Origin of the sequence: Lysinibacillus sp. FSL L8-0312, assembly GCF_038003285.1 — a bacterium.
Lineage (GTDB): Bacteria > Bacillota > Bacilli > Bacillales_A > Planococcaceae > Lysinibacillus > Lysinibacillus fusiformis_D.
Map to the genome: position 1 here is coordinate 2,246,205 of NZ_JBBOOV010000001.1, position 230,686 is coordinate 2,476,890.

The following is a 230,686-nucleotide window of genomic DNA, read 5'->3' on the forward strand; positions in this document are numbered from 1 at the left end:
GCTTCAGCCACATTTGTTTTCGAGCCATCAATTTGCACAATCAGTGTACCGTATGCACCGTTTTTCGTTTGCGAAATATTACCATGAACAATGCTTACTTCTACATCAAATTGTTTCACAAGATGTGAGATAACCGGCTGCTCGGTCTTTTCACCAACAAAAATCAGTTTGACAAGTTGTCCAGTTGGATAATTTGTTTTGATTTGTGCCACCGTATCCTGTGTTTCCTTTGTATCCGTAATCTGAGATACGAATTTTTTAGTAATAGCCGCTTGTGGTGCTTGGAAAACTTGCAATACCTCACCACGTTCCACTATTTCGCCTGCCTCCATGACCGCTACACGATGACAAATTTTGCGGATGACATGCATTTCATGGGTAATCAAAACGATTGTTAAGCCTAAACGTTCATTGATATCAACGAGTAAATCAAGAATGGCATCCGTCGTTTCAGGATCGAGTGCGGAAGTCGCCTCATCACATAGTAAAACCTCTGGATTATTCGCTAGTGCACGGGCAATCCCTACACGCTGCTTTTGTCCACCAGAAAGCTGGGATGGATATGCCCTGTCACGTCCCTCTAGACCAACAAGTGCAATTAATTCCTTTACTCGTGCTTCACGTTGAGCCTTTGAAACACCTGCTATTTCTAGAGGAAATGCAATATTTTCGGCAACTGTTCTAGACCAAAGTAAATTGAAATGTTGGAAAATCATACTTACCTTTTGTCTAGCTGCTCTAAGCTTTTGCCCTTTAATCGATGAAAATTCTTGACTGTTCACCGTTACTGTTCCTGTTGTCGGTTTCTCTAAACCGTTTAATAAACGAATCATGGTACTCTTACCAGCGCCACTATAGCCGATAATGCCAAAAATTTCACCTTTATTGATGGTAAGGTTGACGTCTTTGACTGCCGTTAATTCGCCATTTGCTGTTTTGTACTTCTTCGTAATATTTTGAAGCTGGATCATAGCGAATACTCCTTTTCTCATATAGAAAACCCCTTCACTCACAGACAAGTAGAAGGGGTCACGTATAATAACGTTAAACCGTTCTCTCATCTTTCAAAGAAAAATCTTTGAGTGATTTGGCACCTTTTCACTTTGTGATGGTTGCCGGGCTTCATAGGGCACTTCCCTCCGCCACTCTTTATAAGAGTTCGATATATTTAATGTTTTAGTAATATATTTGATACTTTACCACGCTAGTAAAGTTCAGTCAATTGATTTTTTTAACAATTCGTATAAAAATGGTACGGATTGAAAAGCATAAATCTTATCTGTCACTTTTCCGCCATCACTAACAAGTAAACACGGAACACTTTCAATTTGATGCTCAACAGCAACATGCTCTAAAAAATTTATATTCGCTTTACCTATTGGTAGCTGTGGCAGTAATTGTTCAATAATGGCCATCATTTTAGATGCCACTGCACACGTTCCACACATCGGTGTATATAAATAAAATGCAGCTTTCTGTCCCGACTGTTTAGCCGTTTCCCACTGCTCTTTTGACCATTCTTCCATTTCCTCACTCAACCTTACAAAATATATTCATTATGGATTGAAAAATGTGCACGCAGTAATATCATCGCTAACACTTTTCTTGGTGTCGTCTCTACTTCCTTATAGGTTGGCATTGTACGTAAATGCTCTGCCTCTGGATAATGTCTGTCCATTAATGCACGCAGCTTATCGCCTGAAGTATCTGCATCAAAAAAAGTAAATAGCTCACAGCTCTCATAGGGATCGAGCAGCTCTTCTAATTGATGCACACCAATTGTACCATTCGTACATAGTATTGTAACATTCTCATTTAAAATTGGCTCAATTTGTAGCTTATCTGAGCGTCCTTCTACTATTAAGCATTTTCCCTCGAACATTACGCCACCTCCATTTAGACATCCCCATTATAAGTCATTATATAACAAAAAACGCCGGTAGTTTCCGACGTTTTTCGATTATAGCTTGTCTTATTCAGCGATCATTTCTTCGTATTGCTCTGCTGTCATTAGTTTTTCAACTTCTGATGCATCAGCAGGCTCCACAACGATCATCCATGCTTTTTCATATGGTGATTCATTAACGAATTCTGGGCTATCTTCTAAATCTGCATTTACTTCAACTACAGTACCTGAGATTGGTGCATACAATTCAGAAACAGTTTTAACTGATTCTACGCTACCGAATGGATCATCTGTTTTGATTTCGTCGCCAACTTGTGGAAGCTCAACGAAAACGATATCTCCTAATTCAGATTGTGCGAAGTGAGTAATACCAATACGTACTTTTCCATCTTCTGTTTTTACCCATTCATGTTCTTCAGAATAACGTAAGTCTTTAGGTGTGCTCATGCAAAAAACCCCTCCATAAATATGTAATATATTCACTTTCAGTGTGCCATACTTCTCCTATAAAAACAAGATTCAATTACGTGCGAGCTTAATTGCAGTCCACAATTTTTTCAAGTTACTTGAAATACATCTCTGTTAAAAATTTGTGACATCTGCCGGTGACTTTATCTCGGTTAGAAGAGTCGTTCGATCCTGTTTAAATACGGCTATTTCCAAGTTTGCTCAAAATCTGATTCTTTAAACCCTAGCGTTACTTTTTGGCCATCCGTTACGATTGGACGTTTGATTAACATCCCATCAGAAGCAAGTAGCTCCAGCTGCTCATCTTCAGTCATTTCCGCTAGCTTGTCCTTTAAACCAAGCTCACGATATTTCATACCCGATGTATTAAAAAATTTCTTCAAAGGCAGTCCACTGGCTTGCCAAATGGCTTTTATTTCATCCTTTGTTGGCGATTGCTCTACAATGTGTACCTCTTCATAGGAAACCTCATGATCATTTAACCACTTTTGTGCTTTTTTACATGTCGTACATTTCGGATAATGGATAAATTGAATCGTCATTAAAATGCTCCTCTACTGTCTTTTTCTGTAGTATACCATCATAATTGTTTCGAATGGTGGAACTTCTCTCATTTTCGTAAGCCTATCCATCCGTTTTGCTGTTCTATTCATCACTTTCTCCATTTTATCCGTCAATCTAGCTGTTCTATCCGTCAGTTTCACGCTTCTATCCATCTCTCATAAAAAAACCTAGCTATCCTCTTACAGATAGCTAAGTGAAAGTGTATGCTATTAAACAATATATTTTTCAGCTTCGATTAGTTTAACAGAAGCTTCACGTTTCTTCGCAATTAAGTTATAAGGATTATTGCGTGTTAATTTACGAAGTGCAGATAATGTCATACGTGCTGCATCGCCATCTGCTGAAGCAAGAATTGTGTCTTTTGCTTCCTTTTCGATTTCTGTGAATGCTTCTTGGCAGAAGATTTGCGTGTATAGCAATTTCTGCTGTGCTTTTTCAGCGCCATCACGAGCAATTGCCTTTTCTGTACGTAAGACAGCTGACTCCATTGCAAATAATTGGTTAGCGATATTGGCAATATTCACTAATACCTCTTGCTCCTGATCAAGCTTCGCACCAAAGCGTTGTGCTGCTAAGCCTGCAGCTAATACAGCAATCTTCTTAGCATTTTTCACTAAATATTTTTCTTGTGCTAGTGGCTCTGTACCGATGTCTTCTGGCATTAACATTAGCAGCTCTTGCTGTAAATTTTGAGCAACTTGTAATAAAGGAAGTTCGCCTTTTAGCGCCTTTTTCATAAATGTGCCAGGGACAATCATGCGGTTAATTTCATTTGTACCTTCAAAAATTCGATTAATACGAGAATCACGGTAAATACGCTCTACCTCATATTCAGCCATAAAGCCATAACCGCCATGTAATTGTACGGCTTCATCTGCAATATAATCTAATGTTTCCGACCCAAATACTTTCGCAATAGAGCATTCAATTGCATACTCAGCAATAGCACCTGCAATTACTTTTCCTTGCTTTTGCTCTTCAAGGCTTAACTGGCTTAAACGATCCTCAAATAGACCAACAGTACGATAGTTTAATGATTCGGACGCGTACAATTGAGAAGCCATTGTTGACAATTTCTCTTTTGTTAGATTGAAATCAGAAAGCTTTGTTTTAAATTGCTGACGTTGGTTTGTATACTGGATAGCTAACTCCAATGCACGTTTAGAGCCACCAATTGTGCCCACACCAAGCTTATAACGACCAATATTTAAAATGTTGAAGGCAATGACATGCCCACGACCAATTTCACCTAATAGATTTTCTACAGGTACTTCCGCATCTTCTAATACTAATGTACGAGTTGACGATGATTTAATCCCCATTTTCTTCTCTTCCGGGCCTACTGAAACGCCATTGTAGGCACGTTCTACGATAAAGGCAGAGAATTTATCACCATCAATTTTTGCATAAACAACAAATACGTCAGCAAAGCCTGCATTTGTAATCCATTGCTTCTCACCATTTAAAATATAATGTGTGCCTGCCTCATTTAATTTCGCAGTCGTTTTTGCCCCTAGAGCATCTGAACCTGAGCCTGGCTCTGTTAATGCATATGCTGCGATTAATTCACCTGAAGCAAGCTTAGGTAAATATTTTTTCTTTTGATCTTCATTACCAAATAGAACGATTGGTAGTGAACCAATCCCAACATGTGCACCATGTGTGATGGAAAAACCACCTGCAACAGACATTTTCTCAGCAATTAAAGCTGAAGAAACTTTGTCTAGTCCAAGCCCTTCATATTCTTCTGGCACATCTGCTCCAAGCAAACCTAATTCGCCTGCACTTTTTAGGAGACGCACTGAATGCTCAAATTCATGGTGCTCTAAATTTTCAACTACTGGTAAAACTTCATTTGCTACATATTCCTCTGTTGTTTTAGCAATCATCTTATGCTCGTCAGTGAAATCTTCTGGTGTAAATACACGATTTAATTCCACATCTTCAATTAGAAATCCGCCGCCTTTAATGAAATCAGTTGTTTTTTCAGTCATGATAAATTCCTCCCAATATATCTATTTTGATTGTTTAATCCCCAAATGAACATGTATAGAAAAGCTTGATGTGAACATGTTCGGAGGCAACCGTAAACCGTACACCTCAAGCTGATCTAGAAAATTTTATAAAATTTCAAATACACCAGCAGCACCCATGCCGCCGCCAATACACATTGTCACCACGCCATATTTCTTCCCTTGACGCTTCAATTCATGAATAAGCTTTAACGTTAAAATAGCTCCTGTAGCACCTAGAGGGTGACCTAATGCAATTGCTCCACCATTGACATTGACTTTTTCTTGGTCGATGCCTAAATGACGTACTACCTGTAATGATTGAGAAGCAAATGCTTCATTGATTTCCCATAAATCAATGTCATCTATGGATAAACCTGCAATTTCTAACGCTTTAGGTACTGCCACAATCGGACCAATTCCCATTACTTCAGGAGGCACACCACCAACTGCAAAGCCTAGGAATTTTGCCATTGGTGTCAGTCCTTGCTGTTCGGCCTCCTCACGATCCATCACTAGTACAGTTGCTGCACCATCAGAAGTTTGAGAGGCATTACCAGCCGTTACACTGCCCTTTACATGGAAAGCTGGACGCAATTTTGCTAAGCCTTCAACTGATGTACCTGGTCGTACACCTTCATCCATACTAAATGTAAATTTTTTTACTTGTGGTTTATTGTGATCGTCTACGTAATGCTGTTCCACTTCGATTGGTACAATTTCATCATTGAATTTGCCTTCTTTAATCGCCTTTTCAGCAAGAACATGCGAGCGAACTGCAAAAGCATCTTGATCTTCACGACTAACATTGTACTGGCGAGCCACTTCCTCAGCCGTATGTCCCATACCCATATAATATTGCGGAGCCGTTTCAGCTAATGTCGGATTTAAGCGTGGTGTATTCCCCACCATCGGCACCATACTCATAGACTCGACACCGCCAGCTAGAATCACCTTTGAATGACCTAGCATAATTCGCTCTGCTGCATACGCAATTGCCTGTAAACCTGATGAACAAAATCTATTAATCGTTAGCGCAGGAGTTGTATCTGGTAATCCTGCTAGTGCCCCAATACTACGTGCTACATTCATCCCTTGCTCTGCTTCAGGCATCGCACAGCCTAAAATTAAATCATCAATCGGTCCTTCATAGCCCGCTCTTTTCAATGTTTCTTTGACTACAACAGCACCAAAATCATCTGGTCTTACTGTTGCTAAAGAACCTTTTTTTGCTTTTCCAATTGGAGTTCGTGCTCCTGCTACAATAACGGCTTCACGCATCGTATTAATCCCCCTTTGTTTCATATGCAAGATTGATCTATTTTGTCAATTAGTTACGAAGTGGTTTACCTTTTAACAGCATGTGTTGCATTCTTTGCTGAGAAAGTGGATCAGCAACAAGGCTAAGGAAAGCCTCACGCTCTAAGTTCAATAGATACTGTTCGTCAACTAATGTACCGTACGGAACCTTACCACCCGCAATGACATAAGCTAATTTTTTAGCAATTTTTAAATCATGTTCGCTAATAAAGCCTGACTCAAACATGCCTTGCGCACCGATGAGTAATGTTCCGTAGCCTGATGCACCGACCACTGGCACTTTTGTTGGTACAGGTGGTTGATAGCCCGCTTCGTAAAGCGCTAATGCAGCTTGCTTCGCATCATATAATTGATGGTCTGGGTTAACAGAAATACCATCTGCAAAGTTTAAGAAGTTATTTTCACGTGCTTCCTCACCAGAAGTTGAAACCTTCGCCATTGCAATTGTTTCAAATACTTTATTAGCAATATGTTGATAGTCTACATCTACGCCGTTCGGTAAGCCCTTTAGGAATTTTTGATAAAGCGCTTTATTACCACCGCCGCCTGGAATTAAACCAACGCCAACTTCCACTAAGCCCATATACGTTTCCATCGTTGCTTGAATATGTGCAGCTGGTAAGCAAACCTCTGCTCCTCCACCCAATGTCATGGCAAAAGGTGCTGCCACAACAGGCTTACGTGAATATTTGATTTTTTGCATAGCATCTTGGAATGCCTTAATCACGAAATCTAGCTCAAAAATATTATCATCCTGTGCTTCTACTAAAATCATCCCTAGATTTGCACCTACACAGAAGTTTTTCCCTTGATTGCCGATTACTAAGCCCTTATAGTTAGCCTCTACTTCATCAACCGCAAAGTTAATCATTTGGATAATATCTAAACCGATTGCGTTCGATTGTGAATGGAACTCAAGCAGTGCAACTCCATCACCTAAATCTATTAAACTAGCACCTGTGTTTGATTTAATAACGCCATGCTTTTTCTTATAGCGCTTTAAGTTAATCTCTTTTTCATTGACTGGAACTTTCACATATTGCGAACCATCATAGTAAGCTAAATCGCCATCTAATTCAGAATAAAATGTCTCAAAGCCATTCGCTAACATCTCTTTGACAAATGCAGGGACTTCTCGACCTTCAGCCTCCATTTTTGCTACAGATTCTTGTACACCAATAGCATCCCAAATTTCAAATGGTCCTTGTTGCCAGCCGAAGCCCCATTTCATAGCATTATCAATGGCTACAACATCATCTGCAATTTCACCGTGTAGCTGTGCTGAGTAAATTAATGTTGGAGCAAAGATCCCCCACAATAACTCACCTGTACGATCCTTTGCATAGGTTAATGCCTTCACTTTATTAGCTAACCCACGTGTTTGTTTCGCCATTTCAATAGAAGCTGTTTTTAACTTTTTCGCTGGACTATACGATAATGTTGTTGGATCAATCTCAAGTATCTCTTTTCCTTGTTTTAAGAAGAAACCTTGACCCGATTTTGCACCTAACCAGCCGTTTTCAACCATTTTTTGTAAAAACTCGGGTACTGCAAATACTTGCTGTTCCTCACCTGTTGTTTGGTCGTAAACATTTTTTGCTACATGAATAAATGTATCTAAACCAACAACGTCTAGTGTACGGAAAGTTGCAGATTTTGGACGACCAATAAGTGGACCTGTTACAGAGTCTACTTCACCAACTGAATAACCACCTTTTAACATTTCCTGTAATGTGATCAGTAAACCATATGTTCCAATGCGGTTTGCAATAAAGTTTGGTGTGTCCTTCGCCAGTACAACACCTTTACCAAGCACATCTTCCCCAAATGTTTTCATGAAACTAACTACTTCAGGAGCAGTTGTATTAGCAGGAATCACCTCTAGTAATTTTAAATAGCGAGGTGGGTTGAAAAAGTGTGTGCCAAGGAAATGCTTTTTAAAATCATCTGAACGTCCCTCTGCCATAGCATCAATACTAATACCAGATGTGTTTGAACTAATGATTGTTCCCGGTGTACGAACAGCATCAATTTTTTCATAGAGACTTTGTTTAATTGGTAAATTTTCCACAACAACTTCGATAATCCAATCTACATCTTTTAGTTTCCCTAGATCATCTTCAAAGTTGCCAACCGTTAGTAGTGATAAATTTTTCTTAGAAGTAAGTGGTGCTGGCTTTTGCTTTAATAACTTTTGCAAAGCTCCGTTTACAATACGATTTCTTACAGCTGGATGCGCTAAAGAAAGACCCTTTGCTTCTTCCTCTTGCGTCAGTTCCTTCGGTGCGATATCCAATAGTAATGTTGGTATACCGATGTTTGCTAAATGTGCTGCAATTCCAGAGCCCATCACCCCAGAACCTAGAACAGCTGCTTTTTTAATGTTGTAAGTCACAAGCAATTCCCCCTTATTCTCCCATTGAATGAATAGCCATTCATTTTTTGGCCAAAAAAATATCAAGTGTACCTTAGTGGATTTTTGTCTTGTTGTTGGATGAGATTCACTCCATTCAACCAAGCACTACTAAGGTTTATCTCCGTTCTCATTACAACTCTTAATGAATGAAGATAAAACTACTTTTCTGTTTTTAGTGTAGATTATTTTGTCTAATTTAGCAATCTTTTTTCAAGAATTATTTTTGCAATATACATCTTTTTTTGTTCTTTACGAGCTAAAAGCAGACAATATGTAGCGCTCAAAACAGCCAAACAGAAAACTTTCAGGTTGAGAGAAAAATGTGTAGAATGAAAAGCAAGGAGAGTGAATACTGATGAAAACAATTACTACTGCAGAACAATTTAATGAACTAATCGCTGGTGACCAAAAGGTGCTAGTGAAATTTTACGCTGGCTGGTGCCCAGATTGCACACGCATGAATATGTTCATCGATCCAATCATTGAAGAGTACAACCAATATGATTGGTATGAGCTAAATCGTGATGAGCTTCCAGAAATCGCTGACAAATATGATGTTATGGGAATCCCAAGCTTATTGATTTTCCAAAACGGTGAAAAACTTGCACACTTACACAGTGCCAATGCCAAAACACCTCAGCAAGTAACAGAATTTTTAGCTGCACAATAATAATGAATAAAGAGCTGCATTTCTTCTTGAAATGCAGCTCTTTTTGGAAGGGAAACATGATGCACCAACAATTGGCCTTATATGGAACATCACAATATGATGCATCCATTGCACCAAGCTATCGAAATTCTGCCTGTGGGCCCACTACGATTTACGTCATTTTAAACTATTTGAACAGTTCAGCTCCTTCTATTAATAAGCTTTATCGACAGCTTGGTGGCACAAAAATTGGTTTGTTCAAATGGCGACTGATTCACAACCTCCGCGAACTGCAACCCACCTGGGATATTCGAACTTGTTCACTAAAAGAAGCTTTACAAGAAATTGACGCAGGTCGCCCTGTTGCTATGCGTTTTGACCGCTATTTTAGCCTACAGTGGCAGAATAAAAAATCAACATTTGCCTACCATTGGGTACCGCTTATTGGCTATACCATAAAAAATGATACGTTATCGTTAATATTTCATGATAATGGTGGGCCACAACGTGACAGTCAAATTCGGCAGGCTCTCTACAAAGACAATGACAAAGTATTATCGTTCGTTAAAATAACACCTCAGTAGGGCAAATAATGAAACGTCCTTATTTGCTCTCTCCACTCATTTCTCATAAAAAAACAGAGCATATTGCTATACTCTGTGATGATCCATTAAATAAGGGAATATAATGAGCGTGCATGCTTTGCAATTAGCGTGTAGCCACTCTCTTCTATCTCTTTAAAAATTTGCGGTTCATAGTTTGGTAACATAAGGCTTGTAAAATCGGCATCAATTGGAACATTCGTTTGAATTGTTGCAAGCTCATGGGATAATTTCAGCATGTCCAAATTCTCTTGAATTTTTGTCCGTTGCCCTGGCTTTAATTCACCGAGCGACGCTAAAATTTTGTCAATCGAGCCATATGTTTGGATTAACGTTAGTGCTTGCTTAGGACCAATCCCCTTCACACCTGGATAGCCATCACTTGTATCACCCATAAAGGCTTTAACCTGTGCAAACTGTGTTGGTTCAATACTATATTCTTCTTTAAAGCGAGCATGTGTATAAATATCGTATTCTGTGTAGCCTTTTTTCATAAAAGCAATTTCTGTAGATGGTCTTAAAAGCTGAAGCAAGTCTTTATCACCACTAATGACAGTAATATCTGCCTGTTCCTGCCATTTGGTAATCATCGAGCCAATTAAATCATCAGCCTCCATGCCCTTCACTCCGAAATTTTGCCAGCCAATTTGCTGTGATAAATTTTTCGCCATATCAAATTGAGGGAGCATTTCCTCTGGTGGTGCTGGGCGATTCGCTTTATAGCCATCATATAAATCATTGCGGAATGTATGTGCCCCCATATCCCAGCAAACAGCCATATGCGTTGGCTTCATGATCGATTGTGCCGTTAACACATGTCGCACAAATCCTTGGGCTCCATTAGTCGGTGTTCCATCTGCCAGACGAATAAAATGCCCCATTGCAGCGGAAGCGAAAAATGACCGGAATAACAGGGCCATCCCGTCAATAATCAATAGTTTTGGTTTTGTTGTCATGCTATATTTCCTCTCTATTACAATACAAAGTTTGTATCTATTATTGTTTTCTACTTAAACATTATAGCAAACTTTCAATAATCAGCATTGTTAATACACGGAAATACGCTTACTTTACAACATAACCTTCCCTTTTTTCGAGATGCGATTGCGGTGATCCAGTTGAATCCCTGTTAACCATTGTAAAAAAGCTGTCACTCCAATCTTAACAGTTTCTGGACGCAGCACTCCTTCCTTCGGGTCGGCGTAAACAAAATCAATATGACGAACCCCTTCATTTTCACCAATTAGTTTAAGAATATCAAACAATTCATAGGCCGTTAAACCACCTGGTGTTGCTGCCGGAACATCGCGCGCAAACATAATATCAAGAGCATCTAAATCAACGGAAACATAAATGCGATCTACCTCATACATAAGCTGACGTAGCATTTCGCGGATTGTGAGCTGAATACCATCACGTCGCATTTGCTTTAACGTAATCATATGAATCCCTTGCTCTCTTGCATAATGAATCATTTCAGGAGAATTAAAAAAGCCATGCAGACCGACATTATACACATGTTTCCCCTCCACAACCCCTGCTGCCATTAACTGATGGATTGGCGAATCTTGCGCTAAACCAACCTCCTCTTGATTTCTTGCATCTAGATGCGTATCAATTTGAATAATGCCAATCCGATCTTGTGGAAAAGCATTCTTTATGCCTTTTAGTGAGCATGCTGTAATGGCATGATCGCCTCCAATCAAACAAGTAAAGCTTTTTTGAAAGGCGATACTTAAATTTTCCGCCGCCGCCTCGATGGCCGATTCTGAAAGCATTCTATCTTGTTCATGAATCGCCACATCTCCTATATCAACGACTGATAGCGCACGTAAATTTATCTGCTCATCTAAATTATACGATTGAAAGCTTGGCCAAGCTTTCCGAAATGCTGTTGGGTATTGCGCTTTTGTTGAGGCTCCACTGGCATACGATAAAAGAGCACCATATACGACAATATCCACATCATTCGGGTTCGGATTTAGCTGCTGCTTTATCCATTGATGCATCGCTGATCCATTTTCTTGCTTCCATTGGCATTCTGGTTGTATAAACATATTCATCTACCACCTTTATATCTTTTCTATTCAAGTTAAATTGACCTATACGAACTTACGCTCTCCCTAAAAAGTCTTAACATATATCCTCTATAGTAATAGTACCATTCGTACATTCAACTTCGTCACTGTTTTTCTTTTTTCCTCTTTTCTTTTAAATTTTCTCCTTATACAACAAAAGAGCAAACTAGAAATCAGTTTGCTCTGCCCATTTTATAGGAATAAATATTTGTTTTTCGTCCTGAGTTGGTGTCTTTCACGAGAGTTACCACTATTTTAGAACGCTTGCTCTTCTTTATAAGCGGCTTTCTCACCTCGAGAGCTATTGGACCACTTTCATGAGCAAGCCACCGTGGTAAAGAAGATGTGAACCCCCAACCCTGTTTCCAAAAATTCTCCACTTTTAATAAAAGCATTCGAATCCTCTACTTCTGCTGTTTAGAACGGCTTTCACAAAGTTCTGCTACTTCATACATGGAGTAACTTTGAAAATCGTATTGACTGCGCAAGGTCTGAAAATAACTTAATAGCTCTTCTAGCATAGCTAAATTTTTATCAAGATGTTTGCCAAAATTATGAGGATGCCACCATAAATGATAAAATGCTTGTGCCTGAGCAGCTTTGAGCATGCCTTCCTTTATGCGATTTACTTTTAAACCCTCGAATACACGTAACGGACTACAATAAGGTCTTAAAAAGGCACTTGATCGAATATTAATTAGTTGGTCCTCTTGCATATCCTCCAGTGTAGCCATATGATGACCAGTTAGATTCCAATAGCTATCTAGCCACTTTTTGGCACCCAAAAGTCTCCCCTTTTTCGTAAACTTTTGGGCATCATACAGAACATGATTTTCGGTACCTCTGTAGCAAACATAGCCCGCTTCTAAACATGCTGCTAAATAATCTTTGTTTACTTGATTACGGGGAAAGACTATGGATTTCATCGGAGCAACATACCCCTCACTAATCGTTTTTGTCGCATGTAAGTCTGCGCAAAAGGCTGCTTCTGTTTGACCATTCTCTAAGCAATAGAAATGAGAAAAGGTATGACTTCCTATTTCCTGATGTGGTGTACGTTTAATCTCCTCAATTAATGATTTCCCAAAATGCAAGAGATCCTCTTGTTCATTTTCGCCTACTTTTGCTAGCTGGCTATGCGCCGCAAAGCGCATGTTATCATATTTCACAGGGATACCTCGTAAATAATGAGCCATTTCTGCCTTTGATTCTGCAAACAATAATCCGACTGTAGCCCAAGTCGCATGTATGTCATATTGCTCAAATAACGCTAGTATCCTGGGCAAGGCTTTCCGTACACCATAAAGGTTCTTATTATATTGTCCATATCGAAATACATCATGGACACCCCAATTCAGCTCAAAATCTAATGAAATAACGAGACCCCCACCATTCATGTAACTACTTCCTCCATTTTTGCACACCTAGTAACAGTGCACGTATTTTGGATTGAGTAATATAGCCTGAGTAAACATGGACAAGCTTGCCTCCAAAGCTTAATTTAAAGGCTCGTACATTTCGATTGTCCGTTAACTCACCCATATCATATAAAACAAACCCTTGTGCTTTTAGATGCAGTAGGTTATGCCAGATTAAAAAACGATTAGCATAACGGATTGGGCGTTTTAAATGAGCAGGCATAGCTGATGCATGACAAGTTGCCACATAATAGGACATCGCTTTTTTCTCATGTACAATATCTAATCGATAGCACAATGTTTGTCCACAAATACTTTGGATCTCAGATAATAATAATGCCCCCTGTTCGTTGAGGAGCATAATAGTTTCCATTTGCGACTTGCCAATCGCTTCAAGCTTTTTTCTTTTTGCAAAATGATTATAAAATTGCTGAAAGGCTCGTAAGTTCTCCAGGGATGGCTCTTTATACAAAATGACTTGATAAGATTCCTTTTGGGCACGTCGTAAAATTTTGCGATTGCCTTCAGAAAGCGCTAAATACAATGATAGCTCATGTTCTTGCAAATGAATGTGAATCGTTTCACTTTTTACAAGCTTTCGACTAGGTACCAATGAATGTGTATACCCTACGACTTTCATTGATTTTCGAAAATTCGCTGGTTTTTCTAAAAAATAAAAATGCTGCATTGCGATATTCCATCGCTTACTTTTAATGGACAGAATGAACATCGCCTCCACTCTCTGTATATTTTTCTACACGCTGTCGCTCAAAACGAGCGATTTTATAATGTTTCATTCGAGAAATAGGTTTATAGCCTAGCTGTACTAAACGTTTACGTTTCCGCCATTGCCAAAAGCTTGCTGTTACCCACAATGTTTGTGCTGGTTTTATTTTTCGGAAATACGCTGTAATAATATCGATTTGTTTGAAAACATCATAGGCTAAAAAATAGGTTTCCTTCGGTAAGGCTTCTACAATTTTCATTGAATCTACACGCCAATTGGAGGCATGTAACGCAAAGGCTGGCTTATTCGTTTCCGCAAAGGAGTCTTTATAGATCTTATAGCCCTTATAATAAAGAGCAATGACTTCTTCCTGATCAAGCTGCATCGCTTCCTGAATGGACATTTCTTCAAATAAATTACCTACAGGCTGCTGTGGCGATACGTCCTCTAATGGGGATAATTCATACAGCTCCACTTGTTTCAAACGAATACATTTTTCTACGAATTGTTGTCCATATTCTAGCCAATCTTTTATCTTTCCATACTTTACTAAATAACGTAAATAGCCCAGTGTATTACGCTTCCAGTCCACAATTCGTTGATTGCCCTTTACGTGTTCTTTGAGCCGTTCCTTTAGCGTCAAAAAGCCTGCCAATAGATTTGTACGTTTCGTACCACTGCTAGCAAGCATATGCCTCGTAAAATCAATGCTAGAACGCCAATCAAATTTATAAGGCTCATAGCCAATGCTCATATCAAATAAGTTATAGTTTGCTGCAAACGTTCGCTGAATGGTTTCCTGATTGACTATACGACCTGCACCAAATAAATTGAAGGTTGGCTCATGTGCCAGAGCATAAGTTACATAACGACCACGACAGCCAAGACCATAGGTGAAAGCAATCCACTGGTTTTCAAAAACAAGTGCATCGACCTCCACCTGTAATGCCTCTCCTTTTAGCATTGTAAGACGCTCAAAAAAATCTCTTTTCTTGCCCTTTGTAAAATCACTTGTATCTAGCTTCTTTGCCCAGCGTCTATCAAACAACCGAAACATTTGCCAAAGCTCGTCCTGTGATGGCTCACGCCTTGTTAAGGAGCCTAAATTTCGGAGCTTTCGTTCGCGCCGATCAACACCATGCATTTTTCGCCGTTGCTGGAAATGATGCTGAAAATCTACTTCTGAAAAGGCGAGATAGGGTGTCACAACACGGAAAATACTTGTACGTAATTGTCGCTCTACAAAGTATTGCTCCACGACTTTTGTAGACATTTTACTTTCTAATAAGCCATGCAGTGAAAAAACAATATGCCGATGCTTCTTAATCAGTTCATCAAATACGAAGGTCGTTGCTTGTGGTAACCATTGATGTTTGGCAACAACCCCTGTATAGTTAGCAATATTTTCACCTGCAAAGGCATACACTCTTATCCCCCATCGAACAGATACCTTAAAGGGGAAAAACGCAATGATTGTCCCGTCATGTTCAATGGCGTAAAGCTCAACTCGTTCTTTACGCCCTACAATTTGCCACCAATTATAAAACCAAGCAAATTCTATAAACGGGTTATCATTGTCCTCTGCTTCTAAAATGGCATCCCAAATTTCCTTGTACCACATAAGCTCATCATCTGTTCTAATGCGAATTAATTGCAATTTAATCCCCTTTCTTCACAAGTTCTGAAACAGCCTGTTGATAAACTGTTACTGTTTTTTGATACATGGGGATAAACGTGAAATCCTGCAAGTAACGACGTTCACTTGCATTCCCCATTTGTTGCCTTAAAATAGTATCCATTAACAATGTACGAAGCCTCTTCTTCAATAATTCATATTCTTCTCGCCCTACTAAAAATCCATTATCCTTATCTGCAATAAGTTCATTCACACCACCTACATTTGTTGCAACAATTGGAAGACCTACACGCATTGCTTCAATGATAGAAATCGGCAAGCCTTCCCAATCTGACAACAATACAAATACATGGCTCTTCTCTAGATATGAATGAACGTCTAATTGATTGCCTAAAAAGGTTACACGATTCGTTAAACCATGCTGAACAACGAAATCCTCAAGAGCTGGACGTAAAGAGCCATCCCCAATTAATTGAAGATGCCAAGATAGATCAGTCAGCTCTGCTAATGCCTTTAGTAAAATATCCTGTCTTTTTGGCACTTCAAAACGAGCAACCATGATAATGATTGGCTGCTCCACGAATGTCTTTTCAGTTGCCTTGCTTCTCTCAATTCGATCAATTCCATTATGGATGGTCAGCAATTTATGAGCGGGCGCAACCTTTTCCAAGAGGGCTAGTTCCCGATCATATTCAGATACTGTAATTATTTTTGTTGTGAATGGCTGAACCGATTTTTCCACCCGATGATAGAGTAGCTTTTTCTTGCGGGGAACACCTTCTGTAAAACTCCAGCTATGTGCAGTAAAAACAGTTGGGATACGTAGTAAACTGCCAACGACACGACCTATTACACCTGCCTTAGATGAATGGGTGGCTACAACATCAGGTTGTATTCGTTTGAAGATTGCTCTTAATTGCCAAAATGTTTGAAAGTCTTTCGTTACATTAATAGCTCTTTGCAAGGTAGGGATGGTGATCACTGGAATTTGTTGTTCTTGTAAGCACCATAATGAGGGCTGATAGGAACCTGTCACGACAGTGACTTCATGCCCATCTTGTTTGAGCTGGATAGCAAGTGCCTCCACATGCTTTTGTGCTCCTCCCACTTTATCCATTCGTGTAATAAGCTGAACAATCTTCAGTCTAGCCACTCCTTATTTCTTTAATAGGCACCTGTTCTTGCTACTACGACATAAAGTGTCTTCAACACAATTTGAACATCCATCCAAAAGGAATAATTTTCAACGTATTCAACATCATAAGAAATTTTTTGCCCATGTGAAATATTCGACCTACCGTTAATTTGGGCAAGACCCGTTAAGCCGGGTTTTACCTTCAGACGCCTGGCCTGTAGCGGGTTATACGCATTTGTAATGGTGGGAACCTCTGGGCGTGGTCCGACAATGCTCATCTCACCCTTTAACACATTTAAAAGTTGTGGAATTTCATCAATACTGAGCTTTCGAAGGATAGCACCCACTTTTGTAATCCGTGTATCTTGCTCTGTTTTAAAATAATAATTATCAGGGATACCGTCAGCACAAATAGCAGGCATATTCACTGGAATTGCTTGAATACACATGGTTCGTAGCTTCCAAATCACAAAGCGGTGATGATCGAGGCCAGTTCTTATTTGTTTAAAGAAAATAGGGCGACCTGTCGTCATGAGTAAAATGAGGAATACTATTAGCATAAGAGGGATTGTCATGAAAAGTAAAAATAATGCTCCAACTATATCAAATATTCTTTTGCCGTACTGACCATAGAATGTGAGATTCTGAGCTGTCTGAACGTGCAATACATCATCCTTTGCATTTTTTTAGCACTTATCACTATATATTCATTTTGAACATTTCTAGAACTATTAAAAAAAAGTGCCTCCTTTTATAAAAAAAAGAGTTATATCAGCGACCTATGCTGAATAACTCTTTTTGCCTTATTATATGCTTGCTTCCAAAATTTGAACATCACATTCAATCATAACGTTACCTTTTAACGCTTTACTAATCATACACGTTTGTTCCGCCTTTTGTGCTAAACGTTCCACTCTTTTTGCAAGTTGTTCTGATAATGCTTGGACAACAATCGTTGGGTTATGCACAATTTTCTCATAAGTAAATACACCATTTTCTACACTGACAAATCCATGCGCTTGCATGGATAATTGCTGCACCTCAATTTCTGATCTTTCAAGGAGGGCTGCTAATGTAATTAAATAACACGTTGCCGCTGCCCCTAACAGCATTTCATCAGGATTTGTCCCAATGCCAGGTCCATTCATTTCCTGAGGAATAGAAATTTCTGTTTGCAAATTGCTTGCTTTGATGTTCCCTGTACCATTTCTTCCCTCTGCCCATGTTAAATCCATTGTAAATTGATGCTGAACCATTCTATATCCTCCTTCTGGAGATGAGTATTCCTTTTATTCAACTATTGCTGTGTTTTTTTCTGCCTCAACATGACGACCTTTTTTAGTTACAGTTTGATACTCAGCAAGGCGAGCCGTTGTACGCCAATAGTGATAAATAAGGCGATCAAGCCACAGTAAAGCCTCCACTTTCGATACGGCTGTCTCTAACTCTACCACATTTTCAACAGTATGCTCGAAGTACGCATTTCGTTTGTCACGTCGAACTGCCGCCATTTCGGAGGATGTAACCTCAAGCAGAGTTGCAATCTCAGGTAAACGCTCATCCTCATCGATAATCAATAGAACTTTTTCCAATACCTCTAACCATTTTTGAGTTAACGTCACCTGTAATTGGAAGGCATTAGGGTTCTGCTCACGTAATGCCTTAGATAGACGGTACAAATGATCTAAAGCATGTAAAAGTGCTATATGCTTAGAACGTTCCTTTTGCGAAGAAGATTGTATAGCATCCATAAATAAACGTGTTTTTTCAATCGCCTCATCAATTTGAGCTAATTGACTGTCTATTTCGGCTGTTCGTTTTTTCCCTTGTATAAGGATAACAATGACAGTCGTCAATTCCTTGGTAATGTCCTGTAACGTATTGAAGGATACTTCTACAGCTACCCCTGGTAATTTAGCTACACTATCATCTAAATTCCGTGTTAAATGATTTCCTTTTTCAGGAATCATTTTTTCAATAGCCTTTGCGAAAGGGCGTACAAAAGGCACAAAAAGAATGGCTCCGATGACACTAAATAATGTATGGAAAACAGCAATGCCTAATGTTTCATCGAAGCTACCATTGATGGATTTCGTGACAAATTCGGTTAGAGTGAACATAAACGTTGCACCAAATGTTACTAGAATAGCCGTTACTACGTTGAACAGTACATGTGTCACGGCTGTTCGTTTAGCAGCTGTTGATGCACCAATTGCAGCAAATAATGCTGTAGCAGTCGTACCAATATTTTGGCCAATAACTAAATAAGCTGCCTGTTCAAAATCAATAGCGCCTGCATATAAAGCTGTTAAAGTGGCGGCGATTGCGGCACTAGAAGCCTGCATAATAACCGTCATAATAAGACCTAATACAATTAAAATTAGTATTCCACTAATAGAATTTGCACTAAATGCATCGAATGGAATTTTATCCTGTACAGCTGCCATTCCTCCCTGCAGGACATCAATACCTAAGAATAATAATCCAAAACCAGTAACTAGCCCACCAACTGCTTTGTAGTCACGAGGAGCAAGCAATTGCACAAACACACCAAGAGCAATGAAAGGCAGTGACATTGTCTGCATATTAATTTTGAAGCCGATTAGTGAAATAATCCAACCAGTACTTGTACTCCCAATATTGGCGCCAATAATGACACCAATTGATTGGACAAACGTGAGGAGACCAGCACTGACAAAACCAATGGTAATCAAGGTAGTGGCGGTGGAGGATTGCACTAGCATCGTCATCAATGTTCCTGATAATACCGAGCTAATGGTCCCACCTGTAAAACGATTTAGCCATTTTTTCAAGGCATCTCCTGCCAATTCCTTCAAACCGTTAGTTAGCATCGTCATCCCAAGTAAAAATAAACCGATGCCCCCTAGCACATTGATCAACCTATCAACACTCCCTACTAAATAATCTCTATTGATGCTCGACTCCTCTTTGGAGACATTTTATTTCTTCATCGTACCATTATTGAATTTGAGAAAATAGGGATGTTTTCCTTTAACGAACAAAATAATCCATAATTTTACGAAAAACAAGATGATAATTTTTATGGTAGAATAGAATAAATAATTATTTAGGAGATTTTCAAATGATTTTAACAAAGCAAGAAGCAATACAAGCACTTAAAAAGAATAAGTTTATCGGTTTTACAATTACAACAGGCAATATTATTATGAAAAAGATCAATAAAACCGAATATAATATTTTTGTCTTTGAAGAAGGGCGAGATAAACCTTTACGTTATGTTGGTTCTATTATGAACGTTATGGCGACCATGAGCGATAAAGCTTCTAATAAAGATTTTGTCATTGTTGAACAACTTCCAGCAGCAAGCAGCAATGAGGAATCCCAAACATCTAATCAACAGGCAGCAACAGAAGAAAAAGGAGCACCAGCGGTAGAAAAAGAAGAAACTGTAGCTGAAGGAACAGAAGAAAGCCGTGCTATTGCTGGCTATGAAGGGCTATATGAAATGACAGTGAGTGGTCGCATTTTAACGGTCCGTGAAAATCGTCCTTTAGCTCGTTGTAATGACGAATACGGCTTCCATATTGCACGTCTAACGAAGGATGGCAAAGCATCCAGTCATAATGTCTTTGAGCTTTGGAAGCAAACATTCCCTGAACTTGAGCACACTCATTTCAAAGGTGCGTTAAAAGCAAAATATGGTACAGGCTGTAAACTAATCGATAAACCTGGTATCCATTTTTAATGAAACACCCTCAGCAAAAAAGCTGAGGGTGTTATTTTTTAGAATTAATATATTTTTCGCCATTTGAACAACTTCACAATGTGAATTTTGGCTACCTTATGGAACCCAGCATACTGAAGCTTGCGCCGCCTGTGTCCATCATACCATGAAGCGATTGTACAAACCGCTCTCCCTTCACGCTGCACATCAGCAACAATGTCAGCTAGTCGCTGGCTATCATATTCCCTGATAAAGGACATATTTTCTGGCAGCTCATAAGAATAGTCAAGCATTTCTTCAATTGCTATTTTATCGTGTCTCCTATATAAAACTTGATTGTTTTCCCCAAACAGCCGATAGCCCTTATAGAAACTTGCAACATAATGTGCTCGCTCATTCAGCGTCATGATATCCTTCATTGTTATCTCTTGAAAGTTTACTAATTCTTTTGCTTGATTTTGCTCTGCGATATAAACGTCTAATATATGAATGGCTAGAATTCGTTGGAGTCTGCTTGTTAAAGCCTTTAACCAATTTTTTGCACTGGCATTCTTCACAAAATAACGCAGTTCCCCTAGTCGATCTCTCTTCAATTTCACTAGCTGATGATTATTCGTTAATAGACTTTTCAGGCGATCACGAAATACCATCCATGTTCGAATAACACGCTCTTTGACCCCTTTTGTACTCATGACAAACTTCCTTGTGAAATCAATATGTGTATACCATTCAAACTTATATGGCTCATAGCCACTTCCTAAGTCATAATAACGATAGCCAGAGTCATGGGCTTTTAACATATTTTCTTTTTCTATGATGCGACCAGGACCAAATAGATTGAAATCAGGCTCATGTCCCATTGCCTGACAGAAGTTACGCTCTCTACAGCATAGATCAATGGTAAAAGCAATCCACTGCCCTTCAAATTGCAAATGATCTACTTCTACTCGTAATACCTTGCTGTTCGTTTTGGCTAATCGTTCATAAAATAAGCGAGTTTGCTTTGCTGTAAAACCACTTTTATCAATTTTCTTTTGCCATCTTCTTGTAAATAACGTAAACATATCCTGTATATGATTGTGCTTCACACTTTGAAAGACTACTTGACCAAGTGACCTTAATTTATGTTCACGACGCTTCAAGCCTTTGAATTTTTTCCGGTGCTTTTTCAAAAACTCATCCAATGAGATCGATTGAAAATCTATATAGGATGTTACTGTTCGAAATATAGAATAAGGCATCTGGTATTCTATGGCATACTTTTCAAGCGCTTGCGAGGTAATTTTACTTTCTAACAAGCCATGAAATACTAACAAATAACGCTTATATTTTTGGCTAAATTCCTTTATTAAATAAGCAATTGCCTGCTCTAGCCATCGCTTTTCTGCTATGACTTCCATATAGGTCGCAAATCCTTGTCCTATAAAGCTAAAATGATGGATTCCATACCTCACAGAATGAATGAACGGAAAAAAAGCAATGGCCATGCCTTCATTTTCGACTACATAAATCTCTACATTGTCATGAGCCCCTAGTGTTGTCCACCACGTTGAGATCCATTCGTATTCAATAAAAGGATTATTATTATGCTCTCGTTCAAGTATTCCTGACCAAGTACTTCTATAGGGCTCTAATGTTTCAATGTCCGTGATGAGTTTATAAGCTAGCAACGTACTAAATCGCTCCTTTTTCCGTTTTCATCGCCATACATTTAGTAGCCACTATATTCCTAGCAAGAAAGTGTTAGAACATTTCCCCAATGTAAAAACCCTTCCTCATCAGCGTGCTGGAAGGGTTCCATCCAATTTATACATTCACAAGTGATGCCTCTTCTTTTGCTACTCCTTTGGCCATATATGTTGTCGCCACATAGCTTAAAGTCATACCAGGTCCAATGGTCGCTCCTGGTCCGGGATACGTTTCTCCCATAATAGACGCTGAACAATTGCCAGAAGCATATAAACCTTCAATTGGTTCACCATCTTTCTTAATCACCCGAGCATATTCGTCCACAACTAAACCACCTTTTGTACCAATATCTCCTGGAAATAAACGCAATGCATAGAACGGGGCTTTCTTTATCTCTGCCAAATTTGGATTTGGTAATGTCGGGTCCCCATAGTAATTATCATAGGCGCTATCTCCTCGATAAAAATCATCATCATGACCGTTTCGTGCAAAGTCATTAAAACGATCTACCGTCGCTACTAGCCTCTCAGCTGGCACATCCATTTCTCTGGCAAGCTCTTCAATCGTCTCCGCACTTTTCACGATGCCATGATCATACCAACTTTTCGGGAAGGCTTGTCCTGGAAACAGCCCTGTAAAAATATAACGGCTTTTAGCAGAGGCATCAATCAATATCCAGGAAGGAACAGCCTGCTCTGTTGCTTCTTGATGCTTGTACACTTTCTCTACAAATTCATGGTAGGGTGCCGCTTCATTAACAAAACGTTGCCCTGTGCTATCCACTACCATCATATTCGGTACACCGCGATCTGCCACTAGGAAGAATGGTTGCCCTTGCGGATCAATAACAGAAGGCGCTCCCCACACTTTATCCATTAAATCTAACGTAGCGCCAATTTTCACGCCAGGTTCAATGATGTCACCTGTCTGCCCTTCTGGTGAAGAAGTCCACGCAGCATTCGTTGGGCTAGGTAAATACTTTTCGCGGAGTGCCTGATTATGTGAAAAGCCACCTGATGAAAGAACAACACCCTTCTTTGCCTCAATGCGCTGCTCTTGCCCATCACGTTCCACAACGATGCCAATCACTCGTCCCTTGTCCATAATGAAATCTTTAAAGACAGTCGATAGCCAAAGCTCGCCATTTGCCTCCGCAAGAGAGAGCCGTAAACGTGCCACTAAAGCCTCACCTAAAGCTACTGGGTCACTCTTTGTCACCTTTGATTTTACTAAACGCGCCCCTAATTTCAGTGCAGTCGTTTTTCCTTGCAACGTCCGTGTAATCATATTCACCTTATGAAACTCGTAACTATTCATCGTAAAGCCTTTTGTTGATAGTGTTGCCCGACGCATAGTATTCGCTAAAGAACCCATTTTCGTTAAATCGAAAATCAGTGGTTCAATGGAACGTCCCTGTGACAAGCCACCGGGTTTTTCAGGATAATAATCCGAGTAGCCTTTTGCATACTGGAAGCGCATATGCTTAGTTTTATTGTATAAAAAGCGTAACATTTCAGGTCCTCTCGTAATATAAGCTTCCTTTAACGCTTCTGGCACACGATCACCGATTGTTGAATCTAAATATTGGCGTGCAAGCTCATGTGTATCTGGAACACCTGCGCCTTTAATGACATGATTATTCGGAATCCATAAGGCACCGCCTGAAATAGCAGAAGCACCGCCGTAGCGAGCTGTTTTTTCAATCACTAATGATTTCAATCCTTGTAATTTTGCTGTTAAACCTGCTGTCAATCCTGCTGCACCTGATCCTACTACAACTACATCATAACTTGCATCCCATTTCATTCAACCATTCCTCCCTATATGAGCTTAATCGATGAATCTGGTCTTTCTATTAAAAAGTATAAAATTAAACTAATATTCAGTCAATTGAATGAATTCGCTATTTTCCTACATTATGAAATTATCCACCGCTTTCTAGATACATTCTTGCAAGCATATTCATGTCCAATTAGCATATATTTGGAAAAATGACATTCAAGTTTATGATAGGGCGGAGGAACTTTACAGGTGAGTGCAATGATACTTGGCGGATTTCTATTTTTCAGTGTGAGCATTGGGGGTGCGATTGCCTGGATTTTCTCTAAGCTATTTCAGCATACGACACAGGGATTATCATTATTATGTGGGGGCTTTCTAGTAGGCATACTTGTGCTAGATATCATCCCTTCTTCATTTCAAATCTATCAATCATTCGGTATTATACTAGGCATTTTTATCGGTTATTTCATCTTTCAACTACTAGACACCCTATTTCATGCTTCACATACACAAAATCCATCGGTTTCTCTCCTAACTCTTGCTATGATTATCCATACAATCCCTATTAGTCTCACTGTTGGAAACTTACTTGGAAATGCTGCCTTAAGTATTTCGCTCACAGCCTCTATTATTCTTCATCATGTTCCAGAAGGCTTTGCTCTTTCAACCGCACTTATTTCTCAGGGGGAAAAGCTATGGAGACTTTTCATTTATTTCTTTATCTTCTCTATTTTCTTTAGTATCTTTATTTGGTTTGGACAATACTGGTCTTTACCGGAGAAAGCACAAGGGGTCTTAATGGGGATATCGATAGGATTAATTGCCACGGCTAGTATTTCTGAATTTATTTTGCATCAGCTACAGAAAGTCTCATTTAAATCATTTTTTATCTACCTCTTTTTAGGCTATTTCCTCAGCTATATTTTCCATATACTTGTGGAGTAAAAAAAGGGTGTCTCTAATATTAGAGACATCCTTTTTCATTATTCTTCTTCACTTAGTAGCATTAAAGTAAGCGTTAAAATTTTAGAAACCTCTGCACGAGTCAGATTTCCTTTCGGGTTAAACTTCCCATTCGTGCCATTTAAAATTCCTAAATGTTGCAAGAGACCAATAGCTTCTACTGTTTCTTTACGCATTTGATTTTTATCTGTGAAAGTATTAGTTGTGCTCACTTGTGAGACATTAACTTCCATACTTTCTAAATACCTAGCAGTAATGTATGCCATTTCCTCGCGTGTAACAGGCTTTTTCGGCTCAAATTTTTCACCATTAAAAATATCAATTAAGCCATACTCTTCTAGAATTGCTACTTCCTTTGCACCCCAGAATCCATTCAGGTCCGTATAAGTAGCTGGTCCCTCATAATCTTCATTTACATTTAAGCCAGATGCTCGGAAAATAATGGCCGCTAATTCTCCTCTAGTTACTTGTCCATTCGGATTAAAAGTTGTGGCAGATGTACCCGTGATAATATCAGCTTGATATAGCAATTGGATATAGCTCTCAGCCCAATGACCAATGGCATCCTTAAAATAACCACCTGGCTTTAACTCAACATCTGCACGAGCAAATACTTGAACCATATCATTTAAATCCTCTGCGCTAACAGCTTCCCATTTCCCTGCTGTATAAACTTCACTCTTAAAACCATTGCCAGTTTGCGTAATTTTTATTTGAATCGCATTACCGAATAACTTTTTAAGCTCTTCGTAGTTTTCTTTAAATTCTTTTTCTCCCTCTGGATATAGGTTTGTACCATCCTTGTAGGATTGAAGAATCGACTCTAACGAAATTTTTACTGTAATACTATTTTTCGTTGTAACAATCGAGACTTCATCATTCTCAAAGCCTATTTTAGATAGCAATAGCATTTTATAAATATCTTGATAGGACATTGCCTGTAATTGACTAGTAGCTGCAACAGCCTGTTTTGGATGGATAATATTTGCCACATTTACAGTTTCCTGTGCCTGTGCCTGTCCACCAAATCCTCCTGTTAAACATGCAATACTTAGTGCACCAGCTAACATTACTTTTTTCATCGTTCTTCCTCCTTCAATTCATACATCAAGTGTACTAAAACAGGACTTAGTAAATCTATAAAAATATGTAAATAATTCAATAATTATAAGAAAGACCTATTTATTACATACTAAAATTTTACTACTTCCCTTTTTATTTTGGCATGTATTCAATTAAGCGATAAGGTAATTTTTTATTATTTCTAAAAAAATTTAATAATATTACCGCCTTATATTAATTACTAGCATGATTTTTATGTGCGTTTCTAGTCATAGATGCTATTGAAACCATCCGCCTCACATGTCCTAAATTTAACAACGACAAACATACAATAGAAAATCATGCTTACAGGAGGCTTCTTTATGGTTATCACCCCTGGTATTAAAGATTTACCGTATGTCATGCAAGTAAATGGTACGAAGTTTTTCACTTTGATTGCAGAAGAAATAACGTGGGAGCTTGTCGATGGAATCTTCATTCAGGCGTGGGGCTACAACGGTTCCACACCTGGGCCAACCATTCGTGTTTATCCGGGGGATCATATATGTATTCGTGTCATTAATCGACTACCTGAAAAAACTAGTGTACATTGGCACGGCTTACTTGTCCCGAACACAATGGATGGTGTTCCTCCCATTGAACCGTCACCTTTTATCGAGCCAGGGCATTATTTCGATTATCATTTTACAATTAAAAACCCTCCTGGAACATATATGTATCATTCGCATGTGAATGTCGCTGTGCAAGATAATGCTGGTCTTTTAGGCGGATTTATCGTTGAAGACCCATGCTTACAAAACATTTCTCAGCACAAGGATTATCTATGCCTATTACAAGAATGGGCTGTCGATCAATTATCCTGGGGGAAGCTTACAAAAGGTACGTATCCTTTAAACTTTATTAAGCCTGAATTTAATTTTTTCACGATCAATGGCAAATGCTATCCTTTCACAAAGCCATTAGCCGTACATTTAGGTGATACTGTAAAAATTCGTTTTGGCAACATCCAAATGCATCACCATCCCATCCATTTACATGGTCACCAATTCCACGTCGTTGGGGCAGATGGTTTTCCTATCTCTAGCCACACACAAATTGCTAAAAACACCATTCTTGTTGCCTCTGGTGAAACATGGGATATAAGCTTTACGGCTAATAACCCTGGTATCTGGCCCATCCATTGTCATATGCCCCATCATGTTACAAACAATGGCGCACCTGGTGTTGGGGGCATGTTTACTACAGTGAATTATCTTTAACATGGAGGACAGCTTAAAAGCTGTTCTTTTTAACGTTATATTTCTTTATTATTGGGTACATACTTGATAAGGAACATCACATAAAGCTTTATATCTCTATAATATTAGAGTCTATCATTTGATTTTTATTGAAGGTTAGAAGTAGTATGGAATTGTAACGAAGGATTATCTACCTATCCACACTATTATATTAATGTAACAATTTCAAAGGAGGAATTTCGATGAATTATCAAAACATTACGGTTGCAGGTAGCGGTGTATTAGGAAGTCAAATTGCTTACCAATCTGCTTTCAAAGGTTTTAATGTAACCGTTTACGACATTAATGACGAGGCTCTAAAAAATGCACAGGATCGCATTACAAATTTAAAACCCTTGTATCAACAAGACCTAGGTGCGACACAAGAAGAAGTAGATGCTGCTTATGCACGTCTTACTTTTAATAGTGACTTAGCTCAAGCTGTTGCGAATGCAGACCTTGTAATTGAAGCCATTCCTGAGGTTGTGAGCATCAAAACTGAGTTTTACACAAATCTAGGCAAAGTAGCACCAGCAAAAACAATCTTTGCAACAAACTCGTCTACTTTATTACCTAGTCAATTTGCTGAGGCAACTGGACGCCCTGAGAAATTTTTAGCTCTCCACTTTGCAAATACTATTTGGAAAAACAATACAGCTGAAATTATGAAACACCCTGGTACAGATATGACAGTATTTGATGAGGTTGTAGAATTTGCACGTGCAATCGGCATGGTACCTCTACCATTATATAAAGAACAACCTGGCTATATTTTAAACTCATTGCTTGTGCCATTTTTAGATGCAGCTGAATCTTTGCTTGTAAAGGAAGTAGCTGATCCAGAAACGATTGATAAAACATGGATGATTGGTACTGGTGCTCCACTTGGGCCATTTGCTATCCTAGACATCGTCGGCATTAACACAGCCTATAACATTGTGGAAGCGAAAGCAAGTGCTACTGACGATGAAAACATGAAAAAATTAGCTAACCTATTAAAAACAGAGTACATTGAAAAAGGTAAACTTGGTCGTGCAACTGGCGAAGGCTTCTACACATATCCAAACCCAAGCTTTGCTAAACCAGACTTCTTAAAAGGTTAATGCTTCAAAAGAGCAATTATCCCATTAAAAAGGAAAATTGCTCTTTTCTTTTGTTTCATGTAAAGAAATCCCAAAATCCAGGTGTGTCCTTAAATTCTTTTGTCGCCATTTTTTCAATAATTTTTAATTTGATCTCCTGTTCCAGATCCTCTCTTTCCTGATAACTTGTTTGATGAAGACACTGCTTAATTTTTGGCATGAAGTTCTCAATGATTATTAGCGTCTCCTCATTGTAGTTGTTTTCCATTGATTATCTCTCCCCTTTTTTAAGCATCTGCTGAAGTTTCTTTAATGCCTTTCGATGTAGATTGGATATATTTTGAGGTGATGTGTGTAATGTTTCTGCTATTACTTTAATCGTACAATCTTTGACATAAATCAGCTCTAAAATTTGAAGTTGCTTGCCCGTTAATGTTTTTAAAGCTTTAAAGAGCTGTTCGTTTTCAACCATGTCCAATAAGCCTCCCTCAATTCTTACGTCTCCTCTAGTACACTCAGTCTCAAATAGGTCATTATCTACGATTAATAAGAAGCGGTTTTGCAATCTTCTCCTTTTTTTATCAAAATCCAAGCTGAAGAAATAAATTAAACTGCTGACATATGTTATTTTTCGAATCCTTATATAGTGAGTTTGAAAAATTTCATCAACCATTTTCCTATTACAATCGGTTGGATATAAAATGGCATTTTGAACCAAATAAAGATTTTTAGCATCAGCTAAAAAACTTCTAATAATTGGATTTTTAATCTGCTCTATATTCCTGCGAAAAAACGCCTCTATTTTTTGATACTCATTACACATTATTATCACTCCTATCTATCCGTCTTCTTGCTAAATAAAGTGAATATCCTCTCTCTATTATAAACCAAAAACAGAACAAATGTTCTATTTAAGATTAATTTATATTGATTTTATGGTGCAGCAATTCACTTTAGTCATTGTAAGGCACAACAATATTGAAGGAGGAAGATGTCATGATTACACCTGAAACGATTCAAATATGGGTTAGCTTAATTGGAAACTCTGGTTTCCCTATTGCCATTACCATCTATCTCTTTGTGCGATTCGAAAAGAAAATAGAGGTTTTAGAAGCGGTCATCTTGAGATTATTAGATAAAATGGAGCAATAATCAGCCTAAAAAAATTTACGGCAGCACTCTTTAAAAGGAATGCTGCCGTGTGACTTAACTGTGCAAATTCATACAATATGTGTAAGAACAAATACTTTTTAGATGGGAGGGGATTTTATGAATCACAATAACATGCTGTCACCGAATATTGTCATGACCCTTTTTATCATGCTTGGCATTTCCTATAATTACTTTTACGATTCATTCGCCATTCAAATCGAATACTTAGGTAATCTAGGATTTTGGCTAACACTCCCCTTATCAATTATTATTATTGTGTTGAGTATATGGCTACTTAAAAAGAAAGTGCCCATTGTTAGCACTTTACTTATACTTGTTATGGCTGGTATTACTTTAGTCATTGCATTATTTTCATTGTTCCATTGGAGTTCACCATAAAAATTTATAGCCTTTGAAGGCTGACTTCAAAGGCATTTCTTTTTTTACTAGATGTACAGCACCATATAATCTTCATCAACATATTGCTGTCCTATTTTTAACGCACGCTTTTCTGTTCCAAACACCTGAAAGCCTAGCGATTTATATAGCCCTTTTGCTGAATCATTGGAAGACACAACCGTTAAATTGATCTGCTCAACGACCGCTAATACCTTTGCTTGATTAATGACGGCTAACATTAAATGTTTACCTAAGCCAAGCCCTCGCTTTTTTGGAGAAACATAAACGGCAAAAATGTTCGCTTTATGCTTTAGCTTCATTTTATTTTCCTGTACCAATGTCGCAACGCCCAGCAAATCATTCTGTTCAAATGCCCCGAATGTAAACGATTCCTGACCCTCGAGTCTACTTGCAAATAAGGCAAGCCCCATATCCTTTTCCTCTTCAAAGCTAGAACCAAATGCCTCCGGATTCATTTGGAGTCCCTCTAATCTCAATTGACGATATACCGCAGCATCTGCTGCTGTTAAAAGCCTAATTTCCATTCTTCCCCTCCTATAACACTTTTCATTTTTATCGACCCTAGCGAATAGCATTTGATGTATTTTTTCAAGAAAATGAAGGAGGTTAAAATAGATGTCTAGCAGTATCGCGAAACACACTCTTATACTGTCGGTGAACACTATTAGCAGTACAAGAAAAATACACTTTGTACTAAGTAATCAAGACATAGAGCAACCTTAACGAAACAATCGTTTTGCAAGCGTTCTTAAAAGATTTTGCTAGGCAAACCCAATGCATATTTTCAAGCTATACAGTTGCTGGTTATTTATAGAAGACATCATTTTCGTATAACACTAGGGATTTTTCAGAAGATTTGTTTTCTTATCAAGCATAACCTCTACTAAATAAGTGATATAGTATCAATTATTTACGGAAATGATTTTATTAAGCATAAAGGATAATTATATATGAAACACCTTACTTTTAGTGATTATAATCCGTTGTTGATAAAATAAACAAACCAAATTACATACATTAAAGAGAAAAAAAGATATATATTCAGAAAATTACGACATATTACATTGACACTGTGTCATTTTTAATTTAGTATATGCATAGATTCACCAGATTTTTTAGAAATGATAGAAAGAAGTTGATCTATGAAAGATGAAATTTACACAAAGGGGATGAAAGAATGGTTAAACATAACCACAGTATGGAAGACATTATGGAACGTGAGCAAGGTTTAAACAAGGGATTAAAGACAAATCAAATTACGATGATTGCCATTGGAGGTGCCATTGGGACAGGGTTATTTCTCGGCAGTAGCTTAGCCATCGGTCTAGCTGGTCCAAGTGTTATTGTGAGTTACGCTATAGGAGCTCTCATTGCACTATTACTAATGGGTTGTCTCGCAGAAATGACGGTTGCGCACCCTACAACTGGATCATTTGGTGCTTATGCTGAAAAATACGTAAATTCCTGGGCAGGATTTGCTATTCGGTATTCCTATTGGTTCTCATTAATCTGTTCAATTGGTACAGAGGTGACCGCTGTTGCCCTTTATATGCGGTATTGGTTCCCAAGTGTACCCAATGCTGTATGGATAATATTATTTGCTGCTATACTGCTTTATGTAAACGCTACCACAGTGAAATTATTTGGCGCTGTAGAATATTGGTTCTCCGTTATTAAAATCACTGCGATTGTCGGCTTTATTATTTTAGCTAGTATTGTTATTTTCGGGGCAGATAGCTCCTCCAATATTGGCATCCAAAACTACTTCAATGATGGCGGCTTTTTCCCACATGGTTTTTGGGGAATGTGGATGGGTATATTTATTTCATTATTTAGTTATCTAAGTATTGAAATGATTGCTGTAAGTGCTGGGGAAGCAGAGAACCCAAGGAAAGCTGTCCCAATTGCATTAAAATCAGCTGTGATTCGTTTAATTTTATTTTATATTGTAACACTTGTACTAATGCTGATGATTGTCCCTTGGGGAATGGCAGGTGCAGACAAGAGCCCATTCGTTAAAGTAATGGAAATATTAAATATTCCTGGTGGCGCATCCATGATGAACTTTGTTGTTCTAATCGCAGCGCTTTCGGCTATGAATAGCCAGCTTTATATTTCTACTCGTATGATGTTCTCACTTTCACGGGGTGGCTTTGCTCCGAAGCAATTGGGTAAGCTTAACAAAAGACAAGTTCCGACGAGGGCATTGCTCGCATCTGTTATCGGTATTATCATTGCTACAGCATTTTCGATTTTCAAGCCAGAATCAGCTTTATCGCTTATGATTTCAATTTCAAGCTTTGGCGCTATGTTTGCGTGGTTTATGATTTTCATTACGCATCTATTTTTCCGTAAAAAATACAAACCGATAGATGGAGAAAAACTACCTGTACGTATGATTGGTTATCCTTATTTAACCATTTTAGGAGCCGTTCTATTAGCTTCTGTCGTATTATCAACATGGTTCTCTCCTGATTTTAAAGCAACATTACTTGTCGGCTTCCCTTGGCTTATCTTCATTTCCATCTGCTATTATATTTGGAAACGAATAAACATAGCAAAAAATCGTGTCATCACAAATGATCTTGAGGAAGAGCAAGTAGAAACCATATAGCATAGTTGTTAAAGCGCTAAAACTAATAAGATACCTCCAAGACTGATAAAGGATAGGAAATTCTCTATCCGTCTTGGAGGTATTTTTTAGATGAATGAAATGGAAAAATAGCTCCTAGAAAACCAGATGTATACTTGATCTTAATACTATTAGAAAGCAAAGCCATTCAGTTCTAAAAGTCTATTGATCGTACACATAGCTAACAGCCAGATAAAGATGCTACTATATAAAAGGCCTGAGTTCCTATACTATACTGAACTCAGACCTTTTCAATTTCTTTTTACATTCATATAATCTCAGTTCTTCGAGTACAATTACACAATTTGACCTTTTAATATATCCTCTGCGCTTTCATATGGTAGCTGTAAAGCTTCAGCAACCTTACGCATTGTAATTATACCTTGATAAACATTCAAACCTTTTCGCAATGATTCGTTTTGTAATAGTGCTTCCTTATAGCCCTTTGCTGCAATTTGTATAGCATATGGTAATGTCACATTCGTTAAAGCCATTGACGATGTTTTCGGCACTGCACCTGGCATATTACCGACTGCATAATGCACAACACCGTGTTTTTCGTATGTTGGATTATCGTGTGTTGTTACACGGTCTGCTGTTTCCACAATTCCGCCTTGATCAATGGCCACATCTACGATAACAGAGGCTGGCTGCATGGCTTTCACCATCATCTCTGTCACAAGTCGGGGCGCCTTGGCACCAGGAATAAGTACTGCACCAATAACCAAATCTGCTGTTTTTAATTGTTCTGCAATGTTGAAGCTATTGGATAGCAACGTTTGAATACGATCCCCAAATATCTCTTCAAGCTGGCGAAGTCGAGCAGGATTGACATCTAAAATCGTTACATTTGCACCTAAGCCTACAGCAGTCTTTGCTGCATTATAGCCGACAACCCCACCACCTATAATGGTTACATTACCTTTTGCCACACCTGGCACACCGCTTAGTAAAATACCTTTACCACCATTTGTTTTTTCTAAATAATGTGCACCGATTTGCGCAGCCATTCGACCAGCCACTTCTGACATCGGAGCAAGAAGTGGCAGGCTTCCATCGGCTAATTGGACCGTTTCATAAGCAATGGCTACTACTTCTTTTTCTAAAAGTGCCTTCGTTAATGCTTCATCTGCTGCTAAATGTAAGTAGGTAAATAAGATTTGTCCTTTGTAAAAATAATCATATTCTGAAGCGATTGGCTCTTTTACCTTTAGGACCATTTCGGCAGTCCATACGTCCTTCGCCGTTGGAACGATGGTTGCACCAGCTTCCATATAGTGCTCATCTGTAAAATTCGAGCCAAGACCTGCGTTCGATTCAACAAGTACTATATTACCTGCAGCTATTAAAACACTTGCACTTGCAGGCGTTAAAGCAACACGGTTTTCCATTACTTTTATTTCTTTAGGTACACCAATAATCATTCCATTACTCCTTTATTATGCAACGATTTCCCGTTCATTTTTGAATTGCTCATACAATTTTTCATCCATAATTGTTTTTAGTATTTGAACGACTTCATACACCTCTTCAAAGGTGTTATAAAGTGCCACAGGTGCGATACGAATACCATTTGGTGCTCTAAAATCAGGAATAACTCCCTTCGCTTTTAATGCCTTACAAATACGAGCCGCTTCTGTATGTGTTAAAAAGATATGTCCACCTCGTTGCTCATTGATTACTGGGCAATTAACTTCGAAACCATATTCGCCCAAATATTGATAGTATAGTGCAATGAAATACTCTGTTAGCTGAATTGATTTCTTACGAATACGTTGAATGCCTGCTTCATTAAAGAGTTCCAACGCACCTAGCAGTGGCGCAAGGTTTAATAAATGTGGTGAGCCCATTTGATAAGCACCTGCATCTGGTGCCTGTATAAGGCTTGTTTCCATATCAAATTGCTTTTCTTTAGCCGAGCTAAACCAACCTGCCAAGCCTGGCTTTGTATTAAAATGCTTCTCATTGACGAATAATCCAGCGACAGCACCAGGACCTCCGTTTAAATGTTTATAATTACACCAGAAGGCAAAGTCCACATCCCAGTCATGTAGTGAGTGCTCTATAGAACCCACTGAATGACAAAGATCAAAGCCAATTAGAATACCACGCTGATGCGCTTCCTTTGTTAGCGCTTCCATATCAAGAATCTGGCCACTTCGATATAACACACCAGGAAGGATAATCAATGCCACATCATCTGTCATCGCAGATACAATATCATCATGCGCATAAAAGTGCCCGTCCTTACTACGAACATATTGAATATGCTCCTCAATATTTTCATAATGCAAACCTAATTGACTTTGTACTGCATATAAGTCAGTTGGGAAATTTAATTCATCAATAACAATTTTTGTTTTATTACCTGTTGGCTTATAAAATGTTGCAATCATTTGATGCATATTCACAGTAGTAGAACCTGTTGCAATGACCTCCTCTGGTTTCGCGCCTACAATCTTGGCCAGCTGAGCACCCACTTGCTCAGATAAATAAAACCAAGGATATTCCCCTTGCGTCCACCCATCAATGCCGTACTGTTTCCAAGAATCTAAAAGCGTCAACAGACTTGCCTCAGCTTTCTTTGATAAAAGCCCTAATGAATTCCCATCAAAATAAATGGTCTCTGGCTGAAGATAAAATTGTTCTCTAAATCCTTGTAAATCATCATTTTTGTCTAAAAAAGCTGCGTATTCTCTTGTAGGATTAAACTCCATATTAAACACCTCACCTTTCTAAAATAATGGTAGCATGGTCATCTTTTAACCACCTTATATTCATCTTATCAAAAAGTGACACAGTGTCAATATTTTTAAAAAAAGAATTTTTATGTTTTAAAATTGATTTTTAATACATAAAACAGAAAAAACCTCCAACAGGGGGAGGTTAATCAGTATAGAGGCCTTTCATATAAAAATGTACCATTAATTCTACATTTTGCTCGATTGAGACATTTGGGTCTTGCAAGCAACGCCAAAGGAAACTCTCATTAATGTGATACCACATATTTGCAACATCTTTGGCATTTAGATGGGCGTATGCAATATTATTATTTTGCACATATAAAATATCTTTCTCAATATGATCAATAAAGTGTTGCTGAACAAGAGACCATTTTTGACGAATTTCCTCTGAGCTCCCTATTGCCTCAAGAACCAGCTTCATGAGCTTCTCGTTTTCTATACCTTGCTTATTGAATGCCTTTACCTGGAATGTAATTTGCTCTCTTGCTTCTTCCTTTGATTTCGGAACAAAGCTTAACTTCGCAATATTGTACATTTTTTCAAGAAGCGAATCGATTATTTCTATTAAAAGTGCATCTTTATTGGAAAAATAAACATAAGCTGTGCCATGCCCAACACCAGCTTCCTTAATAATTTGCTTCATCGTTGATTTCTGAAAGCCCAGTTCGAAAAATACTTTTTTCCCAGCCTCAATTAATGTCCTACGCGTTTCATGAGCACGGTCTTGTTTAATTTGACTACGATTCTTCATATTACACCAACTTCCACTTTCTCATTATACAGTGATAAAAAATAACAAGGTATTACATGAGGTTGAACAGAACCAAAGCCAATTTTGATTGTACTTCAATCAAAACTGGCTTTCCTTTTCATTATAACATTTTTATTATGACGAAATAAGAAGAAACCTTTTATTACAGCACACTACGTTTTTTCTGCACCCTAACAACACTTAACTTCCCAAAACGAGTAAGCTCACAATCGCTTGTTCAAAATATTTTAATACAAAGTGAAAAGAGAAAGATACGCTGCTTGCACACGGTTAAGTAATAAACTTAGCTAATAGAAATTAAAAAGGCTTCCCATATCAAACTTATAACCTCAATTGTATTTTTTAATATTTAACTTTAAATTCTACGCACATTATTTAGTCACAAATAGTGCCCTAAAATAAAAGCGGCGTGTAAGCTCATATTAGCCCCCTCGCCACTCATAAATTTATCAATCCTTCAAGAAAATCAAATGACCCTTTTTCAAATATCCAATAGAGGAAATCAATAATAATCTAAAGTAGCATGCGTAAAAACTGTTCAAAATGTACGCCTGCCTCGCGTGGAACTTGCTCCTTCGATGTAGCTTCGATCGCGGCGGCTAAAAATGTCTCTGCCAGCTTCATAGACTCCACTAAATCTTGCCCACGCATCATGCCGCCCATCACAACGGATGCAAATAGATCACCTGTACCTGAATAGCTCTCACCGTTATAGTTGCGAATACTATGGAAAGACCGCTCCGCATCGACAAACATATTGCCAACATAACGCTTGCCCGCAGCTGCTGTTGGTGGATTCAATCCAGTAATAATGACGTTCGCTCCAGTCGCCTGTTGTAGCTGTTGTCCTGCCTCTTCAAGAGTCTGAATATACTCGATATCGTTTTGATAGCGCTGTAGCTTCTCATACGACAAACCTGTAAGCAAGCAGCATTCCGTAACATTTGGTGTAATAATGTCAGCACACTTCACTAACTCTTTCATTCGATCAAGTAACTCACCCGTAAACATTTTATAAACCTCGCCATGATCGCCCATCACTGGGTCAACAAGCAATGTCGTTTCATTGGCGTGAAACACGTCCAAAAAACGAAAGATATTATCGATTTGCTCCTTCCCTGTGACAAATCCTGTGTGAATGCCATCAAAGGTAGTTCCAAGCTTGCTCCACTCATCTACAAAATAGTCCATCTTTGACGTTAAATCCTCACAATAAAAACTCGAATACCCTGTTTGCGCCGTTAAAATAGCTGTTGGAAGCGGTACTGCTTGTACGCCCATTACAGACAGTACAGGTATCGCAGCCGTTAACGAGCACTTCCCAAAGGATGACATATCTTGAATTACAGCAACTTTTTTCATCATTCATTCCACCTAACTCATCCTGCTTATACTTACCTCATCGTATCACAATTAGAAAGATGCGAAAATAACCTCAATCTGACCTCTAATTTTTTTATAAAATTGACACTTTCACAACAGTCAGTCCTTTGCTAAAGTAAAAATCATCAAAATATTCATCATAGTGAGGAAGAGATAAATGCAAAATATACAAAGGCCATCATCCTTTACAAAATCACGCACGAAAACATTTGATTTAGTCATTACAGCTATTTTAGCAGCACTTGTTTTCGTAGCTACCATGTTCATCAATCTTAAGCTACCGATCGGGCAAGGTGGACTTATTCATTTAGGGACATCCATGCTTTTCATTTCAGCCATTTTATTCGGACCTAAAAAAGGGGCACTTGCTGGAGCCATCGGAATGGGTTTATTCGATATCGTAGGCGGCTGGTTAATCTGGGCACCGACTACTATTATTTCACGTGCATTACAAGGCTTCATCGTTGGTAAAATCGCCTGGTCAAAAGGACATACAGGTGATAATCTTGGGCTGAATATTTTAGGGGCCGTCGTATCCATGCCTGTGATGATTGCCGTTTACTATGTGGGGCAAGCCATTATGTTCAATAGCTGGATTGCACCGATGGCATCCATTCCAGGAGACGTCATTCAAAACTTTGTAGGCTTAATGATCGCCATTCCAGTATGTGTTGTACTGAAAAAAACACCTTATTTTAAAAAGAATTTTTAATCTAAAGACGCCATCTTGCTGTTTTATACACTGCAATGATGGCGTTTTTTTATTGAGTAGTATGAAAAACAACGAATTTCTAGATAAAGCGAAACTAGCCTTGATCTTTTTCATACTATAGGGTGGAGGTGTAAAAATGCCAAGAGTAAAATACCGCGATGCAGACGTTGCTTTAATGGCAAGGATGATGAGAGCTGAGGCTGAGGGTGAAGGACAACAGGGTATGCTATACGTTGGCAACGTCATTGTCAATCGTGCAGTAGCATCTTGTTTAGACTTCAACGATGTTAGAACCATTGAACAAGTTATTTACCAGGTACAAGGTGGAAATTATTCTTTTGAAGCCGTTCAAAAAGGCAATATGTTTTACCAAAGAGCGAGAGAAACCGAAAAAAGATTAGCGAAACAAAATTTAGACTTCTGGCGAGATCATCCAGCAAAATATGCACTCTGGTACTTCAATCCATATGCCCCATGTCCCCCAACATGGTACGGCCAGCCGTTTACTGGTCAATTCAAAAATCATTGCTTCTATGAACCTGCTCCAGATACTTGTGAGAGTGTTTATATGGGATAGGGTAATATTTGAGTTCGCTACGCATTTTTAGTTATTCCTATATTAAATAAGGAAAAACATATTATTGACCAATGAAATAAAGGGGAACAATCTAAAACTTAGATGTTCCCTTTTTGAAATTGAGTTAGGATCATTCAGAAGATGGAGCACCAACGTTCAAACGATTTTTATACATTTACGAACAGTAAATAATAAAATGCATTTGTGAAATTGATTTAAACTCCTAAAAGAATTATTTAATCTTGGAAACTAGTTAATATACCATCTTCAAAATAAAGATATTGCCCGTTTCCATAAACCCATTGTTCATAAGACCCGTATTCTGTTACTGTTCTATTAATATCATAAGGTGCGCCCCATAGTGATGCTAATACTTCGTCATATGTCATTCCAAGTGTAGGATTCATCCCCCTTGCATTTTCAATTTTTTCATTCATTACTTTTTTTTCTTCAGCTCTTCTCTCCATTGTATATAAATTACTTCGATATTCATGTTCTATCCATCCCCAATCATTTAGAGTTATTGGCCCAAACGATGATGGATTGGCATAAGACGTATTTGTTATTCCTGCTACAATTTCATCCCTCATTCTTCCAAAGTATTTAGGATTTACAGCAAGTGCTAGTGCTCCTGAAGCCTTATAGGAATTCTGATCGGTTTGTAAATATAAAGCATAATTATACATTGCTAAAAATTCTTCATTGTCTTCTAGTACTTTTGTATTCTCATATAGTTCTTGAACTTTTAGGAAATCTTTTGTTCTGACTGCTTGTTCCATCTCATCTAATTTTAACTTTTTCTCTTCTTCTATAATTTTTACAACCTTATTCCAATCTTCACGATTCAAAACGATTCTCATTCTGTTATATTTAGATCCCAAGAATTGTACATTTTTTTCCTGTATTAATTGATCTACAAATTTTGTCCCAACTGCTCTAACTTTATCAATTTCTGATTCTGATACATCTAAAGTTTCCATTTCAACTAAAAGATCCTCATATTTCCTTTCTTTTATAAGTGTTTCTAATGTTAAAATCTCTGCCTCAATACCGCTTTCCATATTTTTTTCTTTTATAACTTTTTCATCATTACAAGCAGACAACATTAAAATTAGACCAACACCGATTGCAACATGTTTAACTTTTAACACTGTTCATTACCCCTTTACGCTTTCCCCATTATGTAATATTGCTATAGAAAATCTTTTGTTCTTGAATGCAAAAAATAATAACGATCCATTGGTACTATTCTTATTTATCAATCTTTTCATAAAAAATAAATCCTACTCAGGGGAAACATCTTTTTAAATACCTAATTATGAAATATGTTACAAAAAGCTCAATATATACATTTTATATTTCTATGTAATTTTAATCAATAAGATAGTAAATTTATACTGTAATGATTACGTTGAAGGAGTAATATGGATTCGTTTTGTACAATAAAAGGGAATTACCTTTAATACAGGTATTCCCTTTCGTCATTACATTATGGCGCAGTTTTATTTAAATAGTCACCTTCAAAATCCATGCTCTGTTTATAAGTAGGATAAAAGGATGTTCTCAACCTCCTGTTTCCACACGCCTTTCCTTAAACAACATCACCCCAATTAAGCCCATAACAGAGAATGCGACTGGCGAGATGAAACCATAGTAATATCCATCACTGATGTTACCTGAGGCAGACTGAAAATAATCCAAAATATAGCCAAACATAATGGGTAATAATGCTGCACTTAGAAAGCCCCCTGTATTGGCAAACCCCGAAACGATACCTGATTCAGCTAAAGGGAAAGTTTGGCGAACAGCTGCAAAAGTCAAGGCACTTGCACCATATCCAAAGCCGATGATAAAGAACAGGACAATGAGCATGAAAATGGATGGATGCCCTTTCAATAAAAGAAAGGCAAACCAACTCACTAAAACTGCAATATGAACAACAATATAAGGCTTTTTAATCGTTCCTAACCAACCTGCAACCCAACTCGTTAACGGAGCTCCCATCAGTGCCCCAATCAATCCAATCATAATGAGCTGGCTTGCCTCAGCACGTGTCATCTCATACATATTGATCCCATACGGAACAGCCCACGAGCTGATAAAGCCAACATAGCCTCCCACAACGCCAAAATGACAAAAAAATAAAGCCCACGCTTGTCGACTCAAACATATTCTGCGTAATAAAACAGAGGTTTTTTCACGTTGTACTTCCTCAGTTACTACTACTAATTCTTCTGCAAAAATTCGTTTTGTAGTTTTCACAAGCACAAAATAAAGAAGCACTCCACATAAGCATAATAAGAGCCCCGTTGAAAAAAATGTGATCCGCCAACCAAATAACAGGATCAAGGTCGCAAAAGGGACTGTCGCCAATAAGAAACCAAGACTCCCAGTCATCCCAGTAAAACCAATTAATCGGACAAACTCCTTTTTCTGAAACCATTGCGCCAAAATGAGCACCATATTCACCCATATGGTCGCATCTCCTACCCCAGTAAGCATTCTAGAGAAAAACAGTACGAATTCATGTGTACCTAAACTATAAAGAATTGTACCTAATCCTGTAAGGGCAGCACCAACGATAAGAAAAAAATTCGGCCCAAACCGATCCGCTAAAATCCCCATCGGAATCTGCAAACCCGTATACACAAAAAATTGTATACTCGTCAATAACCCGATTGTCGATGCTGTCACACCAAAATCCTTCATCAATTGATCCGTAATTAACCCTGGAGCAGTTCGCTGACTTGCCATTAACAAATAGGTAAACAATACAGCAACAAACACAACCCATCTGTACTTATGATGTTGTTTGTCCAATAATCACTACTCCCATTAGCTTTTATTTTATGTATATGAATTTTAGGTTGGGGGGAAGACCTTTTTTGTTTAATTAAAGTAGACGGCAGAAGATTGGCTATTAAGAGAAAGAAAAAAGCAAAATTTATTCTGGAAGGATTATAATGAAATGTTTACAGCCCTCTCTGTACAAAGTTATCTAATGTAGTCATTCCAATCTTAAATTGGTTACAAAATTTAATTACTCACTGTAAAACATTAATAATTCATAGCATCTAATTATCTCACTAATTATTTATAATCTACTAAAATTATACTATTAATTAATGTATAATTTTTATAAATTAAATGTAGGAGGTTTTTTTATGGTTAAGTGGTGGATGGTACGTGCGGGAGATAGTAATGAATTAATTGATACTTATTTAAATAACGGAATTGCATCAATTGGATGGCCTGCATTAGGAAATCCACAGCGTTTTAAGAGCAAAGAAGAAATGATTAGATATGCTGACGAAAAATATGAGGAGCGCAAGCCTGCTACACGCTTAAGTCAGATGAGTCAGTTATGGCGATTTATTAACGAGATAGAAGTAGGGGATAAGGTGCTTTCCTATTCAAAAGAAAAACGCGAATATATTATTGGTACAGTTACAAAAACTCATTTTAATGATACTACTATAGGTAATTTAAATTATCCGAATCATATCTCTGTAGACTGGCAAAAAGAAAAAGTTTCCCGTGATCAATTAACACCTTCTTCCAAAAACACATTGGGATCCACTCTTACTATTTTCAGAGCAGATTCTGTAGCAAATGAATTTACTCAAAAAATTTCTGGAGTACAGCAAAATATTACGCCTATAACTAATGACGATTCTTTTTTGGAGGAATTTGAAGGAAAAGCTATATCAATGATCTCCGATAAAATAGATTTACTAGACCCGTGGCAAATTCAAGAGGTTATTGGCGGTCTTTTACAAGCGATGAATTACAATGTACGAGTAAGTCCAAAAGGGCCTGACGGTGGAGTAGATGTTTTAGCATATAAAGATTCGTTCGGTTTTGAAAAACCTATCATTAAGGTTCAAGTTAAACATAGAAAATCTACTGCAGGATCCCCCGAAGTACAACAGCTACTTGGGGCAAATCCAAGGGAAGGTAATTCTCTTTTTGTATCAACTGGTGGGTTTTCAAATCAAGCTTTAGCAGTGGCCAAACAAGAAGGAGTTAAAACTCTTGATTTAGAAGAACTTGTTGAATTAATTATTCAGTGGTATGACAAGATGCCAAATGAAACTCGAGCTTTATTGCCATTAAAAAAAATTTATATTCCCGAATAAGATCCTCACAAAGCGAGAGGACTGGCTTAATTGACGAATAAATAATCGCTTTTTACCAGTCCTCTATATTTATATTTAACTTTTATATATTTTCTACATGTTCAAGTTTCTTCTTCATAGCTAAAAGCTCATTGGAACTACTCGTATTGTAAGAGGCTTTCAAAAGAATATAAAAAAAGAGCCTGTTAAACAGACTCTCGTTTCCTCTTCATGATATGGCTATCTTCTCCTCTTTAATTTTTATCGATGATAATGGTTTTCTTCACTACTCAATAACCATTTGCTATATTTTTTTACTCTTTTCTTGTTCTTCAACTTGCCATTATTTAATTTATAGCTACTTTTGTAATAAATCATCATTTTTTATAGTTCCTCTCAACTTTGGATTGCCTACCAACATTAAGAGCGATTGATATGTGAATTATTTCAATCCATTTTTACAATGGGCATATCGATATCGTTTACAAAATAATTTTCATATTAGCATCAAAATAATTCCTATGTAACTATACAACCTTACTATCCATTACTTTCGCAAACTTAATTTTACCCCTCTATTTATTTCTCTCAACAATCATCGCCTGGCTTCCCAGTTCTTTATAGCTTTTGAAAAACTTATCGGCATTATGTGAGACTCTTCCTTTTAGCGGGTTCATCACATGAACGGTATTATTGAGCTCATTATATCCAACTAACACAACAGCATGTAGATTAATCGGTGCTTTAAAATATTCCTTTGTATCACTGAAATACCAAGAAGACGATACTTTTGGCGTACTTAAATCCAAGGTTACCCAAATGACTACTGGAACATTATGATTAATTTTCTCATAGAAAAACTCTTTTTCCTTGCCACTTACATCAGTTGCTGTGTATTTAGTCGTTCTTCCGACGAAAAATTTTTCAGCAGCGGCAACAATGGGAGGAGCATAAGAAAAGAAGCCTGTCCCTAAACGAGGGTCACCTGCATAGGCTTTATAAGGATTCGGACCGTATCTTTTATTATTCTGATAGGTAAATGATTCCTTCGGTAAATAATTATTGGCCATTTCCATTTTGTTTGTTGAAAATCCATAATAATTTAAGACAGCTGTTAAAGAGGTTATTTCACAGCCATTTGGCAATTCTGGATTTTGCTTAACAATTGGAACCGTTATGTACATTTTATTTAGCTGAGGTTCTTCTACAGGAGCTTGCACTTTTGGAGGCTCTGGTGCTACACGATAGGTTTCATCTAATACCCTCGCCATCATCACGGCAAATTCTGCTCTCGTTAAAAAGCGTTCTGGTTGAAACGTCCCATCCGCAAAACCAAAAACAATTTCATTTTTCACTAATGCCTGAATAGACAAATAAGCCCGATCGTTGGGTGTAACATCCTTAAATTGAACTGAAGAAAGACCACTTAATTCAAAAGCTCTTGATAGAATCGATGACATTTCCGCCCTTGTCACAAAGGCGTTCGGTTTAAATTCTTGCCCCTTTACAATATCATCAAAAATCCCTTCAGCCATGACTGCAGAAATGATATCGAAATGAGCATCTTCATTTTTTACATCAACCAACTGTGGGTCAGGTCGATCGATCATACTATATCCCTTCGCTCTCGTAACCATTAACGCAATTTGTAAACGCGTTAATTGATCATTAGGTGCAAAACTCCCATCTGGATTTCCTTGAATAATATTTTGTTGAGATAAGTATTGGATTTCCTTTGCTGCCCAATGCTTTTGATCTACATCTTTAAAAATCATTTCAGATGCATAAACATTCGATGCAAAATAAAGATTATTAATCGCAATAGTTAAAACAATCATTAGTAATAGTAACTTTTTCCTCATATAACGCTCCTCTGTTTTCAAAAACAATCATATTTATACTAAATTACAATAATTATATTTTCTACATAAGAGGATTTTGTATCATAATAGGAGCTTAGTAAAAAAGGGGGGCATTTTGTAAAAATTTCACTGATTTTGTTTATAGTTTGAACACACCAAATCTACACTATGTAAATTCTAGCTATATTTTACTGCTGGTTGAGGTTGTCTCGCACATATACTGATCCATCTAGTTGGCTCGTTCTCATCTTTGCAATTGAGGTGGGTTAATTCATTTTACTTCATTCATAAATTCTCTAAAACTTTTAATGATTTCTTTTGCTTTAGTATGATATAAATAATGATTCCCTCCAAATGTCATCACTTTCCCATACCAAATCTTTTATTTGTTTTTCGAATGAAGATGTCTTCCCTATGACAACAAATAAAAAATGCTAGGTGGGACAAGAAATGTCAAAATCGAATAATGTAGAATGGATAACTGATGACAAGTTTTCTGTCACCGAATCTACAATTTAGGAAAATAATGAATTCTACCGTCAATATCAAAGAAAAACATAGGGAGATTTTAGTCTTCCTATGTTTTCATTCAAATTATTAATCTGTTTGTTCTTGCTTCTTTTTCAAATACTCAGCACGTATTTTCTCAAGTTGCTGCTTTTTATCAAATTTGGCTGGCTTGTGTTTTTCATGATACTTTGCCACAGCCACCTTACCTTTAGTATCCAATTGATATTTCCCCACTTTGGTTCACCTACTTTTCCTGCCTTTAAAGAAATCTATTCAACAAATATAGTATACCTTATTTTGTTGATGTAAACCTTTTTCCTATAGTAGTGTACCGCTTAACCTTAATTTCAGTAAAAGCTTAGTAAATAAATCATAACCAAATGTATTAAAAATATCTGTATCTGCGATGATGATACCTTTATTCTTATATACCGCTATAATATTGCTCACCTTTATGTATGGAGACGGCGGGAGTCGAAACCCATTTTTGTAGAAATGCTATCGTCTCAAGGTTTTGCAGGACTTTTTTCCCCTAAAAAAATTCTTTGACTATGGTTTTGACTATGTTTATAAAAATTGCTTACGGAGACAAGAATTATAATTAATTCCTTGATTAGAGGCTTTCTCTTTTATCGATGTAAAAACCTATAAGAAATTCAACTCAACATACCAGTTTTTAATAAGACTATTTAAGTTGAAATTTAATCAGTTATCCCTAAATCACTCCGCATACTATTTATTAAATTTCTACGAGATGTATGGATTAAATTATTTATCGGATCGCTCTCTTCACCTGCATTTTCACCTGAAATAAACACGTTATGAATAACTACTTCAAATGCGACAAGAGAATTTCGTACTTCCTGTCCTGCATAAAGATCAAATGCTACCTTGTCACCTTTACGAAATTTCTCATACTCTTCTTTAGCAATATTGTATCTTTTTTTATTTTCTAATATTTTGCTTTTAGCATATTCACGATTTGATATTTCAATTTCCATGTCATATTTCTGTTCATAATCTATATTATTAGTATTTAATTGCTTTTTATAATCTTCAATTTGATAATCAAGACTTCTTAAAACCGCATCATAGTATTCCATTGAATAACCAGGTGCATACTTGATATGTTTCAAAATATCGTTTGGTGATGAACTTGGATAAAGATTTATTATATAGATTAACTGTCTATATACATTATTTAGGTTTTCCTTCTTAGTTTCTAGTCTTTTTTGATGTGTGTTAAATTTATTTCTAAACACTTCTGTACGCACATTTAAAATCGATGTTACTACAGTAACTATTAATGTTGCACCTGCACTAATAAGGGCTATTACCATCGTCTCTGACATAGTTATTCCTCCTTTCTTTACTTTACTTTGCTTTTACTTCGAAATATACTTCTCATTCTTCCTGCGATTACTATTTTCGCCTTTCACAACATTACTTCTATTTTTCTTTTCCTCTTGCACCGCTTCAAATTGCTCTTTTGAAATTATTGCTAAATGATTATTCCCAGAAACATAATGTTCTTCATGTTCACTGGAATTAAGCAACCTTACGACACCGATATACTACTCATTGCTTAACATGGACGTCAATTGTTCTTTTACTCCACTTCTCTTTTCCTGTTGGTGTTTTTATTCCTAGTTTTTCTAATTCTCTTTTTATACTTATAATACTGTGTCCTTGCAAATACAAGTCGAAAATTAATCGGACATTTTAGCTTCATCTTTCTTAATGACTAATTAACCATCTTCGTTATTTTTATAGCCATAACATTTTCGATTATATAGTTTTGATGTTCCCTGTGCTGCAGAACTTTTATATCCCCATCTAATATTGTCACTTAGAGATTCATTCTCTGTTTGAGCGACGGACTCTATAATTGAAATCATTAATTCACTATCTGTATCTGCGGTATCTAACCCCTTTGTTCAAAGTGAACTCCTGATTCTCTTAATTTTTTTAGTGCCTAAAGAACCCCAACCGTATCTGCTGATATTTTTGGTTATAATAAATTCTAGATTTTTCGATTCGAAATCTTTCAACATGTGAATAAATTCTTTTCGTCTAGATCCGGTTTTTCCGGAGGTAATATCTATATATACATGGACAAGTAACTAGTTTAGTTTGGCTACTGTTAATCGCGTAAGCAGATACCTGGTTTGTTAAACTATTTAATTGTTCCATGCTATTTGAGCTTACCTGGTAATATATTCCCACTCGTCTTTCACGTTGTACAGGTCTTGGTCGAATGAAATGGACGCTTCGATTCTCAGATATTTTCCTATACTCCGATAATTACGTTTAGACTAATCATAAATAATGTGTTTTCCGATATGTTAATTAGTCTAAATATAACACATTTGATTCTATTCATCTAACCTATCAACCCCCCTATCCAAAATCCATTCTATCAACTCAGTCCGGAATTCCAACTGTTCCAACCCCAACAACAAAAAGGTTTCGCCTGTTTATTCACATAAAATAAACTTAGGCGAAACCCTATAAACCTTGCTATAACAATGCTTAAATTATTGATGTATTTATTCCCTAGTCAGCAACGCCACACACTCCACATGTGTAGAGTGCTGACCGTAGGTGATATTATTAAAAAACGAGATGTAGTGGTGTGAATTCTCTTTTTATTCGATAGGTTTTTGTGTGGTACATATCACCGTGGGGATTTAAAAGGTAAAATATTAGACGAGTGGGTGAATTCTCCAACTTTCGTCTATACTTTTATCTTTTATCTGGCTATGTAGATTCGATAATAATACCTGTTTTCAGAATTCACACTTCTAATAGCATCAGTAACCTAATAGCAAATATATTTGTGTTTATCACTTTAGCAATAGTTTTTAATTCGGGTCTGCTAATACAAAAGTATTTCTATTCAAAAAAACGTGGTCATTGAAGAATAAAACAATCGTAAAAACATTACATATAGCTAAATATAACAAGTATCATAAAGTTACTATTTGTGGTGAGTGCTAAAGGCGGTTTAATTTGATGTAATAGATTCATCTAATCCATAATAGTCGATAATAGCATTCAAAGTTTCTTCCTGCATAAATCAACTAGAGTTCAACAAACTTTCATATACTTTCGCCTCTATAGAATTCAAATTATAAAATTCTGCTGAAGCTTTATCACTTTCTAATTTCCCTCTCAATGCTGTTAGCCCACCAGAGCCATCTAGGTTCATACATAGGGTTTTCAAAGTCTATATGGCGCTCTCTTAGCTCTCCTAGCGTGCGAATACGAATACCTGTTTTATACATTAGTTTGACCGCGCAAGCATCTCTAAATCCAATGAACGTTGTCTTATCAATCAATTGTAGCAAACGATCTATATCTGTTTCTTTTGCAGCCTTCTTAACCTCTTTATCAACCTTTATTTGAATGTTGCTCCAAAAGCGTTCTTTGAGCCAACCATTGTTATGAAACTTGCTAAGGACTGCTTTTGTTGATTTTAAACGAATTAATTTGGTACGTTGACTCACATCTATTGAGCCTAAGTAGTTATAGATACTATCAATATTGATTTCATCAACATGCTCAAGATCATTAATCTCTACAAACTGCTTAAAGATATATTCGTAGCTGTCAATAGTACGCGGTCTATTCCCTGCTACACGCATTTGATTAAAAATTATTTCAAGCGCTTCTGCTATTGGTTTTCCCTTATGTCTTTCCTGTTCTCCTGTTTGAATCATTTCCACCACTTCATTAGCTACGGAAAAAATACCATGCTTACGCTTCCTACTAGACATAAAAAAATCCTCCTAATTGTATTATTAGAAGGTCTACGAACAGTTCAATTATGTCATTTTTCCATAGGGATAAGAAAAGGGATATTGCCCAAGAGTTCAACTCCCGTTCAATATCCCTAGTCTGTTAAATCGTTGATATGACTACGTTTGTAGCCACATTAATTATGGAGACGGCGGGAGTCGAACCCGCGTCCAGAAACTCCAATACTTCAGCTTCTACGCGTGTAGTTTGCCTATTTACGATTCACGTAACATTATGCCGACAAACAGGCGTCCTGTACGCTAACCTGGAAATCTCTTGTCGGTGACTCAGGTGGCACTCCATACATTACTTATATAGTTAAGGTGTATTACATTTAATTTGAACTTGGTTTAAGAAACCTTCATTTCGATATTATACCATTTAAACATTTTTATTAAAATTATTATGTATGATTCTTAGGAGATATTTTGAATATCTTCTTCTAACTTTTTAATCTGCTTCCTTACTTTATATCCAAAAAATCTTTCTATATCTTCTTCTGTATTCAGTTTTCTTATAGGAATATTAAATGTTTCAATAAGTAAAAACTTCTTTTCTTCTAAAGATAATTCATCTGGTTTAAATATATATTTAGAACTAGATCTTCTTTGAGTTATTTCGTAGAAAGACTTTACAAAAGATTTTATTTCAAGGTCTTTCAAATTCTTTTCTAACCCGTATTTCTCGATAAATTTTTTAACCAAATTATCTAGATGATATAAAAGTTTCATATCTTCAATTTGCGAGTAAAAAAATAGCCAACCGTATTTTTTATTCGTTTCAAAATTATTTAATTCTTTCTTAACAATTGATCCAGTAATTTTTAGATTTAAATAAAATACAAATTCTTTTGGAGACATTTTCAATACTAATTTACTATACTTTGAAAAAATATCTACAATAGATTTTTCAAATTTTATTTTTGAACTTTTCTTTACTGTACATAATACTTTGTTAGCTGATTCTTTAGATAAACTATACCCCAAAAACGAGAAACCATATTCAAGTTCACCTGAAATACTTTTATCACTGTTAACATTTAGCTTATAGACGTCTTCAATTTCTGAAATAATCTCTCTCTTTATTTCTTCTATCTCAGTTTTATTACATAAAATCAAAATGTCGTCAACATACCTAAAAAATCTTATATTTCTTCTTTTTTTATATTTTTCATCAAAATCCTTTAAATATATTTCAGCAAGTACATTAGCAATTGGAATGCCTTGGGGAACCCCTATCTTATTTCTTATCGGTTTTTCAGCCCTAGAATGATTGTCACTGACTGTAGGATTAGTAATGGCTTCATGGATAATATTTTTAATCTCCTTTTTTCTAATAGATTTATGTAATTTTTTAAATAGGATTTCATGATCTAGACTTCCAAAAAAATTGGTCACATCTATTTTTATAAAAGAATCATAGTTTACTATTGATGTTTTTATTGAATGAATTACACTTTGAACAAGAGGTGTTTTTATATCAAATACATCTTGAAGAATACCATGAAGTATTTTAAGAACCACCCGATCTCTTAATGTAGGGATTGAAATCATTCTAGGTTTACTATTTCTATTTTTTATAAACAGCTTTTCTTTATAGTATGTAAATTTATAATTACCAGAAAGAACTTTTCTATTTATTACATTTAAATGTCCATCTAAATTTTTATCAAAATGTGCTTTAGTCATTTTATCAATTCCAGCAGCACTGTTATAACGAATAATATTTTCATATTCACCTTTTAAATATGTCATTCTATACTTACTTTTAAACAGTTTATTAGCCTGTAATTTCATTTTCAGCACCACTCATATTCATAAATATCAAAATTATTCCTATTATTGGGCAAGCATATACGACGATCATAAATAAAATTAAAGGTATCTTATACAAGAAATAGTAATTAAACTTTTCCTTTTTCGAAGAATTATTACTATTTACTTTAAATTTCAGAAAATCTAAGTTTGAATGATTTTCTGTCTTAGAAATGACTTCGTTATATTCCATTTTATATTTATCAAATGTTTTTAATAAATCATTATGTTCAATCCCCTCATCTAAAATAAGTATCCCTAATTTAGATTCAATCTTATCCAGTTCTAAGTGTGATTGTTTATATGCTAAAGCCTTTTCTCTATAACCATATAAACTAACAAATAGGGATACTCCAAATAACCCAATAGAAATTATCACACTAGCAATTGATAAAATATCACTACTTCCATACTTCAAACCAATAATTGAATAGCATAAAATAAAAAATGTATAGTAATTTACTAAAATTATTGAGTTCAAATTATTTCTATTCATTCTTTCTTCAGCAATCATTCTTACTTTCTTAGTAGTCCATACCCTATTGTCTCTAAACTTTTCGATTTCTTCATTTATCTTATTTTTATTAGCAGGTACTGCGGTATTTTCATTTGTTGTAGTATCAATCTCAGTGCCTGAGTTTTTATTTACAGTTTTTCTATATAAATCCCATAAATTTTTTAACATTTCAAACTCCCAACTTGTAAATTGGAGACACCAATGATTAGATTAGATTTCCACCTAGGGGGTGGCTTATATGATACTTATGTATCTTTAATTAGAGTACTCCTTAAAAGGAATCTTTTGAATATAAATTCAAAAAGGTGTCTCCAATTTTAACTATCTCATTTCTAGGATAATATTTCAAATTTATATTTTAAATTCAAAATATAAGATATTTATCCTATCTAAAATTCCCATAAAAAAAGTCATCTAGAATTTTTCTAAATGACTCTAAAGATTACAATAATAAAATTTTTAAAACATACTTTTCAAGTGTATCTTAATATAAATATTTTCACTCGATACTAAGCGTACAGAGATTTTCTCTTATACATCACAAGGGATAAGTGCCCATTCAAACCACCCATAATTGAGGTCCTAATAACTATACTTCCAAAGTTTCTTCGATTGTATTCAAGATTAATTCTATTGTTTCTAAATAACCTTTCCAATCTCCATAATTAGTTTCTATATCCATACTATTCAAAACATCACCATCTCCATCATCTAACCTTATAAATTTATCAAATGTTAATTTAGCTAAACCTATTTGTTTAATAATAGCTGTCTCTTCTTTTTCTAAACAGTCTAAATAATAATGATAAATATCTATAACTGTTTCATCCTCTGAAACAATATATTTACCATTTTCATTATGCACCTTTTCTAATATGATTTTTTGATTTTCAAGGTTCACGTCTTCATATTTTTCCATTTTCTCAACAACTGATCTTTTCTTTATTAAATTTTTATAAAATTTAGATATAATTTCTTCTTTTTGAATCCTATACTCCAAATAATTTTGATAATCAATATTAGCATTATTTAAAGTTTTTAAATTTTCAACTTCAGCCTTAACATTTAAATAATTGTTATGTGAATTTGTAACATCTTTTTCTAGACTTTTTATTTTCTCAAATTCTTCTTCAACTGAACCCTTTGTTCTGTTAACATCCGTATGCATATTTGTTACACTTGTAAGGTGATTTCCCATTAAAGTTAGATTCTCTTTAATAGATTTCTCAATCCACATTTTTAATAAACCACCACCGATAGCAAATAAAACAGTTATAATTGCAATTATTATCCCTATCAAAGATAATATAGATGCAATATTTCCTTCTAGAATTTTATTTCTTTCTTCTAATTGTTCTATCTTATTTTCCGAAATATTCTTATCTATTTCATATTCCCTTTCTTTAAGTTTCTCATCTAATTGATCATTAGTAATATAGTTTTCACTTTTATTTGGTTGTTCCTGATTTCGAACAGCCGCATTGGTGTCCTGTATTCCTAAAAAACAATACATTAGTATTGAAAATAAAATCAACTTTCTCTTCATTCTTGGTGTCCTTCCTACTTAACTAATTCTTGCTTTTTACTTTGTTGATATAAATAACTTTGGAATAAAAAACTTACGAGACTTTTAGCTGAATTTACTGCTAAAATAGCATGATGCTTTGGAATATCAACTTTAGGTAAATGACTGTTACTTCCAGAATTTCTAATTTCACCAACAGAATCAATTATTGTATTCAACCCTGAAGCAACCTTAATTATAGATTTATCATAACTAGCATCTACTTTAATATTTAATTGCCCTAATACTTCTTTTTTGAGTAAAGGAAATAATTTAGAATACTCGTTATACTCTACTTTATAAATCGTTAATAATTCTTTAAAGACCGACTCTAATAATGTTTTGGCATCTGCTACCGCTGCATCATAATCTCCATTTGATATTCTTTTATCACAGTTTCCCAATGACTTTTTTATATATTCAATAGTTAAAGTTTCTGGGATATATACATCTATTTTCGACAGTTGAAATTCATAATAATTTTCTTCGATGAAATTGCAGACTTGATTACACTTATTATATATATCACTAATACCATCATAGTTGTTCATTTGATTAGAGTATGCTAAAGTTTCACAAAATTCTCTCACACTTCTAGAATTTATAAGTTCCTCAAAAGAATTTAACGATGCCTCCTCTTTGTATATTTTCGCAAAGCAAATTCGCATCTCACGATATTCTTCATTACTTAAATGAGTATTAAAATTATAATCTTTCGAAAATCTGTTTTCTTCATAGCCTTCATATTCCTTAACCAATTTTTCTTTAACCTCGTCTAACCAATCAACTGATTTATACATATGGTCACCTCTTTATAAAAATGTCTAATACAATTGTACCATTATCTGTTACTTTTATTTTTGTACGTATTTGTTATTGTGAATGAAAAGTTTTCAATACCGCCATTTTTATTACATCTATCAAACTCTATACCGTAAACCCGAGTCCCCTTTTCATTCATTCCATATTTATTTCACATGTCCTAATCCACCTCCTTATCACAAGTGTTACTATGAACAATAATTTCGGAGGTCTACATTATGAAAATTAAAATTAATCCATATGTAGCAAAGTTAACAGATCAATAGGTTTATCAGATTTTTTATTTGTACCATGAGAAGAATGTTTCGCTACGCTACCTTGCATTAGCTTTTAATGTAACTAAAGCTACAATCAGAAATATCGTGAATGGAAAGTCTCGACAGGATTGTCATGAGGTTTTCTCGAAGTATAGATATAAAATGAAAGTTAAATTAGAGGAACTCGTTACCGCATTTATAGGTACGTTGTTTTGTAATAGATTTATTTTACAACAAATAAACCGCCTAGCTATTCACTGCTAGACGGTTTTCTTTTTCACGCTACGAACAACGTTTGCAATCTTTATTTTTACTTGAACTGTTAAAAAGAGTTCTACGTATATTAAATATGCTAGTCCTTGTTACAGGACTACCTCACTTGAACTCATTTATGACTAAAACATCCTAGCTTAATTGATAACACAATCTCCTTCATAATATCCCATCACAGTTATTACCCCTTCAATAGTCCCTATATATTCTTCGACTTCATTTAGTTCCGTTCTTACCTTAACCAGTTCTTTCAATGTCTCACATTGATTTTGCAATTCTTTCGTTAATTTTCGTTTAGTTTCATCATTCTCTTTGACTAATGCATATAAATAATTTCTTACATTCGGCATTTTTGAAAGTTGTTCTAGTTCCTCATGTTTTAATAAATCTACTGCTTCTTGTATAGATGGAATACTATCCCATGCCTTCATTGCTTCCTCATACTTCTTTATTGACACAGTTGTGTTTGATTGTTCAGTTTTCATCATTTTTCATCCGTCCTTTTTATAAGTTTTGGGGCAAGGTTAATTACCCTTACATATACGTACTTGCAATAAGGACAAGTTTTAGGACATCTATTTAAAAAATATTTTATTTCAACTTAAATACTGGGATAACCACAAACTTTATCAAAAAAGGCGAGGCTATGCCCCACCTATTATTTCAGTTATATTCTGTTCCACTGCAGAAAGTTCCAACACTCACATACCAGTCTTAGTATGATTAAGGTAAATTACTTCATCTCTTTTTACCTTCGCCTTTCAACACTTTCTCCATACCATCTTTTCCGCCTCTAAAGTAACCATTCCCGTAGGCTATTTTCATAACCAATCTTTCATCTTCTGTTAGATCACGGTTTAAAACATCTTCAATTTCATGTTTGGTTGCTAAGTCATAATCTTCTGTAATCCTTGAATCAAATTGGGCATGGAATAGGTATTCTAAAAATTTATTATGTTCTCCATTTTTCATAACTTTAATCAGTGAAATCATTTGTTGGTATTTCTACAAATTCTTTTTCAGTCATGTAGTAGTACCCCCAAAATGTTTAAAAAAACCCCACAAAATTTTATTTCTGAGAAATGCTTTCCATTATAGCAAAAAACCCTAACCTTCCACTCTGTGAGAGTAATCGAGGTGATAAATTACTATATTCCGATCCCTCTCAGGTCAGTCTAACCGTTGGTATTTTTAGCTTTCTAGCTAATTGTGCATGGAAAGGTTCTAAAACTACTGGATAAATACATTACAGACCAGATGGCGTACATATACTAGATCGCCTCCTATGGGTAGGCTTACCAGTTACAGCTGAGTATCCTTACTGAAATCCACTTTCCTATACAGCCACAGGGGACGGTATAAGGGCTTCTCAGCTTATTCTTACCGTTCTCCTATTGGGTAGGATAAGGTTGACTTTACTTGTGTTCTCAGGTCACTGGTGACGTTTGTGATGTTTAGTTGTGGTGTCGCTATGTCTATTCTTCCTCTATCCTGTCTGTTGGCGGCTGTGTCGTCTTCTCTGTCTTGATGTTGGTTGATTGCAATCCTTGTGTAGCGTGACTTCCTGTTTGAGAGGTCAAGCGGCTATAGTTCCCCCTTTCCCTTCAAGGTCAGTTGTTGCTACATGTTCAAGGGTTATTATTTCACGTTTCACAACTTTCACCTCTATTCCATTATTCTTACTATCAATTATACCTTCCACGAATTAGTAGTTTCACCATTCAATTCTGTAACAAAAACCTTAAGTAGATACACCATTTTCACGGAATTTTTACTTAGACTTTTGACAGTCACTTTTGGCAGTGGATGAACACGCATTGTTACATCGCTGTTGGGTAACTCCCGAATGTCTTGACTTTCAGTAGTTGTATAAAGAAATTGCCCCTAAAGAAAAGCCCTTTTATTAAGAATTGGGTTTATAATGTAATTAAGTAAAAAAAGCGAGGTGTACATATGACATTTGATAGACAGCAAGTAGCAAAAGAAAAACTTCAAAAAGCCCAAAAAGCTAACTCAGAAGGTGTTTTAATGTCTTTTTCGGTAAATACAATGCTAGATGAAAGAGTGCGTCCTGAATGTGCAAAGTTTGAAGGATCTAAAGCAAGTGTTGAAGATGCGATTATAGGAGTTAATCACCCACCTTTCTACAAGGATTGTCGTTGTTTTGCTACTTACTCCATAGAAGGCATAAAAAAGAAGTAAAATAACATTACTTTTAAGCGGTGTGCCATTTTTCAGGGCATGCCATTTTTTATAATAAGGTCGTATCAAAATATCTACACTTGTTGACACGACAAAAAAAGCCCTGTACTATAGGATTTAGATAGTATCAAAAAGTCGCATCAAATAGAAAACACAAAAAGGGGCAATACATAATGATATATGGCTATGCAAGGGTATCAACTAATAGACAGGAATTAGACATTCAAATAAAGGTACTTAAAGAGGCTGGGGCTACTAAGATTTATAAAGAAAAGATCAGTGGGGCTAAAACGGACAGAAAAGAATTAAACACGCTGTTATCCGAAATTAAGGCTGGTGACACTCTTTTAGTAACTAAGGCGGATCGTATAGCACGTTCTCTTTCACAACTAGAAAAGGTGGTCACTGATTTAACCAATAGAGGTGTAGCTGTACATATAATCAATATGGGAATGTTTACGGCTGAAAGCATGGATAATCCTATGACTAAGCTATTATTTAACGTATTAGGGGCATTTGCAGAGTTTGAAAGATCTATGATTATAGAAAGAACACAAGAAGGAATTAAAGACGCTAAAGACAAAGGTGTTAAGTTTGGTCGTAAAAGTAAAACATATAAAATTGAAGGTGCTTTATTACACGCTATTGAAAAAGTTGAGCGTGGGGAAATGTCACAGCCAGAAGCCGCAGATTTTGCTAAATGTAGTATCGCAACATTTAAGCGTCGAATAAAGGAATATAGACAACAAAAAGAGGAGGTATAATGCCCCCTCTTTTATTGTGCATAAAAATTTTTAAGATCTTTTCTATCTAGTACATATGCGGGTTGTGAGGAATCAATTAAAATAGATTTGAACAATTTTGCATAACGAAGTTTAAGCTTCTATATAATCGCCACTCATATAAAAAGGATAAACATTTCTAACTTCACATGTTCTTTCAGATTTGAAAATAAATTGTTTTTTCTCTCTAAAAGTTTCTTTTGTAAATTTCCTATATAGTTTGATATCTTTTCTGTCTTCATAAGTTTCATTAGCTTTATATTTTCCCAAGTAAAAACCTTCAGAATCTCTAACAAAGATCTCATCGTAAGGGAAATTCATACTCTCAAATCCATCATCATCATTCTTACAGAATAAAAATTCTATTTCATCAGGCATTGTGCTTATTTCATCAGAATCAATATAAACGTTTATAAAAGAATTTCGTGAATCCTCTTTTATTATTTGTCCAGTAAATCTAACATTATGATATCTATTAGATTTCAAAGAGTTATTACTAATAAAATCTTTTACCAATCCTATTACTTCGTCTAGTCTTTCTTCTATATAGGTTTCTAAAGTACTCACTAAATCTTTAATATCTTTTTCTTCAAATTGTTCCCCTCTCTTTTTAAAAGAACCAATTTCACCTACAATACCTTTTTCAAACAAACTCATTTTTATAGCAAATTTCGCATCAGAGATATGTTTAATTTTATTATTAAATTCCGTTAAATATTTAAATTCATTGCTTTCTTTGATTTCATTCATCTTCTTGTAAATATCTGTGCTATTATCAAGTTTTCTTAATACTTTCGAAAAATCTACTTGTTCAACATCCAATTGTTTTAAAGCTAAGACGGTTTTATTCACAAATTGTGCTAATGAATCAAATGAATTTCTGTTATATTGAATAAAATCTTTTAAATATTTATCTAGTAAAAAATAGATATCCGTTTCTATATCAAAAACCTTAAGACCGAAATCTAAATCGTTATTTTTAATTGTATATGCCCCAGTTTCTATAAGCGTTTTTTGAACATTATCGTGATATTCAAAATTCCTTGCTTCAAGCGTACCTACTAGATTAGAAATAACATCCTTGCAATATTTAGCTGTCTCTAAATTTTTTAAAACATTCACGTAAAACTGCCATGAATCACAATAAGCATTTTCAAATAAATCCTCCAAATTTATTTCATTTTGAAAACTCATTTCTCTCTCCTCCTCGATAAAGATATTCTTTATACTAAAAATACATATTTTTCTAATTTTAACATGAGGCAAGAGTTTAGGACAACGGCTTGGTGTTGAAAATGATTGATTATCTTTTCATGTTTTACCATCAAATCATGCAAGGCTACTGCTATTACTTCATCACTAGTTACTCGCTTACCTTCGATAACTAATTGATTTCTCATTGCCAATTTAATCGTATTATCAAATACACTACTATTGTATGCCATTCAATTACCCCCTTTCTCTGTACTTCGCTTCGCTACGTATGTGGACGTTTCACGCCCACACAGTAATAAAGCTAATAATATTAGTTATTTTTTATCTAGTACGAGAAGGACACGCTAGTGGACTTCGCTGAATAACTGGGGTGGTTTATCTACCCTAAGTTATTTAGCAAATTACTTATTACTTTTTTTCTTACTTTAAGAGAATGTTTTTAAAACCTTGGTATATCAACGTTTGTAGAGTTATTTGCTACTTTTTTTATGCAAACTAAATCTCGTTATTTAAGTACATTTCTAATAAAATTCGCATTCTTTCAGATGGAATATAAACATCGATAGGTTCATCATTACGAATAGCACTACGGAACAACCATTGAAGTAATTCAGACAGTGCAAATAATTCCTCATTTACTTTTATATCATGTGAATGAAAGAATCTTTTTATCATTGGATTCATATATCTATTCGCTAAATAAATACAAGTAGTTGCCGCTGCATACTCATTTGTAGCCCTAGCATTTATAGGAACAAACCTTTTCTTTAGTCCCCTTGGTGTTAATACCTTTTGATGATCTTTAAATGTTGTCCAAATAACATATTTTGTAGAACAGTTCATTTTGTGACGGTAAAAGTTATAGCTATTCTTCTTAATCATATCTTTATAGTACTTATTTTTAAGATTATCGTTTAAATAGCTTTTACTAAAAGCATTATGTTTTTCACCCACTTTGTTTATATCTCGATTATCACTTGGAGAGGAATAGTAAATGTTTATTAGTGATTTAAAACGCTGACGGTCTTCCCCTATTCTCCCCTTATATTCTGTTAAATAATACCCGAGTTTAGTATCGTATCCCACGGATTGGCACGTAAACTTCATGTTAAATAAACGGTAATAGTAACACTGAATTTGCCCCTCAAACATATACGTTAAAATAAATACCTCGCTGAACGCTTTAAATATTTCTGTAGGGAATAACCAATACATTTTACTTTCATCAAATAAAACTAAATTACCCGCATTAGCCAAGTTACGAATTGTTTGATAGTTACCTGAATCATATTCACTGGTATTCCATTTCACTTCACCTTTTGTTCCGATTGATATAATTGGATTGCCGTTATCATCAGTAGAATTTAATAGAATTTTAATATCATCTTTTGTCATAACAATTTCATCAATGGTATCTAATACCTCGTCTAAGATGAGTACATAGTTTTCCGCTTCAATAAGCTGAATAAGTTCGGAATCACATTTTTTAAATAACGCATGAGTAGAAACAATATTTTCACCGTTTGCAATTGCTTGTTTTAGTGAATCAAGTTTATTTCGTTTACCATTCTGTTCTGGTTGAACAAAAGATTTCTTTGTATGTTCAATAATTCGTTCAATTTCTGTTAAATAAGGTGTAATAAAGATAAATTTTGTTGCCATAGGGCTTTCATTGATATATTGAATAGCCCAGCTTGTTTTACCACTTCCCATAATCGAATCGACAACCGTTATTGATACTTCTTTCCTTTTAATAAATAAATTCGTCACCATATATCCTCCATTTGCTTTTAATAAATACCCTTGCATAAATACACTTGCAAATTGGAATCAATGTAGGACATAAAAAATAAAAAAAAGCCGTCAGACTATCCGAACGACTTTAAAATAAATTATTTTCTTTTTTCTTTAGAAAGAAGTATCAGTTGTAATGGTTTCATTACCCTTGTTAGTTACTGTCACGTTAGCTAGAAGGTATGTACCCTGTGTATTGCTTCCAAATTCCTCAACAACATTCTTTGTAGTAGTGATTTCATTTACTGTAAATTCAACGTCACCAAGTTTAATTGTTTCACCAATACCAACAACCTTTGCTTCTTCTTTAGCTGGTTTCTTACTACTCTCTTACTACTTTTTTCGCATAACGTGAAGTTCCATATCCACTTCCTGTAATTTATGTGTAAGATACCTTACAGATTCATGCAGTTCTTTGTGTGATACTTGTTCCATCTTTAATGAAAGCATTTCTTGCTTCATGTCCATTAAAGTGATCTTAAAGAAATCTTGTGTTCTTTGAACTGCATTTTCAGATTCTCGTTGTGTTCTTGCTTGTGACTGTATAGCTTTTTCAGTTTCTTCAAATTGTTGACCAATGCCATTATGTTTGTTTTCGACTGATTCAAGGCGTTCTTCTACTTTATCAAGACGCTGTTCCATTCTGTCAAAGCGTTGGTTCATTTCAGTTTTCATTTGTTTCAGCATTTCCATAATTTCGTTTGCCATGTTGTTATCCATTTTGACCACTCCTATGTTCTTTACTCTGTCACTATCTAACCCTATCAAATTGTTGTTAGCTTCAATCATTTTGCCGTGAATGTCCTTCAGCATGTCCATAATTATTTTTGCATCTTTGTCATCCATTTTTCGGTTCTCCTTTGTAATTGAAGAAAAAAGTACACTTTCGAGTGCCTTATTTTACTGTTTATTTTTCAGCAAATATACATCTTCTTCTAAATCGGCTATTTTGTATTTGTGATATTCTTGTATTATTCGGATGTCCTTTATTGAATTACCTTGCAATTCCGCTGTATGTTGGGTTACCTCCATAAAATCAGATATTTTATCATCTATTCTGTAAAGGCAATTCTTATTGCTTTCTAGTTGAACTTTTAATTCTTCAATATCACCGTCTACCTTGTCAAAGCGTTGGTTCAATTCTTGCTTCATTTCAGCCATTTCGCCTTTCATTTGAAACATTTCTGATTTCATTTGAACCATATCAGTTTTCATTTCAGCCATTTCAGCTTTAAGTTCGGCTTTCATGTCGTCCATGCCTGTAGTGAGGTTTTGAATCATTTCCATAATCATTTTCATTTCGTTTTCCAATTTAGTTCACCTCTATATTTGAAGACCCTAATTACCATCTTTAATAGTAGTTTCCACTTTTAACTTTAATCTTAGGACAAACAAAGCTTAACTATCTTTATCAGAAATAGTATAAATCTGTTGGATTTGACACCATGCAGCATTTAAATATTCTTCAACCGATTCATTGATTTCTGGTAATCTAAATTCTCCATCACCATCTAGTACATACTTTAATATTCTTTTTGGGTTATCGGATAATTTAGGTTCTACACCAAATACACTTAATGCAATTTCAAGTTTTAACTTACCTTGATATTCTCGCACTACCTCCCCCAATAAATAGCGAATAATTCTAGTTTCATCAGACATCATTTTCATCTCCTTTATTATTGACAAACTTCGTTTTCCCTCCCACCATGAAGCCTGAGTTGAGGACAACAGGTGGTGCTGAACATGACTGCCTATATCACTGAAACTAAAAATTGAATCAATGACATAGACAGACATTCGCATTACTTCATGAATCCGTCATTTGAGGTTATCCAGTATTGTATGCCCTTGTTTAAATGTGACCCTCTCGAATCAATACACGTAGTTTCTACTTCTGCCCCGAAACGTCTTGTAATCCTGTTTACACACCTCTTGTATGTATCGTAAATGCTTATCCTACTGATATGAGGAACTCGGCAACAATTACAATGTATCGTGTATTCTGCATGACCGTAATCATTCAGACCTTCCACTCCTAGCTGTTAATGGTCGCTAACACCATTCAGACACTACGAGAAACAAGGAACTCGTTTAATAGCGTCCTAGACTTATTTAATGCGGCGGCTAAGTCATAACCTTTCCAGTTTTGTTTTGATTCGAGTTAGTGGGCAACCTCGAAAGAGTTTTTCCTAAAAAAGACAATAGGAAACCAGACCTTTGCACTTTAGCTTTTTTTGAAGTAAAATGAAGGCAATGTAACTCATATTCAGTTATCGATTGTTGGTCGATTTTTTTATGGGTTTCGCACTATTATGCCGCCAAACATATAGTGCATTTCTTTAAGAGGGTGTTTCCAGCACTCTCTTTTTTATTTGTCTATAAATAATCCTTTAAGCTACGTGCTACTTCTTCCACGTTAAGATCTAAATACTGCGTTGTTACTGCTAAATCAGAATGACCTAATGCCTTACTGATTAAAGGCACACTAGCCCCCTTATCCAATAGATTTTTCGCATAACCCCTTCTAATCGCATGTGGGTTAATATTTTCTAAGCCAAAACGCTTTGAATACTTATTAAGCTGTTTAGAAATTGCACAGTTTGATGATTTTGATGTACTCATAGACAAGCCATTCTGTGTGATAAACACACTTTGATTGTTAATCTTGTAATGCTGACGTATCTTTTTATTTTGCTTAATCAGCAGTTGCAGCATTTCAGTTAATTCATCATCTAATGGCAGCTTTAAAAACTTGTGATTTTTTAATGTTGAACCATCTAAATTTAGGCACTGGTGTTCAAAGTCAATATGCCTTTCCTTCAACTCACAAAGTGTATGGATACGGATTCCAGTTCTGTACATCAGCAAAATAGCAGTAACGTCTCTAAATCCGATAAAGGTCGATTTATCTATGAAGTGAACCAGTTTGAGAATATCGCCTTCTTTAGCTGCTGCTTTTACCTCTGTATCAACCTTAATTTGAATCTTTAGCCAGAACTTATCTTTCAGCCAATCATTGAAATAGAATTTTCCTAACACGGCTTTAATGGTCTTTAAACGTATTTTCTTCGTTTGCTGTGAAACATCTAGACCTTCTAAATAGCTATAAATTGTACCAATCGTAATTTCTTCTACATAGAGAATCTTGTTAGCTTCACAAAATCCCCGAAAAATATAATCATAGCTATCAATAGTACGAGGTCTATTGCCAGCGATGTTCATTTGCTTAAATACTATTTCTAATGCGTAATCAATTGGTATCCAATGATTGTTACTAGCTTTAGGATTAACTTGACGTGCATTTCCCATCGAAAACACACCATGCTTTCTGCTTTTATCCAAACAAAAAAACCCCTATTCATTGTGTGAATTAGAAGGTTTATAAACGCAAGTATTCAATTAAATGTACCCTTAAAAACGAAAAAAGTTAGGGAGTCTTTTTGAAAGTTTAACACCTTCATCAAGTTACCCTAACTCTTATAAACGTTGATTTAACAGCATTTCTACTGCTAAATACTAAGTATGGAGACGGCGGGAGTCGAACCCGCGTCCAAAGACTCCAATACTTCAGCTTCTACGCGTGTAGTTTGCCTATTTAGGATTCACGTAACATTATGCCGACAAACAGGCGTCCTGTACGCTAACCTGGAAATCTCTTGCCGATGACTCAGGTGGTACCATCGACCGTATCCCACTAAAGTTGGGCCCCACGTTCTCTACATGGGCGATAGAGAGGCAGAGCGCTTACGAGCTTACGCTGCGAAAGCTAAGTTTTGTTGTTTGCCAGTTATTATATAACTGTCGTTGATGACGGAGCCGAGCCCTCCGACGCGCGACTAAAGCTTGAACCATCCCTGTCGAATCCGTAACGTCCCCTTGATATATGAATCGAAGCGGTTGGGCTTCGTTCAAACAAAGAGCTAGAATTGCTTCTAGTACGGTGGGAGCTTAAAGTACGCTTCCATGAAATCTGGCAATCAGTAATACATATTATAAAACAAAACTAGCGATAGTTCAAGTATCCCGCTATTGTATAAAAAATTGGCTTAAATACCTATTATATCCGCTAGATTGGGCTTTCTATCCATCACTTTTGTTGTTCTATCCACCACATTTCAATCTCTATCCATCGCTTTCGCTTTGCTATCCACCACATTTCAATCTCTATCCGTCACTTTCGCCATTCTATCCGCCTCGCCCAGCATCAACACCTAAAAAAGCTCACCAACAACAAGGTGAGCTTTCTCGAAATCTATTAATATTGATTTTTTGATTTGAAGGTACGTTCCATTTCGCGTTTGGCTTCTTTTTTGCGCATGTCGTTACGTTTATCGTAGTCTTTTTTCCCTTTGCCGACGCCGATTAAAAGCTTGGCATAGCCGTCTTTGATGTACATTTTCAATGGAACAATTGTGTAGCCGTCACGTTTTACGGCACCGACTAGCTCGCCGATTTGCTTTTTATGGAGTAGCAGCTTGCGGGCACGTAGTGGGTCGTGATTGAAACGGTTGCCTTGATCGAAGGGGCTGACATGCATGTTGCTAATCCATGCTTCGCCATTGGTGATTCGGACATATGAGTCCTTTAGTTGGGCCTTGCCTGCACGGATGGATTTGATTTCTGTGCCGGTTAGGACCATGCCTGCTTCGATTGTTTCCTCAATAAAGTAATCATGTCCAGCTTTTTTGTTTTGTGCTAATACTTTTCCAGAACCTTTTGCCATATTCTTCACCCTCTACTTAAAGGTTGAGCATTAGCGAAAGCATCCTTACTTAGGACACTTTCGCTAATGCTTATTTACGTTTTGATTTTTTCTTTTTGTTTTTCTTTGCAATGCCCTCGTAAAACTTTTGCTTTTGTTTCACGCGTTTTTTAGGACCTGGGCTTGAGTCATCTTTGCGGCGACCACGCGGGTCACGGTCGCTTTCACGACGTTCACCTTGCTTGGCGCTACGACTTCCACGGTCATCCTCTTGGCGACCGCCTCTACGGTTGCCACCACGTCCGCCTTTTTCTTCGTCGCTGCGTGTACTTCGTTGACTGCGTCCATCCTTGTTATCACTATAATTTTTACGTGCGTGGATGACAGTAGGAGCTGCTTTACGTGTTCGTCCATATGAAGTTACCATTCCAACGATTTCAAAGTCAATGGATGACTCCTCAATAATGACATTGGCAACACGGACTGTCACTTCATCACCAATACGGAATTGACGATTTGTTCGTTCACCGATCATAATCATTTGACGATCATCGAAGCGATAGTAATCATCTGTCATATTACTGATGTGAACAAGCCCTTCGATTGTGTTTGGCAGCTCCACGAAAATACCGAAGTTTGTAATAGATGAAACGATCCCTTCGAATTCCTCGCCAATTTTATCAGACATGTACTGTGCTTTTTTCAGAGCGTCCGTATCACGTTCGGCATCAACAGCACGACGTTCACGCTCAGAAGTATGGTCAGCAATTTCATCCATTGCCATACTCCACTGTGCAATCGTTTCTCTAGAAGTATCCTTATTAATTATATACGTACGAATTAAACGATGTACGATTAAGTCTGGATAACGACGAATTGGTGATGTGAAGTGTGTATAGAAATCCGTTGATAAGCCAAAGTGACCAAGGCTTTCAGGATAATATTTTGCCTGTTGCATCGAGCGTAGTAGCATTGTTGAAATAACGGGCTCCTCTGGCATACCATCAATGGCTTTCAAAACATCTTGCAGTGCCTTCGGATGCACTGTATTACCAGTACCTTTAATTAAAATACCGAAGTTCGTAACAAATTCAAAGAAGCGTTGGAGCTTTTCAGGCTTTGGATCTTCATGAATACGGTATAGGAACGGTACATTCATCCAGTGGAAGTGCTCTGCAACTGTTTCATTGGCAGCAAGCATGAAATCCTCAATTAGCTTCTCCGCTACTGTACGTTCACGTAATTCAATATCAACTGGCCAACCTTCGTCATTGACAAGGACTTTGGATTCTTTAAAGTCAAAGTCAATCGCTCCTCGTGTTTCACGTTTACGACGTAAAATACCTGATAGCTCAGCCATATTTTTAAACATTGGCACAAGTGGCTCGTAGCGTTCGATTAGTGCCTCATCCTGCTCCTCTAAAATCATGTAAACGTCCTTATATGTCATACGCTCTGTCGTTTTAATGACACTTTGGAAAATTTCGTGTGAAATGACATTACCATTTCCATCAATAATCATTTCACAAGATAGTGTTAAACGGTCAACCTGTGGATTTAATGAACAAATACCATTTGATAGACGATGTGGAATCATAGGGATTACACGGTCTGTTAAATAAACACTTGTTGCACGGTCATAAGCTTCGATGTCAATGACAGAGCCTTGCGTAACATAATAACTAACGTCTGCAATATGTACGCCAAGCTTGTAAGTACCATCTACATTTTTCGTTACGGTTACCGCATCATCCAAGTCTTTTGCATCTGCACCATCAATGGTTACGATCGTTTCATGTCGCAAATCACGACGACCTACTAAATCTGCCTCTGTAATTTCATCTGGTACGCGTTGAGCAGCTGCGATGACTTCGTCTGGGAATTCAGGTGGAATGTCGTGCTTATATAAGATCGATAAAATATCCACACCTGGATCATTTTTATGCCCTAAAATTTTGGTAATATAGCCTGTTGCGGATTTTAAATCCTCTGGCCATGTCGCAACCTCAACAACAACCTTATGACCGTCAACAGCCCCTAATGTGTCTCCCTTTGCGATAAAGATATCCATCGGTAGCTTTTTATCGTCTAAGACAACAAAGCCAAAGCCTCGATTAGCCTGGAATGTGCCGACAAAGCTTGTTTGACCGCGCTCGACGACCTTTGTGACAGTCCCTTCTCGTCGGTCCCCAAATGATTCTTTTAAGACACGAATTAAAACGATGTCTCCATTAATCGCACCATTAATTTCATGCGGTGGAATGAATACATCATCCATGCCCTCGACATCAGGTGTCACAAAACCGAAGCCCTTCGCATGTCCGATAAATTTACCTCTTAGCAAATTCATACGCTCTGGTAGGCCATAACGATTGGAGCGAGAACGCACAACTAAGCCTTGCCCTTCCATACGGACAAGGGTTTTGACAAGCTCCTTGAACTCCTCAGCATCCTCAAAACCGAATTCATCCTCGATTTCACCGACAGTTAATGGTTTATAATCATCTTTGCTGAAAAAATCGAGTAAACGACTTTGTAGTGTATCTTTTTGGTCTTTCATACATATTCCCTCCTTCATGAGAAAATCCTATTTATAATTATTGTGCCCAATTTAGGCTTTCTAAAAAGCGATAAATATCTTCATGTAATTGATCTTTTTCTTGATCCAATGTAATAACATGTTTTGAGTTTTCATACCACTTGATATGCTTTTCAAGTGACTCAGTTTGATTATATATAATGTTGGCAGATTCTGTCTCTATTACTTCATCATTTGTAGCTTGTATGACAAAAATAGGCGCATAAATCATGTCAATTTCTTGTCGTGTACGGGCAATAAATTCACGAAGCTCCTGTAGAGATGGCATCCCTTTTTCAGCAATGAGTGCTACTTCTGCTTCAATTTGCTCATCTTGTTTTCCTAAGAATTTTTTATAATCCCTTGCATATTTCAAGACACCCTCAAACATAACGTCTGTTGTACGCATTGTCATAGGGGCGCACATTGTGACAATTCCTTTAACAGGATTATTTAATGCCACGTTTAGTGCCATCACACCGCCTAATGAAAGACCAGCGACAGCAATTTCTTGATAGCCAGCATCCTGTAACTGTTTGTAGGCGGCAACGACATCCTGCCACCAGTCTGCTGGACCTGTTGTGATTAGTTCTTCTGGTTCCACACCGTGACCTTTATAGTGAGGTGCCAAAGTAGTATACCCTTTTTTCTCTAAAAATCTACCAAGCATTCGTACATCTGCAGAGCTACCAGTAAAGCCGTGTAATAATAATACAGCACGTGATCCTGCTTGAAAGAAAAATGGCTGTGATAATGATTTGTTCATTGTAAGCACTCCTTCATCCTAAAACACTCATCCATACTATACCCATTATAGCCATCTCGATTATGTCTAGCGAATAACAAGCTGGATTGTAAATTACAATTCAATTTTTGCTATGGAGAGAGAATTTACCATTTAGTTTTAATAAAAGAAAACGCCCAACCAATTTGGTTAGGCGATATATCTTCAACTATTAGATTTTTGTAATAGCAACTGCTAAAATGAAAAATAGTATAGCTAACACAATTGTTGCACGGTGAAGGATTAAATCCATACCACGTGCTTTTTGCTTTCCAAATAGTTGCTCAGCTCCACCCGAGATGGCACCTGATAAGCCTGCACTTTTACTAGATTGAAGTAATACCACAACGATCAACGCTAATGATACGATAACTAATGAAACTAATACTACTGTATGCATTCACTGCACCTCCCGAACTTTGAAACATCACAACACCTTTTAGTATAACAAAAAGTGGATTATGTGACAACTTTCATGATGAAATCATTTACAAGCTCTATTGAAAATTTACTAGAATCTTGAATTTTATCAATTTCCTCGTATGATTAGGGCTAGCGTTCATTCTAGAAAAATTCTTCCTGAGGTCGCAGTTAGTATACATGCTCTTGTGGTACTGTATTCAACGTGGTGACTATCAGCTATGATGGTTGGACTTTCTTGACAGTAAATAGTGCTATTACCATGAATATGGCACAGCAGGCAAATAGACTAATTAAAAAAATCCCACCTACCAAATAACCCCAATATTCCACAAGTGAACCAAAAACCGGTGGAATTAAAAATACACCTATGGATGCCACCATTATACTAAACCCACTTGCAAAACCACTCATCGATTTTTCTACACTTTCAACAGCTAGCGTCATCCATATACCATTAAAGCCCGCAAGAGAAAAACCTATAATTGCTATACACATCACTATAAAAAAGGTGGAATAGGTAAAATACATAAGGATTATCCCATTTGCGCTTAGTATAGTAATGATTAATAATACAGCCCATCGATTTTTATTAAAAAATTTATCACTAATAATCCCCCACAACACTCGCCCACTTGCCCCACTAATTTCAGCAATAGCCAAGCATATGCCAGCACTATAAATGGGCCAGTCCTTTATTTCATACAAAAATAATATAATGTAGGTGTTAAATGTCATTTGAATACCCATTAAGATGAATGCAGAGCTATTCGTAAAAAAGAGCCATTTTGAATGAAGGAAAATGCGTAACTGCTGACGTAAAGGCCATTTAGTAGCTATCTCAGTTTGTGAATCTTCTTTTGTTTTTAATACAAAAGGCATTATGAAACTAAACATTAATAATACTACTGCCGCTACAGACAATGTATAACGCCAACCAATGAAAGCTACTAATGGAATCAGGACAACACTCGAGCCTGCTGAACCTAGCGTAATAGACATCTGTTTTAACCCCATTAGCAATGAAACTTGATTTACTGGAAGTATGTTCATAAGGAAACGATTTGTAACAGGATGCATTCCTCCATAACCCATCCCTGCTAGTACAACAAATACTAAGGCCAACGTATAATTGTCTATCCAAGCAAAGCTTAAAAAGCCTGTTCCAACAATAATCATCAAACAAACCATTATTTTACGGGTACTCAATCGATCTGCTAAATAGCCAACTAGCAATGTTGCTATAAATTGACCAATAAAAAGAGCAGTTGGAAGAAATCCTAACTGCCCTTTATTCAATGATAAGTCTGCACTAATATAGAACATTAGAGGACTAATGCTTCTCCCAACAAAGGCAGTTAAAAATTGAGCAATGATGATCCACATTGCAATAAGTTTCATCTGTTGCATAATCCATCAAAACCACCTTTTACGCTCGATGAGCCAATTCATTTCCACCTAATACAGTGGTCGATTTTTTCAAGTGTGTTGTGATTAGCCTACTTTAACTATTACTATTAAAGTTGTGGTTGGTTTCCGCTACGGGATGCTCGTTTTCAGGGCAAGCAGAAGTCGTGCATCCTCCTCCACAAATAACTAAAAAAATGTAGTATCATATATTAATTGACTATAAAAGCAACCATAAGATAACCTAATATTCTCCTAATTAACGTACCTGCTACTCCCTACATCCCCAACCATCTTGGTACGAATAATACAAGGTCTGGAATATATGTTAGGAATAGTAGCACGATAAAGGAAATAACAATAAAAGGAAAAACACTCTTTACTAGCGTTTCAAACTTCACTTTTGCCATCGATGATACGATGAAAAGTCCTGTCCCTACTGGCGGTGTTAATAAGCCTAACGTTAAGTTAATACAAATGATGACTCCAAAATGCACCGGGTCAATATTAAATGCTATTACGAGTGGCATCATGACAGGTACTAGAATAATTAATGCGGCAATTCCATCTAGTATCATGCCGATTAGTAACAATGCTAAATTCACTAATAATAAGAATACCCATGGACTTTCTGTAATGTTTAACATATTTTCTACTAACAATTGTGGAATTCGTTCAAAAGCAATCATCCATCCAAAAATATTGGCCATAATAATTAAATATGTTACTGTAGCTGTATTTGTCACCGTATTGATTAGCATTTTAGGGAGCTTTTTGATATTTAACTCTCTATAGACAAATAAACCGACAATTACTGCTAGTAAACAAGCGATAGCAGCAGATTCTGTTGCTGTAAATACACCTGTTAGAATACCTACAACAATTGTAATGGGTATTAATAGTGCTGGGATTACTTTTAATGACTTGCTTCGAATATCTGCCCACGAAGCCCGTTCACTTTTCGGGAATTGTTGTTTATAGCCCATATAAGAAATAACTAAAATAAAAACAAGACCATAAATAATCCCTGGGAGAATCCCAGCCATAAATAGAGCGCCAACAGATGTACTTGATAACGTACCGTAAATAATGAAAATCATACTTGGTGGAATAATAGGTGCGATAATAGAAGATGCTAATGTTATAGACGCTGCGAATTCACGTTTATAGCCTTCCTTCTCCATTTGCGGTACCATTACTTTACTCATCATTGCAGCTTGAGCATTTGCTGAACCTAGAATCGATGCTAAAAACATATTAGCAATAACTGTCACATAGGCCAGCCCTCCCCTAAAATGCCCAAAAAGGACACGAGCAAATTGAACAAGCCTCGTTGTAATACCGCCCTCATTCATAATTTCACCCATTAACATGAATAACGGAATCGCTAATAGGCCAAAATTTTCAAGCCCTGAATACATACGTAATGGTGTAGATTCTAATAATGTCACCTGACCATTTAAGATGAAATAAATAACTGTCGTAATACCAAGCACCATTGAGATGGGAATACCAATGATAAGTAAAAGAAAGAAAATAACGAGTACAATATAAGTCATGTATTTTCTCCTTCTCTATTTTTAAGTGTGTCAATTAAATGTGAAAGAAGATGAATTGCTGCAAAAATTAATCCTATAAATACTGCACTATAAGGAATCCACATTGGTAATTGTAAGGAGCTCGATTTTTGTAGCAACATGGCAGGATTCATCATCCATTTGTAAGCGTAATAGATTAATATAAATAAGAACGCAATCATCATGCAATCCTGAACAATTTTAAAAATCCTTTTACTACGCTTAGATACAGCATCATATAAAAATGTAACTGAAGCCTGAGTACCATATTTCAGACCCCAGCTTCCTCCAATAAACGAAGTCCATATTAATAAGAAAATCGAAACTTCACCAGCCCAAGGGATGGGATCTTTAAAGAAATAACGAAAAATAACCGCAAATATCATTAAGATAGCAAGCGCAGCCATTAAAATGATCATCAGTAGTTCTTCGATTTTAGTAATAACTTGACTAATTTTCGCCATCTAGCCATTCCCCCATTTACTTACGGAATTCATTAATAAACTGTTTAATTAAAGCAGATTTTGCACTATACTCGGCGTCAAATGCTTCGATTTGCTCTTTAAATACATCTGCCCCTAACTCATAAACAGTCACTCCTTGACTGGCAAGTTCTTTTTTGAATTCTTCTTCTTGTCCAGTTCGTGTTTCTACTGCATAAGCTATTGTTGCTTGTAAGGAATCAATAATGATTTTTTGAGCATTTTCAGATAATCCATCAAACATTCCCTCATTTGCTACGACAATTGATGGCCATACCATGTGATTTGTTACAGCTACATATTTGGCTACTTCGGAGTATTTATTTGTGATTGTCGCATCTAAGTCCATATCCATTCCGTCAATAACGCCTGTTTGTAATGCTGAATATACTTCTGGTAATGGTAATCCTTCTGGTGCAGCTCCCGCATCTTTATAAAATTTTTGGAGCGGCGGACTTGGTGTTACTCGCATTTTTAAACCTGCTAAATCCGAAGCCTTTTTAACTTCTTTTGATTTCAATACCATCGTACGTTGACCAGCGAATAGATAATCTAACCCTTTTAAGCCCGTTCCTTCTATTTCTCCTAAAATCTCACGTGCAATATCAGTATGACTTGCATCTGAAGCTTCTTGTAAATTTTCAAACATGTATGGTGCGAACCACGCGGCCATCTCAGGTGTACGCGTACTTAAAAAAGCGGCTGTAATAAAAGCAAAGTCTATCGAGCCTGCCTCTACTTGTTGTGCCATATCCGCTTCAGTCCCTAATTGACTTGCAGGGTAAATTTCAAGCTCCATTTTGCCATCTGAGCGTGCCTTTAATTCTTCATTAAATTTTTCAGCAGCTTTATGCCACATATGATCTGTTGATGTAATATGGGCAAGCTTAAATTTCTTCTTTGGAATATCTTCATCCGAACTAGTTGCTGACACAGCTGATTTATTGTCCGTCTTTGCATCTGTTTCATTTGTTGTGTTTGAGTTACCACAAGCTGCCAAAACGAATAAAAGTGCGAATAAACAACTAACTAGCATAAACTTTAGCGGTTTTTTTATCATAAAATATCCCCTCTATTTTTGATTTAATATGTTGCATTGGTTATGGCTCCGCCTTCGTCTTTCCACTAATTCCCCAATGAACGGGTGGCACTTCTATTAAAATAACTCTTACACTATCAATTGGAACTCGTGCCGTTTGAACAATGGTAGTTGTAACTTCTTGTATAATTTTTTTCTTTTGCTCCACAGACCGTCCTTCTAATAACTGAATTTGAACAATTGGCATATTTAGTCCCCGCTACTTCACAACTAATGTTAGCTTGCCAAGTGTCCCATAGTCTGCTTCTATTTCATCACCAGCTTTTACTGGAATTGCATCTGTTATGCCACCTGTTAAAACGAGTTGACCAGGCAAAATACCTCTACCTTCTTTTGCTAACATCGTTAATAATTCAATGACCGAATAAATGGGATGACCAAGTACCGCAGCTCCTGTACCATGTAGTTTCTCTTCTCCATTTTGTTTCAAAATGACTTCTATAGAAGCCCAATCACATGTATAAGGTGAAAATGCTTGCGCACTCAGCCAAATTTTCGATGAAGAAGCATTATCAGCTATTACATCAGGTAAAGTAAATGAAAAGTTTTTATAGCGACTGTCAATGACTTCAAGTGCTAGAAATACGTTTTCAATCGCATCCCATACTTCTAATGGTGTTAAATCCGCACCTTGTAGCTCTTTTTTAAAAACAAAGGCTACCTCTGCTTCCACACGTGGATGAATATATTCAGCAGCTATAATTTCATTTGTCCTAAGATTCATTTGTGAGGTTAAACGCCCATAAATTGGAGAATCCACTCCTACTTGTTGCTGTTTAGCAATGCTTGTTAGGCCCATTTTCCAACCGATAAACCGATTGTCAGCTGTCATCGTTTTTTCCATACTAATTTTTTGAATCTCATAGGCTTCTTCTACTGTCAAATTTGGTTTTGAGTTAGTAATCTTTTCAACTGCCTCTTTTGTTGCTTGTGCTTCCGCCACCCGCTCAGCATATTCAAATAAAGACACTATGCACTCCCCACTTTCTGTTGTGCAATTTTTTGTGCTACTTCAATGATCGTATCCTCTTGTCCACCTACAACATTTAATTTGCCTAACTCTACTAAAATATCTCTAGCATCAACACCCACTTTTTCAGCAGCTATATGGGCATGACGTAAAAAGCTCGAATATACGCCTGCATAGCCCATTACTAAACTACCTGTCGTAATATCTTGTGGATGTGGCAAAATATTGGCACGAACATAATCAGCCAGATCGAGTATTTGGTATAAATCTATGCCTGTTTCAATACCCATGCGATTTAATACTGCGACCAATACCTCAGTTTGTGTATTGCCTGCTCCTGCACCTAAACAACAAATACTGCCATCGATACGTGTAGCACCTTCTTGAATCGCTACAAGTGTATTGGCAACAGCCAGAGACAAATTATTATGCGCATGAAAACCAATCTCAATGTTTAAATGAGCACGCAATAAACGAATACGATTCTGTACATCAGACGGTAGCATAGCCCCTGCTGAGTCCGTAACATACACGGCATCAGCCCCATATGATTCCATTAACAACGCCTGCTCTAATACTTTTTCAGGTGATGCAGAATGTGACATCATTAAAAACCCAAATGCCTCCATCCCTAGTGCTTTCGCTGTTTCAATATGTTGCTTTGATACATCTGCCTCCGTTACATGTGTAGCAACACGAACAACTCGAGCACCTGCCTCATAAGCCTCTTTCAAATGATGTATTGTGCCAATTCCAGGAATAAGCAAAACTGTTATTTTAGAATCTCCAGCAACTTCTGCTGCCGCTCTAATTAACGCAATATCATGCTCTTTAGAAAAACCATATTGAAGGGACGAGCCTCCTAAACCATCTCCATGCGTGACTTCAATATACGGTACACCGGCTTCACTTAATTGCTTCGTTACATAACGAACTTGCTCAGAAGAAAATTGATGGGCAACCACATGGCTACCATCACGAAGTGCAACCTCTGTTAAATAGATTTGACTCATCGCACTTCCACCTCCCTAACGCTCATTGTTTTTGCCATTTCTTCAGCCACCTTCAATCCAGCGGCCGTCATAATATCCAAATTTCCAGCATAGATCGGTAAATAATCTCCCAATCCCTCTACTTCAATAAATACGGTAACTTTCTTTCCATCTACAATCGGATCTAGCTTCAAGCGATAACCTGGTACATATTCATTTACTTTTGCGACCATATTTTTTACGGATTTAATAATCTCTTCCGTATTCGCTTCTTCTTCAAGGAGACATAACACCGTATCACGCATCAATAAAGGTGGCTCTGCTGGGTTTAAAATAATAATTGCCTTTCCTTTTTTTGCACCGCCAATCAGCTCAATTGCATTGGATGTTGTTTCTGTAAATTCATCGATATTAGCTCGTGTTCCTGGACCTGCACTTTTCGAAGCAATTGTTGCAACAATTTCAGCGTAATCAACACTTTGTACACGGCTAATGGCGTAGATGATTGGTATCGTCGCCTGACCTCCACACGTAATCATGTTTACAACAGGCTTTTCCATATGCTCTGTCAAATTCACCGTCGGTACAACAAATGGACCTACAGCGGCTGGCGTTAAATCTATTAGTCTTTTGTTTAAACCTTGTAAAGCTTTCACATGAGCAATATGTGCCTTTGCTGATGTTGCATCAAATAAAATATCCGCCAAATGTGGTTGCTCTAAAAATCCTTCAATCCCATTGGAAATCGTCTGAAAACCTGCCTCTTGTGCACGTCTTAAGCCATCTGATTCAGGATCAATGCCAATAAGTACTGACATCTCTAAGTACGGAGATCTTTGAATTTTCATCATTAAATCCGTACCAATATTACCTGAACCAATAATGCCCACTTTCATTTTTGTCATGGTAGCTTCCTCCCTTTACACAAACTCTAGTTCGACTGTACCTAATAGTTCACCGAAGTCGGCTGTGAACTTATCACCTTGTTCAGCATCCAATGCTGCCGATAAAGCACCTGATAATATAACTTCTCCTGCTTCAACACCAATATCGAAATCTGCTAGACGGTTTACAAGCCAAGCGACACAACTTGCTGGATTGCCTAAAACATCTTCTCCCTTTCCTTCATTCATAAACGCTCCATTTTTATAAAGCTGCATTTCGATTGCTGGTAAGTCAACATTGAAGACCTCACGTTTCACTTGACCTAGTACGTATTTTGCAGAGGAAGCATTATCTGCAATGGTATCGAGCAATTTTATTTGCCAATTGGCAATGCGACTATCTACGATTTCAAGACTAGCTACAATATAATCTGTTGCTTCAAGTACCTCCTTAACAGTGACATTAGGTCCCTTTAAAGGAGACTTCAGTACAAACGCAATTTCGCCTTCGACTTTCGGCTTTAAATAACTTGATCGCTCTGTTTTTCCTTCTGTAATTTCCATATTCGATAAAAGATGCCCATAATCTGGTTCATCCACGTTTAATAGATTTTGCATTGCTAAAGATGTCAAACCAATTTTTTTACCTGTAATTTTATGGCCGTTCAGTAACTTCCTATTAACGATTTCAAGTTGAATGGAGTAAGCATCTTTCAATGAAATATCTTTAGCTGATTGAGTAATCGGCTCAATGCCAATGCGTGTTCTTTCTGCTTCTAATAATTTGTTAGACCATTCAATTAGATTCACTACCATGCTTTCCCCCCAAGTTATAATTTAATTGTTACGTTTGAGACCTCGCAGTAGAATTCAAAGCTGTGTGCGCCACCTTCACGCCCGATTCCGCTATGTTTCATCCCACCAAATGGTGTTCGAAGATCTCTTAAATACCATGTATTTACCCAAACGATGCCTGACTCAATTTGACCTGCAACACGATGTGCACGTCTTAAATCATTTGTCCAAATAGTTGCACCTAAGCCGTAATTTGTATCATTTGCACGGGAAATCACGTCGTCTTCTGTATCAAAAGGTAATACTGTAACAACTGGGCCAAAAATTTCTTCGCGTACACAACGGTCCTGATCCGTTAAATCGGTAATAATTGTTGGCTCAATATAGTAGCCTTTATCGATAGTAGCTGGGCGACCACCGCCTGTAAGAATATTGCCACCCTCTTCTCTGGCAATTTGAATGTAACCCATTACTTTTTCATAATGCTCTTTCCCTACGACAGAGCCGATATCTGTCGTTGCATCAAATGGATCTCCAATTTTTAATTCTTTTGTACGAGCTACAAATTTCTCCACAAATTCTTTATAAATATCACGTTCTACATATATACGAGAACCACAGAGACACACTTGCCCTTGGTTTGTAAAGCTTGATTTTAACGTTGTTGCAAGAACTTCATCTAGGTCCGAATCTTTAAAAATAATAGTAGGATTTTTGCCCCCTAATTCAAATGAAACTTTTTTCAATGTAGGGGCAGCAGCCTTCATAATAGTAGTGCCTGTTTTAGTTTCCCCTGTAAATGTAATAGCATCTACATCAGGGTGTTCTGATAGAAAAGCACCTGCTGAATTCCCACCAAAACCGTGAACTAAATTTACAACACCATCTGGTATCCCCGCTTCTTGACATAATTCAACCAAGCGAGTAGCTGTCATTGGTGTAAGCTCCGCCGGTTTCATGACAGCAGTACTACCTGCTGCTAAGCAAGGGGCTAATTTCCAAGTTAAAAGTAGTAATGGTAAATTCCAAGGATTAATCATAGCCACGACACCTACTGGTCGTGTCACTGAATAATGAAGTGCCATATTGTCTTGGTTATAAGATTCATTGCCAAGTGAAGTAACGTAATCCGCAAAGAAGTGGAAATTATGTGCTGCACGTTTAATATCCATTTCTATCGCTAAATGATACGGTTTGCCTGTATCTATCGTTTCTAAAGCAGCAAGTTCTTCAACATTTTCTAAAATGAGGTCGCCAATACGTCGTAACAGTAGAGAGCGCTCTTTGACAGTGAATTTTCCCCACGGTCCTTTCAAAGCAGCTTTTGCAGATTGTACTGCTGCATCGACTTCTTCCCTAGTCGCTTCTGCTACCCATCCAATGACTTCTTCTGTAGCAGGATTTATATTTTCAAACACTTTCCCATCTATAGCGTCAATGAATTCACCGTTTATGAAATTACGACAATTAATACTTTTCGTTTTAAACGTTGCATGTTGCATCACTTTTCACTCCCTCAATTATGGAGCGACTTTAAGAAAAAGAGTGTTTTACCTTTTTCTCAAAGTCGCTTTTTGATTATTCTGAAATTTCCACAACCATTTCTATTTCAATGGCTGTATTATTAGGAAGTTGGGCCATCCCAACTGCTGAACGGGCATGTTTGCCTCGTTCTCCAAAAACATCCACTAGTAAATCTGATGCACCATTCATAACTTTTGGCTGTTGTGTAAAATCAGGCGTAGAATTGACCATCCCCAAAATTTTTACAATACGCTTCACCTTCGATAAATCACCTAATTCAGATTTCAATACAGATAACAGGTTAATCATCGATTGGCGACAAGCTGCATAGCCATCATTTACTGTTAAATCTTCACCTAATTTGCCATGATACTGATCGATACCTTGACCTGATGTAAAAATTAAATTACCTGTTCGTACACAACCAACGTAATTTCCAACTGCTTCCCTTGGCTCAGCAAGTTCTATTCCAAGCTCTTGCAAGCGTTCTTCAGGCGTTTTCACTTGATTTACCATTTAGAACCCTGCTCCTTTCTACATTTAAAAATGACATAGCGTTTTCACCTAGAATGGCTTTACGTACTTCTTCTGATAAGTCCAAGGTTTCATCTATGATTTTTCCAGGGTTAATTTCTCTTAGTAAAAATGGATAGTCTGATCCCATCATAATTTTCTCATGGCCAAAACGTTCAATTAAGTAATGTAGATTTTGTGATTCATATACTAATGAATCAAAGTAAAAATTTTTCGTGTAGTGGCTTGGAGGATATTTTGTACGTCTAAGGCTTGGCCAAACATCCCAACCTTGGTCTAGACGTGGAAGAATATAAGGGAATGATCCGCCACCATGGGCAAAACAAACCTTTAAATTCGGACACTTTTCCATTACACCACTCCACACCAAGCTCGCTGCCGCTAAAGCTGTTTCACTCGGCATGCCAATTGTATATAAAAAGTTATGTCTTGGTGTTCTCTCTTGTGCTAAGGTTTCCCAAGGATGAATAAAGAGCGGCATTTCATATTGTTCTGCCGCTTCAAAAAATGGCAGTAAATACTCGCTGTCCAAATTTTCTCCATTGATATTAGTGCCAATTTCAATTCCGGCTAGACCTATTTCTTTGCACCGTTTTAACTCCACAACAGCCGCTTTTGCATCTTGCAACGGTACAGTTCCTAGGCCGATAAAACGATCTGGATGTGCTTTAACAACATCTGCAATAAAGTTATTTTGGAATTGTGCAAGCTCTACCGCTTGTTCAATAGGTGCCCAATAAGAAAATGTGACAGGTACGGGTGAAATAACCTGCATATCTACACCCTCATGATCCATATCCTCAATGCGTTTTTTTGTGTCCCACACTTGATTGGTCACTTCCCTAAATACTTCACCACTTACCATAATATCCGCTCCACAAGAACATTTTTGCTCTAAGACAGGCCACTTATCATTATCATACTTACTAGCAAAATTCGGTAAATCTCTCGGATAAATATGTGTATGAAAATCGATTCTCATTGCCATTCACTTACAGTCTCAGGCATTACATGTCCACAACTATCACATTGACGTAAATCTTTAGAAGCGTTGAAGTAATCAATACCATCTGAAATTTGTTTCCCAATGTTTGTTACTTGTACGCGTAGACGATACAATTCATGGTCACATTCACTGCATAGCCATACTAAATCCTCTAACTCGCCTTCTTTACGTTTTCTCTCCACGACAATTCCATATGTGTCTGCAACGCGGTGTGGTGAATGAGGGACGTTTGCTGGTAGCATAAACATTTCGCCTTCCTTCACTTCAATTACTTCACGTTTACCTTCATCATTAATAACCTCTACAAAACAAGAACCTTTAATTTGATAGAATAGTTCATCTGATGGGTCAACATGGAATTCACGACGAGCATTTGGACCACCAAGCAACATAATTAAAAACTCAGAGTCTTCCCATAGCACTTTATTATTCACTGGCGGTTTTAGTAAATGCTTGTTCTCCTCAATGATTTTAAAAATGTTTTGAGAACGGGCTTGTAATTTACTTACTTGCGTTGAATTGGACATAATTGAATTCCTCCTAATTTTAAATTTAATAATTTATTGTCATATAGCCTAGTTGTCTCGAAATTAGTTCTGCTGAACGAATTACCTCACGAACAATTGCCTGTTTATCCTTACCGTTCATATAATTTTTTTCACCTACTAAGTTAAGGGCCGCTACAACTTGACCATTATAGGTTTTAATAGGTGCTGCAACCCCATAAGTATTGGACGCATTTTCCTGATCGCTAATGGCATAGCCGTTTTTATAAACTACTTCAAGCTCCTTTTTCAAATCCTCTACAGAGGTGATAGTATTGGCAGTTTGCTTAAACATGCCTTTTTCCAACATCGGCAACATAAATGCTGGATTATACGTTAATAATACTTTCCCAATGCTTGTTGAATAAGCAGGATAACGAGTCATACCGACAAATGTTGGTACTATATCCGCATGTGGAGACATAGCCTTGTATACAAATCGAACTTCCCCATTATCAAACATCCCAATATGTGAAGTACCTTTAAAACGCGCAACCAAATTACTTATTATAGGGCCTGCTTCAAAATTAATTTCTTGGTAATACATAACTTTGTTACTCCACTCAAGAATTTTCCAGCCTAATCGGTAACGCTTATCACTGCCTTGCAAGAGAATACTTTCTTGACACATTGTTTTTAAGAAATGATGGACTGAACTCGGAGGTAAATTTAGCTTATCTGCGATTTCTTTATTACTTAAAGATGGTTCGCCATCCAAAAATAAATCGATAATGCGTGAGATTTTTTTTACCGATGAAATCAAATGCTTCACCTCCAAGTTCAATTTATACTGTTTGTTTCTCGCCTACATCTTCTTTCGCAAGAATGGATTCAACTAAATCAAAGGAGTACCGTTTCTTAAATTTATTGTAGTAAATAGCACGTTTCCGTATTGGATCTCCTGTATAATAGCGTTCGTATTGAAGCGCTCTCATACCAAACCCTTCACCACATAAATCCCAGGCTAGCTTAAAGATTTTCATTCTTAGTTCTGCATCTACACCTTCTCGTCCACCATAATGACGATCAATGCTTGGGCGAAGCTCTGGATTTAAGAAATCAGCTTCAGTTGGCATCATTAGTAAACCGCCTGCCCCAATTGTTTGCATGACTTCAATGGCTCTCGGATATATTTCTGGCATCATGCCGCGAATGGTCTCTAAAGCATCTGGATTTAATCGCGCTTCACCATGCTCTGTTACCGTAAATTCATGCTCCGCTGTTCGAATCAATGCACGAATGACTTCTACATATTGCACTAATTCGCCGAGATCACGTTGCACATTTAAATATTGATCTACACCAATCGAATCAGCAACCTTACAAGCTACCTCTACAGCAAATGCCAGTTTAATGTATCCTCTAACCCCTGACTGATGTGCGGGCTGTTCAGCAATACCTGTCATTGGATACAGCAAGTTCGCAGCCTCAACGTTGTTATATAAAAACACACGATCCCATGGTACTAATACATCTTCAAAAATAAGTAGTGCATCCATTTCCTCATAGCGAGAAGCCAGTGGATGATCGAATGTTGAACGTGTACCATCTTGAACGGGTTCACGACAAATAATTTTTAATCCTTTCACATCAATCGGTACAGCAAAAGCTAATGCATAACGCTCGTCTCCTGGTACAAATCCTGGGTATGAATAGATAATGACTTCATCCGTAAACGCCGCTAATGTTGCTAGCATTTTTGCTCCGCGGACAACTAATCCATCTGGACGTTCTTCTACTACACCTAAGTGCGTAAACTTATCTGTCTGTTCATGTGATGCTTTACTTCGGTCATTTTGTGGATTCACAATGGCATGAGTTAAGAACACATCATTATCTCGTATATAGCGATAATAAGCTTCAATATTCTTAGCCCAATCTTGGTTGTATTTCGCCAAGAACCAAGAATTTTGTGCTAAAGAAGTTACCACTGTATTTAAAAAATCTGGTGTTCTCCCCATCAAGCCAAAAGTTTGGCGAGCTACTACTTCAAAAGCTTTACTACGTTTCATAATATCTTCGTAGGATTTTGCAAAAAGGAATGAAGTGGCTACACGCTCCCCTGTTTCATCACATACATGCGTTAAATCTTCTTGATATTTTGGATCATGTTGTAAATCATATAACTTTGCGATTTCTTTAATTGGTTGTTGAAAATAGGGTTCATCGTAAACACTCTCTACTAAACGACCATTTAGCCATACTTCCGGGTTTCTTGACTTTAATGCATCCATAAATTGTTGCCCTGTTCTAATTCCCATAATTAATAATCCCCTCTACTAAATAACTATTGTTGTATGAACTGTTTTGTCGAGCCCATCTTGCCTTCAAAAAATGTAAGCGCTTCACTATTAGTGCGTCCAAAATTAAGGATTTCTCCTATAAATAAAACATGGTCTCCTGCATCCACTTCTTTCCATGGCTTACATTCGATAAAAGCACAAACATCTTCAATTTTTGGAGCTATACCATCTTTAATCCATGTAATTTCAAGCCCCTCTTGTTTACGTCCTGCAAACTGCCATGCTATAGACTCCTGTTGATCTGATAAAATATTAATTGTAAATGCATTGTTTTTCATTTGAGATAATGCATTTGCTTTTTTATCAATAGATACTAGTGCTAGAGCAGGCTCTAACGAAACTGAAGTAAATGAGTTCACTGTAATCCCATTAATCCCCACACCATCAAACCAAGTAACGACCGTCACACCTGTAGGAAATTTTCCAAATGTTTGTCTAAGTAATTTTGTATCCATTTATAGCACCCCCCTTTAATTTATTATCAGTATCATAACAACTTCTCTTCCCCTTGAAATGCATTATATTTCAAATAGTGAAATCAAATAAAATTATTTTTCTACTTTAAACCTATTTTTTCTATAAAAAATCATTTTTATCTATTTCAACAAAATGATATTCTTGTTAGATTTGATAATCTGCTAGTTTAATATGTTATTCTTCGTTTGAACTCTCTTTATCTAAAACTATATCAATATTTTTATCGATTCACACTGGAATTAACTGAAAAATCTAATTTTTTCTATTTATCGCCTGTTTATAAGCTAAAAAGGGAAAAATCTATATAGATTGCTTCATGCCATTGTTTATTAATAATTGAACTATGGCATGGTGACGACTTGCCATTTAATAGAACTTGTACTATACACGGTAATAAAAAGTTGCCTCCAAAGCATTTTTACATACTTCTGAGGCAACATATATTTAGTGAACTAATCGGCAATGAAAATTACCTATTGGCGGCATCATTAGCTATGGCTTTCAAACTAAGCAAACCCACTGTTGAACCAAATGATTTTAAATGCGCAGAAGTTAAGTGTATTTGGCAAGTTAGTGTTGATGGTCATTGGTATCATCTTCATTTAGCCCTACCCTCTGCAGTTTCCTACGAATATTTTTTAGTTTGTGATGAAAAACTAAGTTAAGTCATTTATGGACTACTGATATTTATTTTGCTGCGACTAGTGCCAACTATACTTATGCAAAGACTCCATTTATTGTAGTGACTATGACAATGCTGGCTATTTAACAAAAATTGAAATTTAAACGGTTGAAGAAGTATTAATCGAGGATGAAGTTCTTAAATTAGACGGCTCACAGCATCACCAAAGTTTATACTGCCTCAATCGAATCCATGTGATAAACGCACAGATTCCTTCCATTCTTATCTCTTCATTTACAGTATTACCATATTTTATTAACAAATATTTAACAGTAGCTTTACACCCTTCCTTTACACTTACAATTGAAATCATTTAAAGGAGGAAAATCATGAAATACGCAAAAAAATGGACTTCATTGTTTTTAGCAAGTGCTGTAACGTTATCCGCAGTTAGTATCCCACAACAAGAGGTAGAAGCAGCCGAAGTAAAGAAACCGACAAATGTCATTATGCTTGTAATGGATGGGAGCAGTAATAATGCGGTTACCCTTTCTCGTTGGTATAAGGGTGAGGGCTTAGCAATGGATGAGATTTTATCTGGTGCTATGCGCACGTATTCTGCTGAATCAGCCATTACAGATTCTGCGCCTGCTGCTACGGCTTTAGCAACTGGTCATAAATCGAATGATAAATATGTAGGCGTTTTACCATCCGTGATTAATTCCCCTGGTTTAGCACAAATTGCTCAACAAGATGCCTTCCGACCTGTAGCCAATGTGCTAGAAGGAGCTAAACAAAAGGGCAAGGCGACTGGACTGATTTCTACTTCTGAAATTCAACATGCAACGCCAGCTGGTTTTTCAGCGCATGTTAACAATAGAAGTCAATATGGTGATATTGCTGAACAGCAAGTTTACCAAAATATTGACGTCGTTTTAGGTGGTGGCTTAGAGTCGCTGTCACCAGGAACTACAAAAAATGCCCGTCAAGATGGCGAGGATTTAATCCAGGTTCTGAAAGAAAAAAATTATGATTTAGTTCAAACACGTGATGAACTATTCAAAAGTCAGTCTTCAAAAATTTGGGGAAGCTTTGCACCAAGTGCACTTGCCTATGATTTAGATCGCGCTAAAACAAGAGCATCCGAGCCTACGCTTGCTGAAATGACAAACAAGGCAATCAATACGCTAAAAAAGGATGAGGACGGCTTCTTCCTCTTTGTTGAAGGTAGCAAGGTCGACTGGGCAGCACATGCCAACGATACAATCGGTATCATTAGCGATATTTTATCGTTTGATGATGCTGTAAAAGAAGCGGTTAATTTTGCGAAGGAAGATGGCAATACATTAGTTATTGCCGTAACAGATCATGGAAATAGCGGGATTACGATGGGGAATGCCAACACGACTAATACCTACTCCAGTATTCCAGTCTCTGCTTACATTGATCCGTTGAAAAAAGCGTCCATGACCGTTGAGGGAGCATTAAGTCAATTAAAAGAAGACCGTTCTAATTTAAAAGAAGTGGCTGCCCTTTATGGCTTAGATCAATTAACAAAGACTGAATTGACTAAACTAAAACTTTCTAAAGACTTAGGCAGTGAAATGGTCAAAATGCTGGCAAATCGTGCGAACATTGGCTATACGACAGGTGGTCATACCGGTGAGGATGTGTTTTTATATTCATTCGGTCCATCTAAGCTGACAGGGCTAGTAGAAAACACTGATTTAGCTCATACAATGGCGCAATTCATGGGCTTTGACTTAAATACACTTACAAATGATTTATATGTGCCAGCAACAAAGGCATTTACGGAAAAAGGCTTTACAACAAAAATTGACTTATCCGATAAAGAAAACCCAACATTTATTGCACAAAAGGCAGATGTGATGGTGAAAATCCCAGTCAATAAAAACACAATGCTGTATGAGCAAACTTCAACAAACACTGTAAAGACCCATACATTTGACACAATAAATATCTATAATGGCTCTGAATTTTATGTATCAAAAAAAGTTTTGAATGCCGTGAAATAAAAACAATAGCGCGAACATAAGTTGAGATTATTCCCTTATGTTCGTGCTTTTTTACATAAAAAGACCAACCAATAGTTTGTAAAATCTACACTTTCCCCCATAACCTTAAATTTACCTTAAATTAATCTTATGATTTACTGAATTCACCTTAATTCAGCAACATTTTTCTCCACATTCCGTCAAATCAGTGTTAAAAACATAAGGTAAGGATTTTTCACTAGTAAATTACTATTTTTTGAAAATTTAATCCTATACTTTTTTCATTGGAGGTGGACAAATGCAATCCATCAAAAATAACGAGCCTTTGCGCTTTATTGCCTTGACGCTATTTTATTTGATCGTTTTGGTACTGCTGTTTCTTATACATGGTTTCCATGATATGAACGCTGGACCATTTATATATACGGAATTTTAAATAAAGGAGATTTTATAATGTTAAGTATTTTAGCAGCTATTGAACGCGTGGCCCTCCAGCAGCCACAAAAAACTGCTTATCAAACGCACCATGCTTCCTTAACATACGGTGAGCTTTGGCACTTATCGGATAATGTAGCTGATTATCTGATGAAGCTTAACTTGCGGAGACAACAACCTATTGTCGTTTATGGACATATGTCCCCTCTACAAATTGTCGCCTTTTTAGGTGCTGTAAAAGCTGGTCACTCATACGTACCTGTTGACTCTTCAACGCCAATAGAAAGATTACAGCTTATTTTAGAAGCATCTGGAGCAGGTTTATTATTGACAACAGAGCCATTACACATGCTCACGAATATCCCTGTTATGGCGGTGAGTGATGTCTTAGCGAGTTCCTCAAAGGATGTTACCCTATCATCAGCGACATGGGTGCAAAACGAGGAAATCCATTATATTATTTACACTTCTGGTTCAACTGGTCAACCAAAAGGTGTCCAAATAACAGCTAGTAATTTAGCACATTTTGTCTCTTGGATGCACGAAAACTTCCCTTTACAGGACGACGGTGTATTTTTAAATCAAGCGCCTTATTCCTTTGATTTATCTGTCATGGATCTGTACCCGGCTCTTGTTGGAGGTCACACACTTTACGCGATTACACAGCAAGAAATCGCCAATCCTAAAGCATTATTTGATTCTTTAGTTACGTCGAATACTCGTGTTTGGACTTCTACACCTTCCTTCGCCAAGATGTGTTTAATGAACAAAGAGTGGAACCAGCAGCTCATACCGACATTAGATACTTTTTTATTTTGCGGCGAGGTTTTACCAATAGCGGTATGTAAAGAGTTAATGTCACGCTTTCCACAGGCTACCATTTATAATTTATACGGTCCTACGGAAACAACGGTCGCGGTATCCTATGTAGAGGTGTCCAAAGCATTAGTGGAACGCTTTGAACAATTACCGATTGCCCCTATAACGGAGCCGAACGTCGCTTTATTAGAAGATGGTGAAATTGTTATTTCAGGCCCAACTGTCAGTGCAGGGTACTTGGGAGCGCCTGATTTAACAGCGAAGGTTTTTCCAACAGTAGCTGAACAACGCATCTATTTAACAGGCGATTTAGGCTATGAGCAGGATGGTTATTTATTCTTTTCTGGGCGCAAGGATTTCCAGGTTAAACTACATGGTTATCGTTTGGAAATTGAGGAAATTGAAAAACAAATTAGCAACCTACCACCCGTTTCAAGCTGTGTCGTTGTACCAATTTATAAAGAAAAGGAGATCATCTCGCTTAGTGCACATGTTGTTTTGCGTGAGCCATTAACAGACTCTCCCTTCAAAATGACAAAGCAGTTAAAAACACTTCTATCAGAGTATTTGCCTGCTTATATGGTACCAAAAACGTTTAAATATATGGACGCTTTACCATTAAATCCGAACGGTAAGGTTGATCGTAAAGGATTGGCGGTTATGGAAATAGTATGACGCCTTATGGAAATATAGCATTCTTTGTGATCATCGGACTTTTATTACTACCAACAATCCTATTGGGTTTACAAGGCAAATCTTCTAAATACTATAATCTATTTGTGTCATTGATTGTCTTAGCTCTTATCTTTGGACATTCATTGAATGGGTCCATTTCGCTCATTCTATTTACGGTCTTTCAGATAGTCCTTATTGTGGCTTATCAGCGTTACCGCCTTCAGCAAAATAGTGGAACAATCTTTATAATAGCTGTACTCTTGTCGATATTACCACTTGTCCTTGTGAAGGTACTACCGATTCTTGGATTACATCATTTATTTGGCTTCCTTGGTGTGTCCTACATTACATTTAAAGCAGTGCAAATGATTTTAGAAACCCGTGACGGCTTAATGAAAGAGAAAATTCCTGTCATAGAGCTAGCGTATTTCTTACTATTCTTCCCTACAGTATCATCAGGGCCGATTGATCGCTGGCGACGTTTTACAAAGGATTTTCATACTGTACCTTCCTCGGAGGATTATCAAAAGCTGCTGTTAAGTGGGCTCAACTATATCTTTGTCGGCTTTTTATATAAATTTATTTTGGCGTATTTAATTTACAACTACACCCTCATTTATTTGCCAAATCATACGTATAACTATTTGACACCTTTCCAGGGGCAATTAGCGTATATGTATATGTATAGCTTTTACTTATTCTTTGATTTTGCTGGCTATAGTGCATTTGCTGTTGGTGTGAGCCGAATAATGGGCATACAAACGCCTATTAACTTTAATCGTCCATTCGCAAGTCGCAATATTAAAGACTTTTGGAACCGTTGGCATATGAGTCTTTCCTTTTGGTTTAGAGATTACGTCTATATGCGCTTTGTGCTTTGGATGACGAAGAAAAAGTGGCTGAAAAATAAATTCGCTATTTCGTATATAGGCTTCTTTTTACTATTCTTTTTAATGGGTATTTGGCATGGCCTAGAATGGCACTTTGTGGTCTACGGACTCTATCATGCCCTATTAATTATTAGCTTTGATAAGTTTGAACGCTGGAATAAAAAGCATAAGCGCTGGCCTAAAAATAAGTGGACCCATGCTATTGGCGTCTTCATTACGTTTAATGCCGTATGCTTTGGCTTCTATATTTTTTCTGGCAAATTATTTTAACCAAGGGCTGAAAGAGCCTGTTCAATAAAGGAGAATTATTAATGGATCAACAACAAGTTTTAGAAATGCTAGTCGAGTTATGTGAAGATGAAATTATTGTAGAGAACCCAGATATTGATTTATTTGAAGAAGGTTTGCTAGATTCGTTTGGGACAATTAATTTATTAGTAGAAATTGAAAACCGCTTTAATATTTCTGTACCTATAACTGATTTTAATCGTGAAGAATGGAATACACCGAATCGAATTGTAGGGAAATTAGCTGAAAGACAATGATGAAGAAAGGCTTTCTCTCTCTATTTATCGCCTTTGCTCTTTTTACTGGCTTTGTCTTCTTTCCGAATGCATGGATCAAGGCGTGGATTTCCGATGAGGATGTGGAGCAAGCCAAAACAAACATGTCTCCACTTGTCTTTCAAGGTACGTATTTACAGGAACGCATGTTACAGGAGCCTCATTCCATGCCTTTGTATGGCTCCTCTGAATTAAATCGTTTTGACCCTTTCCATCCCTATAATTATGCGCGAGCATCTGAAGCGCCGTATTCAACATTTATGATTGGGCGTGGGGGAATGCAGTCCATTACTCATTTTTTAAATTTTGCTGCTCAAGAGGGAAATTTAAAGGATAAAAAATTAGTTTTCATCATCTCCCCACAATGGTTTACAGAAAAGGGCATGGGTGAATTTCACTTTTCACCGAATTATTCGATGTTACATGCCTATGATTTAGCTTTTAATCAAGAGATGGATGCCGACCTTCGTAAACGCGCCATGGAACGACTGCTAGAATTTGATACCGTTGAGCGGGATCGTCTCTTAAAAACAATGTATCAATATCAAATGTCAAACGGTAAGGAAAAGCCGATTACGGGACGTTTGGCGATGGTGGCAGGGCGCTTCCATAAGGAATTGCTAGAAAAGAAGGATTTATATTATTCCCTTTTCCCACGTAAAGGTCATCACTTAAAAAGCAATGACAAGCTCATTGCTAATCAAAGCTTTGAACAGCAATTACAGCATGCTGAGGCGTACGGAAAGAAACGGGTTTCCAATGACTACATGATTGAAAATCGCGCTTACCAGCGACTTGTTAATGCTAATTTTTCAAAGTTTAAAGGAATGCGAAAGAAAGAGGATTACACGAAGTCTCCGGAATATAAAGATTTTCAATTGGTCATGGATGTGTTAAAAGATGCTGGTGCCAAGCCATTATTCGTATCCATTCCGGTTAATGGCTACTGGTATGATTATAATGGCTATCCAGAGGAACGTCGTCAGCAGTACTATGATAAGATGCAGCAAGTATTAAAGGCTGCCAATGTTGACTACGTTGATTTTACAGACCATGAATATGACCCTTATTTTATAATGGATACGATTCATATTGCCTGGAAGGGCTGGGTCTATCTCGATCAAGAACTAGACCAACATTGGGCACAGCCATAAAAAGGAACTGTAGACAAACTCAAAAAAATTGAGAGTTTGTCTACAGTTTTTTTCTTTTATAATGACATAAAGTAAAGCCGTTGATTTCCACTTCAATAGGCACAAAAAGAAATGCCCCAAAGTATCAATAAACTTTGAGGCATTTTTTGTCTATTATTTAAGGTTGTAGAAAGATTGTAATCCAAGGAACTCTGCTGTTGAACCAAGTTGATCTTCAATGCGAAGAAGTTGGTTATATTTTGCTACACGGTCTGTACGTGAAGGAGCACCTGTTTTAATTTGACCAGCATTTGTAGCAACGGCGATATCTGCAATTGTTGCATCTTCTGATTCACCAGAACGGTGAGAGATAACAGCTGTGTAACCAGCACGTTTCGCCATTTCGATTGCTTCAAATGTTTCAGTTAATGTACCGATTTGGTTTACTTTGATTAGGATTGCATTTCCTACGCCTTGCTCAATACCAGCCGATAATTTTTTCGTATTTGTTACAAATAGGTCATCACCTACTAATTGCACACGACTACCGATGCGATCTGTTAATAGCTTGTGGCCAGCCCAGTCGTTTTCGTCTAAGCCATCTTCAATTGAAATGATTGGGTATTTGTTTGTTAACTCTTCGTACCAATCAACCATTTCTTCAGAAGTTTTCACAACACCTTCACCATCTAAGTGATATTTGCCATCTTCTTTGTTGAATAGTTCAGATGATGCTACGTCCATAGCAAGTCGAACTTCTTCACCTGGTTTGTAGCCTGCTTTTTCAATCGCTTCTAAGATAACTGTAATCGCTTCTTCGTTAGAGCCAAGGTTTGGTGCGAAACCACCCTCATCACCTACTGCCGTGTTGTAGCCTTTTGCTTTTAGAACCGCTTTTAGGCTATGGAAAATCTCAGCGCCAATGCGTAATGCATGACGGAAAGATTCAGCCCCAACAGGCATAACCATGAATTCTTGAATGTCTACATTGTTATCTGCGTGAGCTCCACCATTTAAAATGTTCATCATTGGTACTGGTAATTGTTTAGAATTAAACCCACCAAGATATTGATAAAGAGGTACATCTAAATAATCTGCCGCAGCATGTGCAACTGCCATCGATACACCTAGAATTGCGTTGGCACCTAGCTTGCCTTTGTTTTCTGTGCCATCTAGCTCGATTAAAGCTTTGTCGATGACAACTTGGTCAAGAACTGAATAGTTACCCTCTAATTCTTGCGCAATAATTGTGTTTACATTTTCAACTGCTTTTAATACACCTTTGCCTAGGTAACGAGATTTGTCACCATCGCGTAATTCCACCGCTTCGTATTCACCTGTTGATGCACCTGATGGTACGATTGCGCGTCCAAATGCGCCTGATTCTGTAAATACTTCAACCTCTACTGTTGGGTTCCCACGTGAATCTAAAACTTCGCGCGCATAAACTTGTGTAATAAATGGCATAATTAATTCTCCTCTTTTTCAATTAATGATTGTCCTGTCATTTCAGTAGGCTGTGACACCTTTAATAATTCTAACATGGTTGGTGCTAAATCGGCTAAAATACCACCATTTCTTAACATTATATTTGCTTTTGTCACAATTACTGGAACAGGATTTGTTGTATGAGCTGTCATAGGCTCACCTGCTAAAGTCAATACTTCATCAGAATTACCATGGTCAGCTGTAATAATAGCTGCGCCTCCTTTTGCAAGAAGAGCATCTACTACTTTGCCTAAACATTCATCTACCGCTTCAATCGCTTTAATCGTTGGCTCAAGCATTCCACTATGACCCACCATATCAGGGTTGGCAAAGTTGAGAATAATGCCATCAAATTTCTCAGCAGCAATTTCTGCAAGCAAGGCTTCTGTTACCTCATAGGCAGACATTTCAGGTTTTAAATCATATGTTGCCACTTTTGGAGAGGCAATTAAAATACGTTCTTCACCTGGGAATTTTTCCTCACGTCCACCACTCATAAAGAATGTAACATGTGGGTATTTTTCAGTTTCAGCAATGCGTAACTGTGTTTTCCCATTCGTTGCTAGTACTTCACCAATCGTATTTTTTAAGTTGTCATTTTCATAAGCAACTTGTGCATTGACGTTATCACTATAGTGTGTGAAGGATACAAATTTTAAATTCTTTGGATGCTTTGCAGATACAGCAAAACCATCAAATTCTTCATTTGTGAACACTGTGGATAGCTGAATAGCACGATCAGGACGGAAGTTAAAGAAAATCACTGCATCATGATCGCTAATTGTTGCTACTGGCTCACCATGCTCTTGAATGCTGAAGGGAATCACAAATTCATCGGTTACTTCACGCTCATAGGATGCTGCTACACCACTTTTTGCACTTTCTGCTGTTTGACCAACACCATCAACAAGTACATTGTATGTGAGGGCGACACGATCCCAGCGCTTATCCCGATCCATTGCATAATAACGTCCGTGAATCGAAGCAAACTGACCAATACCCATTTCAGCCATTTGTTTTTCTGTTTCTTCGATATAGTCTAATGCCGTTGTTGGACCAACATCACGTCCATCTAAGAAACCATGTACATAAACTTCATCTAATCCTTGCTGTTTAGCTAGCTTTAATAGCGCAAACATATGCTCATAATGACTATGAACACCACCATCTGATAATAATCCCATAACATGGAGCTTGGAGTGATGAGCTTTTACATATGCTACTGCATCTAAAAACGCTTGATTCGTAAAGAAATCCCCTTCACGAATCGATTTATTTAAGCGTGTTAAGCTTTGATAAACAATTCGTCCAGCACCGATATTTAAGTGCCCTACCTCAGAATTCCCCATTTGGCCGTCAGGTAATCCAACGGCTTCTCCCGCCGCAGTTAATGTAGCGTGAGGATATTGACTCCAATATCGATCAAAATTTGGCTTGTTGGCTTGTGCTACTGCATTCCCAAATGTTTCATCTCGAAATGCAAAGCCATCTAAAATAATTAATGCTACTGGCTTTTTAGGCATTTGCTGCCGCCTCCAATAATGTTAAGTAAGATTCTGGCTGTAAGCTTGCTCCACCAACTAAAGCACCATCAATATGCTCTTTCGTTAAAAGCTCCTGAATGTTATCAGGCTTCACACTGCCGCCATATTGAATGCGTACAGCATTCGCCGTTTCAGCATTATATAGCTCTTCGATAACTGCACGAATCGCTCCACATACTTGATTTGCATCGTCTGCTGTAGCAGTTTTACCAGTACCAATCGCCCAAATCGGTTCATAGGCAATGACCATATGCTCAACTTGCTGTGCATCAAAACCAGCAAGTGCCGCTTTAATTTGTCCAGCCACCTTTTGCTCTGTCGTGCCAGCCTCACGTTCCTCTAGTGTTTCACCACAGCAAATAATTGGCACGATATTATGTGCAAGCGCTGCTGCTACCTTTTTATTAATCGCTTCATCTGTTTCATTGTAGTATTCACGACGTTCTGAGTGCCCTAAAATGACATAGCCAACATCTACACTTGCTAGCTGGGCTGGGCTAATTTCACCAGTAAAGGCACCTTCATTTTCAAAGTGCATTGTTTGTGCACCAATCGCCAACTCTGACTCACTAGCAACCTGCACAAGTGTAGGTAGGTAAAGAGCTGGTGCGCAAACAACAGCATCTACTTTGTCATTGGTAGGAAGTTTATCCTGTACTGCATCTACAAACTGAATAGCTTCTTCAAATGTTTTAAACATTTTCCAGTTACCCGCAATAATTGGTTTACGCATCATGTTGCCTCCGATTGTTTAGTTAGTTTATTTATCGTTTAGTGCTACAATTCCTGGAAGTTCTTTACCTTCCATTAATTCTAGAGAAGCACCGCCACCTGTAGAAATATGATCCATCTTATCTGCTACTTCAAATTTTTCAACAGCAGCTGCTGAATCACCGCCACCGATTACTGTATAGCCTGCTGTTGTTGCCATTGCATCAGCAACCGTTTTTGTGCCGTTAGCAAATTTATCCATTTCAAAGACGCCCATTGGTCCATTCCAAATGATTAATTTAGAGTTTTTAATAACTTCCGCATAGTTTGCAGCTGTTTTTGGTCCAATATCTAGACCCATCCAATCAGCTGGAATAGCATCCACATCAACGATTTGTGTTTCAGCATCTTGTGAAAATTCATTTGCCACAACAGCATCGACTGGCATATGTAATTGCACGCCTTTTGCTTTTGCCTTTTCAATAAAGGACTTTGCTAGCTCAATTTTATCTTCTTCTAACAATGATTTACCGATATCGTAGCCCTGCGCCTTGATGAATGTAAAGGATAAACCACCACCGATAATTAAGTGATCTACTTTCTCTAATAGGCTTTCAATAACACCAATTTTATCTTTTACTTTGGCACCACCAATAATCGCTGTAAAGGGATGCTCTGGGTTCGACAATGCTTTACCGAGTACATCTAATTCCTTTTGCATAAGGAAACCAGATACAGCTGGAATATGCTTAGCAATTCCTTCTGTAGAAGCATGTGCACGATGAGCTGCGCCGAAAGCATCATTGACATAGATATCAGCTAGCTGTGCAAATTGCTGTGCTAATGTTGGATCATTTTTCTCTTCACCTGCATGGAAACGCACATTTTCCAGAAGAAGAAGATCCCCATCATGCATGCTAGCAACAGCCTCTTCCACCACTTGACCAATAGATTCATCCAGCTTCGTAACAGGCTTGCCCATTAATTGTGCTAAGCGAACACCAACTGCTGTTAAACGCATATCTTCTTTTACTTCACCCTTTGGACGACCTAAGTGAGAGGCTAAAATAACTTTCGCACCTTGCTCTACTAAATACTCAATTGTAGGAATAGCTGCACGAATTCGCGTTTCGTCTGTAATGGCACCATCTGCCATTGGAACATTAAAATCTACACGTACAAATACGCGTTTACCCTTTACATCAATATCTTTCATCGTCTTCTTATTTAACATGAAGAAACTCCCTTCAAAGCTGTTTTAGTCTTACATTCTTGTGTTTTACCCATCTTGGCGCGACACCATGCTTGCTAAATTGAAAAGGCACTTTGGTACTTTTTTGGCACATCAGCTAAAAGAATTTCAATCTCCAACTTTTGATAATGCACCCTAATACTTGTTTTTATAGTAGCAAAAGTTAAGTGTTATGTCTTGCAATTGCTTGTCCTGTATAAAAAGAGAGCAAGGGTAAAATCCCTTACTCTCTTTACCCTTGTATATTATATCTATTCGATATTATAAAGGCTATACTTTTTGTGCATAAAAAGCAGTAATATGTCACACTTTTTACTCAAAATGTCGAAATATGATACTTATTTATGGTTTAATCCTTGTTCAGCAATGTATAAAGCTAAATCCATTAAACGAGTAGAGTAACCAATTTCGTTATCATACCAAGCTAGAACTTTCACCATTTTGTTTTCTAATACCATTGTTGAAAGGCCATCAACAGTAGAAGAATGATGGTTACCGTTATAATCAATCGATACTAATGGTAGCTCATTGTAATCTAAAATGCCTTTTAATTCATTTTCAGAAGCCTCTTTTAATACAGCATTAATTGTTTCTTTTGTTACGTCTGCTTTTAGCTCTACTACTAAGTCAACACATGATACGTTAGGTGTTGGCACACGCATAGAGAAGCCATCTAGCTTACCTTTTAATTGTGGTAATACTTTTGATACAGCTACTGCTGCACCAGTTGTTGTTGGAATCATAGATACCGCACCTGCACGAGCACGACGTGGGTCAGAGTGTGGGAAGTCTAAAATTCGTTGGTCATTTGTGTAAGAGTGAATTGTTGTCATCATACCGCGTTCAATGCCAAATTTTTCATCAAGCACTTTAGCTACTGGTGCTAGACAGTTTGTTGTACAAGAAGCATTTGAGATTACGTCATCAGTTGCTGGGTTATAATCCTCGTGGTTTACACCCATAACAAATGTTGGCATTGCCCCTTTGGCTGGTGCAGATAGAATAGCTTTCTTCGCACCTGCTTCAATATGCTTGCCTACTTCTTCCATTGAACGGAAATGTCCAGTACATTCAAGAACTACGTCTACACCTAGCTCACCCCATGGTAACTGTGCAGGGTCTTTTTCAGCATAAACTTTTATGCGTTGACCATTTACTACGAAAGAATCTTCATCTGCATTGACTTCAGCATCATAGATACCGTGGACTGAATCATATTTCAATAAGTGTGCAAGCTGACCAGCATCTGTTAAGTCGTTTACAGCTACTACTTCAAATTCATCATGCTTCATTGCCTCACGAAATACTAAACGTCCAATACGTCCAAATCCATTAATCGCTAATTTTAATGCCATTGTTAATTCCTCCAATAATGTGTAATGTCTGTTTCTAATGAATAGAAACTTTAAATTTGCTTTATGCTCATTCAAAAAGTGTTTCACCACTTTCTGAGATCGAGTGACAAGTTTGGTACTACCCCATCATTTAAGATGGTTGTTTTCTATAGAAGATAAATTCGCCGCAATGGCTTTTGCAGCTGCTTCATCTGTTATAAATATTGTTTGCTTGGGTGCTACTTTAAAATAAGAAAGCATAGCATTAACCTTTTGTTTCCCCGCTGCCACTGCAATAACTTGCTCACTATTTTGTACTTGCTCCAGTTGAATACCAATCGTGCGTATACGATGGACAATTTCACCTTCTGCATTAAAATAATAGCCAAAAGCTTCACTTACAGCACCTTTCTCCTCAAGAATTCGTAAATCCTCAGGAGATGAATTACGACGAATCGCCATTTCCTCTGCGGAGCCAATTCCATGAATGACACAATCTGCTTGATCATAAAATGCCATCATTTCTGTAACCATAGGCTCTGTTAACATGGCTTGATAAGCTTGCTCACTTAAATGCTCTGGTAAAAATAAAGTACGGTACTGTGTCTCCATCTGCATGGCAAATGTTGCAACAAGTGTATTGGCTTGCATTTGCATTTCATGTCCAATACCTCCACGTGCAGCAACAAATGTAATATCCTTTTGTATATCGCCAGGATGTAAAAATTGTGCAAGAGACGCAACGGATTTTCCACCTGTGACAGCTACTACCTGCCCATCAAAGGCTGAAGACATAAATTGTAGTGCCGCTTCTTTGCCAAGTAAGGTTAAAATCGTATCGTCTTCATTGTAATCACCAGGAACTACAACTACACGCTCAATACCAAAATGCTGTTCCAGCTTTTTCGCAAGCTGAGTTAAGCCAGACCATTCGTAAACGATAGCTCTTAGTTTTTCAATAACTATTTCACCATCATCTGTACATACCATACCCGACTTTTGTGAATCTAATAACCCTTGCTCGCGTAAAATATCAGTTTCTTTACGAATTTCTCTTTCTGTCATTTTCAGTGAATCGGCAAGTGTACGTCGTCCGATTGGCTGCAAGAGCTGAACAGCTTGTAAAATTCGATATCTTGATTGCAGAAGCGGATACAATTCAGGAAGTAGCCTTTGTTGTGCCTCTGGAACAGTGAACATATTTATCTACTCCCTTATTAATAGATGCGGGTTATTTTTTATCCCACAACATTATTTTGTGTCCCACTTATGGTTTTATTATAATATGCATTGTTTTAAAGCGCAAGTAAATGTATAGTTTTGGCTAAAAAAAAGCCTCATAGCTTTGAAAACAGCTACGAGACTTTGTTGCGTTTATTTTGTGAAAGATAAAATTGCGTTCTTCTTAAATCCTTCTAAAGCTTTTGTTGCTTCACTTTTATTTGTAAATTCAAAAATACGAACATCCTTTTTCTCAAATACTGTAATAACCCACATTGTAAAATCTCCCTTCACATCATTTATTTTTGTAATATAACAATCACGAAACTCTGTGATACATCTGATAATCTGTTTTATAACAACTTCTTACTTGATACCTATTCTACTCCGTTTTTTCTGAAAAGGAAGTCAAATGTGAAGGTCTTCACAAACTGTTCAAATTCAAAACGCTTTCATTGAACAATTTGTGAATTGTGTGGAATACAGCTAACAATAGTGTCATTTATACCGTTATTAATTCTTTATTAGTCTGGTGCATCAACTACTTAATTGCTCCAGCAATGTAGCATAATCTAGATTGCCATACTGAATCACAGCACCATCCTTTTCGACTACCGGAATCATTAGCATATATTTTTCATGTATATCATCATCCTGTTCGATATCAACGATATCAATATCGAATGGTAGATCCTCCTGTACAAGCTTTAATGTCTGCAAGCCTTCCACACATAATGGGCAATTTGCTCGACTAAAAAATTTAACAATCATCGATAGCACCTCCTCATCTTATTATAAACGAAAGTGTGATGAAGGAATGTTTTCTATTCTTTGATAACTTTTGATTGAACTGTCTTAGCTTCCCTTTTCGCATCCATATAATGGACTATTGTAATAAAAAAGGCATTGACTGTGCGGAAGCCGCACATCAATGCCTTTCAGTTATAATTATTTTAAATGACTGTCGAAGAATTTCACCATGGCATTGTAGAATTCAATTCTGTTTTCTTCATTAGCGAAGCCATGTCCTTCGTTATCCTTTAGCATGTACTCAACATCCACACCTCTAGCACGTAAGGCTTCCACAATTTGATCGGATTCTGCCTTATTAACACGTGGATCATTTGCACCTTGAGCGACAAATAATGGTGTTTTGATTTTATCTGCGTGGAAAATAGGTGAAACAGCTGTTAATAAGTCTTTGTCCTTTTCTGGATGACCTACGCGTTCATAAAACAAGTTACGCATCGTTTCCCAGTATGGAGGAATGGTATTTAATAAAGTGAAAATATTAGATACTCCTACATAATCAACTGCTGCAGCATATAAATCAGGTGTATACGTAATACCAGCTAATGTTGCATAACCACCAAAGGATGCACCATAAATGCCGATACGCTCAGGGTCTGCAATACCTTGATCAATCGCCCATTGCACACCATCTGTAATATCGTCCTGAATTTTAAGACCCCATTGCTTATTACCAGCTTGAAGGAATTCCTTCCCATAGCCAGTTGACGAACGGAAATTCACTTGCAGTACGGCATAGCCTCGATTAGCTAATAATTGTACTTCTGGATTGAAGCCCCACATATCGCGTGCCCAAGGTCCTCCATGTGGATTGACGATAAGAGGAAGATCTTTAGCTTCTTGATTTTTCGGTAAAGTTAAATAGCCGTTAATTGTCAAACCGTCTCGACTCTTATAAGAAATTGGATGCATTTCAGCAAGTCCTTCTGGTTTTAACCAAGGGCTTAAAGTAGCCAACTCTGTTAAGTCACCTGTTATGGAATCATAGTAATAATATTTTCCATACACGGTATCACTTGAAACGCTCACAATAAATTTTGTCATCTCTTTATTGTAATCATTGATACCTAATTCACTTTCATGCACCCCAAGCTTATTTTGTATTTTACGGAACAGCTTTTCAAACTTTTTATCAAAGAATTGATAATGCAGCTTATCAGTAACATAAGCACCATATAATAATTTATCTTGTTCAGCGCTATATAAAACACCCGAAACATCTACTTCATCATTGGACATTATAACTTTTTCATTGCCTTCTAAATCATATTTTACAACTTCTACTTTATCTCTACCTTTGTTGGAAGTTGCATAAATTGTTTGATTGTCTTTAGAGAAAGCCAGTGGCACTACTTCATCCCCTGCTTCCACTTCAATAAACGGTTTAAATTCATCCTTTTCAGAATCTCGATAAAGGATTGTTCCTGCCACACCATCTGTTGCTACGGCAACACGCACATTTCCATTCCGATCTGCTAACCAGTTTGTAATATTACCTGGATTTTTAGCAACATGCTTTGTTTTACCTGTCTTGACATTCAGCTTGTACACATCAAAGACAGTGGCATCCTCTTTATTCATCATTATAAGAATTTCATCTTTAACACCCTGTAGGCCACTTAATATTCCTACTGTTACATTTGGATATGGCGTTAAATCTTTTTCCTTTGACCCATTAAATGTAGTAGAATAAATATGGAAGTTTTCATCTCCACCTTTATCCTTTAAATATAATAAACTATTTTCCTTCCAGAAAAATCCTGCAATATCACGATCTTTAGAGTTCGAGACGCGAACAGGCTCACTATCATCATTCATTTTTTTTACGAAAACATTGGATCTGTTGTTCCATGCAGAGGCAAATGTGATGTAATTACCATCAGGTGAAAGTTCATAGCCGAAATTCCCAGGATTCTTCATGAAATCTTCTACAGAAATTTCCTTTACACCTTTATTATTAGAACCATTTTTAATTTGTTTTGCATTGTTTAACATTTTAACTGCATCTTGTTTAGCAATAGCATCCGTGCTTACTGACACATTTTTAAATATACCAAGCTTATTGGCTTTCTCTAAATACTCAGCAAGCGATGCTTCTTTTTCTTCTTTATTTAAAGCTCTTACTAAAATACGAGCGGCTTCATCACGTTTAATCGATAAATTTAAATCCGCGAACTCCTCAGCCTTTACCCATGTATCAATAATTTGTTGCCGCATTGAATCTGATCCGTGTTGGAAAGTTAATGCTGTTACAGCTAAATTCAAAAATTCCTGCACTGAAATGCGCTGCTCCTGCGCTATTACAAAGCTATTTGTTTCATTGGCAGCACGTACTTCTTGCATGGTTGCAGGAATAGCTACAGATGTTGTTAAAATGATCGCTAATGATGCAGATAAAAATCTTTTTTTCAAAATGATTCCTCCCTATATCAGTTTACGTTATATCGAAAGTCGATATATTCAAATTATACCAATTTTTGTATTATTGTCAATGTTTGATATTTTTTATGATCATTACTTTTTCTTCACTCATAATGAAAGCGAACTAAATAATTAGTTCGCTAGGTATTACGATTAAAATTTTCTGCTCGCTCCTCCGCCTGCGGAAGATCCTCCACCGAATCCTCCAAAGCCGCCTCCGCCTGAACGCCCTCCACCAAAGCCACCTGGATAACCACCATAGCCTCCAGCACGAGGACCTCCACCACCTTTCGAAAAGAACGTATAAATAATAAGAACAACGAGAACGATCAATATAATTAACCAAGTTGGCATGTCTTCACCTTCGTCTGCTGCCGCTGGTAATTCACCATTCCAATTATACTCCTTGGCAACAGTGCGAAATATTTCAGCATATGTCGATTGGAAGGCTTGATCTATGTCACCCGTACTTGCAGAAGGATAAAATGCCTCATCTAAAATACGTCCTAATTTTCCATCTGGTAATGGCCCCTCTAATCCTTGACCAACAGCTATTACTACGTCATTATTCCCTTCACCCTGTCCAAATGTAGCTAAAATTAAAACACCGTTATTTTTCTGTTCGTCACCTATTCCCCAAGAACGAATCATTTTTGTAGCATACATCTTTGGCTCCTGTCCATCTAGACTATCAATGGTTACAATCATGATTTCAGCGCCTGTGCCTTGATCCAATTGCGCGGAGTAATGATTTAATTGTTCTTTGATACTTGCAGATAATACATTGGCAAAATCATGTATATACGTATTTTTCATCGGTGACGGCATAGTTGCCTTTGCCATGTTCGTAAATAAAAGAAACACCGAACAAACGATGATTATCTGTACAAGGCTACGCTTCATTAGTGTGTACCTGATTGACTAAAATCGATTGATGGTGCTTTGTCAGCTCCTGCTGCGGCTTTAAAGTATTCTTTTTGTTCAAAGCCAAACATTCCTGCCATCAAATTACCTGGGAAACGTTTAACTTGCTTATTAAATTGCTGAACTTCATTATTGTAATCCTCACGTGCTACCGCCAGGCGATTTTCAGTGCCTGCTAGCTCATCCATTAACTGACGAAAGTTTGTATCTGCCTTTAAGTTTGGATAATTTTCAACAACTACAAGTAAACGACTAAGTGCTCCAGTTAAAGCATCATTTGCAGCAGCTTGCTCCTCTGGAGTGTTTGCACTACCCATTTGTGCACGTGCTTGTGTAATACTTGCAATCACCTCTTGCTCATGGTTCGCATAGCCTTTCACTGATTCGACTAAATTTGGAATCAAATCATAACGACGTTGGAGCTGATTTTCCACTTGTGCCCATTTCGAATCTACATTTTCCTCTGCAGTCACCAGGCTATTATATTTAGGAATGAATAATAAGGCGAATAGAACAAGAATAAGAACAATTATCCCAATTGGTCCAAGCAACTTTTTCAATTTATAGAACCTCCTCGACCTACTTTTCCTTTCTTCAATAGTCTACATTTTTGTCTTTACATTTATACCGTATGAATTTCATTTGACTTGACATACTAATTACTGCATCAAAAAATCATTGAGGAGGCGTTTTTTTTGTCACAATCGTTTTACAATGAATCATCAAATCAAACCAATTTCAATCAACAACATAGTCTAAATCATGGTGGCCATGAAATGATGGACATGCATGAAACAATTGGCGAAATTATCGCAGGTATGAACCAAGCCATAATTTTACGCCCACATGTACAAGATCCTGAATTATTGAATATTTTGGATCGCCAGTATAATTTTACCCTAGGTATGTACAATACAATTGTAGAGTCCTTCAAAACAGGACATGATCCATCTGTTCCAACAGGACGTTACCAAATGGAGACAGGAAATGACTTTAAATATGGCGTAAATCCTGGTCAACCAAAAAAGCCAATGCAAAATGCCAATGAAATTAATGATGAAACTATTTCAGGGTTCTTACTTGGTGCTCAAAAAGGTTCAGCAAAATGTATGACAACGGCTGCTTTAGAGACAACAAACCCAGTTGTTCGTCGCGTTGTTGCTGATAGTATTCCTAACTGCATTGAAATGGGCTACGAATTATCCATCTATCAAAATAAACATGGCTATTATCAGGTACCTCAATACTCACAACAGGATATGCAAACGATGCTGAATGCATATGACACAACAACTAATCCCCTTCATTAACACGAAAGAGCAGTCTCTGGTGGTAAACACCAGAAACTGCTCTTTATTCATTAAGATTATAATACCTTCCCTAAAAACGCCTTTGTACGGTCACTTTGTGGATTGCCAAAGAGTTCCTCTGGAGAGCCTTCTTCTACAATATAGCCACCGTCCATAAAGACTACTCGATCCCCTACTTCACGAGCAAAGCCCATTTCGTGCGTAACAACAACCATGGTCATCCCTTCAGCTGCTAGATTTTTCATAACATCTAGCACCTCTTTGACCATTTCAGGATCAAGTGCTGAAGTGGGCTCATCAAATAAAATGGCTTTTGGCTTCATGGCTAAGGCACGTGCAATGGCTACACGCTGCTGTTGACCACCCGATAGCTGCTCAGGATAGTTATATGCCTTGCTGTCGAGTCCAACCTTTTTTAACAGCTCATGCCCTAATTCTTCAGCTTCTGGACGACTCATTTTGCGAATTTGCATAGGGGCCATCGTGACATTATCGATAACTGTCATATGCGGGAATAGATTAAATTGTTGAAACACCATGCCAACTTCTGCCCGAATCTCGTTGATATTCGTTTTTGGCGCATTAATTTTCACATTTTCAATATAAATAGCACCATCTGTTACATCTTCTAGCATATTGATGCATCGTAAAAATGTACTTTTGCCTGAGCCAGATGGTCCAATCACACAAACAACTTGTTTCTCTTGGATTTCATAATCAATGCCTTTTAATACTTCAAGCTTTCCGAAATATTTGTGTAGGTTTTCAATTTTTATCATCTTGCTTCCCGCCCTTCTGCCTTAGCTTTACGAGGGACATAACTATTGCTAAATCGTTTCTCGATAAATGCCACGATCTTCGTTACACCATATGTTAAAACTAAATAGAGTAGTGCAGCAACGATGTACGGTTCCCAGAAGCGGAAGCTTGCACCTGCTACTACCTTACTTGCGTATAAAATATCTGGTGCTGCAATAACTGTTACTAATGAAGAATCTTTTAATAATGCGATAAATTCGTTCCCTAATGGTGGAATCATACGTCTAAATGCCTGTGGTAAAATGACCTTACGCATCGCTTGGTTATGTGTTAACCCTAAAGAACGAGCTGCCTCCATTTGCCCCTTTGCAATACTTTGAATACCTGCACGGAAAATTTCCGCATTGTAAGCAGCACAGTTTAATACGAGCGCTGTAATCCCTGACACCATATATCCTAAAGAATGACCAAAAATTGTTGGAATAACTGCTAAGTGAATTAATAAAATTTGCACAAGCATTGGTGTTCCACGGAATAAATCGATATATAATTTTGATGGCCAATAAATCCATTTTTTACTCGATAATTTTCCTAGGCCTAAAAATAGTCCTAATAGAATACCTCCAAAATAACCACTAAGTGTCAAAATAATTGTTACGCCAATACCCCGTATAAACATATCTCGGTAGTTCCAGACAATGTCCCAGCGTAAGTCAAAGATGTCCATCCGAAAACCCCATTTCCCCTTTAAAGTGAATGAGCCGCTAGCATACTAGGGGCGTCATCATTCATTTATTACTTGAAATCAGAACCTGTAATTTCTTTTAATTTACCGTTTTCTTTAATCTTTTTAAGACCTTCATTTAATTTATCTAATAGCTCTTTGTTTCCTTTTTGAACCATAAAGCCATAATATTCTTTTTCAAATGCATCATCTTCGATTACTTTTAGTTTTTGATCTGGATGCGCTTTAATGTATTCGTAAACTACCGCATTGTCTCCAATAGCTGCATCAACGTTACCGTTTAACATCTCTTGAATTGCGATTGGTTGACTTTCAAACGCCATAATATTTGTACTTGCTTCCCCTTGTAGCTTTTTCGCCGCCATATGACCTGTAGCATTAATTTGTACTGATACCTTTTTATCTTTTAGTTCAGCTAGAGATTTAATTTTTGAATCTTCTTTTACAACAATCAATAATTGAGACTCATAATAAGGCTCTGTAAAATCAAATGATTCTTTACGCTCTTCAGTAATTGTGATTCCTGAAGCACCAATATCTGTTTCACCGTTTTTAATTGTTTGGAAAACTGGCTCCCAACCAATGTTATTCCAGTCAACTTCAAAGTCCATTTCATCAGCAATAGCTTTTAAAACATCGACATCAATCCCCACAATTTTCCCTGAATCGTCAACAGATTCAAATGGTGCGAAAGTTGCCTCTGTACCAACTTTATATATTTTCTTACCATCTTCTGAAGATGAGCTTCCTGAAGATGCACCATCCTTTGTACCACATCCTGCAAGTGCTAATGTTAATGCTGCAACCATCATCAGTAGCATCCAACCTGTTTTCTTCATTGTATTTCCCCCTATTTCGATAATTTTCCGAAATGCGTATTATTTTTCGCAATTCGGAAATGTTAGACTATTAGGTCAATTATATTAATATTATAGTATTTAGACAACAACTTTTCGCATAAAACTAAATATTTTTTCATATTAATTTATAATAAACTTATATAATTAGAAGAAACATGTATAAATAACAAGAAATATAATCTAAAATTAATATATATACACTACAATCCACACCAAATTTCGATAAATTTAGGCAAAAAAAAAGAATCCCCTCAGATAGGATTCTTTTTTTCGACTATTTCTAGTCTTCACGTACAGTATGTCCACTAAAAAATAATTTGGAGTTATTGCTTTTTTGAAGGTTTGAAAGGAATAAATAGGGGGATAATGCCAACTAGGACAGTATTGCACCTATATCTCCCTCTCGATCTCCGCTAAGCAGGCTGCTAAACTACTTATTAGGAGATGAGCTATAACAAGTCTATCTATATTCAGTAAAATGGCGCCCTCGGAGGGAATCGAACCCCCAGTGCAAGAACCGGAATCTTACGTGTTATCCATTACACCACGAGGGCAAAGGCACAAAAAAAAAGTACTCACTCTAGGCTTACGAAAAGCATGATGTAGATAACCCTCATTTTTTGAAGCATACCTGCAAAATAGTGTACTGTACTTTAAACTTATAACCTCAATTATTATACAAGCCTATCACATATAATTCAACCATAGAATGCAAAAACATTTTATTTTTTTTATTTCACTTTAGCAGGGTTAATATTTGACCTTCCCTGACTATAATGTGTATGATAAGGATACAGCTGAAATAACAATGGAAATTTTCAGCAAAGGTATTCGAATTTAGTTTTTTAAGGAGGATTTAACATGAATTTAATTCCTACAGTTATTGAACAAACAAGTCGCGGTGAACGTGCATATGACATTTATTCACGTCTACTTAAAGACCGTATTATTCTTTTAGGAAGCGCTATTGATGACAATGTGGCTAACTCCATTGTTGCACAACTTCTTTTCCTACAAGCGGAAGATCCAGATAAAGATATCTCTCTTTACATTAATTCACCAGGTGGATCAATTACGGCTGGTATGGCTATTTATGACACAATGCAAATCATTAAACCACAAGTTCAAACAATTTGTATTGGTATGGCTGCATCAATGGGTGCTTTCTTACTAGCTGCTGGTGAGCCTGGTAAACGTTTTGCATTACCAAATGCAGAAGTAATGATTCACCAACCACTAGGTGGCGCACAAGGTCAAGCGACAGAAATTGAAATTGCTGCTAAACGTATTTTATTCTTACGTGAAAAATTAAATGGCATTTTATCTGAACGCACAGGCCAACCACTTGAAGTCATTGCTAGAGACACAGATCGTGATAATTTCATGACTGCTGAACGTGCTAAAGAATATGGTTTAATCGATCACATTATGCACCGTAGCGATAATAAATAAAAATGAGAAGGCATCACAGACTCGCTCTGTGATGCCTTTCGTGTTGTTGAAAAAGGTGATGTCAACGACAGAAACAGCCATTTTGAAAGGCGAGGGGTTGATTTCCGTTCCGCCAGCGTCCTTTCCAGTGGGCGTCCGCTGATCACTGCATTCGCTCCAGGGGCTCCTCTAGGACGCTATGAACTGACCCCAAAAATTTGAACTTTTAAGAAACTCTTCGAAACTCAACTGGACTTTTTCCGTTGAGTTTTATTTTTATCCGCTCATGATTGTAGTAGTGGATAAAGTCTACTAACGCTTTTTTGAATGCTTCGTAGTTCTTAAACGTTGTTGCGTATAGAAATTCTGATTTCATAATGCCAAAAAAGCTTTCTATCACGGCATTATCTAAACAATTTCCTTTCCGTGACATACTTTGCTTGATTTCATGTGTTGCCAATAACGCTTTAAAACGTGGTATTTGATATAACCATCCTTGATCAGAATGGACGATTAAGCCACTCTTTTTCGATAACTTTGTATACGTAAACGCCTTCTTAAAAGACTGTTGAACTAACTCAAAATTAGGTGATTTTGATACCTCATACCCAACGATTTCTCGATTGAATAAATCTAATACAGCGGATATATAGATTTTTTGACCGTTTATTTTAAACTCCGTTACATCGGTTACCCATTTCTGATTGGGTGCAGTGGCTTCAAAATCACGTTGGATGACATTCTCTGCGACATAGCCGACTGTCCCTTTATACGAACGGTATTTTTTAGGGCGTACCGTCCCTTTTAAGCCCAATTCTTGCATCAATCGTTGGACCGTTTTATGGTTGATGAAAAACCCTTCATTTCGGAGGGCTAAACAAATACGACGATAGCCATAACGCCCCTTATGGTAATGAAAAAGCGTCTGAATTCGTTCTTTGATCGCTTGATATTTATCTGGTTTTACCCATTTTTGGAGATGATAATAATACGTACTTTTCTTAAGTTTCGCGACTTTTAATAGAGCTTGAAGAGGAAAATCCAACCTTAGCTCATAGACAGCTCTTACTTTTTCTTGGATTTGAAGGCATCCTTTTCTTGAACTAAGGCTTTCAACTTTTTTAAATAGGCATTTTCCATCCGTAAATACTCAATTTCGGCTTTTAACTCATCCGTTGTTTTTCCATTTAAATCGGACGAAGGTGGTTGTTTTTTTGGCATTGATTGGCGCTCCTTTTCTACTTGATAGAGCACCTCACCAGCCGTTGACATCCATTGTTTTTTCCATCTCCGAACGGTTTCACGGGAAGGAATATTAAACTTCGCAGCAGTCTGAAGGAGCGAATCGCCCGTCTCTATCAGGTGTTGAATTACTTTTATTTTAAAAGAATCTTCGTAATTCGTGAACCCTTGAGGACGAATAATTCCTTCGATGCCATGATAGCGATATAATTCAATCCATAATCGAATGTACTGTCGATCCCTCTGTAATCGATTGGCAATCTGATACGTACTTTCTTTTTCTTCAAAGTAAGCTAGAACTGCGGCTAATTTTTGTTCATCAGAAATCACTACCTGCACCCCCTATAGTAGATTTTTAAGTCCAATATTTTGGGTGCAGCTCACTAATCCCCTAGGAGTGACGCTGGCTCCACTCCCATCAACCATTCTGCAAAAGTGTCTTTTCCTGAACAAAATTAGAAAGAGGATAGGCTCTTATTTTCAATGCGGAGAAGTGATGGATGACAACACTTCTCCATAAAGCGTAGTGAATACCTTCACTTTATTTGAAAACCTTTCTAAAAAGAAACATTTTTATGGATTGGGGTGGAAGGCTACTTGACTCCCGTGGGATAGCGAGACAGGCGAGCCTCTAAACGGAGCGGTAGCGGAGGAAGCTGCTCGGCGCTCGCCCACTGGAAAGCAAGTAGCCTGCAATGGAAATCCATTTTCACCTTTCACAAAAACGCTATGGATGGTTTTGTTTTTCAACACTATGAAGGCATCACAGATTTGCTCTGTGATGCCTTTTGTGTTCAATGAATGTTAGTCTTCATTTTCGATAATTGTAGCCAATGCTGTAACCGCTTGCTCCGCATCGCTGCCGTCACTACTTAAAGTAACTTCAGTGCCTTTAGCGACTGCTAAGCTCATGACACCCATAATGGATTTGGCATTTACTTTTTTCTCGTCTTTTTCCAGAAAGATATCCGCACTAAAACGATTTGCTTCCTGCACAAATAGTGCTGCTTGTCTAGCTTGTAGTCCTAATTTTAATTTGACCTGGACTCTTCTCTCAATCATACTCAAAACTCCCCTTCACTACCGTTCATCTATTAGTTTTATCTTACCTCACTTACTAGCAAAAGAACAATAAGCGATTACGCATGACATTCATACCTGAAAAGTATGAAAACTTAACCACCTATTTTTTCACCGCGTCTTAATGCATCAGCAATCTCATCAATTTTTCTCAATCGATGGTTAACACCTGATTTACTAACCGTTCCACTTGATACCATTTCACCAAGCTCTTTTAATGTCACATCCTGATATTCTACCCGTAGACGTGCTATTTCACGTAGCTTTTCTGGTAGCTGATCCAGACCAATTGAATTTTCAATAAATCGAATATTCTCTACCTGTCGTAATGCTGCACCAATAGTTTTGTTTAAGTTGGCTGTTTCACAGTTCACAATACGGTTGACGCTATTTCGCATATCTCGCAATATGCGCACATCCTCAAACTTCATCATGGCCTGATGTGCGCCAACAATATTAAGGAAATCTGAAATTTTCTCTGCTTCCTTTAAATAGGTGACAAAACCTTTTTTTCGTTCAATTGTTTTGGCATTAAGTTCAAATTCATTCATCAAATCCATCAATGCCTCACCATGCTCTTTATACAAAGAATAAATCTCTAAATGGTAGGCTGATGTTTCTGGATTGTTGACAGAACCTCCTGCTAAAAATGCTCCTCTTAAATAAGCTCTTTTTTGACCACTCTTTTTGATGAGCTTTCTTGAGATTGTATGGTTAAATTGAAAGTCGTCTGAGATGATTTCTAAATCAATTAGCAGCTCGCGCGCACCTTCTCTTACACGGCAAATATACACGTTATTTTTTTTTAGTCGCATCTTCTTACGAACAAGCAATTCTACATTGTACGGATACAATTTTTTCATAATCGTATATAGTCTTCTAGCAATTGCAGCGTTTTCAGTTTGCACGTCTAAACTTAGTTGTTTATTTGCAAAGGATAATGAACCATTCATACGAATTAGGGCAGAAACTTCTGCTTTCATACAATGATTGTCCGCTTCTATTTGCGTTAATTCCTTTTTTGTTTCAGAAGCAAAAGACATATCATGCCCCCCTTTCAATCATGATTTCTATGTATATGTTCATCTTACCATATACAATCAATCCATTATGTTTCTATAATGGGTCTTCTTACTTTTTGCTGGTAAATATCAGCATAATCTACCAGCCATTCTGCAACATTGATAGCATTATGTCGAACAGTCCCATCTGACCGAATTGTAGCAATATCACGTTGTATAACCTCTAAGCCCATACTTTCAAGCTTTGCCACATCAAATGTCACTGGCTCTGCTCTTTCTTCTTTATATAGTTCTTTTACAGGGTTAGGGAGTTCTTCGTCGTTTACTAAAATAGAATCAATAAAATCGCCGCCAACATGCTTATGTATGGCTGTTACATGATCACCTGCTGTATAAGAAATCGTTTCACCTTTTTGCGTCATTAAATTACAAACATATATTTTTCTGCCTTTCGCTTTCACAACAGCTTCCCCTATCTCCTTCACAAGCAGATTTGGAATAATACTTGTATATAAGCTTCCTGGACCTATTAAAATATAGTCTGCACGCTGAATCGCACGAATGGCTTCTGGTAACGGTTGCACATTTTCGGGTACTAAAAAAACACGATCAATGCGCTTTGATGCTGTTGGAATTTTTGATTCTCCTTCAATAATTGAACCATCCTCTAGCACAGCATGTAAGTTTATTTTTTTATTTGCAGCTGGTATGACACGACCATGAACTTTTAAAACCTTGCCCATTTCACTTATAGCATGATTAAAATCTCCAGTAATATCAGTAAGTGCCGTAAGCATTAAATTTCCTAAGGAGTGACCTTTTAAATCCTCTGATGCTGAAAAGCGATATTGAAACATTTGCTCTACAAGTGGTTCAATATCTGATAATGCCGCAATCACATTACGTACATCACCAGGTGGCGGAATATCGTAGTCATCACGTAAACGGCCTGAAGAACCCCCATCATCTGCCACTGTCACAATGGCAGTAATATCAAATGGGTGATGCTTCAGCCCGCGTAGTAATGTGGAAAGCCCTGTACCACCACCTATTACGACAAGCCTTGTTTGCTTTTTCCCCATTCACTCATTCCTTTCTACGATTAATATCACGATGCGTAATAACCGTATTTTCCTTGCCTGCTAAATATGCCCCAAAAAATTCTGCTAATGTCACTGAGCGATGCTGACCGCCAGTACAACCAAAAGCAATGACAAGCTGTGACTTACCTTCTTGTCGATAAAGAGGAATCATAAAATCTAATAAATCCGTTAGTTTTTTTATGAGTATTTGCGTATCTTCCAAAGCTAAAACATAAGAGGATACCTCTGTTTGTAATCCTGTTTTGGGACGTAGCTCCTCTACATAATAAGGGTTTTTAAGAAAACGAACATCAAACACTAAGTCTGCATCAATAGGCATCCCATGCTTAAAGCCAAAGGACATAATGTTCACAGTAAAAATAGTATCTGCCTCACTAGCGAATTCATTGACAATTCTTTCACGTAATTGCTTCGGTTTCATGTTCGATGTGTTATACACAAAATTAGCACGGCCCTTTACTTCAGATAAAAGTGCACGTTCCTGTTTAATGCCATCTAAAGGTAAACCATTGACTGCTAGTGGATGGGCACGTCTTGTTTCTTTATAGCGTCTAACTAATGTGGCATCGTCTGCATCTAAAAATAACATACGAGTATCAATATCGCCTTCTTTTAGTATATGGTCTAACGCGCCAATAAGAGCATCAAAAAAGTCGCCACCACGCATATCCATTACGGCTGCAATACGCGTACTATTTTTACCAGAATCTCTTAGCAGAGTTAAAAAAGTTGTAAGTAACGCTGGTGGTAAATTATCAATACAGTAATACCCTAAATCCTCAAAGCTTTGAATAGCTACGGTCTTCCCAGCCCCAGACATTCCTGTAATAATAACCAATTCGTGTGTACATTGTTGGCCTTCAACCACCACTGTCATGCAACTCCTTTATTGTTCTTTTGATATTTGTATTTTTTGATGAAGTAATTCAAAATTCGTTGTATAGTCAAACGTGCCATATTGAATGCCTGATTGCGAAACCGCAAATTGTAAATTAGTTCGATCTCCTTCAGCCATTGGCAAATGTGCTAAATCCTCTACTGGGTGCCATGCAAGCTTGCCTTCTCTCGTTTCTTCGAATGGTATACCTTCTACATCCTTAGCAACAAATGTATAGAGCATCCACTCATCCACTACATCATTATTTTCTTTAATAATCATCGTATAAACACCCTTTAAATGAACATTTAAAGGTGTGACATTCGTTTCTTCTTGAAACTCACGTACAGCAGCCTCAAAAATGGATTCACCGCTCTCCATTTTCCCTCCTGGAGCAACGTACCAGCCTCTTCTTGGTTTCTGAAGTAATAATACTTTACCGTCTTTTACGGCAATTAAATTTGCAATTCTTTGCATAGGCACACCTCTAATCACTTTTGCATTCTACTCCCCATTATAGCAAGACCTTGCAAGATTTGTCCTCATTTACAACTCTCTAGTAAAGACAATTAACAATTTAGGTTTATTCATGTGTAATGCTTTTATGTTAGGCGAAAAATACGTTTATTTTTTTAATTTGTACAAATAAAAAAGTAGGTTGCTCCCACCTAATTGAGGCGGAAACAACCTACTAAACAAAATAAAAGGGGGATTGCTAATTACATTTTTTATCATACACCTTTTATATGTCATTCAAGTTACAGCAATATTAAAACCACATTAAAATTGTATTTTTTTCCTTTAAATAGCCATGTTAGGCATTAATTTTCTCTAATAGCTCTTCCACATAATGCTGTACAGCTTGTGCGGCAATACTACCGTCACCTGTCGCTGTCACAATTTGGCGAAGTGTTTTTTCACGAACATCTCCAGCTGCAAAGATACCTGGGATTTTAGTTTCCATATTGGCATTTGTCAAAATATAGCCAGCATCATTTAAAATGCCTAATGATTCAAATGGTTTAGTTAAAGGCAACATACCAATATAGATAAAGACACCATCTGCTGCAAATTCAGATTCTGTACCATCAACAGTTGATTGTAATGTGACACTACCAACTTTACCATTAGCTTCATTAATTTCTTTTACAGTTGCATTCCAAATGAAATCAATTTTGTCATTGGCAAAGGCACGATCTTGTAGAATTTTTTGGGCACGTAATTTGTCACGACGGTGGACAATCGTTACTTTATCAGCAAAGCGAGTTAAATAAACGCCCTCTTCAACAGCTGAATCGCCACCGCCTACAACTACTAGATTTTTTTGTTTAAAGAATGCCCCATCACATACTGCACAGTAGCTGACACCACGACCGCCTAGCTCTTTTTCACCTGGCACACCCATTTTTTTATACTCCGCACCTGTTGTAATAATAATGGCACGTGTTTTATATTCTTTTGCACCAGATTTAATTGTTTTATATTCTTCACCATCAATGATTTCTGATACATCACCATAGGCATATTCTGCACCAAATTTTTTAGCGTGCTCAAACATTTTTGTAGATAGCTCAGGCCCTAAAATGGTATCAAAACCTGGGTAATTTTCTACTTCCTCTGTGTTTGCCATTTGCCCACCAGGAATCCCACGTTCAATCATTAATGTTGATAAATTTGCACGAGATGTATAAACAGCAGCAGTCATCCCAGCAGGACCTGCACCAATTATTACTACATCATAAATTTTTTCTTCTGACATCAATACTTCCCCCTAAACAGAATACTTTTTATCTTCATTCAACCAATAAGTGTAACGTCACCTACAGCAGAAGATAAAGCCCTTGACGGATAGGATAATGTCGCCAAGGAACATTGGTGATAACGTTAGTATGTTCATCGTATGTGAAAGTATAAAGTTATTCAACTATGTTGCTCACACGTTAATTATGACTATTAGGTAAAAACGTTAGAATTTCATCAATATACTTCGATAACGTTGATACAGATACTCCATATTGTTGGGCAATTTCCTTTTTTGTCACTTTGAGCATCTGTGAAGATCTAAATAAATAATCATTGGCTCCTGCAATTGCTGTTGGGTTTGTAAAACGATAGTTTTGTATTAGCGCTTGTTCACATAGTACAAACCACATTTGAAACATTGGTACAATGAGTGATGAGAGCTTCCCATACTGTTCTAATAAAATTTCTGGTACGTTGACAGCACGTAAAAAGCTCGCTTCTACTTTGTTCTTCTTATCAAATTCGTGGCCGAGTGAATAAGCTAAAAACAATTTCTCAAATGTGTCTAATTGTTCAACATTAACCAATTTCGGATGAGCGATAATTTCTTGCTTATGTGCAGTACCCTTCAGTAAAAACAAACCAAAAATGCGCTCACTCGTATAAGTACTTTCTAATTTTTCAACAATAAAATCACGGTCATGCTCCAATGCATCAAGTGCAAATTCATTTTCTTGTTGGCGCCATGGCTCAAAGCCCTCTTTGTCAGGGTCTAGCTCTAGTAGCTGATCCCATGCACTTTTCGATACTTCCTCATGACCTGAGAAATAGGCCGCATGTGACAACCAAAAGTAAAAACCAGCATCTCCAACATAGCCTCTCTTTTGCATACTACGCAACCATTTATAGGCTAATTCATACTGTCCTATTAAGGCTAATGTAGCCCCTAATTTATAACGGTGCTCCCATGTGTATGGCTGAATTTTGACAAGTATATTTAGTAGTTCTTGTAAATCCTCTTCATTTTTTTCATAATAAGCAATCACCGTTAAATTACATAGTGCATGTAAGTTCCCCTTATTTTCACGTAGCACGGTATGTAAGAGAGCCTTCGCCTGCTCTTCTTCTCCTACATAAAAATAAGCAAGTGCTAAATTATTATAGGCTGACCAAAAGGCTGGTCGATCTTCAATTAAATCTTCTAAAATAGTAATAGCTTCTGGAAAATCCCCTTTTTCCATACAACGACGAGCTTGCTCCTGACGATACAAATCCTCACCAGATTCTTCAGGGTCTTCCAAATCATCCTGCTCAAAAGCGACAAATTCTAGTATTTCTGCTGCTTCATCTGCATAAGCACCCTCTGGTTCTAGCCGCAAATACTCTTCTGCAAAACGTTTCGCATCATGCATGATGCCCACACATCCTGATACTTCTGCCATATAGAAAATGATTTCTGGATTATCTGGATCAATTTGATAGGCATGACGAAGCAGATCATACGCTTCCTCAAAACGTTGACCTTCTAACTCTACGATGGCTAGCTGCAAGATAATCATAGGATCATCAGGGCTTAAATCTACCGCACGTTGTAAATATTTATAAGCTTTATTCATTTGTCCACTATTCATTGCTTGAATTGATTTTTTATAATAATAGTCGCCTGTTGGAATGAACGACACTATATTCGATTGAGTCTCATTTTGACGTTTCTTTTCCAATATATTTCCTCCGAAACAAGAAATAAGGAACGCATTTTACGTTCCTTTACACAGTAATTTCTATTATACCATACAATCAATAATATGCCGTTATTTCTCCTCGTGACGTTTTTCCAACACATGTAGAACATCATAAATGCTTACTTTTTGTTCTTGTAGCAATACTAGGAGGTGATAGATTAAATCAGCTGCCTCCCATTTTACTTCTTCGGCATCGCGGTTTTTAGCCCCAATGACAACCTCAGTTGCCTCCTCCCCAACCTTTTTACAAATTTTATCGATACCCTTGTCAAATAAATATGTAGTATAGGCTCCTTCTGGCATTTCCTGCTCACGCTTTGCAATCACACGCACAAGTTTAGCGATGATGTCTACAGAGCCAATCTGCTCATTTTGTTGAATCACCTCTGTAAAGCAAGAAGTTGTACCATTATGACAAGCTGGGCCAGCGGGTAGCACTTCCACCACTAATGCATCCTGATCACAGTCTGCTTTTATGGACACCACTTGTTGTCTATGACCACTTGTTGCTCCTTTATGCCACAGCTCTTGACGAGAACGAGAATAAAACCAAGTTTCTCCTGATTCAATTGTTTTAGCTAATGATTCTTTATTCATATAGGCCACTGTTAGCACTTCTTTTGTGTTGGCATCTTGTACAACAGCTGTAACAAGACCTTTCTCATCGAACCGAATATTCTCTATCATCTTACTGCCACTCCTTTGTCACGTAAGTATTCTTTTACTTGTAATACGTTCGTTTCTTTGTAATGGAAGATTGAAGCCGCCAATGCAGCATCTGCATCTACCTCTTGTGCTAATACTTCGTAAAAATGTTCGGCATGTCCCGCTCCACCACTAGCGATAACAGGAACTGTCACTGCCTCTCTTACCGCTTTAGTTAAGGCCAAATCAAAGCCAGATTTTTCACCATCTTGATTCATACTTGTTAATAAAATTTCCCCTGCTCCTAAGCGCACAGCTTCTTGTGCCCACTCAACGGCTGACCAAGTTGTTTTATTGCGTCCACCATGTGTATAAACCATCCATGTATCATCTTCTTCACTATAGCGAGCATCGATTGCAACAACGATACATTGTGCACCAAAGAAATCAGCGCCCTCTTGAATAAGAGCTGGTCGCTCCAAAGCAGATGTATTCACGGATACTTTATCAGCACCTGCACGTAAAATACGCTTCATATCTTCCAACGTACGAATACCACCACCAACTGTAAAAGGTATTGCAAGTGTAGCAGCTGTTTGACGAACAACATCTATCATCGTTTCTCGACCTTCATGTGAAGCAGAGATATCTAAAAATACAAGCTCATCTGCGCCCTGCTCATCATAGAACTTTGCAAGCTCCACTGGATCACCTGCATCACGGATAGATACAAATTGGATACCTTTTACAACGCGACCTTCCTTGACATCAAGACATGGGATAATACGTTTTGTTAGCATGCCTTCACACCTTTCAGCCATTGCTCTAATAAATAAATGCCTAGTTCTCCCGATTTTTCAGGGTGAAATTGCATGCCTGTCACGGAACCATTCGTTACAATACCAGGTACTTTTATGCCACAATAGTCTGCATAGGCAACAAGCTCAGATTCCTGAATATGTGTCGCATAAAATGAGTGAACAAAATAGACATGCTTCGCTGATACTTCACCGTCCAACCATGCAGGGCGATTCGTCAAGATCAGTTCATTCCAGCCCATATGTGGCACACGATATGCTTGATCTCCTTCGATACCACTAAAGCGTTGAATATGTCCCTTGAAAAAACCTAGCCCTTGTGTTGGGGTTACTTCTTCACTTTGCTCAAACAATAATTGCATGCCTAGACAAATTCCCAATAGAGGGCGATTTTCACTTTGTGCCTTTTGTAAATAACGGTCTATTTTAGTTTCTGCTAAACGCTTGCGAGCATCAGGAAATGCGCCAACCCCCGGTAATAGTAGTGCATCTGTTGCATCTAACACGCTCTCATCAGCCGTCACAACGACCTCACAGTCTAGTCGTTTTAATGCTTGTTCTACACTAAATAAATTGCCCATTCCATAATCAATAACACCTATCTTCACGTTAACAGCCCCTTAGTCGATGGTACTCCTTTAACACGTGGGTCAATTTCAACTGCCGCATCAATCGCACGTGCTAATGCTTTGAAAATCGCCTCAATAATATGATGTGTATTATGGCCATAAGGTACAATCACGTGAACATTCATGCGTGCCTCTAGCGCAAATTTCCATAAAAATTCATGCACTAATTCTGTATCAAACGTTCCCACTTTTTCCTTTAAAGTTGGCACACGATACTCTAAATGCGGACGATTGGAGCAATCTACAACTACCTGTGCTAGTGCATCATCCATCGGCACAAATGCTGTGCCATAGCGTTTTATGCCCTTCTTATCACCAAGTGCTTCACGAACAGCCTGCCCTAAGACAATGCCAAGATCCTCTGTTGTATGGTGATCGTCGATATAGGTATCACCATTTGCTTGTATGGTCCCATTAAATAATCCATGCTTCATAAATAAATCGAGCATATGGTCCATAAATCCCACACCAGTTTGAATATTTGCTTGCCCTTCACCATCTAAATCGATTGCTACTGAAATTTGCGTTTCATTTGTTGTACGCTCTACCTTTGCATATCTCTTCTTTACTGTCATCGCCCTATTCCTTCTCCCATCCGCGTGATTCCACTGCACGTGCATGCCCCTCTAAGCCTTCCATACGTGCTAGACGTGCAATTTTTGGTGCATTTTCTTGCCATGTTTTTTCACTGTAATAAACAATGCTTGATTTCTTTACAAAATCATCTACGTTTAAGCCACTTGCAAAACGAGCCGTGCTATTCGTTGGTAATACATGATTGGTTCCTGCAAAGTAATCTCCCACAGGCTCCGAGCTATACCGACCTATAAAAATACCGCCAGCATGTCTTATCTGTTCAACAATCGTTTCAGCATTTTCTGTCACAATTTCTAAATGCTCAGGCGCTAATGAATTAATGGCTTCCACCGCATGTGACATCGTTTCAGCTACATAAATGACCCCGAAGGTTTCTATGGAGGCACGAGCTACTGCCTGACGTGGCAATTCCAGCAATTGCTTCTCTACTTCCTCAGCTACCCTTTGAGCTAATGGCTCTGAGGTAGTGACAAGGATGGCACAAGCCAATGCATCATGCTCTGCCTGTGATAACAGATCTGCAGCTATTTCATCAGGATATGCTGTATCATCTGCCAAAACCGCAATTTCACTTGGCCCCGCGATCATATCAATTGCTACTTCTCCAAATACCTCACGTTTGGCGAGAGCCACAAAAATATTCCCTGGACCTGTAATTTTATCAACTGGAGCAATTGTTTCTGTACCATATGCAAGTGCAGCAATCGCTTGTGCACCACCAATTTTATAAATTTCATCCACCCCTAAAAGATGAGCTGCCACAAGGACACCTGCTGGCAGTTTCCCATTCTGACCTGCCGGAGAAGTAATGACGATACGCTTCACACCTGCAACCTGAGCTGGAATCACATTCATTAATACAGATGAAGGATATGCTGCTGTACCACCTGGAACATACAATCCTACTGCGTCTAGTGCTGTTACGCGTTGACCTAGCCAAGAACCTTGTCCTAGCTCTAAGCGATAGCCTGAACGTATTTGTTGCTCGTGATACAGACGAATATTTTCGGCTGCTTCTGCTAAATCCTTATGAAGTTGCTGGTCTAGCGTATTTACTGCTTCCTCGATTTCTGCCCCTGTAACACGTAAGCTCTCAGGGGCATAGCCGTCCCATTTTTCAGTATAAGTACGGAGCGCTATATCTCCTTGTGTCCTAACATCTGCTAGCACTTGTCGCACAACTTTTAATTGTTCCTCATTTCCCCCTTCAAGTGGTCTTTTTAAGGAAATGCCTTTTTCAAGCTTTGTTATTTTCATAGGATTAATCCCCTTTAGTCCTTCATATGTAGCTAAATATGATTCCTTTTTTGCTCATTCACACATTTTTTTAATCGCTTCACAAGATCAATAATACGCTCACCCTTCATACGATAACTTACGGGATTTGCAATTAATCGTGATGAAACAGCTGTAATAAACTCATATTCTACTAAGCCATTTTCTTTTAAGGTACGCCCTGTTGAAACGATATCGACAATACGATCAGCTAAACCAATCATTGGTGCTAATTCAATAGAACCGTTCAGCTCGATGATTTCAACCTGCTCTCCAATGCCCTTGTAGTACTTCATTGCGATATTCGGATATTTCGTAGCGATTCGAGGCGCAATTTCATTCATTGGTGTGTTCGGTAATCCCGCAGATGCGATATAGCAATGACTAATTTTTAAATCTAATAACTCATGCACTTCACGCTGTTGTTCTAACAAAACATCCTTCCCAGCAATGCCAATATCAGCAACACCATGTTCAACATAGACAGGGACATCCATTGGCTTGGATAAAATAAAGCGAATTTTTTCCTCTGGTATCTCAATCATTAATTTTCGTGACATTTCTACCTCTTCTGGTAAATTAAAACCTGCCTCTAACAGCATTTGATATGCCTCTTCAAAGATTCGTCCCTTTGGCATTGCAATTGTTAATTCATTCACCGCCTACTTCCCCCTGTCCAACAACCACCACTTCTGTAAAGTATGCTAAAAAGGCTGCCTCATCAACTAGGCTACTACGCAACTGTAAAGTAGCTAATTTTCCTGCTGCCCGTAATGTTTTCACCTTTAATAATGCTGCCTCGAATTGTTCTTCTTCAAAAAGCACAACTGTTGCTTCCTGTCGTTTCTCTGACTGGCCATTGAACGTTTCTAATAAACGATCCACTCGAATACTAAAACCTGTTGCACCAACTTTTGAGCCAAATACTTCTAATAAACCATCATAGCGACCACCATTTCCTAATGGAAAGCCACTTCCTACCGCAAAAACTTCAAAAAGCATACCAGTGTAATAACTCATATGACTCGAAAGGGTGAAATCAAAAGCTATATACTCAGCTAAGTCAGCCAATTCCAACAGTTGAGCAAGTTGTTGCATGTATTCTAATGCATCATTTTTACGCACATATTTTTCAATATCCCGGATGTCTTTAACATTCATTGCCTCCCCAATAAATTGTAGGAGGGCATCAGATTTAGCTTTGGGTAGATCAAATGATTCTACTGCTTCTTCAAACCCTACATAATTTCGTTGAACCAACAATGTTCGAAGTGTCTCTTGCTGTTCAATACTCTCTGTGTAATCTTGTAAAATGCAATTTAGTATACCCGCATGACCAATCGTGACTTTAAACTCTTCTAATTTAAAATGTTTTAATAGCTCCATTGCTGTCACAATAACTTCTGCATCGGCAAATACAGATTGATCCCCTATTAACTCAATCCCCATTTGATCGAACTCCGCTGGTCTTCCACCTTCCGTTTCTTGAGCTCGAAAAACACTTGCGAAATAAGCAAGACGTAAAGGAATCATTTCTTTTAATAATTTCGCTGTAGCTACTCGAGCAATCGGTGTTGTCATATCAGGTCGTAATACTAATGTATTTCCTTGGCTATCCACTAGCTTAAATAAATGAGCATCAGCAATAGCTGAAGCTTTCCCCACTGTATCGAAATACTCTACAGCGGGTGTTTTAATGAACTCATAACCCCTTTTATATAAAAAGTCTCTGCCAGCATGCCTAACGGCTTCAACCTTCTCATAGATTTGCGGAAATGTATCGCGCATTCCAAGTGGTTTTTCAAACATTTTTATCGACGACATATGAACACTTCCTTACATTTCACTTTAATTCACTAGAGTATTAGAGAATTAGATTATGAAAGAATTCTAACTTATTTCTTTTAAGCAGTCAACTTTTCTTCTTTAATTAACGAAATCTTTAAATACTTATTATTCTGTTAATTATACCTATTACTTAGTGAACAACGGTATAAAAACAAGACATCATTTCTCTTAAATTTTGACAAAATGTTTTACTGAGAATGAGAATATGTCTAAAATGTGACATGATGATTATAAATCAACTAAAGTATTCACTAAAAAATTGAGAATGATTCTCTCTTATACAATTGTTGGAAAAAATTAAGTTTTATCAACAACCTATTCTCAATACAGTCACGAATAAATTATATAAATATAATATTAACGAATGAAATATTAAAAATGATTCTCAATCTCATTATCAATAAGAATACCTTAATATCAATACTTTTATTGATTATTACTCTCATTCTATTTTTTCTTTTACTTTTTTAAAAGCTTAATATAGAATAGCATTAATAACAAAAAGCACCATATAAACTACACATTGGAGGGATTTATTATGGCATGTCCATTCGTACAACTAAGTGAGCAAATGATCGTAAGTATTTGTAAAGGTGAGTTTTACCCTGGCGACAAAGTAACACTTCATACAACAGAAGACATAGATGGGACTGCAATTAAATCAACCTTTGTTGAATCAACTTGCTTAGGTGATCACGACAATTGTGAATTCAAATCAGACTATGACGCAGCGCTTGCATAAATATTAAAAGCTACTCCAAAACCGGAGTAGCTTTTTAATATGAAAAAACTCACGAAGTATGTAGTCATACAACGTGAGTTTTTATTATTTTTTTGGTGTACACCATTCTACAACCTCATTGCGCTTACGCTCAGCCATTTGTTCAGCCGTATAAATAATCCGCATAGGATTGCCCCCTGCCAAACACCCTGCCGGCACATCCTTATGTACAAGGGTGGCGGCTGAAACAATGGCACCGTCTCCGATTGTTACACCTGGTAGAATTGTTGAATTTGCGCCAATCATTACTTCATTTCCAATATAAACATCACCTAAGCGATATTCCTCTATTAAATACTCATGCGCTAAAATTGTCGTATTAAAACCAATCACTGTATTTTCACCAATGAAAATACGTTCGGGAAACATGGTATCTGGCATGACCATTAAGGCTAATGAAGTTCGCTCGCCAATAGTCATGTTTAAAAATGTACGATAAAGCCAGTTTTTCACACGTAAAAATGGTGTGAAGCGTCCAATTTGAATGACAATGAAACACTTCATCACCTTCCAAAAGGACACCGTGTCATATATATTCCAAAGCGAATTGGCTCCTTCGACACGATAACGTTCTGTTTTACGCGCCATCTGCCCTTACCCCTCTTTCACAATATCCAATAAATCTGTCATATGCTGTAGCATATATTCTGGTTGATATTGCTGTAAGTATGCCTCACCTTTAATTGCCCAAGCAACACCTGCTGCTCTTACACCTGCACGATGCCCTGCTTCAATATCGTGCGAATTATCACCAATCATAATGGCATCTTCTTTGTCTATTCCTAAACGTTGTAAAGCAAGTAGTACTGGCTCTGGGTCAGGCTTCACATTTTTTACATCATCTGTGCCAATACGCACATCAAATAAATGTGTCGCACCCATAATAGAAAGCCCACGATCAATAGTCTCATTACGTTTTGTTGAAACGATAGCCAATCGAATACCCTGTGCTTTTAATTGCTCTAGTGTTGACACAACATCAGGATATTCGCTAACTAGTTCATCATGATGCTCTATATTCCAAGCGCGATAATTTGCGATCAAAGCTTCCTCTTCATCTGGTGCAATGTCATTAAATGTCTGTTTGAGTGATGGACCAATGAATTTCAAGCAATCTTTTGGCGAATATTGCCCGGGAAATCGCTCATTTAATACATGCATAAATGTTTGAATGATTAAATCATTCGTATTAAGTAACGTGCCATCAAAATCAAACAATAGTGCTTTAACAGCCATATTTTACATCCCCTTATTTATTATCCAAGTATTTTACGGCTGGCTTTACCTTTATTCTGCGATAAATAATGGCACCTAGTCCAACTACAATACCAATAATGGACACTACCTGTGCTGAGCGTAAATCGCCTACTAGGTAGAGACTATCTGTACGCATACCTTCGATATAGAAGCGACCAATAGAATACCAAACTAGATAGCTAAAGAAAATTTCCCCACGATTTAAGTTTACTTTACGTAAGACTAATAAAATGATAAGCCCAATCAGGTTCCAAACGGATTCATATAAAAATGTCGGATGTACATAAGAACCTAATTCTTCGATATACATTTGATTGATAATCCAATCTGGTAGCATTAGATTTTCTAAAAAGGCTTTTGATACTTCCCCACCATAAGCCTCTTGGTTCATAAAGTTGCCCCATCGACCAATAATTTGTCCAATTAAAATACTAGGTGCTGCAATATCTGCTACTCGTAAAAAGCTTACATTTTTTATACGAGTAAATATGTAAGCTGTGACAAATGCTCCAATAAGTGCACCATGGATGGCAATACCGCCATTCCAAATCTCAATGATTTTACCTGGATTTTCACTATAGTAATCCCACCGCATGGTCACATAGTAAATACGTGCACAGATGATGGATATAGGAACTGCCCATAACAATAAATCTGCCAGGAAGTCTTCAGGCAATCCTCGCTTAACGGCCTCTCTCTGCCCGACAATATATGCTAAAATGATTCCCGACACAATTAACAATCCATACCAACGAACCGGAATAGGCCCTAAATGAAAGGCAATCGGGTCAATCTGTAATAGTAGTAAATCCATCTTCTGCTCCTCTCAATATGTCATTCACATAATTTAGTTCACAACTGTTTAATCATCTAACTCATCATTAGATGAAATTACTTCATCTAAACGTCTTGAAAACTCCTCTGCTGCGTTTACGCCCATTCTCTTTAAGCGGTAATTCATCGCAGCCACTTCAATAATAACGGAAACATTCCGTCCTGGTCTTACAGGAATCGTTAGTTTGGTTAGTTCCGTATCAATTATTTTCATTTTCTCTTCTTCTAAGCCTAATCGATCATAAACTTTTTGCGGGTCCCAAATTTCCAGCTCAATAATGAGTGTAATCCGTTTATACGGACGCACTGCACTTGCACCAAATAGCGTCATAATGTCAATAATGCCGATTCCGCGTATTTCCAATAAATGCTCTAGTAAAGGTGGGGGACTACCAATTAAAAGGTTTTCTGATTCTTGACGAATTTCTACACAATCGTCCGCTACTAAACGATGACCCTTTTTAACAAGCTCAAGTGCTGTTTCACTCTTCCCAACGCCACTTTTACCAATAATAAGCACACCAATTCCATACACATCGACAAGCACGCCATGCGCTGCTGTCATTGGTGCTAAGCGTCCCTCTAAATAGTTTGTTAATCTACTCGAAAATTTGGTTGTCGTCATATGTGTTTTAAAGACAGGAACATGCTTTTCGTTGGAAGCCTGAATCAGCTCCTCGGGGACTTCTAAATCTCGAGAAATAATAATAGCAGGTGTATCTTGCGAACAAAGTAAACGCATACGCTCAAGCTTGACATCTGCTGGCAGCATTTCGAAAAAAGACAGTTCCGTTTTGCCAAGCAATTGGACGCGATTTGCCGGATAATGTGTAAAGTATCCTGCCATTTCAAGTCCTGGTCTTGAAATATCACTAGTGACGATCGTTCTTCCAATTCCTTCCTCGCCAGCTAATAACTCTAACTTAAATTTCTCCATAACATCTCTTGTTAATACTACGACCAATGAAAAAGCCTCCAATCAATGGATAAGGTTCTTCTTATTTTAGCATGTCTATGTCTAAAAGGAATGTATTTACTCTCAACACAGCGTTTACCTCCATAAAAAAACTAGCGGCTCTCCAGCCCGCTAGTTTTATAAATACTATTTTTGAGTTGCCAACCATTTGGCTACTGCCTCAGCATCTGCCCCTTTTACAACCCCTGGAGGCATACCGTTTTTACCGTTATTGATAATATCTAAAATTTCTGATTCAGATAAACGAGCACCTACGTCATTTAATGCTGGACCACTTGCACCTTGTAACTCGCCACCATGGCAAGAAACACAAGATTTCATGGCAATCGCTTCACCATCTGGCTCTGTAGCACCTTCATTATTACTTGCAGTTTTATCTCCGCCACCACATGCAGCTAAGAAGATTGCTGATCCGAACACTAATGTTAACATTGCTTTTTTCATTAGTACCCCTCCTCATAATAAATACCTTACGCCGCCATTATACCAAAATTATGCACGTTTGAAACCTTCTCCTAATACCTCATAAGCATCAGAAACGATGACAAACGCTGATGGGTCAACGCTTTTAATGAGTTGTTTCAGCTTTGTGAATTCTGTTTGATAAACAACAACCATGAGAACTGGTCGTGCTTCTCCTGTATAGCCACCGATTGCTGGTAACTTAGTTATACCACGATTGATTTCAGCATAAATGGCTTCTCTTACCTCATCTTGTTTCAATGTAATAATATAGACCATTTTAGATTGGCTAAAACCTAACTGAATGATATCAATCGTTTTTGTTGTAACATAAAGTCCAATCAGAGCATACAAACCTTTTTCTAAATCAAAAACAACTGCTGCACTAATTGCGATGATTCCATCAATTAACAGTACACTTGTTCCAAGCGACAACCCAGTAAACTTCGTTATGATTTGCGCTAGTAAATCAGTGCCACCAGTTGAAGCATTCCCTTTAAAGACCAGTCCTATTCCTAAGCCAACAACAATTCCACCAAAAAGAGCTCCCAGTAAAGCATTATCAGTCCAAGGCTCCCAGCTATTCGTTAACAAGACAATAAAAGGTAACGTAATGGTACCGATAAATGATTTAATCCCAAATTTTTTGCCTAGCAATAATACACCAGCAATAAATAATGGTACATTAAATGCATATTGAACAATTCCCGGATTCCATCCAAACAAACCATGCAAAATCGTACTAATGCCACTTACCCCACCTGAAGCGACTTGATTTGGTAATAAAAAAACATTAAAACCAATAGCAATTACTGCCGCTCCAACAATCACATACACATACTCCACAATGTTATCTCTCACATCATGTCTCATTTCCCCACGCCCACTTCAACTATCAGAATTTTTTAAAGACGAAATGATTATAGCAAATACTCTTCATATTGAGAACTTCATCTTGATGAAGGGAATATGCCATTGTGGAAATATAAAAAAAGCTATCTTAAATGAAACGTTAAGATAGCTTTTGCACAGTTTAAAATGATTTTTCAGCCCATTCCATGGCTTCATAATATAAATGATCAATATCAACTAGTGGAATATTCAACTGTGTCGCTAGCTCTTCTAGACGTGGCCAATCTAACTTCCCTAGTGCGATACTAAACTCTAGATAGGGTGTCATATCCGTTTCAATGCCCAAAATGGTGCTCGTAATATCCTCTGAGAACGGTAATTGTTGTAAAATGACCTCTATAGGTCTTTGAAGCAACGTATCAATGAGTGAAAACATGCCTACTAAGAAATATTCTGAGAAATTCTTTTTGTAAGAAAGCTTCGCTAGCTTTTCACAAACCTTTGCTCGGAATAAAGATGTACACAGCACTTCTTTAAAAAGATCAGAATTGGCGTCTATATCGATTTCTCGCATGGCCAATAAATAGATCCATTTTCGTAAATTTGATACGCCCAGTAACACAATGGCTTGTTTAATGGAGCGTACCTTCGATTTAGATCGTTTAGATGAATTATTAATCATTTGTAATAATTTATACGTCAATGAAATATCACGTTCGATATTTTCCGCTAATAATTGGATATTTGGCTCTTCTTCTTTTAATAAAGAGATGATGTGAATATATTGAATTGTATTCGCTGGAATGTCTGTTGCTCGTATTATTTGAGGTTGTTCAAAAAAATAACCTTGAAATAACACATAGCCAGAAGATTTAGCTACTTCAAACTGATGACGCGTTTCTACTTTCTCAGCGAGTAATTGAATGTTTGGAAACTTATCCTTTACTTTAACTTCAATTTCCATTCGTTTAACGATAGATGATGCTAAAAAATCAACCTTAATATAATCAATCTGCTCAAATAATTCATCATAAATTTCCACATGCTCATCCATAATAAAATCGTCTAAAGCAATTTGGAACCCATGTTTTTTTAGCTCAATTACACGTTCCACTAACTGAGGAGTAAGCGGAACATCTTCTAGTATCTCAATCACAACCTGTGAAGGATTTAAAAATTCATGAATGGAGCTCATCAATAAGTTTTCAGTAAAATTAACAAAACCCGGTTTACCTTTTGTTACCTCTTCAAAACCAATTGAAAGAAATGAGTTCACAAGTACGTCAATCGTTGCTGCATCTGAATCGACCATTGGAAAGGCATTGACGTTTTTGCCACGATATAATAATTCATAAGCAACTACCTGCTCATGAAGATTAAAAATAGGCTGTCTGCCAATAAATACTTCCATTTCGCTGCCCCCATTTCTTCATATTCTAGTAATATATAGTATATCATTTTTACGACCTATTGTTTATACTTCACACTAATTTAGTATGGTCACTATTAGACATATAACACAAGAAAGGACAGTCCTAGTGATGATCCATTGACCACTTTAGGACTGTCCTCATTATTTACCTACTCTAGATTTGATAGCACCAATAACTGCAGGCACAACTGATATAAAGATAATCAAAATAAGGACAACCGAGAAGTTATCTTTAATAATAGGAATATTACCAAAGAAATAACCTAGTAATGTACAGCTGAATACCCATAATATTGCACCAAAGATATTATAAAATAAGAAATAGCTATATTTCATTTTACTTGCACCCGCCACAAACGGGATAAATGTACGAATAAATGGCATGAAACGAGCTATAACAATCGTTTTCCCACCATGTGTATTAAAGAATCTTTCAGCTGCCTCCATACGTTCTTTTTTAACAACTCTTCCGAGGAGGCTCTTTGGAGGGATTGATGTTCCTACCTTATGACCAATATGATAGTTCATCGTATCTCCTAAAATAGCTGCTGCTAAAAATACAGGAATTAAAATCCACATATCAAAGGCACCCATTGCAGCTGCTAATGTTCCACTTGCAAATAGCAATGAATCACCAGGTAGGAATGGGAAAATGACAACGCCTGTCTCTACAAAAACAATCGCAAATAAAATCAGATAACTCCAATTGCCAAAATCACGAATAATTTCTTCTAAATGCACATCGATATGCACAATAAAGCTTATTAACTCCTTAATGAGTTCTAACATGTTTTTGTATGCTCTCTTTCAATAGTATTTTTACCTAAAAGCTTTGACGTAGCTTCACATCAAAGGGTTCCAGTTTTGTACGTCTTTTTACATTACTTCCTCACTATATGACAAGCTCTTGAAAAGTATGTAGAAGATTTCACATGTTTGATTTTATCACTTACAGACAACTACTCTCAACTGATTTTACTATTATACGAATAATGTACATAAAAAAAAGCTACCATTTTTCAATAGTAGCTATACTCGTTTAAACTTTTTCTTTTAATGAACGTCGTAATATTTTCCCTGTCGTGTTTTTCGGAAGTTCATCCAGTATCTCAATCATCTTTGGCACCTTGTATTTCACCATATGCTTGGCACAATAAGATAGCAGATCTTCTGTCGTAGTGGCTGCTACTTCTTTTAACACAACATATGCATGTACAGCTTCCCCTAAGTTAGGATCTGGAAAGCCTACCACCGCCGCCTCTACAATATTATTATGGGCAAACAGCACTTCCTCAACCTCACGAGGATAAACATTAAAGCCACCTACAATAATCATATCTTTTTTGCGATCGACAATGTAAAAATAGCCTTCTTCATCTACCCTAGCTAAATCCCCTGTATAGAGCCAGCCGTCGCGAATGGCCATGGCCGTTTCTTCAGGCATTTTATAGTATCCCTTCATCACATTAGGGCCACGTACAATCAGCTCGCCAACTTCGCCAACAGGTACTTCCTGACCGTTCACATCAACCACTCTATTCTCCACATTGCTTATCGATGTACCGATAGAGCCAGCTTTTCGATCACGATCAAGTGGATTAAAGCATGTAACAGGCGAAGCTTCCGATAAGCCGTATCCCTCTGACACACGCACATTAAATTTCTGTTCGAAATTATGTAAGAGTGCAACAGGTAAAGATGCCCCACCTGAAATGGCCAAACGTATTGTCGAGAAATCTTCAGGATCACCTTCAGGTAATTGATACAAGAAATTATACATGGTTGGAACACCAGCAAATACCGTTGCTTTTTGCTCTCTCGCTAAAGCAAAAATTTCAGTAGGGCTAAAGCGAGGTGTAAGTAAAACTGTTGCTCCGCTTAATAAAGGCGCATTGACCACAACCGTTAAGGCAAATACATGAAACACTGGTAATGTAGCAATGACGCGATCATCTGCCTTGATTCCTAAATAATGGGCAACATCACGAGCATTTGAATACACATTGCCATGTGTCAGCATAGCACCCTTTGGACTACCTGTAGTTCCTGAAGTGTATAAAATAATAGCATTGTCATTATCTGCAACTTCCACAGGCTCTAAAGATTCAGCAGCAGTGGCAATGACCTGTGTAAATAAATGCGTTTTTTCTTGTGCTTGCGGTGATAACGCTGCCATTTTTTCCGCTATATCTGGCGTGGTTTCACAAACTATAAATGTGCTTACTTGTGGAAATGCTTGTACACCCCTTTCAACTAATGGAAGCAAAGCGTCGAGTGCAATGACTGCTTTTACATCCCCGTTATGCAAAATATAAGAAATTTCATCTGGTGTATAGATTGGGTTAACTGGTATTGCTGTTGCCCCTAAACGCATTGTTGCATACAAGGCAATTAAATAGTGTGGCGTATTGCCGAGTAAAAACGCCACATGGTCCCCTTTTTCAACACCTAAATCTTGTAATCCCTTTGCAAAACGACCAACTGTATGCTCAAATTCCCCGTAAGTTGTATCTTTCCCCATAAAATGATACGCAACTTTTTCCGGCTGCTCTGTTGCCTGTTGGCGAACACGTGAAACTAAATTCAATTACACCATCCCCTTATCGTATAAAATGAATCGTTATTCAGTAATATTATATAAGAAATGTATCTAAAAGACAATGAATCTTTTTATTTCATGTCATAAATTACGTTAAATAATTCATTTTTTTCTCTTTTAAACAAAGACATCATGAGCGGATATGTGAGATGTAACGCCAACGAATTAAATAAAAGTAAACTACTTGTATTAACACAAAGAAGCCAAAAGCAAAGAATACTTCTTTTACAATCGAAATATTTGCTATGTCTCTCAAAATACCTTGTACCATTAGAAAAGCAAAGGCACTATGCATCATTGCAACACCCCAAGGCAAAAAGAATTGAGGAAATAAATGACGATTAACAAGCTTTTTCAGCTCCGCATCAGTTAAGCCCATGCGCTTTAACACATCAAATTTACGCTTTTCACGTTCAAGTGATGTATGCAATTTAAAATAGATAAAGCTCCCAGCCGCAAGTAAAAATACAGTGGCAACCAATACACCCACTAAAGTAAATAATGAGTAGGTAGCTAGTATATAAGAATAATTTAATCCTGCATTTTCAAAGTAAAATGGACTAAATTTATCCTTTTTAAGAAAATATAAATTGGATTCTAGATGGTCTATAGCCCTCCCGATATCTTTTGTTTCCATCCATTGTGGTATAACGAATGTAAATAGATGATAACTAGGTTGAATAATATCTTGATCAGAGATCGGATGAATCAGCTTTGCGAAGTCCTCATCACTAATGACAATTGAATTGACACTTACAATTGAACCTGGAAACACTATTTTTGGATAGACACTATCGATGGTAATCGGAATATTATTCTCTTCTAAAACGGTGTGCACAATTCTATTTTTTAATTTTTTTAACGAATCCTCTGAATAAGGGATAAATACTGCCTCACCAGCTCCCAGGTTCAGTAATGGATAACTATACGAAGAAAGCAAAACATTCATATCGGACTCTCGAAATACCTCCACTTCATTTCGAGTGAAAGAAGAGGTTTGCTTCACTACAATAAAACGGGACAGCTGATAAGATAAACCTTTCTCCTCTAATTGCAGTCGCAATGAATTGATATGCTCTCGCTCAAATGGATTATCCACATCTCCTTTATAAACCAGCCCTAATGGATTTAAGCGATCATATTGAGTTGTATAGGAGGACATAGTCGCTAAAACGCCCACAGACAAAAAGGCAAGTGTTGATACCATCGTAACAACGAAAAACATTTTCACATTATCCATCATAATATGGGTTTGTTCAGCTAGTGAGAGAAGACGGTAACGTTGCCAATGAAACTTGCGTTTTCCACGTGCTAAATCTAAAAAGCACGGGACGGAATCACTGAAAAAATAATATGTGCCGAATGTTGCTGAAAATGGTATTAATAAAGTTAGCCAGATGAATGCCGTATGTCCTACAACAAACGCTAAAATATACGTCGTTAAAATTAAAGCAATACCGTAAATAGCTCGGATTTTGGAATAGGTTGTTAAGCTATTTACATAATCACTGCCTTTAATAAGATCTCGTAATTTTCTCTCTCGTGTAAAATACACACTAATAAATGAAATGACGACAAACGCACTTGTAAAAACACCAATTGTTAGTAAAAACGGCTGCCAGGAAACATATAATGGTAATTCATCTAAATGCAAAATTTCTCGTACGATCATAAAAAAGAATTTTGAAAACGAGAAGCCAAACACGATACCTACAATAATAGAGCCTGACCCAATAATCATTGTCTCTAAAAAGACAAGTCTATTCATCTGGCGCTTTTCCATTCCTAAATGCAATAAAATGGCGAATTCATGGGATCTTGCCTCTAAAAAGGCACTCATGGAATAATACAAAAAGAATAATGTAAAGAGGACGAGAACAATTTCAGCACCCACCATCCCGATAAGTGATACCTCTCCTAATATCCCGCGCTCAATATCAGGATGAAACATTAGCATTGAATAGATAAAAAATACAGCCACAGAAAAAAAGCTTGCCATGAAAAAGGCACCATATATCCGGCTGTTCCGCACGACATTACGGTAAGCGAATTGTCGAAAGGTCACCTACTTGCCCTCCTCCTAGTAAGCTCAAAACATTTAATATACGTTGGAAAAACATTTGACGACGATCATCTCGATAAATTTCATTGAAAAATTCACCGTCTTTAATGAACAACACCCGATCACAATAGCTAGCTGCAATCGGATCATGTGTGACCATTACAATCGTCGTTTGTTTATCCTGATTGACTTTTGTTAGCAGTTCGAGCACATCACGTGAAGAATTCGAATCTAAATTACCCGTAGGCTCATCCGCTAAAATCAGACTCGGATTATGGATAAGTGCTCGACCAATAGCCGTTCTTTGTGCCTGTCCACCAGATATTTCATTTGGACGTCTATGAAGGAAAGAAGTTAAGTCGAGCTTTTCTACAATACTAGCTAGACGTTCCTCCATTACTTCTAAAGGCTGTTGGTCTAATGTTAGTGGCAGCACGATATTTTCCTCGACCGTTAGCATGTGCAAAAGATTGAAATCCTGAAACACAAAACCGAGCTGTCTTCTTCTGAAGTAAGCAAGCTCAGTTGCATTTAATTTATGTGGATTCATGCCATCCAGTATGATTTCACCGCTAGTAGGCTCATCAATTGTCGAGATAATATTCAGCAAGGTCGTTTTGCCACTTCCGGAAGGTCCCATAACAGCTAAAAACTCCCCTTCTTCTACATCAAAGCTCAACTGATTTAATGCCCTATGTGTCACTTTACCTTCATATACTTTTGTCACATCTTTAATTTGTAAAATAGGCATACGTCATTCACCTTATTTCTTCATTAATTCTAAGGATTGTGGTAAAAGCCACTGTAATACGACCTCAAAGCCGATTTGAAAATGAGGCTCTGTTAATGTCAGAACGGACTCTTCCTCTACTAAACTAAAGCAATGCTCCCCAACAATCACATCCCAAGCATCTATTTCTCCCTCTAGGATCTCACCGCACACAGTATAATACCCACTGTACATCATCTGTTGACCTTCGATAGGAAATGCATTCAATAATGTAGGTTGCTGTAAGTTTAACCCAAGCTTATTTGAAAAATGCAATAGTTCTTCATCGAGCCTCTCATTTGCCTTCAAGAAATTTTGATAAGCAAAATGATCCCCCTCTTGCATTTGTGTCATATAAAGAGCTTTTGTTTTCTCCTTATCAATAGTTAATACCCAATCTTCTATACGTACTTCTCCCATCCTAGCGCCCCCTAATTTGTAAATGTCACTGTCACAATTGTCCCTTTTCCTACCTCTGATGTAATAGCCAATTCATGTCCTAGCTTTTCACAGATTTCTTTGGCTAAATAAAGGCCCATCCCAGTAGATTCCCCTGTTTTCCGCCCATTTTCACCAGTAAAAAAGGCTTTTGTAACACGTGAAAGATCGGAAGCTGGAATCCCAATTCCCTCATCGCAAATGGCTAGCTGTACATAGTCATCCTTTTCAATGGCAGAAATCACAATTTTTTTATTGCTTTCAAACGTGTATTTCACCGCATTTGTAATAAATTGGCCAAGAATGAAGCGAAGCCATTTCGAATCACTGGCAACAATAAGATCATCCTCAATATGAATTTCTGGGAAAACTCTTTTCGTAATAAATAAACGTTTATTTTCATTAACAGTTGCAGTGACAATTGCTTTCAACGCAACCTGTTCCACTTGCATATCATCCTCAAAATTTTCTAAACGTGCATTAACAAGCACCATGTCCAAGCCTCTACGTAAACGATCAATTTCCTCCTGTACGTTCTTTTTATCAAGAGGTCGGTCATCCTGTAATAATAATTCAATGACTGAAATAGGTGTTTTCATTTGATGCACCCATTGGTTCATAAACTGATCATGTCTTTTTTGACTTGCATATAGCGCATGCAGCTCATGCTGATAAAGGCGATACAACTCGTGCATGTACTTTTCGGTTTGCATAGCTTCTGGCGTTTTTGCGTTTTTTTGTAGCACATCCTCCATTGCTGTTGGGAGATGAGTGATTTTCATCAAATAACGTTGGCGCATTAAATAACGCACAAGTAAAAATGAAGCTAATAAGACAAGGCTAATACAGAAGGAATAAATAGCTGTATCAATATTTCGAAAGCCATCTAGCATATAAATGACCATAATGAAGCCAACTAATAAGAGCTGGAACACAATAAATGATGCATAGTCACGTAAGAATAATTTCCAGCCCACTATAGCTCACCTGCGCTTAATATGAACCGATAGCCCGCACCACGTACGGTTTCAATTGTTGATGCTATGTGATAATCTGCTAACTTTTTTCGTACGCGCGTCATATTAACATTCAACGTGTTCTCATCGACAAATGCCTGATCGTCCCAGAGTTCCTCTAGTAGCTGTTCACGCGTCACGACTTTCGGTGCATTTCCCATAAGCAGCTCTAAAATGATGCATTCTTTTTTCTGAAGTGGAATTTCTAAATCATTTTTATGTAGCTCCATTCTTTCTAAATGAAGTACAAGCTGTCCTTGCTTGATTGTCCGTTCCTCTTGCCTTGCTGCATACTCACCATATGTACGGCGTAGATGACTACGGATTTTAGCCAAAACAATTTCATAGTTAAATGGCTTGGTAATGAAATCGTCGCCCCCATTTTCAAGCGCAAAAATTTGGTCCATTTCTCCAGAGCGAGCAGAAATGAAAATAATCGGGCATGTTGTAAGCTGGCGTAGCTGGCGACACCAATAATAGCCGTCATAAGCAGGTAAATTTATATCAAGCAGCACCATATGTGGATTAAATGCTGTAAATTCTTCGATGAGATGATCAAATTCTTGAATTGTTGCAACTTCGTATTGATATTTTCTAAGCGTTTCCGCTAGTAATGATGCAATCTTGACATCATCTTCTACTATGAATATTCGATGCTTTTCCATATCAACACTCCTTTCTTTCTATATTGTATCAAAAAAAGGTTCGACGACATAATTGTCAGCGAACCTTTAGGCTAAAACATTACACGAAACCGTATTTTCCTTAATAAATTAATTGTAAAAAGTCCTCAGTTGAAATTCCACCAAAATATGTAGGAATATCGATATCTGCTAATGCCTTAGCAATGGCAGCTCTATCATAGTTTGTCCCAACTAAAAGCTGTTCTATATCAGCCATATCCCCTACACCAAAGAAGTCACCAAAAATATGTGCCTCTTCAATCACACCATGATTAACTTCTAGGCGGATATCAATGCCACCTGTTGGGAAACGATGTGTTTTTTGAATATTAAAGCGTGGTGATTTCCCAAAATTCCACTCCCATGTTTGATAACGCTCTGCGGATAACTTGTGTATATTTGCCCAATCTTCCTCTGTTAACTCATAATAGCGAATATTTTCTTCCCCACCGAAAATGGATTTCAAAACTTCAAGACGGAATTCTTCTACTGTCATTTGTTCTTTTAAAAACTCCGAAATATTTGCTACTCGTGAACGGATGGATTTGATACCTTTTGATTCAATCTTATCTTTTTTGACTTTCAAAGCTGACACTACTGCATCAATTTCTGTATCAAACATTAATGTGCCGTGACTGAACATACGTCCTTTTGTAGAGAACTGAGCATTTCCAGAAACCTTTCGCCCTTCTGCTAGAATATCATTACGCCCTGAAAGCTCAGCATTGACACCCATTTTAGCTAGAGCATCTACTACTGGCTGTGTGAATTTTTTATAATTCATAAAGCTATTACCATCATCATTTGTAATAAAGCTGAAGTTAAGATTCCCTAAATCATGATAGACAGCACCACCACCTGATAAACGACGCACAACAATAATGCCATTGTCCTCTACGTAGTCTGTATTGATTTCTTCAACTGTATTTTGGTTTTTACCGATAATAATGGACGGTTGGTTAATATAAAAAAGAAGCACTGGCTCTTTCTCAACGTCCATTGTTTTTAATAAATACTCCTCAATAGCAAGGTTAATACGTGGATCATGGATCCCTTTATTATCAACGAAAATCATAGTTCACATTTCCTCCTTCACAAATTATCCATATTTATTTTAACGTAAATTAGGCATTTTGTGTTGACGAAAAGCATCTGTTATAATACACTAGGAAATATCAAAACAGTAATAGTACAGATGAACTTAAAGGAGGAGTCCACAATGTTAGAAAACGTAGTTGAATTTTTCAAGAATTTACCTGCAAAGCAATGTACTGAGTGCGGTGAAAAAATGGAAGAACAAAGCGAATGCTACAGCAACACTTGTGAAAAATGTAACCACCTATAAGCATTTGCCTATACTGTAATTTGTCATATACGTGCCCCACACGTAGCAATCATGACACACTTCATCACATTTTGATGAACCCTTAATTAAATCTCTTACACTTACAAAAACAACAGCTGATACGCTCACATCAGCTGTTGTTTTATGTTATTGAAAAAAGGTGGTGTCAAGGGCGAGGGATTACTTTCCGTTCCGTCAGCGTCCTTTCCAAGGGGTGTCCGATGAGCCGCTTCACTCACTGCGTTCGCTCCAATCAAGCATGTGGAGAAGTGCTGCGTGACAACACCCCTCTATAAAATGAGTAGTGAACATCTTCCCTTGAACCTTTGCTAAAAAGTTAACATTTTTATAGATTGGCGTGGAAGGCTACTTGACTCCCGTGGGATAGCGAGACAGGCGAGCCTCTAAACGGAGCGGTTGCGGAGGAAGCAGCTCGCCCACAGGAAAGCCAACGGAAATCTATTTTCACCTTTCACAACTATGCTATTGATGGTTTTGTTTTTATTTATATAGAGAGATATTGTGCATTTAGTGGAGACTCCAATAGGGCTAGCGTGCAAGGAAAACGCCAATTCATAGAGAAAACCAATAGTTGCCTATATATCCTTTTACCAAAAGAAGCACTCACCGAATAGTCGATGAGTGCTTCAAGTGTATTATTAGTTTTCTTCTGCTACTTTAGAGTAACGTTTGTTGTGAAGTAGCATGAAGTAACCGAATGTAATGGCTAAGAATGCTACTAAGAATCCAGCTAGAACACCATAGTTTTGCATTAAGAATGTCATATCGCCAGTTGAAATACTTGATTTAAATGCTTGAACCGTATATGTCATTGGTAAAAGCTTGTTAAATACTTGTAATGGTGATGGAATTAATTCTAGTGGGAACGTACCTGCACTTGTTGTTAATTGTAAAATTAACACAACAATTGCGATGAAACGTCCTGGATCACCAAAGATCGAAACAAGCATTTGAATTAAGGCTAAAAATACATAGCTTGTTAATAATGCCGTTATGATAAAGTAGCCCATGTTATTTACTTCAAGTCCTAGACCCCATTTTACAATACCTACTGTTAGTAATGTTTGCACTAAACCTACAACGGCTAATACAGTCACTTTACTTGTAAACCAAGCTGCACCATTTTTTGGTCGGATAGCTGGTTCAACAAATGGGAACACAATCGAAATTAATAATGCCCCTACGAATAAGCCAAGAGAAATGAAGTATGGTGCAAAACCTGTACCATAGTTTGGAACATGGTTTACAGACTCTTTTTCAACCTCTACTGGACTACCTACCATATCATACGTGTCTTGATTTGCTTTGACCTCATTTGCTTTTTCACTAGCCTCACCTAGTTTGCTAGATAACGTTGTCGTACCATCTGCAAGCTCTGTAGAACCATCTGCAAGTGTTGCGGAACCTTGTGCTAGCTCACCAGATTTCGAAGCAAGCGTAGAAGTACCTTGATTTAATGTTGTTGTACCATTTGCTAATTCATTTAATCCAGATGCTAATGTTTTCGAACCTGTTACAGCTGTATTCACACCTGCATGTAGTTCACCTAATTTTGCAGCTAATGTCGCATTACCTGCTTGTAGACCTTTTGCACCTTCCATTAAAGCATTACTTTTAGCCGTTAATGCATTTGCACCAGCTAATACTTCTGCCTGACCTGCTGCAATTTGACTTGCACCAGAGCTTACTTGATTAGCACCAGCCTGTAATTTTTCTGTACCAGCAGATAAAGATGTTAAGCCGTTATGCACGCTAGCACTACCAGCTTGCAGCTCTGCTAATGTTTGCTTTAATGCTGCTGCTTGTTCCTCAGGCATTGAAGCCATCATCGTTTGTAGTTGGCTAGATAAGGCTGTAATACCTGCCTCCACTTTCGCAGAACCAGCTGTTAATTGGTTGGCTGCACCATTTAATGCACCTGCATTTTCAGCTATAGAAGCTGCACCTGCACTAATTTGTTGTTGTTTATCGTTTAAAGTGTTTAAACCTGCCCCAACTTTTGCAACACCTTGAGTATATTGTGATAACCCTTGTTCAAGACTAGTTGCACCATTTGCTGCTTGCTGTGCACCTTGTTGTAATTGGACAGTACCATCTTGTAGTTTGACTAAACCGCTTGATAAATCATTCGCACCTTTCGCAGCATCTCCAGCACCTTTTGTCAGTTTATCTGTCCCATTCGACAGTTCAACTGTGCTTGAAGCTAATTGCTCTAGATAGCCTTTTAAATCTTTTGCACCATTTGCTACTTTTTGTGCACCCTCATCTAACTTATTCGAGCCATCAGCTGCCTCTGTAAAGCCATCTCCAAGTGTTGCAATGGAATCAAATAATTTTTCAGCATACGTTGCTGATACTTGTGAATTTACTTCAGCACGGACACGATCCATTGCAGTCTCACCAATTTGAGCACCAAGGAAGTTAAGACCTTCATTTGGAATGTAGTTCATCACTAATTTCGAAGGTTTGTCATCTAATAATGTTGTAGCATGCTCAGAGAAATTTGTTGGAATTTCTAAAATCATATAATAATCACGACTATTTAAGCCTTTTTCAGCTTCATCTTTTGAAACCTCTATAAAGTTAAATTGTTCGCTATCTATCAATTTATCAACTAAGGTATCCCCCAAGTCTAATTTAACGCCATCCATCTCAGCACCAGTATCCTCATTAACTACAGCTACTGGGAGATTAGGAAGCCCTGCATAAGGATCCCAAAACGCCCATAAAAACATACCTGCATACATTACTGGAATAAATAATACAGCAATGATTGAAACAAGCATTTTTCTTGTTTTAAAGATCTTCAGCCACTCAGCTTTAATCATATAATATCCTCACTCCTAAACTATTTGACCGAAAACGTCATTTGGTCATTTTCATTCAAAAAAAATAGTCAACCTCGGCAATTTTGCAAAAAGACACTTGATTCGACACTTTTATATCTGTCTTTTACCGAATCAAGTTAGAATCAAACCTCGAAAGATTGTTTCCTTGAAAAGATTAAGAATCTTTTCTTCAGGGATTACATCACCGTGTAACTCATGCCAATCGACAACAAAAGCAAGATATGCCTTTAACAATAAGTAACCGACCAGTTCTGCATCGCAATCTCTAATTTCACCTTTTTTAATACGACGCTGTATTAACTCTGAAACATACGATAAGATTTCTGTTTCGATGCGAAGTAGCACCTGTTTAACAGCTGGTGTTCGTAATTCTTTTTCTTCCTCGATTAGCTTTGCAAATAAAAGATGTTTTTCACGGAACTGTAGCATTTTCATTAAAGCATTATGCGCATTATCCATAAAGCTTGCTGATGCATCCAACACTGCATCTGCTTCCGCCTTCATCTCTCGTACAAGTGACATAGCAATCTCTTGAAATAAAATTTCTTTATTTGCAAAGAATGTATAAATCGTACCTTTACCGACATTAGCGATTTTCGCCACTTGCTCCATCGTTGTTGCTTTGTAGCCAAACAATGTAAAAGATTTTGCAGCTGCTTCAAGAATTTCCTGCCTACGATCCATTAGTAACATCCTTTCTTGTTAGGTTATGTACCTCTAATGTACACTTCAATAAAAATGACCAGAAAACCATTTCGGTCATCTGGTCATTATCATATTCCTATTTTAAAAAAAATGCAAGCATTTAATGATGATTTTTTTCATCTTTTTCTTCGTCATCATGATCAGCATCATTTGACGTACCATTACCATGATTCATCATATTGTTATCCATGCTGTTATTAGATTTCTCATCCTCTGGTAAAACCTGTGTCATATCTGGGCTACCAGCAATAATTTGCTGCTTTGGCATATTATGAACACCATTAGCTGTAGTATGTGCATACATATAGTAAACACCGTCATGATCGAATGTAGTCGTTGCTTTATAGACGCCGTCTTTTTCTAATTTCCCATCAATCATTTGTCCTTCATCACGTTTCCCTGATTCCCAAACTTCGAATTCTACTACAGCATCATCAACGTTTTCTCCACCTTGTTCAACGTGTGCCGCCAGCTCAATTGTTTCATTGAGTACTACCTCTTTTGGTGTTAAAATCTCTACCTCTGGAATTTGAGGTACAACTGGTTCTGGTAAAGCCTCTTTTTTTTCTCCACATCCTACTAATAATGTAGGCACTGCAATTAGCGCGAATAACCACTTTTTCATCTTTTAATCCTCCATTAATGGCAACCGGATTTTAACGGTTGTGCCTTTTTCAACAACACTTTCAATTTCTAACGATCCCTGTAACTGCTTTAATAACTGTTCAACAATGGATAACCCTAATCCACTACCACCGTCTGCACGACTCCGTGCTTTGTTAACACGATAAAATCGCTCTGTGACATGTGATAAATCCTCGGATGGAATACCGATTCCATAATCCTTGATTGTAATTTGTGCACTGCCAGTCTTTTCAACAGCAACAATTTCCACCTTAGAATTTTCATACGAGTAATTAATTGCATTTTCAATAATATTAATAAAGATTTGCTTTAGCTTTACTTCATCCGCTTCAATAATGAGCGCATCATCTACATCTACATGTAATGTTATGTTCTTTTTATCTGCTTGATGCGTTAGGATTTTTTGAACCTCTCGCAATGTCTCCCCTAGTGGAATAGGGTATAAAACTAAATTGGTTTGTTCATTTTCTGTTCTTGCCAGTTGAAGTAATTCGTTTGTTAACCGCTCCATTCGATTCGCCTCACGGACGATCAACTGTATGGTATCTTCTTTTTGACTTTCTGTAATGATGCCATTTTGCATAGCCTCGCTATAGCCTTTTACATAGCTTATAGGTGTGCGTAATTCATGCGAAACGGTTGCTAGAAACGTTTTTTGTGCTTCATCCTCCTGCTGAATGGCCTCTGCCATTTTATTAAAGGTACTAGATAATTTACCAATTTCATCTCGTGAATTGACAGGCACACGTGTCTCATAATTCCCATAGGACATCTGTTCCACTGCAAGTTGTAAATCGTTTAATGGTCGCATAATGTGCCGGATACCTTTATAAATCAAATAGCTAGCCACTACTAAAAATATGAAAGCACTAATAAACAACAAAATCACGCCACTATTAGCTAACTCACTAATTTTGGCTAATGGGAAATAAATATAAATGATACCCTCTAATCGATTTTGATCAACGAGCGGTATAACTACGGAAATAAGTTGTCGATCAAACCGTGGCTCATATCCAATTTTTTGCACATATTTTCCTGCTAATAATTTCTGTCTTTCCTCAGGGCCAATCAGGGTCTCATAATCTATATCAAATGGCACACAGGCACTTAACTCACGTGGATTCCTTACCGCAAATATATTTAAATTTGAGTAATCATTAAATTGTTCAATATCTGCAATAAATTCATCCGTCACCTTCCCATTGTCATACATGGTCTGTAGCTTCAAGCCAACTTCGACCATTGTCTCTTCTGTATCTTGTACATATAAACGTTGATACAAAAAGTTTGTGAGAACATACATAAAGACAACGGTAATGATTAAAAATGCAAAAATTAACAACCAAATGCGAGTGGCAATCTTTTTCATTCGCCAGGATCAAAGCGATAGCCCACTCCCCAAACGGTTTGAATATGCGCAGCCGCATCCTTTCCAAGCTTAATTCGTAAAGTTTTAATATGTGTATCGACCGTGCGTGTGCCTCCTACATAATCAATATCCCAAATACGCTCTAGTAATTGCTCTCTCGTATAGGCATTTCCCGGATTTTTCATAAATAAGTGCAATAGCTCAAATTCCTTTAAGGTAAGCGGAATACTCTTTCCATCAACAGATACTTTACGTGCAATTTCGTCTATTTTAATAGGACCAATAATCACGTACTTTTGCTGTAGCTCTGTAATATTCGCGCCACTTCTTCTTAATACAGCATAAATTCTCGCCACTAGTTCGTCATGTGTAAAAGGCTTAACAATATAGTCATCTCCACCAAGTGTAAGACCTTTCACCTTGTCCTCATTGGCATCACGTGCTGTCAGGAAAATAATCGGTACATTGGACATAGCACGAATACTTTGACAAACGACAAAGCCATCTTCATGGGGCATCATCACATCAAGTAATACTAAATCAATATTTTCACGTACTATCACATCATAAGCCTCAGTACCACTTGCGGCAGTAAATGTCTCTATATCCGAATTATTTAGCATCATCTCAATTAAATTACGCATATCCTGCTCATCATCAACTATTAACACAGTTGTCATCATTGTTCCTCCCTTACTAACAGTTGAAAAGCACCTTTCCCTACATCAACTGTTTTTTCCTTCTGATCACCCTTTATAAAGTACAATGTGTGATCGTCATAACCAGCGACAACAATATAGTCTTTAAACTGGTTCACTACAAAGGGATTTGCACCAACCTCTTGGTGCCATTTAATATGGCCATCAAAATCAGCAACATACAACTCATTGTGACCATGACTTACAACAAGAACGGCATCCTTGGTCTTTTTTAACCCTACTGGCATTAAAGGCATATCAATCTCTCCGTTCAGATGGCCAGTAGTCAAATCATATTTTTTAACGGAGCTGTTGGGCTTACTTCCTTCCCCATGCCCACCTACCCATAGCTCATGTGTCTCTTCTAAAATAGCTATGCCATGTGCGGATTTTTGAATTGGCCACTCTTGTTCAATGGTCAAATCCTTCATGTTTAACACTGATAATTTTGTATCTTTAAAATTAATAACATACAGTTTATCTTTATACGATGCCATTGACATAGGATAATTGCCAAGTTGTTGTCTGACTAGTTCATCTCCCTTTTGATCAAAGCTTGTCACCGTATTCGTTTTACTATTCGTTATAAAAAATTGCTTAATGTTGTCATCATAGTACACATTCGTTGTACCGATCTCTACTTTTTTGGAATAGCTCTTTTCTCCGGTCGATAATGTATAGACGTCGATATTATTTAATTGGTGTCCATACAATAAGATTTGGTCATTCCCTAACAGTATTGCCCCAGAATAAGCTTTATCAAATGACCAAGTAGCAAATACATTGCCATCTTCATCAATAAAATCTAATGATGGTTCTTGTATGTTTAACGAAGCTATAAAATTCCGATCCCTTTCAATGGGTTCATATGATTTTTCAGTACAACCTGCTAACCATATAATTTGTAGTAACGAAAAAATGAAGAATGCCCATTTTTTCAACTTTATCACCTCTGCCCCTTTACTATACTTCACAATTGTGAAATTCGGGTGAAACTTGGAAGGTAAATTTATGACAAACCATAAAAATACTTTTCACATTTCAAACTCACGAACCACCTCTCAGTTCAATCATCCAACCCATACTGTCAGCGTTACATATACTACAAAGATACTGGTAAGGAGGAATATAGCGTGATTTCCATTAGCTTATGTATGATTGTAAAAAATGAAGAAGATGTTATTGGTCGATGTCTTGAGTCCGTCAAAGATATAGTGGATGAAATTAATATTATTGACACTGGTTCAACCGATAGTACAAAACAAGTGGTTGCACAATTTACAGACCGAATTTTTGATTTTAAATGGATACATCATTTTGCAGCGGCACGAAACTTTTCCTTTCAACAAGCAACAAAGCAATACATCCTCTGGCTAGACGCAGATGATGTTTTTTTAGAGGAAGATCAAGAAAAATTGAAGTCGCTCAAAGCCTCTCTAACCTCTGATATAGATGCCGTGTCCATGAATTATCATCTAAGCTATGATCATGAGGGAAATGTGGACGCCTTAATAAGGAGATATCGCCTTGTAAAAAGAGAAAAGCATTTTCAATGGATCGGTGCAGTTCATGAATATTTAGAAGTAGGGGGCGTGCTGTTTGATAGTGATATAGCCGTTAGCCATTTACCATTAACACATGATCACTCACGTAATATTACGATTTATAAGCAACTTATTGAAGCAGGAGAAACACTAACACCGCGAGATACATTTTATTTTGCTAATGAATTACTAGATCATGGTCAGTTTGAGGATGCCATTTACTATTACGAATTATTTTTAACCTCAAAGTTAGGCTGGGTAGAAGATAATATTCGCGCCTGTTTTAAATTAGCAGATTGCTATTCCAATTTAGACGATAGAGAAAACAACTTCAGTGCTATTTTACGAAGCTTTGAATACGATGTCCCCCGCCCCGAAGCCTGCTGTCGCCTTGGCTACCACTTCATGGAACAATTCAGGAATTACGAAGCTATTTTTTGGTACGAACAAGCACTGGTAATTAAACAAAATCCAAACGCTCCTTTTCAAAATAAAAGCTTTTCAACATGGCTCCCACACTTGCAGCTGTGCGTACTTTTCGACCGTTTACAGCAATACGAACTAGCAAATACCCATAATGAGCTAGCCAGCTCCTTCATTCCAAATGATCCAAAAATTTTACACAATAAAGAATATTTCAATCGTATTTTAACAATCGATCAAAATGACTCTTAGAAAATATCAATAACTAAATAAAAAGGATTTAGCCCCTATCGATATAGAAAACCTTCTACTATTTTAAGCGTAGTTGCAACGAATCTATAAATAACTTTAATAAGTAGATATGTGTCTACCTCCTCTATCATTGTGCAGAATACGATATTTGAGAGAGGAGGTGAGATTATGCATTTTGGAAAATTTATAGATAGAGTTTGCACTAAGTGTCATTCCTACCCTTGTTGTTGCAAAACTGGACCTATTCCCAGTTGTCCAATTTGGCCTGTAAAACCTACAGGACCTACTGGGGGGATAACTGGACCTACAGGTAGTACTGGGGTTACTGGCCCTACTGGCGTTACCGGGGCTACTGGCGTTACTGGGGCTACTGGCGCTACTGGCGTTACTGGGGCTACTGGCGTTACCGGGCCTACCGGGGTTACTGGGGCTACTGGGGATACTGGGGATATTGGATCTACTGGTGTTACGGGTGCTACTGGAGTTACTGGCCCTACTGGAGATGTTGGACCTACTGGAGCTACGGGCATTACTGGCGCTACTGGTTCTACTGGGGTTACTGGCCCTACTGGAGATATCGGGCCTACCGGGGTTACTGGACCTACTGGCGTTACCGGCTCTACTGGCGTTACCGGCTCTACTGGCGTTACCGGGGCTACTGGCGTTACCGGGGCTACCGGGGTGACCGGAGCTACGGGCCTTACTGGCTCTACTGGAGATATCGGACCTACCGGGGTTACTGGCTCTACTGGCGTTACCGGGGCTACTGGCGTTACCGGAGCTACGGGCCTTACTGGGGCTACTGGCTCTACTGGAGATATCGGACCTACCGGGGTTACTGGACCTACTGGTGCTACTGGGGATATCGGACCTACCGGGGTTACTGGACCTACTGGCGCTACTGGGGATATCGGGCCTACTGGTATAACTGGTGCTACTGGGGATATCGGGCCTACTGGCGTTACTGGAGCTACTGGGGATATTGGACCTACCGGGGTTACTGGTGCTACTGGGGATGTCGGACCTACCGGGGTTACTGGCTCTACTGGGGTTACAGGGCCTACTGGAGATATCGGACCTACCGGGGTTACCGGCGCTACTGGCGTTACAGGGCCTACTGGAGATATCGGGCCTACCGGGGTTACCGGGGTTACCGGGGTTACCGGGGTTACCGGGGTTACCGGCGCTACTGGTACTGCTGGCGTTACTGGACCTACTGGTGCTACTGGAGATATTGGACCTACCGGTGTTACTGGACCTACTGGTGCTACTGGTGTTACTGGAGCTACTGGGGTTACCGGAGCTACGGGCGTTACTGGGGTTACTGGCTCTACTGGCGCTACTGGCGTTACCGGCGTTACTGGACCTACTGGTGCTACTGGCTCTACTGGGGATATCGGACCTACTGGCGTTACTGGTTCTACTGGGGTTACTGGCTCTACTGGAGCTACTGGGGATATCGGGCCTACTGGGGTTACTGGCGCTACTGGGGATATCGGACCTACCGGGGTTACCGGCGCTACTGGGGATATCGGGCCTACTGGGGTTACTGGCGCTACTGGGGATGTCGGACCTACTGGTATAACTGGAGCTACTGGGGATATCGGGCCTACTGGTATAACTGGAGCTACTGGGGATATCGGGCCTACTGGGGTTACTGGCGCTACTGGGGTTACAGGGCCTACTGGAGATATCGGGCCTACCGGGGTTACTGGCGCTACTGGTACTGCTGGCGTTACTGGACCTACTGGGGTTACAGGGCCTACTGGCGTTACTGGACCTACTGGAGCTACTGGAGATATTGGACCTACCGGTGTAACTGGACCTACTGGGGTTACTGGGGTTACCGGAGCTACGGGCGTTACTGGCGTTACTGGGGTTACCGGACCTACTGGGGTTACTGGCGCTACTGGGGTTACCGGACCTACTGGGGTTACTGGAACTACTGGACCAGCGTTTACAGAAGGATTCTCTGCATTTAAAAATACTTTAGCTGTTAATGCTTCTACCTCCATCACTAACTGGAGTGTAGCATCACCTTACTTTACAACGCCTGCTTTCAATCCAACAACTGGAATATTCACTGTACCAACTACAGGTAGATATTCCTTTGAAGCGACCATTAACTACTCTACTACAGCGGCTATTAGTGTCACTTTAGGGGGTGGAATAAACCCTTCATTTGCAATACGACAAAATACTACTACGAATTTAATCAGTGGCTTATTCCCTGTATTAAACGTAAACGTCGCGCTCATATTAACATTGCGTGCGGTTCTTGGAAATGGAACGGTAACTTTGGCAGGAGAAGTACAATTAAACGCTGGAGACACTATCGATCTGTTCTATGAAGCCAATGGTTTGACAATCGGTCTTACACTAGGTGGTGCTAACTCTGGTGGTATCGTTTGGTCATGTCATCGAATTTCTTAGATTTAGATGGTCATCACTATTTGAAGCAAGTGGAAAAAGCAAACTACGAAATCGTGGTTTGCTTTTTCTTTTTCAAAAAACAAAAAATAGCACAAACATTTGTTATGCATGTTTGTACTATTTTTCATCTATTATTTAAACATTTCCATTAATACTTCATCTGCAACATGTTTACCTTGCTGCACACATTCTGGAATTGATATTCCCTCAAATGAGCTTCCTGCAAGCTTGACATTTGGAAAATGTTCTTGTAATTCCTGCTTTATACGTTGAACTTTCGCCTCATGTCCAACTGTATATTGAGGCATCGCATTTTTCCAACGTGTAACCACTGTCGTTAGAGGGTCCCCATCTATGCCAATCGTTTTCTTTAAATCCTGTAGCACCGTTTTTTCGATTTCAGTATCAGATAGTGCCACAATCGCTTCATCTCCCACTCGCCCAATATAACTACGTAATAGTACATAATCGTCTGGTGTGGTAGCTAGCCATTTTCTGTTCATCCATGTACAAGAAGTGATTGAAAAATCACTATTTCGAGAGACATAAAATGAAAGGGCATCTAGATCACCAAGTTGATCCTTTTTAAAGGCCATTGTAACGGTTGCAATCGTTGCAGCCTTCATTGTTCCCAATTCATGTAACAGATTATGCTTACTAAACATTTTTTCTGCCATATTAAAGGGAGTAGCAATAATAACAGCATCTGCTTTTATATGTGAGAAATTATTGAGCATTACTTGAACTGATCCATCTTTGCCATGCTCTATTTCTTCTACTTTGACACCCTTCATGACTGTCCCTGGAAGTAGTGATTCTTCTATACTTTCAATGAGTGTTTCAAGACCATTACTAAAGGTTTGAAAAATCCCTTTGTTTTCATCAATATGATGATTGCTTAAGAAATTTGTTCCTGACTTTTTCATGCCAATCAACAAACTCCGATATTTTTGCTCTAAACTATAAAGCTGCGGGAAAGTCGAGCTCATACTTAATTGCTCAATATCCCCTGCAAATGTTCCCGCTAGTAATGGTTCTACTAGATTTTCTACTATTTCAGAACCAAATCTTCTTCTAAAAAACGCGCCTAACGGCTGATCGTCATCTTGTGCAGAACGAGGGATGAAAAAATCCCCAGCCGCACGAACTTTACCGCTAAGTGAAAACAGACCTGATGCTATAAAGGATGAGATATGTGGTGTCTCTCCTGACAAGAGATGACTAGGTATTGGATATAACTGACTACCAACAGCAACATAAGTAGGCCCTGCATTGCTTGTCAATAATTTCTGCTCAATCCCGAGGTCCTTTGCTAAATCATTAACATAATTTTCACGATCAAAAAAAGATTCTGGCCCACGCTCAATAATAAAACCATCTTTTCTTAAGGTCTGAATTTTTCCGCCAAGACGTAATGACGACTCGACAAGTACGATATCTAATGGCAATCCTTTTGCGCCTGCTTCTTTTTGCATATAGAATGCGGCTGTAAGGCCTGTAATGCCACCGCCTACGACAACTACCTTTCGTCTTTTCTGAGTCACCAACATCATCACTTTCTTTTCGCTTAGCTTAATTTTTTATGAATCGCATCTACCATCGCATCAATAAATAATGGGTGTGTATTTGGCATCGCTGGGCGATAGTATTTTGCGCCAAGTTCATCACAAACAACTTTACATTCAAAATCGTTGTCATATAACACTTCTAAATGTTCTGTTACAAAACCTACTGGTGTATAAACAAATGAACGGAAGCCTTTTTCTTCAAATAGCTCACGTGTTAAATCTTGAACATCTGGGCCAATCCAAGGCTCTGGTGTTTGGCCTGCTGATTGCCAGCCAACCTCTACATTTTTTAGACCTGTCGCAGCTTGAATAAGACGTGCTGTTTCAATTAATTGATCTTCATACGGATCGCCCAAGTTTTTAATTTTTTCAGGCAATGAATGTGCTGACACAATTAAACAAGCTGTTTCACGTTCTTCTTGTGGCATTGCATTAAATGTATCATTTACTTGTTGTTCCCAATACTCAATGAATTTCGGCTCATCATACCAAGATTCTACAGAAGTAATCGTTAAGCGACCTCCTGCTGCCTCTTCCGCACGACCGTTATAAGACTTAATAGAGAACGTAGAGAAGTGAGGGGCTAGAACAATAGAAACCGATTCTTTTATGCCCTCTGCCACCATTTGCTCTACTGCATCTTCAATAAATGGATGAATATGTTTTAAGCCAATAAACAATTTATATTCTACAGCATCCTGCACCTCATTTAAACGTGCACATAGGGCTTCAGCTTGTGCTTGTGTCGCCGCAGCTAATGGAGATAAACCACCGATAGCTTCATAGCGGCTACGTAAATCCTCTAAGTGCTCTGCCGAAGGTTTACGTCCATGACGAATATGCGTATAGTAAGGTTCGATATCTTCTTCTTTATAAGGTGTTCCGTATGCCATTACCAATAAGCCTTTAACTTCTTTCATTACCCTTTTCACCTCTAAAATTGTTTTATGTTTTCATACATTATGTGACAAAAAGAAGCTGCCCAATCTTTAATATTGGACAGCTCCCTTTCTATATGGAAAATAAAATTTCCTATGTAGAAAGGGACATATTTTTCACATTTGATTCACTTCTATTAAGAACGAGCTTGAATTTGTTGTGCACTGTATTCATGAATAAGTGTAGTGAGACGTTTTAAGATATCTGGGTTAACCTCTGGGAAAACACCATGTCCTAGGTTAAAGATATGACCTGGCATTTCTAAACCTTGTTCAATAATATCTTTTGTTCGTTTCTCAATGACTGACCAATCTGCTAATAAAAGGGATGGATCTAAGTTACCCTGTACCGGTTTTGTAATACCATTCGCACGCGCTTCTTTTATTGGCAAACGCCAGTCTAAGCCTACAACATCAATCGGTAAATCATTCCATTCCTTTGCTAAATGGCTCGCACCGACACCGAATTGAATGAGTGGCACATTTTCTTTTTGCAGCTCTGCAAAAATACGAGTCATAATTGGTTTAATAAATACACGATAATCCTCAACATTTAAGGCTCCTACCCAAGAATCAAATACTTGGATTGCCTTTGCACCAGCTTTAATTTGAGCAGTTACATCTGCAATAATCATGTCAGCTAGTTTATCCATTAATGCAAACCAAGCTTGTGGCTCTGATACCATAAATGATTTTGTTTTATTATAGTTTCTTGAAGGGCCGCCTTCAATCATGTAGCTTGCAAGTGTAAATGGTGCTCCAGCAAAACCGATTAAAGGAACATTCAATTGCTCTTCTGCCAATATCTTGATTGTTTCTAATACAAACGGTGTATGCTCATTAGCATTGAATTCACCTAATTTTTCTACATCTGCTACTGATTGGATAGGGTTTGAAATAACAGGACCAACGCCTGCTTTGATCTTTACATCTACCCCAATCCCCGGAAGAGGTGTCACAATATCTTTGTATAAAATGGCTGCATCGACATTATAATTTTCTACAGGTAGACGAGTGACATATGCACATAGCTCAGGTTGATGTGTAATTTCCTCTAAGGAATATTTTTCTTTAATGGCACGGTATTCTGGCTGAGAACGTCCTGCCTGACGCATATACCATACTGGCGTGTGTGCTGTCCTTTCTCCACGTGCAGCACGCAGGAGTGTATCATTAAAAGTTGTCATGAATAGTTCCTTCCCCTCGATAAATTCATACTATAAAATTGTCTTAAAAAATGTTTTGTTTATTCCTTTATTATTGATATCCGTTTCCAATAGTAAACGCTTCCTCCGTAATTGTATAGTTTTCCTAGTGAAATGTCATAAAATTGTTCTTTCTCGGCAGATTCTTTTTGAACAGAGCGTTAGACTTACGCTGAAAAGGGTATAATCACGCTATAATTAGTAAGATCGTAAGGAGGATAAATTGATGTATATTTATTTAACTTCTGGCACTGGTGATTTTTTAGAACAGGTAAAAAATAAGTATCCAAATGAGCATATGATTTTAATTCATGGGGATGGAAACTCTGTACTGATTCATGAGACAGAAGGAAAGACAGTTTTTGCGACACCACGTAAATTTGAGGTACTGGATTCAGTAAATGAATTAGAGGAACGAGGCTTCTTTGTATTTAATAATATTCCTGTGACAGATGAAGGACGACCTGTTTTCGAACACCGCTTTTTAGAGCGTTCACGCGCCATTGAAAATGAGCCTGGCTTTGTGGCGTTCCGTTTATTACGTCCGATCAAGAGTGATACTTACATTGTCATGACGCAGTGGAATGGACCACATTCATTTGAAGCATGGAAGAGCTCTAGAGCCTTTGAATCTGCACATGCTAAAAGAGATGATTCATCAGGTGTAAGCCAGCAAAATATCTTTTCAGCAGCTTCTTATGTAACAACTTATAGTGCTATGCCAAATGAGGATACAGAATAGTAGATAAAATAAAAGCTCATTTTCCGAATACTAGCATTGGAAAATGAGCTTTTCAATTTATCAGCTACAATCTATTTATTTGGAAATTTTTGCTGTTAATTCGCTAATTACAATAACAATGACAATGGCTAAATAAAACATTGGCTGTGTGATAGCACATAAACCAACAATAATAGCTTGTGTAACCATTGCTAAACGGACAGTTTGCTTTACAGCTAATTGGCGGGCATGCTCTGGTAAAGGATAGAGCATGTCCATTCGAAATTCACCACTTGATAGTAAGGCTTGTTTTAACTGAATTGTGGTCGCAAAGCTGAGTGCACCAGCAACAATCCATGTCACTACAGGAATATCAACAAAAACTGCGATGACTCCCGAAATGGCCGTAAGACGAAGCCATAAATAGAAATGGTCATCTGTACGGACAAAGGTACGAAACACCAAATATTTTTGAGCATTCTCTTTACCATATGGCACAAATCTATACAGCCAGTCCATCCAGCGTCGACGTCGGATACTTCCGTGTAGATGAGGTACATCTGTAAAATAATTAGCAAAACGGTAAAAGCTCATCATACGATTCTGTTCAATTTTGACAAAATGTTCATAAGGCACAGGTTCGCCAACTGATTTTTTCCTAAAGATAATGATATAAACCACACTAATAACTGTCGCTATTACCGCTAGTATTAGCTGAGCATGAAGCCCCATGTATAAAACAGCCCCGAATATGACAGCTCGAATAAGCCTGTCCACCCAAACCATTTGACCTCGCTCACTGTATCGGTAGCTGAATTCTCCTTGCACACTTATATATTTCAATACAATGATAAGTAAAAAGATCGTCCATATTTCAGTTGTTGTTAATGCCGTTACGGCTTTCAATAATGGAATACATACAATATAAACAATCGCTACAATCCATACTTGGGACCAGAACGTCCAAGCCAATGCTTTGCTAAAATATTGAGACATTTTTGATTCTAAAGGTAATAAGTATACTTGATCTGGTTCTCTCAACAGCGTAGTAGGACGGCTAAAGGCCAATAAAATCCCTATCATAACAGCTATGACGATTTCTGCTGGAAAGTCTGTTTGGACAACTTTCAGCCATTCGCTATATTGGTAGCCCCCTGCTCCAATAAGAAATACAAGTACAATTGCAATATGCCCTGTAAAAATAAATTGCATATACTTTTGTACTTCTCCTATATAATGCATGAAGCGAGAGGACCATACATCACGCAAATTCTTCATGGTCCCGCTCCTTTGTCATGGCAATATAAAGATCATCTAATGTCGCATTCGGCATAGCAAATGATTGACGCAATTCCGCCATCGTCCCCTGTGCTCGCACTCTTCCTTCGTGCAATAAAATAATTCGATCGCAATGCTTTTCAGCCGTCGATAGAATATGCGTAGACATTAATATAGAAGCACCTTCTTTTTTCTTTTCATCCATCTGATCTAGTAATGATTGAATACCTAGTGGATCTAACCCCACAAAAGGCTCATCAATAATATATAGACTTGGATTCACTAAAAAAGCACACATAATCATGACTTTTTGACGCATCCCCTTTGAAAAGTGTGAAGGGAACCAATTTAATCTTTTCTCCATGCGAAACTCTTTTAATAGCACCTCAGAACGAGCATCGAGGGTTGCCCTATTAATCCCATAAGCCATCGCTGTCAATTCTAGATGCTCTCTTAATGTTAATTCATCGTATAATACAGGAGTTTCAGGAATATAGGAAAATGCTGTCCGATATTTGTCCGTATCTTCCTTCAATGTCACACCATTTAAACGAATGTCCCCTTCCTTTGGCAACATCGTTCCGATAATATGTTTAATCGTTGTACTTTTACCAGCTCCATTTAAGCCGATTAAGCCAACTAATTCTCCTTTTCCAATTGTAAAAGATAAATCTTTAATCACAGGCTTTCTTGTATAACCACCTGTCACATGCTGTACCTCTAATACTGACATATCCTCACTCCTCTTCTTGTTTTATATTTTATCAAAAATTAGCAAATGATACAGGTTTGAGTATGATAGAATGTACTTACATATACGTTAAGGGGGAAATTCTCATGAGCGATTGCCTATTTTGCAAAATTATTGACGGATCTATTCCAAGTACCAAAGTTTACGAGGACGATCATGTCTATGCATTTACAGACATCTCACCTGTTGCAAAAGGTCATACATTATTAATTCCAAAGCATCACTGTCAAGATCTATTTGAAATGCCAGAGGATGTAGCACGTAATCTATATGCAGTTGCACCAAAAATCGCTAATGCTATTAAAGCAGCATTTCAGCCAATAGGTATGAATACGATTAATAACAATGGTGCTGCCGCTGGACAAACTGTTTTCCACTACCACTTACATTTTATTCCGCGTTACGATGAAAAAGAAGGACTAGGCTTAATTTGGCAGACTCAAAAATATTCACCAGAGCAGTTAGCCGAAGTTGCAGAAAGTATTAAAGCCAATCTATAAGTCATTTGTAATATATTAACATTAAAATGTTCAGAAAACTGTATTGCAAATTGAAAAATTTTGGCGTACAATCACAAATAAGTTTCGCTAACGATCAAGAGGATACGTTAGGAGACAAATAGATTAGCTTAGTCGAGGAGAGATACAGATGAATACAAAAAATTTAGTATTAATGGCATTATTAGTAGGTGTTGGTGCAGCCCTTTATGTGGTGACACCAGGTATGGTGAATGGCATGAAACCTGATTTCATGTTAACAATGATGTTTATTGGCATTTTATTGTTCCCCACTGTGAAAGAAACGTTCTTACTTTCGCTTTCAACAGGCGTACTTTCAGGTTTATTTACAACATTCCCAGCAGGTCTTGTCCCAAATATTATTGATAAAGCAGTAACAGGCTTTGTCTTTTTAGCCGCTTTATTGATTCTCAAAAAACTAGCAAATCATTTCGCTGTATCAGCTATCTTAGTTGGATTAGGAACTATTCTTTCAGGAACTGTCTTTTTAGCCGTAGCACTTTTTGTGTTCAATGCAAATGTTGGTGCAACGTTTGCGATGTTATTTATTGGCGTTGTCCTGCCAGCTGTCGCATTTAATGTCGTTGCTTTTGCCGTCATTTATCCCATTGTCACAAAATTAGTGAAGCGTTCTAAATTCAATACAGCCATTTCTCAAATATCATAAACACTTACTTAAAATAATTAAAAGAAACTAAACGGTGGTGGTAAATCACTCGTCTAGTTTCTTTTTTCTTTTTGTATTTGTACAATTCATGGTTTAATAGTAGATAAACATGACTAGAAATGAGGTATCAATATGAAAGCAAAACCATTTTTACTTGGACTAACAACAGGCATTATCGGTGGGACAGTCGCTGTACTTTTTTCAACGCCACAATCAGGACAACAGCTACGTGCTTCTGTCAAACAAAATGTCGATCAGACAAAAGGAATGCTCCTTGATGTCAAACAACAAGTAGGGACTGTTAAACAATCTGTCAACACTTTAACAATTGAAGTAAAAAATAATATCCCACAAATAATAAATGATTTAAAACAAACAATTACAACTTTCACTGAAGAAATCGAACCAACTAAAAATAATTTGCAACAAGAATTAGATGCATTACAGAATTCGATTAGCGAAATCGAGAAAAACATTGCACAAATTACAGAAAATAAGAAAAAACCACAAGAAAAAGTTAGCGACTAAAGTCCTTTCCGAATGGTAAAAAATCTATTTTTTTATCAAAAATCATTACTATAATATTATTTTTTAACCACTTTTCAATTTTTTAATTTTTCTAACTTTAAACTTTTTTTCTTTACTGCTATAATATTTTTAAAAATGTGAAAGAAAGCAGTAGGTGATGGCTTTGTCAGAGGAATTATATACACAAAAAGAAGCGATGCTTTATAGTCAAAGAATCGCACAGTTATCTAAAGCGCTATGGAAAGCGGTAGAAAAAGATTGGCAACAATGGATTAAACCTTATGATCTAAATATTAATGAACACCATATTTTATGGATTTCATATCATTTAAAAGGAGCATCCATTTCAGATGTAGCAAAATTTGGCGTGATGCACGTTTCTACCGCATTTAATTTCTCCAAAAAGTTAGAAGAGCGTGGCTTCCTTAAATTTTCGAAGCGTGATGACGACAAACGTAATACTTACGTGGAGCTAACTGAAACTGGGACAGAGCTCATTATAGAGATGAATAAAAACTACCATAATACGTATCATTCCGTATTAGAAGGATCACTAGCATTAAAAGATCTATATGGCCGTTTCCCAGATTTTTTAGATGTGATGGCTGTTATTCGTAATATTTATGGTGAGGATTTCATCGATATTTTCGAACGTTCCTTCCAACATTTCCGCGATTCCTTTGACACACTAGAAGAACGCACACCTGTAAAAGGATAAGACGAAGCTTCAAACTGCACAAAATTTTTCCTGCCCTTATTTATTAGTTGAACATAATGAGGTATACTACTGTTCATTCAGGAATAAATCATGTGAAAGGAGGTATTTCAGAAATATTTCTGAAATACCTCCTTTTTCTTGCATTCTAACATCATTCAATTTACATTAAATAGGACACTTCCTATTTCGGAGTTGATACTAAGCCATGCATTGTTGGAAAATTTTAAATCTAGAACATCATTACGGTACTACGCGTATTATTATAATGAGTGTTATTACCTTTTTGTCGGTCTTTTCTGTTTCGTATGTATTGTTTAATTTATTCAACGAGGAGCATTATACAGATCGTTTATTCTGGCTCTTTGTCATAGCAGCCTTAACACTTTATCCAGTTCATAAATTTTTACATTTTCTGGCACTATACGATTTACGCCAGCATTTAAAATTGCGTGTACGTACTCAATTTTATATAATTCCAGTTTTACACATGCGTATTCGTGAGCCTTTATCAAAAAATCGTTACATCTTAGCATTACTTACGCCTTTTATCATTCTAAACACAAGTATTATAATAGGAACTTGGCTTTTACCGGCATACACACATTATGGTACATTGCTGCTAGCCTATCATTGTAGTCTATGTTTGATTGATATCCTTTACGTGAAATACCTTTTGCACTCACCTAAAAATTCGCAAATAGAGGAAACTCCTAAAGGTTATGAAATTTTAGTTCCACCAACCGTTCACTAAATGCTTGTACTTGTTTTTTAATGACGTTCTTTGTTATGCTATTACTATTGAAAGAGGGGAGGAATAGACTTGCTATTAATGATTGTAGTTCTATTCTCGGTATTCTATTTATTTCAAATTAACCGCATGACATATGCTCTATGCATGCGACGTGAAATTCCCGAAGAAAACCAACCAAAAATATTCCGAACTATAAATATACTTATTACCATATTACTTGTCTCATTCTATATTGAAATTTTATATGCAGTATAACAGTACATCCGCGCCCGTCCGCACGCTCGAAGAATAAGTCGAGCCCCCCATGCAACAACTTTTTCTAACCAAGAAGATTGGTAGTATCTAAGGCATGCGGCGCGAATGTCTAACATTGTTAAGAAAAGCTAAGAGTTAGAGCTCTTAGCTTTTCGCTGTTTTATTAATTAGTATAGGAACGCTGCACCAACGATAATTAATAAAATAAATAACACAACTAATAAAGCAAAGCCTGAGCCGTAGCCACCGCCACCGTATCCTCCGTTGCCCATAACTTCACCCCCTTTCTTTTCTATATCCTATGCGCTTCAAAATTTGAAATATAGGCAATACTCAAGGGGGAACCATTTTGTTTTTAAAACGTTTATGTTATAGTAAAAAATGGACGAAACCATGTTAGGAGAGAATATCCACTATGAAAAAGACAGTTTTATCTTTAACTCTAGCTGCATCTGTATTAGCGCTTGGTGCTTGTAGCGGCGGAGACAGCAAAGCCATCGTTACTTCTAAAGTGGGCGATATTTCAGTAGCTGATTTTAATGAAAAGGCAAAAGCTTTAACAGGCTCATATGTAATGCAACAATTGGTGACTGAAAAAGTTTTAGCTGACAAATATGAAGTAACAGATAAAGAAATTAAAGAAGCTTATGACACAACAGCTTCACAATTTGGTGAAGGCTTTACACAAGCACTTGCTGAAAGTGGCTTAACAGAACAGGGCTTTAAAGATTCTTTACGTGTTCAACTTCTTCAAGAGAAAGCTTTAAAAGATCAAGCAATTAAAGAAGAAGATGTGAAAAAATACTACGAGCAAATGAAAACAGAACTTAATGGTCGTCATATTTTAGTAGCAGATGAAAAAACAGCTAAAGAAGTCATTGAAAAAATTAAGGGCGGCGCTAAGTTTGAGGATGTAGCAAAAGAGTACTCAACAGATACAGGTTCTGCTCAAAAAGGTGGAGAGCTTGGATGGTTCTCTGTTGGTGCAATGGTAGATGAATTTAACGATGCTGCTTACGCTCTTGAATTAAATACATTGAGTGAGCCAGTAAAATCTAGCTTTGGTTATCATGTAATTGAAATTACGGAGAAGCGTGATGTAAAAGGTGTCGGTGCATTTAAAGATGAAGAAGAAAACATTCGTTCAACAATGTTAAATAAACTAAACCAAACAGGTGAAGCTCAAGCTATTCTAAAAGATATCATTGCAAAAATGGCTAAAGATGCGAATGTTAAAACATCTGATAAAGATTTAAAAGATTCACTAGAATTCTTCACAACAACAAGTGAAGAACAGGCAAAAGCAGCTGAAGAAGCAGCTAAAAAAGCAGAAGACAAAGCTGCTAAAGAAGATTCTGAAGACAAAGCAGAAGATACGGACAAGGAATCTAAATAATCGAGGGAATATTGTTTATCAATTGAACAATATCCACAACAAAAAGGGGCATCTGACAAATCAGATGCTCCTTTTTCCTTCTCTATTTCACTTTAAATTGGCTAATTTCAGCTTGTAAGTCATTTGACATCGTTTGAAGGACATTTGCCGCGCTCGCAATTTCCTCATTAGAAGTACTTTGTTGCTCTATGGATAAAGCAATATGCTGCATACCTGAAGATGTGCCATTCGCCATACCTACAATTTCTTTTACAGCAGAATCTGTTTGGCTTGCCTTCTCATTAACGCGCCATACGATATCCGTAACTTCCGTTGTACGTTGGCTAATCTGTTGTACATATTCCACAATATTTTTAAAGGCATCACCTGTCTGTTCAACAGCCTCTCGCCCTTCATCTACATATTGTGTGCCACTATTAATAGCGAAAACAGCACCGGAAGTTTGGTTTAATATATCATCCACTAGTGTTCGAATATTGTCAGCAGCCTTCCCAGATTCCTCTGCCAACTTTCTAACTTCATCCGCAACAACCGCGAAGCCTTTTCCAGCCTCTCCTGCTCGAGCCGCCTCAATAGATGCATTCAATGCAAGCAGGTTTGTTTGATCGGTAATGCTTGTAATTAACGAGACAATCGTACTAATTTCCTTTGATTTTTCACCTAAAGCATTCACAACTTCTGTTGATTGGTGAACAGAATCATTAATCGTATTCATTTTATCAATCGTTTGCTCAATTAGCTGTAAACCTAAATCAGCCTTTTGATTTGTTTCATTCGCTATATCTGCAACAGCCTGTACAGCAGAAGATGCATGGTCCATATCTTTGGAAATTAGATTAGCGGATTCAGATAAAAGGTCCATTTGCTTCAATTGTCCTTCCGCACTGGAAACAATATCTCCAATAGCATCAGAAATGGTTTCAACCGTGTGACTACTTTGCTCTGTAATCGTTGTAAATTCCTTTGTATAAGTCGAGACATCCGCAGATGCTTTATTCGTCTTTTCAATAACCGTGCCAATTTGCTCTAACATATGATTAAATTCAGTGGATAATTGTCCAATTTCATCTTTGAAACGGTCGTCAATGCGTACCGTTAAATCACCATCAGCCGCCTGTGTCATAGCCTTTAATACACGCTTTACACGTTTTAGGACGATATATCTCGTACATAACGAAATAATGACTGTACCAATAAATAACGAAATAAACGTATTAATGGCAACACCTGCACTGCCGTTTAAATGTACTACTTTTTCAAATTGATGACTAACAAATTCTGAGATATGCGAGCTAATAAATAAACTTATACCTATAGCTAGTATCATTTTGAAAATTAAACTTTTCCAAAACTTAATTTCCCGTGAAAAAAGTCCCTCTGTTTCCATTGCTCTTCCCCATTCCTATCATTTCTCTCTTTATTCTAAAATAAATACTAGCATTGGTACAATAGTTAGGTACTAAAATTACACATATGCATATTTAGACTTATCGAAATCAGTATAGGTTAGTCAATAAGCAACATCAATTATCAATTTCTCAACAGGTTAGGGGCTTAATCATATTACTTTTTAAATAGAAGGCTTATAGAATGAACGATTATCAAGTGGGAAAAGCCGCTCAGTAAATTCACCTGGTGTCGTTTTCCCTAATGCTCTTGTTAGCATGTTCATCTTCGCGTCTATATTATCAATATAATGTAAGATTTCCGCTTCTTGAAGCATCGGTTTTTTCGGACTCCCCCACTCTTCTTTCCCATGGTGAGACAATACCATATGCTGCAACAGCATGACTTCTTCGCCTTCAATTTCTAGCTCACTTGCAATTTTGGCAATTTCATTCACCATAATGGTAATGTGACCTAATAAATTGCCCTCCACTGTATACATCGTGGCAACAGGCCCAGACAACTCCACAACCTTGCCAATATCATGCAAAATAATGCCTGCATATAACAGGTCACGATTAAGTGTTGGATATAAATCAGCAATGGCTTTTCCTAGTTTGAGCATGGACACCATATGATCTAATAAACCAGACGCATAGTCATGATGGTTTTTAGTTGCTGCCGGAAAAACTAAGATGGCATCATAATGTTTTTTAATAGCCGCTCTTGTAATACGTGAGATATTTGGATTTTTAATATCAAAGAAAAATTGTGTCAATTCTTCATACAATTGTTCTTTTGGTGTTGCAGAGGATGGTACTAAATCATCGATCGCAATACCTTCCTCTGGCTTGGCAACACGAATAGATTTGATACGCAATTGATTCTTTCCTCTATAGTCGTGAATCTCTCCACCTACACGTACAATGGCCTCAGCATGATACATTTTTTCATGATCCTCATTTGTATCCCAGAGCTTTGCCTCAATATCTCCACTTTTATCTTGTAGTAATAGCGACATAAATGGCTTTCCAACGGTTGTAACACCTTTTGTCGCTTGTTTTATTAATAAAAATTGATCAACTGCTTCTCCAACTTGGAGCGTCGTAATCCCTTTCATGTTGACGCCACTCCCCTTTCATTTGCTAATGCTCCTATATCGACAATTTGCTCTTTCTGCCAATGTTTGAGCATTGTATCATGACAAGTAAAATATAAAATTTGACGTTCATATCCTACTTCTTTCATTAATTGTACCATTTTGTTTGTACGGTTTCGATCAAAATGGACAAATGGATCGTCCATAATAATTGGAAATGGAGCAGTGCTCACTAGTGTTTTTGCAAGGGCCAGACGTAATGCAATATAGGCTTGTTCTTTGGTAGCCTGAGATAATTCAGCCATTTGATAACGTAATCCTGCTACATCTTGTGCAACAAAATAACCTTCATCATGAATCGAAAGTTTATCGTATCTTCCCCCTGTTAGTAAACGGAAAATCGCATTCACCTCCACAAGGACATGAGGTAATTTTTCTTCACGTAGGCGGAATAATGTTTCGTGAATGGCTGTCGCAACAGCTTTTTTAGTTGCCCATTGCTCAATCAGCTGCTGCAATTCTGCTTTCTCCTGCTCAAACTGTTGTAGCAATTGCCCATACTTTTCATCATTTAATAGCTGATCTTTTTCAATGAGCAAAGCAGCACGTTGCGCAAGACATTGGTCGATCGCTAGCTGCGTTGAATTTTGCTCTTGTTCTAAAGCATGTATATCCTCGTTAACAGTATCCTCCACTAGACTCTCTCGCTGTGGAAGATTGAGTGAGGCGAGTTGAGCCTGAACCGTTTGTAACTCTGTCATGATGTTTTTTTGCTGCTCAAATTGCTCATACATTTCATAATAAGCCTGCTCGTTTGGAACTTGTGCTTCATTCAATAGCTCAGCCATTTCAGTTGTATAACGGTCCAGTTTTGATTGCCCACCATCCATTTTTATCTTCAGGCCAGCTAGCTGTTCTTTTGTTTGCTGTACTTGCTGTTGATGTTGTTGTGCTTCAAGGTAGGCTGTCCGTAAATACATATATATTTCCTGTTCATCATAGGCTCCCTCTAAAACCTGTTGAAGCTGTTTATAAATATACTGCTTTTCTTTTTGAACTTCTTGCATAAGGCTTAGGGTACTATTTTTTTTAGCTGCTAGCTCTTGCACACTCCGAATACGCATAAATAATTCGGGCATTAACGTTCTGGCGATTGTTCCCTGTAATCGATAACGTTTTAAAAAATGCTGGAGTGTGTGAGTGGCTTCTTCACTCTCTATCTCAGCCTGTTGAATTTTATATTCAAGAGAAGCGTATTGCTGCTCCTTCTCCTTTTGCTGTTCATTGACGTGTACCCAACGATCTTCATATCTTTGCTTCTTTAATAGCACTGCTTGTACCGTCATTTCCTCCTGCTCTAACTCTCGAAGAAGGGAACTATGCTCTTTACTAGTAGGCTCATCCGCTTGTTTAACATATCGGATAAATAACAGAGTCAGCAATGATAAAACAGCTCCGATAATGGTCGCAACTATGTTTTTTTCAAATACACCATAAATCAATGACAATAAACCGATTAGCAGTACAAGCCAGCTAAAATAATGAGGTTGCTTTTGTTTACTACGTTGCGATTTGGCCGCACGTAATTGCTCAAGCTTACGCTTTTGTTGGGGCCACTGTGCTAAAATATGTTCTTCTTCATTTGTTAATGACTCTTGCATGAGCCGTTGCTTTTGTTTGGCAATTGTCTCTAATTCTAGATGGACTTGCTCTAGTGAGCGTAGATGAAACTTTAGCTCCCCCTCTGCCTCCTCCAATTTACTTAATTGAAGCTGAAATTGTTGTTCCTGCTGGAGTGAAACCGTTTCTTCGAGAAGATTCTCCTGTGCCTCTGTCTCGAGTACGCCTAATAAACGAAACTGTGCTTTTATTTCTTGCTCAAACATAAAGAGATCATCATGTAAATTTTGCTCCTTCACCATCAGCTGATGCCACGTTGCCTCTTTTTGCATAAGACGAGCCATTTCATTGACCGTATGCTCATCCGCTATGGTAAGTACTTGATCTTGTAATGTTTGATATTGCTCCTTTAATTGCATTAGCTGCTGACTTTCGTGTAATAGACGATCCTTTAATTGCTCATAGCGTCTTATACCTTCTGGCGGAAACTGTACATGTTGATAATTGACCAGTGTCTGCTGTAAAATCTGTTGCTGTTTGAGGAGAGGAAGTGCCTGCTTTTGAATCGTTAACTGCTGCCATTGTTGTTGCAGCAGTTTTTGCGTACTATAAAGCTTTTCTAGATTATGCTCAAGTAGTTGTAATTGCTTTAATTTGTCCTCAAATGTTAGAATCTTTCCCTGCTCCTGTTTAATCGTACGCTCAAGCTGCTTTAATTGCTCAACCTTTTGATTAATTACGGGTACTTTACCTGTTTTTTTAAACAGCTCATTTGCCTCTTTCTCCATCTTCTTTTCAAGAGCTGATAAATGTTGAACCCCCGTTGTGCCAGAAGCTAGTAGCAAATGGGTTAGCTCCTCCTCTGACATTTTTTCAATGCCCTGTAGCTCGTGCAATGAAAATGAAAAAATGGATTCAAAGGACGTTCTAGAATACCCATATAAAAGCTTAGTTAATAGTTCCTCGTGTCCCGTTGTCCCATCCTCTAGATAAACAGAAACATCGCCTGCTGCCTTTCCTTTCACACGTTCAATAGTGCACTGGCCATAAATAGGATGCACGAGTGTGAGCTGACCACCATATTTCGTCGAAACTTTTGGTTCATATTTGCGCTGTGCCTGCTGCCGTATAGGGAAACCAAAGAGCATTTGTAGTATAAACTGCTGAATCGTCGTCTTTCCTGCTTCATTTAATCCATAAAAAATAGTGACACCCTCATTTAAGGAAATGGTGATGTTTTCATGCTTACCAAAGCCATATATTTGGATTTTTTGTATAGTCAGCATGTGATCACGCCCTTTGAATTTCTTCTGCCAATAATGCCTGTGCATTTTGCGTTAAGTTTTCAATATCCTTGTCATTTAGTGGCTCTATCAGCCTTGCACCACCAGCATATTGGTATAAATCTTTTAGAATATCTTTCCATTCATTACTGTCCCACTGCTCCATTAAGCTGACAACGGATTGAGTTGCTGCTGTCTGCTCATAAAGACTTGCTGTCTTCTGCAATACCAACTTTTGTACCCAACACATCGGCTCAATGCCTTCCTCCGTCTCTCGCACAGTATCTAACCATGCATCTACAGTTGCGTGTTCAAATAAAGCTTCCGTTTGTTCATCAATGTTTTGCAGGTGAAGCTCAACTACTGATGCCCCGTACTTCGTCCTATTCGTTGTGATCGCTTCCGAACATCTTTTTAGTAATTCATTGGCATGTACAACATTCGTACAATCCACTTCTATCGTGTTATAAACGACAGTAGATGTAGGGATAAAATCTAGCTCATTCGATGTTTGGGATAACGTCACGTCATAAAAGCCTTTCAGTCCTTGTTCTTTACGATGTCGACTTTGAATATTGCCTGGATAAACAATGGGAGGGTTTTGATGTAAAAGCTGTCGTTTATGAATATGTCCCAAAGCCCAATAATGATAGTTCTTTTCTATCAACTGCTGCTTAGTGAAGGGGGCGTAAACATCATGGGTCGTGTTGCCTGCCTCACTGCCGTGTAGCATACCAATATGAATGGCATGCTGATCCTGTGCAATTGGATAACTTTCAATAACTGATTCCTTTAAATGGCGTTCATGATAGCTGAAACCATATATATTTACTTGCTGGCCTCGGATTTTTAATTGAACCACGGTCGTTTCCGCTGGTAGTTCATAGACATTGCTTGGCAAAGCAAAGCGTGTCCAAGTGCCATTTAAATGATCGTGGTTACCATAGCTCACAATTACAGGGATGTTGTGTTGGAAGAGCTTTTCCATTGCATCCTGAAATCTTCGTTGTGCTTGCAAGCTACGATTTTCACCATCATAAATATCTCCAACAATTAATATAAAATCAGGTTTCTCTTGAATTGCTTTATGGATCATTTTATCGAATGCTTCAAAAGTACTCGACCTAATGTTCTTTAAAATGTGCTCAGGTAATCCAAATAAACCTTTAAATGGACTATCTAAATGTAAATCTGCCAAATGAAAAAAACGAATTGCTGTCATCCAATCACCTCAAATAGTAGATAATTATCGCCTCTGTACCGTAATATGTTCACTAAACAAAACCGAATATTTGTTCTATTTTATCATAGTTCACGTTTTATGAAAAATGGTATTACATAAAAAACAGCATTGCCTTACTTTTTCCACAATTTTCGTAATTTATCAAAAAATTCACTAGTTTTACCGTGAAGTTTATAAATCTTCTATGTATAATAGAAATATATTTAAGTAAAAGGGTGGGGTTTGTATGGAGAATTATCGTTTTACAGCTTTTGAAAAAACAGGGGAAACATTATTTGATGAAACTTGGACATTTGAAAATGATGAGGCTGCTAAACTAAACGGACAACAACAAATTGAGGAAAAAGGTGTTGCCGACAAAACTCATCGTCTTGTAAACGCTTCGGGTAAATTAATTTTATTCCATGTTTAGTGGCTAAAAGGCACGTAGTCAATGTTGCTACGCGCCTTTTATGATTGTTATTTTCCTACAAAGACAGGCATTCTTTTCTCTACAAATGCATGAATGCCTTCTAGATGATCTGTTGTTTTACGCATAGCGGATTGCCCCTCTGCTTCTAAAGCTAGGATATTTTCTAGCTGAGGCAAATTTTGAGCATGTAGAATTTTTTTCGTTGTAATCATGGAAGAAATAGGTGACGCAAGCATTTTACCAACAAGCTGATCTGCCATGGCAAATACAGTATCCTCTGGTGCAATAAAGTCAATAAGCCCTTCATCTAATGCTTCTTTTGCTGTTAATACCTTCCCCTCCCAAATCATCTGTTTCGCTTTAACAGTCCCCACACGTTCCTTCATGAAGAAATGACCACCTCCATCTGGGATTAGTCCTATTCCAATGAAATTCATAGCTAGCTTACTATTTTCACAAGCCACAACTATATCTGCCCCAAGTGTTAGACTAAACCCTAGACCTGCCGATGCACCATGAACAGCCGCAATCACAATCATTGGTAACTGATAATACGCTTTCACAATACGTGAAAGATAGACCATTGCCTCATCAATATTTAATGGTTTATTTTCATCTAACATAGCCTTGATATCGCCACCCGCAGAAAAGACTTTTCCTTCTCCACGAATAACAAGCACCTGTATATTTTGTTCCTGTTGGAGAGCCTCAAAGCATTCTGCGAGTTCTCGCATCATAACATCATCCATAGCATTCATCGCCTGCGGACGATTCAATGTTAACGTTGCACGACGTTCTAATTTTTCTAAAGTAATCGTTGAAAATTCCATCTCTATTACCCCCAAATATGAATAGTCATTCACTATGTACTATTCGTGTTTTTTTAGAAAACTCCTTCTACTCTAAGCAAAATTGCTCTTGTTATGCTATATTAAAGGACGAATATTGAGTTAAAGGTGGTAACGTATTTTGATACAGAAGGACTATCGTGTATTACTTTATTATAAATATATTACAATTGAAGACCCTGTAGCATTTGCAGAAGAACATTTAGCATTATGTAAAGAAATTGGACTTCTTGGACGTATTTTAGTAGGCTCTGAAGGCATTAATGGCACCGTTTCTGGTACCGTTGAGCAAACAGATGCTTATAGGAATCATATGAAGGCAGATGCTCGTTTTAGTGATATTATGTGGAAAATCGATGAGGTGGAAGGACATACCTTTAAGAAAATGCATGTACGTCCTCGTCAGGAAATTGTCCATTTAGGTTTGGAGCATGATATTAATCCTTTGGAAATCACAGGCGATTATTTATCGCCTAAAGAATTTATGGAACAAATGCAAGAAGAGAACACTGTGATTATCGACGCCCGAAATGACTATGAATATGATATTGGTCATTTCAAAGGTGCTGTACGACCTGATATTGAAACCTTCCGTGACCTTCCAGCTTGGATGGAAGCACATAAAGAAGATTTTGCAGATAAAAAGATTTTAACTTACTGCACAGGTGGTATTCGCTGTGAAAAATTCTCTGGTTGGCTAAAACGTGAAGGCTATGGTAAAAGTGTTGGTCAATTACACGGTGGTATTGCAACCTATGCAAAAGATCCTGAAGTAAAGGGCCAGCTATGGGATGGTCAGATGTTTGTTTTTGACCGTCGTCGAAGTGTACCGATTAATCAGGTTGAGCATGTCATCGTTGGGAAGGATTACTTCACAGGTGAACCTTCTGAACGTTATACAAACTGTGCAAACCCTGAATGTCATAAATTAATGTTATGTGAGGAAAAACACGAAGCATTTTATATGCGTAGCTGTTCAGATGATTGCCGCCGTGCAGAACGCAATTTCTTTGTCGAAGAGAATGGTTGGACGAAGGAGCAGGTTGAGGAGCAAATTGCTAAGATTGCAGAGATTCAAAACGCAAATCGTTAATACTTGGTGAGATAGGGTTTAGCCGTGTGCGTAAATGGTCTAAACCTTAAAATAGTAAGCCATCTACTAGCCCATCCAAAAAGAGCATCGTCCTGATGAACGATGCTCTTTTTCTTATTATTCCTGCGCTAAATAGCGCCCAACCTGCCGTCCACTAAATAAACAGCCTCCGACAAATGTCCCTTCTAAAGCACGATAGCCATGAACACCCCCGCCACCGAAGCCACTTACTTCACCAGCAGCAAATAAACCTGGTATAGGTTGACCATCCATACCCAACACCGCACCATTTAAATTTGTTTGTAAGCCACCCAAGGTTTTCCTAGTTAGAATGTTTAAACGTACGGCAATTAATGGCCAATTTTTAGTATCTAGAATTTTATGTGGTTTGGCAACACGCACTAATTTATCTCCAATATAATGCCTTGCCCCATGAATAGCGTTAACCTGTAAATCCTTCGTAAACTTATTGTCCATTTCTCGATCCCTTGCCAAGATTTGCTCTTTCACTTTCATGAAATCCAGTAGCTCATTCCCTGCTAGTTTATTCATGCCTTCTACTAGTTCTTTTAAATCATGTGCAATCACAAAATCTTCGCCATGATTTTTAAAAGCTTGGATAGGGGCTGGTGGACCTGGCATTATACGCTTAAGCACATCACTAATGCTTTTGTTTGTTAAATCTGGGTTTTGTTCTGAACCAGATAGTGCAAATTCCTTCTCAATAATTTTTTCCGTTAAAATAAACCAAGAGTAATCATAACCTGTTTTTTGAATTGCCTCTAACGTACTGAGCGTATCAAAGCCTGGGAAGTTGGGTGCATGGAATCGATTACCTTCTGCATCAAACCATAAGGAGGAAGGCCCTGGTAAAATACGAATGCCATGGTTGGGCCAAATTGGATCCCAATTTCTTAATCCCTCTGTGTAATGCCACATGCGATCACGGTTTACAATACGTCCTCCAGCATGTTCTGTGATTTCTAGCATTCTCCCATCAACGTAAGCTGGCACACCACATACCATATTTTTAGGAGGAGTCCCAAGTCGTGCAGGCCAATTTTTTCTTACTAAATCAAAATTAGCCCCAATACCGCCACTTGCTACAATCACGGCATCGGCTTCGTAGGAAAATTCTCCAATCCCCAATCTCGAACTTTTTTCACCTCGATTAATAAAGGTTTCTGCTAGCACTGTTCCACTGATTCCTGTAATTGTTCCATCATGTTGTATAAATTCATCCACACGATGTCTTGGTCTAAAATCGATAAATCCATCTTTCATAGCTTGCTTTACTTTATTTACAAATGGCTTTACTATGCCAGGACCAGTTCCCCATACAATATGAAATCTTGGTACAGAATTGCCATGTCCTCCCGCTAAAGAGCCTCCCCGTTCTACCCATCCAACCACAGGGAAAAATTTGATACCTTTTGACTTTAACCAGTCATATTTTTCACCTGCAGCAAAATCAACATAGGCTCTGGCCCATTTATAAGCCCACGAATCCTCATCTTCTAAACGATCAAAGCCTGCAGTTCCTTGCCAATCTTGCCACGCCAGTTCTTTACTATCTTTAATTCCAAGCCTTCGCTGCTCTGGAGAATTTACTAAAAATATCCCACCAAAAGACCAATATGCCTGTCCCCCTATTGAATTTTCAGGCTCTTGATCTACTAAAAGAACTTTTTTCTTTGCATCGATTAACTCACAAGCAGCAACTAAACCCGCAAGTCCAGCACCAACTATTGCAACATCGTACTGCATTTTTACACCCCCAAATCAAATCATCCTTAACTAACATTCTTCTCTCACAGCCTGTTTACCTTCTAAAATCTAATTTTTTGTCTAAAATGTGACAAGCGAAAATGTTCGCTTTCTCACACTAAAATCATCAAGGAATAGCATAAATCATCTAATTTATTCCATTTAATTACCATATAATTTTTTAACCGTAAACTACATGGAACACTGATACTATCGCACTTTTCAAATATCGTTAACGCTTTCATTGTATCCTCCAAAAAGACGAATATTAAACACTAAGAAAACAAACAACGTTCGTTTTTAGTTATTATTCAGACTTTTGAAGTCTATATTTTTTAAGTTTTTCAGAAATATCGTTGACAAAGGTGAACAATAGGGATTATGATGTTAACAAATTTAATCACACAAAATATAACGACGGAGACATACTAGTCACAAGAAAATCCAAAGAGAGCTGATGGTTGGTGTAAATCAGTGATTTCTACGATAATAGTTCCACTCCAGAATAGATAAGCCGAACAACTTAACAGTAAGCTTATCCGTCCCATGCGCGTTACGCATATAGCTAAGACTGCCAGAATAAATTTTCCAGCAGTGATTAAGGGTGGTACCGCGAACCAATGTTTATTCAGCCTTTCGCCCCTTACAACACAATAACTGTGTCTGTAAGGCGTGGAAGGCTTTTTATATTGTTTTCGATTTAGAAAGGAGATCGTTTGCATGCTGTAAGATGTTCGAATTTTACAAATTTCAGACTGTCGTAGATAAATCCACAACCCATATTTATTAAAAAGGAGATAATTATAATGACTACTGCAACAAAAAACATTAACGTATTTATCGCTGATCCACTAAGTGAGGATGGTATTTTCCCATTACGTCAGGAGCAAGATTTAGATTTAAACATTATTGTAGACACTGGTCTTGCACCAGAACAATTAATCGCTAAAATTGCAGATGTGGATGTATTACTTGTTCGTTCTCAAACAACTGTGACACGTGAAGTGATCGAAGCAGCTAAAAACTTAAAATTAATTGGTCGTGCTGGTGTGGGTGTCGATAATATTGACCTTGCTGCTGCTACTGAACATGGCATTATCGTTGTCAACGCACCAGATGGTAACACAAACTCAGCTGCTGAGCATACAATCGCAATGATGACTTCACTTGCCCGTCATATTCCACAAGCTTTTAATACATTAAAAAATGGAAAATGGGATCGCAAATCTTATGTTGGTGTTGAGCTAAAAAATAAAACGTTGGGTGTTGTAGGCTTTGGACGAATCGGTGTTGAAGTAGCTTATCGTGCAAAAGGTCAACGTATGAATGTTATGGCATACGATCCTTTCCTAACAGATGAACGTGCAAAAGAATTAGGTGTAACAAAAGCAACAGTTGAAGAAATTTGCGAAGTAGCAGATTTCATTACAGTTCATACACCACTTCTTCCTGAAACACGTAATCTTATTAATAAAGAAAAATTTGCGATGATGAAAGATGGCGTGCGTATCATTAACTGTGCACGTGGTGGAATTATCAATGAAGATGATTTATATGATGCAATCGTAGCAGGAAAAGTAGCTGGTGCTGCCCTAGATGTATTTGTTTCTGAACCAGCAACAGATCATAAGCTACTGACATTACCACAGGTAATCGCAACGCCTCACTTAGGTGCATCGACAATTGAAGCACAAGAATCTGTTGCGGTTGATGTATCAAATGACATCATTAAATTTTATAAAACAGGTACCGTAACAAACCCTGTAAACATGCCATCTATTCCGAAAGAGCTTCTTGCACAAGTTGAGCCTTTCTTTGAATTAGCTGAAAAGCTTGGTTCATTCCTATCACAATTAACAACAGAGCCTGTAAAAGAAATCAACCTATCTTATGCTGGTGAAGTAGCAAACTATGATGTACGTCCATTAACTTCAAATGCACTAAAAGGCTTATTAGCAAAAAATCATGGTAATCATGTAAATGATGTCAATGCCCGTTACTTATCTGAACGTATCGGCATGAAAATTAATGAGCACAAAACAACAACTGCTAAAGGCTTTACAAGCTTAATTACAATTGAAATTATTACTGCTAATGAAACGCATACAGTAGCTGGTACATTATTAAACGGTTTAGGTGCACGTATCGTAAAAGTAGAAGACTATGTTGTGGACGTCATTCCACAAGGTCACCTTCTTTACATTAAAAATACGGACAAACCAGGTGCAATTGGCCGTGTAGCAACAAAGCTTGCAGAAAAAGAAATCAATATCGCAACAATGCAAGTTGGCCGTGCACAGGTTGGTGGTACAGCGGTTATGATGCTAACGGTTGATAATGTTGTAACTGAAGAAGATTTAGTTTTTGTAGCACAGCTTGAAAACATTGATGAGGTAAAAGCCATTAACCTATAATTAATCATAACAAGAAGCAGGGAGTCTCTACTCTCTGCTTTTTATTTTGGTAAAATGATACTTTTCTAAGGGTTCTTCGTCTTTAAAGAAAAGGAGGTGTACAGCTTGAAGATAGAAGAAATATTTTACTTACATAACCACACCATTTTTAAATACTTATATTACTTACTAAATGATGAAAAATTAGCGGAGGATTATACACAGGAAACCTTTGTCCGTTATTTGAAACATCACCAAACAATAAAAGAAGGAGCCGATCTCGCTTGGTTGCGGTGCACTGCACGTAACCTTGCCTATGATCATTATCGTCGAAAAAGGATAATTCAGTTTGTCCCTTTTTTACAACAGCATGAAGAACAAGCGTCACCTTCTCCTCATCAATGGCTGATGCAACAAGAAGATGCCAAGATGCTATATCTTGCTATTCGTAAACTAAAAATCACCTATCGTGATGTAATCATTCTGCGCAAAATAGAGGGACTATCCATCGAGGAAACCTGCACTATCCTTGGCTGGAATGAGGGAAAAGTAAAAAACACATTAAAACGAGCACTCATCGCATTAAAAAAACAGTTAGGAGGTGAGATGGATGAAGAATGATAAGAAGACATGGCAACACTTAGATGATTTAATGTTATCTGATCAGCAGCAAAAAAAATTATTACGCAATATGACAGAGCCCTCAGTAATTAATAAACAAAAGACTAAAAATAGATGGAAAATTCCTTCTGTGTCATTGCTATTTATAGTAGTTCTTTCTATATTACTATTATCTTTTGTTCAAAGTCCTACTAATTCTCCTACAACAATGGATTCCTCCAAAGCAATCCAACGAATCTATTTAAAGGAGAATATGAACAAGGAAACCTTTATAGCACAGGATTCTTGCCTTTATGTTCCTCAGCAATGCTATGCTCATGCAAAGGCTATCACACAGCTACAACAAAATTGGGACAACGCTTCTCCTGTAACAATATCCGCTAGTCAGTGGAAAAGTGGTACTATCTATGATATTTTGATTCTCTATAATGACCGTACACAAGAGAAATGGAAGGTACTCAATAACAAGATTTTCTTCAATGTTGAAACACAGCAAGCCTTTCTGATTGAAGAGTCATTTGACTCACTACGCTATTTTTATGATGAGAAGCGGTCGACGAAACTTATTATTGGGAACATTTTCATCCTACTTATGCATTTCATACTGTGGATTGCTAAAAAAAGAATGCCTTATACAGAACGTCGCTTTTTTGCTGCGACAGTTGAGCATGCCATTGCCAATGCCATCATGCTCGTGTTGTTTGGAGGTATTTCATTTGTTATCTATCTTGTACACCATACTATTCATGCAGTAATTATTTATGGCCTTTTCTCACTCTACTCCTTTATGCAAATCTATTATCGTAAAAAGGCTGGTGAACCTCAGGGTTACTTAATAGCTAGCGCTCTTGTCCAGCTTTGTATAGCTATAGCTTTTACATGTTTATATCTTGGACTAAATGTCTATTTTTAACAAAAAATGTACTGACTCCATGAGGGATCAGTACATTTTTATATTATAGCTTATTTACAAGCTCCATCAATGCTGTCAAAGAGTCTACCTCATAGGAAGGTATCACAGCACCATCAGCAATATGGTTTTCACGATTAATCCATACATTGCGCATACCCACACGTGATGAGCCTAAAATATCGGTATTCAAATTATCGCCAACCATAATGGCCTCATCAGCGGTAATTCCTACTTTTTCCATAACATATTCAAAAATGGACGCATCCGGCTTCCCTTTACCAAAGTCTCCCGAAATAATAATGTGATCAAAATAGGGGGCAATTTCTGGAGTGATTTCTAGTTTTAAGTTTTGCAGACTTGGTGCACCATTTGTTAGCAAGACAAGCTGATATTTTCCTTTTAATTCATCTAACACCGCAAAAGTATCTTCGTATAAAAATGGCGCTACTTTACGCTCGGCTACAAAGCGCTCTCCTAGCTCGGCTCCAAACGCTGTATCCTCAATACCAAGAGCAGCTAACCCTTTTGTCCAAGCCGCTGCACGATAACTAGGAACAATTTCTTTCATTTTTTTGAAAGAATCTGTAGCGTCATCAAAAGTTCCCCAAAGACCTTCAAACGGATTAATACCAATTAAAACGGTATAATCATATGTTTCATAACCTTCATATAAAGCACGTGCCTCTCGACGAACCGCTTCCTCTAGCTCAGCAGGGTTCACATGATGTACTGTTGCAGCATAGTCACATGTTTTTTCAAATGCTGTTTTGACCGATTTTTTATCCCATAGTAATGTATCATCTAAATCAAAAATAATTGTATTTATCGACATTTTGTCCGCTCCTAGCTCACGATTAATACTACTATTTTAGCATATTTTCAAAATATTTAGGATAACAAATTATGTACAATTCCTCTATCTAAAAACAAGCTGTGCGTCAAATCTTCACAGCTTGTCATTTATTAATTATGTTTATTACGCAAACGGTTCATTAAACTTTGAATGTCTGCTCTTTTTTGTTGTGTTTCATCTTGTAAAATTTCAATATAGTAAATGCCATCTTTTTCTTCTATCTGCACACGATCACCTACTTGCACTGGCTTGTTCATGGCTGACTGTGAAATAATGAGTTGTTCCTCTTCCTTTGGAAACATTAAGAAAATCGCATAGCCATCTTCAATACGGTCTAATGTGTATTTACTCGAGCTCACTGACAAGTTCCCCTTTCTCATTGCGTAATTGCGCAGCATCTCCATCATTTAACCAAATCTGTTTAGTTGTCCATTTCAAATAATTTTGCCCTTCTCTTGCATTAGCTCCACTTGTAATATAAATTATTTTCCCTGGCTGTAAAGTGAGATTTGGAAAATTAAACACTTGATTCCCTTCAATTGAAACAAGCTGCCAATCCTTTAAAGAAACAGCTTGTTGTCCATTATTTTTAATGCCTACAATTTCAGTAACTAAATCCTTGCTGACGATCTCAATAGCTGGAGCGGATACTTCTATTTCGGTAGTTTTTTTGCTAGTTTCCACTTTAGAAGTTTCCTTCCCATTCACTATATAGTTTACCCCATCTGTGGATACCGTAATCGTTCCTAAATCCGCTGTGGCATAGATTTTACTACCAATAGCCTGCAAACGATCTACTACTTCTGCATGTGGATGGCCATATTTATTATCTTCCCCGTAACTTAATATCGTGACTTCTGGTTTTACAGCCCGAATGAATTCCTGTGAGCTACTTGTGTTAGAGCCATGATGCCCTGCCTTCAGAACAGTTGCTGTTACATCATACTGCAGCATTTCTTTTTCTAATGCTACTTCAGCATCTCCTGTTAATAAAAAAGAGACATTGCTATAAGTCATTTTTAAAACAATGGAAGCATCATTATTATCTGATGCCTGCTCATTCGCATTCAATACTTTCACAGTTACATCCTTATCAAACTCAATAGTTTCACCTGTTTTTGGCACATAATAAGGGATATTTTTTTCATCAATTAGTGTCAGCATTTCTTCAAAGGTTTGGGATGTATGTACTTTACCCGAATCATAAAATTGCTCAATCGTAAGTGAATTTAACACAGGAATGAGACCGCCAATATGATCTGCATCTGGGTGTGTCGCTACAACTACATCGAGCTTGCTCACTCCAAGTTCCTTTAAATAAGAGACAATCTGCTGCCCTGCACCTTTCACTCCTCCATCCACAAGCATTGTTTTACCATTTGGTGATTCAATCAATATAGAATCCCCTTGACCCACATCAATAAAATGAACGCGCATATCATGACCAGCCGTTACAGCCATTTTCTCTGGCTTGATTGCCTCAGTACAGCCTGCTATTAAAAAAATACAAAGGAGCAATACTATTATCTTTTTCATCAACTAACTTCCTTTCTCTTTTTCTATTATACAAAAAGAGAGCTAGCCATGGGCCGCTCTCCTTCTTCTTTAAACGAATATCCACCATAAAATCATCGTAATTGTAATTGTGACAAGACCCTGCAATAAAGTTGCGACCGTTTGTGCTTTATAGGCCTGTGTGACTTCCATGCCACTATACTGTGTAATTACCCAGAAAAAGCTGTCGTTCACATGACTAACTGTCATTGCTCCAGCACCAATTGCCATCACCACTAATGCTAACGGTACCGCTCCCTCAATTCCTAATGTTACAAGCATTGGCGCTACTAAAGTAGAGGTGATCACAAGTGCCGTTGTGGAAGAACCTTGAGCTGTTTTCAATGCTGCTGCTACAATAAATGGCACAAGAAGGAATAATGTACCTGATGCAAACATGCCTAAATCCATTTCCTGAAGCATTTCTCCAACACCAGCATTTTTAATAACAGTTCCAAATGAACCGCCAGCTCCTGTAATAAGTAAAATAGGAGCCGCTTCTTTTAAGCTTTCACCAATCCAGCCCGTTAATGTCGTTTCACTAATTTCAGGTAATAATAAAAATGCCGATGCTACACCTAAAAATAAAGCTACTGTTGGTGAACCTAAAAATTTAAAGATTGTATTGAATGTCGATTCTGTATCACCAACTAATGCTGCTATAGAACCTAGACCAATTAACACAATTGGTAAAACGATTGGCAAAAAGGCTTTAAATGTTGACGGCATTTTGCCAAAAGATTTAATCACTTCCTCATAATCTAATGCCTCTACCTCATCTTCGGGTACTCGAATCTTTGTCGCCACTTTCACCGACCATAGATAACCTACAAATGTCGCTGGTATCGCTACTAATAAACCAATGACAATGACCGTTCCTAAATAATCCGCAGCACCAATATTCCCTGCTGCTGCAATAGGTCCTGGAGTTGGTGGCACTAATACATGTGTAGCAAATAAGCCTGTTGCTAAAGCTACTGCCATTGAAGCAATTGTGACATTTGCTCGCTTTGCCAATGATTTTTGTAAGCTGGATAAAATAATAAAGCCTGAATCACAAAACACTGGAATGGACACGATATAGCCAATTAAAGACATCGCTAATTGAGGACGCTTTGGCCCTACAATTCTTAACACGACTTCCGCCATTCGATAGGCAGCACCTGACTTTTCTAATATTAAGCCTATAATCGTACCAGCGATAATAACTAAGCCAATGCTTGTCATCAAGCCACCAAATCCAGTATTAATGCTATCAACGACTGATAATAATGGCATCCCTGATGCCATTCCAACAAAGAAAGCACTAATTAATAGCGCTAAAAACGGGTGAAGCTTTAACTTAGCCGTCCCCAGTACAACAAATAATACCCCTATTAAAATAATGATGAACAACATCTAGTCATCCCCCTTTTGTATGGTACGCTCAATCAATCTCTTAGTTTTTAAGCGAATATAGTGAGTAGGATCTTGCATCGCCTGCTGCACACTAGTCTCCTCATCTACTAAAGATTCGACAACTGAAAAATACTCTTGCAGAGCTGCTTTTGCCTTTCCATCGATTCCTCCTGATAATAACAATGCCTCTACCTTAGCAAGTCTAGCAGCCTTTGCCACACCCAATGGTGCCTTACCATGTAATGTTTGTAGATCGGATTTACCTTCTCCTGTTATCACAAACTGTGCCTCTACTAAATGTGCCTGAAGCTGTACAGCATCTAATACAATATCAATCCCTGCATAAAATGTTCCATTTAAAAATGCGATTAAAGCACCACCCATTCCCCCAGCAGCTCCCGCACCTTTATAATCATGCAGCCGAATGGAAAATTGGGCTTCAACAATATCTGCAAAATGCTTTAAACAGCGATCAAATTCGGCAATCTGCTGTTTTCGGACACCTTTTTGTGGACCAAAAATGGCTGTTGCCCCTCGTTCACCAATGAGCGGATTATCAACATCACAGGCTATTGTAAATGTCGCCTCGGCTAATCTAGCATCTAGCTGGCTAATATCTATAACATTTAATTTCACTAAATTAGAAACTCCAGCCTCTAGCTCTGAACCATCCTCCGTCATTAATCGAACGCCTAATGCCTGTAACATTCCAATCCCAGCATCATTCGTGGCACTTCCACCAATGCCGATAATAAACTTTCTATAGCCTTGATCGAGTGCGGCTTTAATTAACTGGCCAGTGCCATAAGATGTAGCTAGCTCTGGATTTTTCTCATTATCTTGTAGCAGCATAATGCCAGATGCTTGGGCCATTTCTATAACACATGTTACTTGATCCCCCAACACTCCATATTGAGCCTGAATTGCCCTTCCCAATGGATCTAGGACGTTTACAGAAAAATATTGACCTTCTGTAGAGGCAATCAGTGATTGTAGCGTGCCTTCTCCCCCATCTGCAACTGGTAATACGATTGTTTCAATCGATTGATCCGCATCCAGGATTCCTTCCTGCATTGATTTTGCTACTTCAACTGCTGACAGAGTACCCTTGTAGGAATCTGGACTAATGATGACCTTCATGCTATACCTCCACTTATGTCGTCCATTGACATTTACGTAAATTTTCATATCCTAAGTTAAGCGCTTACAATTTATTATAATGACAATAAATTCAGAAAACATTATAATGGGTGTATAATTTAACTGTCCTATAACAGGCTGTTTTTTATGCGAGGTGTATAAACATGTTGACGAAAAAATTAGCAGAAGAAATCGTACATCAAACGATGCTACGTTTGCGCCACAATATTAACGTCATTAGCCCAAGTGGCGTGATTTTAGCCTCTGGCGATAAAATGAGGGTGGAAAATATTCATGAAGGTGCCCTTCATGTGACACAAACAAAAGAGACATTAATTATTAACGAAGAAAATATCGAGCAGTATCCGAACACAAAACCAGGCATTAATATGCCAATCATGTATCAGGATGAAGTAGTAGGGGTTATTGGCATCACAGGAAAGTCTGAGGATATGTTTGAAATTGCCAATCTTGTACAACTCACAACAGAAATTATGACACACCAAGCCATTGTTGAATCTAAAAGTGAATGGCAACGAAAAAATAATGATTATATATTTGAAGCACTTGTTCATGGTAGTAAGTTAGATGCAGCCTTAAATGAACGAATTCAAAAATTACCCTTTGCTCTAAAAGCTCCCTTTCAAGTGATTTTAGTGAGCTTTAATGAGACATCTTACGTAGAAAATTCAATTCCCCTCTTTTTTGAGGATTTATTTTATAAACAGCCTATTCTTGCCGGCCATAGCCAATTGCAAGAATACTATATTCTGCTGACAAATTGTGAAGAACAGAGTTGTCGTCCCATTATCAAAGCGCTACGCAAACAGAAACAGAAGCTGCCTTCTCTTCAAATAGGTGTTGGTCCTGTTGTGCAACATGTATCACAGCTTCCCTATAGCTACCAAGGCGCTAGAACAGCCCTAGAATTTGCAACAGTCCAGAATGAATTAACCTTTTTTGAAGATGTCGAGTTATTTTCTCTTTTTAAGCCTCGAGAATCAGAAGAAGTACAAGCATTTCATCATCGTATACTGAAAAATATGGACGCTAAACAGTTGGAAACATTACAATCATTTTTTGACTGTAATTTACAATTAAAGCTTTGTGCACAACAACTGGCTATTCATCGTCATACGCTTTCCTACCGATTAAATAAAATAAGAGAAATGACAGGCTATGACCCACAATATTTCGAGGATGCCGTTATTTTAAAAATGGCCTGTACATTGCGAACACTACAAATAATGAAGGCAACCTGAACAACGCAGATTGCCTTTACCTTTATGCTTTATATAATTCATCTAAAAACTCTATTTTTTTCCCAATAGCCTCTTCAAAGGTCATAATATAGGCTGCTGGATCTTTCGGATTGTGGAATTGCGTAATTCTTCCTGTCTCAGGATGAACAAATTTAGAGGATGCTCCACAGCCAATCCCTAAGATTGTCTGCACCTCTTCCATAATCACAATATTGTAGATACTTTCTTCACCAGCCTTACTATAGCCGACATTTTCTAAATTACCTAAAATATTTTTTTGACGGTATAAATAATATGGAACATAGTCATTTTCTTTAGTCCAAACCTGTGCCATTTCCATCATTTCGGCCACTGTATCGCGATCCGCTACTTTGTATTTATCCTTATTACGTGTCATCTCTGACGCTCGTTTAAATGATAGCGTATGAACCGTTAATGATTCTGGCTGCATCTTAGCAGATTCTTCTAAAGAATGCTGGAACTCGTCTACCCCTTCATTCGGTAATCCAATAATGAGATCCATATTAATATTGTTCATACCTGATTCTCGTGCAAGCCAAAATTTATCAATGGTTTCCTGAACCGTATGATGACGACCAATTGCTTTTAATGTTTCATCTGTATATGATTGCGGGTTAACGCTAATACGATCAATGCCCCATTTTTTTAGTACCTCTAATTTTTCAGGTGTGATTGTATCTGGTCTGCCGGCTTCAACAGTCACCTCTCGAATTGTTTCGGGATTCGGGAAAGACTCATACATTGTTTGATATAAGGCGTCCATTTCATCTGCCTCAATTGAAGTTGGTGTGCCGCCGCCCCAATAGATAGAGGTGATTTTCATATTATTGTCCTTTAACCATTTGCCCATTTCGCGCAACTCAATATGCAAGCCATCTAAAAAGGTTGCCACACGACCTTGCTTACGGTTACTACCAATCGCATAGGCTGGGAAAGTACAATACGCGCACTTCGTCGGACAGAATGGAATGCCAATATAAACACTAATCTCTTGCCCAATCTCATCTATATCAGGAATGGTTACTAATTGTCGTTCCACAATTTCCTTTAATAGTGCCACCTTGTCCTCTGATAAACGGAAATCTCGAATCAAAAGATCAGCAATCTCTTGTTCACTTTTCCCTCCTTTTCTAAATTTATGATAAAGCTTTGTTGGGCGCACACCTGTTAAAATCCCCCATTGCTGATGCATCCTCGTATGCTGCTCAAGCACATTTAAAAATACATGTGATAATGCACGTTTCATACGAATATTTAGCTCACGATCAGTCGCTGCTGATTCATATTGAATGCTATATTCATTTGTATATTGCTGCCCATCTACAGTCAATACGGCTTTTGTAGAAATGGAAAAATCGTCCCCAGTCTGATAATCAAATGATGCAGACATATCTGCTCCCTCTGGTTCTACCTTCAGCTTGGAGTCCTCAAAAAATAAATTCGCTATATGATTTAATACCCTTATCCAATCCTCAGGATATTTTTGATCTATGTGAATAATTTTCATCTTATTTCGCTCTCTTCTTTTCTTATTCCAGATATAGTGCAGATTTAAGTTTAACAAATTTCTATGTCTTTAAGCAAAGTAACAATTACAATCCTAAAATAACAGAATATTCTGTTTTGAAATAGACAAACTATTTCTTTATCATTATAATTTTTAAAAAGGTGGTGTTGATAGTGTTTATTTTAAAAAATAGCAACCGAATAGACATTTCTCGCTTTATACATCAAATAGAAATAACATTTCACCAGTTTGACTTAGAACGTTGTGATGAAAAAACATTATATGTAACGGTTTTATTTAGATATGGCACACATCATGTTCTTTGTGATTTTATCTATATAATCAACCAACAAGACATTTATGGTGCCATCTCTATCAATGAGCACTATGAAAAAGCAAGAGAATTTATTCAACAACACTCCCAGCAATTTTTACTGTATTCAGATGAAATGACATTAGCCAAAAATTTTATGAATACAGTGTCTTTTAAGCAATGTCTTCAACAATTTGCAAAAAGGTATCCTACCTATGCTTCCTTGAAAAACTACTATCCCATAGCAATAGCATAATGACCACAAATGAAAAGAGTATGCCAAAAACTTTCGGCATACTCTCCTAGTGTTAAAAAACAAACAATAAACTTTCGAAAAAGGCTTTTCGTTTTAGGCCACTTACTTGCCTGCTTTTACGCCGAACAAAATCAGTTTCGCCGTCTCGCTATCCTCCCAGAGTCGGACGTCCATGGAAAGGACGTTGGCGGAGCGAAAATCAACCTTTTGCCTTGGTCAAAAAGACTTTTTCAGCTATTGATATGATCTTTAATCTTTTATTTTAAATATTCTTCAACAAATTCAACCGGTACATAGGTTTTTGTGTCTTTCAGTGTTGGTGCTACTTTTAGTGTGCGTAATGCTTTATTATAGCCAAATGTTGTTTCTCCACGCGTCAATGTGTAAGACATATTTCCCTTTGTAAGAATAGCCCCTTTACCAGTTGAGTCCACTTTGAAGCCAAGCTTTTCAGCAATTATACGTAATGGCACCATTTTTGTACCAGCTACTTCGTAAGAGTCTGATGTGATAATTTTATCAATTTCTTCATTTACTGGATTCGTCGTAGTTGCGGGATAATCATCCAGTACAATCACTTTAGATGGTGTTGTTTGTGCTGGAATACTTTTAGTAGAGGCTGTATAGAAAACAACTAGGTGCTTCTCTGTTAAATCTTTAGCCTCTACTTTTTCACTTTTTGCATTTAATAGCTCTGTTTCATTACCGATATTTAGTTTTAACATATCATACGTATTCGTTAAATCCTCAAAGAAATAATCAACTTCAACAAAGCCAACTTCTTCTGATTCTACAATGACAACCTCAGGATTGAATTGTGGTGGATAAATATATTTTTGAGGCTTGTTGGCAAATGTATAAGCGATTACTTTATCTCCTTTTTGAAGATCCACTTTCTTACCTGTATTGTCAAACACAAGAGTATCTTTCGTCATTTCTAATACATTTATTTGCTCGCCGTCTTTTACAGTGTAGTATGTAATGTTTTCTCCAACACGAACATCTTCCACAGTACCACGCGTATTATTGAAAATGTGTACTGGATCTATTTGAATTTGTGGTACTTCTGCTTCTGTAGCATGCTGCTCATTTGCTGAAGCTACTGGCACCATGGCACTTCCAAATAATAATGCAGTCATTGCCACTGGTGCTATCTTTTTCATGTTCATAAAAATCTCTCCTTATTGTTTGAGTTCAAAGGAGTAGTAGTTTTAAAATGGGAAAAGTTTCATCATAAGCAGAGAAATTTATGAAAAAAGGTGATGTCATCAGCAGAAACAGTCATTTTGAAAGGCGATGGTTGATGTCCGTTCTGCCAGTGTTCTTTCCAGGGGGCATTCGATGAGCAAGCTTCACTCACTGCGTTCACTCCAATCAACCATGTACAAAAGTGTCCTTTCCTTATCTTTCATACGAGCCGTAGTGAAAATAACTCATTATTTTTTATGAGTAGAGAAAGGATAGTCTCTTATTGTCAATGTGGAGAAGCGATGAGTGACACCCCCTCCAGAAAGAGTAGTGAATACCTTAACTTTATTTGAAAACCTTTGCTAAAGTGAATACTTCACTTTATTTCAAAACCTTTACTAATAAGAAACATTTTTATGAATTGAAGTGGAAGGCTACTTCACTCCCGCTCACCCACAGGAAAGCAAGTAGCCTGCAACGGAAATCCATGTTCACCTTTTGCAAAAATTCTATGGATGGTTTTGTTTTTCAACACTATGAAGAGGTAACAGTCACTACTGCCTCCTCTTCTTCGTTAGTCTTTTACAATCTCTCTCAAGCCCGTAATATTTATACCATTTAACGCTTGTGTAGCAAGACGATCCGCTTCAGCATTATCTTTACGGGAGACCAGCTGATATTCCGGTTGAATGTTAAACTGCTCTAGCTTGGCATCGATTTTATCTGCCCAGCTTGCTAACTCCTTTTCTAAAGCAGGCCATTCCCCATTTAACTGATTGATGACTACTTGCGAATCTCCTATAATTTTCACAGGCAAATGGTGAACATTTAACAATTCCAGCTCCACTAAACCTAAATAAAGTGCCGCATACTCTGCTTCATTGTTTGATTTTAGTTCAGACGAAAAGGCATTTTTTCTTAATCGGAAAGGTTTACCATTTTGTTCATAATAAATGGCACATCCTAACCCTGCCTGCCTTGTCCCAAGGTCAAACCCACCATCAAAATAGACAGTAATATTATGCGGCTCCGTCTCTATTTCCTTTAAATAGGCTTTTAGCTCTTTCAGTGACCAATTGGTATCTTGCCGATCTATGCAATGTAACGATTTTACTCTTCCCGTTCTTTCCATATCCTCTGCTAGTAATAATGCTTGAGCAGCAGGCATTTCAGCTGAACGTAAAACAGTTGTTGCTCCTTTTGGTGTTTTATAAGTCCATTCAATGATGACATGCATAATCATAACCTCCGATACTCCCTGACTTATACATAAAGTAAAAACGTGTACCGACCACTTGCGGATACACGTTTTCTTCTTACTTGTTATATGTGCAATTCCGAGGACAATTATTCCTTTTTAAATTGCGATTTATCACATTTTTATTTATTGAATTCCTTCGTATAAACCTTGAATAGGTTTTATTAAAATGCGATTCACTTCTTCGATTACTTTACTTAACTTCATTTCTGCCTCAAGCATCGTTGAGATTTTTTCATTTTGCTGTGCAAGCTGTGCTGCTTTTTGTGCATAGACAAGCTCATCTTCCAGTATATCCTCACCTGCTAATTGTTTTTTCTGTAAATCAATTTGGATTTTACGGAAGTTTTTAAAGACATTTAATGCCTCTTCATCATTCTTTACAACTTCAACTGCAGCTTTTAAAGCTTCAAACTCAGGAATCTTCCGAAAAGTTGCCTCTAACGCATTAATGTCATTATAAATATTAATCATTCATACATTCTCCTTTTAAATAAAGTAAACAATTAAACCTTGCACAATCCCAATCAATCCACCAAGAACTGCACCTAATACGGTAATCATTTTAAACTCACGTTTTGAAATACCTAATACAAGCTCCTCTAATTTTTCTACTGGGAAAGAGTCTACCTGCTCTCTAACAACCTCTTGTAAGTTTAAACGTTTTAGTACATCCTCAAGTTTTTCCTCAGCTTTCACAAAAGCTTTTTCTATAGCTTGTGGAATCACCGTATACTTCGCCCACTCATTTCCTTCAGGCCAGTAATAAGAAATCGGTTGATTTAAACGTTCAGCGATTGCTAATTGCTCTTTCACGTACACTTGTAATTTCGATAAAATTGGTTCAAATTGAACGTCTTGTAAAAAGTCCATTGCTGGTCGATCTTTTAATTTTTCCAATTCCTGTGTAAATATTTTTGTTAGTAATGTTGACGTTCCTGGCGCTTGTAAAAACTTCACAAGCTCACGTTGAACTTTACCAACAAGTGAGGAGGAATCACCTAAAAACATATTGATCATGCCACCAAGAGAGCCTTTTGATGATAAAAAATCATCAATCATCGCCTTGATTGTCATTTCGCCTTCTGGTGATAAAAAGTAATCCTCACCTTTTTCTAAAATATGATGAACCGCTACAGGAATTTTAGCATCAATCGTATTTTGAATATCATCAGATAGCAGAGAACGAATTGATTTTGTTGATAGTGTATTCTTTACTGCCGAAAATTGTCCCTCAACTATCGCTTCAACCTTCTGCTCAATGGTAGCTGACAGTTGTGAAAATCCTGCTAAGTTTAGCCAATCCTGAATGGTTTTATCGTTTGTAAAGACTGTCTCTTCAACCTTTGCTTGCACAAATTGTTCTACTTTGTCCTGAATATCTTTTGAGAAAAATTTCTTTCTAAATGTTTCAGGCGTTAATAAGTAATTTACTACTGTGAGACCAAGCTGTTTTGCTAATTCATCACGTCGTTTTGGAATAAGACCTGGCGTAAACGGTAATCGCCAGTTTTTAATATATATTGCTTTATGTGGACGAAAAAGCATTTTAATGGCCAGATGATTTGTTACGCCACCAATTGCCGCCCCAATAATTGCCATAAAAAGTAATGTCACGATAAAATTATCCATTAGTATCCTCTCATTTCAATTGTATTCACGATTGGCGTATTTTGTCGCCTTCTGCACTCATTATAGCAGAGCAATGATTTTCTACGAAAGAAATATCCTCTTTAGAATTTCCAATCTTATGCTATTAACTTCTATCCTAAAAGCGAATAGTTGCAAAATTACCATTATCCTTGAATAATATGAACTACATACAATAGAAACGAGGTTTAGATGATGATTCAGCATTTCAGTTTTAAACCATTATTTGACAATGCCCAAATTCCTGGGTGGGCTATTTCATTTTTTTATCAACGACAACGATATCAGGCTGAATATATAAAGGATGGGACAATTCAATGGATAGGACCAATTCCACCAAACGAAGAGGATGTTAAAAAAATGATACATGAACTCATGCTGTTCCACGTATACGACTAAAAAAGTAGTCATTTTTTCGTAATAATTCCGCATAAAACTACCTATATTTACTAACTAATAGCACGTCCTTTAAGCTAATTATGTTGATTCATGTTGAAATTTGTATATTTTTCTTATACATTTATGGTATCAGCTTAATAGTAAATGTTTTTTATGCAGGGGGCCATTTCAATGAGTAAAGTCACACTTTCGGATGACTTAAACAGCTATAATTCAAAAGCATTAATTCGTACAAAAGTAAAAGAATTTTTTTCAGAATTTTCAACCAAAATATTCGAACTAACCGATGAAGCGGGTACTATGAATAGTAAAAAATTCGAAGAACTTTCTGGCTATAAAAGCGACTTCTACAATGAATATTGCAGTCAATTAAAGGGCTTTTTTGATTCTTCTACTAGCTCTTTCGGGAAGAAATCAAGTAAAATGTTCTATTTAACGTATAATGGAAAAAATTATGTATTAACACAGCAGGGCATTACAGAAAAAGCACCTGTATCTATTGCTCCCTTCACAGGCGTAATACCTAGTAAGGAAACCGTTCATGATGTTGAAAAGGCATGTTTAAAATTACGGTTCCAACAAGAATAACCGAGTAAAAAATGGCAACATTTTTTTTGCATAGAAAAGGGGAGTCTCAAATAATCGAGACTCCCCTTTTAGCTATAAAAAATAATTCATTTAAAAAAATCCGCAAGCTAAAGCACTCTTGAGATTTTTTGACGTGTCGTAATATATGAGATGCAAAATGCTTCTTTCCCTAAACAAACTATCTTTGCTCTTTTTAAAGTTAGCATATAGCTATGGCAATTACAATCTTTTGGTATTTGAATCTAGTTACTTTTTTCAAAAAGGTACTGGAAAAACTAGCGAAAAAATCGTTGTCAATATTTGTGTTTTTCTTTTAAATAATTTATTATTGAGACATCCAACAATTTTTTAAATCATAGGAGGTGTACACTTTGTTTACTTCCCTCATTCGGGCGGGAACAAAGGAATTATTTGGACGGAGACATATTGGAGATAACCATTAGGTTGGCGGCATTCGCCCTACTAATTATAATGACAGGATTTTTCGTTGCAACTGAATTTGCAATCGTAAAAGTGAGATCTACCCGCATTGATCAATTGCTCGCAGAAGGGCATAAGAAAGCGAAAAATGCAAAACGAGTTGTTTCAGATTTAGATGAGTATTTATCTGCGTGTCAGTTAGGTATTACCATCACTGCACTTGGTTTAGGTTGGTTAGGTGAACCTACATTCGAAATCATTTTGCACCCAGTGTTTGAATTTCTAAATTTGAATGGTAGTATTACATCTATCCTTTCATTCATACTTGCATTCTCAATCGTAACGTTTATGCATGTTGTTATTGGGGAGTTGGCGCCAAAAACATTAGCCATCCAAAAAGCAGAATTTGTCACATTAAACTTGTCTGGCCCATTAATTTTATTCCACAATATTACGTATCCAATCATTAAGTTATTAAACGGATCTGCCCGTGGTTTAACTGGTCTTTTCGGCTTAAAAATGATGTCAGAATCAGAAGTAGCCCATACAGAGGAAGAGCTGCGAATGATTTTGTCGGATAGTTTAAAAGGTGGAGAAATTAATAACTCAGAATATGAATATGTTAACAGTATTTTTGAGTTCTCAGATCGTCTTGCAAAAGAAATTATGGTTCCTCGGACTGAAATTGTCGGCATTGAAAAAGAGCTAACAATTAAAGAAGTGTTCGATTTAATGGGTGTCGAGCAGTATACTCGTTATCCAATTCTTGATGGAGATAAAGACCATATTATCGGCTTAGTCAACATGAAGCATTTGTTAACCGCTTACATTAAAGACTCCAAAAATGGTGATAAGCCTGTTATAGACTATATGCAACCGATTATTCGAGTGATGGAAACAACGCAAATTAACGATTTGTTACTAAAAATTCAACGTGAACGTATTCATATGGCCATTTTAATGGATGAATATGGCGGAACATCTGGTCTAGTGACGATTGAAGATATTATTGAGGAAATTGTCGGCGATATTCAAGACGAATTCGATGAAGATGAAATCCCAGAAGTACAGGAAATTGCAGAAAATCATTTTATTTTAAATGCTAAGATGCTTCTTGAAAATGTAAATGATATACTAGGTACTGACATAGAAGATGATGATATTGATACGATCGGCGGTTGGTTCATGACGAAGCGTTTTGATGCAGTCGAAGGAGACAGTATTCAGGAGCAAGGTTTTGAATTTATCGCAAAAGAATTAGATGGGCACCATATTTTATACTTAGAAGTTCTGAAATTACCTGAAAGTGATTTATCAAATGAATTTGACGCAGTCATGGACTGAAATTGAATTGCCTCGTTGTACTTGTCATGGTATTATTGAAATCACGCTTGTATAATCCGGGCTATAAATATGGTCTTTCCTTCACATCTTATAGATGGGAGCAAATACCGTAATAAATAGATCGAACGACTCCCTTTTTAAGAGGGAGTCGTTTTCTAATGTCCGAAAGTTTTGCGAGGGGGAAACAAAATGGAGCTCTATACAAATTTACGGCAAGGGGAAAAAGGTGCTTGGCTATCCATTGGTACATATCTAATCCTAAGCTCTGCCAAACTTACTATTGGCTACATTGGTACATCAGAAGCATTAAAAGCAGATGGTTTAAACAATACCACGGATATCATCGCCTCCATCGCCGTACTGATTGGATTACGCATTGCTCAAAGACCGCCTGATTCTAACCACCAATACGGACATTTACGTGCTGAAACGGTTGCCTCTTTAGTTGCATCATTCATTATGCTTGTAGTCGGTCTCCAAGTACTTATTAATTCTTTACAAAATTTATGGCAGCCAACTGGTACAACACCTTCCCTGTTAACTGCTTATGTAGCAATCGGTAGTGCCGTTGTCATGTATGTCGTTTATCGCTATAATTTGGCACTATCTAAAAAAATTAAAAGTGCCGCTGTTAAGGCAGCAGCATTTGATAATCGCTCGGATACCCTTGTCAGTATCGGCACAGCCATCGGTATTTTTGGAGCTATTTTTGGCTTTCCGATCATCGATTCTCTGACAGCCCTCATTGTTGCCTTTTTAATTATTAAAACAGCAGTAGAAATCTTCTGGGAAGCTGTTCAAAGTCTGACAGATGCATTTGATATTGATGAAGTGGAGACATTATCGGTCTTAATCCGTAATGTGGATGGTGTAATCGAGCTCTTGGACTTTAAAGGGCGTGCACATGGAAATATGTACTTCATCGACATAACGGTTACCGTTGACCCTTATTTAAATGTTTTTGAAAGTCACCGCATTACTGAAGAAATTGAGCATACCATTATGCGCGAAAATCGTTTTTGTCAGGTTCTTGTGCATATCGAGCCCCATGTAGAATTGATTCCTCCACAAAACGACGACAAGTCTCCTACCAATTAATTGGTAGGAGACTTGTTTTTATTTAATGGCGATATAAATATCTACCTGTGCTTCTTGTGGATTAGCGCATCGTTCATCATACAATTCAAAATCCCCTGTATATGTTCGTTCAACTGTAGCATTTGCAAACCATGCCCAAATCTCTTGCCAAGCTTGGATAACAACCTCTGGCAAGCTTCCTTTCTCAGATGTAAAAACTAAATATTTAGCTGTTGGCATCGTTTTAACGACTAAACCAGCTGGTGTTTCATCATCATTGCTTGACACTTCTACACCTAGTGTAACGGCGTAATCTCCATTCACATCCGTCTCATAGTCTGAATACAAACCATAAATATTGTTATTTTTACGTTCAGCTATTTGGCCTGAAATATTTTGTTGGTAAAAGTGATCCCATAATTGTGGGATTTTAGCTTGTGCTGTCATTTCATTTGCATTACTTGTTTGAGCTGAAATTCCTATGATTTGAAAGGACTCCAATTCCACCATTTTTGGCTCTTTCCATTCATCTTTTCTCCATCGTTTTAAACTTGGTAAAAAGGATGTCAGCATATGACGTGCCTCATTTTCAGGCATACCATCTTCCTGAAGATGTGGTACGCATATTTCGATCATTTCTTTCACTGTTAATTGAGGTTGTTTAAACTCTCCTCCCTCATAACAATATGTACAATACTCCTGACTTTTGTGCCCTTCTTTTTCACTACCTAATAATGCCTCATCTACTAATGGCATACCACAGCTTTGACAATAGCTTTGCATCGTCATTCCACCTTTCGCTTTATTTGTTCTTACTATAGCAAAGGAAACCTGACAGCTGTATGTCATCAATTGTCTTGATTTTTATATAAAAGGACAATTTCTTGTGCGCGTTTTTGGATAATATCTCTTATATATAGCGGTTCTATGATTTTTATACGATGACCAAAGCTAAGCAAGAAGCCATAAAGCCATTCATCCTCTGGTATGGCAATATTAATGATAGACTGCTCATGATCTATATACTCTGCTCCAAAAGATTCCTCCACCAATGTTGTGATGGCTTTATCAAAAAAAATAACTAAATTGACGACGTTTTGTGGTTGATGCCATTTTTTCCCCCATGGCAGCTCACTTAAATTCACTTCCTTACGCTCAAAGATAGTCTCCTCTTGCAATAAATTCTTGATTCTCGCAAGTTTAAATAAACGAAAGTCCTTTCTTAATGTGCAATAGGCATATAAATACCAGGTCTTTCCTTTCTGAACAATTGTATGAGGTTCAACTATCCGACTTGTTTGTTCACCATGCGTAGTAGAATAGTAAAAGCTTACACAATGCATGCTCTCTATTGCATTCTTTAATGTCGTCATATGCTCTTTAAAAAGAACGTTCGGCCCCCAAGGACTAAAATCTACAAAAAGGTGATCCATAGATTGTTTGACCTGGTCATCAGCAATACATGTTAATTTTTCAAGAACTGCTTCAGCGTGCGAATCCTCATAGGTAGTCAAGGCACTTTTAATAGCTGTAGAAAGTGAAATAAGCTCATCCTTCGTCAACACTTGTTTATCAACACGGTAACCCTCCATTAAATGAATGCCACCATTCACACCTTGTTGACTAATAACAGGGATACCTGCACAGCTAAGTGTTTCAATATCTCGATAAATCGTCCGAACGGATACATTAAATAGCTCCGCTAGTTCTTGTGCCTTAACTTTTTTTCGATTGATTAAAATCATCGTCATTGTTAGCAGACGTTCTAATTTCATAGCGAAATCCTCCTCCATCCATATCCCATAATTCCTATACAACTTTTCGTTTCAATTACTAACAACCTATCTTTTTAAGTATTTTTTAAGTACTTTTTGAGTTTTATTTAAGACAAATGTACTATAATAACGCCTGATTAATTATTACAATGATTATACTATTTTTACAATATAAGAAAATACAATGCTTTGGCTACATGTCCAGCTTTTATTTCCCAATACGATGCTATTTCATTTTTTTATAAGAATAGTTTAATAATAAACGCCTAAACAATTATTTCAATTCTCTTACACAACATAAAAAACTTTTATCTTCTATATAATGAACGGCGAATACTTTCTATGAAGGGATTTGACGTGGTGTGTGACAATATACTACAGGATTCTTTGACTCTCGCCTGTGAAAATCCTACAACATTGATTGCTTTTTTCTAGTATCAAATTTTTAATAGAAAAGTTACGTGATGTTCACTTTTCTTGCCCTTCACTCTATATAGGAAGCCTTTCACCAAAAATGAACTAGAGTTTAATCGTTATCAATTTAATTGTAAAAAGGAGAGTTTGATATGATTCGAGCCGTTTTAATAGACAATGAACCTTTAGCTTTACACTATTTTCAAAATAAACTACATGCCTTTCAACAAATACAGGTTATTCAAACCTTTACAAGTGTCGAAATTTTTCTGAATGAGCTGCCTAATTTAGAGTTTGAGGTTATCTTTTTAGAGGTAAAACTCCAAGAATTATCTGGACTTGAAGTAGCTGATATTATCAAAACGGAACGTCCACAAGTGAGCGTAATTTTTATTACCTCCTATCATGAATTTGCGTTACAAGCCTATGAGATTGGTGGTCTGGACTATTTATTAAAGCCTATCAGTCCTGCTCGTTTAGAAAAAACGGTAGCTCGCATTGAGCATGAATATTCTATCCAGCAAATGCTTCAGCAAGCTACGCAAACTGTGTTAAACGTACAATGCTTTGATCAATTCGCAGTCTATAGCAATAATAGCTTAGTCGCTTTTAAAACAGAAAAGACGAAGGAATTATTTGCTTACTTTATTTTGCACCCAAACATACCGATTCATCGGGATTACTTAATTGAAATCCTATGGCCAGATTTAGACTATGTACGAGCTAAATCTAATCTCCATACCGCTCTTTCTTATTTAAGAAAGACTTTGAATATGATCGGCTATGAAAACTGTATCGTCTTTTCAAATAAATACTATATCTTTGAGAAACCAACTATTGTGTGTGATCTATATGATTTTCAAAAACTTCATGAAGATTTTTCACGCTTGGAGTTTCCCTCCATATCTTTGATTAATCAATGTCTTTCTATTTATAAAAATGGCCTCTTTGTATTCGATGATTATGAGTGGTCAACTGCCGCTAAAGATAGATTAACGAAATCATACATAGAGTTATTAGAGAAGGGGTTTCAAACAACGTTTCTTTCTGATACTGAGAAGGCTCTTGAATTTCTACATGCTTTATTTGAGTATGACCCTTACAATGAACAAAAGCTTGAACATTATTTATACACGTTGACTCAGGCAGGGCTTCACGAACAAGCTTATAAAATTTTTCAAACATATAAACAAAAGCTTCAGGAAGATTTAGCACTGACACCAAGTGCTACCTTATTAGAGATTTCCCAAAAATTATTTGTTCAATATAAATAATGTAAAAACGGCGAGTACTACTTTGTTTTGTAGTAGCTCGCCTTATATTTTTGTACGTATTTTGAAACATGTTTAAATACCGCTACCCTCTGTTAGACCATGCTTCACCGCATATAGTGCTGCTTGTGTACGGTCTTGCACTTGTAGCTTTGTAAAGATATTGGAAATATGCGTTTTCACTGTTTTTTCTGTGACAAAAAGTGAGGATGCAATTTCTCGATTACTCTTTCCTTTTGTCAGCTCTGCAAGCACATCTTGTTCACGAGGTGTTAGTGGATTTAATAAATGTGGTGCATTTTGTGACTCTTGACGATCCATTTCAAGCGTTGTCGTTGCTTCTGGATGCAATGTATTTTCGCCACGCATAATACGACGAATGGATAAGACCAATTCATCTGGCTCAATATCTTTTAACTGATAGCCTGCTGCTCCCGCCTCCATTGCTGGAACTACATGATCTCGATCCGAAAAACTAGTCAGCATTAGAATTTCTATTTGTGGAAATTTTGCTTTGATGCGTTTTGTTGCCTGAATGCCGTCCATCTCAGGCATCACTAAATCCATTAAGATAATATCTGGTTGAATGCTTTCTGCTAATGATACAGCTTCATGCCCATTTTTCGCCTCTCCCACAACCTCAATATCCTTTTGTGTCTTTAAAAAAAACAATAGTCCTCGACGCACCACATGATGATCGTCTGCAATTAATACACGTATCATGTTCTCTCCCCCTTAATATGGCAAGCGGATGAGCAGCTCCGTACCTTTGCCAATTTCACTTACCCAGTCAGCAGTGCCACCTACTGATTTTGCACGATCCTTGATGGATTGTAAGCCCATTGAAAGCAGCTTTGTATTATTGTCGATGACAAAGCCTCGTCCCTCATCTCGAATCACCAATAAAATATCTGTTGATGTAACCGTAATATACAAGGCTGCTTCTAGCACCCCTGCATGACGACGCACATTATTGAGCGCCTCTTGTGCTACACGAAATAATGTTTCTTCAATACGAGAGGGGAATTGCAGTACACCTGAAACCATAACATGTAGCTTTAAGCCAAGCATTTCAGCGTATACTTTAATGGCTTCAAGTAAACCATTTTCTAATCCCTTCGGTCGCAATTGCCAAATCAGCGCACGCATTTCTGTTAGTGCATCTTGTGTTAAATGCTGGATCTCTTTAAATGTTTCTTTCACATCACAATCATCCGTCATCTCAATACCAGCTCTCGCTGTCAACGTAACAGAAAATAGTAGTTGATTAACGGAATCATGTAGGTCACGTGCTAGACGGTTACGCTCCTTCACAAGTGCCATTTCTTGCTCCTGCTTTGTCAGTAAAATTCGCTTAATAGCTGAACCCATCTGAAAAGCAACGGATTCTAATAAAGCTAGATCCTCCTCTGAAAAGCGTACCGTGTCCTTGGATGCAACATTTAATACACCAAAACGTTCTTGTCCAGATTGAAGGGGTACCGTGGCATGATGTGTAATTCCTTCATGATCGCCAACATTTGCTGCAATGGCACTTTCAATTCGCTGACACTCAATTATATTGGAGGCTTTTTTTAGCTCTTCATTGCGATAACGGGAGACGCACCAACAGCCACCCTTGTTTAAATAATGACAATTATTAAATTCCAATGCCTCTGGTAGATTTTCATGGACAACAAGCTCTGAGCGTCCTTTTGCATCAATAAAAAAAATCCAGCCTGTTTCAAATTTAGTGCCATTTAAAAATTTGATGAGTGCACCTTTTAGCATTGTGACAATTTCAGTTTCTTCATTTAATAGTTCAGCAATTTCCTTTAAAATACTAATATTGGAATGCTCATTCTCCCTCACGAAAACACCTCTTCTTTAGCATTACTACTGTTAATGATACCATTAAGGGATTGGAGACGTCTGCTTGAGTCGTTCATACTTTAGACTGAAATTCATAACATACCTTATTTTGTGTAAGTTGATTTACATATAAAACTAGAACAACTATAATCGAACAAGTACATGGTTTTATGAAGGGAAGAATGGATATGTCTAAAAAAGAGGAAAATGGCTTATTATTTATATGGATAGTGTCTGCTGTAGCGACACTAGGTTCATTATACTTTTCTGAAATTCGTCACTATGAACCTTGTAAATTGTGTTGGATTCAACGTATTTTTATGTACCCAATCGTCATTATGACGACAGTAGCATTGATCCAAAAAAATGCGCGTATCGCTGTCACAACAGCTGTGTTTTCTGTGATTGGAGGCTGTATATCACTTTACCATTACGGAATTCAAAAGCTAAGTTTTTTAGCTGACAATGCCCCTTCCTGCGGCGCGGTTTCTTGCACAGGACAATATATTAACTGGCTAGGCTTTATTACTATTCCGTTTTTAGCATTAACTGCATTTATTTTAATCGCAGGGGCAAGCTTCTATTTAATAAAAGCTTCAAAAGCTGCAAAATAATCGAGAGACCGTGTTCTACCAATGGAATGCGGTCTTTTCTACGGAGGAAGATCTATGTTTCATTATGAAATAACTGAAGATAACTTACATGTTGAAGAGCTGTTACGCAATCAATGGCGACTTGGCAAAAAGCTAGTCCATGAATTACGTATGGCTAAAGCAATCACTTTGACAAATGATGAGCTGATTCAATGGAATACACCTTTACAGGCAGGGACAATTATAAAATTTACATTTCCTATTCCGACATCTAACTACAAACCAACACCTGTTTGTGCTATTGATGTAGTCTATGAAGATGAACATTGTTTAATCGTCTCCAAGCCAAAGGGCATGGCAACACATCCGAATGATGCTCGTGATACACATACTTGTATGAACCATGTTATGGCACATATTAAAGAACAAGGTGGTGTATACGCCGAGCATGTTCATCGTCTTGATAAAGGGACACAAGGTTTATTACTTGTAGCAAAACACCCATTAGCAAAGTCTATTTTTGATCGAATGATTGAAGAAAAATCCATTATTCGTACGTACGCCGCAGAGGTACAGGGTAATTTACGTTCATCATCAGGGACGATTGCTGAACCAATTGGAAAGGACCGCCATCATGCGACAAGACGGGTTGTATCCAACACGGGACAGCATGCCGTAACTCACTATGAAGTGGTGGCCCGCTACAAAAATTCCTGTGTTGTCCACCTCATTCTTGAAACTGGACGAACGCATCAAATTCGTGTTCATTTAGCCTATATCGGCCATCCAATTATTGGTGATACAATGTATGGCGCACGAGAAACAGCAAATGATGACTACGAGCTCCATGCGATTCAATTAGAATTTGAACATCCATTTTTAAATAAACGAATTACCGTCAAGGACGAGCAGTAAGTAAAAAAATCCCGCCCTCTATTTGAGAGCGGGATTTCATAGTGTTGAAAAACAAAACCATCCATAGAATTTATGTGAAAGGTGAAAAAGGATTTCCGTTGCAGGCTACTTGCTTTCCTGTGGGCGAGCGCCGAGCCGCTTCCTCCGTGCAGGGGCTCGCCTGTCTCGCTATTCCCACGGGAGTCAAGTAGCCTTCCACTCCAATCCATAAAATAAAAATGTTCACTTTTTAGCAAAAAAGTGAAGGTATTCACTACTCTTTTATGGTGGGGTGTTGGCACACATCACTTCTCCACATTGAAAGTAAGAGGCTATCCTCTCTTATAATATAAATCATGGGCTATTTTGTTCAGGAAAAGACACTTTTGCAGAATGGTTGATTGGAGTGGAGCCAGCGTCACTCCTAGGGGATTTAGCGTCACAGAGGAGACCCTGGAGCGAACGCAGTGAGTGAAGCGGCTCATCAGACGCCCCCTGGAAAGGACGCTGGCGGAACGGAAATCAACCCCTCGCCTTACAAAATTGCTTATTATGCCGTTGACATTACCTTTTTTCAACAACATGAAATCCCGCCCTCTATTTGAGAGCGGGATTTACTTATTTCCTAAAAATCAAATTTGAAATGATCAGGATCTTGCCCAAATCGTTGATTTCGATTTAATGTAGCCATTTTCTCCATCTGGGCTTGTGTTAATTCAAAGTCAAAAATCTGTGCGTTTTCCTCGATTCGACTTGGTGTTACTGATTTAGGAATAACCAATGTATTGTTTTGTAAATGCCAACGTAACACTACTTGAGCAGCCGTCTTTCCGATTTCTTGCCCTATTTCCACTATTGTAGGGTCAGTAAGTACGCCTCCGCGCCCTAGCGGTGACCATGCAGTAACAGCAATTTGGTGTTCACTGCAAAATGCGCGTAATGGGAGCTGCTGTAAATAAGGATGTAACTCCACTTGATTGACCATCGGAGCCGTATTTGCCTTTGCCAGTATTTTTTCTAAATGATGCTCATGGTGATTCGATACACCTGTCGCACGAATTAATTTTTCATCGTATAGACGTTCAATTGCTCGATAGGTTTCTTCAAAAGTTTCTGGGACAGCCCAATGGGTTAAATATAAATCTAGGTAATCTATATTTAATTTCTTTAATGAAACCTCAAAAGCACGTAATGTGGCATCATACCCTTGGTCATTATTCCACACTTTTGCCGTAACAAATATATCTTCACGTTGAATGCCTGAATGACGAATCGCTTCCCCTACCTCTACCTCATTGCCATATAAGGACGCTGTATCAATAGCTCGATAACCAAATTTAAGTGCTTTATCAATAGCCTGTAATGTTTCTTCACGTTCAGTCATTTTATAAACACCTAAACCAAAGCAAGGCATTTCTACACCATTTGATAATGTTTTCGTTGATTGTAAATGCAAGAAGCACAACCCCTTTCTTTTCCTAGTACCATTATACAAAAAATTGGATTTAAGAAAAATAAAGCAGCTGTTTTAAACCTTACTTTTTCTCGATTTCCGTATCCTCCTCCAATTGTATAGGGTCAGCAATACGTTCATCCTCTGCCAGTTCAAGACCATCTCGTAAATGCTCCATCTGTTTTCCCAAATCTTTTAATTCTTTCATATCTCTAGCCATTGAACCATTTTCAATGTTTGGCACTTTTTTTTCCATAATGATCACCTCATTTATAGTTTTCCCGATATCGAGATGTTTGAACCATTTCTGACATATTTTATTCCGCTATGTCGTTTCATTTTTATAATAGATAGGCTATACTAAAAAGAGATGTCTTTAGAACATGAGGAGGGTACTTCCATGAAATTATTATTAATCATTGGTGTAACAGTTGCTTTCTTAACAGCTATTTTTACCGCTGGATACGAAGGCGACTACAAAGCAGACAAATAATAGCTCAAGAAAATCACTAAGCATTTTGCAAGGCTTAGTGATTTTCTTTTTTTGTAGAACAATAGAAATACTTGACTTTCATTTGTTTTTAAAATAAACTAACTTACATAAAGTAACTTAATAAAAAAAGATAACTATTTGGAGGTATCCTCTATGCATTTCCATGAAAAACCTAACACATATGTAACGAATGTTGAAATAAAAGTAAGCGATCTCCAACGCTCTTTAACCTTTTATCAAGAAATAATAGGCTTTAAAATTTTACAGCAAGAATCACATAAAGCTACGTTGACTACCGATGGAGAAACTGCTCTTTTAACCATTGTTCAGCCTGAAGCAGTGGAAGAAAAGCGAAGCATGACGACAGGGCTTTATCACTTCGCCTTATTATTGCCAACTCGCCGTGACCTAGCCAATGTCATTACTCATTTTCACGACAAAGGTGTACACCTTGGGGCTTCTGATCACGCTGTCAGTGAAGCACTCTATTTAAATGATCCTGACCATAACGGTATTGAGGTGTATGTGGATCGTGATGAAAGCGAATGGACATGGCATAATGATTACGTGCATATGGTGACAGAACCACTCAATATCCGTTCTATTTTAGAAGAAGGAGATGGAAACTGGAATGGACTTCCTGCTGGTACAGTGATGGGTCATATTCATTTATCTGTCTCCAACTTAGCAGAAGCTGAGCATTTTTATACTAAAGGCTTAGGTTTTGAGATTGTCACACGCTATGGTTCCCAAGCACTATTCATTTCAACAGGTCGTTATCATCATCATATCGGTTTAAACACGTGGCACTCAGAAAATGCTCCAAAGCTTGGCCAAAATCAAGTGGGTTTGAAAACATTCTCCTTGCGACTAGATAACGAAGAACAAGCAGCCACTATGAAAGGAAACCTTCGTGTAATGGGTGCACTAGTCATAGAAATTGCTGGTGGATTCCAAACAGAAGACCCTGCTGGTAATGTTGTGTTATTGAAGTTTTAGTATTAAAAAGGCAGTTCTCACATGCGGAGAACTGCCTTTTTAATGTAAACCTGGATAGCCTTGTTGTCGTAATGCCTCATAAATGACAATGGCAGCCGTATTAGACAAATTGAGTGAACGTATATGATCACTTTGCGGAATACGCAAGCACATATCTCGTCGATCATATGCAAAGTCCTTTGGCAACCCTGTCGTTTCTTTTCCAAACATAAAATAAATATCTCGATCTTGATCACTAAAATCATGCGTCGTAAACGGCTCATCACTATACGTTTCGATTAAATAAACATCTCCATTTTTAGAATGCTCTATAAAATCATCCAGTGAATCATGATAGACAATATTCACACTATGCCAATAATCTAAGCCTGCTCGTTTCAACATTTTATCGTCCGTCGAAAAACCTAGTGGACGAATTAAATGTAACGATGTATTCGTACCAGCACAAGTACGAGCAATATTCCCTGTATTAGCTGGAATTTCTGGTTGATATAAAACGATATGCAATGGCATAACGACACACTTCCTTATTCAAAATTTCTTTCAGCAGGCTCTTGAACAGAGCCAGATTTTTTTAGAATGAGTAGCCCCTCGGATAAAATGAGACTCAGTTCTTTTGAGTCGGTTTTCCCTCTCGGTAAGCGGGCCATAGTTCTTTGGGAGCGACTTTTCCACATATTATGAGCAGGCACGGCTCTTTTAGAGCGAACCGACTTCCTTTATGAACGAAACCCCAACCTTTTGGAGCACCCTCCGCTCAAACTAGAGCCGCTTCTCCGACAATTCCAGTGACTGATTTCACCCTCTAATAGAAAGCAAGTAAACCAATTGCCCTGACTCAACTTATTGGAAAAACTGCAACCCTTTATGAATTTCACTGAGTACTTCTTCATCCTGTTCTGTAACTTCCGCTTCATGTAAAGCAGATTGGGCTATTTCTCCACCTATCTTGCCTAAAGCCCATGCAGCTGTGCCACGAATGACAGGACGTTCATCTTTTTGAAGAACATCAATTAAATCTGGTATGGCGGCTTCTTCTTTAAAATGAGCGAGTGCTAAAATGGCATTACGCTGGATAGGCTTTTTCCCACGCCAAGAGCCTGAGACATGACCAAACTTGGCCTTAAATTCTCGATTAGAAATCGTTAAAAGAGGAGTCAATAATGGCTTGGCAAGTTCTGGATCTGGCATAAATTCTTCATGCATCCAATTAATTTTCCCTTTATTTTTAGGACATACTGTCTGGCATGTATCACAGCCATAAAGACGATTGCCGATATGATTTCGGAACTCATCAGGCAGTAATCCCTTTGTTTGGGTCAGAAAGGCAATACAGCGCTGCGCATTCAGTTGTCCTCCTTGGATTAAGGCGCCAGTCGGACAAACATCCAAGCACAATCGACAATCTCCACATTCATCCTCCATTGGCTTATCTGGCGCAAAAGGGATATTTGTGATGAGCTCTCCCAAATACACATAAGAGCCAAATTCAGGCGTTATAATGGAACAATTTTTCCCACTCCAGCCAATGCCTGCACGTTCTGCTACAGCTCGATCTACAAGTGCTCCCGTATCTACCATCGATTCAATTCGCACACCCTCGACGTGTTCCTCAAGCCAAGCAGATAATAACTTCAAACGTTCACGTATTGCTGTATGATAATCGACACCCCATGAAGCTCGACAAAAAATTCCACGCCTTGCACCTTTTTTACCAACTGGTGCATTTTGCATACGCGAAGGATAGGCAACAGCTATCGCTACAATGCTCTCTGCTTCATTTAATAATTGAAGGGGTTCGGTACGTTTTTCAATATTACTTTCTTCAAAACCAGACTGGTAGCCTAGCTCCTGCTGGCGACGCAATCTGTTCTTTAGTTCTGTAAAGGGAGCTGCTGTTGTAAAACCTATTTTATCAACGCCAATGGACATCGCATATGCCACAAAGTCACGTTGTAGGTCATGTATGTTCATTTTATTTCCAACTCCTTACATGGTACAATAATAGAAATAGATAAAGTAGGTGATGTTCATTGGAAATTTCCATTAACCAATCTCTATTAGCACAACATCCCGAGCTAAAAATCGGCATTATTCATTATACCAAAATTGTCGTAGCAGAATCCCCTCAAATGATTAAAGGACGTATGCAATTGTATCAGGAAAATCTCTTTCTAGAAATGCAAGAACAACCCGTGACACAGCGTGAGGGTATCGCAGAATGGAGACAGCTATGGAAAAAGCTTGGTGCTGATCCAAACCGTTACCGTCATTCAGCAGAAAGCCTAATGCGTCGAATTAGTAAGCAAAACTATTTAACACCACTTCATTCAGGTGTTGATTTAAATAATTTCTTTTCTCTCCAATACGAAATGCCAATTGGGCTGTATGATGTCGCTCCAATCAAAGGGTCTGTGGAAATTGCTCTTGGTCATGATGAAATTAGTTACGAAGGTTTAAATGGGCGATTGAATACATTAACAAATATTCTATATAGTCGTGATGAAGTAGGAGCATTTGGCTCACCTTTTGTCGATTCTAAACGCACAGCTGTTACAGAGGAAACGACTGAGGCATTACATATATTTTATCTCCGACCATCGTTAACAACTGAAGCAGCAAACGAACTTCTTGCGTCAGCAGGAAAAATGTTTAATCAAATCCATGGCGGTCATTATCAAACCGCACTTTTGTCAAATAATGCGCCATCTACAACACTATAAAAAGGACGTGTTTTCATGATTAATCTTGCAGAAGCAGTTAAACTAAAAAGTATTTTAGGGAAGAAAACTCAAGAGCTTGTTAGTGAACTACATCGTAGTGCTGTTGTGACAGTAGAAAAAGGACAAGCTCCTAAAACAAGTAATCGTGCTCTCCCCCTTATTGAGGCTGACCTAGCACAAATTCGTCTCGATGCACGTACGCTAGACCGTTTAGTATATGAAGCGAACATTCAAAACTCCGTCGATTTTAAAGGTGAAAAGTTAGCACTAGTAGAAGCCATCGAATTGGCGACACAGCTCCGTGCCGAGGCTGAATTGTGTAAAGAATTTAGTATGCGTGAAAAAGAAAGTGTCCGATTTGGCTATGGTGAAAATGCAATGTTATACGAAATCACTTTGTATGAGCCTGATGCATATCGAGAACGAGCAATTCAACTCGAAAAAGATGCACATAAACTATCCAATCTTATTAATTCAAAAAATTATAGTATACAAATTAACTTTGACGATTCTCGTTATTTCTAATCTCGGGGCGGTGAGACTCCAAACCGAGTTGGATGTGCTGTTTTCAAATTCAGCTTTTGAGCTAACTTGCCTCAAACCAATAACAAGTTACCTGTTACTGTATGACCGATGACTAATGACCAACTATAGGCAAAAGCCATACTCAACCAACTTGATTCCGTTTGAAAACGCCATCCATGGCTCTCCTACATTTATGTATGGAGAGCCTTTTTATGTAGATTCAGCATTTTTTTAAGGACGTAAATGGTGAATTATGGAATATTGATGCCAAGTTTAAATGTCGATGAATTCGAATGTCTAGTTTGCCCCATTCAAGGACAAAATGGAAGTATCTATAGGAAAGGGGTCATACTATGACACAGCAAAATGATTCAACACATGAGCAAGATACAACCTTAACAAATCGACAGGGCCATCCGATTACCAACAATCAAAATTTACGAACAATCAGTAATCGTGGTCCTGCAACACTTGAAAATTATGATTTTCTAGAAAAGATGAGTCACTTTGACCGAGAGAGAGTTCCTGAACGAGTGGTCCATGCTCGTGGTGCTGGTGCACATGGTTATTTTGAAACTTATGGTGTTGTGGGTAATGATCCAATTTCAAAGTATACACGTGCAAAAGTCTTTCAGGATAAAGGGAAGAAAACGCCTGTCTTGGTGCGTTTTTCAACTGTGATACACGGCGGTCACTCCCCTGAAACTTTACGTGATCCACGAGGCTTTGCAGTCAAATTTTATACAGAGGATGGCAACTGGGATTTAGTGGGTAATAATTTAAAAATCTTCTTTATTCGTGATGCCATGAAATTCCCAGACATGATCCATGCTTTTAAGCCAGATCCTATTACTAATATTCAGAGCGTCGAACGTTTCTTTGACTTTTGTGCTAGCTCTCCAGAAACCTTCCATATGGTCACTTTTGTCTACTCACCTTGGGGGATTCCAGCTAATTATCGTATGATGCAAGGCTCTGGGGTCAATACGTATAAATGGGTTAATGATGAAGGGAATGCGGTTCTTGTCAAATATCACTGGGAACCACTACAAGGCATTAAAAATTTAACACAAAAAGAAGCAGAAGAAATCCAACAGAAAAATTTCAATCATGCCACTCAAGATTTATATGATGCCATCGATCGTGGTGAATATCCTGAATGGGAGCTACATGTTCAAATAATGGAGGATGGTCCACATCCTGAGCTTGATTTTGATCCATTGGATGATACAAAGCTTTGGCCAAACGATCAATTCCCATGGTATGCAGTTGGCAAAATGGTATTAAACAAAAATCCTGAGGATTATTTTGCTGAGGTGGAACAGGCCGCATTCGGCACAGGGGTACTGGTTGATGGCTTAGATTTTTCTGATGATAAAATGCTACAAGGTCGTACTTTCTCTTACTCCGATACACAGCGTCATCGTGTAGGGGCTAACTACTTACAGCTACCGATTAATGCGCCTAAAAAGCGTGTTGCTACCAATCAACATGGTGGGCAAATGATGTATAAACGTGATTTAGCACCCGGTCAAAATCCACATATAAATTATGAGCCATCTATGCTCAATGGTTTAAAGGAAGCGACACAAGCTGGGAAAGAACATACACCCTATGTAGAGGGAAATCTTGTTCGTGAATCAATCGATCGTCAAAGCAATACTAAGCAAGCTGGCGAAACTTACCGTAGCTTTGAGCAGTGGGAGCGAAATGAACTTCTTGAAAACTTAATACGCGATTTATCAGTCTGTCACGAGGATATTCAAAATGCAATGATTGCGCTAGCAGAGGAAGCGGATGAAGAATATGGTCGTTTACTCAAAGAAGGTTTGCATAAGGCACGAAAAAACGCCTCCGCTTCTAAACCACTTGGCAATATCGATGGCGATCAAGCACCTCAAGATGCTATCAATAAAGGTCATGATGCCGAGCCATATTAACTAAGTTAAAAATAGGCTGGGACAAACCAATGAAAAACCCGATCTATTTTACGAAACACTCCTTTAGTGTTTTGTAGTAGCTCGGGTTTGCTTTTCGTCTTAAAATTATCTGGCTTTCATAATAGCCAAATTAATTATGTATAAGCCTCTTTTTGCATTATTGCTCATAAGCCTTATACCAATGATAGGGTTGAATTTCTTTTAATAACTTAAATACTAATTCACCATTTGCATTCGTAATCGCAGCTTTCACATTCTCTCCTCAATAGAAAAGTCTTTCCTGACAGACCCCGCATGGTGTAAGTTCTGATTTTTCACTTTCTCGAGCAACACAAATTGAATGTGTAACCTTTGTATTGAATTGATGGGCCTCTAGAATGGCTCCCGTTCCCATACATAATTCAGTAGCTGGCATTCATGACCTCTGGTGCGATACTTGTTAAAATCCGCCCATCTTCAGTATACAAAGTTGCAGCTCCTCCCCAGCCAGAGGGATATCCTTTTTCTGCTAATGCTACTGCCGATTCATATAGTGTTTTTTCAATATCCATCCTACATCATTTATGTACGCCAGGTAATATTTTCAATACCTTTTCCTCGGCGTCTAAAATAGCATCCACTCCTAGTGGAATGGCAATATTCGTCGTTTCATGCCCAATCTTAAAGCCAGCCACAACCGGAATGCCCAATTCAGCAAAATACTCCTTCATCAACAGATGCAATGCCGCTTCATCAGCTCCTGTCTGTGTAAATGAGCCAATGATTACACCTGCTAACTGTTCTAACTTCCTAGCCTGTTTTAATTGCTGAAGCATCGAATCAATTCCCGGAATCGTTTCACCTAGTTCTTCTATCAATAAAATTCGACCTTCAGTACGCACTTCAAATTTAGTTCCTAATGTGCTGACAAGACGATAGAGATTGCCTCCGATAATTTCACCTCTTGCAACACCCCCAGCAATTGTTGTTAAAGGAGAAATCGCCTCTGTATACTGAATTTCCATAGGGGAAAATAATTGTAAAAACATTTTCTTTGATAAGTCATCCATCTTACTAGCTGCCATAAGCAGAGGGCCATGAAATGTCACTAGGTTGGCATATTCATTGATGGCACAATGTAAATATGTCAGATCTGAAAAGCCCCAAAAAATTTTAGGGTTTTCCTCTAATAAAGTATAATCAACTTTTTCAGCAATTCGTGCAGAGCCATAGCCTCCCTTGGCACAAAAGATCGCTTTCACTTCAGGGTTTTTCACCATTTCATGCAGATCAGCTAACCTGGTCTCGTCATCTCCAGCTAAATAATCATGTTTAGCATGAATCGTATCACCTACAATATAGCGAAGCCCCAATTCGTCCAAAAAAGCTAATGCATCTCCTAGCTTTTCAGGCTCTACAAGACTTGAAAGGGCAATAACACCAACTAAATCACCTTTTTGTAGATATGGTACTGTACTTTTCAACGCAATCACTCCTCTTTTCCTTATTTTAGCATAGCCATACTATGGGAGCATTGATTATTGCGATGCTTCATGCCTAAAATAAACCATAATATTAGAAGTTATCGCTTTATGATAATCTCGCCATAGAGCTTACCTTCCAGACACACTATCTAGCACAAACTTTATTCATTGGAAATAGACAGCAACGATTGCTGGTATTTTTGCTTCTATCGTTGCTTTTTTGCTGGAATAACAGTGTCATACTGTTTGGTGCGGACAAGGTGAATATTTATTTTTTTCGATGAAAATTATCCTACCGGAAAAACAAATAAGCAAAGACTTCCACTATAAGAAGTCCTTGCTTATTCTTGTTAGTTTGTTCCACCATAAATAATCGTAACATTAGGATGGTTTAATAATTGACTTGCTGGGAAATCTTCCGTCACATGACCACTCTTCAATTTTTCCATTGCATCCAACTTCTTCTCTCCAAAGGCAATAAGGACGATTTCCTTTGCCTTCATAATGGATTGAATGCCCATCGTAATCGCATGTGTGGGCACTTCAGAAGGGTCATCAAAGTAAATAGCGTTTTCTGTTCTTGTGGACTCTGTTAACTTAACTATATTAGTCATAGAATCAAACGAAGTGCCGGGTTCGTTAAAACCTATGTGACCATTCACACCGATTCCAAGCAGCTGTAGATCAATGCCTCCTGCTTCCTCAATACGTCTATCATATGCAAGACATTCGGTAGCTAAGTCGGCTGCCTTGCCATTTGGCAAATGTATATTTTCTTCTTGTATATCTACAAAATTAAATAAATTCTTATGCATGAAAGTCCAATAGCTTGCTGGGCTTGTTTGCTCAAGACCTACATACTCATCCAAGTTAAAAGTTTGAACATCCTTAAAAGATAGATGACCTGCCTGATGTCTTGCCACTAATTTCTTATACATACCAACAGGTGATCCACCCGTTGCTAACCCTAAAATACTATTAGGTTTCTCTTGTATTTGCTTGGAGAAAATATGAGCTGCAACTTCGCTCATTTCCTCATATGTATTTACTTCTATCCACTTCATAGTAATTACGATACCTACCTTACCCTCAATATTATTAACTAATATGTAAAATATTCCACTTTATAGTAGCTAATATATTAATCTTACTAGTTATTTAGCTATTTTTCTATCATTTCCTCCTTCAGTTTATGCGTGTAATCTTAGACTATTTCGGTTATGTTATTAATAAGGAAGTGAGGCGATTTTATGAATTCTCAGATTCATCACTATTTACAGCATATTCAATTTCAAGGATCTTTAGAGCCAACTATACAACTACTTGGACAACTACAAACGAAACATCTATTGACCATTCCCTATGAAAATTTAGATGTTGCCTTGAACCGTGGTATCTCCTTCGCTATCCCTGATTTATATCAAAAAATAATGGTTGAACGACGTGGTGGCAATTGCTTTGAACTCAATATCTTATTTAGCTGGCTCTTGCGGGAACTTGGATTCTCTGTTACGAATCGATATGCGCAGTTTTGGCGTAACGTGGCAGAAGATACACCTACAGAGGAGATTCCTATGCACCAGCTTTTATTAATAAATGAGGGTGGACAGACCTATATCTCAGATGTAGGAGTAGGTGCTTTAGCACCCTGTAAGCCAGTACCATTGATTGCAGGACATCAACATCGTGAAGGCCAAGAGTTATATAAAATAGAACGAGATGAAGCAAATGGTTGGATGCTGTTTGAACAAACAAAACAAAATTGGCGTTTGCTTTATAGTTTTCATGATGATGCAAATGAGGCAAAATTTGCACCTCGACTCTCGCAGCAAAAAAATAAAATTGCTATGATTCGCACTACTCGTGGACGTCATACCATGATGAACAACGAATTTAGAATCTATGAAGGTTCATCCTTAACAATTTATACTACACACAATGACAAAGAATGGCTGCAAGCTCTTCAGCGTTTTTTTCATATTACATTACAAAACTAACAACAAAGCAAGCCCACTTCAAAAAGAGGCTTGCTTTCAATTTATTTCATTGTACGATTTAATAACTCTAACACAACAATGTCATTGTGTAGCTCTTTCACTAAACCAATTCCATCTACAAAATAATAAGTTTTCACCACATCACTATAGATGGATCTTTCCTCAAGTATCACGACACCTGTATATTGAACCTCACCAGCTCGCACAGTACCGTTAGTCGTTTTAACTGTCACTCGTACACCAGACGTCACTCCCTCGTCATCCTCATGTAAAATGACACCTATTCTAAGTGGTAGTTCCAAATACAAATCATAATGTGTGGTAGCATCACTAGCAATAGCTTGACCATATATACGGTCATGTCCATATAACAGTTCATTAGGAAATGTTTGTGCTGTACTTACATTTTGGACTGTCCATACATCATTTTTACCGTCATGATGGTCATATTGATAGTTTAACGTATAGCGTTGATTATCACTTAAAGAATAATGAGCATACGTATAAACAAAAGCAGGATCTTTTAGCAAATCAGGCTTAGTCAGAGTCATCGCTCGTGCCAAAAATGCTGAAAAGTGAGCACGTGTAACAGGCTCATTTGGTTTAAATGCTCCATCCTCATAACCTCTTATTAAATGATTATGAGCCAATGTTAAAATCTCTTTATAGCCTGGTGTCTGCTCCGTTACATCCGAAAAATAATAAGGATCTGAGCCCTTTAATTGAAAGGCTCTGTGCAGTACAATAGCCATTTGTCCTCTTGTAATCATTGCATCTGGATGGAATTTATCGACTGCATTAAAAATGCCCGCATTTTGTACCGCAGCAATTTCTTTATAATACTTATGTGCAGTCGTTACATCCTGAAAATTAGGATTTTTTATATTGATTGTATTTAATCCTAGAGCACGAGTTAACATCACAGCAACCTGTGCTTTCGTAACTTTTTCGTTCGGCTTGAACAGAGTATTTGAATAACCCCTCACAATATCCTGCTCTACTAAATAATCAATTTCTGTTGATAATGTCTCATCAGTTAAATCTTTAAAGCTTGCTGCCCGTACTTCCTTAGGTAATAGACAAACAGTTATCAGGATTAAACATATAATTTTCAATAGGTTCTTCACATTATCCCTCCTCCTTCGATTCTTTACCCATCTAAGTCAATTTTTACTCTTCATATGAAAATACCACAACCATAAAAGATATGATTGTGGTATTTCCAATTAGTACATAGCATTTGGTAACACAAGCCCATCGCTCATTTTAATAATACGATCAGCATAGGCGAGCATTTCTTCATCATGTGTCACCATTAATGTTGTAATCTTTAATGTTTTCGTTAATTCTCTTAGCAACAGCATAATTTCTTTAGAACGCTGGGAGTCTAAACTAGCTGTTGGTTCATCAGCAAACAATACTTTTGGTTGATGAATGATGGCACGTGCGATTGCTACACGCTGCTTTTCTCCACCTGATAAGGAGGAAGGATAAGCCGTTTTACGATGAGCCATTCCAATTAATTGTAGTAGATGATTCACTTCATGCTGCTGTTCGTACTTCTTTAACCGAGACTCAGCAACATCTAGCATTAACAGCAGCTGCTCCTCCACTGTCAGAAATGGTACGAGATGCGCAAACTGAAAGACAAAGCCAAATTTACTTGCACGTAATTTCCGTACCTGCTCAGTGCTCATCGTTGTAAGATTTTGTTCTTCGAAAAACACTTGCCCATCTGTTGCTGGCTGTAGTCCCGCAGCTATCGTTAACAGTGTACTTTTCCCTGAACCAGACGCACCTACCAATGCAGTAATCTCCCCCTCTTTTAACGAAAGATTGATACCTTTTAAAATTTCCTCCTCCACTTCACCATTTTTAAACGTTTTTCGCACTTCATCAATTGTAAACAATGTCATGATTATCCCTCCCCTTGTTGTATGGCTTGTAACGGTTCAATTTTTTTAATTTGTAGACCCGACAATGTAGCTCCGATAAAGCCAATGATAAGAAACACTATGGATAACTGTGTTGTAGTGCCAATTGCTAAGGTGAAGGGCATTCCCTTAGGTGCAACAACATGAAATAACTGGCTAAGGCTAATGGATATGACAAGTGAGATCATTGTAATAATAGCCATCTGTGTCCAGATCATTTTAAACAACTTACTTGTTTTTAAACCAATTGCTTTTAAGATGCCATACAAACCAATTTTTTGCACATTCATCATATAGAAGAAAATGGCGAATAACATGCCACTAATGACAACTAAGAACCATATAATCATATTTAAAGATAGCTGTTCCGCACTATAGCTGGGAATTGTATTGAGAAATTCTTTATTGTTGTATGCTTGTAGCCCTTTAAACTCTTTTGGCTCGCTATTTGGTACATAAATTAACTGTTTGTCCTTTACACGATACATCTCGTGATAGGCCTCTTCACTAATGTAAGCGACAGGTGCGTGGCTATATTTCTTTTGCTCCACAAAGCCTTTAACGATGAACTCACCATTGTATTGATTATTCTTTAATGTATCTCCGACTTTGATTCCTTTATCCTGTAACGAGCTATCTAACAGTACCTCCCCTTGATGCACATTTTGAAACAATCTGGACTCGGTAGATGTAACAAAGGCAACACTCTGCTGTTTATCGTCTTGATCATTTAAAAAGCCCATTTGAATCGAAAAAGCTACTGCTTCTTTCTCTTTCCCCATGACTTCCTGTTGAAGGTCGCTATCAATTCTCGAAAGATTAAACGCCCCCTCTGCATCTTCAGCCATGTAAATTTGTCCTTTCGGTAAATCTTTAATTAAAGCTGCATTATCCTGCGATAGACCATTTGCCAAACCCGAAATAATAAACGTTAAAAAACTAACTAGGAAGATAATGGAGCCCAAGATTAAAAACCGTACTTTATTCTTCTTTATCTCTTTCCACGCAAGGTTCATTACTAACCCCTCCATTTCTTTGATTACTCATAGCTTAAAATGTTTACATGAACAGAGCATGAACTAATCATTAAAAATGACCGGGAAAATAAAAAACCGATCTATAAAGGAAGTTTTTATCCTATAGAACGGTTTAAAATATTTTTAATTTAAAAAAATTCATATAATCCATTTTTAAAGTAATTGTATTCATTTTGGTCTATTAACTTAACGCCGTACCCTTCATAGAATATCTGTTCGTCTTGTTCTGTTTCAAATACATGTGGTTTAGGGCGTACCGCCAGAGCAACATCATATCGTGGATCACCTAATGCTCCAGCACTCCAATCGATAACTCCTGAAATTTTTCTATTCTGTACAAGAACATTGTCAATTGTGAAATCACCGTGTATAAATGTTTGCTGAATGATTTTTGGTTTTTTCCTTTTCAATTTATCTAATAATTTTGGAGTGCCATCTACTTTAAAATTTTTCAAATTAAACTCAGCTTGTCCCAACATATCGTCTATCCATGGTGTGTCTTTTACTAACTCTTGTGGACATCGGGTTGAATGAATGGCAGAAAGGATCTTCCCAAAGTTAAATATTATTTCATGTCTGTTTTCCTCTTTAATCTCATTTTCTAGTGCACTTCTAACGGTGTCGCCTTCTAAATATGCCATTAAAGCCCATGACTGATTTTCTAATGGTTGTTCAATAAAATAATGCAACGTTGGAACTGGTAATGTAGATTTTGATAAATGTTTAAGGACAGTTGCTTCTTTCGTTAACCAGGAACAAAATTGTGTTCCTTTTGTTCTTTTTAAAACGAATATTCCTCTTTTAGAATTAAGAATTCCTACATCCGATGTATGTCCTTGTCTTGGAAAATAAATATGGATAACTCCTCCAACATACTCAATTATGTCTTTAGGTATTTCATTTCGTTGTATGGGATGCAAAATTTTCACCACCAATGCTACTTATTTTAATCAGCCTTTCTTTTTCCTCTAGTTTGATAAAGAACAGGATCTATATTACTCCACACATAAATTAATAAGTCTAAGTCTTGATTTCCTATATTAATCTTTTCCGTTTTTTCTAATCTAGCACCCAATCTCTTATAAAAACGCTTCGACTGATTATCCTCTAAAACCTCAACAAATATTTTTTCATAGCCTAATGCTTTCAACTTAGTAAACAATTTATTGACTAGTTTACTGCCTATTCCTTGACCCTGAAATTGATCTAAAATGTAGATGGATGTTAAATCCCCAGACCCTTCAATTTCATTTTCAGCTCTCTTACCACCATCAGTAAATCCAATAATTTCCCCATTATTGTTTTCTGCAACAAAGACATAATGATCAACTTTAGAGATGTTCCTTACCCATAATTCTGTTCTTTGCTCATAAGACAATTTTTCTAAATACTCGGTAGGAAGAATATTTTTATAAGTATTCTTCCAACTATCTACATGAACTTTTGCTATGCCTTTAGCATCCGACAATTTTGCTTCCCTTATAATCATGTTCCACACCTACCTTCGTATTTACTGTTTATTCAATATGTATGTATTTATATCCTCTTTTGGCATAAAAAATTTTAATCATTCACGCGAGGTTTAGAATGCAATATTATTATTGATGACAAATAAAAAAACGCTTCTTACACTAAGTAAGAAACGTTTCTATAGACAGTTTTAACATACTGTCTAGGATACCGGTGGTCGGGGTCGAACCGACACTCCAAAGGAACACGATTTTGAGTCGTGCGCGTCTGCCAATTCCGCCACACCGGCATAATGGAGATAAAAAAAATCGGATACACCGATTAGAGTTAAAATATGGAGGCGGCAACCGGATTTGAACCGGTGATAAAGGTGTTGCAGACCTGTGCCTTACCACTTGGCTATGCCGCCATCGAAGTTGGAGCGGAAGACGAGGTTCGAACTCGCGACCCCCACCTTGGCAAGGTGGTGTTCTACCACTGAACTACTTCCGCAAAATGGCTGGGGTACCTGGATTCGAACCAGGGCATGACGGAATCAAAATCCGTTGCCTTACCGCTTGGCTATACCCCAAAAGATAATTATATAAATGGGGCGACTGATGGGAATCGAACCCACGAGTGCCGGAACCACAATCCGGTGCGTTAACCACTTCGCCACAATCGCCATTATATTATAATTTTTATTAATTTTACTTTAAATGGGGCGACTGATGGGAATCGAACCCACGAATGCCGGAACCACAATCCGGTGCGTTAACCACTTCGCCACAATCGCCATAAAATTAATTGGCAGGGGCAGTAGGAATCGAACCCACACCAAAGGTTTTGGAGACCTCTATTCTACCGTTGAACTATGCCCCTATAATAATAAAACTGGTGGAGGGGGACGGATTCGAACCGCCGAACCCTAAGGAGCGGATTTACAGTCCGCCGCGTTTAGCCACTTCGCTACCCCTCCGGGAATACATGGTGCCGGCGATAGGAGTCGAACCCACGACCTACTGATTACAAGTCAGTTGCTCTACCAACTGAGCTACACCGGCAAAAAAACATGATGGGTCAGGACGGAATCGAACCGCCGACACTTAGAGCTTCAATCTAATGCTCTACCAACTGAGCTACTGACCCTTGTTATTAAAATAAATGGCGGTCCCGACCGGGATCGAACCGGCGATCTCCTGCGTGACAGGCAGGCATGTTAACCGCTACACCACGGGACCATTTGGTTGCGGGGGCCGGATTTGAACCAACGACCTTCGGGTTATGAGCCCGACGAGCTACCACTGCTCCACCCCGCGATAATCATATACTATTGTAAAAATAATGGTGGAGGATGACGGGCTCGAACCGCCGACCCTCTGCTTGTAAGGCAGATGCTCTCCCAGCTGAGCTAATCCTCCATCTGGGTATTTAAATGGTGACCCCTACGGGATTCGAACCCGTGTTACCGCCGTGAAAGGGCGGTGTCTTAACCACTTGACCAAGGGGCCAACTTTTGGAATAAATCAAAGTGCTGGCGGAGAGTAAGGGATTTGAACCCTTGAGACAGTGTTAACCGCCTACACGATTTCCAATCGTGCTCCTTCGGCCACTCGGACAACTCTCCAAGAATGGCTCCGAAGGCAGGACTCGAACCTGCGACAACCTGATTAACAGTCAGGTGCTACTACCAACTGAGCTACTTCGGAATAATTTTAGTATATAGCCTAGCGACGTCCTACTCTCACAGGGGGAAACCCCCAACTACCATCGGCGCTAAAGAGCTTAACTTCCGTGTTCGGTATGGGAACGGGTGTGACCTCTTTGCCATCATCACTAGACTATTTGAAAGACAATACTTATTATAACATATTTTATCAAAATTACAAGTATATTATAATATTTTTTATTCTTTCAAAACTGGATAAACGTACATTGAATGGTTCAAACGTTTTGGTTAAGTCCTCGATCGATTAGTATTCGTCAGCTCCATGTGTCACCACACTTCCACCTCGAACCTATCTACCTCATCGTCTTTGAGGGATCTTACTTACTTGCGTAATGGGAAATCTCATCTTGAGGGGGGCTTCATGCTTAGATGCTTTCAGCACTTATCCCGTCCACACATAGCTACCCAGCGATGCCTTTGGCAAGACAACTGGTACACCAGCGGTGTGTCCATCCCGGTCCTCTCGTACTAAGGACAGCTCCTCTCAAATTTCCTACGCCCACGACGGATAGGGACCGAACTGTCTCACGACGTTCTGAACCCAGCTCGCGTACCGCTTTAATGGGCGAACAGCCCAACCCTTGGGACCGACTACAGCCCCAGGATGCGATGAGCCGACATCGAGGTGCCAAACCTCCCCGTCGATGTGGACTCTTGGGGGAGATAAGCCTGTTATCCCCGGGGTAGCTTTTATCCGTTGAGCGATGGCCCTTCCATGCGGAACCACCGGATCACTAAGCCCGTCTTTCGACCCTGCTCGACTTGTAGGTCTCGCAGTCAAGCTCCCTTGTGCCTTTACACTCTACGAATGATTTCCAACCATTCTGAGGGAACCTTTGGGCGCCTCCGTTACCTTTTAGGAGGCGACCGCCCCAGTCAAACTGTCCGCCTGACACTGTCTCCTGCCCCGCTAAGGGGCATGGGTTAGAATTTCAATACAACCAGGGTAGTATCCCACCGACGCCTCCTTCGAAGCTGGCGCTCCGAGATCTCTGGCTCCTACCTATCCTGTACAAGTTGTACCAAAATTCAATATCAGGCTACAGTAAAGCTCCACGGGGTCTTTCCGTCCTGTCGCGGGTAACCTGCATCTTCACAGGTACTATAATTTCACCGAGTCTCTCGTTGAGACAGTGCCCAGATCGTTACGCCTTTCGTGCGGGTCGGAACTTACCCGACAAGGAATTTCGCTACCTTAGGACCGTTATAGTTACGGCCGCCGTTTACTGGGGCTTCAATTCGCAGCTTCGCTTGCGCTAACCACTCCTCTTAACCTTCCAGCACCGGGCAGGCGTCAGCCCCTATACGTCACCTTACGGTTTTGCAGAGACCTGTGTTTTTGCTAAACAGTCGCCTGGGCCTATTCACTGCGGCTCTCATGCGCTTGCACGCTCAAGAGCACCCCTTCTCCCGAAGTTACGGGGTCATTTTGCCGAGTTCCTTAACGAGAGTTCTCTCGCACACCTTAGGATTCTCTCCTCGACTACCTGTGTCGGTTTGCGGTACGGGCACCTCTCACCTCGATAGAGGCTTTTCTTGGCAGTGTGAAATCAGGAACTTCGTCCATACGGACTCGCCATCACAGCTCAACGTTACAGTGTGCGGATTTGCCTACACACACGCCTTACTGCTTGGACGCGCATAACCAACAGCGCGCTTACCCTATCCTACTGCGTCCCCCCATTTCTCAAACGGTGAGGAGGTGGTACAGGAATATCAACCTGTTGTCCATCGCCTACGCCTATCGGCCTCGGCTTAGGTCCCGACTAACCCTGAGCGGACGAGCCTTCCTCAGGAAACCTTAGTCATACGGTGGACGGGATTCTCACCCGTCTTTCGCTACTCATACCGGCATTCTCACTTCTAAGCGCTCCACCAGTCCTTCCGGTCTGACTTCAACGCACTTAGAACGCTCTCCTACCACTGACATCGTAGATGTCAATCCACAGCTTCGGTGAATCGTTTAGCCCCGATACATTTTCGGCGCAGCGTCACTCGACCAGTGAGCTATTACGCACTCTTTAAATGATGGCTGCTTCTAAGCCAACATCCTGGTTGTCTGTGCAACGCCACATCCTTTTCCACTTAACGATTACTTTGGGACCTTAGCTGGTGGTCTGGGCTGTTTCCCTTTTGACTACGGATCTTATCACTCGCAGTCTGACTCCCGTGTATAAATATCTGGCATTCGGAGTTTGTCTGAATTCGGTAAACCGGGATGGCCCCCTAGTCCAAACAGTGCTCTACCTCCAGTATTCTCATCACGAGGCTAGCCCTAAAGCTATTTCGGAGAGAACCAGCTATCTCCAAGTTCGATTGGAATTTCTCCGCTACCCACACCTCATCCCCGCACTTTTCAACGTGCGTGGGTTCGGGCCTCCAGTAAGTGTTACCTTACCTTCACCCTGGACATGGGTAGATCACCTGGTTTCGGGTCTACGACCACGTACTATTTCGCCCTATTCAGACTCGCTTTCGCTGCGGCTCCGCCTTCTAAAGCTTAACCTCGCACGTAATCGTAACTCGCCGGTTCATTCTACAAAAGGCACGCTATCACCCATTAACGGGCTCTAACTACTTGTAGGCACACGGTTTCAGGATCTCTTTCACTCCCCTTCCGGGGTGCTTTTCACCTTTCCCTCACGGTACTGGTTCACTATCGGTCACTAGGTAGTATTTAGCCTTGGGAGATGGTCCTCCCGGATTCCGACGGAATTTCACGTGTTCCGCCGTACTCAGGATCCACTCAGGAGAGAACGAACTTTCGACTACAGGGCTTTTACCTGCTCTGGCGGACCTTTCCAAGTCGCTTCATCTAACTCGCTCTTTTGTAACTCCGTATTGAGTGTCCTACAACCCCAAGAGGCAAGCCTCTTGGTTTGGGCTCTTCCCGTTTCGCTCGCCGCTACTCAGGGAATCGATTTTTCTTTCTCTTCCTCCAGGTACTTAGATGTTTCAGTTCCCTGGGTCTGCCTTCAAGACGCTATGTATTCACGTCAAGATACTACGCGATTAAACGTAGTGGGTTCCCCCATTCGGAAATCTCCGGATCAAAGCTCACTTACAGCTCCCCGAAGCATATCGGTGTTAGTGCCGTCCTTCTTCGGCTCCTAGTGCCAAGGCATTCGCCGTGCGCCCTTAATAACTTAACCTAACGGCTTTCAATACACATCACATTTCGTTGTCAGCTTCACTCGTTCAATCAGTCACGTACTCAAGTACGCTCCTTCATTCACTCGATTGCTTCCTAGAACTGCTCGTGTCTTGAAACCCTTTTAATGTTATTAAGCCTATAAAAAACTTAAAAAAAATAAATGTGTTTGTTACAATTTCAATGTCGTTTTATCCAGTTTTCAAAGAACAAAGCTACTGCCTGCTTCTACATCTCGCAGCTTTGCGACGAAAGCGTAGCGACAGGAGCACATAATTAGAAGTAATTCATTCAGAAGAATGAACCTTCAAAACTGAACGCAAAACGTAATCTTACAAACCCTAGGTTTGTATTCCGAAAATATCCTTAGAAAGGAGGTGATCCAGCCGCACCTTCCGATACGGCTACCTTGTTACGACTTCACCCCAATCATCTATCCCACCTTCGGCGGCTGGCTCCAAAAGGTTACCTCACCGACTTCGGGTGTTACAAACTCTCGTGGTGTGACGGGCGGTGTGTACAAGGCCCGGGAACGTATTCACCGCGGCATGCTGATCCGCGATTACTAGCGATTCCGGCTTCATGTAGGCGAGTTGCAGCCTACAATCCGAACTGAGAACGACTTTATCGGATTAGCTCCCTCTCGCGAGTTGGCAACCGTTTGTATCGTCCATTGTAGCACGTGTGTAGCCCAGGTCATAAGGGGCATGATGATTTGACGTCATCCCCACCTTCCTCCGGTTTGTCACCGGCAGTCACCTTAGAGTGCCCAACTAAATGATGGCAACTAAGATCAAGGGTTGCGCTCGTTGCGGGACTTAACCCAACATCTCACGACACGAGCTGACGACAACCATGCACCACCTGTCACCGTTGCCCCCGAAGGGGAAACTATATCTCTACAGTGGTCAACGGGATGTCAAGACCTGGTAAGGTTCTTCGCGTTGCTTCGAATTAAACCACATGCTCCACCGCTTGTGCGGGCCCCCGTCAATTCCTTTGAGTTTCAGTCTTGCGACCGTACTCCCCAGGCGGAGTGCTTAATGCGTTAGCTGCAGCACTAAGGGGCGGAAACCCCCTAACACTTAGCACTCATCGTTTACGGCGTGGACTACCAGGGTATCTAATCCTGTTTGCTCCCCACGCTTTCGCGCCTCAGTGTCAGTTACAGACCAGATAGTCGCCTTCGCCACTGGTGTTCCTCCAAATCTCTACGCATTTCACCGCTACACTTGGAATTCCACTATCCTCTTCTGCACTCAAGTCTCCCAGTTTCCAATGACCCTCCACGGTTGAGCCGTGGGCTTTCACATCAGACTTAAGAAACCACCTGCGCGCGCTTTACGCCCAATAATTCCGGACAACGCTTGCCACCTACGTATTACCGCGGCTGCTGGCACGTAGTTAGCCGTGGCTTTCTAATAAGGTACCGTCAAGGTACAGCCAGTTACTACTGTACTTGTTCTTCCCTTACAACAGAGTTTTACGAACCGAAATCCTTCTTCACTCACGCGGCGTTGCTCCATCAGGCTTTCGCCCATTGTGGAAGATTCCCTACTGCTGCCTCCCGTAGGAGTCTGGGCCGTGTCTCAGTCCCAGTGTGGCCGATCACCCTCTCAGGTCGGCTACGCATCGTCGCCTTGGTGAGCCGTTACCTCACCAACTAGCTAATGCGCCGCGGGCCCATCCTATAGCGACAGCCGAAACCGTCTTTCAGTGTTTCACCATGAGGTGAAACAGATTATTCGGTATTAGCCCCGGTTTCCCGGAGTTATCCCAAACTATAAGGTAGGTTGCCCACGTGTTACTCACCCGTCCGCCGCTAACGTCGAAGGAGCAAGCTCCTTCTCTGTTCGCTCGACTTGCATGTATTAGGCACGCCGCCAGCGTTCGTCCTGAGCCAGGATCAAACTCTCCATAAAAGAAATTTGAATAGCTCAAATTGTTTTGCTGGCATCATTTTGATGTCCAAAATTTTGTTTTGTTCATTAACCGAAGTTAGTTACTAAAAACTTTATTGATTACGTTTTGCTTGTTCAGTTTTCAAGGTTCATTATTCGAGTCGTTTTTCAGCAACTTCTTAATATTAACATCTCGCTCAAATCATGTCAACTACTTTTTTGAAAAAGTTTTTTATGTTTTTCATCGAGCATTTCGTTATGTCTTAGCGACAATTAATATAATACAATACCAAGATATCATTCGTCAACTACTTTTCTAAAAAAATATCGAGGTATTTTTAAATACCTCGATTACAAGCATACTACAGTCATTGCCCCATTTCTAGTGCCTCTTTATTGACCTTGTAATGACGGTGAAATATCATCTCATTTTTTGCAGCAATTGGTTCTATTTGAATATAGCCTTTATCCACTAAATATTCGACAAACACTTCTAAATCTACTGAGTAATTCATGAGCTCATGATGGTCATGCAATTCCTGAATCGTCCACATGTCTTTCGTTTGCATAACTTCTAATATATGCTGTGCACCATCACGTGTACGAGAATGAATTAAAAACTCACTTGCTAAAAACAATAATTCTAAGCGCTTTTCTATTGGCTCATTACTCGTCACTAGCTCTTCATACAGCTTGTAGATAGCAGGCTCTATTTTTTTCACTTGTGCCCAAACAGTAACTTCAGGGTATAGTCCGCTATCTATAATAGAAAGACGACCCAAATGATGTAATGAATCGACTACGTGATTATAAGCATCCAAGTAACTTCCTTTATCGAAGTATTCTTTCCCCTCCAGATATCTGCGAATTAACTTTGAGAATTGGATGCCTGTTTTAATTTTACGACCGCTATACGGGAATTCTTGCAATTCTATTTTTAATTTATGCAAAAATTCATTACGATCAAATAACACCCTTCCAAAGAAAATCCAATCGACTACCTTCTTATTAGAACCGATGAGCAACCATTTTCGTATTAACTTCTCTGTAACTGTATGTAGAGCTACTTTATTTCCTTCATATAAGTAATGTTTCGAAAAGACTGGCTGCTCTGCTTCTTTTACGATAATTAATAAAACTGTATCAAATGTATCTGTAACGTTACTATGTTCCTCACGCTTCTCCACTAAAATTACGCCTAATGTATTCGACTGACTCGCACGTTCTTGGTAGATTGGACGCAATACCTGCTCCATGTTCAGCCCCCCTTTATTCATATAGGTTCTCTTGTTCCGTTAAAAATTCGACATACTCTAAAAGTATTCCTTCTTTCATTCATCTCAAAGCTAAAATACTTCGCCCTTATATGTTATAGTAGATTTTAGATTGGGAGGCAAGATGAAATATGAAACCTTACAAAAGTAAAATTAATAAAATTCGTTCATTCGCATTAGCACTAATCTTCTTCGGTTTTATTGTCATGTACGGAGGAATTTTCTTTAAAAATAGCCCGATATTAGTTTTAATTTTCATGTCATTAGGTGTTTTATGTATTATCGGTAGCACAGTCGTATATGCTTGGATCGGGTTGCTTTCAACAAGAGCTATTCAAGTGGAATGTCCTAATTGTCATAAACATACAAAGGTTTTAGGGCGTGTTGATATGTGCATGTACTGTAATGAACCACTAACGCTTGATCCAACTTTAGAAGGTAAAGAGTTCGATCAATCCTATAATAATAAAACAAAAAAATCCTAGCCCTTGTAAGAGCTAGGATTTTTATTGTACTTTAGCAGTAGCAACTTTACATGATGGACAAGTGCCGTATATCTCTAAACGATGCGAGTGCACATCAAAACCAGTTACCTGTGATGCAAAATGCTCTATTTCGTCGAGTCCTGGATAATGGAAATCGACGATCTTACCACAGCATTCACAAATCATATGGTAATGGTCATTTGTCACGAAATCAAAGCGACTTGAAGCATCTCCATAAGTCAGTTCTTTCACAAGACCCACTTCACGAAATACGCGCAGGTTGTTATAGACAGTCGCTACACTCATATTAGGGAACTTTCCCTCAAGTGCTTTATAAATTTCATCGGCAGTAGGATGTGCCATTGATTGAATAAGATATTCCAAAATAGCATGACGCTGAGGAGTAATACGAACACCAGTTGTTTTTAACGTGTCCAGTGCATCCTGTAAATGCGTTGCAGACATCGTCATGCACCTCTTCCATAAGTATTATTAATTTATAATTGTTATAAATAGTGTATCCAATTCGCACTACTTCGTCAACAATCACACATTGCTTATTCTCAATAAATCAATGGCTGGCCCTTAATATCCTCTAGATAAATCCATCGTATTTTCTAAATCCGTGTCACCCTTCAGCCATTTTGTTAGGCTTGGCTTGAAAATTTCTAAGCTTCGTTCAACATAACGAGAAGAATGGCTAGATACATGTGGTGATACAATGACATTCGGTAACGTCCATAATGGATTGTCCGTTGACAGAGGCTCTTCTTCAAAGACATCTAAAACGGCGTAACCAATTTGCTCTTTTTTGATTGCTTGAATGAGTACCCTTTCTTCCACTAAATTGCCTCGACCAAAATTCATGAAGATGGCGCTATTTTTCATAGCAGCAAAATGCTCTTCTTTTAATAAATGGGTCGTTTCTTTTGTTTTTGGTAACACCGAAATAACGATATCCGCATTAGGTAAGGCCTCTTTTAATTGAGCAAAGCTAATCATCGTATCCATATACGCCGCTTCTTTTCCAGAGCGGTTGCAGCCAATCGTCGTCACGCCAAAAGCCTGCAATAAACGCCCAACTTCTGAACCAATCGCTCCTGGGCCTAAAATAAGCGCCGTACTATCTCGTAATTCCGTTTGCTGCGCTTTTTTCGACCATTCACTTTTCTTTTGCTGCTCATACATCCAAGGTAACGCACGTTTAATCGCTAAAATATGGGCAAGCATCGATTCAGCCATTGGTGTTTTATGAATACCACGGACATTCGAAACTAAAATCCCACGTTCAATAATCGCTTGAGCTGGCATTTTTTCTATACCTGCTGAGGCAACGAAAATCCATTTTAGCTTTGTCGCATATTGGATACTTTCTTCTGTTAAATCTTCACCATATGTAACTAAAACATCCGCTTGTTGAAGAACTTCATTCGATAAGCCACTTTTGAAGATAAAATCAACCTGTGGAAATTCTGCTAATAACGGCTCTCGTAAATCTGGTCTAGGTTCAAATGTAAAATAGATTTTCACTTTGCTGCCTCCTGATCTGCTAAATAGGTATACACTTCTTCAATATGATTTTTTACACGTACTTTACGCCAAGCTTTTACAAGCTTACCCTCAGTATCAATTAAAAACGTTGAACGCTCTATGCCCATATATTCACGTCCATACATTTTCTTTAAAACCCACACACCATATGCTTCAGCAACGGTATGATCGTCATCAACTAATAATGAAAACGGTAAACCATGCTTATCAATAAATTTTGTATGTTTGTTTGCGTTATCTGGACTAACACCCAGAACAACAGCATTTAAATGACTGAAGTCCTCGAACTTATCACGAAAATCACAAGCCTCCGTCGTGCAGCCTGGTGTCATATCTTTGGGATAGAAGTATAAAATAACATTCTGTCCTTTCAAATTAGCTAACTGCACCATTTCTCCCTTTTCATTCATTAGAGAAAAATCTGGCGCCTTTTGTCCTTCTAGTAAAGTCATAACAATCTCCTCCTCTGTAGGTTCTATTTTACTCTAAGTAACAAATCAAGTCATATTCCTTAATTTCTTTGGATTTCTTACAACGATAGGTCTACAATAGATTACGTATAAAAAGTTAGGAGGCAATTCTATGAATCACGCAAAATCTGAAGCAATACATGCAGAAGCTATACAGCATATCGTGGGTGGTGTAAACAGCCCTTCTCGTTCATATAAAGCAGTAGGTGGCGGTTCTCCTGTGGCAATGGCTCGAGGAAAAGGCGCTTATTTTTGGGATGTAGATGGCAATCGTTATATCGACTATCTAGCAGCATATGGACCAATCGTTACTGGTCATGGCCATCCTCATATTGCAAAGGCCATTACACATGCAGCTGAAAATGGTACATTGTTTGGAACGCCGACTGAATATGAGGTTACTTTCGCAAAAATGCTAAAAGAAGCCATCCCATCTATGGACAAAGTGCGTTTTAACAACTCTGGTACTGAGGCTGTTATGACAACTATTCGTGTTGCACGCGCCTATACAGGCCGAACAAAAATCATGAAATTTGCTGGTTGCTACCACGGTCACTTCGATTTAGTATTAGTAGCTGCCGGTTCTGGCCCAGCAACATTAGGAACGCCTGATTCAGCAGGTGTAACAACTTCGACTGCTGAAGAAGTTATTACGGTACCTTTCAATAGCCCTGAAGCCTTTACAGAAGCTATGAATAAATGGGGCGAGGAAATTGCAGCGATCTTAATTGAACCAATCGTAGGCAACTTCGGTATTGTGGAACCAAACCCAGGTTTCCTTGAATTAGTACATGCGACAGCAAAAGAAAAAGGTGCTTTAACGATTTACGATGAAGTCATCACAGCCTTCCGCTTCCACTATGGTGGTGCTCAAAATTTACTCGATCTAACACCTGATCTAACAGCACTGGGTAAAGTTATTGGCGGTGGCTTACCAATCGGAGCATACGGTGGCCGTAAAGAAATTATGGATACAGTTGCCCCCCTCGGCCCTGCATATCAAGCAGGTACGATGGCTGGAAACCCTGCCTCTATGCAAGCAGGGATTGCCTGCCTAGAAGTGCTACAAACACCAGGTATTTACGATGAAATGGATCGATTAGGTGGAATTCTAGAAGAGGGTATTTTAGCTGCTGCCAAGAAGCATGGCGTAACCATCACATTAAATCGACTCAAAGGGGCACTAACGATTTACTTTACAGATGTGAAAGTAGAAAACTACGACCAAGCTGAAAACTCTGACGGTGAAATCTTTGGTCGTTTCTTTAAATTGATGCTTGAGCAAGGTATCAATCTAGCTCCTTCTAAATATGAAGCGTGGTTCTTAACAACTGAGCATACGGAAGCAGATATTCTTGAAACTATTAAAGCCGTAGATACTGCGTTTTCTCAATTGTAAGCATGTGACAATACAAAGGCGACTTGTTAGTAAAAGTCGCCTTTTTCATATTCAAGCATACAAATCTATGTATTTTATGTGCACTTCCTTCTATAATGTAAAGAAACTAAAAAATATTAGACAGAAAGGACATCTTTATGAAATTAGGTGCCCGTGTATTTAAAACTGGTGTCGCTATTGTCTTAGCACTGTTTATCGCAGAGTTATTAAAGCTCCCTTCACCTGTTTTTGCTGGAATTGCAGCCATTTTTGCGATTCAGCCTTCTATTTATCGTTCATATCAAACTATTGTAGAGCAAGTGCAGGCAAATATTATAGGTGCGACTATCGCCGTTATGTTTGGCTTACTCTTTGGCCATCATGTTGTTGCCATTGGCATAGCCGTCATAATAGCTATTGGTTTAATGTTGAAGTTTAAACTTGAAAAATCGCTTTCGTTGGCGTTGGTGTCAGTTGTGGCTATTATGGAATTTCAAGGCGATGACTTCTTAACGTTTGGATTGATACGCTTTGTTACTATATTAGTTGGAGTGTTAGCAGCATTTGTTGTTAACCTTGTTTTCCTACCACCGAAATACGAGGTAAAGCTATTCCGTAAAATCTATATTTTACAGGACGATATTATTCGTTGGACACGACTTGCTGTACGTCAGGCTTCTGAGCATACATCCACAAAGGGAGCATTAAGTAAATTTAAAAGCCGTATGTTGCGCGTGGATACGCTGTATGATTTATTCAAGGAAGAACGTAATTACTTCAAAAATAAAAAGTATGTGAAAGCACGTAAACTTGTAGTCTATCGTCAAATGATTTTAACTTCCAAAAAAAGCTTAGAATTACTACAGCGTTTGCATAAGCATGAAAACGAATTGGCGCAGCTACCTACACAATTTCACTTGATGATACAGGAGCGACTTGATTCCTTATTAACATACCATGAACAATTGCTCTTGAAATATACAGGGAAATTAAAGCCTGAGCATTCACAGTGGAGTAAAAGCATCGACTATGTCCAACGCAATGAACTGATGGAAATTTTCATCAAGCAAGTCAACTTTGCTCGTGAAGAAGGCGATATGGAATTTTCTAGCTATCACCTACTTTATATACTATCGCGTATTTTAGATTATGAGGAAAATCTAGAGCATCTAGATACACTCATCGTATCCTATCAAAGTCATCATGGACATGAAATCAATGTAGAATTTGAAGAAGAATTTATTTAACTAGCGTTTTAAGCGACAGATGATCTTAAATCAAGGGAGTTTGAACACCCGCTAAATCAAGATTAATCTGTCGCTTTTACTATACAAAAAAATCCTCCAAGTAGTGACCTACTTTAGAGGAAGGGTGTTAGTTTCGCAATGTTAGCAGCTGTTGCTCTGCTTGCTGACGTTTTACCGTTTGCTCATCACGTAAATGCTGATAATTTTCAATACCTGAAACAATAATGTCCCACATTTCTTCAAGGCTCTGTGTTGGGCCTGATTGCTGAGCCATAGCAGTGCTTAATTGCACCGCTTCATCGCTAGCTCCTCCGAATTGCTTCATACGATTTTCAAAGGCTGATGCAGATTGATTTTGTAATTGTTGTCGCCTATCATTCACTGCATTCATTAATCCCATTTTAAAAACAGGGATGGTCTTAACAAAAGCGCCATTAATTTGTTCCATCAGTTCACTATTGCCATGACGTAGCATTTCGATTTGCGGAGCTGTTAAAATGGCGACCATACGTGATTTTTCTAATTCATCTATTTTTTGTCGGAGCATTTCAGCAATTGCTTGCAAACTATTCAGCTCCATTTTCGCCACCTGATTACCAGCCTCGCTCTGCTTTTCATACATCGGAATCAATGTTGTTTGTACTTCATGTAATTTTATATCAGTAGCTACGATATATTTTTCTAGTTCAAGATAGTACATCAAGTCCTCGTTATATAATCGTGCAAGTATTCGATTATCCTTCGCTAATTCCTCTTCCATCAACACAAAATGATAATGAATTTTCTCAATATCTCTACCCAGTACATTGTATTTGGCAAATAAATCTTCATCATTTTTGGTTTTACGTGCAAATAGCTTTTTAAAAAAGCCCTTTTGCTCAGTAAAATCTTTTTTATCAAATGTCTGCATTAGAGCTTCAAGCTGCTTAAATAATTCATTTGATTCAAAGGATGTTGAGCGGGTAATAATAGCTAAAATCTGATCTGCAAATGTAGCTAATTTTGTCGCTGGCTCTTTTCCGAGCGCCAATAGTTCTAACTGATTTTTTATATTGATTCGATTAGCAATTTGCTGAACCTCTGCATGGTCTCGCAACTGTTCTTTGACGGCGTCAGCGGTTTCTAAGGTCAGCTGCTCCAACGTCTTCGAGATATTTGACATTCGTGCCGCCTCCTTCCTGCCATTAGAAAAAACGATTAAAGAGTTTTTTAATGATTTTATCGGGTGCAGTTTTTTGCTGTTTGGGTTCTTCATAGGGCAAGTCAAATAGCATATGTTCTAAACGATGTACATCGAATGTATCCTCTTGCAAATGCTTTTCTAAGTCAAGTTGGCCTGTCGGATTATAAAATATAATATCCATACCAAAACGATTTAGAAATGCCAATAATGCCATGTCCTCACGTGATAAAGCTGGTTGCTGAGGTGCTTGATATAATACCAGTTTGGGTACATCTTGTGAATAATCAAAGCTTTGCATTAATCGCAGGATATCCTGAGGAATCATGGTCATTTGTTTGAATAAAAATAACTGTAAATCATATAAAGTCTCATTTGGCTGTTGTTTCAACATGGGCTGCTCACAGGAAGTTTTTATCGTGTGGGCGATTGCACGCTGTAGCTCCAATGTTAACTCACCATATTGCCACCAATCACTTTGCATAATACGCTCTACTGACAGCTCCCCATTCACTAAGCAATGCTTATAATGAAAATGAAAATTGGCTCTGCTTGTTGCTGCATAAGGAAATTCCTGTACAAAAACCGTTTGCGAACTTACCAGTAATTGATGCATTTGATGCCAGTATTCTTCTCTTTGGCTTGAAACACCACTAATTTTTGCAAATATAACTGGGATGACTACCTCATCTCCAATCACTTCAAACTGCGGTCGAACCAAAGCCTTCTCTTTTGCATAAATAAAAATATCATCATATGTCATCCGTAATGTTAATGAACGTGGCATAAAATCTTTAAACTGCCAAGGCTTATAGACACCTGATTGTTGATCATGCATTAATTGTTCGAAATGCTGACTAGAGCGATAACCTACCGTTGCCTGCCGATCACGAAGCTTATCAGGAAATGGCTGTAAAGTTGTTTGATTAGCATATGCGTACGTGATAGAGAATGTATCAGTAGGGTCAATCTCTGCCAATTCATCTATTTTAGCTGGATGGAAAATTAAGACGTCACAGCCAAGCTCCATTAATAGTAATAAGAAGTAACGCTGACTTATAGTGGTTTCCCCATACCAAACAACTTTAGGAAAATCATCCGTTGGTTTCATGGATTTTGTCCATATAATCCAGTGGTTTTTTAGCCACTTCACTATATCAATTAAAAATCGGCGAAAATCATTTGCTAGCAGACCTAACGATTGTTGTTGTTGAAATAGTTCTACTACTTTAATGGTCGCTAATTGTAAATGGCGATTCATAACACCATCATCATGCTTTGGTATTAACTGATGACCATACATCATCGCCACTAGACGATTAATAGATAGCCCTTTTGGTGTTTGTTGATGCTGCGATAAAATTGTTTGTATGGCTTGAAAATCCTTTTGTTCAATATGCTTATTTAATTCTTCACTTAAAATATGGATATTAGCGTTTTGTGACAATGTAAATAACGAATTGAAATAATCATCTTCTTCGATTGGTACACCTAATACACGAACAGCAATCCTACTAAAACTAACTTGTTGTGCTGTTTCCTCATAAAATGCACGATCCTTTGGTGAATCTTGAAACGCCTGTAGCCAATCATCAGGATGACGCTCCAACACTGATTTAATTGTGATTGTTTGCATACAAACGCACCTCCTAAAATCATCCTCAGCATATGCTGAAGCATTCATTTGTCATAGGACGACTCTATCTTATGACAAAAATAATTGAAAGCTTATACTATTGTCTGTTGTGAAGTCATCTGTAAAACCGTATCTAGCAAATCTTTAGTAAATGCTTCACCATTATAAGCCGAGTAAGTTGTATTTTGTAAAACTTTTGGCTGTTTATCCTTTAAATCTCCATGATTCGGTGTAAAAGCTAAATCAGCCATCGCCAGCATTCCATAATCCATAATAGAATCCCCTGCCGCTATATGCACATCGTATGTACAGAACTCTTTCATATATTCGATAGCCGCTTCCTTCGTCAGTACCTTGGGCATAAAATACAATTTTTTACCTTGTAAAAGAACATACCAGCCATACGTATCAAACTCTTGAATCATAGCTTGTAATTCCACGTGTGGTAAAGTTTCAAGATCCACATGGTGTACATAAAACAGATCATCTATATACAAAGAACGTTGTAGCCATGTATCGGATTTAATTGATTGAAAATGCTTTAACAGATCCTCTCGTGGGATTGAAGAATCTGCAATACGTCTACATAGTGTTTTCGTCCATTTTTCAGAGGGCTGGCCCTTTTCTAATATTGTACCCCCATTGCTTGTAATTGCAAAAGCAGGACACATATCACTAATAAAATGAATTCTTTTATATTGATGTAATGCCCTAGTCGTAACAGGTACAAATATTGTTTGTTGGTGTATCTGTTGCAATAGAGATGCTGTTGCCTGCGTCATCATGCTCATTGCTTTCTCCGCCTTGTGTTCAACGACCACTGTCTCTGTAATCGGCGGAAAACTCTCCATCATACGTTGAGAATAAATAAGCGTTCTATCTAAATCCGATGTAAATAGTATCATCATAATCTCCTCTATAATGCTTTGATTAAGCCACAACATGCATAGGACATATTCGAATATTCTTCTACCTGTACATTTTTTTCTTTGGCTAATAATAAAATATGTCCCAATTCATGCAAGTACTGTGGATTAATTAAAATTTTCCAAGGTAACCGTCGAAGCAACACTCTAGTCGTCTCACCTACACCTGGTTTGATAAAATGAATATTCTCAATGCCAAAATCGCGTTGAATCTTTTGC

At 37.9% G+C, this 230,686-nt stretch carries 222 protein-coding genes, 17 tRNA genes, 3 rRNA genes, 1 other RNA gene, 1 pseudogene and 1 riboswitch (2 of these 245 only partly in view); of the genes and pseudogenes, 56 read left to right on the top strand and 188 right to left on the bottom strand.

Annotated elements, in window-relative coordinates; genetic code table 11:
* From MHI22_RS11370 to MHI22_RS11410, 9 genes are all read right to left on the bottom strand, one after another.
* Window positions 1-971, bottom strand: partial view of a methionine ABC transporter ATP-binding protein gene (locus MHI22_RS11370; protein WP_036119655.1) — the 5' portion only. It extends 58 nt beyond the left edge of the window; the window shows 971 of its 1,029 coding nt (coding positions 1-971); its start codon is at window positions 969-971; its stop codon lies off the left edge, out of view.
* 83 nt (window positions 972-1,054) lie between these two features.
* Window positions 1,055-1,158, bottom strand: a riboswitch (SAM riboswitch).
* Between the two features lie 56 nt (window positions 1,159-1,214).
* Window positions 1,215-1,526 (bottom strand): thioredoxin family protein, encoded by a 312-nt coding sequence (locus tag MHI22_RS11375; RefSeq protein ID WP_036119641.1) that lies wholly within the window; start codon window positions 1,524-1,526, stop codon window positions 1,215-1,217.
* A gap of 14 nt (window positions 1,527-1,540) precedes the next feature.
* Window positions 1,541-1,882, bottom strand: coding sequence for a TOPRIM domain-containing protein (locus tag MHI22_RS11380; protein ID WP_036119638.1), 342 nt, complete (start codon window positions 1,880-1,882; stop codon window positions 1,541-1,543).
* Between the two features lie 90 nt (window positions 1,883-1,972).
* Entirely contained in the window at window positions 1,973-2,353 is a 381-nt protein-coding gene (gcvH, locus tag MHI22_RS11385) for a glycine cleavage system protein GcvH (protein ID WP_036119635.1), read from the bottom strand.
* 206 nt (window positions 2,354-2,559) lie between these two features.
* Complete coding sequence (locus tag MHI22_RS11390) at window positions 2,560-2,916, bottom strand: arsenate reductase family protein (RefSeq protein ID WP_330493983.1); 357 nt, start codon at window positions 2,914-2,916, stop codon at window positions 2,560-2,562.
* A 12-nt stretch (window positions 2,917-2,928) separates the two neighbouring features.
* Complete coding sequence (locus tag MHI22_RS11395) at window positions 2,929-3,090, bottom strand: hypothetical protein (RefSeq protein ID WP_170832566.1); 162 nt, start codon at window positions 3,088-3,090, stop codon at window positions 2,929-2,931.
* A gap of 57 nt (window positions 3,091-3,147) precedes the next feature.
* The gene (locus MHI22_RS11400) at window positions 3,148-4,932 is read right to left on the bottom strand and encodes an acyl-CoA dehydrogenase family protein (protein WP_036119631.1); all 1,785 of its coding nucleotides are present in this window, start codon (window positions 4,930-4,932) and stop codon (window positions 3,148-3,150) included.
* A gap of 126 nt (window positions 4,933-5,058) precedes the next feature.
* Entirely contained in the window at window positions 5,059-6,231 is a 1,173-nt protein-coding gene (locus tag MHI22_RS11405) for an acetyl-CoA C-acetyltransferase (RefSeq protein WP_058844823.1), read from the bottom strand.
* A gap of 49 nt (window positions 6,232-6,280) precedes the next feature.
* Entirely contained in the window at window positions 6,281-8,665 is a 2,385-nt protein-coding gene (locus MHI22_RS11410; protein WP_340811991.1) for a 3-hydroxyacyl-CoA dehydrogenase/enoyl-CoA hydratase family protein, read from the bottom strand.
* 376 nt (window positions 8,666-9,041) lie between these two features.
* Here MHI22_RS11410 and MHI22_RS11415 point away from each other — a divergent pair, with 376 nt between their 5' ends.
* Window positions 9,042-9,356: a thioredoxin family protein gene (locus MHI22_RS11415; protein WP_036119622.1), complete on the top strand. Its 315-nt coding sequence runs from the start codon at window positions 9,042-9,044 to the stop codon at window positions 9,354-9,356.
* Window positions 9,357-9,415: 59 nt separating this feature from the next.
* Complete coding sequence (locus tag MHI22_RS11420; protein WP_271913619.1) at window positions 9,416-9,919, top strand: C39 family peptidase; 504 nt, start codon at window positions 9,416-9,418, stop codon at window positions 9,917-9,919.
* 86 nt (window positions 9,920-10,005) lie between these two features.
* Here the strand turns inward: MHI22_RS11420 and MHI22_RS11425 are convergent, their stop codons facing one another.
* The 9 genes from MHI22_RS11425 to MHI22_RS11465 form a co-directional block, all read right to left on the bottom strand.
* Entirely contained in the window at window positions 10,006-10,893 is an 888-nt protein-coding gene (locus tag MHI22_RS11425) for a 5'-3' exonuclease (protein ID WP_330493984.1), read from the bottom strand.
* Between the two features lie 114 nt (window positions 10,894-11,007).
* A complete protein-coding gene (locus tag MHI22_RS11430; protein ID WP_334312329.1) occupies window positions 11,008-12,000 on the bottom strand; it encodes an agmatinase family protein in 993 nt (330 codons plus the stop codon).
* A 419-nt stretch (window positions 12,001-12,419) separates the two neighbouring features.
* The gene (locus MHI22_RS11435; protein WP_340811994.1) at window positions 12,420-13,412 is read right to left on the bottom strand and encodes a polysaccharide deacetylase family protein; all 993 of its coding nucleotides are present in this window, start codon (window positions 13,410-13,412) and stop codon (window positions 12,420-12,422) included.
* 4 nt (window positions 13,413-13,416) lie between these two features.
* Window positions 13,417-14,163, bottom strand: a complete 747-nt coding sequence (locus MHI22_RS11440) for a hypothetical protein (RefSeq protein ID WP_230593767.1) — start codon at window positions 14,161-14,163, stop codon at window positions 13,417-13,419.
* On the bottom strand, window positions 14,144-15,817 hold the full coding sequence (locus MHI22_RS11445) for a GNAT family N-acetyltransferase (RefSeq protein WP_340811996.1): 1,674 nt from the start codon (window positions 15,815-15,817) through the stop codon (window positions 14,144-14,146). The genes MHI22_RS11440 and MHI22_RS11445 overlap by 20 nt, the downstream gene beginning before the upstream one ends.
* Window position 15,818: 1 nt before the next feature.
* Window positions 15,819-16,949: a glycosyltransferase family 4 protein gene (locus MHI22_RS11450; RefSeq protein WP_340811998.1), complete on the bottom strand. Its 1,131-nt coding sequence runs from the start codon at window positions 16,947-16,949 to the stop codon at window positions 15,819-15,821.
* An 11-nt stretch (window positions 16,950-16,960) separates the two neighbouring features.
* Window positions 16,961-17,596 (bottom strand): sugar transferase, encoded by a 636-nt coding sequence (locus tag MHI22_RS11455; protein ID WP_340811999.1) that lies wholly within the window; start codon window positions 17,594-17,596, stop codon window positions 16,961-16,963.
* A 141-nt stretch (window positions 17,597-17,737) separates the two neighbouring features.
* Window positions 17,738-18,187: an SACOL1771 family peroxiredoxin gene (locus MHI22_RS11460; RefSeq protein ID WP_058844818.1), complete on the bottom strand. Its 450-nt coding sequence runs from the start codon at window positions 18,185-18,187 to the stop codon at window positions 17,738-17,740.
* A gap of 33 nt (window positions 18,188-18,220) precedes the next feature.
* Window positions 18,221-19,822 (bottom strand): Na/Pi cotransporter family protein, encoded by a 1,602-nt coding sequence (locus MHI22_RS11465; RefSeq protein ID WP_230593771.1) that lies wholly within the window; start codon window positions 19,820-19,822, stop codon window positions 18,221-18,223.
* A gap of 212 nt (window positions 19,823-20,034) precedes the next feature.
* Here MHI22_RS11465 and MHI22_RS11470 point away from each other — a divergent pair, with 212 nt between their 5' ends.
* A complete protein-coding gene (locus MHI22_RS11470) occupies window positions 20,035-20,658 on the top strand; it encodes a 3-ketosteroid-delta-1-dehydrogenase (RefSeq protein ID WP_340812001.1) in 624 nt (207 codons plus the stop codon).
* A 44-nt stretch (window positions 20,659-20,702) separates the two neighbouring features.
* Here MHI22_RS11470 and MHI22_RS11475 read toward each other — a convergent pair whose 3' ends face one another.
* On the bottom strand, window positions 20,703-22,307 hold the full coding sequence (locus tag MHI22_RS11475) for a GNAT family N-acetyltransferase (RefSeq protein ID WP_340809384.1): 1,605 nt from the start codon (window positions 22,305-22,307) through the stop codon (window positions 20,703-20,705).
* Window positions 22,308-22,443: 136 nt separating this feature from the next.
* Window positions 22,444-24,132 carry an FAD-binding protein gene (locus MHI22_RS11480; RefSeq protein ID WP_340812003.1) on the bottom strand — a complete coding sequence of 563 codons (1,689 nt, stop codon included), beginning with the start codon at window positions 24,130-24,132 and terminating at the stop codon, window positions 22,444-22,446.
* A 234-nt stretch (window positions 24,133-24,366) separates the two neighbouring features.
* Here MHI22_RS11480 and MHI22_RS11485 point away from each other — a divergent pair, with 234 nt between their 5' ends.
* On the top strand, window positions 24,367-25,053 hold the full coding sequence (locus MHI22_RS11485; protein ID WP_230593770.1) for a ZIP family metal transporter: 687 nt from the start codon (window positions 24,367-24,369) through the stop codon (window positions 25,051-25,053).
* Window positions 25,054-25,091: 38 nt separating this feature from the next.
* On the opposite strand, the gene MHI22_RS11490 is transcribed toward MHI22_RS11485, so the two are convergent.
* Window positions 25,092-26,153 (bottom strand): S-layer homology domain-containing protein, encoded by a 1,062-nt coding sequence (locus MHI22_RS11490; protein ID WP_058844811.1) that lies wholly within the window; start codon window positions 26,151-26,153, stop codon window positions 25,092-25,094.
* A gap of 342 nt (window positions 26,154-26,495) precedes the next feature.
* On the opposite strand from MHI22_RS11490, the gene MHI22_RS11495 reads away from it, so the two are divergent.
* Together MHI22_RS11495 and MHI22_RS11500 are read left to right on the top strand one after the other, a co-directional pair.
* Window positions 26,496-27,392: a copper oxidase gene (locus MHI22_RS11495; protein ID WP_058844810.1), complete on the top strand. Its 897-nt coding sequence runs from the start codon at window positions 26,496-26,498 to the stop codon at window positions 27,390-27,392.
* Window positions 27,393-27,613: 221 nt separating this feature from the next.
* On the top strand, window positions 27,614-28,513 hold the full coding sequence (locus MHI22_RS11500) for a 3-hydroxyacyl-CoA dehydrogenase (protein ID WP_340812005.1): 900 nt from the start codon (window positions 27,614-27,616) through the stop codon (window positions 28,511-28,513).
* A 55-nt stretch (window positions 28,514-28,568) separates the two neighbouring features.
* Here the strand turns inward: MHI22_RS11500 and MHI22_RS11505 are convergent, their stop codons facing one another.
* Together MHI22_RS11505 and MHI22_RS11510 are read right to left on the bottom strand one after the other, a co-directional pair.
* The gene (locus MHI22_RS11505) at window positions 28,569-28,760 is read right to left on the bottom strand and encodes a hypothetical protein (RefSeq protein WP_036122865.1); all 192 of its coding nucleotides are present in this window, start codon (window positions 28,758-28,760) and stop codon (window positions 28,569-28,571) included.
* A gap of 3 nt (window positions 28,761-28,763) precedes the next feature.
* The gene (locus MHI22_RS11510; protein WP_089934118.1) at window positions 28,764-29,315 is read right to left on the bottom strand and encodes a sigma-70 family RNA polymerase sigma factor; all 552 of its coding nucleotides are present in this window, start codon (window positions 29,313-29,315) and stop codon (window positions 28,764-28,766) included.
* A 173-nt stretch (window positions 29,316-29,488) separates the two neighbouring features.
* Between MHI22_RS11510 and MHI22_RS11515 the strand changes: the two genes are divergently transcribed.
* Together MHI22_RS11515 and MHI22_RS11520 are read left to right on the top strand one after the other, a co-directional pair.
* Complete coding sequence (locus tag MHI22_RS11515) at window positions 29,489-29,644, top strand: YvrJ family protein (protein WP_080717074.1); 156 nt, start codon at window positions 29,489-29,491, stop codon at window positions 29,642-29,644.
* A 117-nt stretch (window positions 29,645-29,761) separates the two neighbouring features.
* Complete coding sequence (locus MHI22_RS11520; RefSeq protein ID WP_231745100.1) at window positions 29,762-30,043, top strand: hypothetical protein; 282 nt, start codon at window positions 29,762-29,764, stop codon at window positions 30,041-30,043.
* Between the two features lie 47 nt (window positions 30,044-30,090).
* On the opposite strand, the gene MHI22_RS11525 is transcribed toward MHI22_RS11520, so the two are convergent.
* A complete protein-coding gene (locus MHI22_RS11525; protein WP_330493708.1) occupies window positions 30,091-30,588 on the bottom strand; it encodes a GNAT family N-acetyltransferase in 498 nt (165 codons plus the stop codon).
* A gap of 653 nt (window positions 30,589-31,241) precedes the next feature.
* Between MHI22_RS11525 and MHI22_RS11530 the strand changes: the two genes are divergently transcribed.
* The gene (locus MHI22_RS11530; protein WP_036122875.1) at window positions 31,242-32,678 is read left to right on the top strand and encodes an amino acid permease; all 1,437 of its coding nucleotides are present in this window, start codon (window positions 31,242-31,244) and stop codon (window positions 32,676-32,678) included.
* 314 nt (window positions 32,679-32,992) lie between these two features.
* Here MHI22_RS11530 and ald read toward each other — a convergent pair whose 3' ends face one another.
* The 4 genes from ald to MHI22_RS11550 all read right to left on the bottom strand — a co-directional run bounded on the left by ald (window position 32,993) and on the right by MHI22_RS11550 (window position 37,574).
* Entirely contained in the window at window positions 32,993-34,120 is a 1,128-nt protein-coding gene (gene ald / locus MHI22_RS11535) for an alanine dehydrogenase (RefSeq protein WP_340812009.1), read from the bottom strand.
* Window positions 34,121-34,135: 15 nt separating this feature from the next.
* Window positions 34,136-35,422 carry a kynureninase gene (kynU, locus tag MHI22_RS11540; RefSeq protein ID WP_170829884.1) on the bottom strand — a complete coding sequence of 429 codons (1,287 nt, stop codon included), beginning with the start codon at window positions 35,420-35,422 and terminating at the stop codon, window positions 34,136-34,138.
* Between the two features lie 160 nt (window positions 35,423-35,582).
* Complete coding sequence (locus MHI22_RS11545) at window positions 35,583-36,191, bottom strand: TetR/AcrR family transcriptional regulator (RefSeq protein WP_036122895.1); 609 nt, start codon at window positions 36,189-36,191, stop codon at window positions 35,583-35,585.
* Between the two features lie 534 nt (window positions 36,192-36,725).
* Window positions 36,726-37,574: a pyridoxamine kinase gene (locus MHI22_RS11550; protein ID WP_036122898.1), complete on the bottom strand. Its 849-nt coding sequence runs from the start codon at window positions 37,572-37,574 to the stop codon at window positions 36,726-36,728.
* A gap of 178 nt (window positions 37,575-37,752) precedes the next feature.
* Between MHI22_RS11550 and MHI22_RS11555 the strand changes: the two genes are divergently transcribed.
* Window positions 37,753-38,307 carry an ECF transporter S component gene (locus MHI22_RS11555; protein ID WP_036122901.1) on the top strand — a complete coding sequence of 185 codons (555 nt, stop codon included), beginning with the start codon at window positions 37,753-37,755 and terminating at the stop codon, window positions 38,305-38,307.
* Between the two features lie 136 nt (window positions 38,308-38,443).
* Entirely contained in the window at window positions 38,444-38,884 is a 441-nt protein-coding gene (locus MHI22_RS11560; RefSeq protein ID WP_036122904.1) for a cell wall hydrolase, read from the top strand.
* Window positions 38,885-39,120: 236 nt separating this feature from the next.
* Here MHI22_RS11560 and MHI22_RS11565 read toward each other — a convergent pair whose 3' ends face one another.
* Both MHI22_RS11565 and MHI22_RS11570 read right to left on the bottom strand, forming a co-directional pair.
* Window positions 39,121-40,035: a hypothetical protein gene (locus tag MHI22_RS11565; protein ID WP_101966552.1), complete on the bottom strand. Its 915-nt coding sequence runs from the start codon at window positions 40,033-40,035 to the stop codon at window positions 39,121-39,123.
* Between the two features lie 412 nt (window positions 40,036-40,447).
* A complete protein-coding gene (locus MHI22_RS11570; protein ID WP_340812013.1) occupies window positions 40,448-41,704 on the bottom strand; it encodes an MFS transporter in 1,257 nt (418 codons plus the stop codon).
* A gap of 344 nt (window positions 41,705-42,048) precedes the next feature.
* Between MHI22_RS11570 and MHI22_RS11575 the strand changes: the two genes are divergently transcribed.
* Complete coding sequence (locus MHI22_RS11575) at window positions 42,049-43,023, top strand: restriction endonuclease (protein ID WP_340812015.1); 975 nt, start codon at window positions 42,049-42,051, stop codon at window positions 43,021-43,023.
* Between the two features lie 554 nt (window positions 43,024-43,577).
* Here MHI22_RS11575 and MHI22_RS11580 read toward each other — a convergent pair.
* The 12 genes from MHI22_RS11580 to MHI22_RS11630 all read right to left on the bottom strand — a co-directional run bounded on the left by MHI22_RS11580 (window position 43,578) and on the right by MHI22_RS11630 (window position 55,415).
* Window positions 43,578-44,864: an S-layer homology domain-containing protein gene (locus MHI22_RS11580; protein ID WP_340812017.1), complete on the bottom strand. Its 1,287-nt coding sequence runs from the start codon at window positions 44,862-44,864 to the stop codon at window positions 43,578-43,580.
* A gap of 597 nt (window positions 44,865-45,461) precedes the next feature.
* Window positions 45,462-45,608, bottom strand: a complete 147-nt coding sequence (locus tag MHI22_RS11585) for a hypothetical protein (RefSeq protein ID WP_036122926.1) — start codon at window positions 45,606-45,608, stop codon at window positions 45,462-45,464.
* A 467-nt stretch (window positions 45,609-46,075) separates the two neighbouring features.
* Window positions 46,076-46,726 (bottom strand): hypothetical protein, encoded by a 651-nt coding sequence (locus tag MHI22_RS11590; protein ID WP_340812022.1) that lies wholly within the window; start codon window positions 46,724-46,726, stop codon window positions 46,076-46,078.
* A 33-nt stretch (window positions 46,727-46,759) separates the two neighbouring features.
* Window positions 46,760-46,930 (bottom strand): recombinase family protein, encoded by a 171-nt coding sequence (locus MHI22_RS11595; protein ID WP_340812024.1) that lies wholly within the window; start codon window positions 46,928-46,930, stop codon window positions 46,760-46,762.
* A 22-nt stretch (window positions 46,931-46,952) separates the two neighbouring features.
* Window positions 46,953-47,084, bottom strand: coding sequence for a recombinase family protein (locus MHI22_RS23435; protein ID WP_445668851.1), 132 nt, complete (start codon window positions 47,082-47,084; stop codon window positions 46,953-46,955).
* A gap of 1,445 nt (window positions 47,085-48,529) precedes the next feature.
* Window positions 48,530-49,153 (bottom strand): hypothetical protein, encoded by a 624-nt coding sequence (locus MHI22_RS11600; protein ID WP_340812026.1) that lies wholly within the window; start codon window positions 49,151-49,153, stop codon window positions 48,530-48,532.
* Between the two features lie 438 nt (window positions 49,154-49,591).
* Window positions 49,592-50,971 carry a reverse transcriptase domain-containing protein gene (locus tag MHI22_RS11605; protein WP_340812027.1) on the bottom strand — a complete coding sequence of 460 codons (1,380 nt, stop codon included), beginning with the start codon at window positions 50,969-50,971 and terminating at the stop codon, window positions 49,592-49,594.
* On the bottom strand, window positions 50,955-51,674 hold the full coding sequence (locus MHI22_RS11610; RefSeq protein ID WP_340812029.1) for an SLATT domain-containing protein: 720 nt from the start codon (window positions 51,672-51,674) through the stop codon (window positions 50,955-50,957). Before MHI22_RS11610 ends, MHI22_RS11605 begins: the two co-directional genes overlap by 17 nt.
* A gap of 421 nt (window positions 51,675-52,095) precedes the next feature.
* Complete coding sequence (locus MHI22_RS11615; RefSeq protein ID WP_340812031.1) at window positions 52,096-53,052, bottom strand: hypothetical protein; 957 nt, start codon at window positions 53,050-53,052, stop codon at window positions 52,096-52,098.
* 14 nt (window positions 53,053-53,066) lie between these two features.
* On the bottom strand, window positions 53,067-53,870 hold the full coding sequence (locus tag MHI22_RS11620; protein ID WP_340812033.1) for an abortive infection family protein: 804 nt from the start codon (window positions 53,868-53,870) through the stop codon (window positions 53,067-53,069).
* A gap of 689 nt (window positions 53,871-54,559) precedes the next feature.
* Window positions 54,560-54,910, bottom strand: a complete 351-nt coding sequence (locus MHI22_RS11625; protein WP_340812035.1) for a hypothetical protein — start codon at window positions 54,908-54,910, stop codon at window positions 54,560-54,562.
* Between the two features lie 250 nt (window positions 54,911-55,160).
* The gene (locus tag MHI22_RS11630) at window positions 55,161-55,415 is read right to left on the bottom strand and encodes a hypothetical protein (protein ID WP_340812037.1); all 255 of its coding nucleotides are present in this window, start codon (window positions 55,413-55,415) and stop codon (window positions 55,161-55,163) included.
* Window positions 55,416-56,375: 960 nt separating this feature from the next.
* Here MHI22_RS11630 and MHI22_RS11635 point away from each other — a divergent pair.
* Together MHI22_RS11635 and MHI22_RS11640 are read left to right on the top strand one after the other, a co-directional pair.
* Window positions 56,376-56,624, top strand: a complete 249-nt coding sequence (locus MHI22_RS11635; protein WP_340812038.1) for a phage minor head protein — start codon at window positions 56,376-56,378, stop codon at window positions 56,622-56,624.
* A gap of 173 nt (window positions 56,625-56,797) precedes the next feature.
* Entirely contained in the window at window positions 56,798-57,388 is a 591-nt protein-coding gene (locus MHI22_RS11640) for a recombinase family protein (RefSeq protein WP_340812040.1), read from the top strand.
* Window positions 57,389-57,499: 111 nt separating this feature from the next.
* Here MHI22_RS11640 and MHI22_RS11645 read toward each other — a convergent pair whose 3' ends face one another.
* The 29 genes from MHI22_RS11645 to MHI22_RS11780 form a co-directional block, all read right to left on the bottom strand.
* A complete protein-coding gene (locus MHI22_RS11645) occupies window positions 57,500-58,600 on the bottom strand; it encodes a hypothetical protein (protein WP_340812042.1) in 1,101 nt (366 codons plus the stop codon).
* Window positions 58,601-58,629: 29 nt separating this feature from the next.
* On the bottom strand, window positions 58,630-58,851 hold the full coding sequence (locus MHI22_RS11650; protein WP_340812044.1) for a hypothetical protein: 222 nt from the start codon (window positions 58,849-58,851) through the stop codon (window positions 58,630-58,632).
* A gap of 265 nt (window positions 58,852-59,116) precedes the next feature.
* Window positions 59,117-60,394: a hypothetical protein gene (locus MHI22_RS11655; protein ID WP_445668852.1), complete on the bottom strand. Its 1,278-nt coding sequence runs from the start codon at window positions 60,392-60,394 to the stop codon at window positions 59,117-59,119.
* Between the two features lie 135 nt (window positions 60,395-60,529).
* The gene (locus tag MHI22_RS23440) at window positions 60,530-60,700 is read right to left on the bottom strand and encodes a DUF4352 domain-containing protein (RefSeq protein ID WP_445668853.1); all 171 of its coding nucleotides are present in this window, start codon (window positions 60,698-60,700) and stop codon (window positions 60,530-60,532) included.
* Window positions 60,701-60,748: 48 nt separating this feature from the next.
* Window positions 60,749-61,261 (bottom strand): hypothetical protein, encoded by a 513-nt coding sequence (locus MHI22_RS11660; RefSeq protein WP_340812048.1) that lies wholly within the window; start codon window positions 61,259-61,261, stop codon window positions 60,749-60,751.
* A gap of 54 nt (window positions 61,262-61,315) precedes the next feature.
* Complete coding sequence (locus tag MHI22_RS11665; protein WP_340812050.1) at window positions 61,316-61,702, bottom strand: hypothetical protein; 387 nt, start codon at window positions 61,700-61,702, stop codon at window positions 61,316-61,318.
* Between the two features lie 111 nt (window positions 61,703-61,813).
* The gene (locus tag MHI22_RS11670) at window positions 61,814-62,077 is read right to left on the bottom strand and encodes a hypothetical protein (RefSeq protein ID WP_340812052.1); all 264 of its coding nucleotides are present in this window, start codon (window positions 62,075-62,077) and stop codon (window positions 61,814-61,816) included.
* A gap of 717 nt (window positions 62,078-62,794) precedes the next feature.
* Window positions 62,795-63,760, bottom strand: a complete 966-nt coding sequence (locus tag MHI22_RS11675) for a tyrosine-type recombinase/integrase (protein WP_340812054.1) — start codon at window positions 63,758-63,760, stop codon at window positions 62,795-62,797.
* Window positions 63,761-63,938: 178 nt separating this feature from the next.
* Window positions 63,939-64,294, bottom strand: a transfer-messenger RNA (tmRNA) gene (ssrA, locus tag MHI22_RS11680).
* A gap of 379 nt (window positions 64,295-64,673) precedes the next feature.
* Window positions 64,674-65,141: an SsrA-binding protein SmpB gene (gene smpB, locus MHI22_RS11685; protein WP_025116583.1), complete on the bottom strand. Its 468-nt coding sequence runs from the start codon at window positions 65,139-65,141 to the stop codon at window positions 64,674-64,676.
* 70 nt (window positions 65,142-65,211) lie between these two features.
* Window positions 65,212-67,680, bottom strand: coding sequence for a ribonuclease R (gene rnr / locus MHI22_RS11690; RefSeq protein WP_340812056.1), 2,469 nt, complete (start codon window positions 67,678-67,680; stop codon window positions 65,212-65,214).
* A 37-nt stretch (window positions 67,681-67,717) separates the two neighbouring features.
* Window positions 67,718-68,464: an alpha/beta hydrolase gene (locus MHI22_RS11695; RefSeq protein WP_340812058.1), complete on the bottom strand. Its 747-nt coding sequence runs from the start codon at window positions 68,462-68,464 to the stop codon at window positions 67,718-67,720.
* A 190-nt stretch (window positions 68,465-68,654) separates the two neighbouring features.
* Window positions 68,655-68,882 (bottom strand): preprotein translocase subunit SecG, encoded by a 228-nt coding sequence (gene secG / locus MHI22_RS11700; RefSeq protein ID WP_036116760.1) that lies wholly within the window; start codon window positions 68,880-68,882, stop codon window positions 68,655-68,657.
* Between the two features lie 239 nt (window positions 68,883-69,121).
* Window positions 69,122-70,312, bottom strand: coding sequence for an MFS transporter (locus MHI22_RS11705; RefSeq protein WP_340812060.1), 1,191 nt, complete (start codon window positions 70,310-70,312; stop codon window positions 69,122-69,124).
* Window positions 70,313-70,587: 275 nt separating this feature from the next.
* Window positions 70,588-71,868 carry a TRAP transporter large permease gene (locus tag MHI22_RS11710; RefSeq protein WP_340812061.1) on the bottom strand — a complete coding sequence of 427 codons (1,281 nt, stop codon included), beginning with the start codon at window positions 71,866-71,868 and terminating at the stop codon, window positions 70,588-70,590.
* A complete protein-coding gene (locus MHI22_RS11715; RefSeq protein ID WP_036116766.1) occupies window positions 71,865-72,350 on the bottom strand; it encodes a TRAP transporter small permease in 486 nt (161 codons plus the stop codon). The genes MHI22_RS11710 and MHI22_RS11715 overlap by 4 nt, the downstream gene beginning before the upstream one ends.
* A gap of 16 nt (window positions 72,351-72,366) precedes the next feature.
* The gene (locus tag MHI22_RS11720) at window positions 72,367-73,428 is read right to left on the bottom strand and encodes a TRAP transporter substrate-binding protein (protein ID WP_271910885.1); all 1,062 of its coding nucleotides are present in this window, start codon (window positions 73,426-73,428) and stop codon (window positions 72,367-72,369) included.
* 40 nt (window positions 73,429-73,468) lie between these two features.
* A complete protein-coding gene (locus tag MHI22_RS11725; RefSeq protein ID WP_036116769.1) occupies window positions 73,469-73,654 on the bottom strand; it encodes a 2-hydroxymuconate tautomerase in 186 nt (61 codons plus the stop codon).
* Window positions 73,655-73,666: 12 nt separating this feature from the next.
* Complete coding sequence (locus MHI22_RS11730) at window positions 73,667-74,437, bottom strand: 2-keto-4-pentenoate hydratase (RefSeq protein ID WP_271910887.1); 771 nt, start codon at window positions 74,435-74,437, stop codon at window positions 73,667-73,669.
* A complete protein-coding gene (gene dmpG / locus MHI22_RS11735) occupies window positions 74,437-75,450 on the bottom strand; it encodes a 4-hydroxy-2-oxovalerate aldolase (RefSeq protein WP_058844378.1) in 1,014 nt (337 codons plus the stop codon). Before dmpG ends, MHI22_RS11730 begins: the two co-directional genes overlap by 1 nt.
* Window positions 75,447-76,334, bottom strand: a complete 888-nt coding sequence (locus MHI22_RS11740) for an acetaldehyde dehydrogenase (acetylating) (RefSeq protein WP_036116775.1) — start codon at window positions 76,332-76,334, stop codon at window positions 75,447-75,449. The genes dmpG and MHI22_RS11740 overlap by 4 nt, the downstream gene beginning before the upstream one ends.
* A 15-nt stretch (window positions 76,335-76,349) precedes the next feature.
* Window positions 76,350-77,129, bottom strand: a complete 780-nt coding sequence (locus MHI22_RS11745) for a 2-keto-4-pentenoate hydratase (protein WP_271910888.1) — start codon at window positions 77,127-77,129, stop codon at window positions 76,350-76,352.
* 14 nt (window positions 77,130-77,143) lie between these two features.
* The gene (locus MHI22_RS11750) at window positions 77,144-78,610 is read right to left on the bottom strand and encodes an aldehyde dehydrogenase (RefSeq protein ID WP_058844375.1); all 1,467 of its coding nucleotides are present in this window, start codon (window positions 78,608-78,610) and stop codon (window positions 77,144-77,146) included.
* Window positions 78,611-78,686: 76 nt separating this feature from the next.
* Window positions 78,687-79,148 (bottom strand): RidA family protein, encoded by a 462-nt coding sequence (locus MHI22_RS11755; RefSeq protein ID WP_089933853.1) that lies wholly within the window; start codon window positions 79,146-79,148, stop codon window positions 78,687-78,689.
* Complete coding sequence (locus MHI22_RS11760) at window positions 79,123-80,154, bottom strand: amidohydrolase family protein (protein WP_036121153.1); 1,032 nt, start codon at window positions 80,152-80,154, stop codon at window positions 79,123-79,125. The genes MHI22_RS11755 and MHI22_RS11760 overlap by 26 nt, the downstream gene beginning before the upstream one ends.
* The gene (locus MHI22_RS11765; protein ID WP_036121155.1) at window positions 80,145-80,699 is read right to left on the bottom strand and encodes a 3-hydroxyanthranilate 3,4-dioxygenase; all 555 of its coding nucleotides are present in this window, start codon (window positions 80,697-80,699) and stop codon (window positions 80,145-80,147) included. Before MHI22_RS11765 ends, MHI22_RS11760 begins: the two co-directional genes overlap by 10 nt.
* Before the next feature lie 25 nt (window positions 80,700-80,724).
* Complete coding sequence (locus MHI22_RS11770) at window positions 80,725-81,480, bottom strand: IclR family transcriptional regulator (RefSeq protein ID WP_340812063.1); 756 nt, start codon at window positions 81,478-81,480, stop codon at window positions 80,725-80,727.
* 22 nt (window positions 81,481-81,502) lie between these two features.
* The gene (locus MHI22_RS11775) at window positions 81,503-82,978 is read right to left on the bottom strand and encodes a 4-hydroxyphenylacetate 3-hydroxylase family protein (RefSeq protein WP_036121163.1); all 1,476 of its coding nucleotides are present in this window, start codon (window positions 82,976-82,978) and stop codon (window positions 81,503-81,505) included.
* Window positions 82,979-83,004: 26 nt separating this feature from the next.
* A complete protein-coding gene (locus tag MHI22_RS11780; RefSeq protein ID WP_036121167.1) occupies window positions 83,005-83,475 on the bottom strand; it encodes a flavin reductase family protein in 471 nt (156 codons plus the stop codon).
* Window positions 83,476-84,508: 1,033 nt separating this feature from the next.
* Here MHI22_RS11780 and MHI22_RS11785 point away from each other — a divergent pair.
* From MHI22_RS11785 to dltD, 6 genes are all read left to right on the top strand, one after another.
* Window positions 84,509-86,155, top strand: a complete 1,647-nt coding sequence (locus tag MHI22_RS11785) for an alkaline phosphatase (RefSeq protein ID WP_036121172.1) — start codon at window positions 84,509-84,511, stop codon at window positions 86,153-86,155.
* A gap of 277 nt (window positions 86,156-86,432) precedes the next feature.
* Window positions 86,433-86,570, top strand: a complete 138-nt coding sequence (locus MHI22_RS11790) for a teichoic acid D-Ala incorporation-associated protein DltX (protein ID WP_036121175.1) — start codon at window positions 86,433-86,435, stop codon at window positions 86,568-86,570.
* A gap of 17 nt (window positions 86,571-86,587) precedes the next feature.
* Window positions 86,588-88,063 carry a D-alanine--poly(phosphoribitol) ligase subunit DltA gene (gene dltA / locus MHI22_RS11795; RefSeq protein ID WP_340812066.1) on the top strand — a complete coding sequence of 492 codons (1,476 nt, stop codon included), beginning with the start codon at window positions 86,588-86,590 and terminating at the stop codon, window positions 88,061-88,063.
* Window positions 88,060-89,223: a D-alanyl-lipoteichoic acid biosynthesis protein DltB gene (gene dltB / locus MHI22_RS11800; protein WP_036121180.1), complete on the top strand. Its 1,164-nt coding sequence runs from the start codon at window positions 88,060-88,062 to the stop codon at window positions 89,221-89,223. Before dltA ends, dltB begins: the two co-directional genes overlap by 4 nt.
* 41 nt (window positions 89,224-89,264) lie before the next feature.
* Window positions 89,265-89,498, top strand: a complete 234-nt coding sequence (dltC, locus tag MHI22_RS11805) for a D-alanine--poly(phosphoribitol) ligase subunit 2 (protein ID WP_036121183.1) — start codon at window positions 89,265-89,267, stop codon at window positions 89,496-89,498.
* Window positions 89,498-90,670, top strand: coding sequence for a D-alanyl-lipoteichoic acid biosynthesis protein DltD (dltD, locus tag MHI22_RS11810; RefSeq protein ID WP_231745059.1), 1,173 nt, complete (start codon window positions 89,498-89,500; stop codon window positions 90,668-90,670). Before dltC ends, dltD begins: the two co-directional genes overlap by 1 nt.
* A gap of 153 nt (window positions 90,671-90,823) precedes the next feature.
* Here dltD and eno read toward each other — a convergent pair whose 3' ends face one another.
* The 11 genes from eno to MHI22_RS11865 all read right to left on the bottom strand — a co-directional run bounded on the left by eno (window position 90,824) and on the right by MHI22_RS11865 (window position 102,914).
* Window positions 90,824-92,116, bottom strand: coding sequence for a phosphopyruvate hydratase (eno, locus tag MHI22_RS11815; RefSeq protein ID WP_036124037.1), 1,293 nt, complete (start codon window positions 92,114-92,116; stop codon window positions 90,824-90,826).
* A 2-nt stretch (window positions 92,117-92,118) separates the two neighbouring features.
* Window positions 92,119-93,660 carry a 2,3-bisphosphoglycerate-independent phosphoglycerate mutase gene (gpmI, locus tag MHI22_RS11820; RefSeq protein ID WP_340812070.1) on the bottom strand — a complete coding sequence of 514 codons (1,542 nt, stop codon included), beginning with the start codon at window positions 93,658-93,660 and terminating at the stop codon, window positions 92,119-92,121.
* Complete coding sequence (gene tpiA / locus MHI22_RS11825) at window positions 93,653-94,414, bottom strand: triose-phosphate isomerase (RefSeq protein WP_340812072.1); 762 nt, start codon at window positions 94,412-94,414, stop codon at window positions 93,653-93,655. Before tpiA ends, gpmI begins: the two co-directional genes overlap by 8 nt.
* A gap of 27 nt (window positions 94,415-94,441) precedes the next feature.
* The gene (locus tag MHI22_RS11830; protein WP_036124045.1) at window positions 94,442-95,626 is read right to left on the bottom strand and encodes a phosphoglycerate kinase; all 1,185 of its coding nucleotides are present in this window, start codon (window positions 95,624-95,626) and stop codon (window positions 94,442-94,444) included.
* A gap of 356 nt (window positions 95,627-95,982) precedes the next feature.
* Entirely contained in the window at window positions 95,983-96,999 is a 1,017-nt protein-coding gene (gene gap, locus MHI22_RS11835; protein ID WP_036124048.1) for a type I glyceraldehyde-3-phosphate dehydrogenase, read from the bottom strand.
* Window positions 97,000-97,125: 126 nt separating this feature from the next.
* Window positions 97,126-98,178 carry a sugar-binding transcriptional regulator gene (locus tag MHI22_RS11840; protein WP_340812076.1) on the bottom strand — a complete coding sequence of 351 codons (1,053 nt, stop codon included), beginning with the start codon at window positions 98,176-98,178 and terminating at the stop codon, window positions 97,126-97,128.
* 174 nt (window positions 98,179-98,352) lie between these two features.
* Window positions 98,353-98,475 carry a hypothetical protein gene (locus tag MHI22_RS11845; RefSeq protein ID WP_255358808.1) on the bottom strand — a complete coding sequence of 41 codons (123 nt, stop codon included), beginning with the start codon at window positions 98,473-98,475 and terminating at the stop codon, window positions 98,353-98,355.
* Between the two features lie 261 nt (window positions 98,476-98,736).
* Complete coding sequence (locus MHI22_RS11850) at window positions 98,737-98,970, bottom strand: glutaredoxin family protein (RefSeq protein ID WP_036125682.1); 234 nt, start codon at window positions 98,968-98,970, stop codon at window positions 98,737-98,739.
* Between the two features lie 177 nt (window positions 98,971-99,147).
* The gene (locus tag MHI22_RS11855; protein ID WP_058844368.1) at window positions 99,148-101,421 is read right to left on the bottom strand and encodes a S9 family peptidase; all 2,274 of its coding nucleotides are present in this window, start codon (window positions 101,419-101,421) and stop codon (window positions 99,148-99,150) included.
* A gap of 162 nt (window positions 101,422-101,583) precedes the next feature.
* Window positions 101,584-102,273, bottom strand: a complete 690-nt coding sequence (locus MHI22_RS11860) for a TPM domain-containing protein (RefSeq protein WP_340812077.1) — start codon at window positions 102,271-102,273, stop codon at window positions 101,584-101,586.
* A gap of 59 nt (window positions 102,274-102,332) precedes the next feature.
* Entirely contained in the window at window positions 102,333-102,914 is a 582-nt protein-coding gene (locus tag MHI22_RS11865; protein ID WP_036125688.1) for a LemA family protein, read from the bottom strand.
* A gap of 135 nt (window positions 102,915-103,049) precedes the next feature.
* Between MHI22_RS11865 and MHI22_RS11870 the strand changes: the two genes are divergently transcribed.
* Window positions 103,050-103,664 carry a spore coat protein gene (locus tag MHI22_RS11870; protein ID WP_036125689.1) on the top strand — a complete coding sequence of 205 codons (615 nt, stop codon included), beginning with the start codon at window positions 103,050-103,052 and terminating at the stop codon, window positions 103,662-103,664.
* A 56-nt stretch (window positions 103,665-103,720) separates the two neighbouring features.
* Here the strand turns inward: MHI22_RS11870 and MHI22_RS11875 are convergent, their stop codons facing one another.
* The 4 genes from MHI22_RS11875 to MHI22_RS11890 all read right to left on the bottom strand — a co-directional run bounded on the left by MHI22_RS11875 (window position 103,721) and on the right by MHI22_RS11890 (window position 106,582).
* Window positions 103,721-104,443: an amino acid ABC transporter ATP-binding protein gene (locus tag MHI22_RS11875; RefSeq protein ID WP_036125693.1), complete on the bottom strand. Its 723-nt coding sequence runs from the start codon at window positions 104,441-104,443 to the stop codon at window positions 103,721-103,723.
* A complete protein-coding gene (locus MHI22_RS11880) occupies window positions 104,440-105,150 on the bottom strand; it encodes an amino acid ABC transporter permease (RefSeq protein ID WP_036125696.1) in 711 nt (236 codons plus the stop codon). Before MHI22_RS11880 ends, MHI22_RS11875 begins: the two co-directional genes overlap by 4 nt.
* Before the next feature lie 68 nt (window positions 105,151-105,218).
* Window positions 105,219-106,007: a basic amino acid ABC transporter substrate-binding protein gene (locus MHI22_RS11885; protein ID WP_036125699.1), complete on the bottom strand. Its 789-nt coding sequence runs from the start codon at window positions 106,005-106,007 to the stop codon at window positions 105,219-105,221.
* A gap of 500 nt (window positions 106,008-106,507) precedes the next feature.
* Window positions 106,508-106,582: transfer RNA gene (locus MHI22_RS11890), tRNA-Arg, on the bottom strand.
* 307 nt (window positions 106,583-106,889) lie between these two features.
* Here MHI22_RS11890 and clpP point away from each other — a divergent pair.
* The gene (gene clpP / locus MHI22_RS11895; RefSeq protein ID WP_004228025.1) at window positions 106,890-107,480 is read left to right on the top strand and encodes an ATP-dependent Clp endopeptidase proteolytic subunit ClpP; all 591 of its coding nucleotides are present in this window, start codon (window positions 106,890-106,892) and stop codon (window positions 107,478-107,480) included.
* Window positions 107,481-107,685: 205 nt separating this feature from the next.
* On the opposite strand, the gene MHI22_RS11900 is transcribed toward clpP, so the two are convergent.
* The 16 genes from MHI22_RS11900 to MHI22_RS11975 all read right to left on the bottom strand — a co-directional run bounded on the left by MHI22_RS11900 (window position 107,686) and on the right by MHI22_RS11975 (window position 122,056).
* Window positions 107,686-108,540 (bottom strand): IS3 family transposase, encoded by an 855-nt coding sequence (locus MHI22_RS11900; RefSeq protein ID WP_145991322.1) that lies wholly within the window; start codon window positions 108,538-108,540, stop codon window positions 107,686-107,688.
* Window positions 108,525-109,031, bottom strand: a complete 507-nt coding sequence (locus MHI22_RS11905) for a helix-turn-helix domain-containing protein (RefSeq protein ID WP_180957783.1) — start codon at window positions 109,029-109,031, stop codon at window positions 108,525-108,527. Before MHI22_RS11905 ends, MHI22_RS11900 begins: the two co-directional genes overlap by 16 nt.
* A gap of 474 nt (window positions 109,032-109,505) precedes the next feature.
* The gene (locus MHI22_RS11910) at window positions 109,506-109,763 is read right to left on the bottom strand and encodes an HPr family phosphocarrier protein (RefSeq protein WP_036126715.1); all 258 of its coding nucleotides are present in this window, start codon (window positions 109,761-109,763) and stop codon (window positions 109,506-109,508) included.
* Between the two features lie 113 nt (window positions 109,764-109,876).
* Window positions 109,877-110,824 (bottom strand): DNA-binding protein WhiA, encoded by a 948-nt coding sequence (gene whiA, locus MHI22_RS11915; RefSeq protein ID WP_036126718.1) that lies wholly within the window; start codon window positions 110,822-110,824, stop codon window positions 109,877-109,879.
* Window positions 110,825-110,889: 65 nt separating this feature from the next.
* On the bottom strand, window positions 110,890-111,885 hold the full coding sequence (locus MHI22_RS11920; RefSeq protein ID WP_036126720.1) for a gluconeogenesis factor YvcK family protein: 996 nt from the start codon (window positions 111,883-111,885) through the stop codon (window positions 110,890-110,892).
* A gap of 4 nt (window positions 111,886-111,889) precedes the next feature.
* Entirely contained in the window at window positions 111,890-112,783 is an 894-nt protein-coding gene (gene rapZ, locus MHI22_RS11925) for an RNase adapter RapZ (RefSeq protein WP_058844366.1), read from the bottom strand.
* 9 nt (window positions 112,784-112,792) lie between these two features.
* Complete coding sequence (locus tag MHI22_RS11930; protein ID WP_036126724.1) at window positions 112,793-113,260, bottom strand: NUDIX hydrolase; 468 nt, start codon at window positions 113,258-113,260, stop codon at window positions 112,793-112,795.
* A gap of 337 nt (window positions 113,261-113,597) precedes the next feature.
* Window positions 113,598-114,542 (bottom strand): thioredoxin-disulfide reductase, encoded by a 945-nt coding sequence (gene trxB / locus MHI22_RS11935; RefSeq protein WP_036126726.1) that lies wholly within the window; start codon window positions 114,540-114,542, stop codon window positions 113,598-113,600.
* Window positions 114,543-114,723: 181 nt separating this feature from the next.
* Window positions 114,724-116,247, bottom strand: coding sequence for a tetratricopeptide repeat protein (locus MHI22_RS11940; protein ID WP_036126728.1), 1,524 nt, complete (start codon window positions 116,245-116,247; stop codon window positions 114,724-114,726).
* Window positions 116,248-116,337: 90 nt separating this feature from the next.
* Entirely contained in the window at window positions 116,338-116,955 is a 618-nt protein-coding gene (gene hisIE / locus MHI22_RS11945; protein WP_036126729.1) for a bifunctional phosphoribosyl-AMP cyclohydrolase/phosphoribosyl-ATP diphosphatase HisIE, read from the bottom strand.
* Window positions 116,952-117,713, bottom strand: coding sequence for an imidazole glycerol phosphate synthase subunit HisF (gene hisF, locus MHI22_RS11950; RefSeq protein WP_036126732.1), 762 nt, complete (start codon window positions 117,711-117,713; stop codon window positions 116,952-116,954). Before hisF ends, hisIE begins: the two co-directional genes overlap by 4 nt.
* A complete protein-coding gene (gene hisH / locus MHI22_RS11955) occupies window positions 117,707-118,339 on the bottom strand; it encodes an imidazole glycerol phosphate synthase subunit HisH (protein WP_058844362.1) in 633 nt (210 codons plus the stop codon). Before hisH ends, hisF begins: the two co-directional genes overlap by 7 nt.
* The gene (gene hisB, locus MHI22_RS11960; protein WP_036126736.1) at window positions 118,336-118,935 is read right to left on the bottom strand and encodes an imidazoleglycerol-phosphate dehydratase HisB; all 600 of its coding nucleotides are present in this window, start codon (window positions 118,933-118,935) and stop codon (window positions 118,336-118,338) included. Before hisB ends, hisH begins: the two co-directional genes overlap by 4 nt.
* 4 nt (window positions 118,936-118,939) lie before the next feature.
* Window positions 118,940-120,214: a histidinol dehydrogenase gene (gene hisD, locus MHI22_RS11965; RefSeq protein ID WP_058844361.1), complete on the bottom strand. Its 1,275-nt coding sequence runs from the start codon at window positions 120,212-120,214 to the stop codon at window positions 118,940-118,942.
* Window positions 120,215-120,246: 32 nt separating this feature from the next.
* Window positions 120,247-120,891: an ATP phosphoribosyltransferase gene (gene hisG / locus MHI22_RS11970; protein ID WP_036126740.1), complete on the bottom strand. Its 645-nt coding sequence runs from the start codon at window positions 120,889-120,891 to the stop codon at window positions 120,247-120,249.
* Entirely contained in the window at window positions 120,884-122,056 is a 1,173-nt protein-coding gene (locus MHI22_RS11975; RefSeq protein WP_340809434.1) for an ATP phosphoribosyltransferase regulatory subunit, read from the bottom strand. Before MHI22_RS11975 ends, hisG begins: the two co-directional genes overlap by 8 nt.
* Window positions 122,057-122,618: 562 nt before the next feature.
* Here MHI22_RS11975 and MHI22_RS11980 point away from each other — a divergent pair.
* Window positions 122,619-122,822 carry a hypothetical protein gene (locus MHI22_RS11980; RefSeq protein WP_036126744.1) on the top strand — a complete coding sequence of 68 codons (204 nt, stop codon included), beginning with the start codon at window positions 122,619-122,621 and terminating at the stop codon, window positions 122,820-122,822.
* Between the two features lie 84 nt (window positions 122,823-122,906).
* On the opposite strand, the gene MHI22_RS11985 is transcribed toward MHI22_RS11980, so the two are convergent.
* The 15 genes from MHI22_RS11985 to MHI22_RS12055 form a co-directional block, all read right to left on the bottom strand.
* Window positions 122,907-123,449, bottom strand: a complete 543-nt coding sequence (locus tag MHI22_RS11985; protein WP_036126746.1) for an acyltransferase — start codon at window positions 123,447-123,449, stop codon at window positions 122,907-122,909.
* Between the two features lie 6 nt (window positions 123,450-123,455).
* Window positions 123,456-124,097, bottom strand: a complete 642-nt coding sequence (gene ppaX / locus MHI22_RS11990; protein WP_036126748.1) for a pyrophosphatase PpaX — start codon at window positions 124,095-124,097, stop codon at window positions 123,456-123,458.
* Window positions 124,098-124,110: 13 nt separating this feature from the next.
* Window positions 124,111-124,932: a prolipoprotein diacylglyceryl transferase gene (gene lgt / locus MHI22_RS11995; RefSeq protein WP_036126751.1), complete on the bottom strand. Its 822-nt coding sequence runs from the start codon at window positions 124,930-124,932 to the stop codon at window positions 124,111-124,113.
* A 48-nt stretch (window positions 124,933-124,980) separates the two neighbouring features.
* Window positions 124,981-125,889 carry an HPr(Ser) kinase/phosphatase gene (gene hprK / locus MHI22_RS12000; protein WP_369802774.1) on the bottom strand — a complete coding sequence of 303 codons (909 nt, stop codon included), beginning with the start codon at window positions 125,887-125,889 and terminating at the stop codon, window positions 124,981-124,983.
* Window positions 125,890-126,054: 165 nt separating this feature from the next.
* Window positions 126,055-126,372 carry a cytochrome c551 gene (cccB, locus tag MHI22_RS12005; protein ID WP_036126754.1) on the bottom strand — a complete coding sequence of 106 codons (318 nt, stop codon included), beginning with the start codon at window positions 126,370-126,372 and terminating at the stop codon, window positions 126,055-126,057.
* A 48-nt stretch (window positions 126,373-126,420) separates the two neighbouring features.
* A complete protein-coding gene (locus tag MHI22_RS12010) occupies window positions 126,421-127,263 on the bottom strand; it encodes a YitT family protein (protein ID WP_036128012.1) in 843 nt (280 codons plus the stop codon).
* A 160-nt stretch (window positions 127,264-127,423) separates the two neighbouring features.
* Entirely contained in the window at window positions 127,424-128,653 is a 1,230-nt protein-coding gene (locus MHI22_RS12015) for an EAL and HDOD domain-containing protein (RefSeq protein ID WP_036128015.1), read from the bottom strand.
* Between the two features lie 162 nt (window positions 128,654-128,815).
* Complete coding sequence (locus MHI22_RS12020) at window positions 128,816-129,463, bottom strand: VTT domain-containing protein (protein WP_340812080.1); 648 nt, start codon at window positions 129,461-129,463, stop codon at window positions 128,816-128,818.
* A 250-nt stretch (window positions 129,464-129,713) separates the two neighbouring features.
* Complete coding sequence (locus MHI22_RS12025) at window positions 129,714-131,261, bottom strand: fatty acid--CoA ligase family protein (protein WP_340812082.1); 1,548 nt, start codon at window positions 131,259-131,261, stop codon at window positions 129,714-129,716.
* Window positions 131,262-131,403: 142 nt separating this feature from the next.
* Window positions 131,404-133,338 carry an FtsX-like permease family protein gene (locus MHI22_RS12030; protein WP_036128024.1) on the bottom strand — a complete coding sequence of 645 codons (1,935 nt, stop codon included), beginning with the start codon at window positions 133,336-133,338 and terminating at the stop codon, window positions 131,404-131,406.
* Window positions 133,310-134,086, bottom strand: a complete 777-nt coding sequence (locus MHI22_RS12035) for an ABC transporter ATP-binding protein (protein WP_036128027.1) — start codon at window positions 134,084-134,086, stop codon at window positions 133,310-133,312. The genes MHI22_RS12030 and MHI22_RS12035 overlap by 29 nt, the downstream gene beginning before the upstream one ends.
* 12 nt (window positions 134,087-134,098) lie before the next feature.
* Window positions 134,099-134,524, bottom strand: coding sequence for a hypothetical protein (locus tag MHI22_RS12040; protein WP_036128029.1), 426 nt, complete (start codon window positions 134,522-134,524; stop codon window positions 134,099-134,101).
* A gap of 11 nt (window positions 134,525-134,535) precedes the next feature.
* A complete protein-coding gene (locus MHI22_RS12045) occupies window positions 134,536-135,519 on the bottom strand; it encodes a sensor histidine kinase (protein WP_036128032.1) in 984 nt (327 codons plus the stop codon).
* Window positions 135,519-136,223, bottom strand: a complete 705-nt coding sequence (locus MHI22_RS12050) for a response regulator transcription factor (RefSeq protein ID WP_036128035.1) — start codon at window positions 136,221-136,223, stop codon at window positions 135,519-135,521. The genes MHI22_RS12045 and MHI22_RS12050 overlap by 1 nt, the downstream gene beginning before the upstream one ends.
* A 100-nt stretch (window positions 136,224-136,323) precedes the next feature.
* Window positions 136,324-137,316, bottom strand: a complete 993-nt coding sequence (locus MHI22_RS12055) for a lipoate--protein ligase (protein ID WP_036128038.1) — start codon at window positions 137,314-137,316, stop codon at window positions 136,324-136,326.
* A gap of 144 nt (window positions 137,317-137,460) precedes the next feature.
* Between MHI22_RS12055 and yhfH the strand changes: the two genes are divergently transcribed.
* On the top strand, window positions 137,461-137,586 hold the full coding sequence (gene yhfH / locus MHI22_RS12060; RefSeq protein ID WP_004230455.1) for a protein YhfH: 126 nt from the start codon (window positions 137,461-137,463) through the stop codon (window positions 137,584-137,586).
* Window positions 137,587-138,245: 659 nt separating this feature from the next.
* Here the strand turns inward: yhfH and MHI22_RS12065 are convergent.
* The 6 genes from MHI22_RS12065 to MHI22_RS12090 all read right to left on the bottom strand — a co-directional run bounded on the left by MHI22_RS12065 (window position 138,246) and on the right by MHI22_RS12090 (window position 144,826).
* Window positions 138,246-140,435, bottom strand: coding sequence for a YhgE/Pip domain-containing protein (locus tag MHI22_RS12065; protein WP_340812084.1), 2,190 nt, complete (start codon window positions 140,433-140,435; stop codon window positions 138,246-138,248).
* Window positions 140,436-140,567: 132 nt separating this feature from the next.
* Window positions 140,568-141,140, bottom strand: coding sequence for a TetR/AcrR family transcriptional regulator (locus MHI22_RS12070; RefSeq protein ID WP_036128535.1), 573 nt, complete (start codon window positions 141,138-141,140; stop codon window positions 140,568-140,570).
* A 121-nt stretch (window positions 141,141-141,261) separates the two neighbouring features.
* Window positions 141,262-141,786, bottom strand: a complete 525-nt coding sequence (locus tag MHI22_RS12075; protein WP_036128538.1) for a FixH family protein — start codon at window positions 141,784-141,786, stop codon at window positions 141,262-141,264.
* A 3-nt stretch (window positions 141,787-141,789) separates the two neighbouring features.
* Window positions 141,790-143,178 carry a sensor histidine kinase gene (locus MHI22_RS12080; protein WP_036128540.1) on the bottom strand — a complete coding sequence of 463 codons (1,389 nt, stop codon included), beginning with the start codon at window positions 143,176-143,178 and terminating at the stop codon, window positions 141,790-141,792.
* On the bottom strand, window positions 143,175-143,858 hold the full coding sequence (locus MHI22_RS12085; RefSeq protein ID WP_036128542.1) for a response regulator transcription factor: 684 nt from the start codon (window positions 143,856-143,858) through the stop codon (window positions 143,175-143,177). The genes MHI22_RS12080 and MHI22_RS12085 overlap by 4 nt, the downstream gene beginning before the upstream one ends.
* On the bottom strand, window positions 143,858-144,826 hold the full coding sequence (locus tag MHI22_RS12090) for a YncE family protein (RefSeq protein ID WP_340812713.1): 969 nt from the start codon (window positions 144,824-144,826) through the stop codon (window positions 143,858-143,860). The genes MHI22_RS12085 and MHI22_RS12090 overlap by 1 nt, the downstream gene beginning before the upstream one ends.
* Before the next feature lie 183 nt (window positions 144,827-145,009).
* On the opposite strand from MHI22_RS12090, the gene MHI22_RS12095 reads away from it, so the two are divergent.
* Both MHI22_RS12095 and MHI22_RS12100 read left to right on the top strand, forming a co-directional pair.
* Window positions 145,010-146,095 carry a glycosyltransferase family 2 protein gene (locus MHI22_RS12095; RefSeq protein WP_036128547.1) on the top strand — a complete coding sequence of 362 codons (1,086 nt, stop codon included), beginning with the start codon at window positions 145,010-145,012 and terminating at the stop codon, window positions 146,093-146,095.
* 168 nt (window positions 146,096-146,263) lie between these two features.
* Window positions 146,264-148,528 carry a beta strand repeat-containing protein gene (locus MHI22_RS12100; protein WP_340812087.1) on the top strand — a complete coding sequence of 755 codons (2,265 nt, stop codon included), beginning with the start codon at window positions 146,264-146,266 and terminating at the stop codon, window positions 148,526-148,528.
* Between the two features lie 131 nt (window positions 148,529-148,659).
* On the opposite strand, the gene hemY is transcribed toward MHI22_RS12100, so the two are convergent.
* The 3 genes from hemY to hemE all read right to left on the bottom strand — a co-directional run bounded on the left by hemY (window position 148,660) and on the right by hemE (window position 152,221).
* Window positions 148,660-150,081 (bottom strand): protoporphyrinogen oxidase, encoded by a 1,422-nt coding sequence (gene hemY / locus MHI22_RS12105; protein WP_058843262.1) that lies wholly within the window; start codon window positions 150,079-150,081, stop codon window positions 148,660-148,662.
* 14 nt (window positions 150,082-150,095) lie between these two features.
* Window positions 150,096-151,016 carry a ferrochelatase gene (gene hemH / locus MHI22_RS12110; protein WP_089933894.1) on the bottom strand — a complete coding sequence of 307 codons (921 nt, stop codon included), beginning with the start codon at window positions 151,014-151,016 and terminating at the stop codon, window positions 150,096-150,098.
* 155 nt (window positions 151,017-151,171) lie between these two features.
* Entirely contained in the window at window positions 151,172-152,221 is a 1,050-nt protein-coding gene (gene hemE / locus MHI22_RS12115; RefSeq protein ID WP_036117406.1) for a uroporphyrinogen decarboxylase, read from the bottom strand.
* Window positions 152,222-152,465: 244 nt separating this feature from the next.
* Here hemE and MHI22_RS12120 point away from each other — a divergent pair, with 244 nt between their 5' ends.
* Window positions 152,466-152,981 carry an antibiotic biosynthesis monooxygenase family protein gene (locus MHI22_RS12120; RefSeq protein WP_036117408.1) on the top strand — a complete coding sequence of 172 codons (516 nt, stop codon included), beginning with the start codon at window positions 152,466-152,468 and terminating at the stop codon, window positions 152,979-152,981.
* 75 nt (window positions 152,982-153,056) lie between these two features.
* Here the strand turns inward: MHI22_RS12120 and MHI22_RS12125 are convergent, their stop codons facing one another.
* Window positions 153,057-154,238 (bottom strand): ABC transporter permease, encoded by a 1,182-nt coding sequence (locus MHI22_RS12125; RefSeq protein ID WP_058843259.1) that lies wholly within the window; start codon window positions 154,236-154,238, stop codon window positions 153,057-153,059.
* The gene (locus MHI22_RS12130) at window positions 154,222-154,971 is read right to left on the bottom strand and encodes an ABC transporter ATP-binding protein (RefSeq protein WP_036117411.1); all 750 of its coding nucleotides are present in this window, start codon (window positions 154,969-154,971) and stop codon (window positions 154,222-154,224) included. The genes MHI22_RS12125 and MHI22_RS12130 overlap by 17 nt, the downstream gene beginning before the upstream one ends.
* A 104-nt stretch (window positions 154,972-155,075) precedes the next feature.
* On the opposite strand from MHI22_RS12130, the gene MHI22_RS12135 reads away from it, so the two are divergent.
* The 6 genes from MHI22_RS12135 to MHI22_RS12160 all read left to right on the top strand — a co-directional run bounded on the left by MHI22_RS12135 (window position 155,076) and on the right by MHI22_RS12160 (window position 158,426).
* Entirely contained in the window at window positions 155,076-155,489 is a 414-nt protein-coding gene (locus MHI22_RS12135) for an HIT family protein (RefSeq protein WP_036117412.1), read from the top strand.
* A 148-nt stretch (window positions 155,490-155,637) separates the two neighbouring features.
* Window positions 155,638-156,174, top strand: coding sequence for a tryptophan transporter (locus tag MHI22_RS12140; protein ID WP_036117414.1), 537 nt, complete (start codon window positions 155,638-155,640; stop codon window positions 156,172-156,174).
* A gap of 132 nt (window positions 156,175-156,306) precedes the next feature.
* Entirely contained in the window at window positions 156,307-156,702 is a 396-nt protein-coding gene (locus MHI22_RS12145) for a YtxH domain-containing protein (RefSeq protein WP_036117416.1), read from the top strand.
* A 157-nt stretch (window positions 156,703-156,859) separates the two neighbouring features.
* On the top strand, window positions 156,860-157,420 hold the full coding sequence (locus MHI22_RS12150) for an HTH-type transcriptional regulator Hpr (RefSeq protein ID WP_036117418.1): 561 nt from the start codon (window positions 156,860-156,862) through the stop codon (window positions 157,418-157,420).
* Between the two features lie 205 nt (window positions 157,421-157,625).
* Window positions 157,626-158,171: a DUF3267 domain-containing protein gene (locus tag MHI22_RS12155; RefSeq protein ID WP_036118042.1), complete on the top strand. Its 546-nt coding sequence runs from the start codon at window positions 157,626-157,628 to the stop codon at window positions 158,169-158,171.
* Between the two features lie 69 nt (window positions 158,172-158,240).
* Window positions 158,241-158,426: a hypothetical protein gene (locus tag MHI22_RS12160; protein ID WP_008173337.1), complete on the top strand. Its 186-nt coding sequence runs from the start codon at window positions 158,241-158,243 to the stop codon at window positions 158,424-158,426.
* A 167-nt stretch (window positions 158,427-158,593) separates the two neighbouring features.
* Here MHI22_RS12160 and MHI22_RS12165 read toward each other — a convergent pair whose 3' ends face one another.
* Window positions 158,594-158,698, bottom strand: a complete 105-nt coding sequence (locus tag MHI22_RS12165) for a YjcZ family sporulation protein (RefSeq protein ID WP_004230765.1) — start codon at window positions 158,696-158,698, stop codon at window positions 158,594-158,596.
* A gap of 143 nt (window positions 158,699-158,841) precedes the next feature.
* On the opposite strand from MHI22_RS12165, the gene MHI22_RS12170 reads away from it, so the two are divergent.
* Window positions 158,842-159,822, top strand: coding sequence for a peptidylprolyl isomerase (locus MHI22_RS12170; protein WP_340809438.1), 981 nt, complete (start codon window positions 158,842-158,844; stop codon window positions 159,820-159,822).
* Window positions 159,823-159,904: 82 nt separating this feature from the next.
* On the opposite strand, the gene MHI22_RS12175 is transcribed toward MHI22_RS12170, so the two are convergent.
* The 4 genes from MHI22_RS12175 to MHI22_RS12190 all read right to left on the bottom strand — a co-directional run bounded on the left by MHI22_RS12175 (window position 159,905) and on the right by MHI22_RS12190 (window position 166,432).
* Window positions 159,905-161,209 (bottom strand): methyl-accepting chemotaxis protein, encoded by a 1,305-nt coding sequence (locus tag MHI22_RS12175; protein ID WP_058843257.1) that lies wholly within the window; start codon window positions 161,207-161,209, stop codon window positions 159,905-159,907.
* 183 nt (window positions 161,210-161,392) lie between these two features.
* Window positions 161,393-162,328, bottom strand: a complete 936-nt coding sequence (gene yhaM, locus MHI22_RS12180) for a 3'-5' exoribonuclease YhaM (RefSeq protein ID WP_271910929.1) — start codon at window positions 162,326-162,328, stop codon at window positions 161,393-161,395.
* Window positions 162,325-165,213 carry an ATP-binding protein gene (locus MHI22_RS12185; RefSeq protein WP_340812088.1) on the bottom strand — a complete coding sequence of 963 codons (2,889 nt, stop codon included), beginning with the start codon at window positions 165,211-165,213 and terminating at the stop codon, window positions 162,325-162,327. Before MHI22_RS12185 ends, yhaM begins: the two co-directional genes overlap by 4 nt.
* 4 nt (window positions 165,214-165,217) lie before the next feature.
* Window positions 165,218-166,432 (bottom strand): metallophosphoesterase family protein, encoded by a 1,215-nt coding sequence (locus MHI22_RS12190; RefSeq protein ID WP_340812090.1) that lies wholly within the window; start codon window positions 166,430-166,432, stop codon window positions 165,218-165,220.
* A 247-nt stretch (window positions 166,433-166,679) separates the two neighbouring features.
* Here MHI22_RS12190 and MHI22_RS12195 point away from each other — a divergent pair, with 247 nt between their 5' ends.
* The gene (locus MHI22_RS12195) at window positions 166,680-166,865 is read left to right on the top strand and encodes a YhzD family protein (protein WP_036075853.1); all 186 of its coding nucleotides are present in this window, start codon (window positions 166,680-166,682) and stop codon (window positions 166,863-166,865) included.
* A 47-nt stretch (window positions 166,866-166,912) separates the two neighbouring features.
* Here MHI22_RS12195 and MHI22_RS12200 read toward each other — a convergent pair whose 3' ends face one another.
* The gene (locus MHI22_RS12200; protein WP_340812092.1) at window positions 166,913-167,695 is read right to left on the bottom strand and encodes an enoyl-CoA hydratase; all 783 of its coding nucleotides are present in this window, start codon (window positions 167,693-167,695) and stop codon (window positions 166,913-166,915) included.
* Window positions 167,696-167,834: 139 nt separating this feature from the next.
* Between MHI22_RS12200 and trhO the strand changes: the two genes are divergently transcribed.
* Window positions 167,835-168,806 carry an oxygen-dependent tRNA uridine(34) hydroxylase TrhO gene (gene trhO, locus MHI22_RS12205; RefSeq protein WP_058843253.1) on the top strand — a complete coding sequence of 324 codons (972 nt, stop codon included), beginning with the start codon at window positions 167,835-167,837 and terminating at the stop codon, window positions 168,804-168,806.
* A gap of 117 nt (window positions 168,807-168,923) precedes the next feature.
* Here trhO and MHI22_RS12210 read toward each other — a convergent pair whose 3' ends face one another.
* A complete protein-coding gene (locus MHI22_RS12210; RefSeq protein WP_340812094.1) occupies window positions 168,924-170,573 on the bottom strand; it encodes an FAD-binding dehydrogenase in 1,650 nt (549 codons plus the stop codon).
* 806 nt (window positions 170,574-171,379) lie between these two features.
* Here MHI22_RS12210 and serA point away from each other — a divergent pair.
* From serA to MHI22_RS12225, 3 genes are all read left to right on the top strand, one after another.
* The gene (gene serA, locus MHI22_RS12215; protein ID WP_271910935.1) at window positions 171,380-172,987 is read left to right on the top strand and encodes a phosphoglycerate dehydrogenase; all 1,608 of its coding nucleotides are present in this window, start codon (window positions 171,380-171,382) and stop codon (window positions 172,985-172,987) included.
* A gap of 96 nt (window positions 172,988-173,083) precedes the next feature.
* Window positions 173,084-173,587: an RNA polymerase sigma factor gene (locus tag MHI22_RS12220; RefSeq protein ID WP_230593750.1), complete on the top strand. Its 504-nt coding sequence runs from the start codon at window positions 173,084-173,086 to the stop codon at window positions 173,585-173,587.
* On the top strand, window positions 173,577-174,500 hold the full coding sequence (locus MHI22_RS12225; protein ID WP_340809440.1) for a hypothetical protein: 924 nt from the start codon (window positions 173,577-173,579) through the stop codon (window positions 174,498-174,500). The genes MHI22_RS12220 and MHI22_RS12225 overlap by 11 nt, the downstream gene beginning before the upstream one ends.
* 43 nt (window positions 174,501-174,543) lie before the next feature.
* Here MHI22_RS12225 and MHI22_RS12230 read toward each other — a convergent pair whose 3' ends face one another.
* The 5 genes from MHI22_RS12230 to MHI22_RS12250 form a co-directional block, all read right to left on the bottom strand.
* Window positions 174,544-175,332: an HAD family hydrolase gene (locus tag MHI22_RS12230; protein ID WP_036118079.1), complete on the bottom strand. Its 789-nt coding sequence runs from the start codon at window positions 175,330-175,332 to the stop codon at window positions 174,544-174,546.
* Window positions 175,333-175,463: 131 nt separating this feature from the next.
* Complete coding sequence (locus MHI22_RS12235; RefSeq protein WP_340812097.1) at window positions 175,464-175,712, bottom strand: DUF3006 domain-containing protein; 249 nt, start codon at window positions 175,710-175,712, stop codon at window positions 175,464-175,466.
* Window positions 175,699-176,889 (bottom strand): MBL fold metallo-hydrolase, encoded by a 1,191-nt coding sequence (locus tag MHI22_RS12240; protein ID WP_340812099.1) that lies wholly within the window; start codon window positions 176,887-176,889, stop codon window positions 175,699-175,701. Before MHI22_RS12240 ends, MHI22_RS12235 begins: the two co-directional genes overlap by 14 nt.
* 69 nt (window positions 176,890-176,958) lie before the next feature.
* Complete coding sequence (locus MHI22_RS12245; RefSeq protein WP_340812100.1) at window positions 176,959-178,305, bottom strand: GntP family permease; 1,347 nt, start codon at window positions 178,303-178,305, stop codon at window positions 176,959-176,961.
* Complete coding sequence (locus tag MHI22_RS12250) at window positions 178,306-179,445, bottom strand: glycerate kinase (protein ID WP_036118091.1); 1,140 nt, start codon at window positions 179,443-179,445, stop codon at window positions 178,306-178,308.
* A gap of 164 nt (window positions 179,446-179,609) precedes the next feature.
* Here MHI22_RS12250 and MHI22_RS12255 point away from each other — a divergent pair, with 164 nt between their 5' ends.
* Window positions 179,610-180,707: a CdaR family transcriptional regulator gene (locus MHI22_RS12255; protein WP_340812103.1), complete on the top strand. Its 1,098-nt coding sequence runs from the start codon at window positions 179,610-179,612 to the stop codon at window positions 180,705-180,707.
* Window positions 180,708-180,729: 22 nt separating this feature from the next.
* Here the strand turns inward: MHI22_RS12255 and MHI22_RS12260 are convergent, their stop codons facing one another.
* Complete coding sequence (locus MHI22_RS12260; RefSeq protein ID WP_101966582.1) at window positions 180,730-182,235, bottom strand: coproporphyrinogen III oxidase; 1,506 nt, start codon at window positions 182,233-182,235, stop codon at window positions 180,730-180,732.
* A gap of 173 nt (window positions 182,236-182,408) precedes the next feature.
* Between MHI22_RS12260 and MHI22_RS12265 the strand changes: the two genes are divergently transcribed.
* Window positions 182,409-182,804: a hypothetical protein gene (locus MHI22_RS12265; protein ID WP_036118100.1), complete on the top strand. Its 396-nt coding sequence runs from the start codon at window positions 182,409-182,411 to the stop codon at window positions 182,802-182,804.
* Between the two features lie 257 nt (window positions 182,805-183,061).
* Here the strand turns inward: MHI22_RS12265 and MHI22_RS12270 are convergent, their stop codons facing one another.
* The 4 genes from MHI22_RS12270 to MHI22_RS12285 all read right to left on the bottom strand — a co-directional run bounded on the left by MHI22_RS12270 (window position 183,062) and on the right by MHI22_RS12285 (window position 186,882).
* Complete coding sequence (locus MHI22_RS12270) at window positions 183,062-183,973, bottom strand: copper amine oxidase N-terminal domain-containing protein (RefSeq protein WP_101966583.1); 912 nt, start codon at window positions 183,971-183,973, stop codon at window positions 183,062-183,064.
* Window positions 183,974-184,566: 593 nt separating this feature from the next.
* Window positions 184,567-185,229 carry a ribonuclease H family protein gene (locus MHI22_RS12275; RefSeq protein ID WP_058843244.1) on the bottom strand — a complete coding sequence of 221 codons (663 nt, stop codon included), beginning with the start codon at window positions 185,227-185,229 and terminating at the stop codon, window positions 184,567-184,569.
* A gap of 147 nt (window positions 185,230-185,376) precedes the next feature.
* Window positions 185,377-185,724, bottom strand: a complete 348-nt coding sequence (locus tag MHI22_RS12280; protein WP_141904889.1) for a YlbF family regulator — start codon at window positions 185,722-185,724, stop codon at window positions 185,377-185,379.
* A 15-nt stretch (window positions 185,725-185,739) separates the two neighbouring features.
* A complete protein-coding gene (locus MHI22_RS12285) occupies window positions 185,740-186,882 on the bottom strand; it encodes a DUF445 domain-containing protein (RefSeq protein WP_036118576.1) in 1,143 nt (380 codons plus the stop codon).
* Window positions 186,883-187,095: 213 nt separating this feature from the next.
* Between MHI22_RS12285 and MHI22_RS12290 the strand changes: the two genes are divergently transcribed.
* The 4 genes from MHI22_RS12290 (at window position 187,096) to MHI22_RS12305 (ending at window position 190,749) form a co-directional block, all read left to right on the top strand.
* Window positions 187,096-187,299, top strand: a complete 204-nt coding sequence (locus MHI22_RS12290) for a YheE family protein (RefSeq protein ID WP_058843243.1) — start codon at window positions 187,096-187,098, stop codon at window positions 187,297-187,299.
* A 171-nt stretch (window positions 187,300-187,470) separates the two neighbouring features.
* On the top strand, window positions 187,471-187,887 hold the full coding sequence (locus MHI22_RS12295; protein ID WP_089933914.1) for a hypothetical protein: 417 nt from the start codon (window positions 187,471-187,473) through the stop codon (window positions 187,885-187,887).
* 444 nt (window positions 187,888-188,331) lie between these two features.
* Window positions 188,332-189,651: a hemolysin family protein gene (locus MHI22_RS12300; RefSeq protein ID WP_340812714.1), complete on the top strand. Its 1,320-nt coding sequence runs from the start codon at window positions 188,332-188,334 to the stop codon at window positions 189,649-189,651.
* A 189-nt stretch (window positions 189,652-189,840) separates the two neighbouring features.
* Window positions 189,841-190,749 (top strand): cation diffusion facilitator family transporter, encoded by a 909-nt coding sequence (locus MHI22_RS12305; RefSeq protein WP_340812107.1) that lies wholly within the window; start codon window positions 189,841-189,843, stop codon window positions 190,747-190,749.
* An 18-nt stretch (window positions 190,750-190,767) separates the two neighbouring features.
* Here the strand turns inward: MHI22_RS12305 and MHI22_RS12310 are convergent, their stop codons facing one another.
* Entirely contained in the window at window positions 190,768-191,511 is a 744-nt protein-coding gene (locus MHI22_RS12310) for an effector binding domain-containing protein (RefSeq protein ID WP_340812109.1), read from the bottom strand.
* 65 nt (window positions 191,512-191,576) lie between these two features.
* Window positions 191,577-192,503, bottom strand: a complete 927-nt coding sequence (locus MHI22_RS12315; protein WP_036118592.1) for a helix-turn-helix transcriptional regulator — start codon at window positions 192,501-192,503, stop codon at window positions 191,577-191,579.
* A 566-nt stretch (window positions 192,504-193,069) separates the two neighbouring features.
* Here MHI22_RS12315 and MHI22_RS12320 point away from each other — a divergent pair.
* Window positions 193,070-194,191, top strand: a complete 1,122-nt coding sequence (locus MHI22_RS12320) for a response regulator (RefSeq protein ID WP_340809443.1) — start codon at window positions 193,070-193,072, stop codon at window positions 194,189-194,191.
* A 72-nt stretch (window positions 194,192-194,263) separates the two neighbouring features.
* Here the strand turns inward: MHI22_RS12320 and MHI22_RS12325 are convergent, their stop codons facing one another.
* Together MHI22_RS12325 and MHI22_RS12330 are read right to left on the bottom strand one after the other, a co-directional pair.
* Complete coding sequence (locus MHI22_RS12325; RefSeq protein WP_036118599.1) at window positions 194,264-194,911, bottom strand: response regulator; 648 nt, start codon at window positions 194,909-194,911, stop codon at window positions 194,264-194,266.
* 12 nt (window positions 194,912-194,923) lie between these two features.
* Entirely contained in the window at window positions 194,924-196,039 is a 1,116-nt protein-coding gene (locus MHI22_RS12330) for a GAF domain-containing sensor histidine kinase (RefSeq protein ID WP_036118602.1), read from the bottom strand.
* 188 nt (window positions 196,040-196,227) lie between these two features.
* Between MHI22_RS12330 and MHI22_RS12335 the strand changes: the two genes are divergently transcribed.
* Window positions 196,228-196,653, top strand: a complete 426-nt coding sequence (locus tag MHI22_RS12335; protein WP_036118605.1) for a disulfide formation protein C — start codon at window positions 196,228-196,230, stop codon at window positions 196,651-196,653.
* 54 nt (window positions 196,654-196,707) lie between these two features.
* Complete coding sequence (locus MHI22_RS12340; protein WP_340812111.1) at window positions 196,708-197,547, top strand: RluA family pseudouridine synthase; 840 nt, start codon at window positions 196,708-196,710, stop codon at window positions 197,545-197,547.
* 604 nt (window positions 197,548-198,151) lie between these two features.
* Here MHI22_RS12340 and MHI22_RS12345 read toward each other — a convergent pair.
* Window positions 198,152-198,982, bottom strand: a complete 831-nt coding sequence (locus MHI22_RS12345) for an aldo/keto reductase (RefSeq protein WP_340812113.1) — start codon at window positions 198,980-198,982, stop codon at window positions 198,152-198,154.
* Between the two features lie 79 nt (window positions 198,983-199,061).
* Entirely contained in the window at window positions 199,062-199,235 is a 174-nt protein-coding gene (locus tag MHI22_RS12350; RefSeq protein WP_170829926.1) for a hypothetical protein, read from the bottom strand.
* 390 nt (window positions 199,236-199,625) lie between these two features.
* Here MHI22_RS12350 and MHI22_RS12355 point away from each other — a divergent pair, with 390 nt between their 5' ends.
* Window positions 199,626-200,471 carry a VOC family protein gene (locus MHI22_RS12355; protein ID WP_340812115.1) on the top strand — a complete coding sequence of 282 codons (846 nt, stop codon included), beginning with the start codon at window positions 199,626-199,628 and terminating at the stop codon, window positions 200,469-200,471.
* Window positions 200,472-200,510: 39 nt separating this feature from the next.
* Here MHI22_RS12355 and trmL read toward each other — a convergent pair whose 3' ends face one another.
* On the bottom strand, window positions 200,511-200,984 hold the full coding sequence (trmL, locus tag MHI22_RS12360; protein WP_058844476.1) for a tRNA (uridine(34)/cytosine(34)/5-carboxymethylaminomethyluridine(34)-2'-O)-methyltransferase TrmL: 474 nt from the start codon (window positions 200,982-200,984) through the stop codon (window positions 200,511-200,513).
* 330 nt (window positions 200,985-201,314) lie between these two features.
* Window positions 201,315-202,445, bottom strand: coding sequence for a tRNA epoxyqueuosine(34) reductase QueG (gene queG / locus MHI22_RS12365; protein ID WP_058844477.1), 1,131 nt, complete (start codon window positions 202,443-202,445; stop codon window positions 201,315-201,317).
* A 59-nt stretch (window positions 202,446-202,504) separates the two neighbouring features.
* Here queG and MHI22_RS12370 point away from each other — a divergent pair, with 59 nt between their 5' ends.
* The 3 genes from MHI22_RS12370 to MHI22_RS12380 all read left to right on the top strand — a co-directional run bounded on the left by MHI22_RS12370 (window position 202,505) and on the right by MHI22_RS12380 (window position 205,659).
* The gene (locus MHI22_RS12370; RefSeq protein ID WP_340812116.1) at window positions 202,505-203,194 is read left to right on the top strand and encodes a B3/B4 domain-containing protein; all 690 of its coding nucleotides are present in this window, start codon (window positions 202,505-202,507) and stop codon (window positions 203,192-203,194) included.
* Between the two features lie 15 nt (window positions 203,195-203,209).
* Window positions 203,210-203,719 (top strand): hypothetical protein, encoded by a 510-nt coding sequence (locus MHI22_RS12375; protein ID WP_058844479.1) that lies wholly within the window; start codon window positions 203,210-203,212, stop codon window positions 203,717-203,719.
* A 353-nt stretch (window positions 203,720-204,072) separates the two neighbouring features.
* On the top strand, window positions 204,073-205,659 hold the full coding sequence (locus MHI22_RS12380) for a catalase (protein ID WP_271910948.1): 1,587 nt from the start codon (window positions 204,073-204,075) through the stop codon (window positions 205,657-205,659).
* A 157-nt stretch (window positions 205,660-205,816) separates the two neighbouring features.
* Here MHI22_RS12380 and MHI22_RS12385 read toward each other — a convergent pair.
* From MHI22_RS12385 to nagB, 3 genes and pseudogenes are all read right to left on the bottom strand, one after another.
* Window positions 205,817-206,210 (bottom strand): annotated as a pseudogene (locus MHI22_RS12385) (cytidine deaminase).
* A 6-nt stretch (window positions 206,211-206,216) separates the two neighbouring features.
* The gene (locus MHI22_RS12390; RefSeq protein WP_141904876.1) at window positions 206,217-207,122 is read right to left on the bottom strand and encodes an LD-carboxypeptidase; all 906 of its coding nucleotides are present in this window, start codon (window positions 207,120-207,122) and stop codon (window positions 206,217-206,219) included.
* A gap of 350 nt (window positions 207,123-207,472) precedes the next feature.
* A complete protein-coding gene (nagB, locus tag MHI22_RS12395; RefSeq protein WP_340812119.1) occupies window positions 207,473-208,186 on the bottom strand; it encodes a glucosamine-6-phosphate deaminase in 714 nt (237 codons plus the stop codon).
* A gap of 186 nt (window positions 208,187-208,372) precedes the next feature.
* Between nagB and MHI22_RS12400 the strand changes: the two genes are divergently transcribed.
* Window positions 208,373-209,119, top strand: a complete 747-nt coding sequence (locus tag MHI22_RS12400; RefSeq protein WP_089934979.1) for an arylamine N-acetyltransferase family protein — start codon at window positions 208,373-208,375, stop codon at window positions 209,117-209,119.
* Window positions 209,120-209,160: 41 nt separating this feature from the next.
* Here MHI22_RS12400 and MHI22_RS12405 read toward each other — a convergent pair whose 3' ends face one another.
* From MHI22_RS12405 to MHI22_RS12525, 25 genes are all read right to left on the bottom strand, one after another.
* Window positions 209,161-210,246, bottom strand: a complete 1,086-nt coding sequence (locus MHI22_RS12405) for an S-layer homology domain-containing protein (RefSeq protein ID WP_249646139.1) — start codon at window positions 210,244-210,246, stop codon at window positions 209,161-209,163.
* Between the two features lie 99 nt (window positions 210,247-210,345).
* Window positions 210,346-211,035: an ABC transporter ATP-binding protein gene (locus tag MHI22_RS12410; protein WP_036119281.1), complete on the bottom strand. Its 690-nt coding sequence runs from the start codon at window positions 211,033-211,035 to the stop codon at window positions 210,346-210,348.
* 2 nt (window positions 211,036-211,037) lie between these two features.
* A complete protein-coding gene (locus tag MHI22_RS12415) occupies window positions 211,038-212,069 on the bottom strand; it encodes an ABC transporter permease (RefSeq protein ID WP_340812122.1) in 1,032 nt (343 codons plus the stop codon).
* A gap of 149 nt (window positions 212,070-212,218) precedes the next feature.
* Complete coding sequence (locus tag MHI22_RS12420; protein WP_340812715.1) at window positions 212,219-213,022, bottom strand: phosphotransferase family protein; 804 nt, start codon at window positions 213,020-213,022, stop codon at window positions 212,219-212,221.
* 14 nt (window positions 213,023-213,036) lie between these two features.
* Window positions 213,037-213,579, bottom strand: coding sequence for a GNAT family N-acetyltransferase (locus MHI22_RS12425; protein ID WP_340812124.1), 543 nt, complete (start codon window positions 213,577-213,579; stop codon window positions 213,037-213,039).
* Between the two features lie 189 nt (window positions 213,580-213,768).
* A tRNA-Leu gene (locus tag MHI22_RS12430) sits at window positions 213,769-213,849 on the bottom strand.
* A gap of 46 nt (window positions 213,850-213,895) precedes the next feature.
* Window positions 213,896-213,969, bottom strand: a tRNA-Cys gene (locus MHI22_RS12435).
* Between the two features lie 8 nt (window positions 213,970-213,977).
* Window positions 213,978-214,052 (bottom strand) — tRNA-Gly (locus MHI22_RS12440).
* Window positions 214,053-214,056: 4 nt separating this feature from the next.
* A tRNA-Gln gene (locus MHI22_RS12445) sits at window positions 214,057-214,131 on the bottom strand.
* 17 nt (window positions 214,132-214,148) lie between these two features.
* Window positions 214,149-214,224 (bottom strand) — tRNA-His (locus MHI22_RS12450).
* Window positions 214,225-214,259: 35 nt separating this feature from the next.
* Window positions 214,260-214,335 (bottom strand) — tRNA-His (locus MHI22_RS12455).
* 12 nt (window positions 214,336-214,347) lie between these two features.
* Window positions 214,348-214,421: transfer RNA gene (locus MHI22_RS12460), tRNA-Trp, on the bottom strand.
* 13 nt (window positions 214,422-214,434) lie between these two features.
* Window positions 214,435-214,518 (bottom strand) — tRNA-Tyr (locus MHI22_RS12465).
* A 9-nt stretch (window positions 214,519-214,527) separates the two neighbouring features.
* A tRNA-Thr gene (locus tag MHI22_RS12470) sits at window positions 214,528-214,603 on the bottom strand.
* Window positions 214,604-214,615: 12 nt separating this feature from the next.
* Window positions 214,616-214,688: transfer RNA gene (locus MHI22_RS12475), tRNA-Phe, on the bottom strand.
* Window positions 214,689-214,704: 16 nt separating this feature from the next.
* Window positions 214,705-214,780: transfer RNA gene (locus tag MHI22_RS12480), tRNA-Asp, on the bottom strand.
* 3 nt (window positions 214,781-214,783) lie between these two features.
* Window positions 214,784-214,858 (bottom strand) — tRNA-Met (locus MHI22_RS12485).
* 26 nt (window positions 214,859-214,884) lie between these two features.
* A tRNA-Val gene (locus MHI22_RS12490) sits at window positions 214,885-214,960 on the bottom strand.
* 15 nt (window positions 214,961-214,975) lie between these two features.
* Window positions 214,976-215,050: transfer RNA gene (locus MHI22_RS12495), tRNA-Glu, on the bottom strand.
* 24 nt (window positions 215,051-215,074) lie between these two features.
* Window positions 215,075-215,166, bottom strand: a tRNA-Ser gene (locus MHI22_RS12500).
* Between the two features lie 5 nt (window positions 215,167-215,171).
* A tRNA-Asn gene (locus MHI22_RS12505) sits at window positions 215,172-215,248 on the bottom strand.
* Window positions 215,249-215,264: 16 nt separating this feature from the next.
* Window positions 215,265-215,380: ribosomal RNA gene (gene rrf, locus MHI22_RS12510) — 5S ribosomal RNA — on the bottom strand.
* A 112-nt stretch (window positions 215,381-215,492) separates the two neighbouring features.
* A 23S ribosomal RNA gene (locus MHI22_RS12515) occupies window positions 215,493-218,420 on the bottom strand.
* Window positions 218,421-218,789: 369 nt separating this feature from the next.
* Window positions 218,790-220,341, bottom strand: a 16S ribosomal RNA gene (locus MHI22_RS12520).
* The 16S, 23S and 5S rRNA genes sit together here with 16 tRNA genes alongside, the layout of an rRNA operon.
* Window positions 220,342-220,688: 347 nt before the next feature.
* A complete protein-coding gene (locus MHI22_RS12525; protein WP_036122165.1) occupies window positions 220,689-221,576 on the bottom strand; it encodes a nucleotidyltransferase-like protein in 888 nt (295 codons plus the stop codon).
* A 149-nt stretch (window positions 221,577-221,725) separates the two neighbouring features.
* On the opposite strand from MHI22_RS12525, the gene MHI22_RS12530 reads away from it, so the two are divergent.
* Complete coding sequence (locus MHI22_RS12530; RefSeq protein WP_004230509.1) at window positions 221,726-222,079, top strand: YgzB family protein; 354 nt, start codon at window positions 221,726-221,728, stop codon at window positions 222,077-222,079.
* Between the two features lie 21 nt (window positions 222,080-222,100).
* Here the strand turns inward: MHI22_RS12530 and perR are convergent, their stop codons facing one another.
* From perR to bcp, 3 genes are all read right to left on the bottom strand, one after another.
* Window positions 222,101-222,544 carry a peroxide-responsive transcriptional repressor PerR gene (gene perR, locus MHI22_RS12535; RefSeq protein WP_004230508.1) on the bottom strand — a complete coding sequence of 148 codons (444 nt, stop codon included), beginning with the start codon at window positions 222,542-222,544 and terminating at the stop codon, window positions 222,101-222,103.
* 120 nt (window positions 222,545-222,664) lie between these two features.
* On the bottom strand, window positions 222,665-223,609 hold the full coding sequence (locus MHI22_RS12540; RefSeq protein ID WP_271910978.1) for a D-2-hydroxyacid dehydrogenase: 945 nt from the start codon (window positions 223,607-223,609) through the stop codon (window positions 222,665-222,667).
* Window positions 223,606-224,082 (bottom strand): thioredoxin-dependent thiol peroxidase, encoded by a 477-nt coding sequence (bcp, locus tag MHI22_RS12545; protein WP_036122175.1) that lies wholly within the window; start codon window positions 224,080-224,082, stop codon window positions 223,606-223,608. Before bcp ends, MHI22_RS12540 begins: the two co-directional genes overlap by 4 nt.
* 130 nt (window positions 224,083-224,212) lie before the next feature.
* Between bcp and MHI22_RS12550 the strand changes: the two genes are divergently transcribed.
* Both MHI22_RS12550 and MHI22_RS12555 read left to right on the top strand, forming a co-directional pair.
* Window positions 224,213-225,499 (top strand): glutamate-1-semialdehyde 2,1-aminomutase, encoded by a 1,287-nt coding sequence (locus MHI22_RS12550; RefSeq protein ID WP_340812126.1) that lies wholly within the window; start codon window positions 224,213-224,215, stop codon window positions 225,497-225,499.
* 137 nt (window positions 225,500-225,636) lie between these two features.
* Window positions 225,637-226,725, top strand: a complete 1,089-nt coding sequence (locus tag MHI22_RS12555) for an FUSC family protein (protein WP_036122179.1) — start codon at window positions 225,637-225,639, stop codon at window positions 226,723-226,725.
* A gap of 127 nt (window positions 226,726-226,852) precedes the next feature.
* Here MHI22_RS12555 and MHI22_RS12560 read toward each other — a convergent pair whose 3' ends face one another.
* The 4 genes from MHI22_RS12560 to MHI22_RS12575 form a co-directional block, all read right to left on the bottom strand.
* Window positions 226,853-227,887: a toxic anion resistance protein gene (locus tag MHI22_RS12560; protein WP_340812127.1), complete on the bottom strand. Its 1,035-nt coding sequence runs from the start codon at window positions 227,885-227,887 to the stop codon at window positions 226,853-226,855.
* A 22-nt stretch (window positions 227,888-227,909) separates the two neighbouring features.
* Window positions 227,910-229,541 (bottom strand): YceG family protein, encoded by a 1,632-nt coding sequence (locus MHI22_RS12565; RefSeq protein ID WP_340812129.1) that lies wholly within the window; start codon window positions 229,539-229,541, stop codon window positions 227,910-227,912.
* 92 nt (window positions 229,542-229,633) lie between these two features.
* Window positions 229,634-230,446 carry a hypothetical protein gene (locus tag MHI22_RS12570; RefSeq protein ID WP_340812130.1) on the bottom strand — a complete coding sequence of 271 codons (813 nt, stop codon included), beginning with the start codon at window positions 230,444-230,446 and terminating at the stop codon, window positions 229,634-229,636.
* Window positions 230,447-230,457: 11 nt separating this feature from the next.
* Window positions 230,458-230,686: the final stretch of a cysteine protease StiP family protein gene (locus MHI22_RS12575; protein ID WP_340812132.1), read on the bottom strand. 872 nt of this gene lie beyond the right edge of the window; only the last 229 of its 1,101 coding nucleotides appear in the window; its start codon lies beyond the right edge, outside the window; it ends in the stop codon at window positions 230,458-230,460.

What these genes read in the sequence shown, in the direction of transcription:
- MHI22_RS11375 (WP_036119641.1), bottom strand. Translation starts at nt 1,526, where the DNA reads ATGGAAGAATGGTCAAAAGAGCAGTGGGAAACGGCTAAACAGTCGGGA.
- MHI22_RS11380 (WP_036119638.1), bottom strand. Translation starts at nt 1,882, where the DNA reads ATGTTCGAGGGAAAATGCTTAATAGTAGAAGGACGCTCAGATAAGCTA.
- gcvH (WP_036119635.1), bottom strand. Translation starts at nt 2,353, where the DNA reads ATGAGCACACCTAAAGACTTACGTTATTCTGAAGAACATGAATGGGTA.
- MHI22_RS11390 (WP_330493983.1), bottom strand. Translation starts at nt 2,916, where the DNA reads ATGACGATTCAATTTATCCATTATCCGAAATGTACGACATGTAAAAAA.
- MHI22_RS11395 (WP_170832566.1), bottom strand. Translation starts at nt 3,090, where the DNA reads ATGGATAGAAGCGTGAAACTGACGGATAGAACAGCTAGATTGACGGAT.
- MHI22_RS11400 (WP_036119631.1), bottom strand. Translation starts at nt 4,932, where the DNA reads ATGACTGAAAAAACAACTGATTTCATTAAAGGCGGCGGATTTCTAATT.
- MHI22_RS11405 (WP_058844823.1), bottom strand. Translation starts at nt 6,231, where the DNA reads ATGCGTGAAGCCGTTATTGTAGCAGGAGCACGAACTCCAATTGGAAAA.
- MHI22_RS11415 (WP_036119622.1), top strand. Translation starts at nt 9,042, where the DNA reads ATGAAAACAATTACTACTGCAGAACAATTTAATGAACTAATCGCTGGT.
- MHI22_RS11420 (WP_271913619.1), top strand. Translation starts at nt 9,416, where the DNA reads ATGCACCAACAATTGGCCTTATATGGAACATCACAATATGATGCATCC.
- MHI22_RS11425 (WP_330493984.1), bottom strand. Translation starts at nt 10,893, where the DNA reads ATGACAACAAAACCAAAACTATTGATTATTGACGGGATGGCCCTGTTA.
- MHI22_RS11430 (WP_334312329.1), bottom strand. Translation starts at nt 12,000, where the DNA reads ATGAATATGTTTATACAACCAGAATGCCAATGGAAGCAAGAAAATGGA.
- MHI22_RS11435 (WP_340811994.1), bottom strand. Translation starts at nt 13,412, where the DNA reads ATGAATGGTGGGGGTCTCGTTATTTCATTAGATTTTGAGCTGAATTGG.
- MHI22_RS11440 (WP_230593767.1), bottom strand. Translation starts at nt 14,163, where the DNA reads ATGTTCATTCTGTCCATTAAAAGTAAGCGATGGAATATCGCAATGCAG.
- MHI22_RS11460 (WP_058844818.1), bottom strand. Translation starts at nt 18,187, where the DNA reads ATGGTTCAGCATCAATTTACAATGGATTTAACATGGGCAGAGGGAAGA.
- MHI22_RS11470 (WP_340812001.1), top strand. Translation starts at nt 20,035, where the DNA reads ATGATTTTAACAAAGCAAGAAGCAATACAAGCACTTAAAAAGAATAAG.
- MHI22_RS11480 (WP_340812003.1), bottom strand. Translation starts at nt 24,132, where the DNA reads ATGAAATGGGATGCAAGTTATGATGTAGTTGTAGTAGGATCAGGTGCA.
- MHI22_RS11485 (WP_230593770.1), top strand. Translation starts at nt 24,367, where the DNA reads ATGATACTTGGCGGATTTCTATTTTTCAGTGTGAGCATTGGGGGTGCG.
- MHI22_RS11490 (WP_058844811.1), bottom strand. Translation starts at nt 26,153, where the DNA reads ATGAAAAAAGTAATGTTAGCTGGTGCACTAAGTATTGCATGTTTAACA.
- MHI22_RS11495 (WP_058844810.1), top strand. Translation starts at nt 26,496, where the DNA reads ATGGTTATCACCCCTGGTATTAAAGATTTACCGTATGTCATGCAAGTA.
- MHI22_RS11500 (WP_340812005.1), top strand. Translation starts at nt 27,614, where the DNA reads ATGAATTATCAAAACATTACGGTTGCAGGTAGCGGTGTATTAGGAAGT.
- MHI22_RS11505 (WP_036122865.1), bottom strand. Translation starts at nt 28,760, where the DNA reads ATGGAAAACAACTACAATGAGGAGACGCTAATAATCATTGAGAACTTC.
- MHI22_RS11510 (WP_089934118.1), bottom strand. Translation starts at nt 29,315, where the DNA reads ATGTGTAATGAGTATCAAAAAATAGAGGCGTTTTTTCGCAGGAATATA.
- MHI22_RS11515 (WP_080717074.1), top strand. Translation starts at nt 29,489, where the DNA reads ATGATTACACCTGAAACGATTCAAATATGGGTTAGCTTAATTGGAAAC.
- MHI22_RS11520 (WP_231745100.1), top strand. Translation starts at nt 29,762, where the DNA reads ATGAATCACAATAACATGCTGTCACCGAATATTGTCATGACCCTTTTT.
- MHI22_RS11525 (WP_330493708.1), bottom strand. Translation starts at nt 30,588, where the DNA reads ATGGAAATTAGGCTTTTAACAGCAGCAGATGCTGCGGTATATCGTCAA.
- MHI22_RS11530 (WP_036122875.1), top strand. Translation starts at nt 31,242, where the DNA reads ATGGTTAAACATAACCACAGTATGGAAGACATTATGGAACGTGAGCAA.
- ald (WP_340812009.1), bottom strand. Translation starts at nt 34,120, where the DNA reads ATGATTATTGGTGTACCTAAAGAAATAAAAGTAATGGAAAACCGTGTT.
- MHI22_RS11545 (WP_036122895.1), bottom strand. Translation starts at nt 36,191, where the DNA reads ATGAAGAATCGTAGTCAAATTAAACAAGACCGTGCTCATGAAACGCGT.
- MHI22_RS11550 (WP_036122898.1), bottom strand. Translation starts at nt 37,574, where the DNA reads ATGAAAAAAGTTGCTGTAATTCAAGATATGTCATCCTTTGGGAAGTGC.
- MHI22_RS11555 (WP_036122901.1), top strand. Translation starts at nt 37,753, where the DNA reads ATGCAAAATATACAAAGGCCATCATCCTTTACAAAATCACGCACGAAA.
- MHI22_RS11560 (WP_036122904.1), top strand. Translation starts at nt 38,444, where the DNA reads ATGCCAAGAGTAAAATACCGCGATGCAGACGTTGCTTTAATGGCAAGG.
- MHI22_RS11575 (WP_340812015.1), top strand. Translation starts at nt 42,049, where the DNA reads ATGGTTAAGTGGTGGATGGTACGTGCGGGAGATAGTAATGAATTAATT.
- MHI22_RS11580 (WP_340812017.1), bottom strand. Translation starts at nt 44,864, where the DNA reads ATGAGGAAAAAGTTACTATTACTAATGATTGTTTTAACTATTGCGATT.
- MHI22_RS11590 (WP_340812022.1), bottom strand. Translation starts at nt 46,726, where the DNA reads ATGTCAGAGACGATGGTAATAGCCCTTATTAGTGCAGGTGCAACATTA.
- MHI22_RS11600 (WP_340812026.1), bottom strand. Translation starts at nt 49,153, where the DNA reads ATGTCTAGTAGGAAGCGTAAGCATGGTATTTTTTCCGTAGCTAATGAA.
- MHI22_RS11605 (WP_340812027.1), bottom strand. Translation starts at nt 50,971, where the DNA reads ATGAAATTACAGGCTAATAAACTGTTTAAAAGTAAGTATAGAATGACA.
- MHI22_RS11610 (WP_340812029.1), bottom strand. Translation starts at nt 51,674, where the DNA reads ATGTTAAAAAATTTATGGGATTTATATAGAAAAACTGTAAATAAAAAC.
- MHI22_RS11615 (WP_340812031.1), bottom strand. Translation starts at nt 53,052, where the DNA reads ATGAAGAGAAAGTTGATTTTATTTTCAATACTAATGTATTGTTTTTTA.
- MHI22_RS11620 (WP_340812033.1), bottom strand. Translation starts at nt 53,870, where the DNA reads ATGTATAAATCAGTTGATTGGTTAGACGAGGTTAAAGAAAAATTGGTT.
- MHI22_RS11625 (WP_340812035.1), bottom strand. Translation starts at nt 54,910, where the DNA reads ATGATGAAAACTGAACAATCAAACACAACTGTGTCAATAAAGAAGTAT.
- MHI22_RS11630 (WP_340812037.1), bottom strand. Translation starts at nt 55,415, where the DNA reads ATGATTTCACTGATTAAAGTTATGAAAAATGGAGAACATAATAAATTT.
- MHI22_RS11635 (WP_340812038.1), top strand. Translation starts at nt 56,376, where the DNA reads ATGACATTTGATAGACAGCAAGTAGCAAAAGAAAAACTTCAAAAAGCC.
- MHI22_RS11640 (WP_340812040.1), top strand. Translation starts at nt 56,798, where the DNA reads ATGATATATGGCTATGCAAGGGTATCAACTAATAGACAGGAATTAGAC.
- MHI22_RS11645 (WP_340812042.1), bottom strand. Translation starts at nt 58,600, where the DNA reads ATGAGTTTTCAAAATGAAATAAATTTGGAGGATTTATTTGAAAATGCT.
- MHI22_RS11650 (WP_340812044.1), bottom strand. Translation starts at nt 58,851, where the DNA reads ATGGCATACAATAGTAGTGTATTTGATAATACGATTAAATTGGCAATG.
- MHI22_RS11655 (WP_445668852.1), bottom strand. Translation starts at nt 60,394, where the DNA reads ATGGTGACGAATTTATTTATTAAAAGGAAAGAAGTATCAATAACGGTT.
- MHI22_RS11660 (WP_340812048.1), bottom strand. Translation starts at nt 61,261, where the DNA reads ATGGATGACAAAGATGCAAAAATAATTATGGACATGCTGAAGGACATT.
- MHI22_RS11665 (WP_340812050.1), bottom strand. Translation starts at nt 61,702, where the DNA reads ATGGAAATGATTCAAAACCTCACTACAGGCATGGACGACATGAAAGCC.
- MHI22_RS11670 (WP_340812052.1), bottom strand. Translation starts at nt 62,077, where the DNA reads ATGTCTGATGAAACTAGAATTATTCGCTATTTATTGGGGGAGGTAGTG.
- smpB (WP_025116583.1), bottom strand. Translation starts at nt 65,141, where the DNA reads ATGGCAAAAGGTTCTGGAAAAGTATTAGCACAAAACAAAAAAGCTGGA.
- rnr (WP_340812056.1), bottom strand. Translation starts at nt 67,680, where the DNA reads ATGAAAGACCAAAAAGATACACTACAAAGTCGTTTACTCGATTTTTTC.
- MHI22_RS11695 (WP_340812058.1), bottom strand. Translation starts at nt 68,464, where the DNA reads ATGAACAAATCATTATCACAGCCATTTTTCTTTCAAGCAGGATCACGT.
- secG (WP_036116760.1), bottom strand. Translation starts at nt 68,882, where the DNA reads ATGCATACAGTAGTATTAGTTTCATTAGTTATCGTATCATTAGCGTTG.
- MHI22_RS11705 (WP_340812060.1), bottom strand. Translation starts at nt 70,312, where the DNA reads ATGCAACAGATGAAACTTATTGCAATGTGGATCATCATTGCTCAATTT.
- MHI22_RS11710 (WP_340812061.1), bottom strand. Translation starts at nt 71,868, where the DNA reads ATGACTTATATTGTACTCGTTATTTTCTTTCTTTTACTTATCATTGGT.
- MHI22_RS11715 (WP_036116766.1), bottom strand. Translation starts at nt 72,350, where the DNA reads ATGGCGAAAATTAGTCAAGTTATTACTAAAATCGAAGAACTACTGATG.
- MHI22_RS11720 (WP_271910885.1), bottom strand. Translation starts at nt 73,428, where the DNA reads ATGATAAAAAAACCGCTAAAGTTTATGCTAGTTAGTTGTTTATTCGCA.
- MHI22_RS11725 (WP_036116769.1), bottom strand. Translation starts at nt 73,654, where the DNA reads ATGCCAATTGTTCAAATTCAGTTATTAGAAGGACGGTCTGTGGAGCAA.
- dmpG (WP_058844378.1), bottom strand. Translation starts at nt 75,450, where the DNA reads ATGAGTCAAATCTATTTAACAGAGGTTGCACTTCGTGATGGTAGCCAT.
- MHI22_RS11740 (WP_036116775.1), bottom strand. Translation starts at nt 76,334, where the DNA reads ATGACAAAAATGAAAGTGGGCATTATTGGTTCAGGTAATATTGGTACG.
- MHI22_RS11745 (WP_271910888.1), bottom strand. Translation starts at nt 77,129, where the DNA reads ATGGTAGTGAATCTAATTGAATGGTCTAACAAATTATTAGAAGCAGAA.
- MHI22_RS11750 (WP_058844375.1), bottom strand. Translation starts at nt 78,610, where the DNA reads ATGCAACATGCAACGTTTAAAACGAAAAGTATTAATTGTCGTAATTTC.
- MHI22_RS11755 (WP_089933853.1), bottom strand. Translation starts at nt 79,148, where the DNA reads ATGGTAAATCAAGTGAAAACGCCTGAAGAACGCTTGCAAGAGCTTGGA.
- MHI22_RS11760 (WP_036121153.1), bottom strand. Translation starts at nt 80,154, where the DNA reads ATGGCAATGAGAATCGATTTTCATACACATATTTATCCGAGAGATTTA.
- MHI22_RS11765 (WP_036121155.1), bottom strand. Translation starts at nt 80,699, where the DNA reads ATGTCCAATTCAACGCAAGTAAGTAAATTACAAGCCCGTTCTCAAAAC.
- MHI22_RS11775 (WP_036121163.1), bottom strand. Translation starts at nt 82,978, where the DNA reads ATGGGAATTAGAACAGGGCAACAATTTATGGATGCATTAAAGTCAAGA.
- MHI22_RS11780 (WP_036121167.1), bottom strand. Translation starts at nt 83,475, where the DNA reads ATGGATACAAAATTACTTAGACAAACATTTGGAAAATTTCCTACAGGT.
- MHI22_RS11785 (WP_036121172.1), top strand. Translation starts at nt 84,509, where the DNA reads ATGAAATACGCAAAAAAATGGACTTCATTGTTTTTAGCAAGTGCTGTA.
- MHI22_RS11790 (WP_036121175.1), top strand. Translation starts at nt 86,433, where the DNA reads ATGCAATCCATCAAAAATAACGAGCCTTTGCGCTTTATTGCCTTGACG.
- dltA (WP_340812066.1), top strand. Translation starts at nt 86,588, where the DNA reads ATGTTAAGTATTTTAGCAGCTATTGAACGCGTGGCCCTCCAGCAGCCA.
- dltB (WP_036121180.1), top strand. Translation starts at nt 88,060, where the DNA reads ATGACGCCTTATGGAAATATAGCATTCTTTGTGATCATCGGACTTTTA.
- dltC (WP_036121183.1), top strand. Translation starts at nt 89,265, where the DNA reads ATGGATCAACAACAAGTTTTAGAAATGCTAGTCGAGTTATGTGAAGAT.
- dltD (WP_231745059.1), top strand. Translation starts at nt 89,498, where the DNA reads ATGAAGAAAGGCTTTCTCTCTCTATTTATCGCCTTTGCTCTTTTTACT.
- eno (WP_036124037.1), bottom strand. Translation starts at nt 92,116, where the DNA reads ATGCCATTTATTACACAAGTTTATGCGCGCGAAGTTTTAGATTCACGT.
- gpmI (WP_340812070.1), bottom strand. Translation starts at nt 93,660, where the DNA reads ATGCCTAAAAAGCCAGTAGCATTAATTATTTTAGATGGCTTTGCATTT.
- tpiA (WP_340812072.1), bottom strand. Translation starts at nt 94,414, where the DNA reads ATGCGTAAACCAATTATTGCGGGTAACTGGAAAATGTTTAAAACATTT.
- MHI22_RS11830 (WP_036124045.1), bottom strand. Translation starts at nt 95,626, where the DNA reads ATGTTAAATAAGAAGACGATGAAAGATATTGATGTAAAGGGTAAACGC.
- gap (WP_036124048.1), bottom strand. Translation starts at nt 96,999, where the DNA reads ATGGCATTAAAATTAGCGATTAATGGATTTGGACGTATTGGACGTTTA.
- MHI22_RS11840 (WP_340812076.1), bottom strand. Translation starts at nt 98,178, where the DNA reads ATGTTCACTGTTCCAGAGGCACAACAAAGGCTACTTCCTGAATTGTAT.
- MHI22_RS11845 (WP_255358808.1), bottom strand. Translation starts at nt 98,475, where the DNA reads ATGTGGGTTATTACAGTATTTGAGAAAAAGGATGTTCGTATTTTTGAA.
- MHI22_RS11850 (WP_036125682.1), bottom strand. Translation starts at nt 98,970, where the DNA reads ATGATTGTTAAATTTTTTAGTCGAGCAAATTGCCCATTATGTGTGGAA.
- MHI22_RS11860 (WP_340812077.1), bottom strand. Translation starts at nt 102,273, where the DNA reads ATGGCAAAGGCAACTATGCCGTCACCGATGAAAAATACGTATATACAT.
- MHI22_RS11875 (WP_036125693.1), bottom strand. Translation starts at nt 104,443, where the DNA reads ATGATAAAAATTGAAAACCTACACAAATATTTCGGAAAGCTTGAAGTA.
- MHI22_RS11880 (WP_036125696.1), bottom strand. Translation starts at nt 105,150, where the DNA reads ATGGACATCTTTGACTTACGCTGGGACATTGTCTGGAACTACCGAGAT.
- MHI22_RS11885 (WP_036125699.1), bottom strand. Translation starts at nt 106,007, where the DNA reads ATGAAGAAAACAGGTTGGATGCTACTGATGATGGTTGCAGCATTAACA.
- clpP (WP_004228025.1), top strand. Translation starts at nt 106,890, where the DNA reads ATGAATTTAATTCCTACAGTTATTGAACAAACAAGTCGCGGTGAACGT.
- MHI22_RS11910 (WP_036126715.1), bottom strand. Translation starts at nt 109,763, where the DNA reads ATGATTGAGAGAAGAGTCCAGGTCAAATTAAAATTAGGACTACAAGCT.
- whiA (WP_036126718.1), bottom strand. Translation starts at nt 110,824, where the DNA reads ATGTCTTTTGCTTCTGAAACAAAAAAGGAATTAACGCAAATAGAAGCG.
- MHI22_RS11920 (WP_036126720.1), bottom strand. Translation starts at nt 111,885, where the DNA reads ATGGGGAAAAAGCAAACAAGGCTTGTCGTAATAGGTGGTGGTACAGGG.
- rapZ (WP_058844366.1), bottom strand. Translation starts at nt 112,783, where the DNA reads ATGACAGTGGTGGTTGAAGGCCAACAATGTACACACGAATTGGTTATT.
- MHI22_RS11930 (WP_036126724.1), bottom strand. Translation starts at nt 113,260, where the DNA reads ATGCAAAGAATTGCAAATTTAATTGCCGTAAAAGACGGTAAAGTATTA.
- trxB (WP_036126726.1), bottom strand. Translation starts at nt 114,542, where the DNA reads ATGTCAGAAGAAAAAATTTATGATGTAGTAATAATTGGTGCAGGTCCT.
- hisIE (WP_036126729.1), bottom strand. Translation starts at nt 116,955, where the DNA reads ATGATAGAGAATATTCGGTTCGATGAGAAAGGTCTTGTTACAGCTGTT.
- hisF (WP_036126732.1), bottom strand. Translation starts at nt 117,713, where the DNA reads ATGCTAACAAAACGTATTATCCCATGTCTTGATGTCAAGGAAGGTCGC.
- hisB (WP_036126736.1), bottom strand. Translation starts at nt 118,935, where the DNA reads ATGACAGTAAAGAAGAGATATGCAAAGGTAGAGCGTACAACAAATGAA.
- hisD (WP_058844361.1), bottom strand. Translation starts at nt 120,214, where the DNA reads ATGAAAATAACAAAGCTTGAAAAAGGCATTTCCTTAAAAAGACCACTT.
- MHI22_RS11975 (WP_340809434.1), bottom strand. Translation starts at nt 122,056, where the DNA reads ATGTCGTCGATAAAAATGTTTGAAAAACCACTTGGAATGCGCGATACA.
- MHI22_RS11980 (WP_036126744.1), top strand. Translation starts at nt 122,619, where the DNA reads ATGGCATGTCCATTCGTACAACTAAGTGAGCAAATGATCGTAAGTATT.
- MHI22_RS11985 (WP_036126746.1), bottom strand. Translation starts at nt 123,449, where the DNA reads ATGGCGCGTAAAACAGAACGTTATCGTGTCGAAGGAGCCAATTCGCTT.
- ppaX (WP_036126748.1), bottom strand. Translation starts at nt 124,097, where the DNA reads ATGGCTGTTAAAGCACTATTGTTTGATTTTGATGGCACGTTACTTAAT.
- lgt (WP_036126751.1), bottom strand. Translation starts at nt 124,932, where the DNA reads ATGGATTTACTACTATTACAGATTGACCCGATTGCCTTTCATTTAGGG.
- hprK (WP_369802774.1), bottom strand. Translation starts at nt 125,889, where the DNA reads ATGGAGAAATTTAAGTTAGAGTTATTAGCTGGCGAGGAAGGAATTGGA.
- cccB (WP_036126754.1), bottom strand. Translation starts at nt 126,372, where the DNA reads ATGAAAAAAGCAATGTTAACATTAGTGTTCGGATCAGCAATCTTCTTA.
- MHI22_RS12010 (WP_036128012.1), bottom strand. Translation starts at nt 127,263, where the DNA reads ATGAGACATGATGTGAGAGATAACATTGTGGAGTATGTGTATGTGATT.
- MHI22_RS12015 (WP_036128015.1), bottom strand. Translation starts at nt 128,653, where the DNA reads ATGGAAGTATTTATTGGCAGACAGCCTATTTTTAATCTTCATGAGCAG.
- MHI22_RS12020 (WP_340812080.1), bottom strand. Translation starts at nt 129,463, where the DNA reads ATGTTAGAACTCATTAAGGAGTTAATAAGCTTTATTGTGCATATCGAT.
- MHI22_RS12035 (WP_036128027.1), bottom strand. Translation starts at nt 134,086, where the DNA reads ATGCCTATTTTACAAATTAAAGATGTGACAAAAGTATATGAAGGTAAA.
- MHI22_RS12040 (WP_036128029.1), bottom strand. Translation starts at nt 134,524, where the DNA reads ATGGGAGAAGTACGTATAGAAGATTGGGTATTAACTATTGATAAGGAG.
- MHI22_RS12050 (WP_036128035.1), bottom strand. Translation starts at nt 136,223, where the DNA reads ATGGAAAAGCATCGAATATTCATAGTAGAAGATGATGTCAAGATTGCA.
- MHI22_RS12055 (WP_036128038.1), bottom strand. Translation starts at nt 137,316, where the DNA reads ATGATTTTCGTTGATAATAAAGGGATCCATGATCCACGTATTAACCTT.
- yhfH (WP_004230455.1), top strand. Translation starts at nt 137,461, where the DNA reads ATGTTAGAAAACGTAGTTGAATTTTTCAAGAATTTACCTGCAAAGCAA.
- MHI22_RS12065 (WP_340812084.1), bottom strand. Translation starts at nt 140,435, where the DNA reads ATGATTAAAGCTGAGTGGCTGAAGATCTTTAAAACAAGAAAAATGCTT.
- MHI22_RS12070 (WP_036128535.1), bottom strand. Translation starts at nt 141,140, where the DNA reads ATGGATCGTAGGCAGGAAATTCTTGAAGCAGCTGCAAAATCTTTTACA.
- MHI22_RS12075 (WP_036128538.1), bottom strand. Translation starts at nt 141,786, where the DNA reads ATGAAAAAGTGGTTATTCGCGCTAATTGCAGTGCCTACATTATTAGTA.
- MHI22_RS12080 (WP_036128540.1), bottom strand. Translation starts at nt 143,178, where the DNA reads ATGAAAAAGATTGCCACTCGCATTTGGTTGTTAATTTTTGCATTTTTA.
- MHI22_RS12085 (WP_036128542.1), bottom strand. Translation starts at nt 143,858, where the DNA reads ATGACAACTGTGTTAATAGTTGATGATGAGCAGGATATGCGTAATTTA.
- MHI22_RS12100 (WP_340812087.1), top strand. Translation starts at nt 146,264, where the DNA reads ATGCATTTTGGAAAATTTATAGATAGAGTTTGCACTAAGTGTCATTCC.
- hemY (WP_058843262.1), bottom strand. Translation starts at nt 150,081, where the DNA reads ATGATGTTGGTGACTCAGAAAAGACGAAAGGTAGTTGTCGTAGGCGGT.
- hemH (WP_089933894.1), bottom strand. Translation starts at nt 151,016, where the DNA reads ATGAAAGAAGTTAAAGGCTTATTGGTAATGGCATACGGAACACCTTAT.
- hemE (WP_036117406.1), bottom strand. Translation starts at nt 152,221, where the DNA reads ATGACAACTTTTAATGATACACTCCTGCGTGCTGCACGTGGAGAAAGG.
- MHI22_RS12120 (WP_036117408.1), top strand. Translation starts at nt 152,466, where the DNA reads ATGTATATTTATTTAACTTCTGGCACTGGTGATTTTTTAGAACAGGTA.
- MHI22_RS12125 (WP_058843259.1), bottom strand. Translation starts at nt 154,238, where the DNA reads ATGAAGAATTTGCGTGATGTATGGTCCTCTCGCTTCATGCATTATATA.
- MHI22_RS12130 (WP_036117411.1), bottom strand. Translation starts at nt 154,971, where the DNA reads ATGTCAGTATTAGAGGTACAGCATGTGACAGGTGGTTATACAAGAAAG.
- MHI22_RS12135 (WP_036117412.1), top strand. Translation starts at nt 155,076, where the DNA reads ATGAGCGATTGCCTATTTTGCAAAATTATTGACGGATCTATTCCAAGT.
- MHI22_RS12140 (WP_036117414.1), top strand. Translation starts at nt 155,638, where the DNA reads ATGAATACAAAAAATTTAGTATTAATGGCATTATTAGTAGGTGTTGGT.
- MHI22_RS12145 (WP_036117416.1), top strand. Translation starts at nt 156,307, where the DNA reads ATGAAAGCAAAACCATTTTTACTTGGACTAACAACAGGCATTATCGGT.
- MHI22_RS12150 (WP_036117418.1), top strand. Translation starts at nt 156,860, where the DNA reads ATGGCTTTGTCAGAGGAATTATATACACAAAAAGAAGCGATGCTTTAT.
- MHI22_RS12155 (WP_036118042.1), top strand. Translation starts at nt 157,626, where the DNA reads ATGCATTGTTGGAAAATTTTAAATCTAGAACATCATTACGGTACTACG.
- MHI22_RS12165 (WP_004230765.1), bottom strand. Translation starts at nt 158,698, where the DNA reads ATGGGCAACGGAGGATACGGTGGCGGTGGCTACGGCTCAGGCTTTGCT.
- MHI22_RS12170 (WP_340809438.1), top strand. Translation starts at nt 158,842, where the DNA reads ATGAAAAAGACAGTTTTATCTTTAACTCTAGCTGCATCTGTATTAGCG.
- MHI22_RS12175 (WP_058843257.1), bottom strand. Translation starts at nt 161,209, where the DNA reads ATGGAAACAGAGGGACTTTTTTCACGGGAAATTAAGTTTTGGAAAAGT.
- yhaM (WP_271910929.1), bottom strand. Translation starts at nt 162,328, where the DNA reads ATGAAAGGGATTACGACGCTCCAAGTTGGAGAAGCAGTTGATCAATTT.
- MHI22_RS12185 (WP_340812088.1), bottom strand. Translation starts at nt 165,213, where the DNA reads ATGCTGACTATACAAAAAATCCAAATATATGGCTTTGGTAAGCATGAA.
- MHI22_RS12190 (WP_340812090.1), bottom strand. Translation starts at nt 166,432, where the DNA reads ATGACAGCAATTCGTTTTTTTCATTTGGCAGATTTACATTTAGATAGT.
- MHI22_RS12195 (WP_036075853.1), top strand. Translation starts at nt 166,680, where the DNA reads ATGGAGAATTATCGTTTTACAGCTTTTGAAAAAACAGGGGAAACATTA.
- MHI22_RS12200 (WP_340812092.1), bottom strand. Translation starts at nt 167,695, where the DNA reads ATGGAATTTTCAACGATTACTTTAGAAAAATTAGAACGTCGTGCAACG.
- MHI22_RS12210 (WP_340812094.1), bottom strand. Translation starts at nt 170,573, where the DNA reads ATGCAGTACGATGTTGCAATAGTTGGTGCTGGACTTGCGGGTTTAGTT.
- serA (WP_271910935.1), top strand. Translation starts at nt 171,380, where the DNA reads ATGACTACTGCAACAAAAAACATTAACGTATTTATCGCTGATCCACTA.
- MHI22_RS12225 (WP_340809440.1), top strand. Translation starts at nt 173,577, where the DNA reads ATGAAGAATGATAAGAAGACATGGCAACACTTAGATGATTTAATGTTA.
- MHI22_RS12230 (WP_036118079.1), bottom strand. Translation starts at nt 175,332, where the DNA reads ATGTCGATAAATACAATTATTTTTGATTTAGATGATACATTACTATGG.
- MHI22_RS12240 (WP_340812099.1), bottom strand. Translation starts at nt 176,889, where the DNA reads ATGAAAAAGATAATAGTATTGCTCCTTTGTATTTTTTTAATAGCAGGC.
- MHI22_RS12245 (WP_340812100.1), bottom strand. Translation starts at nt 178,305, where the DNA reads ATGTTGTTCATCATTATTTTAATAGGGGTATTATTTGTTGTACTGGGG.
- MHI22_RS12250 (WP_036118091.1), bottom strand. Translation starts at nt 179,445, where the DNA reads ATGAAGGTCATCATTAGTCCAGATTCCTACAAGGGTACTCTGTCAGCA.
- MHI22_RS12255 (WP_340812103.1), top strand. Translation starts at nt 179,610, where the DNA reads ATGTTGACGAAAAAATTAGCAGAAGAAATCGTACATCAAACGATGCTA.
- MHI22_RS12260 (WP_101966582.1), bottom strand. Translation starts at nt 182,235, where the DNA reads ATGAAAATTATTCACATAGATCAAAAATATCCTGAGGATTGGATAAGG.
- MHI22_RS12270 (WP_101966583.1), bottom strand. Translation starts at nt 183,973, where the DNA reads ATGAACATGAAAAAGATAGCACCAGTGGCAATGACTGCATTATTATTT.
- MHI22_RS12275 (WP_058843244.1), bottom strand. Translation starts at nt 185,229, where the DNA reads ATGCATGTCATCATTGAATGGACTTATAAAACACCAAAAGGAGCAACA.
- MHI22_RS12280 (WP_141904889.1), bottom strand. Translation starts at nt 185,724, where the DNA reads ATGATTAATATTTATAATGACATTAATGCGTTAGAGGCAACTTTTCGG.
- MHI22_RS12285 (WP_036118576.1), bottom strand. Translation starts at nt 186,882, where the DNA reads ATGGATAATTTTATCGTGACATTACTTTTTATGGCAATTATTGGGGCG.
- MHI22_RS12290 (WP_058843243.1), top strand. Translation starts at nt 187,096, where the DNA reads ATGATTCAGCATTTCAGTTTTAAACCATTATTTGACAATGCCCAAATT.
- MHI22_RS12295 (WP_089933914.1), top strand. Translation starts at nt 187,471, where the DNA reads ATGAGTAAAGTCACACTTTCGGATGACTTAAACAGCTATAATTCAAAA.
- MHI22_RS12305 (WP_340812107.1), top strand. Translation starts at nt 189,841, where the DNA reads ATGGAGCTCTATACAAATTTACGGCAAGGGGAAAAAGGTGCTTGGCTA.
- MHI22_RS12310 (WP_340812109.1), bottom strand. Translation starts at nt 191,511, where the DNA reads ATGCAAAGCTATTGTCAAAGCTGTGGTATGCCATTAGTAGATGAGGCA.
- MHI22_RS12315 (WP_036118592.1), bottom strand. Translation starts at nt 192,503, where the DNA reads ATGAAATTAGAACGTCTGCTAACAATGACGATGATTTTAATCAATCGA.
- MHI22_RS12320 (WP_340809443.1), top strand. Translation starts at nt 193,070, where the DNA reads ATGATTCGAGCCGTTTTAATAGACAATGAACCTTTAGCTTTACACTAT.
- MHI22_RS12325 (WP_036118599.1), bottom strand. Translation starts at nt 194,911, where the DNA reads ATGATACGTGTATTAATTGCAGACGATCATCATGTGGTGCGTCGAGGA.
- MHI22_RS12335 (WP_036118605.1), top strand. Translation starts at nt 196,228, where the DNA reads ATGTCTAAAAAAGAGGAAAATGGCTTATTATTTATATGGATAGTGTCT.
- MHI22_RS12340 (WP_340812111.1), top strand. Translation starts at nt 196,708, where the DNA reads ATGTTTCATTATGAAATAACTGAAGATAACTTACATGTTGAAGAGCTG.
- MHI22_RS12350 (WP_170829926.1), bottom strand. Translation starts at nt 199,235, where the DNA reads ATGGAAAAAAAAGTGCCAAACATTGAAAATGGTTCAATGGCTAGAGAT.
- MHI22_RS12355 (WP_340812115.1), top strand. Translation starts at nt 199,626, where the DNA reads ATGCATTTCCATGAAAAACCTAACACATATGTAACGAATGTTGAAATA.
- trmL (WP_058844476.1), bottom strand. Translation starts at nt 200,984, where the DNA reads ATGCCATTGCATATCGTTTTATATCAACCAGAAATTCCAGCTAATACA.
- queG (WP_058844477.1), bottom strand. Translation starts at nt 202,445, where the DNA reads ATGAACATACATGACCTACAACGTGACTTTGTGGCATATGCGATGTCC.
- MHI22_RS12375 (WP_058844479.1), top strand. Translation starts at nt 203,210, where the DNA reads ATGATTAATCTTGCAGAAGCAGTTAAACTAAAAAGTATTTTAGGGAAG.
- MHI22_RS12380 (WP_271910948.1), top strand. Translation starts at nt 204,073, where the DNA reads ATGACACAGCAAAATGATTCAACACATGAGCAAGATACAACCTTAACA.
- nagB (WP_340812119.1), bottom strand. Translation starts at nt 208,186, where the DNA reads ATGAAGTGGATAGAAGTAAATACATATGAGGAAATGAGCGAAGTTGCA.
- MHI22_RS12400 (WP_089934979.1), top strand. Translation starts at nt 208,373, where the DNA reads ATGAATTCTCAGATTCATCACTATTTACAGCATATTCAATTTCAAGGA.
- MHI22_RS12410 (WP_036119281.1), bottom strand. Translation starts at nt 211,035, where the DNA reads ATGACATTGTTTACAATTGATGAAGTGCGAAAAACGTTTAAAAATGGT.
- MHI22_RS12415 (WP_340812122.1), bottom strand. Translation starts at nt 212,069, where the DNA reads ATGAACCTTGCGTGGAAAGAGATAAAGAAGAATAAAGTACGGTTTTTA.
- MHI22_RS12425 (WP_340812124.1), bottom strand. Translation starts at nt 213,579, where the DNA reads ATGATTATAAGGGAAGCAAAATTGTCGGATGCTAAAGGCATAGCAAAA.
- MHI22_RS12525 (WP_036122165.1), bottom strand. Translation starts at nt 221,576, where the DNA reads ATGGAGCAGGTATTGCGTCCAATCTACCAAGAACGTGCGAGTCAGTCG.
- MHI22_RS12530 (WP_004230509.1), top strand. Translation starts at nt 221,726, where the DNA reads ATGAAACCTTACAAAAGTAAAATTAATAAAATTCGTTCATTCGCATTA.
- perR (WP_004230508.1), bottom strand. Translation starts at nt 222,544, where the DNA reads ATGTCTGCAACGCATTTACAGGATGCACTGGACACGTTAAAAACAACT.
- bcp (WP_036122175.1), bottom strand. Translation starts at nt 224,082, where the DNA reads ATGACTTTACTAGAAGGACAAAAGGCGCCAGATTTTTCTCTAATGAAT.
- MHI22_RS12550 (WP_340812126.1), top strand. Translation starts at nt 224,213, where the DNA reads ATGAATCACGCAAAATCTGAAGCAATACATGCAGAAGCTATACAGCAT.
- MHI22_RS12555 (WP_036122179.1), top strand. Translation starts at nt 225,637, where the DNA reads ATGAAATTAGGTGCCCGTGTATTTAAAACTGGTGTCGCTATTGTCTTA.
- MHI22_RS12560 (WP_340812127.1), bottom strand. Translation starts at nt 227,887, where the DNA reads ATGTCAAATATCTCGAAGACGTTGGAGCAGCTGACCTTAGAAACCGCT.
- MHI22_RS12565 (WP_340812129.1), bottom strand. Translation starts at nt 229,541, where the DNA reads ATGCAAACAATCACAATTAAATCAGTGTTGGAGCGTCATCCTGATGAT.
- MHI22_RS12570 (WP_340812130.1), bottom strand. Translation starts at nt 230,446, where the DNA reads ATGATACTATTTACATCGGATTTAGATAGAACGCTTATTTATTCTCAA.